This is a genomic window from Streptomyces sp. R818 (genome assembly GCF_056172735.1).
Window position 1 is genome coordinate 1,118,768 of record NZ_JAOCNE010000014.1, and the last position, 230,686, is coordinate 1,349,453.

The following is a 230,686-nucleotide window of genomic DNA, read 5'->3' on the forward strand; positions in this document are numbered from 1 at the left end:
CCTGCGCGTGACGGCCACCAAAGTGTTCCCGACCGGAGTGATCCGCGTGATCTACACGCCGGCCGAACCGCCCAAGGAGGCCGGTTACGACGAGGCCAAGGGAAAGATCGGCGGTGATGCATCCGCGTGATGCCGCCTGGCGCGGGCCATGGGCCGCCCCTCGGTGAGAAGTCTGGCCAGTCGGGCGAACCGGCGCGATGCTCAGGGGCAGCATCGCGCCGAGGGGGACCCATGAAAGCCATAGCCCAACGCTCGTACGGCGACGTCACCGGCTTGGAGCTGCGGGACGTGGACCGACCCGCGGCCCGCGACAACGACGTGCTGGTACGGGTGCGCGCCGCTGGGATCGATCCGAGCATCCTGCACCTCATGACGGGGAAGCCCTACATCGCCCGCGTCGCCCTGGGCCTGCGCAAGCCGAGGAACCCGGTACGCGGCTGGGACTTGGCCGGAGTGATCGAGACGGTCGGCGCGAAGGTGACGGATCTCAGGCCGGGCGACGAAGTGTTCGGCAGCGGCGACGGTTCGCTGGCCGAGTACGCCCGCGCCCGCGCCGACAGGATCGCGCCCAAGCCCGAAGGCCTCACCTTCGCACAAGCCGCGGCTCTGCCCGTCTCGGGCGTCACCGCGCACCAAGCCCTCAGCGGCAAGGCACGTCCGCGACCGAAGCAACGGGTACTCGTCATCGGCGCCTCGGGCGGCGTGGGGAGCTACGCCGTCCAGCTCGCCGTCTCCTACGGGGCCGAGGTCACCGCCGTCTGCGGCCCCGGCAGAGCGGACTTCGTCCGGACCCTGGGCGCCACCGACACCGTCGACTACACCTCGCGGGAGATCACCGACGGCAAGCACCGGTACGACATCGTCCTCGACGCCGCAGGCAACCGCCCGCTGTCGCTGCTGCGCCGCGCCCTAGCTCCCCGAGGCGTTCTCGTCATGGTCGGGGGAGAAGGCGGCGGCCCCTGGACCGGCGGTCTGGGCCGTCAGCTCCACGGCTACGCGCTCTCCCCGTTCGTCGGCCAGACACTGCTCAGCCTGATCGCGACAGTGCGCCGCAAAGACCTGCTGGCTCTCAAAGGACTGGCGGAGGACGGCACGATCGCACCCGTCATCGACCGTGCCTATCCGCTGTCCGAAGCCGTCACCGCGATCAAGCACCTGGAGACGGGACGCCCGCAGGGCAAGATCGTCGTGACCGTATGAACACCGGGCGCGCGCAACAGTCAGTCAGGCGCGGACATCAAGAGGTGAGAATCCGGGCCTTCTCCGCGGCGAACTCCTCGTCCGACAGCACTCCTTGGGCCTTGAGATCGGCCAGCGCGCTGAGCTGGGAGACGCGGTCCATGGCCGGAGCGGCCTGAGCCGCGGGTGCCTGTGGCGGGGCGGCCTGCGCGGCCCCCTGGTCCCTCCACGCCTGCTGCTGCGCCTGCGCGTCCATCTGACGCTGCATCTCACGCTCGCCCATCCGCCGGTTCACCCGGTTCGAGACCGCGGTGGCGGTCGCGGAGATGGCCGCGGTGCGGGCCACCGTGCCGAGCAGGCCGGGGCGTCCGAATCGCTGAGGCATGTCGTCGTGTCCCTTCGTGACGTCTCGCGGATCAAGTCTCGAGGACCAGATCTCGCGCATCAGGTTTCCTGGATCAGGTCGGGTCCGGGCCGTCGGCGCCCTGCGGCACCGATGTCCGGGGTGCGCCGGAGTCGAGCGCGGCGATGGCGTCCAGGACGATGTCCCTTGGGATGCGTTCCAAGAGCAGCAACTCGCCGTGGGAGCGCCTGAGCGCCGTGGTCAGCCGGGCCGCCCACGTGTTCTCCCAGGCGACGATCAGCGCGGCGGAGTCGCTCGGCAACTGGTCCGCGACGGCCCGCAGGTCCTCGTCGCTGAGCAGGTCGAACTGCGCGTCGGCGACCTGCTGGAACGCGTCCGCCACCTCCTTGTCGGCCAGCTCGAGGACATCGACGGCGCCGTCGGCGTCTTTCCTGACGAAGGTCAGATCGAGGATGTGCACGGTGTCGCTGTTCTGCAGCTCCCGCAGGGCGGGCGCGATGTCGCCGTTGAGCTGGTTGCCCTCGAAAGCCACCACGGCGACGTCCACCGGTCCGACACGCTCTGGATCAAGACCACTGGGCACGGGCGGGACCCCCTCTTCCCGAAGTGCATCGCAGACATTACGGAGCATAAGAGGGCCGTCGTGGGATGCGCCAGCCACGGGAAGAGGTGCGCGCGTGCATGCAGCCCCATGGGCCCGGCACGTCGTTTCGCGACCCGCGCGCCCCGGCTCGGGGCTCTGCTCAGCGCCTCGTCCCGTATGTCGTCAGGACCACGCCGCCGGGGAACGGCCGGGTCTCCAGGAGGTCCAGCTCCACCCAGCCGTCCAGTGCGCTGAAGAAGGGCGTGCCGCCGCCCACCAGGACCGGGTGCGTGGCGATGACGTACTCGTCGATCAGCCCGGCGCGCATGGCCGCCCCGGCGAGTGTCGCACCGCCGATGTTGATGGGGTCGCCGTCCTCGGCCTTGAGCCGGGTGATCTCGGCGATCGCGTCCCCGGTGACCAGGCGCGTGTTCCAGTCGACCTTGTCGATCGTCGAGGAGAACACCACCTTGGGCGTGTCCCGCCAGTTCCGCGCGAACTCGATCTCCGCCGGGGTGGCACCGGGTTGCTGGTCGCCGGTCGGCCAGTGGGAGCTCATCGTCTCCCAGAGCTTGCGCCCGTACAGGGTCAGACCGCTCGCCCGCTCCTGGTCGAGCCACCACTGGAACAGCTCGTCGCTCGGCGGTCCGCCCCAGGTGATGTCGTCACCGGGCGCGGCGATGTAGCCGTCCAGGGACTGGTTCATGCCGTAGATCAATTTCCGCATGGCGGAGCCTTCCGTCCGGGAGTGTCCGACGTGTAGACCAGGGTGGCGGGAGAAAGTCATCGGTGTGCGCCATGATCTCGCCAGGGGTCTCCGTACGGGCTGGAACGAGGAAGCACAGGTACATGTACCGAGTAAGGGGCGGGTGGCAGGCGCTTCTCGCCGTCACCGTCCCTGCCTTCCTTGCCGCAGGAGCGATCGGCTGCGACGCGGAGCAAGCGGAATCTCCGTCCGCGTCGGACTCCGCTCCGGGCGCCGCGTCGAAGTCCGCGCCGGATTTCGCTTCGGACGAGGGGCAGATCATCGGCTCGTGGAAGAACAAGGCCGGTGACTGGATCACCTTCGGCAAGGGAGGCAGAGGCACCCTCTCCGATGGCGCGCAGCTCCAGCTCAGCGAGCTGATGGACAAGGCCGACACGAAGCCCGTATGCCCTTTCTCCTGGGGCGTCGACACCGTCCCGGCGGGCGGCGACACCTGGGTCTCGGTCACCTTCGCGGCGGGGGAGTGCGGACCGGTGCCGGGCGAGTTCGGCCTGTACCGCTATCACGAGGAGAGAACCGGTGCGTTGCGGCTTTCGCCGGCCGTGGAGTCCCCGGAGTCCGGTGAAATCTACGTGCGCACGGAAGCGGCCCAGTAGGTTGGGCAACCGGCGCTCATGAACGGCCGCGTACGACCGACCAACGCGCTGAGGCGCGGGTGTGACCATGACCGGCAGATGCGAGGAGTGGACTCCGTGACCAGCGACGCACACCCCGATGAGCTCCGCGACAGGATCGACACCAGCCGGCCGCACACGGCACGCATCTGGAACTACTGGCTGGGCGGCAAGGACAACTACCCCGTGGACGAGGCGGCGGGCGAGCAGATCCGGAAGCTGCATCCGGGCATCGTCGACTACGCCCAGGCCGACCGGGCGTTCCTGGGGCGTGCGGTCCGGTATCTGACCGAGGAGGTGGGGATACGCCAGTTCCTGGACATCGGCACGGGCCTGCCGACCGTCGACAACACCCACGAGGTCGCCCAGCGCATCGCCCCCGAGTCGCGCATCGTCTATGTGGACAACGACCCTCTTGTCCTGCGCCACGCCCAGGCGCTGCTCACCAGCGCCCCGCAGGGCAGGACCGACTACATCGACGCCGATCTCCGTGACGTCGATCAGATCCTGGAGCACGCCGCCAGGACTCTGGACCTCAGTCGGCCGGTGGCTCTCGTCCTGCTCGGCGTAGTCATCTTCGTGGCGGATGACGAGGACCCGTACGGTGTCGTCCGGCGCCTGCTCGACGCCCTGCCCCCGGGCAGTCACCTCGTGCTGTCCCACACCATCACCAGCCCGGCCATGCCGGACGTCGACGCCGCCGTCGCGTTCTGGAACGAGAACGGCACCCCGAGGCTGAACCAGCGGACGCCGCAGCAGGTGGAGCGCTTCTTCGACGGTCTGGAGCTGCTGGAGCCGGGGGTCGTCTCCTGCTCCCGCTGGCGTGTGGAGGGCGGCCTGGCGGGCGAGGAGCCCGAGGAAGTGGCGATGTTCGGCGGGGTCGGCCGCAAGCGGTAGCCGGGGGCGAGGCTTCCGCCTTCCGCCTTCCGCCTTTCGCTGTGGTGAGTGACCTGATCAGCCGGCTGCCGCGGTGTCGGGCACCTTCTCCAGCTGCTTGGCCTCATCCGCGTCCGGCTCGGAGGCCAGGAGCTTCTCCGCGCGGTGGTCGATGTTGCGGGTGAGGGCGATCTGAGCCAGTCCGAACGCGACGGCGTAGGCCATCACATCGTGCCAGGAGGCGGGGGCCTTGATAACCGGCAGCCAGCTCGTGCCCACCAGCAGCAGTCCGATCAGCGCGGTCAGGGCACCGATGGGGAGCTTGATCAGTTCCTGGTAGAAGGGCAGGTTGTACGGGTTCCAGCTGCCGCCCATCTTCTGCAGGCGTCCCATGACGTGCATGGCCGCGCCGAGCACACCGAGGAGCATGACCAGGCAGACTTCGCGGAGGCCGCACTCTCCCTCGCCAGGACAGTTGTTGGTGCAGACAGGTATCGCCCCCGTGTTCCGCCACGCCACGACGAGGGTCACGAGGAGAAGGAGCGACAGGGTGCCGCCGGTCCGAATGAGCCGGTTGCGGAAATTGCGACTGCGGACGGCGCGCTCCTCCTGCACCGCGTAGGCCGCTTCCAGGAGGGCCGCGACGGCTGTGGGCAGACGGTCGTCTCGCGGTTTGTTGCGGCGCCTGAGTCGCTCGACGAGCTTGAGGCGCGGGTCCCTCTGACAGATCGGGCCCGCCAGGGCGAGCACAGCGTCGACCCGGCTCCATACCCGGGCGGGCTCCGACAGGGTGACGATGGCCACGTCGGCGGCATGCAGACATGCCTGCGTTCCCTCGTAAGCCTGCCCGTTCCACCAGCTGCTCAGCCGGCGGGGCGCAGCCCGTTGTCCGGTGGCCTGCTGGATGTAACCGTCGGCTGCGGCGAGAAGCTCCTCCGCTCCTGCTCGGAACTCCGCTTCCAGAATTCCGTCGCGACTCAGGCGATCCCGTTGCACGCGCGTGGCCTTGTACTCGTACCGCAGAACGCGCAGGCGGATGCCCGCACGGTGCACCCAGGTGTTGGCCTTGAGCCGCTGTTTCGCCCGGCGGCTACGGATGGGGTGCAGCCAGGCGTTTCTGTCGTGCTTGGTCATGGTTCCCCCGTTCCGTCCTGGGCGGCGTCAGGACGGTGTGTCTCCTGTGATGTGTGCGGGGGGACGTTGTTGCCAGCACTGCTCGGATCCAGTGTCGAGGTGTCCACAACCAAGGTGGAAGGCCCGAGTGAGCCACGCCGGCATGTCGCGCCGGACCCCCGTTTGCGGAGCATGCTCCAGGAAGAGGGGGACGTCCAGCCCGGGCGACTGGCTTGACCCTCACGTGGCGTCATGCCGCATCGTCTGTGGCGTGGAGAGACACCTGACTGTGGGGCGCGTGGCCGAGTTGGCCGGCGTGAGCGTCCGCACGCTGCACCACTACGACGAGATCGGCCTCGTGCGACCGTCCGCACGGACCGCGGCCGGATACCGGGCGTACGCGGCGGGCGATGTGGAGCGGCTGCGAGAGGTGCTCGGCTACCGGCGCCTGGGCTTCGGACTGCGCGAGATCGCGGGCCTGGTGGACGACCCGGCCACCGACGCGGTCGCGCACCTGCGCCGACTGCGCGGCCTGCTCCAGGAACAGCGTGAGCGCGCAACCGCCATGGTGGCGGCCATCGACAAGGAACTGGAGGCGCGAACCATGGGGATCGAGGCGACGCCAGAGGATCAACTTGCGATGTTCGGTGCGCAGTTGTACGAAGTCATCGGCGCCGCCTACCCGGCGACACGACACACCGAGCCGCGGATCGCCGCGAGGATCTGGGATGCGCTCGGGGATGCCCGGACGGTCTTGAACGTGGGGGCCGGCACCGGTTCCTACGAGCCTCCGGACCGTGAGGTCACGGCAGTGGAACCGTCGGCGGTGATGCGGGCACAACGTCCCGCGGGGGCGGCTCGGTGTGTGGCGGCCAGTGCGGAGCGTCTGCCGTTCCCCGACCGGTCCTTCGACGCCGCGATGGCGGTCAGCACCGTTCACCACTGGCCGGACCCGGTCGCCGGGTTGCGGGAGATGCGACGGGTGGCCCGCCGGGTGGTGGTGTTCACGTACGACGCCAGTACGACGGGCTGGCTCCAGCGGTTCTGGCTCACCCGCGACTACCTGCCCGAATTCGCTGACCTGCTCACCGGATGGCCCTCGCTGGCCGACCTGACGCGCGTGATCGGGGGCCGCGCGGAACCGGTGCTCATCCCGTGGGACTGTGCCGACGGCTTCTTCGAGGCCCACTGGCGCCGGCCCGAGGCGTACCTGGACGAGCGTGTGCGCCGCGCGGTATCGGTGTGGACCCGAGTCGGGCCGCGGGCCGAGCGACGGGCGGTCGACAGCCTCCGTGACGATCTGTCCTCGGGCCAGTGGGCCGAACGCAACCGCGACTTCGTCGCCCTGGACGCAGCGGAACTGGGGCTGCGCCTGCTCGTGGCCTGAGTCCCGGAGCGGAGCGGGCTGCCTCGAACGACACGGTCCCCGCCGCCGTACAAGGCAGGTGATCGCCCGCTCGACCGGGCGGTTCGTGCGGAACGGGCACATCGCCACTGGATGTGCCGGTCCCTGGCTGCATCACCGCGGAGCGTACGGAGAGCGGGCGTGTCGTGCCCTGCTCCGCGGTGATCAGACGGCCTTCTCGTGCGTCCGAGGGAGGCACTCCGGGGTCACCAGCGGTGGTGCACCTGTCCGCGGATCTTGTCGTCGTACAGGGCTTGAACGGCGTCGAGCGTCGACTGCGGCAGCGGAGCCAGCGCGGCGGCCTGGGCGTTGCCGCGGACCTGCTCGGTGTTGCGGGCGCCGGGGATGACGGAGGAGACGCCCGGCTGCTGGATGATCCAGCGCAGGGCCGTCTGCGCCGGGCTGGCACCCTCGGGCGCCAGCGCGGAGAACTCGGCGGCGGCCTCGACGCCCGTCGCGAAGTCGACACCGGCGAAGGTCTCGCCCTGGTCGAAGGCTTCGCCGTGCCGGTTGAACGTGCGGTGGTCGTCGGCGGCGAAGACCGTGTCCTTCGTGTACCGGCCGGAGAGCAGCCCGCTGGCGAGCGGCACCCGGGCGATGATGCCGACGCCGGCCTCCGCCGCCGCGGGCAGCACCTCCTCCAGGGGCTTGAGCCGGAACGGGTTGAAGATGATCTGCACGCTCGCGGTGCCCGGGCGGGCGATGGCGGTCATCGTCTCCGCGCAGGTTTCCACGCTCACGCCGTACGCCGCGATCCGGCCCTCCTCGACGAGGGTGTCCAGGGCGTCGAAGGCGGCGTCGGAGGAGAACACCGGCGTGGGCGGGCAGTGCAACTGCACCAGGTCAAGGCGGTCCACCCCGAGGTTGCGGCGCGAACGGTCCGTCCAGGCACGGAAGTTCTCCAGCGTGTACAGCGCCGGATCCAGCTCCACGCGGCGGCCCATCTTCGTCGCCACCAGGACATCCGCGTCCGGGCGCCGGCGCAGGTACTGGCCGATGAGCTGCTCGCTGCGGCCGTCCCCGTACACGTCGGCGGTGTCGAAGAACGTCACTCCGGACTCGACGGCAGCGTCCAGCACCGCCAAGGCGTCCTCCTCCTTCACATCACCCCAGTCGGCCCCCAGCTGCCAGGTCCCCAGACCGACCACCGACACCTGCTGCTTGCTCCTGCCGAAGACCCGCTGCTCCATGTTCCCCATCCTTGTCACTGCTTCCACTGCACACGTGTGACTGGCACGCCACGACTGAGGCCACGACCTCCGCGCCTCCGCCGAGCCACTGACGCGGAACGTGAACGCGCAGGTGGACCGGGGGCCGCCGAGACACGGTGCCAAGGTACAGGGGCGCCCGCATGTCCCAGCCGGTCCTGTGACACGCGCGGGGGCGAAACACCAGCCACACAGATACGCGTCCGCAACAACTTTCGTGCGTGCCTCTTGCGTCCGCGCACCCCGCTGAGTTGCGCTGGTTCCGTACCGTCGACCTCCGATGAGGGAGGGGCGGATTCCACGGGGGAGGGGCAAGACTGTGGTGAACACTGTCGTGGTGACGGGCGGGGCCGGATTCATCGGTTCCCATCTCTGCAGACGTCTGCTGGGGGAGGGGCACCGTGTCATCTGTGTCGACAATTTCCTGACCGGCCGCCGCGCCAACATCGAGGCGCTGTCGCGGCACGACCGCTTTGCTCTGCATGTCGCCGACGTGGCCGACATGACGGAACCACTACCGGCTGCGGCGGGCCGCATCGACGCGGTCCTCCACCTCGCCTCGCCCGCTTCGCCGATCGACTACCAACGCCACCCGTGCGAGACCCTGCGCGCGGGAGGGCCCGGCACCCTTGCGGCGCTCGACCTGGCACTTCACCACCGGGCACGGTTCCTGCTCGCCTCGACGTCCGAGACCTACGGGGACCCGCTCGTGCACCCCCAGCCGGAGAGCTACTGGGGGCACGTCAACCCCGTGGGCCCGCGCAGCGTGTACGACGAGGCCAAGCGGTACGCGGAAGCGGCGACAGCCGCCTACCGCCGCGTGCACGGACTGTCGACCATCATCGTGCGGCTGTTCAACACCTACGGCCCGGGTATGCGCCGGGACGACGGAAGGGCGGTGCCGGCCTTCATCGACCAGGCGCTGCGCGGGCTGCCCCTCACCGTCGCCGGCGACGGGTCGCAGACCCGGTCGCTCTGCTACGTCGACGACATGGTGGACGGACTCATGGCCGCCCTGGCCGTCGACCACGGGGGCCCCATGAATCTCGGCAACCCCATCGAGATGTCCGTGCTGGACCTGGCGCACCTGGTCCGGGACGTGGCCGGATCGTCCTCCGAGATCGAGTTCGTGGCACGGCCACAGGACGACCCCTGCCGCCGCCGTCCGGACACGGCGCTGGCGCGTGCCGCCCTCGGCTGGGAGCCCCTCGTGCCGCCTCGGGAGGGTATCCGCCGGACCGTGGCGTGGTTCAGGACCGCACAGGGGCGACCGACGACGCGCGCCGCTGCCGCGACAGCCTGAGGACACGGCACACTACGTCGTCCGTGCGCCGGCTGCCCGTGCGCCGGCTGCCCGTGCACGGGCCGTTCGTGCACGGGCCGTTCGTGCACTGGCTGTCCGTGCACCGGCAACAGGGCGCGGCCCGGTCCCCGTAGCCGTCCTGCCCGGGAATGGTCGTGATCAGCCGCGTCCGGTGCCGTAGAAGCGTACGTAGTCGATGGTCATGGCCGCGGGGAAGCGGGTGGAGTCGTCGGGCGAGCCCGGCCAGTCGCCGCCGACCGCGACGTTCAGCAGGAGGTGCATGTCCTGCTCGAAGACCCAGTCGCGGTCGGCGGGAAGCTTGTCCGGGGTGAGGGTGAAGTACCGCTTTCCGTCGACGGACCAAGTGATGCGGTGCGGCTCCTTCTCGACGGCGTAGGTGTGGAAGGCGCGATCGGCGTCGGCGGGCAGGGTGGTGGAGCCGCCGATCCCGTTCTCGTTGTAGTACGTAGGGCCGTGCGCGGTGCCGTAGACCGTGCGCGGCTCGTCGCCGACGACCTCGCTGATGTCGATCTCGCCCTGGCGGGGCCACTGCGCGCCGTTGTCGCCGAGCATCCAGATGGCCGGGAGCAGACCCTTGCCGGTGGGCATCTTCGCCCGGACCTCCACGCGCCCGTGGCGGAGCGAGACGTTGTCGGCGGTGGTCAGGCGAGCCGAGGTGAACGGGCAGACGTCCTGTGTGTAGCAGGGAAGGTCGGCCCCTTCAGGGGCGTGCTTCGCGCTGATCACCAGGTGGCCGGAGCCGTCGAGCGCCGAGTTGGCCGCGTCGTCGGTGTAGTACTGCAACTCGTTGTTGCCCCATCCCTCCTCGTCCTGGTTACCGGTCTCGGTGTTCCAGTACTTCGCTGACGGGCGGGTCCCCGAGGCGCCGTCGAACTCGGCCTGCCAGAAGGGCCGGTCGCTGTCCGCAGCCGGCTGTCGTCCTTCGGTCGGCGTGGACACACACCCGGTCAGGAGGGCGCCGACGGCGAGCATGAGGGCCGAGCGGACGTGCTGCTTCACAACGGGGGCTCCGTAAGCCGGGGAGGAGATAGGCGCAGGTGCGGGGCGGTCGCGGCCTGCGTCCGGGACCTTCGGGAGCTTAGTCCCTGCTCGCGCGGCCAGTATGCGGTGACCGCCCGGCAGGGCGATGCTCCTGCCGTCGAGTCCGCACGCCGGTTTCTTTCGGTGAGCTACGTTGCGAAGGCGCTACCCGAGCGGTGCCGTCATGCAGGGAAGGTGTTAGCGTAGGCGGCCGAGCGATGACCAGTTCGCTCACGGAGAGCTGAGGAGGTGTGTTGATGACTGTCGTGGAGACGCCCGCTGCGTGCGGCGCCCGGACCATCCTCACCTCCCGGGCCTCGTCCTGACCTTCGCCTGCCTGCCTCCCTTGTAGGGGAGTGTTCTCGGCACGCTCGTTGTCCGGCGGGGCCCCCGTTCAAGGGTCTCCACGTTGTTTCATCCATTCACTCCATCCGCATCTGCTTCTGCTCACTCTCATGAGCGCGTCCTGACTCTGGCCGACTATGGCTGGGACACGGAACGAGAGTGCTCCTTCGCCCCGTCGCGGGCCGCGGGACTGGTTCCCGGCCGTGTTGTGCGGGCCGAGCGCGGTCTGTGCGACGTCGTCGCCGAGGCCGGGCCCGTTCGCGCGGCCACTCTTCCCTCGTCCGGGATCGGTGATCGGCTGACGCCGTGCACCGGCGACTGGGTCGCCGTCCGGTCGGCGGAGTCGGCGGCCTCCGCCATCGTGGTGGAGGTGCTGGAGCGCCGGACCGCCGTGGTCCGCTCCACCTCTTCGCGTACCTCCCGAGCCCAGGTACTGGCCGCGAACGTCGACACCGTAGCGGTGGTCGTCTCTCTCGCCGACCCGCTCAAGCTCGGACGGATCGAGCGGATGCTCGCCCTGGCGTGGGAGAGCGGCGCGGTGCCCGTGGTGGTGCTCACCAAGGCCGACGGGGCCACCGACCCCGCCGCGTCGGCCGCCGCGGTGGCTGAAGTGGCTCCCGGCACGGAGGTGCTGGTCACCAGCGCCGCCACCGGTGAGGGGCTGGACGTCCTGACCGCCGTCCTGTCGGGCACGGTCGTCCTGCTCGGGCCCTCGGGCGCCGGCAAGTCCACCCTCGGCAATCGCCTGCTGGGCGAAGACCTCCTGGCCACCGGCGCGGTGCGCGACAGCGACGGCAAGGGTCGGCACACCACCGCGTGGCGTGAGCTGCTGCCGCTGCCCGGAGGCGGGGTCCTGCTCGACACCCCGGGCCTGCGCGGAGTGGGCCTGCACGATGCCGACGAGGGCCTGGAGCAGACCTTCGCCGACATCACCGAGCTGGCCCCGGACTGCCGCTTCGCGGACTGTGCCCACGCCACTGAGCCGGGTTGCGCGGTGCTGGCCGCCGTCGAGGACGGCCGTCTCAGCCGGCGGCGCCTCGACAGCTACCACCGGCTGCAGCGCGAGAACACCTACGCCGCCTCCCGCACCGACGCCCGGCTGCGCGCCGAGCTGGAACGGCCCATGAAGCAGATCTCGCGCCAAGTGCGCGCCCTCAAGCGGTCTCCCCACTTCTTCAAGGCATGACGGAAAGGAATCAGGTCATGGACCTTCCCCGCATCTTCACCATCCGCGAGAGCAACCACCGCATCCACAACCCGCTGACCGCGGACAAGCTCGCCGCCCTGGGGCAATCCCTCCACCTCGCCCCCGGGACACGCGTGCTCGACCTGGCCAGCGGCTCGGGCGAGATGCTGTGCACCTGGGCCCGCGACCTCGGCCTCACGGGCACCGGAGTGGACATCAGCACGCTCTTCACGGAGCAGGCCCGGGCCCGCGCCGCCGAACTCGGCGTCGCCGACCGGGTCGCATTCGTCCACGGTGACGCAGCCGGTCACGTCACCGACCAGCCGGTCGATCTGGCCGCTTGCGTCGGCGCGACCTGGATCGGCAACGGCGTCGCCGGTACGACCGAGCTGCTTCAGCGCAGCCTGCGCCCCGGCGGACTCATGCTGATCGGCGAGCCCTACTGGCGGCAGACCCCTCCAGACGAGGAGACCGCCAAGGCGTGCCACGCCACCGCCGTCGCCGACTTCCTGCTCCTGCCGGAACTGATCGGGCAGTTCCAGGAACTCGGGTACGACGTCGTGGAGATGATGCTGGCCGACCAGGACAGCTGGGACCGCTACGCCGCCGCCCAGTGGCTCAGCATGCGCCGCTGGCTCGACCAGAACCCGGACGACGAACTCGCCCCCGCGGTACGGGAAGAACTCACCATTGAGCCCGCCAACTACGCGCGCTACGGACGTGAGTACCTCGGCTGGGGTGTCTTCGCCCTGATGAAGCGCTGACACCCTCGTCCCGTACGGGGCCTGGACTGCACGTCGTCCGGGCCCCGTACGGGACACCTCATCATCGCGATGCCGAGGTGACGGCGACACCTGTGTGCCTTGTAGCGTGATGTCCCTACGGGCCAGAGGGACCCGCAGGGCGAAGGGCAGGGCAGAGCCGTCACGACGCTCGTCGGCACGCGCGACTTGTACGGCTCGACGGGAGCGGACGACAATGAACCGATGACGTGGTTCGAGCAGGCGCAGAGAGCCGAGCAGTCGGGTGACTGGGACACTGCCCTCGTCCTGGTGAGAGCACACGCCCAGTGTCACTCCACCGACTACACCGCTCACGACAACCATCTGTGGCACATGGACCTTCTTGTCCGCGCTGGGCGGCTCACCGCGCTCACCGAGCTGGCCCGCACAGATGTCCATGCCCGTCGGCGGCTCAACCGGGCGCTTCGCCAGCGGGGGATGACAGCCGTGCTCCACGAGCGCGCAGCGCACGGCGACCGCGGTGCTCTGTACAGTCTCATCCGGTTGCTCTGCGAGACGGACCGAATCGAGCGAGCACGCGAAACCATCGAGGAGATCGCCGCGCGGGATTCGTATGCCGGGGAGATCCTTGCTGGCTTCGAGGCGTCGTCGATGCCGGGCCCGTGACGCGAACGCGCGCTGCGAAGTGGGTATTTGACCCGGTGGTGTGGTGAAGTCGCGGGCGGTCCCGGTCGTGCCGTGGGATCCGCGTCACCTTCCGCGTATGGCAGGGTCGATCGCATGGATTGCATCTTCTGCGGGCTCATCCGGGAAGGCGGCGCGAGGTGGGTGGCTCGTACGTCGGAGGCGTGTGCCTTCACTCCGCTGAACCCGCTGGCGCCGGGGCACACCCTGGTGGTTCCCACGCTGCACTACGAGGACGTCTTCGAGACCCCGGCCGACGTCCTCGCCGTGACGACAGCACTGGTTCAGCGCGTGGCCAAGGCCGCGCGGGCCGCCTTGGGCGCCTCCGGTGTGAACATTCTCAGTGCCAGCGGCCCGGGTTCGGAGCAGTCGGTGCCCCATCTGCACTTCCATGTCGTTCCGCGGTGGGTGGGTGACGGCATCTCGACGTGGCCGGCCGGAAGCTCCGTACATCACTTCGCTGGTGATCCAGGGGCGCTGCTGGCGGACGCTCTGGCGTCGGACGGCGACCACGGGGCGGGGTGAACGATCACCTCGTACCCTCTGCACATGAGTGATGATCCGTTCCAGTGCCGCTGTGTGCTCTGCCATGACTACGGCGACCGGGACGAGGCGGACCGTATGGGTCTGACAGTCATCGAGCATGTGCAGCGGCACGGATGGCACGTCGTGATGGTGCCCGAGGACGAGATCGGTCCCGGCTTCGCCTACACGATCGGCCTCGCGCACACGTACGGCGGCCCCGAACTCGCCATGTTTGGGCTCGACGTTCACGTGATGCACCGCATACTCAACACACTCGGAGAGAAGCGTGCCGCAGGTGAAGCACTGGCGGACGGCCAGAGCCACTCTGACGTTGTCGTCGGTCACCGAGTTGCGCTCAGGCAGGTTCACCGCGGTTGGCATCGGACCTTCTTCGGCCAGGCCATCGGCTTCTACCGGAGGCCGCCTCTTCCTGTGCTGCAAGTCGCGTGGCCTGATGCCGAAGGCCGTTTCCACTGGGATCAACAGGCTGACGCGAGGCATCGCGAGTCACAGCCTCAGTTGTGGCTGCCTCCGAGTGGCCATCCTGTCGGGGTGTGGACGGCCGAACTGTGAAGTCGTGTTCGTGAACTGCCCTGTGTTGTTGTCGGCAACTTTGGGGTGGGTCATGTTGCCGGAGGGGGCACTCTGCGGCCCGGCCTTGCCGTGCCAGTCTGGTCGGCGATCGTTGTTCCTCGGGTGAACGAGTTGCCAGGGGGAGAGGCGGCCGGAAGGGCGTGACACCGGGTCGCTCTGAGTGACGGCACGGGGGAGGACGACATGATCTACGCTGCGGTGCTCTTCATCATCGTCAGCTTGTTGGTCACCAGCTGGAAAGCTGTCCGGCTCTGGCGGGATCCAGCACTCGTGGACTTCTTTCTGACTGCCTTTACGTTCCTACCTTTCGGCCGTGAGACACACCGCGGAGAGGTGCGCTCGATCTTCGTCTCCATCGTCGGCATGTGGTCCCTTTGCGTCCTCATCTTGCTGGGGATGCAGGACCGCGCGTTCGACACGCTGACGGCGGTGACTGCTCTGACCGCCCTTCTGGTGGCAGTGACCTGCATCATCACCGAGGTCTGCGTCATCCTGTTCAACCGACCGAAGTTCGTTGTGCCGCCGCATATGCGTTCCGAGCCCGGAGTGTTGGCCGCTCGCCGCGCCATGCGCACACGGATACGAAGGCGTCGGCCGACGTGATCACCCCGGGGCGTGCGGACCGCTCACGGATACATGGTCGACTTCTGCCACCGAGTTCTCCGCCAGCTCGAAGCCAAACGGTGCTCGCCCGTCATGCACCCGGTCGAGCCACGGGGGCCGGAACACGTTCTTTTCGACGTCCTTGAGACTGTGCCCCCGCGTGCGGCCGGGACAGGTGACGTGCTGTGTCCGTGCACGCCTGACGGCGTCACCAGCGCATGCCGAGTTCAACCGGTGTCCGTCACTCGGAGGTCTGACTCCCCTTCGTACGCATGCGCCCAGAGGGGCACATGCTCCCACTCCGAGGACGGATGTGGCCCCACGGGAGTGCGTGGCAGCCTCCGGGATGGCGCAAGAAGTCCCCAACGAAGGAGCAGGCCCATGACGGTCAGACCGTTACCGACGAGCACTGCACGTCTGGCGACCACGACACCCGTCCCGCCGTGGGCGAGACGCGCGGCAGCTGCCGTCCTGTGGACATCTTTACCGTCGGCGTTGTGGAGGTGCGCCGTGGTGATCGGTGTCCCCTTGGGGCTCGCCGAGTCCGAGTACGACGCGATGCTCATTCCCGGCTGGGGGTATCTCGTCCTGCCGTTGCTGTCCGTGCTGCAAGAGGCGGTGGCTTGCCTGACGTTGGGACTGGTCCGGCCGTGGGGTGAGGTGTGGCCGCGATGGGTCCCAGGCCTGGGCGGACGCCGTGTACCCGTGCTTGCGGCGACCGTACCCGCGACGCTGGGCGCTCTCGCCTGCACGGTCTACGGCGTGCTCTTCGTATGGACGACGGTGCATGCCGACATGGCGATCGCGCAGTGGGGCAAGTGGGTGATGACGGCCTGCTACATACCCGTGGTGGCATGGGGGCCGCTGCTGGCTGTCGTCACCCTGCACTACTACCGGCGTCGCACATGCCCTTGATTGACATGGGCAGGGACTGCGTCTGCCGCTATGCCTTCTCCGGCCCGACGCACCGGCCGGACAGAGGTAGGGCGTTCTGTGGCAGCCGATCACACGGCTACGTGAGCGCGGGCTGAGGATGCGGGTCACAGGTCGGCCACAGGAGTTTGCATCATCCCCGCGATCGCGGAGGATGATCTTTTACCACGACTCCCTGGGGGGACCACCTTGCACCGCCGCCTCACCGCCATCGGCCTTCTCGCCGCCACGGCCATGACACTCACCGCCTGCACCAGCGACAACACGGTCGACGCCGAGCCCAAGACGAGCGCGACGACAGGCTCTTCCACGCCGAAGGCCGCGGCCATCACCCCGGAGCCGGACACCACCCCGGCGTCGGCCGGCAGTGCCGCCGCCGATGCGGAGAAGCAGGCCGGAATACCGCCCGAGCCCACCGGTGAGCAGCGGCTGGCACTGCTGAAGATCCTGGCCTCGGTCAACCCCGACATCGTCAACTACGAGGAAAAGGCCGTCGACGCCGCCCGCAACCAGTGTTCCGCGATCAACGGGGGCGCGCAGAACCTCGATTCCTCGGCCTCGCAGCGCTTCAGCTACAAGGACGTGAAGACGACGCCCGCCCAGGGCAAGCAGATCAACGACCTGCTGAAGACGAGCGGCTTCTGCAAGTCCTGAGGGCCCCGGCCCGCACCACCACTTCCACGACCTGCGGCGCTCGTCCCCTGGCCTCAGAGGCAATCGACACGAACAACAGGGCGGTGCAACACGGCCTCGAACCAGTCCGCGCACCTCAGAGCCAGCTCCTCGACCGTGCCGGACATCTGGAAGAAGCCGTGCTCGGGTGTCTCGTGGAGGTTGAAGAGCTGGTCGCAGACCTTTCCTGCGCGCACGTGTGTGCCGTGGAAGTGCACGGCCCACTCGCTGCGTATCACCGAGTGCTTGTCGTCGAGGAGGGAGACCCAGACGAGAAGTGACGAGTCGTCCTCGGGCCGAGCGACGCCACTGGGAGCCCATGGCACCCGCCAGGCGGCGGCCCGGGCGCGCAGAGCCGAGAGGAAGCCGAGTTCTGCCTCGTCGAAGTCCCAGGGCTCCTCGCCGTACTCCTGCGGGTCCTCGACCTCGAACCACGTGTTGTTGTCCACAGCAGGACTGTAGAAGGAACCACGGGCCGGGCCCTGCAGCGCGCTGCTTTCGCCGACCGCCACACGCCTGCTCCGCGATCGGCTGGCGGCAGTGTTCGGCGACGAGCCCACCTCTTGACGGCGAACCCGCCGGGGACGGCCCCGAACCCGCCGGGGACGGCCCCGCAACGTCATACCGGTGCCCTCGCCGCGGTCAATCAGCAGTTGTTCCCATACCCGTATTCGAGAGGTGGCGTCAGTCTCGGAGGCATGTTTCGCTTCCTACAGAAGTCCAAGCAAGCGTCAGGCACACCTCTCACGCGCTATTTCGAAGCGTCCCAAACGCACGGGAGGACCCCGACTTCCTCTGGTCCGGCGGCGTCCAGGGAGCCGACCTGGCAGAGCATCCATGCTCGCGGTGGCGCCGCCGAGTTCACAGCGCCCGGGCGTCAGGCGGCTCCGCCCACGGAGACGCCCGATGCGGTCCGTCACGACCTTCCGCAGGTTCTCACCAGGAGCTACGCGGAGTTCGACTGCGAAGTGAACACCCTCACCCCACAACTCCTCTACGCACACTACGAGCAGTCAAGGCTCCTCTACCCGCAGAAGACGGCACGGCTGGAGCCCTTCCTGGAAGTGATCCTGGAGAACTGGGAGAAGGCGTTGAGGGCGGGCACCTCGCTGCTGCGCGTCACTCTGCACCGCACGCACGACGACAGCGGCGACGCCTCACTGGCGATGTGGCGGGCCACCGGGGCCTGCTGGCACGTGCAGAACGTGGTGAATCTGGGACCGCCGACGGCAGCGCGCGCGGTGATACTGGCGGCTCAGCAGGCGTTGATGCGTGAAGGGCGCATCGGGGCGTTGCAAATATGGTTCCGTCCCGGTCATCCCTACATGGGGCGGGTGTTCGGGACTCTGGGGCAACGGCTTCCGCCCGGCACCGGTGCTGTCACGCCGTGCGACTACCTGATGGTGCCCTTGGACGTCGCGCGTTCACTGGCGGACCCGGAGGACCGCGACACCTCCGTACTCGAACTGGACGGCGATGAGGCGTGTGCCGAGCTCGCCGCCTTGGCGGTTCGTGCGCGCGGGGCGTCGTACGCCCGGGCGGAGGGTCTTTGGAGCGACGACCTGCTGCTGGAATCAGTGGACCGGCACTATCGCGAGGTGGGGCTGAGGCGGCGACGTCGGATCTGGGTGCACCCGGGGGAGCGGGGGCGTCTCTCGGCCGCGGCCCTGGCCTATGAGGGGCCGTTGGGGTTCAGCCTGTCCTTCCTGGAGAACCGCTGCGATCTGCTTGTCGATCCCGGCCTCGACGCCGCGCAGGCCGAGCGGATGGTCCGCGGGATCCTCCCGCGCGTGAGCGTGGCCTACGAGACGTTTGCGCTCGGCGCGATCCCGGTGGCGACGGACCTGCGGACGGGCCGCTTCCTGCGTGACGCCGGTGCCGAACCGGTGGCCTCGTACGCGCAGGCGATCTGGTCCGCGGAGGGGTACGCCGAGTTCTACCGTTACGTAGACGCTTGGTACGGGCACCGTGGGAACGAACTCGTACCTGATCCGGAGACCCCGGCATGAGGAACGGGTACCTCATGGAGGATCCTCGGGAGGCGGCCCGGCTGGTGTCGAAGGTGGACGCTGCGCAATGGGTGCGGACCTGTCTGTCGGATGTCATGTCACCGCGAGCCGCGGTGCTCGATGTAGGCGCCGGCCCCGGACACCTCGCCGCCGCCGTCCTGCGGCGTTGGCCCGGGGCCAGAGTCGTCGCCGTCGACGGAAGTGCCGACAGGCTGGCCGCCGGCGTCTCCGGAAGCGGAAGCGGAAGCGGGAACGGGAACGGGAACGGGGATGGGAGCGGGGATGGGAGCGGGGCGGTCGAGCGCCACTGCGCTGATGCCTGCCGACTGCCCTTCGACACCGGATCGTTCGACGTGGTCTACTCCCGGCTGCTGCTGCAGTACCTCGAACGCCGCGATACGGCCGTCGCCGAGATGGCGCGCGTCACGCGCAGCGGCGGGGCGGTCGTGCTGTACGACCTCGACGGGCAGCTCTTCTGGCACGACCCCCTGCCCGAGGAGCTCGGGACGCTGCTCGCGCGGGTCGGTCCCGCGTTGCACGCGGCCGGCTTCGACTCTCATGCGGGACGCGGTCTGTACCGGTTGGCGCGCGCTGCCGGACTGCGCGACCTCACCGTCCGGGTGGAGCCGTACCACCTGATCGCCGGACGGGTGCCGGATGCGGAACGGGCCCGCTGGGAGCTGAAACTGGACATCGCCCGGCCCTTTCTCGTGCAGGCTCTCGGATCGCAGGCCCTGGCGGACCGGGCCGTCTCCGTCTACATGGATTTCCTGGACGCCGAGGACACCTTGAGTTACTCCGTCGCCTTCACCGTCACCGGGCGCCGCCCCTGACAGATCGCCCGCAGCCGCCGGTTCCGATTCACCTCCTGGATGGGTGGAAGCGATCGGTCCGCCGGGCCAGAATGGGGCCATGGGGGACCTGTCGTTGGGTGACTACGAGCAGATGCTCGACCTGGCCGCCTCCGTGTACGGCGACCCAGGGGCCGAAGCGTCCTGGCCGCAACTGCTCACCGAACTCGGTACGTGTCTCCACGGCGGAATCAGCCTGCTGGCCGCCCTCCGCTGGGAACAGGGCACTGGTCATATGGTCGCCGGGCAGCCGGACTGGCTCGGCAGCCGGCCGATGAACAGCCTCATCAACACACACATGCGAGATCATCCCCTGATGCGGGTGTACGCCAGGGGAAGCAGTGCTCCGTTGACGATCGACGACGTGGCCGACGCGAGCTGGTGGCGCAGCGAGGCGCACCACGCCGGCCGCGAAGCCATCGGCATCACACGGCAACTCGCCATACCGCTGCGCGCGCCACCCGGAGCCATCCGCACCCTGGTGATCGGGCGGGACGGCTCGGACTTCAGTGAGCGGGACCGCGCCGTCGCACAGCGCCTCCAACCCCTTCTGCGCGGGCTCGACGCGCATCTGCGAGGACTGGAGAGCCTTCGCCGCTCGCTGCCAGAGGCGAGTTCCGCGGGCACCCTGGAACACCGGGCCGAGCAACACGGCATCACCCCGCGCGAGTTGACCGTCCTCGCACTGCTGGCCCGGGGGCTCACGGCGGAGGCGTCCGCTCGCAAGCTGGGCATCAGCGTGCACACGGTGCTCAAGCACCGCGAGCATCTCTACCGCAAACTCGGCTCCCACGACCGGCTCACCACCGTCCTGCGCGCACAGGAGCGCGGCCTGCTGCCGACTTGAACAGTCTTGAGGCGGAGAAGGGCGAGGGCTGAGCAGGCGTACGGGTTACGCGGCCGACGGCTGCCATGCCTCCTGGAAGCGGCGGCGGGCACGGTGCAGGCGGGAGCGGATCGTGCCGACCGGGAGGGACAGGGTCTCGGCCATCTCCTCCTCGTTGAGGCCGTACGCGCGCAGGGTGAGGACCTGGCGGTGGGCGTCGGACAGGCGGTCGAGGACGTCGGTGATGTGCACCGCGTCCAGCGGGTTCGTCGCGCGGCCGACCTCCACGTCGGAGTACGCCGTCTCCGCGCCGCGTCGTTTCGCGGTGCGGACGGCTTCGCGGACGGTCACCGAGCGCACCCAGCCGTAGAACGCCGCCGGTTCGCGCAGCGAGCCCAGACCGCGGTAGACGGCGAGGAGCGCCTCCTGCGCGGCGTCCGCCCCGTCGTCGTGGGTGATGGAGCGGCAGATGCGCGCGACATACGGGGCGATGTCGGCGAGCAGGCTGTTCATCGCGCGCTCGTCACCTGCCTGGGCACGCCTGAGCAGCGCCGGAAGAGTGGGGATGTCGCTGACGGTGTTCATGGCGAGGGAGCGCTCCTCAGGGCAGCAGCCGGGGCAGGTGGGACGTGTGGGCCCGTACGGTTTCGGGCTCGGGCTCGGGTCCGGGTTCGGTCTCAGCGGTGTCCGCCGCGAACGCGAGCAGCCCGTCGCGGACGTCGTCGCGGAACGCCCGCATGAACGACGGGCTGAAACAGGACGTGAAGTGGGGGAATTCGACGGCCAGTTGCCCTTCGAAGGAGACCACGCACGCCATGACGGGGCTGCGGCCCGCCTGCGGGAAGTAGTTCTCGCGGGCGGGGACCAGGCGCACGTCGGTCGCGCGCAGTCCTTCGGGCAGGCGGGGGCCGGGGACCACGCCCATGTTCGTCACGATCACGGTGGCCAGCTGCAGCGTCGGGTGGCGCGGGATCTCCGGCATGATCCGGAGTTCCTGGATGTGATCCCCGTGGTCGATGAAGTCCCTGAGGCGGGCGTGCAGAGTTCTTGCCAGCGCGAGCGGTTCCGTCGCCTCGGGGGCGACCTCGACCGTCTGGAGGTGGGTGGTGACCGCGGCCACCATGACCGAGGCCGCGAGCGGCGGGGACAGCCGGGAGCGCAGATCGACGGGTGACAGGCAGCCCAGTGTCCGGGGGCCGTCGCCGTCCAGGCGGCGGCGTGCCGCGCGCAGGACCGCGGTGCTCACCAGCGCGTGCACGGAGACACCGGCCCGGCGGGCGGCCTGCCGGAGCCGGGCGGTGTCCTCCTGGCCCAGAGCCAGCCGGCACGTCTCGATGTGGCCCTCGGGCTCGGCCGGACCGGAGGTGGCGGCGGGCATGTCGCCGGTCGGGCGCGGGACGTCGTACGGGACGAGGTCCACGGGGTGCGCCGTCGCCTGCTCGACGCGCTGTTCGAGGTACTTGAGGGTGTCGGCCTCCTCGCCGTGCGGCAGCAGCTCGCTGACGGGGCGGGGCCACCCGAAGGCTCCCTCGCCCCCCACCGCGTCCGCGACGCCGCTTCGCGACGAAGCGTCCTCGGCCAGGAGCCGGTACCGGTCCCAGAGGTTGTTGTGCAGGGCGATGCTGCTGTGCCCGTCGGTGACCGTGTGGTCCACCACCAGCACGAACAGGTGCTGGTCGCCCTCGGGCGCGCTGACCAGGACCGCGCGGACCAGCGGGCCACCGACCGGCAGCGGGGCGTTCAGCTCCGCCGCGTAGGCGTCCTCGAGGTCGCCGGTACGGGTGAGCAGCCGGGGCCTCGACTCCTCCGGGAGCAGCCGCAGCGCGTACCCCGTCGGGTCGGCGGGCACGATGCGGGCCCGCAGTGTCGGCTGCTCGGCCGTGATGGCGTCGAACGCGGCCGACAGGGTCTCCGCGTCGACCTTGCCGCGCAGCGTGCAGGAGAGCACCGCTCTGCTCCGCTGACCCACGTACAGAGCCTCGGAGGGACACAGCGCACGTCCCGAGACATCCGAGACACCCGAGGCGGCCAAGTCGTCCGCGCCGCCACGCACTTGCGAGCCGTTCATGCCGTCAGTCATTCTCTCGTCCATCGTTTTCCGCGTTCGCGCTTTCCGGCCGTCGGCGCCAGAGCTCGGTGCTGCACACCGGTGACATAGCCCCGCCGCCGACGGCCTTTCGCAGGAAATAGGGATCGGGAATTCCGCGTCACCACGAGCGTGCATGCCGGGAAGTCGCCGGATCAACCTGTCAGCATTGTCCGGACCGAAGTCACGTGGTTTCCCTAAATTCGCTCGCCGCTCGGCATGTCGGCGACACGCGCGCTTCGGCGACATACGCGGCGACATACGCGCTTTAGGGAAATCACTCAAGTCAATGCCGTCGGGCCGGTCTGCCTTGACCTTGCCTGCCTGGTGATTCAGCGTGATGAGCCGTCTGTTCCCCGACCGTGTGATCACGGCTTGTCACGTGAGGGATGTGCCATGTCACTCCACGAGGACGATCGTCGACCGCTGACCGGAGCCCAGGAGGGTCTTTGGTACGCACAGCGGCTTTCACCGGACAGTGCCGCATACAACACCGGCGAGGCCGTCGAAATACACGGCCCCGTCGATGCCGCGCTGTTCGAGACCGCACTGCGGCGCACCGTCGGCGAAGCCGGCACATTCGCGCTGCGTTTTCTCGACACGGACGACGGGCCCCGATGCCGGCCGGCACCGGACGCGGACGACTGGACATTGCACCGCCTCGACGTCAGCACGGCGGACGATCCCGAGAAGGCCGCCTGGGAGTGGATCCGTACGGACCTGGCGGCCCCCGTCGACATCGACAAGGGGCCGCTGTTCTCGCACGCCCTGCTCACCCTCGCGCCCGACCGGCACATCTGGTTCCTGCGGGCGCATCACATCCTGCTGGACGGCTACAGCTACAAGCTCGTCGGGCGTCGGCTCGCCGACACCTACAACGCGCTGGCCAACGGCGGACAGGTGGCCCCTGCCGCCTTCGCCCCGGTGGACCGGCTCCGCACCGACGAGGAGGCCTACCTCGCCTCCGACCGCTACGAGCGGGACCGCGCGCACTGGGCCGGACGGCTGGCCGGCCTGCCCGAGCCCGCCCGCCTGACCCACCGCACGGCCGCCCCCGTCACCCCGTTCCTGCGCCGCACCGCGGAGCTGTCGCCCGCCGAGGCCGAAGCCCTCACCGCTGCCGCCGCCCGCCTCGACGTCTCGCGCACCGACCTGCTCGCCACCGCGGTCCTCGCGTTCCTGCACCGGATGAGCGGCGCCGAGGACCTGGTCCTGGGCCTGGCCACCATGAGCCGGCTCGGCAGCGCCGCGCTGCGCACCCCGGGCACCGCCTCCGACGTCCTGCCGCTGCGCGTGCCCGCCGCCCCCGGCACGAGTGTCAGGGAGTTGGCGCGCAGCGTCGCCGCCGAGCTGAAGGCGCTGCGGGAGCACCAGCGCTACCGGGGCGAGTTCCTGCGCCGCGACCTCGGGCTGCTCGGCACCGGCCGCAGGCTGTACGGGCCGGTCCTCAACATCGTCCCGTTCACCGAGTCCCTGGACTTCGGCGGGCACGCCGCCACCTGGCACCACCTGTCCGGCGGTGCCGTCGACGACCTGCAGATCTCCGTCCGGCCCGGGACGGAGTCCGACGGGCTGTGGCTGGCCTTCGACGCCAACCCGGCGCTGTACACGGAGGACGAACTCACCCTCCACCGCGACCGGTTCCTGCTGCTCCTCCGCCGGCTGGTCACCGCCGAGCCGGCGTCGCCGCTGCGGGACCTGGATGTGCTGCTGCCCGGCGAGCATCCCCGGGACGCGCCCGTCCGCGCCTGCCCCGTCACCGGTACGCTCACGGAGCTGTTCGAGCGGCGCGCCGCCGAGGTGCCGGGGCGGACGGCCGTGACGTGCGAGGGCGAGAGCCTGACGTACGCGGAGCTCGACGCCGAGGCCAACCGGCTGGCCCGGCTGCTGGCGGAGCGGGGCGCGGGTCCGGGCCGGGTGGTCGCGCTCGCCGTGCGGCGCGGACTGAAGCTGCTGCCCGCCCTGCTCGCGGTGCTGAAGACGGGCGCCGCCTACCTGCCGCTGGACACCGGGCATCCGGCGGAGCGGCTGCGGCTGGTCACCGAGGACGCGCGGCCCGTCCTCCTTGTCACCGACGCCGACCGTGCCGAGATGCCGTTCGCCGCCGACGTCCCGACCGTCTCCCTGCGTGACCCGCAGGTCCAGGCGGACCTCGCCCGGCGGGCAGCAGATGTCCTGAGCGACGCCGAGCGTGGTGGCCCACGCGACCCGTCCGACATCGCCTACATCATCCACACGTCCGGTTCCACGGGGCGTCCCAAGGGCGTACCGGTTCCGCACGCGAACGTGGTGCGGCTCTTCACCGCCGCCGCGGACCACTTCGACTTCGGCGCGGACGACGTGTGGACGCTGTTCCACTCCTACGCCTTCGACTTCTCGGTGTGGGAGATGTGGGGCGCGCTGCTGCACGGCGGCCGCCTGGTCGTCGTGCCCTACGCCGTGAGCCGCTCGCCCCGTGACTTCCTGCGGTTGCTGACCGACGAAGGCGTCACCGTCCTCAGCCAGACGCCGTCCGCGTTCGAGCAGCTCATGGACGCGGACGGGGAGGTGGCGTCGGGTACCGGCGCACTGCGGTACGTCGTCTTCGGCGGGGAGGCGCTGCGCCCCGAGCGGCTGCGCCCGTGGGCCGACCGGTACGGCCTCGACGCCCCGGCGCTGGTGAACATGTACGGCATCACCGAGACCACCGTGCACGTCACCCACCACCGCCTCACCCGCGCCGACCTGGACGACCCCCGCCGGGGGAGTGTGGTCGGCACGCCGCTCGCGGATCTGCGCGTGTACCTCCTGGATCCGGCGGGCCGGCCGGTGCCCGCGGGCGCCACCGGTGAGATGTACGTGGCGGGGCCCGGGGTGGCCGCGGGCTATCTGAACCGGCCCGATCTCACCGCCGAGCGGTTCCTCGACGACCCGTTCGGGCCGCCCGGCGGCCGGATGTACCGCTCCGGCGACCTGGCGCGGCGCCGCGCCGACGGCACGCTCGCGTACCTCGGGCGGGCCGACGCGCAGGTGCAGCTGCGTGGTTTCCGCGTCGAGCCCGGCGAGATCGAGGCCGTCCTCGCACAGCACCCGCAGGTCGCCCGGGCCGCCGTCGTCGTCCGCACCGACAGCGGAGCGCAGCAGCTCGTCGCGTACACGGTCGCGGCCGCCGACGCGGCACCGCACCCCGCCGAGCTGCGCGCCCACGTCGCCGCGCACCTGCCCGAGCACATGGTCCCCGCCGCCTGCGTCCCCGTGGACGCACTGCCGCTGACCGCCAACGGCAAACTCGACGTACAGGCCCTGCCCGCACCGGACTTCACCGAGGCCGCCGCCGGGGCACGGCCCGCCACACCCCGGCAGGCCCTGCTCTGCCGGCTGTTCGAGGACGTGCTGCGGCTGCCCCAGGACGCCGTGGGCGCCGACGCGAACTTCTTCGACCTGGGCGGCGACTCCCTCTCCGCGACCCGGCTCCTGGCCCGTCTGCGCGCCGAGACGGGCACCGAGGTGCCCATCACCGCCCTGTTCGACGGGCCGACGCCGGCCGCGCTCGCCGAGCGGCTCACCGCGCAGGGCGACACCGTCCGGCCGCTGCCCGCCCTCGGGGACGTCGTCCGGCCGGAACGCCTGCCGCTCTCCTTCGCCCAGGAACGCATGTGGTTCCTGAACCGGCTCGACGACGGCGCCGCCACCTACAACATCCCGCTCGTCGTCCCGCTGCGGGCGCCCGTCGACGCGGAGGCGCTGCGGGCGGCCCTCGGCGACGTCACCGACCGGCACGAGAGCCTGCGGACCCTGTTCGCCGAGCACGACGGCGTACCCCACCAGCGCATCCTGGCGCCGGGGGAGGTGCGGCCCGAGCTGCGCTGCGTGGACTGCCCGGCCGAGGAGATCGGCACGCAGGTCGTCGCGGCGTCCCGGTACCGTTTCGACCTGACCCGCGAAGGCCCGCTCACCGCCGCCCTGTTCGGCACAGGGCCCGAGCGCACGCTGCTGCTCGTCGTGCACCACAGTGCGGCCGACGGCTGGTCGCTGCGCCCCTTCGCCGACGATCTGAGCACCGCGTACGAGGCGCGCCGCGCGGGCCGGGCACCCGTATGGGAAGCGCTGCCGGTGCAGTACGCGGACCACGCCGTGTGGCAGCGCGCCCTTCTCGCCCCCGAACCGGAGGGGCCGGGGCGTCTGGAGCGGCTGACGGCCCACTGGCGCGAGACGCTCGCGGACCTGCCGCAGGAGTGCACCCTTCCGGGCGATCGACCGCGCCCGGCGTCCCCGCGAGGGGAGGGAGCGCACGTCACCGCAACCGTGGACGCCGAACTGCACCAAGGGCTGCTGCGGCTCGCGGACCGCACGGGCACCAGCCTGTTCATGGTCCTGCACGCGGCGGTCGGCGCCCTGCTCACCCGCTGCGGCGCGGGCGAGGACATCGTCGTCGGCACCCCGGTCGCGGGCCGCACCGAACCCGCCCTGGACGACGTGATCGGACTGCTCACCAACACGCTGGTCCTGCGCGCCGACACCTCCGGCGACCCCGCCTTCCGCGACCTCGTCGCCCAGGTGCGCGCGCACGACCTGCGCGCCCTCGACCACCAGGACCTGCCGTTCGACCGGCTCGTGGAGGAGCTCAACCCGCCACGCCACCCGGCCCGGCACCCGCTCTTCCAGGTGATGCTGGCGCTGCAGAACAACACACGCGCCGTACTCCGCCTCGACGGGCAGGAGATCCCGCTGCGGCCCACCGCCACCGGCACCGCCAAGTTCGACCTCTTCGTCGACGTGCTCGAACGCTACGACGACAAGGGCGCGGCCGACGGGCTCGACCTGCACGTGGAGTACGCGACCGACCTGTACGACGCCGGGACGGCCGAGACGTTCGCCCGCGCCCTGCACGAGACCCTCGCGGCCGTGTGCGCCGATCCGGACGTCCGCCTGCACGCGCTGCCGGCGCCCGCCCCGCGCGCCGTGGCGGACGCTGAGACCGGTACGGGCTTCGCCGCCGACGCCGCGGAGCTGGAGCGCACGGCCCTGTCCGTCCCCGGCATCCGCGACGCGGTCGCCCTGACCGCACCCCACGGCGGCCCCTTGCGCCTGTTCGTCGTGCCCGGCCGGGCCGAGGCCGCCGAACGGGTCGAGCAGCTCCTCGGCGCCGCCGAGGGGACGAACACGGTCCGCGTCACGGCGGTCGGCGTCCTGCCCCGCACCGCCGGCGGCTCCGTAGACGCCGACACCCTGCACGCCCTGCCCCTCGTCGACCGCAAGGCAGCCGCCTCCTGGCGCGAACACCTCGCCCGCGTCCCCGGCGTCACCGCCGCCGACGTCACGGTGGAGGACACCCCCGCGGAACTGGGCCGCCGCCACGCCGGCACCCCGCGCCGCTCCAGCGCCCCGGAGGCGGCGCAGGCGCCGGTCAGGACCGCACCCGCCGCCGCCCCGGTCCCGGCGCTGAGCGAAGGCCCGGAACTCGCCGGGCTGCCGGTGTCCGGCTGGGCCGAGGCGCTGGTGCGGGCGGCGGAGAGCCCGTACGGCGAGGTCGTGCACGTCCACGCCGACGGCAGCGAGCACCGGCGCAGCTACGCGTCGCTGGTCACCGAGGCGTCCCGGGTCCTCGCCGGACTGCGGCGGGCCGGGCTGCGCCCCGGCGACCAGGTCATCCTGCAGTGTGACGTGAGCGAGGACTTCCTCGCCGTGCTGTGGGGCTGCATCCTCGGCGGCTTCGTCGCCGTGCCGCTGACCGTGCCCACCTCGTACACCACCCCCTCGGCGGCGCTGGCCAAGCTGGAGGGCATCTGGAAGATGCTCGGCCGGCCCTGGATCGTCTGCTCCCCCGGCCGCGAGGCGGGTCTGCGCGACCTCGCGGACCGGCGCGAGTGGTCCGGGCTGCGCCTGACGACGGCCGACGCGCTGCGCGAGGCGCCGGAGGACCGCGACTGGTACGAGGCGCGCCCGGACGACCTGCTGCTGCTCCTCATGACCTCGGGCAGCACCGGTCTGCCGAAGGCCGTGCGGCAGAGCCACCACGCCGTGCTGACCAGGTCCGCCGCGACCGCGCAGCTCAACGGGCTCGGCGCACAGGACACCACCCTCAACTGGATCCCGCTCGACCACGTCACCGGCGTGGTCATGTTCCACCTGCGCGACGTGTTCCTGGGCTGCCGTCAGATCCACGCGCCCACCTCCTTCGTCCTGGAGGACCCGACGCGCTGGATGGACCTCGCCGACCGGCACCGGACCACCGTCACCTGGGCGCCGAACTTCGCCTTCGGCCTCCTCGCCGAGCAGGCCGACCGCTTCCGCGACCGGGCCTGGGACCTGTCGCCGGTGCGGCTCGTCATGAACGCCGGTGAGGTCGTCGTCGCCTCGGCCGCCCGCCGTTTCCTGCACGCCCTGAAGCCGTTCGGGCTGCCGCAGGACGTGATGCATCCGGGCTGGGGCATGTCCGAGACCTGCTCGGTCGTCACCGACGCCGTGCTGCCGGGCGAACCCGACGGCTCCGACGAGTCGTTCGTGAGCTGCGGGCGCCCCTACCCGGGGTTCGCCATGCGCGTCGTCGGCGAGGACGGCACGCTGCTCGCCGAGGGCGAGGTCGGCCGCTTCCAGGTGCGCGGCGCGTCCGTCACGAGCGGCTACCACGACAACGCGGCGGCCAACGCCGAGGCGTTCACCGAAGACGGCTGGTTCGACACAGGTGACCTGGCGTTCCTGCGCGACGGCGAGCTGTACATCACCGGCCGCGCCAAGGACGTCATCATCGTCAACGGCGTCAACCACTACAGCCACGAGATCGAGGCGTGTGTCGAGGAACTGCCGTGCGTCGTACGGAGCTTCACCGCGGCCGTCGCCGTGCGCTCCGACGCGTCGGCCGCCACCGACGAGCTGGCGCTCTTCTTCCACCTCGCCCCGGGCCAGGACCCGGCGGTCGCGATGCGGCAGATCGCGGGCAAGGTGACCCGCGAGATCGGCGTCAGCCCCGCCTTCCTCCTCCCGGTCGCCGAGGACGCCATCCCGAAGACCGAGATCGGCAAGATCCAGCGCACCAAGCTCCGCAAGGGCTTCGAGGCGGGCGACTTCGACGAGGCGGTCCGCGAGGCCCAGCTCCTGATGGGCACCGCTGACACGCTGCCCGACTGGTTCCTGCGCCCGGTGTGGCAGCGGGCCGAACGGCACCGGCCCCGCCCGGCCGTGGCTGGCCGGCACACCGTCGTCCTGACGGGCGGCGACCCGCGCGAACACGGTCTCGCGGCCCAGGTCGCCGAAGCGGTTCGGGCGGACGGCGGACTGTGCACCGTGGTCACCGAGGCCCCGGCCTACGAACGGACCGACGCCGCGCACTACCGGCTCAGGACCGCCGAGGACACCGATCACGCGGCTCTCCTGCGGCAGCTGGACGCCGACGGGCGGCCCGTCGACGCCGTCGTGCATCTGGGCGGACTGAGCGGCGCCGCGACAGCGCCCCTGGACGACGCCGGCCCCGGCTCCCTCCTCGCGCTCGCCCGCGCCCTCGCCGCCCGGCCCGGCCAGCAGCGCCCCGTCGACCTGCTGTACGTGACGGCGGGAGCCCAGGCCGTGGCGCCCGGGGACGACGCCTCCCCGGCGCACGCCATGGCAGGCGCCCTGCTGAAGTCGCTGGCGGAGGAGTTCACCTGGCTGCGCGGCGTGCACCTCGACCTCGACCCGGCCGGCACCGGCACGTCCGTACCCGTCCTGCTGGCCGAGGCCGCCGACGCCTCGCCCGACGCCGAGGTCGCATGGCGCGGCGGCCACCGGTACGTACGCCGCCTCGCCCCGCTGCCCGAGGAACCGCCGCGCGCCGAACTGCCCGACACGGACGGGTTCCACCTGGTCAGCGGCGGCCTGGGCGGTGTCGGCAGCGAGGTCGCGGCGCATCTGCTCAAGACCCCCGGCACCCGCCTGCTGCTGCTCGGCCGCACCCCGCTCCCCGCCGAGGACACCTGGCCGCACCACCTGGCCGAGGGCGGCTCCGTGGCCGCCCGCATCGAGACGCTGCGACGCCTGCGCGCCCTCGGCGAGGTCCGCTACGCGTGCGCCGACGTCACCGACGAGGCCCAGGTGCGGGCCGCGGTGGACGCCGCCGCCGAGGCATGGGGCGTCCCCCTGGCCTCCGTACTGCACCTCGCCGGAGTCCGCGACGAACGGCCCGTACGGGAACTGGACCCCGCGGCCTGGCGCCGGGCGCTGGAGGCGAAGGTGCGCGGCGCGTGGACGCTGCACCGCGTCACCCTCGACCGCCCGGAGACCTCCTTCACCGCCTTCTCTTCCGTGAACGGCTGGTTCGGCGGCGCCATGAACGCCGCCTACGCCGCCGCCAACGCCTTCCTGGACGCCCTCGCCCTGCACCGCCGCGCCCTCGGTCTGCCCGCGCAGAGCCTGGCCTGGTCCCTGTGGCACGAGCGCGGGATGAGCCGCGGGTACGGGCTCGCCGCGCTGGGCGAGGCCCGCGGCTACCGGGTCCTGGACACCGCCGCCGCGCTGCGCTCCTTCGACCTGGCCCGCACCGTGGCCGAGCCGCACCTGCTGATCGGCGCCGACCGCGGCGCGCCCTGGGTGCGCAGCCATGGCACGGGCGCGGCCGGGCAGGTGCGGCGCCTGGCCGCACGGGTCGCCCTGGAGGAGGGCACCGATCTCGGTGCCCTGTACGGAGCTGCGGCCGAGGCGGCACGGGCGGCCGGCCTCGGCGACGCGTGGGTGCTGCGCTCCGCGGGCAGCGGCTCCGCGCAGGCGGCCGGCCCGGACACGGGGGAGCGGCTGCGGCGCCTGGAGGGCGACCTGGCCCGCTTGTGGTGCGGCGTCCTGGGCCGTGACCGGGTGGGCCGGGACGACAACTTCTTCGACCTCGGGGGCAACTCCCTGCTCCTGGTCACCGCCCAGACGGCGATCAACAAGGAGTTCGGCTGCGAACTCTCCGTCGTCGACCTGTTCGCGCACCCCACCGTGCGCGACCTCGCCCGCCACCTGTCCGCACTGACGGACGCGGGGAACGTCGAAGCGGCCGGTGCGCCCCCGGAGCCGGAGGCCCCGGCCCACAGGAAGCCAAGTGGCCTGGACAGAGCCAAGGAAAAAGCACAGCGGCAGCGCGCGGCACGGGCCCGCCGCTCCGCCCGGAACGGGAAGGACCGAGGCCATGCGTGACACCGCCTCCCCGCAGGACACACACGAGGATGAGGCGCCCGCCGTCGCCGTCATCGGCATGGCGGGCCGCTTCCCCGGCGCCGACGACCTCGACGCCTTCTGGGACAACCTGGCGGCAGGCCGGGAGTCGGTGCGGCCCGTCACGGACGAGGAGTTCCTCGCCGCGGGCGGCGACCCGCGCGACCTCGACGACCCCTCCCTGATCCGCATGGCGTCGACCGTCGACGGCATCGACCGTTTCGACTCCGGGTTCTTCGGCTACAGCCCCGCCGAGGCCGCCGTCGTCGACCCCCAGCAGCGGCTGCTCCTGGAGACGGCCTACCACGCCTTGGAGGACGCCGGTTGTCTCGGGCCCCGCGGAGGAGACGCCGGGGACGCGGCCGGTACGGTCGGCGTGTACGCGGGCAGCGGTGACAGCCGCTACTACCCGGCGCACGTCCACCCGCGCTTCGCCGGGCAGCCCGGCTCCGTGGCGCTCGTGCACGCGGCCACCGCGAACTCCCTCGGCACGCTCGCCACCCGCGTCTCCTACGAACTGGGGCTCACCGGCCCGAGCGTGTCCCTGCAGACGGCCTGCTCCACCGCGCTCGTCGCCGTGCACACCGCCTGCCAGGACCTCCTCGACTACCGGTGCGACACCGCGCTCGCCGCCGCCGTCTCCCTCAACCCCTCGGCGCCGCTCGGCTACCGGCACGTACCCGACGGCCCCTTCTCGCCCGACGGCCACTGCCGCGCGTTCGCCGCCGACGCGGCCGGCACCTCCTCCGGCGACGGCGTGGGCGCGGTCGTCCTCAAACGCCTGGAGGACGCCCTCGCCGATGGTGACCGCATCAGGGCCGTCATCCGGGGCAGCGCCGTCAACAACGACGGCCGCCGCAAAGTCGGCTTCAGCGCGCCCAGTGCGGCCGGGCAGACCGAGGTGATCCTCGCGGCGCAGGCACAGGCTATGATCGACGCGGACACCATCGGCCTGATCGAGGCGCACGGCACCGCCACCAAGCTCGGCGACCCCATCGAGGTGTCCGCGCTGACCGAGGCGTTCCGGCAGAGCACGGACCGCACCGGGTTCTGCGCCCTCGGCTCGGTGAAGACCAACATCGGCCACCTCGGGGCCGCCGCCGGGATCGCCGGGCTCATCAAGGCCGTACTGGCCCTCGAACACCGGCAGATCCCGCCCAACCTCCACTTCGAGCAGCCCAACCCGCTGATCGACTTCGCCGCAGGACCGTTCCGGGTGCCCACCGCCCTGGAGGACTGGCAGGCGGACGGCCACCCCCGCCGGGCCGCGGTCAGCGCCTTCGGCATCGGCGGCACCAACGCGCACATCGTCCTGGAGGAGGCGCCCCCCGTCGCGCCCACCCCGCCCCGCCCGGCCGAGGACGGCCGCCGCCTGGTCCTGCCGCTGTCCGCGCGCACGCCCGGCGCCCTGCGCGGCCAGGCCGAGGCGCTCGCCCGCCACCTCGAACACCGCCCCGGCCTGCGCCTGGACGACGTCGCGCACTCGCTGCGCACGGACCGCCCCGCGCTCGGCCACCGCCTCACCGTGACGGCCGCCTCCCGCGACGAGGCGCTGAGCGCCCTGCGCGCCACCGCCCCCGTACCCGGCACGCCCCCTGTGCCCGACGAGCCCGCCCGCGTGGCGTTCCTGCTGCCGGGCGGCGGCACCCAGTACCCCGGCATGGGAGCGGAGCTCTACCGCGACCACGCCGTCTACCGCGACATCGTCGACGAGTGCGCGCGCATCCTGCGCCCCGTCCTCGGCGGCGACCTGCGCACCACCCTCTTCGACGACCCGGAGCCCGACAGCACCGCCCTCTTCGCCGGCCTGGTGGCGACCGAGTACGCGCTCGCCCGCACGCTCATGGAGGCAGGGGTGCGCCCGGACGCGCTCATCGGTCACTCGCTCGGCGAGTACACCGCGGCCTGCCTCGCCGGAGTCATGGACCTGGACGCCATGCTGCCCCTGGTCACCGAGCGGATCCGGCTCATCGCCTCGGCGGGCGGGGCGACCGTCGGCGTCGCCGTACCGGTGGAGGAGGTGCTGCCGCTGCTCGACGACGAACTGTCCCTGGCCGCGGTGAACGGCCCTGCCGCCTGCACGGTCGCCGGACACGCCGAAGCCGTCACGCGCTTCGAGGCGGAACTCACCCGCAGGAACCTCCCGTTCCGCAGGCTGCGCATCCCCGCCGCCGCCCACTCCCACGTCCTGGACCCGGTCCTCGGAACCTTCGAGAGCCATCTGCGCACCGTCACCCTGCGCCCGCCGCGCATCCCGTTCGTCACCAACGTCACCGGCACCTGGATCACCGACGCGCAGGCCACCTCGGTGGAGCACTGGCTAAACCACACGCGCCGCACCGTCCGGTTCACCGACGGGGTCATGGCCCTGTGGCAGCGCCTGGCCCCCGTCCTCGTGGAGATCGGCCCGGGCGACACCATGACCAAGCTCGCCGCCGCTCAGCTCGCCGAGCACAGCCCTGCCACGGTGACCACCATGCGGCACGCCAAGGCCGACGCCCCGGACGGCTTCGTCCTCACCGAGGCGCTCGGCCGCCTGTGGAGCGCGGGCGTGGACGCGGCGCTCCCCGAGGTGCCGGGCGACCCGAAGCGCGTACCGCTGCCCGGCTACGCCTTCGAACGGCACCGCCACTGGATCGACGCCCCCGGCGCCCGCACGGACCCCGAGGCGGCCGACACCCCCGCCACGACGGCACCGGCCACCGGCCTCGCGCCGCGCCCCCGCCTCACGACCGAGCACGTGCCGCCGCGCACCGACCGCGAGGAGGCCGTGACCCGGCTGTGGGAGGAGACCCTCGGCATCGGCGGCATCGGCGTGCACGACAACTTCTTCGACCTCGGCGGCGACTCGATGCGCGCAGTCCTCCTCGCGGGACACCTGCGCCAGGCCGGGGTGCTCGACGTGCCCGCCGCGACCCTGCTCGCCGCGCCCACGGTCGCGGGGGTCCTCGCGGCGGCCGACGAGACCGGCGCGGACGGGGAGGAGCACGCGACGGCCGCACTGGGCCCGCTCCTGCCGCTGCGGACCGAAGGGAGCGCCGCGCCGCTGTTCTGCGTCCACCCGGGCGCCGGCGTCTCCTGGCGCTACACCGGTCTGCTGCCCCACCTGGGCGGCGACCAGCCCGTGTACGGCATCCAGGCCGCCGGCCTCGACGGCACCCGGCCGCCCGCACCGGACGCCGCCGCCATGGTCGCCCACTACGTCGACCTGGTCCGCGAGGTGCAGCCGCACGGCCCGTACCGGCTGCTCGGCTGGTCGTACGGCGGCTTCGTCGCCCACGCGATGGCCTGCGCGCTGCAAGAAGGCGGCGAGCAGGTCGAACTGCTCGCGATGCTCGACGCGCCCCAGCCCCACGGCACCGCCCACGACTCCGAGGCGGCCGAACGACAGGTGGCGGCCCTTCTGCTGCGCGTGGCAGGACTGCCCGTCGAACCGGGCGCCGACCTGCCGGGCGTCGACGCCGTCCTCGACCGCATCGACGCGGCGGACGCCGGACGTTCCCCCGTCACCCGCGCCGAGGCGGCGGCGATCGCCGAGGTCATGCGCAACAACCTGCGCATCGCCCCGCAGTTCGCCCCCGGCGTCTACCGGGGGGACGTGCTGTTCTTCAGCGCCGAGGAGGAGCCGGACGGCTTTGGGGACCTCGCGGTCATGCCGGGCAAGGCCGACGCCTGGCGCCCGCACGTCGACGGCGCCCTCCACGACCACCGGGTGCCCTGCGGCCACTACGAGATGACCGAGCCCGACCCCATCGCCCGGATCGGCGCGGCCGTCGCCAAGGCGCTGCGTCCGGCCTCCGCCTGACAGCCCCGCCCCGCCCTGTCCCCTCCCGTCCCCGCACCTGTCACGAAGGGCCTCCTGTGCACGCGACCGCGACCAAGAACCTGTACGAACTCGGTGACGCCCCGCCGCTCGGCACCGCGCCCAAGCAGATGTACGCCTCCCTCATCCGCCAGGAGCGCTACGGGCAGCCCGTAGACGCCTTCCGCACCGAGGTGGTCGACGTCCCGCCCGTCGGCCGCGGGCAGGTGCTGGTCAAGGTGATGGCGGCCGGCGTCAACTACAACAACGTCTGGGCGGCGCTCGGTTCACCGCTCGACGTAATCGCTGCGCGGCAGAAGGCGGGCGCCACCGAGGACTTCCACATCGGCGGCTCCGACCTGTCCGGCGTCGTGTGGGCCGTCGGCGAGGACGTACGGGGCGTGGGGCTCGGCGACGAGGTGGTCGTCCTCGCCAGCCGCTGGGACGAGTCGGCCGAGGACATCCGCCTCGGCGCCGACCCGGCCTTCTCCACCACGCAGCGCGTGTGGGGCTACGAGGAGAACTACGGCTCCTTCGCCCAGTTCGCGGTCGTCGACGACTACATGCTGCACCCGAAGCCCAAGCGGCTGTCCTGGGCCGCGTCCGCCTCCTACATGGCGACCGCGGCGACGGCCTACCGCCAGCTCTTCGGCTGGGAGCCGCACACGGTCAGGCCCGGCGACCCCGTGCTGATCTGGGGCGGCGCGGGCGGCCTCGGCTGCATCGCCATCCAGCTCGTCCGGCACGTCGGCGGCATCCCCGTCGCCGTCGTCTCCAGCGAGGAGCGCGGCGAGTACTGCATGAAGCTCGGCGCGCAGGGCTGGATCGACCGGCGCGCGTTCGACCACTGGGGCCGCCTCCCCGACACGTCCGACGAGGAGGCGATGGGCCGCTGGCTGAAGGGGGCGCGGGCGTTCGGGCGGCGGTTCTGGGAGGTGCTCGGCGAGCGCCGCGCCCCGCGCATCGTCCTGGAGCACTCGGGCGCCGACACCATCCCCACGTCCATGTACATGTGCGACAACGGCGGCATGGTCGTCATCTGCGGCGGCACCACCGGCTACAACGGCGACGTGGACCTGCGCTTCCTGTGGATGCGGCAGAAGCGTCTGCAGGGTTCCCACGTCGCGAGCGCGCGCGAGGCCCGCGAGATCACCCGCCTCATCGACCAGGGCGTCGTCGACCCGTGCCTGTCACGGACGTTCGGCTTCGAGGAGATCGGCCTGGCCCACCAGCTCATCCACGACAACCGGCACCCGGCGGGCAACATGGCGGTGCTGGTCGGCGCGCGGGAGTGACCATGCGGTGACCTGCGAGGTGACCTGCTGACCTGCGAGGGGGTGCCACCGGCACCCGCTCGCAGGTCACTCGTACACGTAGCTGAAGACGCCCGGTCCGACCGGCGCCACGCGGACGTGCACGGCGCGTTCCGGGACCGCGCGCACCGCGACGCGGAGACCGTCACCGTACGGGTGTGCCCGCAGGCCGCGCAGGCTCCTCGTCCCCGTCGCGCGGGAGAGACGCAGAGCCTTCCATGCGGCCTCCTTCGCCGAGAACAGGGCCGTCACCGTCCACGCGCCGCGCGGCGTCAGCAACGTCGTCTCGTCCTCGCACAGCACCAGCCGTGCCGCGCCGTCGGGCAGCGGGCGCAGCTCCACGTCGCAGCCGAGCGGCATGACGTGCTTCGACGCAGGGGCCACCGCGACCGCGACGCCCGCGCTGTGGGAGATCGACGCCGCCCGTCCGGGCGGGAACAGCGGCAGACGGCCCGCCCGAGGGATCTCGCCGCAGTCGAGGCCCACCGCGCGCAAGGCCCGTCGGGCGGCGAGCCGGCCCGCCAGGAACTCGCCGCGGCGGTGCGGTGGCATGTCCGCCGCCGCGGCCTCCTCGGCGGGCCCGGCGGGGACCGCCCCCGGGTCCGTGGTGAGGGCGACGCCGAGGCCGAGCCCGGCCGTCGCGCACACCGGCCGCAGGCGGTCGAGTTCCGCGAGAACCCGCGCCTGCGGCCGGTCGTGTGCGGGGCGGGCCGTCACCGACGGCCCGCCCGGATGTACGTGATGTACGTGCGCGGGCATGCCCTCAGACCCGCAGCGACTTCTTGATGATCTTCCCGGCGGGGTTGCGCGGCACCTGCTCGATGAACTCGATCCGCCGCGGGCGCTTGTAGGGCGCGAGCAACTCCGCGACGTGGCGCAGCAGTTCGAGAGTGCCGGTCCCGTCCTCCGCCACGACGTACGCGAGCGGCACCTCGCCGTAGTCCTCGTCGGGGATGCCGACGACCGCGGCGTCGCGGACGGCCGGGTGGGTCATCAGAGCGCGCTCGATCTCCGAAGGATAGACGTTCTGGCCGGCCCGGATGATGAGGTCCTTGCTGCGGTCCACCAGGTGGATGCGGCCCTCCTCGTCCATGAAGCCGAGGTCACCGGTCCTGACCCAGCCGTCGAGGAAGATCTCCTCCGTGGCGGCCGGATCGTTCCAGTACCCCTGCATGATGCCGGGCCCGCGCACGACCATCTCGCCGATCTCGCCACGGGGCAGCTCCCGCCCGGCCCCGTCCACCGCGCGGGCCGACATCCCGGGCACCACCCGGCCGCAGGGGATGCGGGCGGTCACGTCACCGGGCGCGGGGTGCTCGTCGGGGCCGAGGGTGACGAAGGGCCCGCCGACCTCGGTCATGCCGTAGACCTGGCGGAAGCCGCAGCCGAGCCGCCCCACCGCCTCCGCGTACACGTCGAGGGGCATCGGCGCGGCACCGTAGAGGATCTCCCGCAGCGAGCTCAGGTCCGCGCTGTGCGAGCCCTTCGCCTGGAGCATGAAGCGCAGCATCTGCGGGACCAGCCACATGTGCGTGGCGCTGTGCCGTTCCACCGCGGCGAGCGCGCGCTGCGGGGTGAAGCCGGGCATCAGCACCAGCGTGGCACCGGCGGCCAGGTAGGTCAGGGACACGACCATGCTGCCGTGGTACAGCGGGCAGCAGTTGACCATGACGATGTCGTCGGTGGGGCGGGCCATGACCAGCCAGCCGAGGGCGATGGCCCGGAACGACGCGGAGTCGACCGTGACGCCCTTGGCCTGCCCGGTGGTGGCCGAGGTGTGCAGCACGGCGATCGGGTCGGTGTCGGCCACGACGGGCAGCTCCCGGTCCGCCGCGAGGGTGCCGAGCGCCGCGAACTCGGGCTTGTCCAGCGCGATCCGGAGCCGCACCGACGCGGGCAGCGTCGGATGCCGGTCCAGGAGGTCGGACTCGCCGAGCACGGCCACCGCGCCGACACGCTCGACGATGCCGGCCACCTCGGGCGCGGCCAGGCTGTGGTTCAGCGGCACGAAGAGTGCGCCGAGCCGGGCCAGCGCGAAATAGCTCTCCAGGACCTCGATCCGGTCCTTGGACAGCACGGCGACCCGGTCACCGCGCTCGATGCCCGACTCGGCGAGGCCGCGCGCGAGTTCGGCCGTACGGTCGTGGAACTCCGCCCAGGTGACGCTGCGCGCCTCGTCCACCAGCGCGGGCCGGTCGGGCCAGCACTGACGGTTGCGTTCGAGCAGCTGCGTCAGCCACATCACGCACCGCCGGTGGCACCGGCGGCACCGGCGACCGAGCGCCCGGCCACGAACCGCTCGTAGTCGGCGATGGAGTGCAGCTCCTCCATGTCCTCGGCGCTGATCTCCACCCCGAGCCGCTGCTCGACGAGCAGGACGAGACGCACCAGGTCGCCGGAGTCGATGCCGCTTGCGGCGAGGTCGACGTCGTCGCCGATGGCGGCGGAGTCGGCGTACTCGGTGGTGCCGGTGAGTTCGACCAGCAACTCCCTGATGGTGCTCATGTCTTCCCCTTTCGCTGCGGCACGCCGGCCGCCCTGTGGGCCTGATGTGTCACCCGTTGCAGAGGAGCGGGGGAGACGCCGCAATCCCTCGGCCATGGCGTGATCTTTGTCACGCGCCGAGTGTGCACGCGCGGGGATAGCGGGGCCCGTGCGCGGCCTCTTTCCGGGACGGAGGTTCCGCCACGCGCGCCACGCGGCTCGTGGACCGTGGCGGTCCGTGGTTGCCCGTGGGGCGGTGTCGACGCTGAGGGAGTGATGAGAGTGCCCAGGCAGTGCGTGCGGGGTCCGGCGGTCCGGTGGCGCGGGTCCGCCGGGGCGCGGGCTGATCGCGGGGGCGGTACGGGCTGCGTCCCGGGAGCGGGTACGGGCGGCGTCCTAGGAGCGGGTACGGGCTGCGTTCCGGGGGCCGATACGGCAGCCGGTGCGGGCGGTGGCCTGCGAGGCCGCGTGGCAGCCGGTGCGGGCGGTGGCCTGCGAGGCGGTGCGGCATGAGTGCGTCGCAGACCGCAGTCGTGCCCCCCGCGGCCACCGACGAACCGCCCTCCGCCCAGGACGAGTTGCTCGCCCACTTCGACGCGCTCATCGCCGCCGGTGAGACGGTCGAACCGCGCGACTGGACGCCCGACGGCTACCGCCGCATGCTGCTCCGCCAGATCGCCCAGCACGCCCACTCCGAGATCATCGGCATGCAGCCGGAGGGCGCCTGGCTGACCCGGGCCCCGTCCCTGCACCGCAAGTCGGTGCTCATCGCCAAGGTGCAGGACGAGGCGGGCCACGGCCTGTACCTGTACTCCGCGGCCGAGACCCTCGGCGTGGACCGCGCCGAGCTCCTCGACGCCCTGCACCGCGGACAGCAGCGCTTCGCGGCGACCTTCAACCACCCGGCCCTCACCTGGGCGGACACCGGCGCCATCGCCTGGCTGACGGACGGCGCCGCCGTCATCAACCAGGCACCCCTGTGCCGGACCTCCTACGGCCCGTACGCCCGCGCGATGCGCCGCGTCTGCCAGGAGGAGGCCTTCCACGTACGGCAGGGCTACGACATGCTGCGGGCCCTGTGCGAGGGCACACCGGAGCAGCAGCGGATGGCGCAGGACGCGGTGGACCGCTGGTGGCTGCCGGCCGTGGCGCTGATGTTCGGCCCGCCGGACACCGAGGCGGGCGGGGCGGACGCGCGCACCGCCGCGCTCGGCGCCGCCGTCTCCCGTCGCGCCATCGCCTGGGGCATCAAGCAGCACACCAACGACGAACTGCGCCAGCGCTTCGTCGACAGCGTCGTCCCGCAGGCCGAACGAATCGGCCTGACCCTGCCGGACCCGGCGATCCGCTGGAACGAGGAGCGCGGCCACTACGACTTCACCCCGGTCGACTGGGAGACGTACCGCGACGCGCTCGGCGACGACACGCACTGGGCCCGGCAGCGCATCGCGCACCGGCGCGCCGCGCACGAGGACGGCGCGTGGGTGCGGGAGGCGTCGGCCGCGTACGCCGCCCGGGAGGACGCCCGCGACGGCACGGAGGAACCCGCATGAGCAGCACGAGTACGAGCACGAGCACGAGCACGCGTACAAGTACGAGCACGCGTACGAGCACGGACCGGGAGGGCGCACCCGCGTCCTGGGAGGTTTTCCTGCGGCCGCGCCGGGGCCTCGCGCACCAGCACATGGGCTCTGTACGGGCCGACGACGCGGACATGGCCCTCGGCCGCGCCCGCGACCTGTACGTCCGCCGGGGCGACCCGCTGTCGCTGTGGGTGGTGCGCTCGGACGCCGTGCACGCGGTGTCCCCGGACGAGCGCGACCCGTACTTCGGCAACGCCCGCCACAAGCCCTACCGGTACCCGGAGCAGTACGCGCCGCTGACGACCGGATCGAGCCCGAGCGAGAAAGGCCCCGACGGTGCCCACGACGAGTGACATGGCGCCCGCCGCGGAGACCATGCGCACCGCCCCCGACCCCGACCGCGATCTCGCCACGCACCTGCTGCGCCTCGGCGACGACGCGCTCGTCCTCGGCCAGCGGCTCTGCCAGTGGATCACGCGGGCGCCGACGATCGAGGAGGACCTGGCGCTGTCCAACATCGCCCTTGACCTGATCGGCCACGCCCGGACCCTGTTCACCCGTGCCGGACGGCTCGACGGGACCGGCCGCACCGAGGACGACCTCGCCTTCACCCGCGCCGACCGCGAGTTCACCAACGTCCTCCTGACCGAGCTGCCGAACGGCGACTTCGCCGCGACCGTGGCTCGTCAGCTCGCCTACACGCACTACGCGGTCCTGTACTACGAGGCGCTGGCCGGCTGCGCGGACACCGACCTCGCCGGGTTCGGGGCACGGGCCGCCAAGGAGGTGGCCTTCCACCGGCTGCACGCCGACGACTGGACGCGGCGCCTCGGGCTCGGCACACCGGAGAGCGCCCGGCGCATGCAGGCCGGCCTGGACCGGGTGTGGCCGTACACGGCCGAACTGTTCGACGAGGACGACGTGTTGGGCCGCCTCGTCGCGGCCGGCACGGTCCCCTCGCCCGCACCCTTGCGCGCCTTGTGGGAGCAGCGGGTGGGCGAGGTGATCACCCGCGCCGGACTCACCGTGCCCGCACCCCGCTGGCAGGCCCGCGGCGGGCGCACCGGCCTGCACACCGAGGAGTTCGGGCCGCTCGTCGCCGAACTGCAGTCGGTGCGGCGCCAGTTCCCGGGAGGCACGTGGTGAGCGCGTACCGCCGCACCACCGAGGAGGTCCGGGCGCGGGTCGAGGCGCTGCCGGACCCGGAGCTGCCGATGATCGGCCTCGGCGACCTCGGCGTCGTCCACTCCGTCGCGCCGGACGCCGACGGAGTGCTCGAGGTGGAGATCACGCCGACGTTCCTGGGCTGCCCGGCGTTGCCCGCCATCACCTCCGCGGTCGAGGAGGTCCTCGCCGCCTGCGGCCACGCCGACGGTCGCGTACGGCAGGTCCTGTCACCGCCGTGGACGACGGACCGCATCACCGAGGCCGGACGGGAGAAGCTCGCGGCGCACGGCATCGCCCCGCCCGCGCCCCGCGCCACCGGAACGGACGGTCCGGTCCTCGTCGAGCTCGGCGGAGTGCCCTGCCCGCACTGCGGATCGCGGGCCACCCGGCCGCACAGCCCCTTCGGCGCGACCCGCTGCCAGTCGGTGCTGCGATGCACGGCGTGCCGAGAGACTTTCCCCCACCTGACCGCGCTGTGAGGCCCACCATGCACACGGACACCGGCACCGCCGCACCTCGCGCCCGGCGCACGGGCTGGCACCGGCTGACGGTCACCGACGTGCGCGGGCTGACCGACGAAGCCGCCGCGGTCACCCTGCGCATCCCCGACGACCTGCGGGACACCTTCGCCCACCGGCCCGGCGACCACGTCGTCGTACGGCACCGGCGCGGCGACCGCGAACTCCGCCGCACCTACTCGGTGTGCCCGCCGCCCGGCGACCCGTACGCCTTCCGCCTGGTGATCAAGCGAGGCGCCCCCGACGGCTTCGGCGCGTACGCCACGACCGCCCTGGCACCCGGCGACCACCTCGAACTCTCCCCGCCGGACGGCGCCTTCGCCCTGCCGGACCTGCCCGGCGCGCACCACGTGCTCATCGCGGGCGGCTCCGGCATCACCCCGCTGATCGCGATGGCGGCGGACGCGCTGCGCGAAGATCCCGCCTGCCGCGTCTCGGTGATCCACGCGGTCCCCACGAGCGCGACCGCGCTGCTCGCGGACGAACTGGCCGAGCTGAAGGACGCCTTCGTCGACCGTTTCACCGCGCTGCACGTCCTCACCCGGGAGGACCGCCCCAGCGAACTGGTCAGCGGACGCGTCGACACCGCGAAGCTGCCACGGCTGCTCGCCGCGCTGGACGCCCGCCCCGGACCCGGCACGACGTTCGCCCTGTGCGGTCCGGACGGTCTGGTCACCGCGGTGCGACAGGCGCTGACCGCGTGGGGCGCGGACCCGGCGGCCGTCCGCTCGGAAGTCTTCACCCCTGCCCCCGACACGCAACCGGCCTCACGACGGGACACGCGCCCCACGCCACCACCTGGCACCCGGCCCACCCGGATCACCGCGCAGTTCGGCGGACGCCGCGCCGCCGTCACCGTGGAGCCACAGGAGGACGTGATCCTCGACGCGCTGCTGCGGGCCCACCCCGACGTGCCGTACGCCTGCCGCGACGGAGTGTGCGGCAGTTGCCGCGCCAAGGTCCTGACCGGCGAGGTGGCGCTGAGCGGCGGCCAGTACGCCCTCGGCGCCGAGGACCTGGCGGCGGGCTACACGCTCGTCTGCCGGGCCCGGCCACGCAGCGCCGAGGTCACGCTCGACTTCGACGCCTGACCGACCCAATACATGAACCCCCTCCGGAACCGACCTCTAGGAGATGAAGTTGACCACCGACATGCGGCACGAGGGCAGGACCGCGCTGGTCACCGGCGGCAGCCGCGGCATCGGCCGGTCCATCAGCCGCCGCCTGGCCCGGGAGGGCGCGCTGGTGGCGGTCCACTACGGACACGACCACGCGGCGGCCGAGCGGACGGTCAAGGAGATCGACACCGAGGGCGGCCGCGCGTTCGCCGTCCACGCCGAGCTCGGTGTGGACGGCGACGCCGCCACCCTGTGGGACGCCTTCGACCGGGCCCTGGCCGAGCGGGGCGCCGGACCCGGCCTGGACATCCTCGTCAACAACGCGGGCATCACCGTCCCGCGCACCATCGCGAACGTGACCGAGGAGGACTACGAGCGGGCCTTCGCGATCAACACCAAAGCGCCCTTCTTCATCATCCAGCGCGGGCTGGACCGCCTCCGCGACGGCGGCCGGATCGTGAACATCTCCTCGGTGGCCACCCGGGTCGGCTTCCCCGCGATCGTCGCCTACACCATGACCAAGGCCGCCCTCGACTACCTCACCCTCGCCCTCGCCAAGGAGCTGGGCCCCCGCGGCATCACGGTCAACAGCGTCGCGCCCGGCTACACCGAGACGGAGATCAACCCCACCCTCAGCATCCCGGAGATCCGGCAGCGCTACTCGGACGCCTCGGTGTTCGGCCGCCTCGGTCAGCCGGCGGACATCGCCGATGTCGTGTCCTTCGTGGCGAGCGACGACGCCCGCTGGGTGACCGGCCAGTGGATCGACGCGTCCGGCGGGGTCCACATCGGCGTCTGAGGGGTTAGGGGGCGGGGGGCCTGAGGCGTCCGGCCGGGGCCTCCGGGGTCCCGGACCGCCCGTCCCGCCCCCGCCCCCCCCGGGGTCCCCGACCGCACCCCGCGCCCCCGCCCCCCGGGCAGCTGCCGCACCGCCGCATCACCGCACCGCCGCACCGCCGCACCGCCGCACAAGGAGAGCCATGACCGACAGTACGTCCGCCCTCGCCGAGCCGGCCGCGGACTCCGCCCTGACCCGGCCCTTCCAGGGCCCCAGCCCCTACGACGACTATGTGCACGCGTCCACGCTCAACACGCTGCAACAGCCGCTGACCGAGGCCGCGGACGAGATGGGCTTCCTCGTCACCACACAGGTGATGGAGCTGTGGTTCACGCTGGTCGTGCACGAATGGCAGGTGGCCCGCGAGGCGTTCGCCAAGGACGACCTGGACGCCGCCACGGACGCGCTCACCCGCAGCGGCCGCGCCCTGACCGCGCTCAACGCCTCCTGGAAGCCCATCGCCGCGCTGACACCCGCGCAGTTCAACGGATTCCGGGAGGCGTTCGGCAGGGCGTCGGGATTCCAGTCGGCCATGTACCGCCACATGGAGTTCCTGCTCGGCCAGAAGAACGCGGGCCTGCTCAACGGCCACCGGGGCGACCCCGCCGTCCACGAGGCACTGGCCGAGACCTACCGCGCGACCTCCCTCTACGACGAGGTGCTGCGCTTCCTGCACCGCCAGGGGCTGCCCGTACCGGAGCACGTCCTGGAACGTGACGTGACCGCCCCGTACGCGTCGGACCCGGGCGTGGTCGAAGCGTGGCGGCGGATCTACGCGGGCCCCAGGCACCACCCGCTGCTCACCCTGGGGGAGTCGCTCACCGACATCGCCGAACTGGTGGCACGCTGGCGCTTCGACCACGTCATGGTCGTGCGCCGCGCCATGGGCGCCAAGCCCGGCAGCGCCGGCTCCTCCGGCCTCGCCTGGCTGGAGCGGCGCGCGTCCCGCCCGGTCTTCCCCGAGCTGTGGGAGGTGCGCGGTGAGCTCTGAGACGGTGCGGACCATCTCGGCGTTCGCGGCCGAGGAGGAGAAACGGGTCCTGAGCCTGAAGCCGGTCCTGGCCCCGTCACACGGCCGCTACGGGGACCACCCCCACCAGGTCTACGACGCCTGGCCGGCCGACGACCCCGACGCCCCGCTGGTCATCCTCCTGCACGGCGGATACTGGCGCTACGACCGTATGCACCTCACCCCCTTCGCCGCCTACCTCTCCCAGCAGGGCTTCGACGTCCTGCTCCCCGGCTTCCGCAGGTCCGGCGGCGCGGGCGGCTACCCGGAGACGTTCGACGACGTCGCACGGATCGTGGACACCCTGCCGCAGGGACGCCCGTACGTCCTCGCCGGGCACTGCTCCGGCGGTCACCTGGCGCTGTGGTGCGCGGCCCGGGGCCTGCTGCCCGCCGACTCGCCCTGGCACACCAGCACCACCCTGCCGACCAGCGTCCTCGCGCTCGCCCCGCTGACCGACCTCGCCGCCACCCGGCGCGACGACCTGAGCAACGGCGCCGCCGTCCAACTGCTCGGCGGGGACGACGTGTTCGAGGAGCGCATGAACTCCGTCGACCCGCTCACCCTGCTGCGCGAGGCGGGCACGACCGGCGTGCCCACCGTGCTGCTGCACGGCGCCGTCGACGAGGAGGTGCCGCTCACCCAGTTCAGCGACTACGCGGCCGTGCACCACGACCTCAGGACGATCGTGCTGCCCGGCACCGGCCACTACACGCTCATCGAGCCGGGAGCGCCTGGCGCCCGCGCGGTCGCCGACACCCTCGGCGACATGGCGGCGGCCTTCGGCGCGCGACGGCCCGGCACGGACGACAGGAAGGCGGTGCGCCCGTGACAACCGTTTCCGTCACAAGCGTTGCGGCGACTTTCGGTGACGAGGCCGCGACACTGGACGCCACCGATCCCCTGGCTCCGGTCCGGGACCGCTTCCTCCTCCCCGAGGGGGTGGTCTACCTCGACGGGAACTCGCTCGGCCCCTTGCCCGCCGCGGTGCCCCCGGCCCTGACCGACGTCGTGCACCGCCAGTGGGGCAGCGGTCTGATCAGGTCCTGGAACGAGCACGGCTGGTGGGACGCCCCCCTCAGGGTGGGCGACGCCATCGGCCGGCTGATCGGCGCGGAAGCCGGACAGACGGTCGCGGGCGACTCGACGAGCGTGCAGCTGTACAGCGCGCTCGGCGCCGCCGCCGCGCTGCGCCCGGACCGCCCGCTCCTTGTCACCGACCCGGGCCACTTCCCGACGGACCGCTACCTGGCCGACGCGGCAGCCCGCCGAGACAACCTGGAGGTCACACACATACCACCGGCCGACCTCGAAGGCTTCCTCTCCTCCGAGGGCCACCGGGTCGCAGTCGTCAGCTACTCACCCGTCGACTTCCGCACCGGCGAGCTGTACGACATGCGGGCGCTGACCGACGCCGCCCACCGCGCCGGCGCGCTCGTCCTGTGGGACCTGTGCCACGCCGCCGGCGCCCTCCCGGTGGGCGTCGACGAACTCGGCGTCGACCTGGCCGTCGGCTGCGGCTACAAGTTCCTCTCCGGAGGCCCGGGCGCCCCCGCCTTCCTGTACGCGGCCCGCCGCCACCACGCGCAGTTCAAGACACCCCTGACAGGCTGGACCGGCCACGCCGACCCGTTCGGCATGACCCCCGACTACACACCGGCGCCGGGCATCGCCCGCGCCCGCATCGGCACCCCGCCGATCCTGTCCCTGCTCGCACTCGAAGCGGCCCTCACGGCGTTCGACGGCGTCGACCTCGCCCAGGTCCGCGCCAAGAGCCTGTCCCTGACGGCCTACTTCCTGCGGTGCGCGGACGAACTCCTGACCCCGCTCGGCTTCGAGACGGTGACCCCGTCCGACCCGGCGCGACGCGGCAGCCAGGTCTCCCTGCGTCATCCGCACGCCTACGGGCTGGTCCAGGCACTGGCGAAGGACGGAGTGATCGTCGACATGCGCGCCCCGGACCTCCTGCGGTTCGGCGTCAACGCCCTGTACACCACACACCAGGACATGCTCACGGCCGCGCTGCGCCTGAGGGACATCGCGCACGGGAACGCGTACGACCCGGCACCGCAACCATCGGGCCGGGTGGTCTGACGCGCCGCGTAGCCGAGACCGGGCGTCGCCTGGCCGCCGCGGACAGAGAGCTGTACGAGGGCCTCGGCGACTTCGGCATCTGGGAGTTGAGCGGGAGCCGTACGACCCCTGCCTCGATGAAGGACTCCGCCGGTTCCTCCGTCCAGGACATCGACACGTCGTCCGGCTCCGTGCGCATGACGAAGTCGCTCGACAAGGGTCCCGCCCTTTCGCTGAACAAGCCCGAGCACTCCCTCGCGGACGACGCCGCGTACAAGTCGGTGAGCGCCTGCCTCGGCGACGCCGCCGGTGACCGCTATGAAGGGTCTCAGGTGCACGTCCCTGACGGAGACGCCCCCATGATCACCATGCCCTGGAAGAACTCCACGAAGTCCGGCCTGCGCCCGACCGACCAGGAACGCACCGGTGATCTGCTGAGCATCCTGCTCCGGGCCCGGCGCTGATGGCCGTCGCTCGCGCCGCTTCGCTTGACGGGTCGGCGCGGTCGGCCCATCTTGGTCGGTTCGGGACCGGGGGACTGTCGGGAGGCAACGGGCATGGCTGAATGCGAGACGGTGTACGTCGACATGGTCGGGGACCTGTTCCATCCGGGCCAAGTCGCGCTGCTCAGGGCCGCGCGCGACATCGGGGAGCGGCTGATCGTCGGGGTACTCGCGGACGAGGTCGTGGCCCGGTACAAGCGCAGGCCCATCATGACCCTGGCGGAGCGGGTCGCGGTGATCGAGGCGTGCCGGTACGTGGACGTGGTGCTCCCGGACGCGCCCTACCGCGTCACGAACCAGTTCCTGGACCGGCACGGCATCGACGTGGTCGTGCACGGTGACGACCTCACGGCGAACGCCATCGACGAGGTCTTCGGCCCTGTGGCCGATGCGGGAAAGCTCCGCCTGGTGCGGTACACGACCGGCGTCTCCACGACCGAGCTGATCCGAAGGTGTCGTGCGGCGGACGCTTGATGACGCTTGATGACGAAGGCGGCGGCGGTCCGGGGAACGACATCACCGGATCATCCCTTGCACTCCGACAGATAATGATCGAAGGCGTGCTTCTTCGCCTTGCGTGCGTTCGCCTCGGAGTAATCGTCAGCGTTCAGCGCGCCGACGGCGAGCCGTGTGTCGCCCACGACATTCGTCGTGTTCGCGCACGCCACCACCACGATCCAATCGCTTCGATACGTCGCATCCGAAAGACTGTGCTCGGACTCCGCCCCGGTGACCGGTTCGGAGAGATCGTACGAAACCATGGAGGCGTCCGACGGCATCTCCTTTTCCACCTCGGCGATGGACCGGCCGACGAGTGACGACACGGGCGTCGTGACTTCGTCGTCCGCACCGCACCCCGCGAGCAGCACCGCTGTCACCGCGAAGCCGACCACAGCGCCGGCACGACCACGCGTGCGCGAGAAATGACTACGGCGGCGGCTCATATGACTTTGCAACTCACCTTTGCGGACGCGGGATCGAAGGCGTACTTCCATCCGCTCGTGTCGGTCTTGTAGTCGAGGGGAGTGGTGATGTGCTTCTCGATCTTGTACTTGTACCGCGTGCCGATCGGATAGGCGACGAGCGAGTGCCCCTTGCCGACCTTCGCGCTGCACGTCACCGACACGGACTGCGTCTTGGCCTTGCTGATGCTCAGGCTCGACGCGACACCGTTGTACGTCATACCGAAGCCCGCGTCGATCGTGCGCGTCGCCGAAGCCGTCTTGTTTATCATGCACGTCATCCCCGCGGTCTGCGCCGTGCAGCGGGCGATCTCATTCTTGGTGTTCGTGCAGTTCTTCTTCGACGTCTTCTGGACGAGCTTGCTGTAGTGACCGACAGCCGCTCGGGTAGATATCTGCCCGCTCAACTCCGGGGAGTCGACGGCAGACAAAGACGCACCACTACTCTCGGCGTGAGCCGCGGTCGTTCCCAGAGCGGTGGACAGAAGTACCCCCGCGACGCCGAGCGCCCGCACAGTCAGATTGCGCGACATAGTAATCCCCCTTGTTGATCGGCGACCATGGTCAGTGGCCGCATTAGCCGAAACCGTACTGGTCAGAGGGGCTCAAGATCGAATTTGCCAATCCGGTGTGGCATATGCTTACTTTCGGCCTCCAAGCCTGCCGACACCCCTGACTCCAAAATTTTCGGTCGGCCAGCAGTCCTGACGGGTGCACGCGCCCCCGTCCGGTCGTGTTGATGTGCGGCAGACCCTCTGGCAGGGTGCGGACATCGAACGGGGAGGGACTCGTGCTGAAGCAAGTCGTCGAGGATGTGCTGATCCACCAGAGTGAGTTGCTCGAGAACAACACCGTTGTCGTGCAGGGCAAGAACGGCGTACTCCTCGTGGACGCCGGAATCACTGGTGCGGAAATGACCTGCCTGGCAAAGGACCTTCGTGACCTGGGCCAGCTCGTGGTGGCAGGGTTCTCGACGCATCCTGACTGGGATCACGTGCTCTGGCACGCCGAACTCGGCGAAGCGCCTCGTTACAGCACGGCCGGCTGCGCGGACTTCATGCAGGACGTGTTGTCGAACGCGGACTGGAAGACCGGTGTCGCCGAGGGGCTGCCGCCAGAAATCGCCGAGGAGACACCGCTAGACCTGTACGGCCTCATCACTGGTCTGCCTGCTGGAACCGCGCAGCTTCCGTGGAACGGCCCCAAGGTGCGGATCATTCAGAACCCAGCGCACGCCCGAGGCCATGCGGCCCTGTTGATCGAGGAACGCCGAGTTCTCATCGCCGGCGACATGCTTTCCGACGTCTTCGTTCCGATGCTCGGCGACACCACTGACCCGAACGAGGACTACCTCGTCGGGCTCAGGCTGCTTGAGGGCGTAGCGGACGACGTCGATGTCCTCGTCCCCGGACACGGATCGGTCGCCAGGAATGAAGAGGTACGCGCAAGGATCGACCTGGATCGAGCGTACGTGGAGGACCTACGTGACGCCCGGGCGTCCAGCGACCCACGGGTCGTATCGCCCAAACCCGGCTGGGAGTGGACAAGCGCCATTCACGAAGGGCAGGCCCAAACCCTTACCTGACGAAGCAAGCGCGTGGGTGCACCGCAGAGGCTGCGGGAAGAGGGTGTCAGTGGCGCGCCGTAGGCTCCTGACGGTGACTCGGCAGCAGGTAGAGCAGCGCGCCCTCGAGGCAGCGGTCCGTGAAACCGAGCAGGCGCTCGTGGCGTACGACGACGCGCGAGTATGGCTTGCTCGTCCCGAAGCGCTCAAGGATGGTCCGCTCGCGGCCGAGGTCTGGGCGTTCGACAGAGCGCTGACCCACATCCTGCTCGTCGAACATCGTTGGCGGGGATGGGTCCCACCCGGCGGAAAGGTGGACCCGGGAGAGACGCAACGCGAGGCCGCTCAGCGCGAGTTGTACGAGGAGACGGGCGTGAGCGCGGAACTCCTGGACACGCCGGCGGCCGCAACAGTGCGCTCCTATCACCGCGATTGGCCGGCCACCATGGGCGTCTCGTTCATCGCTGTCGTCGACCGCGACACGCCCCTCGCTCCGGAAGACGGGCAGCGTGCCGCGTGGGCGCCGCTGGACAAGCCGTGGCAGGGCTGGTTCTCGGAGGACCGCTGGCGGATGCAGCAGTGCGCCCAGTGGCTCACGGAGCGTCCGGTGGGCCCCTGACGCCGGGCGCCGTGCAGCCCGCCCAGCCCCGGCCGGACCACTCAAGCATGGGCGGGGGTAGTGCGCTCATTCATACCCGGCAAGAACTCACCGCACGAGGTGGCCGACACCGGCGCGGACGGTGAAGGCGAGGACGGGCACCAGACGTGTGTCGAGCTCGTCTGTAGCGACGTATTCGTAGGCGCGGAGCTCGTCGGCCTGGACCTGAATGGCGGCGTGCTGCTCAGCGGTGAGGTGACCGCCGTCGAAGATGTAGGCGGTGCTTTCGCTGCGGCCGGGGCGCGGCGGAGCCCAGTCGACGGCAAGGAGACGGCCTGGCTGCACATCAAGGCTGTAGCCCGGACCGACGCCTGCTGTGTTCGGGGAACCGACAGAGGCTGGGGCAGCGTCCATCTCGGCATGCAAGATCGGTATCTGTACCTCGTCCGCCATGGTGAAGCCACATCGGAAGAGGGTGGGCTGACAGAAGTGGGGCGGCAGCAGGCCGAGCTGCTGGGGCGGCGTCTGCGCGATGTGCCCTTGACGGCCGTACATCATGGTCCGCTGCCCCGCGCGGCGCAGACGGCCCGGTTGATCACGGAGCAGCTGAGAGGCGTGCCGTTGCGCGAGTGCGAGACGGCGGGGGACTACGTCCCCTACGTGCCGGAGCGGGATGAGCTTCCCTCGGAATCGGCCGATGCCCTGCTGTCACGGGTGGCGTCGGTCACGACCGAAGAGCGGGTGCACGGTGCGGAGTTGGCCCGCCGGGCCGTCGCGGACTTCACCGGACCGACGGAGCACGGAGACGCGCCCCGCCACGACCTCGTCGTCACCCATGCGTTTCTCGTGGCCTGGCTGGTCCGTGCCGCGCTGGATGCGCCGCCCTGGCGCTGGCTGAGCCTCACCCACGGCAACGCGGCACTGACGGTGATCCACTACGCCGAGGCCCGGCCCGCCACGGTCCTCGTCTACAACGACATCAGCCACCTCTCGGGCGAGCTGCGCTGGACCGGCTTTCCCGCCCAGTTCCGTACGCCCTGACCGCCGGAAGCGCCCCCCGCGGATCAGTGGCGTCCCAGTGCTCGGCTCGCGCCCGTCACCACCGCGGTCGCCAGCACCCAGCCGGCGATGAGCAGGACGACCGCGACGACCTTGCCGGGTCCGGCCGGGTCCCACGCGGTGCGGTATCCCAAGTTGGCCACCGGGACGACCAGGTCGAGGGTGTACAGCAAGGCGTCCCAGTGCCGCCGGGCCCCGCCCGGGGCAGGGGCGGGCGGACGGGCGGCGAACCAGAGGGAGCCCGCGGTGACCAGGGCCACGAGCCAGGCGAGGGCGCGCCCGGCGGCGTAGCCGTAGCCGAACAGGACGTCCTGCACGCCGCCCCATACCCGGCCGGACAGCCGCTCGGACGCGTGCATCCGGCGTTCCCGGGCTCGCCGGACGGTCCGGGCGGCTCGCTCGTCACCGGCTCGTTGGCAGGACAGAGCGAGTTGTTCGAAGGAGCCCGCGGTCACGGCCGGGTCCAGGGCGAGCCATCGAAGGCGCTCGCCGACGCCGACCGGCTCGGTGGCGGCGAGCCGGTCGTAGGTCAGGCCCTCGACGTCGAGGGATCCTGGAGCCGGCCAACTGCCCGGTGCGTCCACGTAGGAACCCACGCGGGCGTCGCGCAGGTTGAGTGCGCCCGCCGGCGGGGCACGGAAGTCGACGCGCAACCGCGCGGTGCGCAGCCGGGTGAGCACGGCCGCGCCGGCCGGGGCGGCCAGCAGCGCGTCGTGGAAGGTGACGACGTCGGCGACCTCGGCGCCGCGCAGCCGGACGGGGCCGTGGCAGACGAACCCCCAGTCCGCGTAGAAGCCGCCGTCGCATCGCAGGCCCGTGGCGTCCACCCCGCCGACGGAGGCTCCGTCGAGAAGGACGGAGTGGCCGACGCGCGCGCCCCGGAGGTACAAGGCGCCCGACGTACGCAGCCCGTGCGCGTGCAGTGAGCCGCCCAGGGCGAGGCGCGGAGCGAACAGAGTCCAGGGGCCGGGGCCGCCGAGGACGGCGTTCTCCAGCACGAGGTCACCGTCCACTCGCGCCGCGACCAGCCGTACGGGCGCCCCGCCTTCCCGGTCGGGCACTCTGCGGACGGCCGCGACCCGGTCGCCGGTTCCGGCGTCCGATGCGGAGCCGGGCAATGCCGCGACAGCGACGGGTACGGCCGTGCCGCTCTCGATGTCCCGCAGTGTGAGATCACCGGCCACGCGGACGCCGTCGGCTTTGAGGTCCGCGAACCTACTGCCGGTCAGGTCGAGGGAGCCGAGCACGGCATCGTCCAGCAACAGCGCGTCTTCGAGGACGCAGTTCATCAGCTCCAGACGGATGTCCAGTCGAGCGTGCCGGAGGTCGACCGGGCCGGTGCAACGGGCACCGTCGATCCGCACGTGGTCCGTACGGGACGCCGAGCGGCGGATGTGGGCGGCGAGGTGAGCGCCGTCCACGGGCCGCCCCCTCGCCACGTTGCGGAGGAGGCGGCGCCCACCACCGGAAATGGATGCCAAAGCCCTGCTCCGTCCGACACCAGTACGGAATTTGACGTGGTGGGGCGATGATGACAGGAGTATGCAAAGTGGGGAAGAGAGGGCGATTTCCCGCTGGTACCGGTGGGCAGAACCCGTCACAGCAACCCGCCGCCGCTGAGGGGGATCGGCTATGGCAGGACTTCGTTTTCCGCCCCGGTTGACCTCGACCGCATGGGAGAACGCGCTGCAGCCCAGACGCGCGCCGCTCTCGACCGACGGCCGCTGGACGACGCGGACCAGGGAGCAAGGACTTCGTCTCGATTTCGCCCGGGTGGAGTTCGTGGATCTCGCGGCGCTGGCGAGGGCCCTGCTGCTGGTCGACGCCGCGGTACGGGACGGGGTGCCGGTGCAGGTGACGCTGCCGACGGCGGAGCTCCCGGACAGCGGTGTGCAGCGGCCGGCCCCGGAACTCGGCGAGGAGGCCAGGCGCCGGCTGACCCGGCAGGCGCGGGCTCGGGGCGACACCCGGGCCTACATGCGTCAGGTGGGTTTCCTGACGAGTCTGCGTCCCGCGCACTGGCCCGCGGGTTCCGTGGAGGTGGTCGACGCCACGGTGGAGCAGGTGGAGGAGGCGGCGGGCGGCGGCACCTCCACGCGCGACCAGTCTCCCTATGTACGACGAAGGGTTCTGCCGCTCCAATGGCTGTCGCCGCTGGCGGGGCCCGACCTCCGGACGTCCCTGGAGTTCCAGACCATCGTGGCGCGCCTGCGTGAGCTGGGCCTTTCTCCGCCCGACGCCGACGCCCTGAGCCAGACAGTGCTGGTGGAGCTGCTGGAGAACGTCGCGGAGCACGGCGCCGCGGACCCGGCGGGGGCCCCGCCCCGGCCCTTGGTGAGTGCGGTGCTCCTGGACCCGAAGACGTACAAGCGTCGTCACGAGGACATGGCCGTCGGCTCGTCGGAGCTGGCCGAGCTGGCGGAGCGGACGCGGAGCCAGGTGCTCCGGCTGCTTGTGGGTGACTCGGGCAGCGGTCTGGTGACGCGGCTCGACCCGGTGCAGGCCAGGCTCGGAGTCCCCTCCGGGGTGCGCACGGTCGCCGACCGGCGATTGACCGAGGCGGAGGACACCGTCTTCTACGCGTTCGAGCACGGCTTCCACCGGCAGCGGCAGGATCCGGCGGGGCCGGACGCGCCGCGGCCCGGCCAGAACGGGCTGTGGCGGGTCAAACACCTCGTCAGGAGCTATGGCGGGAGTGTCGTCGTCCGTACCGCCGACACGTTGACGGGGTGGGTGTACTCGGAGGCGGACGGCCGGGCGGTAGCCGTCGGCGACTCGCTGAGCCGGGTCCCGGGCACCTTGCACGAGGTGCAGGTGCTCACCGACCCCAAGGCGCAGCGCCCCTCGGTGTCGTGGGTGGAGCCTCCGGAGGTGGCGCGCACCCCGCGACTGCGCTGGGTGCGCTCTGCGATGGACCCCGTGGGCGGTCTGGACGAAGCGGACCGGGCGGCGTTGGTACAGGCGGCACAGGAGACGGCCGGCCATCCGGCGCTGGGTGGTCTGGTGGTGTCGATGACCTTGCGGGACACCGACCATCTGACGCGTTCGGGCCTGCAGGGCGCTCTGCGGACGGCGCTGAGAGTCGTGAGCGACCTGGCCGACCTGACGGCCGTGGCGGTGCTCTTCCCGGACGCCGACCCGAAGGTGCTCGACCTGAGCGTGAGCGCTCTGCACGCCGAACGGGGCGACGGACGGGCCCCGCTGCCCGGTCCCGTACTCGTGCACGGGTGTTACGGGCCGCCGATCTGGTACGGGGGCTCCGCGGCGGTGCGGGAGGTGCTCAGTGAGCTGAGCCGGGCCGGCGGTGTGCTGCCCGGAGAGACGGCCCTGGAGAGGTGGATCGCGGCCGGTGGCGAAGCGGGCGACAGCCTGTGGCGGGAACTGGACCGGTACCCGAGCCTCTTCGACGTCACGGACGGCAAGGTGGCCCTGGCCATGACCCCGCCCAGTGTGCTGCGCACCCTCGATCAGGAGACGCGCCGGGAGCTCGCGACGGCCATCGAGGACGGCGTGCAGAAGGCCGGTGTCTCCAAGGGACTGTTCCGCACACCGGGGTTGCGGCTGACCCGGCGCTGGGTCGACTCGGCGCTCCTGCTGGGGGCGACGACAGGGTTGTCGACCGCGGCCTATGTGCTGGCGCGGAAGGCGGAGGCGGTGCTCACGGGCCGGCCCGAGGGCGGTGAGGCGCCGACGATGGTGGCACACGTGTCCGCGGCGCCCCTGCTGCTGGCGACCCGGCTGAGCGAGTGCCTGGCTCTCGGGGGGCGACACCACGCCATGCCGGGCGAGTTGGATCTGGAGGGACTGCATCCTGGTGAGCGGGTTCAGGCGGGGGAGCGGGTCATTCTCGTGACGGACCTGCTGTCGACGGAGAACACGACCCGGCGGGCCGCCGCCGCGATCGTCGGTGCAGGCGCCGAGCCGGCCGTGGTCGCCTGTGTGGTGGACGCCCGCCAGGAACGCCGGGACATCCAGCTTCTCAACCGCAGCATCCCCGTGGTGTCGCTCACAGAGGTCTCCATCGGCACGCACGAGGTGGACGGCCCGCCCACGCAGGAGGGCGACGCGCAGACGATGCGGGTGGTGGACATCGATCCGATTCTGCGGCATCCGGTGGTGGCCACTCCTCCGGAGGCACCGCGCGTGGCGGAGATCGACTTCCTGCGGCTGTGCGCGGACGCCCCTGACACCCTCTCGCTCGGACATCTGTCCGGACCCCGTTCGCACTCCAGCGCGCTGCTGCACCTCGACGGCGCGCTGCGGCACCCGCCGACGGGAACCCGGATCACCGACATCGTCCTGGACGTCCTTCGGGAGGCACTGGACACGGTCACCGACGCGTCGGCACCGAACGGGGCGCACCCGCTGCAACTGTGGTACGCGGGGTCGTCGAACGACACGTACGAGAGCCGGCTGCCGCAGGCGGTCCAGCAGAGGCTGGGCGAACTGGGCCGCCCGGTGGCCCCGTTGGTGACCGTGCCCCGCGGCGTCGCCCGCAGCCAATGGATCTACCCGACGGCCGTTCCGCACAGCGCCCGGGGCCGCACGGTGATCATTCTGGACGGCCGTGCGTCGACCGGGCGCACGCTGCGGCAGATGACCAGACTGGCGGCGGCATCCGGTGCCGCCGCGATCGTCGCCGTGGTCCTCCTCAACCACCTCGAACATCAGGAGGCCGAAGCCCTGCGCATGATGCGAAGCGTGACGCCGCCAGGGGGCGGCGCGGCGGTGCCGGTCGCCGTGCGCTTCGTCAGCAACAGCAGCATCCCCGGGGAGTCACCGCACGACTGCGCCATCTGCGCCACCCGGGTGCGGGTGCAGGACGACACGGCCGCCCCCGACCGGGTACGCCGTCACGCGGAGCAGATCCGCGCACTCCTGCGGCCGCGACGCCGGGAAGAGGTCTACAGCAGTGCGGCCGCGGACCTGTTCACGGTCCCGGTCAGCGCCGACGACATCATCGACTACATCCGGTGGCGTGGCCTGCTGCGTGAGGCCTTGCGCGATACAGCGGGCCGGGAGCTCATGCTGCACCGTCTGCGCGCCCTGGTGGACGCCGACCGGACGGAGGAGGAGTTCACCCGGACCAACCTGCTGCGCCTGCTCGCCGCCGAGCAGCAGTGGCTCAAGCTGCCCCCGCTGCGGTTCACAGCAGCCCGGGAACTGCTGGCCCAGGTCTGTCTGACGGCGCTGGGCCGCTCGGCCAACGTCTCCCCGTGGCTACGGGTCCAGGCCTTGATGGTGCTGGCGGCCACCACCCCGCAACGCCTCATCAAGGAGTTGCCGGAGCTGCTGTCGCTGGTCCTGGACGAGCCGATACTGCTCGACCATCTGCTGCTGGAGTGCTACCGGCTTCTGCGCCGGCCGCCCTACGACTCGCCCATCGAGATCGGACGCCTGAGGGAGAGCCTGCTGCGCTGCCGGGCCGTACTGGACGAGCAGGCCACGGTCCCGTCCCGGCCGGTCGACGAGTACCAGCACGTCGTCCAGCAGCTGATCGCCATGGCTGACCACAAGGCGCGCCCGAAGCCCGACGATCCGCAGACGGCGTGGGAACAACTCCGCGAGGACCTGGGGCACGCGGTCACCCGGCACCGCCTCGACTCCGGCCTGCTACGGGTGCGGGACTTCCTGGAGGATCTGGAGGACACCGGACTCATCGGCCGCGCCGGCATGGAAGCGCGGTCGGACTGGGAGACGTGCCAGCGACATCTGGCCGACCGCGCCCTCGTCTGTCTGCCGGCACTGCGCCACATCCTCGCGGGGGACTACGTCGGTGATCTGTTCGGCAGGGCCCAGCACGACTGGCTCATCCAGCTGAGCCGGGACGGAATCGGCGCACTCACCGGAGTCTCCGAACGTCTGGACCGGCTGCTGCGCGAGCCGCAGCGTGTGCACGACCTTGAATGGCTGAACGCCCGCGACGAACTCCTCGAGGGGCTCGACCGGTGGTACCGGATGTTCCTCGCCACCCATCTGCCGGAGACCGGCAAGCGGGCCCATGTGGTCGATCTGGTCTTCTCGGCACCCACGGAGCTGGAACCGCTGATCGACCGCCTGCTCGCCGCGCGCGGCGAGAACGCGCGGACGCACTGGCCGGACGCCGGCGGCACCGCGAGCCAGGTGTTCTGCCCGGAACCGCTGCTCACCGAGGCGGTCGAGCACGTGCTCGACAACACCCGGCGCCACCGGGCCCCCGGAGCCGGGTGCCGTCTCCAGGTCACCGGCGTCCGCTCGGCGCCGGAGCTCGTGCGGGTGACGATCCGCAACACCGGCACGCAACCGCATCCCTCGCCCGGCCAGGGGCTACGAGCGCTGGACGCGAAACTGCGGCCTTTCGGAGCGACCCTGACCGGGCACGGCGTGTCCGAGGGCGACTTCACCTTCGAGGCGGTCCTGGCCCTGCGGCTGTGGGAGGGGGCCTGACCATGTACCTCATCCGCGGGCTCCTGGTCGACGACGAGAAGAAGAATCACCGACGTTCCATCGAGCGCCTCAACACGCAGTTCCAGCGGCTGGGGTGGGAGGTGCGGTGGCACACCTGCACCGAGCCGGAGGAGGGCTTGCGGCGCATCCGCTCCGCCGACCCGCCCTACGACGTCGTCCTCATCGACCTGCTGTACGCCCGTGAGGACTTCCCCGACCTCATGGAGCAGATGGGGCTCGACCTGATAGCGGAGGCGAAACAGCGTTCGGATCGCACCTACGTCATCGGCATCAGCAGCGGGCATCTGGAGATGCCCGGCCTGTTCAGCCAGGCGTTGACGCACGGGGCCCACCGGGTGGTGCGACGCTACGAGTTCACTCAGCAGTCGGTGGAGAGCAGTCCGGCCGCGATCGTCCAGGCGATCCGCGAACACCTTTTGAACAACGGCACCTTGTGCACGATGAAGGTCGAGGCGGACCAGCACGATGCAGCGGTGCAGTCCCTGATGGAGCTGATCACCGAACCCACCCTCTCCCAGCTCTACAGCCGCATCCTGGACGCGGAGGGTGTGCCGGACGTGGCGACGATGCGCGTGTCCTTCCTGGCCCCCGGTGCGTCCGGGGCAGCGGTGTGCTCCGTCACCGGGGCCGCACCGGGCGGCCCGCTGCAACGGCACGTCGTGAAGGTTTCGCGGGACGAACAGGCACTGACCCAGGAGGCGCAGCTCAACGCGCAGGCCGCGAAGGTGTTCCCGTCGGCGCTCCTCGTCCGGCAGCGCCCCGCGAGGGCGGTGGGACCGGTCAACGGCTGGTACGCGCTGGGCGCCACCCTGACCGAGCAGGCGACCACCCTGCGGGAATGGCTGACGACCGGCCCGTCCGAGCGTGACGTCGAGGACGTCATGTACCGCCTGTTCGTGGAAGGGCTGGGAGTGGCACAGGCCGCCAACCGGGAGACCGGCCCGCCGCTGATCGAGCAGGTGAAGTTCTCGCACCTGCGACGCCGGCTGGTGTCCGAGGCGCTCGACACGTTCGGTCCCGCGCTGCTGCGTGAGGACGGTGGTGCCTTGCCCGATGTCGCGGGACTGGCCCGCGAGATGCGGGCGTTCGTCGAAGAGGGCAGGCCGCTCGGGGTACCGCTGGACCGTCTTCGGCAACCGACAGCGACCACGTACGCCCACGGGGATCTGCACGGCGGGAACGTCCTGGTGAGCCGGCACCGTCACCCGATGCCGGTACTGATCGACACAGGGGCGTTCGGGCGTCTCCACTGGGCGACGGACGCGGCACGGTTCGCCGTGGACCTCGTCATGCGGTCCGTCGACGCGGGGGTGGAGTCCATGTTCTTCACCCGGTTCGACTTCTGGCGGGAGCTGGCTCTGTGCCTGGGCCGTCGGACCGCTCCGCCGGTACCCGAAGCACCGACGCCGGGCACGCGGGCGGCGTTGGCCGCGCTCTCCTGGCTGATCACCAACTTGCCCTCGGTGTGCCCGGACGCCGAGGCGGTGGAACGGGCCTGGGAGTGGCAGATCGTGCTGGCGGAGTACTACCTGCGGGCCGCTTGCCATCCGGACGTCCCGCCCCCCAAACGAGCGGTGGCGCTGGTGGCAGCGCACGATCAGGTGAGAGAGGCGACAGCCCTCCTACTGGGCTGACCGGCCGATGAGGAGGACGCCCACGAGCCCGTTGCCCACCTGCACTCCACCCATGCCGTCGCCGTCTCCTGCCTCTACGGACTCGACCCGACAACGTTGCGGCGGCTCAAAGCGGATCGTGACCAGGAGGAGCACGGTCAGCGCGCGCCGATCGCGTGGTGTGTGTGCCGTGCTACGGGCGGCGCGGCGGCGTCTCGCTTCCCGGCACGGCACGGCACGGGATGGCACGGCACGGTACGGTACGGAGGACCTGAGACCTGGGTAGGGACTCACAGGCTGCGCGCCGAGCCGAGCATGGCCCGGCCCTCCTCGAAGAGGAGTCGCCGGTCCTCGTCGAGCCTTGTATGGAAGGCCAGGAACTCGTCGCTGACCGGCCCCTGCGCGGCGTCCTCCAACAGCATGTCCACCTGGAGGCGAGCCAGTCCGAGAGCCTGGAGCGCCCGAGCGGCACGCTCCCGTTCCTCGTGGAAGGTGACCAGATGCTGGTACTGGACGGTGAGCAGCGCGGCTTCGGTGGCGGCATGTGCCTGTGCGTGCCCGCTGCGCGCCTGGATCTTCGCGCCGATGTAACTGCCGGCGATGCCGCCGAAGACGGCGATGAGGGCGACGAGCGCGGCGAACACCTCGGGGTCACCTCTGACAGCTGTGATCAACCAGTCCACGGCGGTTCTCTGCGTTCGAAGGGTGTGGCCGCTGTAGACGGCGGTCGCGCGCGTGTCTTCGTTAATGCTCCGGCGTCGACTCGTCTCATGGCTCCACGTTGCCAGGGGAGTTGAGCATGTGACCTCCTTGGGATGGTCCCTTCACCCGCGGGGGTGCTGTCGCCGACGTGCCTTGACGCGGCCGTGATCCGTACGTGGCGCCGCTAGGTTGGGGGTTGGGGGCTGCTGCGAAGGCAGACGGGGTGACGGAGCGGTTCTCAGGTGACCGAAAGCGATCCCCCCGGCAAGTGATCTGGCGTCTCTGTGCGTTGACCCCGTCGCTCTGTGACGTTTGCATGTCGGTGGTTCTCCGTACGGGGTACCGAGGCGGAAGGTGTCTGGGGGAGACATGCGAGCAAGTGGGAACCGGGTTTCCGTCAGACGCGGGCGGGTCGTCCTGAGCGCGGTGGCCGTGGCAAGTGTGTTCTGGACAGCCCTGCCAGGAGCGGCCTGGGCCGAATCGACTGCGGACGACGGCGGTGCGGACGTGCGCGCGGTCGGTATCGAGAGGGTCAGCGTCGCGGCCGACGGCACCCAGGCCAACGACGATTCCGCTCAGGCGTCGATCACACCGGCCGGCCACCGCGTCGTCTTCTCCTCGTACGCGAACAACCTCACACCCGGCAACACCGGCAGGAACAACCGGGTGTTCGTCCGCGATCTGGCGACGGGACAGAACCGGCAGTTCGGCGGACCCGCGATGGCGCCGCCGATGCTCAGCAGCGACGGAGAGGTGCTCGCCTATCTGGCACCCAGGTTCGACAGTGAGGCCCTTTATCAGAACCATCTGAGCCTGGGATGGTCGTCCGCCTACACCTGTTCGCTCCTGACCTGCGAAGCGTCCATGGGCGCGAGCGAACGCCAGCAGGCGTTCAGCATCCGGTTCAGGTACCCGGAGCAGAATCAGCGCGTCGAGGTCCGCAGGCCGGACACCGGCGAACTGCAGACCATCGACGTGGTCCAGAACACCGCACCGATTCGACCGTCCCTCAGCGGCGACGGGACCCGTCTCGCCTACCAGGACGGCGGCGAGCAGGACATCCTCCTGTGGGACTGGGCCGACAACACGGTTGTCCACCCGATCGAGGGCGCAGGCAGGGCGGCCGAGCTCGTCCAGCTCAGCGATGACGGCAGCAAGGTCGTCTACCTGTCCGGTGCGGACACCTACGTCTACGACATCGCCTCGAGCACCGCCGTGCAGGTATCCGGAGTGAAGGGCGTCGCCATCGACCCCACCGGCCGCTACCTCCTCCACACCCCGTCCGGTACGACCGGGCCTGCACCGCTTGCGCTGCGCGACCTGGAGACGGGAACGGACGAGATTGTCACCGACCGCCCCGCTACGGCAGGGATCGACGCGGTCAGCGCCGATGGGCGCCAGGTCGTCTTCCGTTCCGCAGCCGAGGACCTCGTCCCCGACGACACCAACGGCAAAGCGGACATCTTCCTCCGCACTCTCCGCTGACCGCCGCCTGGTCGGCCCCGGGAATGGTGTGTAGGGGGAGGGGGATCGCCGACCAGTCAGGCGTGCGCACCCTCGCATCCGGCCCGCTCCCCTTCCGATGCCGACTACGACGTCGACCAGTGGGAGAACCTCCGCGTCGACACGGCTGGGGGGCCGGTGTACGTGCAGCTGTCCCGCGAGCTGCCCCTCGGACACCCTGCCGAGGCATATCGGGCACTCTGAACCGGCGGCGCGTGGGCCGGACGCCGGGCTGACGCGCGGGCTCGGTACATAGCGGGCGATCGCGATCACTTCGTGGCTCCCTGAGCGGTAAGGGTGTGAGCCGTTGGTTTCCACCTCACCGCGGTCATCCGGCCGTGGCCGCGCTTCGCCTGTGGCTCCGCCCCTGATTGCTCAGATGCCCCACCACAGTAGCCATGCCCAGCGACTCAGTCGTCGGCCGCAACGAGGAGAGTGATCCGTTCTGCTGAGCGGTCGACGAGCACGAACTCGTGGAAGTCCTCGTGCACACCTCCCCAGTCATGAAAGGCCTCATCCCCGAGCCCGCTCAAATAGTAGATATGGTCGGCCGCCGCCAAGCGGTCGAACACCTCCCGCTGCAGATCCGCCTCCAGCTCGTAAGGCACGTCCCCGAACTGCTTCACCCACCCCCACAGGATGCGCGCGCTCTTCTCCCGGCTGACGGCTTCGTATACGTCGGGGTTGAGCAGCCTCAACCAATACGGGCCGTGCCTGGATCCCTCCGGTAGGACTCCGCCGCCCGCGTAGTCGTCCCGGAACTGTTCATGCCCGATGAGCGTCGCGAGCAGTTTCCGGGCGTCGCCGGACTCGGCTGGGATCCGCAGGTGCTTGATGTCGACCCACCTGTAGCCAGGCGAACTCGGATCTCGGAACTTGTAGCTCCGAAAGTTGATGAAGGCACTGGCCTCATGGGTGAGCTGGTTCTCCATATCGCCAGAGCTTAGGAGCCGACCAGGGTCACCCTGCGGATCCATCGGACAGGCTCTGGTGGCCTGGCCAGCCGCGTCGACGCAGCTTGCGCTGAGGGTCCCGCGCGAAGCAGGACCGGATGCCGCCTGCTGGGCGTGGTGGAGCGACTTGCAGACGCCGCGGACGGCCGGCGGAGTCGCCCGACACCGGGTCCAGGAGAGCGCGGTGCACACCTACGACGCCCATATCGCCACAGGCGCCCCGCGGTCGCTGCGGACTGAGGTCGCCCTCGACGGTGTCGAGGAGTTCCTGTTCACCTGCGTCGCGACGCCGAGCGCCTGGCCGCACAAGCCCACCACCTTCGACTCCCACACCGCCGAGGGCCGCTCCTGGCGCCTCACGGTCGACGGCGACGGAGCACGCTCCACCCACATCGCCACCCTGGCGCGCGACCGGCGAAGACTTGGACCCAGCTGGCGCCTCCGTCCACGGCACAGCCAGGGAGTTGGTCCTCTACTTGTACGACCGTATCCCGGCCGACTCCATGCACATCGACGGAGACGAAGGGCTGCTCGACCTTCTCCGCGCCTGGGAGCCGGAGGAGTAGGACGCAGCGGAAGGCGGTCGGCTGCGCTTGGGGTCGGTAAGGACACGCTCTTCGCGATGTTCGTCAAGCGCGCCCGGTGGTGCTCGTCGTGGGGGTATAGCCGGATGTAGCGCACTGTCCGCTTGGGCCAACCGGCGCCTGTGTGCTGCTTGGGACGCAGGCCGGGTTCCGCACGGTGTGGCACGGCCGACTGTTGGGCGCCGCTTGGCGGAAAGCGGTCGAGGGGCATCGCCCACACATTCGCGAGTGTCTGCGCTACGGCACAGGCAGATCACCGGCGACGTGCTACCTCGTGAACAGTGTGCACAGCTGACCTGCGATGTTGGCTTGGTCGAAATGGACGTTGCCGAGTCCACCGACGACGAGATCGTCGCAGCCCAGGGCGAGGTGGCCAAGAACATGGGCTGGTAGACGAGCGGGGCGCATACCGGCAGAGGTGAAGGGCAGTGTCCCTCTGATGGTTCGTCCGGCCCCATCCGTTCATCGTCCGGCTCCTACAACGACATCCTTGTTCCATGACCCTCATCGAAGACCTACTCACCGGCCTCGCCGACCATGCGTCGGCGGACCCCATCGACTGGGATCCGCTGAAGGAGCCGGACGCGCTGCAGGAGGCCGCTCTTCTGGACTGCAGGGTGTGTCCGCTGACAGGCCGTTCCGCGCTGCTTCTGGACATGCGCACCGCCCGGCGATTCGACCAGGTGCGGCAAGCGCTGACCTGGTGGGATACACACTGCGAGGTGCTGAAATGGTGCAGCACGGGCGGCTTCTGACCGAGTGGCCGCCGGCCGTCAGCGCGACGAGTGCCGTGCCTTCTGAGCCGGCCAGGCAGCACCCGACGCGGGACGGCCGCCAACCTCTGAACGCTCTCAAATCGGCTGTCCCGCCCGGTATCCGTGTCGCATCATGCAACCATGATCAAGAAGTCGAGCCGTGAGCTGAACATCCTTGTCCTGCGAGACGGCGAGCGCATTGCCAACGCCGTACGGACAGCCCTTGAGAACGCGTCCGACGCCGAACGCCCCGGGCTGGAACGGGCTGTGGCCCTCATCGAGGAAGCGAGCGCCCGCAGCGACGCCGATCTGCGTGGGGACTGGGTGCGGGCCCGGCTTGCGGAGTCGGGGTACGACGGGCCGGCCGACTCGGTCCAGGCCATCAAAATCCTTCGGCGGGCGGAGCCGACTCTGAGCCTGTACGCGGCGGTGCGCCTGGCGAAGGACGCTCTGCCCGGCGCCGAGTGAGGTCAAGGGGTTGTGCGTGCGCGGGGTGGCCGCAGAACCGGGGAAGGGTGGCCCGGCCGCCGGGTCGACTGCGGAGTCAGTTCGTCCACCCGCTGAGAAAAAGACGAAAAAAGTGCCATGGATCATGAAACGGTCGGCTCGTCCGCTCGTAGGTCCGTGTAGGGGAAAGCGTCAGTCACGGCCGTGGAGCGTGTCGGACGAACCGCGGTCGCCGACCGAGCCGTCGCTGCCGAAGCCGGATCCCGGCGCGGCTGCGTCCGGACCGTGTTCGGACCAATTGGCTGCTGGTTCGCGACCGCCGTGTCGCGTACTTCCGCACCATGCACGTCGACGCGACCGGTACCCAGCGGCCTGTGCGACGACCGCTGAGAGCTGAACGGAACCGTGCTCGGCGGCTCGCGGGCCGAGCGGTGCCGTGGCGTGCGGACGTGCGGACGTGCGGACGTGGCGGCGTGCGAAGGGGGAGTTCATGGAGTCGCTCGTGACCGGTGCGGGTAGCGGCGAGCGTCGTCGTGTTCTGCACGGCATCGCCGGCCTCGGCCGCCCGTCCACCCCGCTCAGGCGCCTGGCCGCCGAGTTCGACGACAGTCAGGATGTGTGGCGGTCGGCCACAGGGCTGCTGTGCGTCGCCAATCCGGACGCTGCTCGGGCGGTGATGGGCAACCGGAACGCCATCGTCGCCGAGACATCCGACTTCTACCGGACCCGGCACGGAGTCTTCGGACCGCGCGTCGCGCAGATCGAGATCGGCCGGGCGTCCCGCGCCCTGATGAGCCGTCACCTCGAGGAGAATCGGAACCGGCTGCCCCAGCTCGTAGCGCGCCATCTCACTTCCGGCAGTGTCTGGCCCGATGCCGGAAATCTGCTGGTTTTCGCGCATCTGCGGGACGTCTTGCTGCACCGCGACGCACCACCCGCCCTGCACGAGATGCTGGAGCTCATCGTCACCCGGGCGGTGCTCGCCGGTGCGCGGCAGCGGCACTCGGCGGTGTCCCGGCTGCGCTTCCGGCGCCGGGCGTTCGCCGCGCTGCACACCGAAGTAGCGGTCAGGCAGCAGGAGCGGGGGAGCGCAGGCGGGGTCGGTGAGCCGCGCGATCTGCTCGACGTCGTTCTCGACGGGGGCGGCCCCGCCGCGCGCGCCGCAGACCTGGTCGAGGTCTACCTGTCGTTCCTGTTCGCCACGGTCGGGTCGATCGGGTTCGCGCTCGGCTGGTCGGTCTTCCTCCTTGGAACACACACCGGGCAACCCCCGGCGACGGCGGACTGGGTGGTGCGCGAGGCGTTGCGGCTGTGGCCGGTGGCGTGGCTGTTCGCCCGCTCGCCGAGCCGGGTGCAGGAGCTCGGCGGGACGCGGGTGACCCCCAAGGACCGACTTGCCGTGTGTACCTACCTGGTCCACCGGCATCCCGCGCACTGGCAGACGCCCGACGAGTTCCTACCGCAGCGCTGGGCCGACGCGGTGCCGGACGGCGCGTACCTCCCCTTCGGCTATGGGCCGCACACGTGCGCGGGGGCGGTCGTCACCATGCGCCTTCTCACGGATCTTGTCGCACTGATCGCCCGTGACCGGCGGTTGTCGGTCACCCACGACGGCGCCGGACCCCAGGTGGGTCCGGCGCTGGCTCCGCCGCGCTTTCTCGCGACGCTGAGCCGCCACGACAACAACCCCGAGGGGAGGTGAACCACTATGCGTGCGCTGTATCGCCAGGCGAAGTCGGCTCTCAACATCCGACGTCAGTACGAATACTTCTGGTACCTGTACCACCACATCTGACCGGCCGGACGCGGGGGCCCGTCGCCGGGCGGTTCCCCGCGTCACATGAGGGGACATATCCAGATGACCACTCCCCAGCACCCGGACGACTTCCTGCACATGATGCGGATGCGCAGCGCGAGCGAGGGAGGCGTCTTCTGGGTCGACGACGAACGGCTCGCCGTGTTCGAACCGGAAGCGGCCCGTCGCGTCAGTGCCACGAACTGGCACGCCTTCACCTTGCACGACCGCCTGATCGACGTGGTGCGCCGCCGTTCGAGCCCGCCCGTGCGATGGAGTCGGATCCGCGCCGCGTGGCTCACCCAGCTGCACACGCTCGCCACGGCCGAGCACCACGGACGCCTCATCGAGCGCATGGAACGGAATATCGACGCGCGGCTCGACGAAGACGTGGACCTGGCCATGCTCGCCCAGGAAGTGGCGGTCCGTTCACTGCTGCCGCTCGCCCTGGCGGGGCTCACCGCCGACGAGTCCGATCTCGTCCGCCGTGACCTGGAGGGGAAGCTGCTGCGGCTGGTCTCGACCGAAGCGGGCAACACCTTCCAGCATCTCCGGTTCACCGCGGTCCAGGTGCGGTCCGGCCTCGTCGTACGCCGGGTGCTGCGCCAGCGCGCCAACGGCAGGCGCAGGCGCGAACCCGACCTCACGGATCCCTTCGTCGACCTGCTGCCGGACCTCGGCATGGACCGTGCCCTGGATGTGGTGACCGCTGTCCTCACCGCTATCGCGGGTCCTCCGGGAACCGCCGCCGCGAGCCTGCTGTACGAGTTCGCCCGCCAGCCCGAGTGGCAGGAGCGCCTCACCCGTGAACTGTCCGCCGTCGACCCCGTGGCCTTCCGTACGGCGCCGACGAGCGAGGCGCCCGTGACCCACCGGTTCGTCAAGGAGGTGCTGCGCCTGTGGAGCCCGCCGCTTCTCCTCGTACGCCGCTCCAAGTACGCCTTCGATCTGGGGCGGGCGCGGTTGGAGCCGGGGCAGTGGTATCTGCTGAGCCCGCACATGATCCACCGCGACGAGCGGGTCTGGAAACAACCCGATGTCTTCGATCCCGACCGCTTCTTGCCCCGCGCCTCCCACGGCCCTGCGGATCGCACCTGCTACGTACCCTTCGGCTGGGCACCGAAGAAATGCATCGGTGCGAACATCGCCACCGTTCAGCTGATGGCCCTCTGCCACCAGTTGTGCACGCGTTACCACTTGACCGTGCACCGGCCGCAGGACGTCACGATGGCCCTGCGTTTCGCCCCCGTACCGGAGAACTTCCATGGCCGGCTGAGCCTGCGGTGACTTCGTCGCCGGACCCCAGCCTCTTTGAGCCGGGCCGCCCGTGGCCTGTCCGCGGGCATCGAGGGTCCGGTGGGCCAGCCGGTACGCGACGACTCCGTACCGGCTGCTGCCGGCGTCCATGTCCGCCCGCCGCAGCCACCGCGTGGCACCGCCCCGGTCGAGGGCGGCGACACGGGGAGCGGCGGCGCTCCGACGCGTACCGTGTTCCGAAACTCCGAGGTCAGGAGCGCTCAGGGCGTTCGTAGTTTGCCAGGGCGAGTCCGAGTGCGAAGAAGGTCGGTGCCCACTCTCCGACGAAGATGCCCCACCGGTCGGCGCGCTCCGTGCATTCGCTGCGGTGGGAGGTCATCCAGGAGGCGATGGCCAGCCCGATGGAGCCGACCCCGGCGCAGTAGGCGTGCTCGCTTGTCACTCCGGCTTCGTGCAGCTTCTTGACGATCATGGCTTCTCCAGTGGTGCGGGGGTGTACGCGTGCACGGCGTGAGCGGTGACGAGTACCTTTATCGCTATTTCGGCACAAAAAGGTCATGTGGATGCATCGTGGGGTATGCGACATTCGCTGGGAGAGGTCGATGCCGACGTGCTGCGTTCTGGCGGCATCCGCCGCTCATGCACTCGGGGCGCGAGGTCCTTGGAGCGCGCGGGTCGTGACTACTCGGCGGTCGAGCCCGCGCTCTGCCTGGCCGCATAACGGCGGGCTTTAGCGCGGTTTCCGCACACCCGCATCGAGCACCAGCGGCGGCTGCGGTTCTTCGAGGTGTCCCAGAAGACCCAGGCGCACGCGTGCTCGGAGCAGCGCTTGAGTCGGGCGGCCTCGCCGGTGACGGTGAGTTCGCTCCAGGCGATGGCGAGCGCGGCGAGCGCCTTGCGGGGCGCGGTGAGGTGCGGGGCGGGCGCGAGCACCCAGGTGGCCGGGTTCCCGTCGGCCCCCGTGCTTCCTGTCGCCCCCGCGGTCACGACGGTCACGACGATCGGCAGGTCGCGCAGGGCCTCGGTGGCCTCGTGCAGCAGCGTCGAGTCGGCCCGGTCGCCGACATGGGCGCCGAGTTCCTCACGGATTCCGGCGCGCATCCGCAGGCACAGCTCGTGGTCCTGTGCCCGCACCCGCTCGCCGCCGCGCAGTAGTCCCTGGTCTCGCAGCCAGGCGTCAAGCCCGCGGGCCGTGTCGATCTCGTCGGTGCCCTCCTCGACGTCGACCGTGTTGGCGAACGCCTGGACCAGCAGTGCGGGAGCGGATGTCTCGGCCATGCGTCCGAGTCTACGCCGACTAACCGGCTATCGGCTTGAGCGGGTAGCGGGGCCGAACCGTCCGTGCCAGACTCAAGAACCGGGGCTCACCATCAAAACCACTTAGATGGTTAGGGCCGAAGCGTTGGCCGAGGTACAGGGGGAGACGGATGAGTGAACACAGCGTCGTCGGCACCGTGGATGCGCCGCGGGCGCCGGGAGCGGGGAACGATGAGCCGTGCGCGTCGGAGGCTGAGCGCGGCAGGCGCAATATCGTCGTCCTCCTCGTCTTCACCGCGGTCACCAACCTCGCGGACGGCGTCACCAAGATCGCCCTGCCGCTCATGGCCACCCAGGCTTCGGGCTCACCGGCTCAAGTCTCCGCGGTCTCCCTCACCCTGTCCCTGCCGTGGCTGCTCGCCGCCCTGCACGTCGGCGTTCTGGTCGATCGCCTCGACCGGCGGCGCCTGCTCTGGGCCGCCAACGCACTGCGCCTGCTCGCGCTCGGCTCGCTCATGCCGCTGGCCGCCGCCGACGCCGTCACCATCCCCGTGCTGTGCGGCGTGGGCGCGGTGCTGGGGATCGCCGAGGTCATCGCCCTGACCTCGGCCTCCGCGCTGATCCCGGCGCTGACCCCGCCGGAAGGCAGGGAACGGGCCAACACCTGGATCGCCGGAGCCGAGACGGTCTGCAACGAGTTCGCCGGGCCCTTCGTCGGTGGTCTCCTGCTCGCTGCCGGTACCGGTGTCGCCCTCGGCACGACCTGGGTGGCCTATCTGGCCGCCTCGCTCATCGTGGTCCTGCTGGTCGGCCGGTTCCGCGCGGCCCGCGAGGACGGCGGGGACACCGAGACGGCCGACGCCGCCGTCCGCGTACAGATCGCCGAAGGCCTGCGCTACCTCTGGGACCACGTGCTGCTGCGCACCATGGCGCTCATCCTCACCGTCCTGTGCGCGTGCTGGGGCGCCTGGCTCGCGCTGATGCCGCTCTTCGCCACGTCTGTGATGCACCTGCACGCGCGGGAGTACGGCACGCTGCTCAGCGCGCTCGGCGTCGGCGGGCTGGCCGGCGCGCTCGCCGTCACCTGGCTCAACCGCTTCTTCGGCCGCCGCTGGGTGATGTTCGCCGACCTGTGCGGCACGTTCGCGATGATGGCTGTGCCCGCGCTGACCACCAACCTGTGGGCCGTGGCCGCCGCCGCCTTCCTCGGCGGCATGGGCGGCACCCTGTGGACGGTGAACTCGCGGACCCTGGCGCAGCGCCTCGTGCCCGACGCCATGCTCGGCCGGTTCGGTGCCGTCAACCGGCTGTTCAGCTGGGGCGCGATGCCCGTCGGGGCCGGTCTCATGGGCCTGCTCGCCGAATGGTTCGGCCTGCGCATCGCGTTCGCCCTCTTCGCCCTGTCAGTGGCCCTGACCGTGCCGCCGTTCCTACGGGTCCTGACGCGGCCCGTGCTCACGGAGGCGTTCGGCGACAAGAAGTAGCGCTACACGCGGCGCCGCCACTGCACTCCAGGGCACCTGAATCAGGTGGCGGTACGGGCTGGCGGGCGGCCCAATGAACTACCGTGTTCTGGCTGCGCCCGTGGCGGGTCGACACGTTCGAGCTTGGTCCAGCCTCGCTTCGTGAGCAGCTCGATCAGTTGACGGGCCGGACGGCGCACCAATCTACGTGATCATGGGCAACCGGCCCCCTCGCAAGAAGAACGCTGGGGCGGACGCCCCCGCGCACCGCGGCCTGAACGACCCGGCGGACCTATGGTCAGAGCACTGGCGTCCCCTCTGGTGCGCAATTCGCAATAATCCCGGCTGGACCGTCACCATTGACCTGGAGGAGACGGACCCGGAGCAACGTGAGTACCCCCTCGCCCTGTTCCGCTCCTGGGCGACCGCGAACACTCCCTGAGCAATCACACGGCGGCGGGGCACAGGACCCGCCAACTGTCGAAAGTGGATCCTCACCAGTCCCGGCCGACGACCAGCTCCTCCGCATCCGCTTCTGTGAACCCGTATGCCGACGCGACGAAGCAGAACTCGTCACAGATCCACTCCCGCGCCACCGTCTCGATCTCGCTCCCTGCAGCCCGTGTACGACGACTCGTACTTCCCTGATCACGTGGTCGACCAGGGGAAGACGATTCTGTTGCGGCTGTGCGAGCGCATCGAGGCACGCGCGACCACGGCTTTCACAACAGGCCCTAGCCGCGCCCGCCCCTTCGAATGGGCGCGGCCGGGCCGGTGAGAGTGCACTCCGCAGGCAGGCGATGGTTGCGTACGTGGGAGTCAGCGCGGGCCCTAGGGCTCGCTCAGGCCGCCATCAGTGCCGCCAGCGCGCGGTCCATCGCTGCGTTGAACTCCTCCGGTGCCAGCGGCAGTCGGGACTTGATGTCCCGGCTCCATTGGTCGGCGAGGACCTCGGCGGCGCCCGCCTCGACGCCGTCGAGCGCGGCGTCGGCCAGGTCCGAGGGGCTGAGTTTGTCGACGGGCCAGCCCGCGGCCATGTCGGTGTCGGCCAGGCCGAGATGTACCGCGGTGACGAGCGTGCCCTGCTCGGCGAGTTCCAGGCGGATGCCGTTGGTCATGGCCCAGGCCGCGGCCTTGGTCAGGTGGTAGGCGTTGGCGCCCGCGCCCCCGAACCACGACATGGCGGAGAGGACATTGACGACGGCACCGCCGCCGTTCCTGGCGAGCGTGGGCGCGAAACCCCGGACCATGTGCAGGTGGCCGAACATGTTGGTCTCCAGTTCGTGCCGCACCGCGTCCAGCGAGCCCGTCACCAGGTCGGTCCCCGTATTGATCCCCGCGTTGTTGATGAGGAGCGAGATGTCCGGGGCGGCCTCGGCGGCGGCCCTCACGGATGCCGGATCGGTGATGTCGAGGGGCAGTGTCTCGGCCCCGGGCAGGTTGATGGTCTCCGGTCGGCGGGCCGTCGCGTAGACCTTGCGGGCGCCTCGTTCGAGCAGGCGCTGGGCGAAGGCGCGGCCCAGGCCGCGGTTGGCTCCGGTGACAAGGGCGACGGAGTTGTTGATGTCCATGCCCGGTACGCTAAAACCTGACGCCAACGTCAGAGGCAAGCGCCAAAAGTAAGCGCCGGCCGTCGAGACCGGCCGAGAGGAGTCACCATGACCGTCACGGAGGCCGCGGCGGAGCGGCTGGTCCGCATCGGCGAGGTGGCGCGGGACGCCGGTGTCTCGGTGCGCGCCGTGCGCTACTACGAGCAGCAGGGGCTGCTGACCGCGGAGCGCAGCCCGTCCGGCCAGCGCCTCTACCGGCAGGACACCGTCGCCCTACTGCGCTTCTTCCAGCAGATGTACGCCGCCGGTCTGACCAGCCGGAGGATCGCGGAACTCCTTCCGTGCTTCGACACCGGGCACACCAGTGCCGAGCAACGCGTCATGCTGCGCGCCGAGCGCGACCGCATCCAGGCCAAGGTCGACGACCTGCAGGCCGCCCTGGACCGCCTCGACGAGGTCATCGCGATCACGGACTCGCACCCGTGAGACCTTTTTCCGCCCGTCAGGCCCCGTCCGGTCGGATTCCCGGTGCCGTCGGCCGAGGCCGCCGTAAACAAAACGCTGACGTCGTCTCAGCGCGATGACGTAGCGGCGGAGGCGGCGCGTCCATAGGCTGAGCATCGTTCCTGCCGGTGACGTGTCCCGCCGGCCGGGCCGGTCACAGCCAGCCCTGTTGGGCGATCTTGACGCCTGCCTCGAAGCGGCTCTTGGCGTTGATGCGTTCCATGATGGCGGACATCTGGCGGCGCACGGTGCGCAGCCCGATGTTGAGGCGTTTCGCCGCGGCTTCGTCCGTCATGCCCTGGGCGAGCAGGATCAGCAGTTTGAGCTGGGTGTCGCTGAGCCCCGTCTCGGGGTGGGCGGACTCGCTGTCGGTGTACGGGGTGGCCTGTTCCCATGCCTGGTTGAACGTGGCGACGAGGGTGGCGACTATGCCGGGCTCCGAGGTGAGGAGTGCGCCCGCGCGGGAGTTCTCCGGGTCGATGGGGACGACGGCCACGCTCCGGTCGAAGATCAGCATCCGGGGCGGGAGCACAGCGGCGGTGCGGACCTGGGCGTTGTGTTCGGTGAGCCAGGAGGCGTAGGCGCGGGTCGGTTCGTCGTGGCGCATGGCGTCGTCGTAGAGGTTGAGCAAGGAGACGCCGCGTGCGAGGGCCTCCTCGTCGAGCGGCCGGGACGCGTCGAGGCTCGCCTGGGACTGGGCTCCGCCGGGAAGTATGGCGAGGCATTCCTTCTCCAGGTTCTGCGCGAGGGTTTCGAGCCGTGTCTCGATCGCGTCGATGCCGATGAGTCTTTCGGTGCCCTCCTGTGAACCGTCGTAGGCAGGGCTGAGGCGGGCCGCGGCCTCCACCACCGCGGCTCTCCGCTCGCTGAGCGCCTGTACCTGCTGGGCAAGTTCCGCTTCCTGATTGCGCAGAAGTGTGGTGAGTGCGACGGGAAAGCTGACGGCGCGGTAGCATTCCGGGTTTTCTCTGGAAGGCCGTATGAGCGAGGCTTCCTGCAGTTCTTCGAGGGCCGCCGCTATCTCTTGTGGGGAACGCCTTAATGCGGCTCCGAGTTCCGCGGGATGGGCCTGCGACTGACGGTTGAGGGCCGCGTAAACGGCTTCCGCCGTGGGGCTGAGACCCAGGTTGCTCAACATGGCCATCGTGCTTGTGCCCTTTCCTGTGGCCGCCCCCGTCTCACACAACGTGCTGAGTCTGTCAGCGGGGTCGCCCGCCATCAACAGGGCCTTCGTGCGGACGTGTTGGCTGGTGATGGCACCAACGTGCCTAGGCAGCTAGGTGCCGCCGGAAAGTGTTCCGTCGGAACAGAGGGCTCGCGCAGACTGCTGGGAGTCGGTGGTTACTGCACTGAATCGGTGTCCGGGAACCAGCGAAGCCAGCGCTTTCTGTAAAAACGGCTAGAACTTGCCGCACACAGTGGACCAGGAGTGCTTCTCATGCCTAAAATCATCGGCCCCGTGGCCGCCCTTCTTGCCGCCGCCTCTCTCGTCGGCGCCGGACTGACAGTGGCGGGAATCCCGGATGATGGCGGAATCGGGTGGGACAGCGTCGAGAATGCGCCGGCGGCACAGGCCGAGGCGCGGCCGGGCCAGGCGCCCGCGGCCTCCTTCGGCACGGGCGGATCGGTCTGACGCCAGGACGGCTGGTTCAGAGTCCGCTCAGCCCCTTCCCCCCCCCCACTCTCCCGAAGGAGCCGTCGGTGAACTCCACGGAAGGACGCACCGCCCTGCTGGGCGCGGACGTCGCCCCCCACACGATGGACGGGACCGTACAACTCGTCGTCCTGGACGAGGATCCGATCCTGCGCGCGGGAATCCGCGCCCTCCTCGACGACTACCCGCAGATCGACGTCATGGCCGATTTCGGCTCGGCACGGCAGGCGTTCGCCCAGCCGCTGCGGGCCCGGCCCGACGTGCTGCTCGTCGGCGGCGACTGTCTGAAGGACGACGCCGGGGCCGCGCTCGCCGAGCGGTTCACGTCCGGCGCACGGCCCGCTCTGGTCACCGTGATGCAGCCCGACGACGCCGACATGCTGCGCACGGCGGTGAAGTGCTCGGTGCGCGGGTTCGTGGACCGCAACACCAGCCACCGCGATCTCGGCATGGCCGTCCTGGAGGCGCACAGCGGACGGACCTACCTGTCCGCCTCCATCGCCGAGGTCCTGGTGGGCTGGATGGGAGACGGGATGCGGCGCGAGCACCTGTCGCTGCCGCAGGTCGAGCACGTGCTCACGGAGCGGGAGCTGGAGGTGCTCGAGGCGCTGGGGCACGGCATCACGAACACGGTGATAGCCCGGCGGCTGCACGTCCAGGAAGCCACCGTCCGCAGCCACATCTACCACATCCTCAACAAGCTCGATCTGCGCACCCGCACCGAGGCCGTGCTCCTGGGCCACAGCTACGCCAACACCCGGATGGGGATGCGCCCGGCCGGCTGAGCCCGGCCGACGTGCTGATGCCGGTGCCCCGTCCGCGAGTGGACGGGGCACCGGCATCAGCACGTCACGGCACGGTCACCGCGCGGCGGCGCCCATCGCCGCCGCCGCGCGGGCCGGCCGCAGCACGGTGGCGGCGGCCAGCGCGACGACCGCGGTCGCCGGGCCGAGGAGGAGCATGTGGTGCACGCTCACCACGGCGAGCAGCCCGCCGGCGAACGAGTAGCCGATGCTCTGCGTGGCCACGAGGACGCTGAACGCCTCCGACATCCGGGAGCGGGGGACGACGTAGCCGGGCGCCTCCGTCATGACGGAGTTCAGCGGAGCGGCGCACAGTCCGAGCAGGGCGAAGGCCACGATCAGGCCCCACCAGCCGGAGACGGTGGCGATGACCAGGGTCGCCGCCGTCATGGTCACCAGGAGCAGGACGGCACGCGCCGTGAGGGTGACCTTGACGCGTGTCGCGTACCAGGCGTAGACGAGTCCGGCCGCGGCGCTGGCCGCGCCGAGCACTCCGACGAGCACCGCCGCCTGGGCCGTGCCGCCGCCCTCCTCCAGGACCCGGGGCAGCGCGCCGACCTCGGCCGTGCCCAGGAAGTGCCCGAACGCCATGGTCACCAGCGCCCAGAACAGGAAGGCCGGGTTGCGCCACACGCCCGTCGACTCGGGGACGTCGCGTGCGATCCCCTCCTCCTCGGCCGCGTTCGCCGTGCCGCCCTCCTCCCCGGTCTCGGACGTCGGTTTCGGCTTCGGCAGCAGCAGGAGCGCGCCCGCCAGCATGGCCGCGCCCATGACGATCAGGGCGTACGCGGGGCTGAACACCGCGCAGGCCACGACCACGAACGGGGCGCCGACGACGACCAGTTCGACGAGCACCGCGTCCAGCGACAGCGCCGAGGCGATGAGCCGCTGCGGGACCGTGACGCGTAACAGGGTCCTGATGGCGCCGCCCACACCGAACGTGGCCATGTTGCCGACGAGGGACAGGACGAACAGGACCCAGACCGGCGCGTGCCCGACGAAGCCCGCCGCCACGCCGATGCGGGCGGCGCCGCCCAGTGCCATGACGCGCGGGGTCCAGCGCTCGCGGCCCAGCCTCTCCAGGAAGCGGCTGAAGAGCGGGGCGGCCAGGATGCAGGGCAGGGTCGCCAGACCGACGAGGAGACCGCCCGTGGCGGGGCTGCCGGTGTAGTGCGTGCTGGCCAGGATCAGCGCCATCGGCGCCATGATCGGGGGCAGCCGGTGCAGCATCGTGGCGGCGACCCAGCGCCAGTAGGCCGCGTGGCGCACCAGCTCGACCACGGGCCGGTCCGGGCGCGGCTTCTTCGGTGGGGCGGTCGTCATGGTGTCTCCACGGTGGTGCTGAGGGGTGTGGCACTGCCGGCCGCACCTGTCGCGGCCGCGACAGAGCGGTCGGGGTCGGCGGTGAACCGGGTGAGCAGTTTCTCGTACTCGGCGCCCAGATCACGGACGGTGGCCTCGTCGAACTGGCTGGTGCGGTAGGTCAGTCCCACTTCGAGGCGGTCGCCGTGGTCCTGGATCACGCAGACCAGTTCGAATTTGGCGAGTCCGTTCGGCAGGATGGTGTTCTGGTCCAGCGTCAGGTCCGAGAAGGTGCGCTCGAGCGCCTTCTCGTCCTCAAGGGCGAAGAGCACCTGGAAGTACGGGCTGCGCCCCGGGTGCCGCCGCGGGCCCAGCTTCTCCACGAGCTGGTCGAACGGGAGCGACTGGTGCTCGTAGGCGCCGAGGCAGGTGTCGCGCACCTGGGTCAGCAGGTCGCGGAAGCGTGCCTCGGCCGGGATGTGCTGGCGCAGGACGACCGTGTTGTTGACGCAGCCGATCAGCCGCTCCGTGCCGGGGCCGCCGCGGTTGGCGACCGGTGTGCCCACGCTCACGTCGTCGCTGCCCGAGCGTGTGTGCAGCAGCGCGTAGAAGGCGGTGAGCAGCACCATGAAGGGGGTGACAGCCTCGCGCCGGGCCAGTGCGTGGACGGCGTCCCGCAGGGCGGGCGGCAGGTCGAGGGCGAGCCGCCCGCCGCGGTAGTCGACGTGCTGGGGTGCCGGGCGGTCGCCGCCGAGGTCCAGCGGGCGCGGCTCCGGGTCGCTCAGCCGCTCGCGCCAGTAGTGCAGCAGCCGGTCCATGGCGTCGCCGCGCAGATGGCTGTGCTGCCACAGAGCCCAGTCGCCGTACTGGAGCGACGGCCGGGGGAGCGCGGGGGAGGTCTGGGCGTGGAAGGCCGGGTAGCAGGCGGCCAGCTCGTCCATGAACACGTCGACGGAGACGAAGTCGACGACGAGGTGGTGGGCGACGAAGACCGCGAGGTGTTCCGTCTCGGACCGCGAGAGGACCAGGACGCGCAGCAGCGGCGCCGTCGCCGGGTCGATCGGCTCGCGGATCGCGCTGTCGCGCAGCTCCGCCAGCTCCTCCGGCCGCGCCGAGACGTCCACGTACCGTACGGGGATGTCGACGGCCGGGGCGACGAACTGGACCGGGCTGCCGCCGAGCAGCCCGAAGGAGGTGCGCAGCGCCTCGTGCCGGGCGGCGATCTCCTGGATCGACCGGTCGAGGGCGCCGTGGTCCAGGCGGCCGGTCAGCCGGCACTGCCAGGCCTCGTTGTAGAGCGGGAGGTCGCCCGCGAGCTTGCTCAGGACGAACAGGCCCTGCTGGGTGAGGGAGATGGGCGCGGCGCGGCGTCCGTCGGAGAAGCGGGCGAGCGACGCCTCGACGGCGGCGCGTTTGCGGGCCCACTGGGCGGTCTGCCGGTTCTCGGTCTCGGCCGCTGTGCGGGCGGCCTGGGTGGTGTGCGCCGCGTCGCCGCGCTTGCCGTCGATGACGGCGGCGAGCTGGGTGACGGTCCTCGACGCCAGCAGGTCGTTCGGCAGGATGTCGATCCCGAACTCCCGGTGGAGCCTCGCGGCGATCTTCACGGCTTGCAGCGAGTTGCCGCCGAGGGCGAGGAACTCGTCGTCGGGCCCGACGTGGTCGAGTTTGAGGACCGAGGCCCAGACGGTGGCCAGGTCCGCCGCCGTGCCCGGTCGCAGGGGCTGGCCCGCCGCGCTCTTCTCCTCCGTCCTGCCCGGCAGCGCCGCGAAGTCCACCTTGCCGTGCGCCGTCAGCGGGATGGTGTCGAGGACGGTGACAGTGGCCGGGACCATGTAGGCGGGGAGCAACCCGGCGAGGTAATCGCGCAGTTGACCGCTGCGGGGGTCGTCCGTCCGCGCCGGGTCCTCGCCGGGCGCGGGGGTGACGTGGGCGTGCAGGACCGCGTTCTCGCTGCTGTCGTCGCGCCGTTCCACGGTGACGACGGCGTGCCGGACGGCGGGGTGGCGCTGGAGGACCGCCTCGATCTCGCCGGGCTCGACCCGGAACCCGCGGATCTTGACCTGGTTGTCGGTGCGGCCGAGGAATTCGAGCTGGCCGTCGGGCAGGAGGCGGGCCCGGTCACCGGTGCGGTACATGCGGCTGCCCGCCGGGCCGTGGGGGTCGGGCAGGAACCGTGCGGCGGTGTCGCCCGGGGCCCGGTGGTAGCCGCGCGCCAGGGCCCGGCCCGCGACGTAGACCTCGCCGGTGTCGCCCTGGGCCACCGGGTCCAGGGCGCCGTCCAGGAGCCGGATCGCGGCACCGTCGATGGCGGTGCCGATCGGCAGGGTGCCGTCCGGCCGGGGCTCGGTGCGGGCCGAGTGGTGGTAGGTGGCGGTGGCGGTGGACTCCGTCGGCCCGTAGACGTGGATGAGCGGCACTCCGGTCTCGCGCCAGGCGAGGACGCGGTCGGGGCGCACCCGGTCGCCGCCCATCACCACGAACCGCACGGTGTCCGGCAGCCGCTGCCCGGTCTCGGCCAGTTCGTCGCCGAGCTGGTGCCAGTAGCTGGTGGTGATCTCGAACCCGGTGACCGCGTGCCGCTCCAGGACCTTCAGGAAGTGCGGGATGTCCGGCAGGGCCCGGTGGTAGCCCGCCATCAGCAGCGTCGCTCCGCTGAGCAGCGGCGGGAAGATCTCCTCCAGCGCGGCGGAGAAGCTGACGGAGGCGAGCTGGAGGAACCGGTGGCCGGGGCCGAGGCCGAAGGTGTCTGCGGCGGCGCGGGCGAGGTTGGTCAGGCCGCGGTGGGTGATGAGCACGCCCTTGGGCGTTCCGGTCGAGCCCGAGGTGTAGATGACGCACGCGACGTCGTCCGGGCCCGCCGCCGCCCGCGGCGGGGTCGGGGGGCGGCCGGTGAGGGCCGAGAAGCCCTCGTCGAGGAGGAGCAGCCCGGCGTCGGCGGCGGGCAGCCGTCCGGCGGTCTCCGGCTGGGCGACGACGACGGCGGCGCCCGAGTGGTCCAGGAGGTGGCTCAGCCGGGCGGCCGGATAGTCCGGGTCGAGGGGCACGAAGGCGGCGCCCGCCTTCATGACGGCGAGCAGCGTCACCGCCAGGCGCACTGACGGCTCCAGGCAGACGGCCACCCGCGTGCCGAGGCCGACGCCCAGGTCGGCGAGGCGGTGCGCCATCTGGTTGGCGAGCGCGTCGAGTTCGGCGTAGGACGCCTGCTCGGCGCCGCCCCCGGCCGTCGCGGAGGCGGGCACCGTGACGACGGCGGTGGTCTTCGGGCGCAGACGCGCCTGACGGGCGAAGACGTCGTGCACACCGTCGCTGGCGTACGTGTCTTCCCAGGGGGTGTCTTCCGGAGGCTGGTCCGGTCCCGGGGTGAGGAGGTCGAAAGGCGCGGTCATGCGGATCCATCCTTGTGAGGCGGCGCTGCCGGACACGGGCGGGGGCGGACGGGCGGTGTTCAGCTCTGGAGGGCCAGGGCGGGCACGGCGTCGCGCCCGGCCGGCGGGCTGTACTTCCCGCTGATGTGCGGCGCGTTGTCGAAGACGTGGTACATCCGGTCGATGAGCTCCGGGGCGGGTCCGTCACCGGGCCGGTCGTTGAACTCCATGATCTGGCGGGCCACCCGGTGGAACTCGATGATGTCGGGCATCTGCAGGCCCTTGCCCATCAGATAGGGCAGCGCCCAGAAGTCGAAGTTGTACCCCGGCATCCACAGGGAGTTCTTCACCTGGTCGAACAGGGCGTGGCAGGCGTCCACGGCGCCGTTGATGTCCATGGTGTTGTGGCGCCAGTCGTACTCGCGCCCGGTGAGGCCGAACTCGGCGGCCTGCTTCTGGACCGGCGCGCGGTGGTTGTACCACCAGGGTTCGGTGCGCCAGAAGGTAGGGCCGACCTCGTTGATGAACTTGATGGTGTTCTCGACGGTCTTCTCGGTCTCACCGGGGAAGCCGGAGATGAAGGAGGCGAAGGTGTCGATGCCGCGGGCGTGGAGCCGCTCGATGCCGACGCGGTAGCGGTCCAGCGTGGCCACCTTGGACATGTTCTTGAGGATGCCGTCGTCACCGGCCTCGATGCCGAGGAAGACCGCGCGGCACTTGCTCTCCGCCATCAGGTTGTACGTCTCCTCGTCGCGGGCGGTGCCCGCGCGGAAGAAGGAGTACCACTGGAACCCGAAGTCGTTGCGGGCCATCATCCGGCACAGCTCCTTGAACCGGGGGCCCGGCACATTGAAGGTGTCGTCGATGAAGACCATCTGCGTGACGCCCATCCGGTCGAGCTGGCGCAGCTCCTGTTCCACGACGTCGACGCTGGTCAGGGTGAGCGCCCCGGCGCGGATCGGGTAGTCGCAGAAGCTGCACTTGAAGGCGCAGCTGCGGGCGGTGCGGGTGTGCACGGTGGCGCCGAGGTCGGCGCCGAACCGGGACCAGTCGATGGCGCACTCGTCCAGGACGTTGGCCTCGGCGTGGAGTTTGGTGAGCTTGTAGTCGCCGGAGCCCGTGGGCAGCAGCAGGTTGGGGACGTCCTTCAGGTCGCTGCCCTCGCGCAGCGCGGCGGCGAGCTGGGTGAGGGTCGTCTCGCCCTGCGACTCGTGGATGTAGACGTCGGCGTCCATCCAGGACAGGACCTCGGCCAGCTCCTCCCGGTCGAGATCCTTGAGGAGGTTGCCGACGAGCGGGCCGCCCACCACGATCGTCGTCTCCGGCATCACCTCGCGGATGAAGCGGGTGATCTCCACGACCGGGTTCGGAATGATGTAGTAGGTGGTGGTGATGGCCACCATCCGCGGGCGCCGGGTCAGGAGGATGTCGCGGATCCGGTCCTGCTCGCAGCCGAACAGGCTGGTGCACTCGGCGCTGAAGCCCCGGTGGGTGAGGTAGTTGGCCAGGTAGTGGGAGGCGAGGTTGGGGGTCTCCCCGCCGTGGATGTAGACGTTCTCGTCGAGCTTTCCGGCGCGGTGAAGCACCTTGTTCATCACGTCCATGTACGGCAGCCGTTCGCCGTCGAACAGGAGGTGGTCGCGCATGAACATCAGGCGCTCGGGGTCGCGCGGCCCGCGGTGGCTCACGCGGTTCCACTGCTGGGAGAACGGGACGTCGTTGTAGCCGATGATCAAGCAGTCCAGGTCGGATGTGGTGGCCATGGCTGTGCTCCGGTCTCTTGGGGAGGGACGGGCGGCGAGAGGGGGAGGGGCGGTCAGCCGGGGGTGTCGGCCTTCGCGGTCAGTTCGAGCAGGCCGGCCGAGAACTCCTCCACGGTGGGCCGGCGCAGAAGGACGTCGAGCGGCACCTTGTGGCCGAGCGCGTCCTGTACGGCGCCCATGACCTGCACGGCGCGGAAGGAGTCCCCGCCGATGTCGAAGAAGTCCTCGTCCCTGCCGAGCCGGGGGAGGCCGAGAACCTCGCGCCAGATGCCGGACACCAGGTCCTCCATGCGGGCGGGGGTGGTGAGGTCCTCGGCGGCCGGACGGGGAGCGGTCTGTGCGGGGCGTTCTGTCAGGGCCCGCCGCGACAGCGACGCCCGGTCCAGCTTGCCGTTCCGCGTCAGCGGCAGGGTGTCGAGGACGAGCACGGCGGAGGGCAGCATGGTCTGCGGCAGCCAGCCGCGCAGCTGCTCGCGCACCCGGTCCGGCAGGGTCGCCGGGTCGGTGTCCGGCTCCGGGACGACGAAGGCGTACAGCCGCTTGTCGCTGCCGTCGCCCGCGGCGACCACGGCCGCCTGACGCACGCCGGGGCAGCGCAGCGCCGTCGACTCGACCTCGCCGGTCTCCACCCGCACGCCGCGGATCTTGACCTGGTGGTCGATGCGGCCCAGGAACTCCAGCGCGCCGTCCGGGTGTCGGCGGGCCAGGTCTCCGGTGCGGTACAGGCGCCCTTCGGTGCCGGGGACGCCGGTGACGAACCGCTCGGCCGTCAGTTCGGGGCGGCCGAGGTAGCCGTCGGCGACGCCGATCCCACCGATGTAGACCTCGCCGGGCGCGCCGTCGGGGACGGGGACCCGGTCCGCGTCGAGCAGGTGGATCGTCGTCTCCGGCACCGGCGGGCCGATCAGTACCAGCTCCGGGTCCGGGTCGCGCGGGCAGGTCCAGGCGGTGGCGAAGACGGTGCACTCGCTGGGCCCGTAGATGTTGGTCAGCGAGGCGGTCGAGCGGGCGTGGAAGCGGCGGACCAGGTCGGGCGAGAGGGCCTCGCCCCCGGCGATGACGTACTTCAAGCCGTCGTAGCGCTCGTCGTCGCCGCGGGCGAGGAGGAACAGTTCGAGCAGCGAGGGGACGCAGCAGAACGTCGTGACACCGGTGTCCCGGATCAGCCGCGCCAGATGCGCCGCGTCGCGCTGGCGCCCCGGCTCGGCGATCACCACGGCCGCGCCCACGAGCAGGGGCCAGTACAGCTCGGCGAGGTGGAGGTCGAAGGTGCAGGCGGTGTGGTGCAGGACGCGGTCGCCGGGGCCCGTCGGGTGGCCGCCCTGGAAGGCCGCCATCCGGGAGGCGAGCGCGGCGTGGCTGATGACGGACGCCTTGGGGCGGCCCGTCGATCCTGAGGTGAACAGGACGACGGCCGGTGACGCCGGCGTGATCGCCGCAGGCGTGAAGCGGTCGGGGACCGGCCGCGCCGCGCCGTCGTCGGTGAGCAGGACCGGGACCGACGGGGCGAGGCGGGCCGCGCCCTCGCGGGTGGTGACGACCAGCCGGGGCGCGCAGTCGTCGATCTCGTGCCGGGTGCGCTCGGGCGGGTCGCCGACGTCGAAGGCGACGTGGGCGGCGCCCGCGAACACCACCGCGAGGATGGCTACCACGAACTCGGTTGAGCGGGGCTGGTACACCGCCACCAGGTCGCCGTCGCGCACCCCTTGTGCGCGCAGGGCCCCGGCCAGGGCGAGCACCTGGTCCCTCAGTTCGCCCGCGGTGACAATGTCGTCGCCGCGGACGAGGGCCGGCAGGTCGGGGCGGCTCTCCCACTGCCGAAGCAGGAGGAGGTCCATGCGCCCCTTGACCGAGGTCTCGGTCGCTTCCATGGCCGCGCACCCTTTCTCGTCGTATGAGGTCGTGCGTCCCGGGACGGGACCGTCCGCGCGGGCGGTCGCGGTCACCGGAAGTGGTCCAGGTTCGAGGCGATGGCGTCCACCAGCTCCGCCGGGCGCTCCAGGAGCAGCATGTGTCCGCCGCCCCCGACGCGGGTCTGCCGGGTCCGCTTCGCGAACGGAGCCCAGCTGTCGACGCGTTCGGGCGGGCACAGCGGGTCGTCGGTTCCGGAGACCACCAGGAGCGGCGCGGTGAGCACGGGGTCGGGGCCGCTGTGGAAGTCCTGCACGGCGCGCATGTCGGCGACGAGGGGCGGGAGATAGGTGTCGGCCAGGTCCTGCGCCGCGACGTGGTCGGGGAGGTAGCCGAACTTGCCGATCGCGGCGGCCAGTTCCGCCGGGTCGTCGCTGTCGGGCAGCAGCCGGGTGGCCCGCGGCGGGTGGTCCACCGACCAGTACGAGACCACCACGAGACCGGCCACCAGGCCCGGGTCGCTGTCCTGCAGCGCCCGCACGGCCTCCAGGGCGACGACGGCGCCGGCACACACGCCGACCACGAGGAGCGGCGCCGTGCCCGGCAGGGAGCGGGCCGTCGCGGTCACGTCGGCGACCAGGTTCTCCAGGTCCCCGACGGGCTGGAGGATGCGGGACTCCCGGCCGGGGAGGCGGGCGGCGGCCAGCTGCCAGTCCGGCGGCAGATGCGGTTGCAGGACGCGCGCGTTGGCCGCACCGGCTCCCGAGTGCGGGACGAGCAGGACCCGCCACGCGGCCGTGTGCTGGTCACCGCCGATCGAAACGTAGGGTTTGCCTGCCACGGTGGCTCTCTCCGTTCGCTCAAGGTCGTCGGCTCGGGTCAGCGGGGCGTCGCGCTTCGGTGGTCAGCCCGTTCGATGTGGTCCGCGAGGCGGGGACCGATCTCCGCCAGGACCCCCGGGCTCGTCATCTCCTCGTGCGTGCACCGCGCCGTGTGCCGCACCAGTTCGCCGCCGACGTGCGGCAGCCACAGGTCGGCGACGAAGGCCCCGCCGTCGCGCCGGTCGGCGGCGGCGACGTGCACCAGGTCGCCCTCGTAGAGCCGGGGCACATGCGCGCGGGCGCCGCGGGCGACGGCGGTGTAGACCTCGGCGAGCCGGGCCCGCAGCGCCTCGGGGACGTCGAGTCCTGACGTCTCCAGGCGGAGATCCTCGGCCTCCTGCTCCCGGGAGGGCAGGGTTCCGACGCGATCGGCCAGCGGATAGCCGTCGAGGACCGCGACCACGCCCACCGGCTCGCCCTCGGCGCGCAGCCGCACGGCGACCGCGTGCGCGATGAGGCCGCCCGATGACCAGCCCACGAGGTGGTACGGGCCGTGCGGGGCGACCTCGCGGATGTGCCGCAGGTAGAGGGCGGCCGTCTCCTCGACCGTCTCCGGTACGGCGCCCGGGCCCTCGGTCAGACCCGGTGACTGGAGCGCGTACACCGGGTGGCTCGGGTCGAGGTGACGGACCAGGCCCGCGAAGGACCAGCCGAGGCCCATACCGGGGTGGACGCAGAACACCGGGGTGCCGTCGCCCGTGGGCCGCAGCGGCAGCAGGACGTCGAGGTCGCCGCCGGTTCCGCCCGACGCATCACCGGTGTCGCGCAGCACCCGGGCCAGCTCCGCGACCGTGGGTGCCTCGAACAGGGTGCGCAGACCCATCTCGACACCGAGGGCGTCGCTCACCCTGGTGATCAGCCGGGCCGCCAGCATGGAGTGCCCGCCGATGTCGAAGAAGTCGTCGTCGAGGCCGACCGAGGGCACACCGAGGACGTCGGCGAACAGGTCGCGCAGCACGGCCTCGTGGGCGGTGCCGGGTGCACGGCCGGCCGGCTCGGAGACAGGTCCGGGCGCGGGCAGGGCGGCCCGGTCGAGGGAGCCGTCGGGGGCGGTGGGCAGACGGTCGTGGAGCAGGACGGCCCCGGGCACCATGTGCGCGGCGAGCCGCCCCGCGACGTGGCGGCGCAGCTCCCGCGGGTCGGCGTGCGCGCCGGGCACCGCCACGACGTGGGCGACGGGCCGTGGCCCCTCGGCGCCCGTGGTGATCGACACCGCCGCGCGGTCCACGGCGGGGTGGGTGAGCAGCGCGCCTTCGACGGCGCCGGGCTCCACGGGCAGGCCGTGCACCAGGATCCGGTGGTCGGCGCGGCCGAGGACGACGACCCGTCCTTGTGCGTCGAGACGGGCCAGGTCGCCGGTCCGGAACATCCGGGCGCCGGGCGGCCCGTAGGGGTCCGGCACGAACCGCTCCGCCGTGGCGCCGGGCCGGTCCCGGTAGCCGCGCGCCAGCCCGGCGCCGCTCACGTACAACTCGCCGTACGCGCCCGGCGGGACGCGGCGCAGGTCCGCGTCGAGCACACGGGTCCGCGCGTCGGGGGCGGGAGCGGGGGCGGGGTCGGTGAGGAAGGCGAGGACGGAGGTCTCGGTGCGGCCGTATCCGGCGACGGCCGTGATTGGGTCATCCGGGGCCGTGTCGCCCGTGGCCGGGTCGTTCGGGGTGGGGACGACGGGGTCCGGGTCGTTCGGGGCCGGGGTGACCGGGGCCGCACAGGTGAGGTCGAGCACGCGCACGCCGTCAGGGGCTACGAGGGTGAGCCGGTCGCCGGACGCGTCGCCGCCGGGCGCCTGCACCAGCTCGGCGCCGGTGGTCAGCGCCGTGAAGGTCTCCAGGAGCGCGAGGCCGGTGCCGGGGGCGCCGTGGCCGCGGACGGTGTCGCCCGGCGCCGCCGCCAGGGCCCGGGCGGCCTGGTCCACCGCGGTGACGAGACCCTCGTGGGTGAGCAGGACGCCCCGTGCCGCGCCGGTGTAGAGCAGGAAAGCGGCCTGCTCCGGCCGTACAGGCGCGGGCAGGTCGGAAGGCAGCGTCGGCGCCGGGTCGTCCAGGAGCACGACCTGCTCGGCGTCCAGCACCTCGCCCGGGACCGTCCCGTCGGTGACGACCAGCGCCGGGGACGCGTCGGCGAGGACGGCGCGCAAGGTGCCGGGCGTCGCCCGCGGATCGAGGGGCAGACACACCCCGCCCGCCCGGAGCACCGCCAGGGTGGCCAGGACCTGGTCCGGTGAGGACGGCAGGGCGACGGCCACGACGCTCTCCGGTGTGACGCCGCGCGCGGCCAGCGTGTGCGCGAGCCGGTCCGCCCCGGCGTGCAGCTCGCCGTAGGAGAGCGTGCGGGTGCCGTCCGACACGGCCGGGAGATCCGGGGCCGCCTCCGCCCGCAGTCGTACGAGATCGTGCACAGGAGTCGAGGGGGCGGCCGGGGCGGGCGGCCCGGTGAGCAGGGCGCGCTCCTCGGGCGTCAGCGTCTCCAGGGAGCGGAGGGGGGTGCCCGGTCGCGCGGTGGCGGTGTCGAGGAGGTGCCGGTAGTGCGCGACCAGGCGGGCGATGCTCTCCTCGTCGAAGAGGTCGGTGGCGTACTCGACGCTGACGTCGATGGTGCCGTCGCGCTCGACCGCCGACACGTTCAGGTCGAACTTGGCGCGGTCCAGCTCGATGGGGAGCAGGCGCCCCATCGTCAGGCCGGTGAAGTGTGTCCGTTCCTGCCAGTCGTCCTCGTCGTGCGACTCGAACACCACCTGCACGAGCGGGTTGTGGCTCAGCCCTCGGTGCGGTGCCAGCTCCTCCACCAGCCGGTCGAACGGGAGCGCCTGGTGGTCGTAGGCCGACAGGAACGTGGACCGTGCGCGGCGCACCTGTTCCCGGAAGGTGGGGTCGCCGCTCAGGTCGGCACGGAGCGCGAGGGTGTTGACGAAGTAGCCGACCATGTGCTCGAACTCGCCGCGGACCCGGCCGTGCACGACGGTGCCGACGACGAAGTCGCGCTGCCCGCTGAAGCGGGAGAGGACGACCTGGAAGCCGGCCAGCAGGACCGTGTAGAGGGTGCAGCGCTCCTCGCGGGCCAGCGTGCGCAGCCGGTCGGCGAGGTCGGCCGGGAGGAGTGCCGTGTGCTCGGCCCCGGCGTGCGACTGCTCCGCCGGGCGGGGTCGGCGCGTAGGCAGTGCGAGGAGTCCCGGCACCCCGGCGAGTTGCTGACGCCAGTATCCGATCAGGCGCTCCAGGCGCGGGCCCGAGAGGTGGGCGCGCTGCCAGCGGGCGAAGTCCGGGTACTGCGGCGCCGGCGGGGCCTGCGGGACCGGGCCGCCCGCGACGAGGGCGTTGTAGACGCGGGAGAGGTCGTCCAGGGCCACGTTCACGGAGACGGCGTCGAAGACGATGTGGTGGACGACCATGGTGAACAGGTGCTCGTCGTCGGCGACTTGCATGAGCCGGAACCGGGTGAGCGGGCCCTTCTGCAGGTCGAACGGGGCGACCTCGGCGGCGCACAGCGCCTCAGCCCGCTCCTGGCGCTCCGATTCGTCCCATCCGCGCAGGTCGTCGAAGGGGACGGGGATGCGCAGCTCCGGGTGCACCACCTGGAGCGGCCGTCCGTCCTCCACGGTGAACGTGGTGCGCAGGGCCGCGTGGCGGGCGACCAGCGCGTCGACCGCCCCGGTCAGCGCCCCGGCGTCCAGGCGGCCGGTCAGGCGCAGCCGCCAGCCGATCGTGTAGAGCCGGTCGCCCGGGGTGAGCTGGTCGATGAGCCACAGACCCTGCTGGGTGACCGACGTCTCGTGGGTCCGGGGGCCGCCGCGTTCGCGCAGGGCCCGCTCCACCTGGGCGCGTTGCGCGGGCGGCAGTTCGTCGAGCCGGGCGAGGAGGTCGGCGAGGTCCATCAGAGCGCCCCCTGCCGTTCCGTCAGCGCCTTGTGCAGGCGGTCGAGGCCCTCGGCGAAGGCGTCCTCGGCTCCGCCGAAGCCGAGCCGTACGCGGTCGGGGTGGCCGAAGCCGGATCCGGGCACCAGGAGCAGGTCGTACCGGGCGCCCAGGTCGCGGCAGAGGTCCTCGGTGTCCTCGACGCCCGTGAAGGCGGGGAAGGCGGTGACGCCGCCCGAGGGGCGCGACCAGGACACCAGGTCGCCGTGGTCGCCGGCCCACGCGGTGAGGCGTTCGAGGTTGCGGGCCGCGTGGGTGCGGCGGTCGGCGAGGATGCGGTCGGCCCCGGCAAGGGCGCGTGCGGCGAGGTGTTCGGTGAGCGGGGAGACGCAGATCGTCAGCGCGTCGCGCAGGGCCACGAGCCGCTCCAGGACGTCCGGCGCCGCCAGGCACCAGCCGACGCGGGTGCCGGGCAGGCCGTACGCCTTGGACATGGTGCCGAGGCCCACGCACCGGTCGTGCAGGGTCGAGGGGTCCGGCAACGGCTCGCTGTCGTAGACGAGTTCGGTGAACGCGCCGTCCCACACGAGGTGCAGCTCCGGGCGGCTGTCCACGAGGTCGAGCAGGTCGTCGAACTGGTCGCGGGTCAGGTGGGCGCCGGTCGGGTTGTGCGGGAAGTTCACGACGATCATGCGGGTGCGCGGGGTGACCAGCGCCCGCAGCTCCGCCACGTCGGGCGTGAAGCCCGTCTCGGGCCGCAGCCGCCAGGGCACGAGGCGGCAGCCGATCGCCTCGGCGACCGAGGTCAGCGAGTGGTAGGCGGGGTCGACCACCACGACCTCGTCCCCGGCGGACAGCAGGGCGTTCATCACGACGAAGATCGCCTCGGTGGAGCCGTGGGTCGCCATCACGCGGTCGGTGTCCCCGCCGGTGAAGCGGTCGGCGACGGCCCGGCGCAGCAGGTTGCCGCCGTACGAGGGGCTGTCGTCCAGCGCGATCGCGTCCAGCTCCTCGACCGTGATGCCGAGCAGCTCGCGCAGCTCCGCGAGGGAGAAGCACCGCACACCGCTGCTGCCCAGGTCGAGCGAGGTGTCGAAGTAGAAGTCACGCATCCAGTCCTCCAAGGCGGCGCGTGGCAGATGCATGGCGTGCTCCTGATTCGTGAAGGGGGCGCGGGCGGTGCGGTAGCGGCCCCGGGGGGCGTCGTGGTGGTCCTAGGCGGTCGCGGCCACCGGCTGCTCGGCGCGTGCGACGGGCGCGGTCCGCTGGTCGTGCAGCACCTGGAGCGCGGCGGTGACACCGCCGCCCGGCCGGACGGCGCAGCCGCTCTCGGCAAGCCCCAGTTCGATGGCGGACAGCGCGGTCAGGACGTCGAACTCGTCCACGTATCCGCAGTGCCCGATGCGCAGCACCCGGCCGTCCAGGGGCGGCTGAGCTCCGGCGAGCTGGATGGCGTAGCGGTCGAGGAGCCGGTCGACCAGGGCGCTCGCGTCCACGCCGGGCGGCAGTTCGGCGGCGGTGACGGCGCTGTGGCGGTCCTCGTCCGGGGAGAACAGCCGCAGGCCGAGGCCGCGTACGCCCGCGCGGGCCATCCGGCCCAGGCGCACGTGCCGCTCCAGGACGTTGTCGAGCCCCTCGGTGTGGAGCTGGCGCAGGGCCACGTCGAGCTGGCTGATCAGGGAGATCGCCGGTGTCCACGGCGTGCGGGGGACGTCGGCGCGGAGCGCTGCGAGGGTCTCGTCCCAGTCGAAGTAGAAGCGCGGCAGGCGCGCGGCGCGGTGCTGCTCCCAGGCCCGTTCGCCGATGCTGGTGAAGGCGAGTCCCGGCGGGGTCATCAGGGCTTTCTGGCAGCCGCCCACGACGACGTCGATGCCCCATTCGTCGGTGCGCAGGTCGGCGGCGCCGACGCCGGAGGCCGAGTCGACGACGGTGAGCAGCGGCGCGGAGGCCGCCGCGAACCCGCGGACGTCGTTGACCATGGCCGTGGAGGTCTCGCAGTGCACGGCGATCGCGGCCTTCAGGCCCGGGGCCGACGCCGCTTCGCGGATGCGGTCCAGGTCCAGCGGCTCGCCCCAGTCGTGGCGCACCTCGGTGACGCGCAGGCCGAACGCGGCCGCCATCTGGCTCCAGCGCTCGCCGAACGCCCCGTTGGTGACGACCAGGACGCCGTCGCCCGGCGCGAACAGGTTCTGCAGGGCGCCCTCGAACGCGCCGGTCATGCTGGACGCGACCAGGAGGACGTCGTTGCGGGTGCGCAGGGTCCGCCGGAGGTTGTCGACGACACGTGTGAACACCTCGGCGTAGGCGTGGGTGCGTTCGTCCTCGACGGGGAGCACCGCTGCCGCGGTGACCTCGGGGGGCGTCGGGGTGGGGCCCGGGACCATCAGCCGGTATTTCCTCATGGGGCGGTCAGAGCCTTTCGCTGGGCCTGGCAAGGCGGCTTAGTAGATGACGCGGGAGCCGGCGCGCACCCGGGCGTCGCGGGACTTGCGCAGGTCGCGCGTGACGTTGACCCGGCGCAGCCAGCGGTCGCGGCCGTCGTAGCGGGCCCGGTAGGGGTTCCTGCCGTGCACGGCCTTGTAGTTGTCGATGAACAGCACGTCGCCGGAGCGCAGGGCGATGCCGGTCAGGCGGGTGTCGATCTCCTTGACGAGGGCCTCGAACGCGGCCGTCGCCCCGGCGTCCTCGGTGGTGCGGTCCATGAAGTACGGGTCGAGGCGGCCGTAGGGGGAGCGCGGGTCGCCGAAGAGGACGGGCACCCGCTCGGGCGAGGCGGTGAGCCGCTCGATCAGGCGGACGCTGCGCTCCAGGAGGTCGGCGGGCGCGTCGAGGGCGCTGTCCGCGCCGCGGTGCTGCGGCTGGTGGGAGTTGTCGGGGCGGATCACGTAGTGCGCCCCGGCCAGGGTCTTTCGCGTCTCCTCGTCCAGGCGCAGATCGTCGAAGAGGGCGTACGTGGTCTCCACCGCGTCGGGGTTGCGCAGGCACATGAGGCCGACGTACTCGGCCCGGTAGGGATGGAAGGCGTCCTCGGTGTGCCAGGTCAGGGGTTCGGCCGTCGAGGAGTTGAGCTGGGCGTGCTCGTGGCCCTTGATGGGGACGACGTCGTGCAGCAGCCGGCCGTCCTGCTGGGTGGCCCAGGCGATGGGGTCGCCGAGCAGCGAGGCGCACATGAGGAGGAACATGTCCTCGCGCCGGGTGCGGCCGTCGGCGTCGGCCTCGCCCCAGGTCGCGGGGGTGGCGCCGATCCGGGTGTCGTCCACGGGCAGCCCGCTGATCACGCAGCCGCCGGAGGGCTCCTCCAGACGGAAGGTGTTGACCCGCGCCCGCAGCCCCCGCGGCAGCTCCTGCGCGCGCAGGGCGACGGCGTCGAGCAACTCCTCGTCGGACGCGGGCCGTTCGGCCAGCAGCTCCGCGAGGAGGGGCTCGACCGCCTCGCGGTCGGCGTCGGTCAGGTCGATCCGGTACATGCGTCCCTCCGTCGGGGGAGTCGGGTCCGTCGGGTCAGCCGCGGGCGATGCCGTCGGCCGGCGGTGTGTCCGGCCCCAGCAGGTTCAGCGCTTGTTCGTCGGAGAGCTGGTCGAGTCCTGCGAGCAGGTCCTCCAGGCTCAGCTCCTCCGCCGTGGCCGCGGGCGCCTCGGGCGCGGCGGGGTCGGCGCCCGACTCGACCAGGCGGTACGCCACGTCCAGGACGGTCGGCAGGTCGAAGAAGTCGGCGAGCGGCAGGTCGACGCCGTAGCGGTCGGCGATCCGGCCGATGAGGCGCACCGCGAGCATCGAGTAGCCGCCCAGGACGAAGAAGTCGTCGTCCGGACCGATGCGTGCGTTGTCGAACGCCTCCCGCCACAGGGCCAGCAGGCCGCCGAGGACGCCGTACGCGGGCAGCTCCGCCCGGTCGACGGAGCCGTCCCCGGCACGCGGGAACTCCGGCACGGGGACGAGGGCGGTCCCGTCCGGCAACGGACTCTGCTCCCCGTCGAGGTGGCGGCGCAGCTCGTCCGCGTCGAAGGCACGCCCCTCGGCGGGGAGGACGTACACGATCCGACGGGCGCCGCCCGGCGCGGCGGCCTCGGCCCCGGCCACCGCCGGATGGTGCGAGAGCCCGGCCGCGCAGAGGTCCAGAGTGTGCTCGGTGCGATCCATTCGTTGACCCAGACTTTCTGCTCGTCCTGATCGTCGATGCGTCCAGCCAGGAAAACCCTAGGAACGCCCGGGTCGCAGGGTCAATGAACGGCCGGAGCAAGGCGGATCAGAGGTTCGCGGAAAGGCGTCAACAATATGCTGAGGCAGCCCGGTTGCCCTTGCTGGCGACAACCGGAAGCGGCTGAATAGGCTTTTCGGACACCGGACCGGTCGGACCCGTCTCGGACCCGTTCCCGACCCACTTCAGACCCGTCTCGGACCTATCGAGGAAAGGAATTCCGCCATGGAAAACCTGGACAACGCCGAACAGTACGCGGTGGTCGTCAATGACGAGGAGCAGTACTCGATATGGCCCGCCGGCCGTGAACTGCCCGCGGGCTGGCACGAGGAGGGGAGCAGGGGCACCCGCGAGGAGTGCTTGTCCCACATCGACACCGTGTGGACGGACATGCGTCCGCGCAGCGTGCGCGAGCGCGCCGCGGCCCGCGGCTAGATGGCCGCGCGACAGGGCGGCGGTCCGGCACTGTTCGGACTGCCGCCGCGAGCGCGCGAGCGGGTCGCCGAGGCGTGGCCCGGAGAGGCGGACGAGGCGGGGCCGGAGGCGTCCGGGCCCCGCTCCGCCGCGCTCGTGTGGCAGGCCGAGGACGAAGAGATCGAGGCGTTCCTGGCCGCCCACCCCGAGTGCCGCTGGCTGCACACCGTCGCCGTCGGCGTCCCCTCCGGGGTGCTGAAGCACGCCGCCGCGACCGGACTGACCGTCACCAACGGGGCGGGGACCCGGGGCGCGGCGGTGGCGGAGCACGTCCTCGCGCTGCTGCTCGCCCACTGCAAGGGGCTCCCGCAGACCCTCGCGGCGCAGCGCGAGCGCAGCTGGCGGGTGCCGCGCGCGGGGGAGTTGCGGGGGCGCCGCGCCGGTGTCCTCGGCCTCGGCGACATCGGCGCCCGCACGGCCCGGCTCCTGGACGCGTTCGGCGTCGAGGTGACGGCCTGCCGCCGCAGCGCGGGCGGGACCGGTCCCGGACCGGGCGGACCCGGGTCCGGGCTGCGCGCGGTGTACGGGCCCGAGCACCTGGAGGAGTTCCTGCGCGGGCTCGACATCCTGGTGGTGGCGGTGCCGCTGACGCCGCGGACCCGGGGGCTCGTCGGCGCGCGGGAACTGGCGCTGCTGCGGCCGGGCGCGTTCCTCGTCAATGTGGGTCGCGGTCCGGTCGTCGACGAGTCCGCCCTGGTGGCCGCCCTGCGCAGTGGCCGGCTCGGCGGGGCGGGGCTCGACGTGTTCGCGTCCGAGCCGCTGCCCGCGTCGTCCCCGCTGTGGTCGGCGCCGGGCGTCCTGGTCACCCCGCACAGCGCCGACGCGACCCCCGGCACGGACGAGCGGTGTCTGGAGCTGCTCCTGGACAACCTGGCCCGCTTCCGCTCGGGCCGTCCGCTGCGCAACGTCGTCGATCCCGACCGGGGCTACTGACGCCGTCCGGGCACGACAAGGGGGCCGCGCCTTGTGGGTGCGGCCCCCTTGTCGTGTGCGCCGCTCAGCCGGTCCGGGCCCGAGCGGTCGTGTGGGCGTCCACCTGCTCCTGGCCGTAGCCGTGCTCCAGACGCTCACGGGCGGGGCGCGGCCGGGGGGAGCGCACCAGGACGCGCTTCAGCCAGCGGTCGGTCCCGTCGTAGCGCGCCTTGAACGCCAGCCTGCCGTGGACGGTCGCGTCGTTGTCGATGATCAGCAGGTCGCCCGGCTCCAGCGGCACGACGTGGCCGTTGTCCTCCAAGGCGTGCCCGAGCCGGTCGTACGCCGCCACGAACTCCCGGTCGTCCGAGAGATGGCGGGTGTAGGACGGGTCGTAGCGGACGCCCAGGGCGTCGCCGTCGCGGCGCCACAGCGTGGAGATCCCCACGGGCTCCCGCCCGCCCGCCTGCTGGTCGGCGTAGCTGTCGTCGGGCAGCACCAGCGTCAACGGCCGCTCGAGCTGCGCGACGTCGGCGGCGCCGAGACCGATCCCGGTGGCGCTGGAGAGTCTGCTGCCGACACCGTCCGGGTTGCGCACACAGGCGAGGAGCAGCAGGTCCGCCCGCTGGGGGTGGAAGGCGTCCTCGGTGTGCCAGACGAGCGGCACCACACTGCTGGCCCCGACCTGGAGCCGCTCCTGCCCGGGGCTGGGCAGGATGTTGTGGACGATCCGTCCCTCCTGCTGGTTGCGCCAGCCGAAGACCCGGCCGAACCGGGACGCGACCAGGGCCAGCGCGATGTCGAAGACGGCGTCGCGCCGGGCGTCGGCCTCGCGCCAGTGCAGCGGCGTCGGGCCCGGGTCGTCGGTGGGGAGCAGTCCTCGGACGACGCGGTGCCCGACGCGTGGGTCGGGGGGCTGTGCGATGTCGTCGAGTTCCGCGGTGAGGGACGTGGGGAGCCGCGCGTCGGGAGCGGACAGCACGGTGTCGCCCGTGGCGCCGCCGGCGGCCAGCGTCCGTGCCGCTTCGAGGAAGTCTTTTCCGAACTCCCGGTCCACGCGTTTTACTTCCTGCACCGGCATGCGGTCTACCTTTCGACCTTTCGGGGACCTGTCGGAAAGGGGATACCGGACCGGCGAGGCCGGAGCGGCTTTGTCGCAGGGCCACCATCAGGCGCCGAATGAGCCCCGGTCAAGGGATCTGGGACTATTCCGCGCTTTGTCGGCCGAGGTCTCGCGCATCGAAGGAAACGGCACCAACAGAACGTGGAGACGGACTCCTCGTAAAAAGTGGATCCGGTTCGGTCGTTCCGCCGATTTACGGGCGGGCCGTGCCACCTAAAGTCGTGCTGCGAAAGCAACAGATCTTCTGAGGGTGAGAGGTGGTCTGGAGTTGATCGACAACACTGTGGCCGATGCCCCTGGGGAGTCGCACTCCGTGTCCCGCCGCCCCGGACCGGACGCGGCGGACCCCGGCGGGGTGCTGCTCCACGAAATCATCGCCGAACAGGCCCGCAGGACCCCGGAGGCGCCGGCCGTCACGTGCGACGGACGGACGCTCACCTACCGGGAGTTGGACACCCGGGCGGAACGGCTCGCCGCCGGACTGCGGGAGCGCGCGCACGGCGACAACGCCGTCGTCGCCGTCCTCATGGACCGCTCGGCCGAACTGATCGTGTCGCTGCTCGCCGTGCTGAAGGCGGGCTGCGCCTACTTGGCACTCAACACCGCCGACCCCGACCGGCGCCTCGCCGAGCTCGTCGTCGACGCCGGGGCGCGCCTCGCCGTGGCCGACGCCGGGGCCGCCGGACGGCTGCCGGCCGGGCTGGCGACGCTGAGCCCGGACACCACCGCCGTGGGCCAGGACCCGCGAGAGACGGCGACGACCGCGTCCCGCAGCGCCGACGACCTCGCCTACGTCTGCTACACCTCGGGTTCCACCGGCGCGCCCAAAGGCGTCGGGGTGACCCACCGTGGCGTGCACCGCATCGCGGTGCGGCAGGAGTGGCTCGGCCTGACCCCCGACGACGTCGTCCTCCAGGTCTCGTCGGTGTCCTTCGACGCCTCGACGCTGGAGATCTTCGGCGCGCTGTGCGCCGGGGCGCGCCTCGTGGTGCACCCCGGCGGGGGACCGGTCGACCTCGACGCCCTCGCAGGCACCGTCGCCGGACAGCACGTCACCGTGGTCAACCTGCCCACGGGGCTGCTGCACCGGCTCGTCGAGAGCCGCCTCCCGTTCTTCGCGGGCCTGCGTCATGTGGTGACCGGCGGCGACGTGGCCTCGCCCGCGCTGGTGAGTCGGCTCCTCGGCGCCTGGCCCGGCCTGACGTTCACCAACGGCTACGGCCCGACGGAGAACACCACGTTCACCACCCGCTGGACCACCACCGGCACGCCTCCGCGAGGCGCCGTCCCCATCGGCACCGCCGTCACCGGCACCGGCACCGTCCTCCTCGACGAGGCGATGAACCCTGTGCCCGACGGTGCCACCGGCGAGCTGTACACCTGGGGCGACGGCCTGGCCCGCGGCTATCTAAGCCGGCCCGCCGCCACCGCGGAACGGTTCGTGCCCTGCCCCTTCGGGCCGCCGGGCTCGCGGATGTACCGCACCGGAGACCTCGCGCGGACGACGCCGGACGGCGCCCTGGAGTTCGCCGGGCGCACCGACCGGCAGGTCAAGATCCGCGGCTACCGCGTGGAGCCGGGCGCCGTCGAGGCGGCCCTGGCCCGGCAGCCCGGCGTCGACCGGGCGGTCGTGGTGGTGGAGCGCGACGACGCCGAGCACTCCCGCCTGATCGGGCACGTCGTGCACGGCGGGGCGGACGACGACGGGGCCGGTCCCCGGCTGCGCGCCGCCCTGGCCGCCGAACTTCCGGCGTACGCCGTCCCGGACACCATCCTCGTCCACGCCACCCTGCCGGTCACCGCGCACGGCAAGGTGGACCGCTCCGCCCTCGCCTCCGCGGGCCCCCGGCCGCGCAACCTGATCGACCCCTACGTGGCGCCGGAGACACCGCTCCAGCGGCGCCTGGCCGAGATGTGGAGCGCGCTGCTCGGCACCGCGCCCGTCGGCATCGAGGACGACTTCTTCGACCTCGGCGGCCACTCCCTGATGGCCGCCGAACTCCTCGAACTCATGCACAAGGAGCTGGGCGTGGAGATCCCCGCCACCGCCCTGTACCTGCGCTCCACCGTGGCCGAGCTGAGCGAGGCCGTGGACGAGGCCATGGCCGGACAGGAGACGCGACCGTGACCGTTTCGCAGGAGCAGCAGCGCCAGCAGCATCGCCCTCAGGAGCAGCATCAGCCGACGGTGCCGCCCGCTACCGCCACGGGCTGCCCGGCGCACCAGGGCGCCGACACGCCTGGACCCCTCGCCGACCTGGCCGACCCGGCGCTCTACAGCGACCGCGACCCGCACGCCCTGTGGAGCGAACTGCGCCGCGACGACCCTGTCGCCCGGCACGAGAAGGACGGTCACCCCTACTGGTCGGTGACGCGCTACGCCGATGTGGACCGGGTCCTTCGCGAGCACGCCACGTTCACCTCCCAGCGCGGCACCCTGCTCTACCTGCTCGGCCGCGGCGATCCGGCCGGCGGCCACCAGATGGCCGCGACGGACCCGCCGCGCCACACCTCGCTGCGCGAACCGCTGCAACGCGCGCTCGCCGTCAAACCGACCATGGAGCGGCGGGAGCAGATCCGCGCCGTCGTCACCGACCTCCTCGCCCCCCTGGCGGACGGCGGCCCCTACGACCTGGCCGCCCACGCCAACCGGCTGCCCATGGCGGTCGCGGGCGTCCTGATGGGGCTGCCGCGCGAGGACTGGGACCGGCTCGTCGACCTGACCACCGCCTCGGTGGCGCCGGAGGACCCGCGCTTCCGTGACGACCGCGGCATCGACCGCGTCCTCAACCAGGCCCACCGGGGCCTTTTCGCCTACTTCCACGAGATGGTCCACGACCGCCGCGCGCACCCCGGCGACGACCTGATCAGCCTGCTCCTCCGCATGGAGATCGACGGCCGCCCGCTCTCCGCGGGGGAGGTCATCTCCAACTGCTACAGCCTGCTGCTCGGCGCCAACGTGACCACTGCCCAAGTCCCCGTGAGCACCCTCGCCGAGCTGATGGGCACCCCGCGCCTCGACGCGTGGGCCGACCGCCCCGACCTGATCGTCAGCGGCGTCGACGAGGCGCTGCGCTGGTCCACACCCACCACCCACTTCATCCGCTACGCCACCCATGACGTCACCCTGGGCGAGACACATGTCTCGGCAGGGGACGCGGTCGCCGTGTGGCTGCCTTCGGCCAACCGCGACGAGGACGTCTTCCCCGACCCCTTCACCTTCGACCCGGCCCGGCGCCCCAACAAACACCTGGCGTTCGGCATCGGCCCGCACTACTGCGTCGGCCACACCGTGGCCAAGGTGACCCTGCGGCTGTTCTTCGCCGAGCTGTTCAGCCGCTTCACCGACATCGCGCCGGCCGGCCCGGGCAAGCGCCTGTACTCCAACACGATCTACGGCTGGACCGAGATGCCGGTCACGGCCCGTCCGCGGCCGCACGCCCGTCCGGTCGCCTACTGACCCGGGCCGCCCCCGGGCGGCCGTCCGCCGAAACCGAAGGCGAGGTCCTTCAGCCGATGCCCACCGCCGGTCGACCCCCACGCTGGTTCCTCAAGGAACCCCTGCCGGACGCGCGTGCCCGGGTGTTCCTGCTGCCCTACTCGGGGTGCGGCGCGTCGATGTACCGCCAGTGGCCCACCGTGTACGAGGGCGTCAACTTCGTCCCGGTGCAACTGCCCGGACGGGAGAACCGCCTGAAGGAGAAGCCGTTCGAGACGTACCAGGAGCTGGGCGAAACCCTCGCCGAGGTCCTGGCCCCTCATCTGGACCGCCCCTGGGCCCTGTTCGGGCACTGCAGCGCGGCGCTCGCCTCCTACGAGACCGCCCTCAAGGCGATCGACCGCGGCGCACGCCCGCCGGACCGGCTGTACGTGTCCTCGGAGGTGGCCCCGCAGGACGGCCCCTACGGCCGGCACCTCCAGATGGACGACGAGGGGCTCGCCGAGGAACTGCGCACGCTCATCGTGCAGTTGGGCGGCACACCGCTGCCCACCTTCGTCGCCATGACGCTGGGTGTGCTGCGCGCCGACATCGAGATCAACCGCCGCTACCACCTGGCCGATCCGCCGCGCCTGCCGTGTCCCGTCACCGCGATCGGCTGGGACGGGGACATCGGCATGGAACCCGAGCGGATGACCGGCTGGGCGGCGTGCGGCGAGATGGACCAGGTCGTCTTCGACGGCGGCCACTACGCCTTCATCGAGGGCCCCGAGAAACTGCTGCGGCTGCTGGCCGACGGCGTCAGCCCAGACCGGCCACCCACGGGGCCGGCGGAAGGAGTCTAGGAAGATGCTGATCCTGTCGTTCAAGGAAGGGCACGACAGCGCGGTCACCGCGATCGACGACGGCCGCCTGCTGTTCTCGATGGAGGCCGAGAAGGACTCCTTCCCGCGCTACGACACACTCACCGCGGACGTCCTGCTCGCCGCCGTCGACCGGCTCGACCGGCTGCCCGACGTGGTGGCGGTCGGCGGCTGGGTGAAGGGCGCCTTCTCGCACGAACCGCCCTCGCGCACCGGGTACTTCGGTGTCGGCGAGGGATCGGTCACCGACGAGGCGGGCCGGTTCTTCGGCAAGGACGTACGGATCTTCTCCTCGACGCACGAGCGCTCGCACATCATGACCGCGCACGGCCTCTCTCCGTTCCCCGCCGGGCAGCCGTACTACTGCCTCGTCTGGGAGGGCAACATCGGCTCCTTCTACCGGATCGACGAGAGCGGCGGCGTCACCCACCTGCGCCACGTCATGTCCGACCCGGGCAACAAGTACGCCTACCTGTTCGGCCTGGCCGACCGGTCGTTCACCGCCAACAAAGGTGTGCTGCGGCTCCAGGACGCGGGCAAACAGATGGCGCTGACCGGCTTCGCCCGGAAGACGGAGACCACCCCCGCCGAGCGCGAGCTGATCGACTTCCTGCTCGCGCAGGAGCGCATCATCACCACGCTCGGCAAGGACGAGATGGGCTGGACGCCGTTCCGCGACATCGGTGTCGAGTCCCAGGAGTACAAGGACCTCGCCGCGAAGTACTCCGACGCCATCTTCGACCGCTTCCACGCCTACGCCGCCGAGCACCTGACGGAAGGGCTGCCGCTGCTCATCTCCGGCGGCTGCGGGCTCAACTGCGAGTGGAACCGCCGCTGGGCCGAGTGCGGACTCTTCCCCGAGGTGTTCGTGCCGCCGTGCCCGAACGACAGCGGCTCCTCGCTCGGCACCGCCATCGACGCCCAGCTGCACTACACCGGCACGGCGAAGGTGGAGTGGGACGTCTACGCGGGCGACGACTTCGTCACCGACACCGAGTTCGACCCCGAGCGCTACGAGACCCGGCCGCTCGACTACGCCGAGGTGGCCCGGTTCATCGCGGACGGCGGCATCATCGGCTGGGCGCGGGGCCGCTGGGAGATGGGGCCGAGGGCGCTCGGCAACCGGTCGATCCTGGCCGCGCCCTTCACCGCGGAGACCACGGCCCGGCTGAACAAGATCAAGCAGCGGGAGGGGTACCGCCCCATCGCGCCGATCTGCCTCGCCGACGAGGCCGGCCAGTGGTTCGAGGGCTCCCTGCCCGACCCGTACATGCTGTACTTCAGCACGGTCCGCTCCCCGGAGCTGAAAGCCGTCACGCATGTCGACGGCACGGCCCGCACGCAGACGGTGACCCGCGAGCAGAACCCGGGCGTCGCCTCCCTGCTGACCGCCTTCCGCGACCTCACCGGCTTCAGCGTCCTGTGCAACACGTCGCTGAACTTCTCCGGGCGCGGCTTCATCAACCGCACCAGCGACCTGATCCGCTACGGCGAACAGCACGACCTCGACGGCTACGTGGTGGGGGACACCTTCGTGACCCGGCGCCTGCCGCGCCCCTGACGCCGCGCGCCCCGCGTGGCCCCGGCTCTCCCGCGAACAGCACTTGTGTACGTGTGAAAGAGGAAACCCGATGCAGCAGAGCACAGTACGACTGAGCGGACACCAGGCCGACAAGGAGTTCTTCCGCTTCGAGGAGCGCGGCGAACTCGACTACGGGCTCGTCCTCGACGTCCTGCACGGCCGCAGGCTCGGCGTCATCTTCCGGGACGTCATACCCCCCTCGGCGCGCAAGGACCTGACCGACCGCTTCTGGGCCAGCCCGGCCCGCCAGCACCGCGAGGGCGAGCCCTCCCACTATGTCGGTGCCTACCACTGGAACAAGTCCGCCGACACGTATCTCGACGAGTCCGCCGAGGTCGCCGAGCACGTCGGCAAGGTCATCGACGCCCCCGACTCGCCCTGGCACGTGTTCCGCGACGGCGTGAACGAGGCGCTGCGACCGCACGGCGCGTCGCTCCGGGTGGCGCGGATGGACGGCCGCTCGGCGTGCGCCGCGCTGATCCGCGCCTGGGACAAGGAAGGCGACTTCTCCCTCGACCCGCACGAGGACGAGGCCCAGTGCAAGGACCCGCGCCAAGCCGGCTTCGAGATCCAGCGCGTCCTGGAGCACGACATCTGCGCGGTGAACATGTGCATCGAGCACACCGCCGGCGGACGCCTCGTCGTCTGGAACATCCGGCCCGACGACCGGACACGGCGCTCGCTCGGCATCGAGCTGACAGGACTGCCGTACACGGCCGAGGACCTGGCGGACTTCGACGAACTGCGCCTCGACATCCGCGAGGGCGACATCTACGCCTTCAACGGCGCCTTCGTGCACGCCGTGGACGCCAACACCGGCAACCGCACGACGGTCTCCTTCATCATGGGCCACACCGACGAGCGGACCGTCGTCAGCTGGACCTGACCGGCCGGCCCCACGGGCCCTTCGAGGCCGGCCGGACCTGACCGGCCGGTCCCGCGCGCCCTTCGAGGCCGCGCAACACGTCCAGGGGTCCGTCTCCCCGAGCGTTCGCCCACACCGCGCGACGCCGTCGCTGCCCCGACGCGGGAGACGGACCCCTGGCGACCAACCCCCACGGAGAGGCGGGAAGAGGTGGACGTGCAGGACTCGTCGAGGCCCGCGCACGACGGAACACGAAGCGACAGACCCGACAGGCTCGACGGGGACGACTTCGACAGCCACGACCCGGCCCTGGCCGAGGACCCCTTCCCCACCTATGCGCGCCTGCGCTCCCAGTGCCCCATGTCCTGGAGCCGCGCCTGGGACGGCTACTTCGTCGCCGCGCGGCACGCGGAAGTGTCCCGCGCGGGACGCGCACCGGAGTTCCGCACCGGACACGTGCGGCCCGACGGCACGATCCAGGGTGTGACGATCCCGCCGCTCGGACAGACCGGCCGGCTCGTCCCGCTGGAGGCGGACCCGCCGCGCAACCTCAGGTACCGCAGACTCCTTTCGTCGTTCTACGCGCCCGCCTCGGTACGCGCGCGGATGCCGGAACTGCGGCAACTGGCCCGGGAGAGCCTGGACGCCGTCGTGCGCGAGGGCGCCTGCGACCTCGTCACCGCGCTGACCCTGCGGGTGCCGGGCATCGTCACCATGCGGGACCTGGGACTGCCGGACGAGCGCTGGTTCGAGATCGACTCGCTCGTGCAGCAGGCGCTCCTCGCCGCGCCGCACGACCTGCCCGGCGCCCGTGCCCACGCGCAGAGCATCACGATGGCGCTGATGGAGGAGCTGGACGTACGCCAGGAGTACGGCACCGCCGCCGACGACCGCAGCCTCTTCCCGCACCTCCTGGACGCCACCGTCGAGGGCGAGCCGCTCTCCGACGAGGACATCCTCGCGATGCTGTACCTCATCCTCCTCGGCATCGACCCCGTCTCCTCGCTCACCGCGACGGCCCTCCTGCACCTCGCCGACCACCCCGGCCTCAAGGAACGCCTCATCGCCGACCCGTCACTCATCCCGAAGGCGGCGGACGAGTACGCCCGCTGGATGTCACCCGTGCAGGGCACCAGCCGCACCGCCGCCGAGGACACCGACCTCGGCGGACGCACCCTGCGCCCCGGCGACCGCGTCTTCGTCAGCTGGGCCTCGGCCAACCGCGACGAGACGGTCTTCCCCGACGCGGCCACCGTCGACCTCGACCGCGACACCTCGGGCCACCTGGCCTTCGGGGCGGGCTCGCACTACTGCCTGGGCGCCTCGCTGGTGCGCGCCCTCTTCACGGTCATCCTCGAAGAGGTGTTGACACGTGTTCCGGACTACCGGGTGAGCGACCGTGACGCCGTCACCTGGTTCCCCGACATCACCTCCTTCTACGGAGTGACGTCCCTGCCGGTCGAGTTCACCCCGCACCGGCCCTGACCCAGCCCTCATCGCCCTCATCTCCCTCGACAAGGACGGCCATGACCGAATTGATGAGCGCCACGGACGCGCTGCGGACCGCGTCGGTGCCGCAGACTCTCGCCTCTTTCGCGGCGGTGGTGCACCGGCACACCGGCCAGGACGACATACCGGTCCACTGCCGCGTCCCCGGTGACGGCGCCGTCCGCGCCGGGACCGTCAGCATCGCCCTCGGCGACGACCCCGGCTTCTCCGACCTGGTGCGCCGCGCGGCCGAGGCCCTGGACGCGCTCCCCGAGGAGGAGGACGCCGAGGAGTCGGAGGACGGGCTGTTCGCCGACCACGCGCTCGTGCACGACGGATGGGACGCGACGCTCCTCATGTACGGCAGCGCCGCCCCGGGCATCGAGGCCGAGGTGCGCGCCGCCGTCGCGTGCGGAATCCACCACCCGCGCCGCGCGGTCTCGGCGCTCGACCTGGTGCCCGATCCCCACAGGCAGGGCCTCGCGGCCCTCGGCACCGGCGCCCCGACCGCTCCCGCACCGCGCTGCGTGCACGAACTGATCGCCGAACGGGCCGCCGGGACACCCGACGCCCCGGCCGTCAGCCGCGGCGACGAGGTCCTGACGTACGGGGAGCTCGACGCCCGCGCCGACCGGCTCGCCGGGATTCTGCGCGCCGCAGGCCTGGGCCCGCGACGGGTGGCCGGTGTGCTCCAGCGCCGCTCCCCGGAGCTCGTCGTCACCCTCCTCGCCGTCCTCAAGACGGGCGCGGCCTACATGGTCCTCGACCCGGGGGACCCCGCAGAGCGGCACGCGCGGCTCCTCCGGGGCGCCGTGGTGCACCTCGTCGTCGCGGAGGACGGCCTGCGCGTCCCGGAGGGGCACACCGTCGTCGACCCCGCCGCCCCGGCCACCGGCCGACCGGTGCCGCCGGCGGATCCGGCCGCGCAGGACCCGGACTCCACGGCCTACATCAGCTTCACCTCCGGATCCACCGGCGAACCGCGCGGCGTGAGCGTCCCGCACCGCGCCGTCTCCCGCCTCGTGCGCGACCCGAACTGGATGACCGTCGCGCCCGAGGATGTCTTCCTGCAACTGGCGCCGGTCGCCTTCGACGCCTCGACCCTGGAGATCTGGGCGCCGCTCGTGCACGGCTGCCGCCTCGCCGTCGCCCCGGACGGCGCCCTGGAGGTCGGACAGCTCGGCGACGTGCTGCGCCGCGAACGGGTCAGCGTCCTGTTCCTGACGACCGGCCTCTTCCACCAGCTCGTCAGCAACCACCTGGACGCCTTCGCCGGACTGCGGCACCTCATGGCGGGCGGCGAGGTCATGTCCCCCGACCACCTGCGGCGCCTCCTCGACGCCCACCCGGCGCTCACGTTCACCCACGCCTACGGACCCACCGAGAACACGACGTTCACGACCTGCTGGACCGGCCGTGAACTGCCCGGCACCGGCACCGTCCCCATCGGAGGCCCCGTCACCGGCACCCGCGTCGCCGTCCTGGACAGCCTGCTGCGCCCGGTACCGCCCGGAGTGCGCGGCGAGCTGTACGCGGCCGGTGACGGCCTCGCCGAGGGCTACGCAAGCCGCCCCGGCGCCACCGCCGAACGCTTCGTCCCCGACACCTTCTCCGGGACACCTGGCGCCCGCATGTACCGCACCGGCGACCTGGCCCGCTGGAACACCCACGGCGACCTCGAGTTCCTGGGACGCGTCGACGAACAGATCAAGATCCGCGGCTACCGCGTCGAGCCCGGACAGGTCGCCGCCGAACTGAACAGGTTCCCCGAGGTGCGCGACGCCGTCGTGATCGCCCAGGCGGACGGCTCCGGAGGCAAACGGCTCCTCGCCTACGTGGTGCCCGCCCCCGGCACGGGGGAGGACGACGGCCAGGACATCGGCACCGTGCTGCGCGAGCGGCTGCGCGCCACCCTGCCCCCGTACCTGGTGCCCTGGGCCGTCCTGGTCAGCGCCGCACTGCCGCTGAAGCCCAACGGCAAGGTGGACCGCGGACGGCTGCCCGCGCTCACCCGCGGCCCCCGCACCGTCCGCACCCCGTTCGTGGCCCCGCGCACGGAGCTGGAGCGCCGCCTCACCGACCTGTGGGGCTCGGTCCTGGAGATCGAGCCGATCGGCGTCGACGACAACTTCTTCGACCTCGGCGGCCACTCCCTGAACGTCGCCGAGGTGCTCGCCACCCTCAAGCGGACCCACGCCATCGACGTACCGGCGCGGCAGTTCTACCTGAGCCCGACCGTCGCCGAGTTCGCCCAAGGGCTCGGCGAAGGGCTCGGCCGGTGACCGCACCGCCCGCCGTGCTGACCGGCTGCCCGGCCCGCGCGGGGCGCCTCGACCCGGCCGACCCGGCCGTGCACACCGACGACGGCCGCGAGGCCCACGCGCTCTGGCACGCACTGCGCCGCCACCGCCCCGTCGACCGGCGCACCACCGCATCCGGGCAGTCCTACTGGTCGCTCACGAAGTACCGCGACTGCGACCGCGTCCTGCGTGACCACAGGGTGTTCACCTCCGAGCGCGGCAACCTCCTGCACATGCTCGGCACGGAGGACCCGGCCGGCGGCAAACAGATGGCCGTCACCGACCCGCCGCGCCATGCCCGGATGCGCGAGCCGCTGCAGCGCGCCCTGTCGATGAAGTCGGTGGACGCCCACCGCGAGCGGATCCGCGCCACCGTCCTGCGCGTCGTCGCACCGCTCGCCGACGGCGGCGTCTTCGACTTCGCGCAGGCGATGACGCTCCTGCCGATGGCCGTCACCGGCGTCCTGATGGGCATACCCGAGGCGGACTGGGCGCCGCTCACCGACTTCACCAGCGCCTGCGTCGCGCCGCAGGACCCCCAGCTGATGCTCCCCGACGGGCCGTCGGCCACCCTGGAGCGGGCGCACCGCGAACTCTTCGCCTACTTCCAGGACCTCGCCCACGAACGGGAGAAGGCGCTCGGCGACGACCTGCTCAGCTTCCTGCTGACCCTGGACCTCGGCGGCCGCACCATGTCAGCGGGCGAGGTGATGTCCAACTGCTACAGCCTGCTGCTCGGCGCCAACGTGACGACAGGACACGTGGCGAGCAGCGTCCTCGCGACCCAGACACACACCGGCGTGTTCGAGGACTGGGCGGCGCATCCCGAACTGACCGTCCGCGGCACCGAGGAAGCCCTGCGCTGGTCCTCGCCCGCCGGGCACTTCCTGCGCTACGCCACCCGGGACACGACCCTGCGCGGTGTGCGCATCGGCCGGGGCGATGCCCTGGTCACCTGGCTGAACTCGGCGAACTTCGACGAAGAGGTCTTCACCGACCCCTTCACCTTCGACATCCGGCGCCGCCCCAACCGCCACATCACCTTCGGCGCCGGAGCCCACTTCTGCGTCGGCCACACCGTCGCGAAGGTCACCCTGCGCCTGCTCTTCGCCGAACTCCTCAGCCGCTTCGAGGACTTCGAGGTGGCGGGCGAGCCGCGCAGGCTCTACTCCGCCTTCGTCCACGGATACACCCACCTGCCGATCACCGCACGTGTACGCGCCCGGCGCGGACCCGTCGGCTACTGACGTGCCGAACCGAGACACGGAGATGACCACGATGCCGAGTCCACCGGACCACGCCCACGCCCCGACGCCGTGGCTGCTGCGGGAACCGTCCCCGGACGCGCGGGCCCGGCTGTTCTGCGTCCCGTACTCCGGCTGCGGAGCGAGCATGTACCGGCGCTGGCCGCGCTTCGTTGCGGACGACGTCGAGATCTGCCCCGTGCAGCTGCCCGGCCGCGAGAACCGGATCCGGGAACGGCCGCACGCGACGTACCAGGAACTCGCCGACGACCTGGCCGAGGGCCTCGCGCCCTACCTGGACCGCCCCTACGGCCTGTTCGGGCACTGCGGCGCCGCCCTCGCCGCGTACGAGACCGCCGTACGCCTCGTCGAACGTGACCCCCCGCACCCGGCCCGACTCTTCCTCTCCTCACAGGTCGCCCCGCAGGACGGCCCGCGCGGACGGTTCCTGCGTCTGAGCGACGACGAACTGCGCACAGAGCTGGAGGAGTTGATGGTCAGGCTCGGAGCTGAGCCGGTGCCGAGTCTGATCGACTTCACCCTCTCCATCCTGCGCGAGGACATCGAGGCCAACAAGCGCTACCACGCCCCCGACCCGCCGCGCCTGCCCGTGCCGCTCACCGCCATCGGCTGGAGCGGCGACTTCGAGGTGCCCCACTCCACGATGGGCGGCTGGGACCGCTGCGGCGATACTGACTTCGTCGTCCTCGAAGGCGAGCACTACACCTTCACCGATCCACCCGGAACGCTGCTCGACGAGTTCTCCGCCGGGCTGCTCCCCGCCCCCGCGGGACAGCCCCGATGACCGCCACACGCCGCCGCAACCCCTGGGTCAGGCAGCTGAACCCGAGCGGCGCCGCACCGCGCTGCCGGCTGCTCTGCCTGCACTGCGCGGGCAGCGGACCCGGCATGTTCCGGGACCTGCCCGACCTCGTGCCCGCCGACGTCTCCGTCGAGGCCGTGCTGCTGCCCGGTCGGGAGAACCGGATCGCCGAGCGCCCCTACGACCGGATGGGGCCGCTGGTGGACGCCCTCGTCGAGGCGCTCGGCCCGCACCTGGACCTGCCGTACGCCTTCTTCGGCTACAGCATGGGCGCCCAGGTCTCCTACAACCTCACCCACGCGCTGCGCGCCCAGGGGCTGCCCCTGCCCGCCGGACTGTTCGTCGCCGCGAGCCCAGGCCCTTACCTGCAACGCGAGGTACCGGCCTGGAACGAGTCCGACGAGCAGCTCGTCGCCTACCTGCGCGACCTCGGCGGCACCGCGCAGAACGTCCTCGACGACCCCGACCTCCTCGACCTGCTGCTGCCCACCCTGCGCGCCGACCTCACGGTGGTGGCGACCTGGCCCTACCGCGCCCGGCCCGCCCTGCCGATGCCCATCCGCGCCTTCTCCGGAGCCGAGGACGGACCCGCCTCCCCGGCCCGCATGGCGAAGTGGGGCATGGAGACCGGCGGCGCCTTCCGCCAGACCGTCCTGCCGGGCAGCCACTTCTTCATCAAAGAGTCCCTGCCGCACATCGCCGACGTGATCGCCGCCGACCTGCGCGAACTGGTCCCGCCCACCGACACCTGGAGCCACCGATGAACCCGCAGTCCTCGGACTTCTCCTCGGACTTCTCCCTGACACAGGCCGAACTGGAGCAGTTCCACCGCCAGGGCTACCTGGGCCCCTTCGACCTCTACGACGAGGACGAGATGGAGCAGCACCTGCGCCTGCTCCGCGCCGACCTGCTCGACACCGACCTGGCCGCCTACAGCGCGGACGACGGCTCCTCCGGCGTCACCAACCTCTCCAACTACGACCGGCACCTGGACATCGACTTCCTGTCCTCGCACATCACCCGCCCGGAGATCGTCGACCGGGTCTCCTCCATCCTCGGCCCCGACACGATGTGCTGGCGCAGCGAGTTCTTCCCGAAGTACCCCGGCGACGAGGGCACCGACTGGCACCAGGCCGACAACTTCTCCAACGTGGCGGGCTCCAAGCACCCCCAGATCGTCTGGCCCGAGGACGCCGACTTCGGCGGCACCGTCACCGTGTGGACCGCCTTCACCCCGGCCACCGAGGAGACGGGCTGCCTCCAGTTCATCCCGGGTTCGCACCGCACCATGAACTACGACGAGTCCAAGACGATGGAGTACGACCCGGCCGCCATCAACCAGCGCGAGAAGGAAGGCGTACGCCGCGGCTTCTTCGGCTACGACTACCGGCAGCTCCAGAAGGACCCGAACTGGCGGCCCGACGAGTCCGCCGCCGTCTCCCAGGTGATGCGACAGGGCCAGTTCGTCATCTTCTGGTCCACCCTGATGCACGCCTCGCACCCGCACGCCGGGCTCACCAAGCAGATGCGGCTCGGTTTCGCCGGCCGCTACCTGCCGACGTCGGTCCAGGTCTACCCGCACTCGACCACGCTCCAGGAGTTCGGCGGCAGCGCCTCCCTCGAGCACTTCGGCAACGTGCTCGTCTCCGGCCGGGACACCTACGGCCACAACCGTTTCGTCCAGACCTCCCGGCGCGGCTACCCGTTCCCGGTCCGCGACTACGCGGGCATCGCGTAGCGCAAACCGGCCGACGGTCAACGGCCCATGAAAGGGAACGGTATGCCGCCTCACGCCGCCGCCACAGTGACGGCGATCCCGCACGACCAACTGCTGGTCCTGCTCGTCCAGATCGGGGTCCTGCTGGCCCTCGCCACCGCGCTGGCCCGCATCGCCGCACGGTGCGGCCTGCCGTCGGTGGTGGGCGAACTGGCCGCGGGCGTCGTGGTGGGCCCGTCGGTCCTCGGTCACCTCGGCCCGGGGCTCTCGCACCGGCTGTTCCCCGCGGACTCCGGCGCCACCCACATGCTGCTCGGCGTGGGCCAGCTGGGCGCCCTCCTGCTGGTGGGCATCGCCGGCGCCCACATCGACCTGCCCCTGCTGCACCGCAAGCGGGCCGCCATCGGCTGGGTGAGCGCGGGAAGCGTTCTGCTGCCCCTGGCGGCCGGCGCGGGCCTGGGCTTCGTCCTCCCGGACGCGCTGCGCGGCGAGCACGGCAGCCGCACCGTCTTCGCGTTGTTCGTCGGCGTGGCCGTCGCCGTGAGCGCCCTGCCGGTCATCGCCAAGACGCTGCTCGACATGAAACTCATGCACCGCGACGTCGGACAGCTCATCATCGGCGCGGCGGCCGTCAGCGACATCGTCGGCTGGTTCCTGCTGTCGGTGGTGTCCGCGACGGCGACTGCCGGGTTCCGGGCGGGCACGGTCGCCAGGACGGCAGCGTGCCTGCTGCTGATCCTCGTGCTGACCGTGGTGGTGGTGCGCCCGGTGACCGTCCGGCTGCTGCGCCGGGCCGAGAAGTCGCAGAACGCCGAGGGCGTGGGCGTCGCCGGCGTGGTCACCCTCCTCGTCCTGGCCGCTGCGGGAACCCACGCGCTCGGCATGGAACCCATCCTCGGCGCGTTCCTGTGCGGCATCGTCGTGGGCAGTTCCGGGGCGGCGGGACGGCGGTTCCTGAACCTGGCCCGCACCTTCGTCATGGCCGTGCTCGCCCCGCTGTTCCTGGCCACGGCGGGCCTCCAGGCCGATGTCACGGCGCTCGCGCACCTGCCGGTCCTCGGAGCGGCCCTGCTCACGCTCGTCGTCGCGGTCGGCGTGAAGCTCGTCGGCGGTTACGCGGGGGCGCGGCTGAGCGGCGCCGACCGCAACGAGTCACTGGCCGTCGGGGCGGGACTGAACGCGCGCGGGGTGGTGGAGATCGTCCTGGCCTCGGTCGGCCTCGGCATCGGAGTGCTCACCACGGCCTCGTACACCGTCATCGTGCTCGTGGCGCTCGTCACCTCGGTCATGGCGCCGCCCCTCCTGCGCCGGACCACCGGCCTGATCGACGTGACGGACACCGAGCTGGAACGCGAACGCCTCTTCGCCGCGGAACAGGTCCGGCCCCGTGCGGTCCTGAGCGGGGGAGCGGCACCCCGAGGAGACCACCGAGTGGAAGGAGCGCGACACACATGACGGCGCACGACGTATCGCACATCGAGGTCTACGTACGGGACAAGACCCCCGTCATCCGGCGCCTGGTGCGCGAGTTCGGGTTCGTCCGCGTGGCCGACTCCGTCGAGGTGGACCGCAGCTCGGTGCTGCTGCGACGCGGCGACGTCCGCGTGGTCGTCACCTCGGGCTGGGCGACCCGCCGCGCCCGCGGCCCCCAGGAGGACCGCATCGCGGACATCGCGGTCACCTGCGACGACGTCGGCGCCGCTCAGGACGCGGCGCTGGCGGTGGGCGCCACCGTCACGCGCTCCGCGCAAGGCCACGTGATCGTCTCCGGCATCGGTGACGTCACCTGCACCCTGATACCGGCGGACGCGCGCACGGCGCTGCCCGCCGACGGACGCAACTGGGTGCCCGACCGGCGCCGCCCGCAGGGCCGGGACCGGACCGCCGCCTCCGCGCCGATGACGCTGCGCTTCGACCTGACGGTGCCGAAGGCGCACGCCAGGTTCTACGACGCGGTGCTGAACAGCAAGATCATGAACCCGGCGACCTCATCGCCCGCTCCGGCACGGACGCCTCCCTGCGAAGGAGACACCCTCGCTCTGCGGAGCGCGTCAGGACGTGTCTCCGCGGTCCTCGTCGCCGACACCCCCCACATGCGCCACGTCTCGAAGGAGTCCAGGTGACACCCCGCCCTCTTCGCGTCGCGATCGTCGGTTCCGGCCCGGCCGGGATCTACGCCGCCGACGCTCTGCTGAAGTCCCGGGCCGCCGCCGTCCCGGGGGTGTCCGTCGACATCTTCGAGCGCATGCCCGCCCCGTTCGGCCTGATCCGCTACGGCGTGGCTCCCGACCACCCCCGTATCAAGGCGATCATCAGCGCGCTGCACCAGATCCTGGACAAGCCGCAGATCCGCCTCTTCGGCAACGTCGTCTATCCGACCGACATCAGCCTCGACGACCTGCGCACCTTCTACGACGCGGTCGTCTTCGCCACCGGCGCCACCGCCGACCGCGCGCTGTCCGTCCCGGGCACCGACCTCGACGGTTCCTACGGTGCGGCGGACTTCGTGTCCTGGTACGACGGCCACCCGGACGTGCCCCGCACCTGGCCGCTGGACGCGGAGAAGGTCGCCGTCCTCGGCGTCGGCAACGTCGCCCTCGACGTCGCCCGCATCCTCGCCAAGACCGCCGAGGAACTCCTGCCCACCGAGATCCCGCCGAACGTGCACGAGGGCCTCAAGGCCAACAAGGCGCGCGAGATCCACGTCTTCGGCCGCCGCGGCCCCGCGCAGGCCAAGTTCAGCCCGATGGAGCTGCGCGAGCTGGACCACTCGCCCACCATCGAGGTCATCGTCAACCCCGAGGACATCGACTACGACGAGGGCTCGATCGCCACCCGCCGCGCCAACAAGCAGGCCGACATGGTCGCCAAGACCCTGGAGAACTGGGCGATCCGCGACATCGGCGAGCGCCCGCACAAGCTGTTCCTGCACTTCTTCGAGTCGCCCACCGAGATCGTCGGCGCGGACGGCAAGGTCACCGCGCTGCGCACCGAGCGCACCGAGCTGGACGGCACCGGCAACGTCAAGGGCACCGGGAACTTCACCGACTGGGACGTCACCGCCGTCTACCGCGCGGTCGGCTACCTCTCCGACGAGCTGCCCAAGCTGCCCTGGGACGTCGCCACCGGCACCGTCCCCGACGAGGGCGGCCGCGTGATCCAGGAGAACGGCGAGCACCTGCCCTCCACCTACGTCACCGGCTGGATCCGGCGCGGCCCGATCGGCCTGATCGGCCACACCAAGGGCGACGCCAACGAGACCGTCGCCAACCTCCTGCAGGACTTCGAGAACGGCCGGCTGCCCGCCCCCGCCTCCCCCGACCCCGAGGCCGTCGAGGCGTTCCTCGGCGAGCACGGCGTCCGGTACACCACCTGGGACGGCTGGTACAAGCTCGACGCCGCCGAACGGGCCCTGGGCGAACCCCAGGGCCGCGAACGCGTCAAGATCGTGGAACGAGAGGAGATGCTGGACGCCGGCGGGGCATGACACCAGCCCTCAGGGGGCCCACGGTCCGAGCATGTCCTTCATCGCGTCCGCCATGGCGAACTGCAGCAGCGGGCCGTAAGTGATCCGGCCGACGCCGAGGCGGCGGAAACGCGCCAGGTCATGCTTGACCGGATGGGCCGTGGAGTTCACAGGAAGGGAGACGGCGCCGGTCACCGCGGTGAGCAGGTCGTCGTCGTCCTGGATCCCCACCGGGTAGACGCTGTCGGCACCGGCCTGCTCCAGGGCACGCAGCCGCTCGATCGCCTCGTCGAGAACGCCGTGGGCGTCCTTCGCGTGCAGGAAGAGGTCGGTACGCCCGTTGATCCAGACCGGAATCCCCGCCTCGTCCGCTGCCGCGCGCAGCCCGGCCACGTACTCGGCGTGCTCCTGGGTGCTGCGCACGCGTCCGTCCTGCGAGTGCACGGTGTCCTCGACGTTGAGTCCGACACCGCCGACCTCGATGAGTCCCGCGATGAGATCCGCGGGCTTCTGCCCGTATCCGGCCTCCAGGTCCACGGAGACGGGAACGTCGACTGCCGCGATGATCGGCCGGACGGCGTCGAGTACTTCCTGGAAGGTCTGTCCCTCGTGGTCGTCGGCGCCACGGGAGTCCGCGAGCGGGTGGCTGCCGATCGTCAGCGCGGGGAACCCGGCACCCGCTGCCGTCCGTGCGGACCAGACGTCCCAGACGGTCGGCAGCACGAGCGGCTTGTAGTCGGCGTGGAGTTGCTTGAGGCGCTGAGCGCGCGCGAGAGTCGTTTGAGAGTCCATGACCAGGACGCTACCTCGCAAGCCCACCTGCGACGTACCGAACGGGCCGACGTACCGAACGGGCGTCCGAGCGCTCCACCGACCGCACGCGTACGACGTGCCGTGGGGACCGACGACACACGCCTGGTCGTCCTCCGCGGCAACAGCGCCTCGGGCAAGTCCTCCGTCGCCGCCGGCCTGCGCGAGAACTTCGGCCGCAATCTCGCCGTCGTCGGCCAGGACAACCTGCGCCGGATCGTGCTGCGCGAACGCGACCGTCCCGGCGGCGCCAACCTCTGCAGGCGGTCACTCCCGACCACCTGAGCGACTGGTACCGGGAGAGGTCAAGGGTCAACTCGACGCTTCTGTCGTAGGGTTCAGCGGATGATCCGCCGAACCCTACGACAGGGGAAGTCAGTGAAGCTCAAGCTTTGGCCCCGGTCGTCGGCCGGCTGGACCATGGCCGTGTTCGGTGTGCTCGCCGCCGTGATGGGCATCGTGGGCCTGATCTCTCCCGGCGCTCTGATCACGATGATGGGCTTCGCGGCCGCGCCGGACGGCGGCCGCGGCGACGGCGACCACACGGTGGTCTTCCTTACGGCCTCGTCCATGGCCGCGCTGAACATGGGCGTCTACTACGTGCTCGCCGCCGCGAGCGACTGGACCGCGTTCTTCCGCTGGACCGTCCCGTTCCGTCTGCTGACCTGCACGGTGTTCACCGTGGCCGTACTCGGCGACCGCGCCCCCTTGGGGTTCATCGGGGTCGGTCTGTGGGAGGGTCTCGGCGCCGTGGCCACCGCTGTCGCGCTGCGCGCCGACAAGCGCCGTGCCGCGCGGTCCTCCGAGAGCCCGGCCGCGGCAGCGGTCGTCTGACCGAGAAGGCAGGACCAGAAACGGTGCCCGACAGAAAGGTGTTTCGGCCATGGCAGAACAAACACCAGCCGAGCAGGCACTGAGCGGCTCATACGTGACCGCTGACGGAGTGCGGTTCGATGTCGCGCGGCTGTCGGTCGAGCACCATACGGACCGTACGGCGACATTGACGTACCAGCTGTGTGTGAGACGTCAGGACCATCCGGACGAGCGCTGGGTGGTTGCTCTGCCCTGGGACGACAAGTCCTGGGCCGATGTGCTCACCTCGCCCGCGCCCTCTCCCGACCGGTTGCACCAGCTCGTGCATCTCGTCCGTGCCCACCTCGAAGAGTGGTGGGACACGAAGGGGCACAACCGGAGGTCGGCGAAGATGGGACGCCAAGTCGCCTGAGCACGATTTCATCCCCCTTCGCTCGCGGTGGACCCTGACCGAACTCCGTCGCGTCTCGTGAGGAATTCGGCCAGGGCAAGCAGGAGCGCGAGGGTTGTGGCCAGCGCGGGCCAGTACACGTAGCGGTAGTTGGCCTCGGGTGCTGTGGGCAGGTAGGCGAGGACGTACAGGGCGCCACTGGCCCCGAGCAGCCGAATCTCCCTGGTGTAGGGGCCGGGCCGACGACGGCGCAGCGCGAGCACCAGGGAGAGGGCCAGCCAGAACCAGCCCTGGAAGAGGACGGGGACGTCGCGGACGAACCCGGTCACGTAGTTCCGCAGCACGGATCTGAGCTCTTCATTGACCGGGGCGCTCGCGACCGCGGGGATGTCCTGGGCAGCGGAGGTGGTGCCGTTCTGGAATGCCTGGTTGCCCTGGAAGAGCAATGCGGAGAAGACCCGCAGCCGGTACTCCGCATAGCCGGCCCAGTGCCTGGGCATCTGCTGGACCCACATCCGGACGAGCGGAGAGGCATGGCGTCCGAGCTCCGTGGGCCCGAGGGACGGCTCGCGCGGGTAGCAGCGGAAGTAGGCGTCGCTGGCGACACCCCGGTTCCGGCACGTCTCGGCGGTGGTGACCAACCGGTCCGCGAGGGCGGGGCCCGCACCGGCCTGGCGGGCGGCGGCGCGCACCTGCTCCGGGGTGAGGACGTGGACGAGGTCGTCCAGGGGGATCTGCGCGTACTGGCGGGTGGACACTGGCGCGGTGGCCGCGGACACCGCGACACTTCCGCCCACGGTGACCGCGAGGAACAGGAAGGTGGCGGCGAGCCAGCGGCGGCGGCCGCGCGGCGCGGGCCACGTCGCGAGCACCAGCAGCACGAAGACCGGGGCGACGGCGAGCACTCCGTTCTTGCGGACGATCATGGCGTAGGCGAGGAAGACCACACCGAGCGCGACCAGCGCCCAGCGGGCGCCGCCGCGCCCGCCTTCCGGCAGCTCACGCGCGGCGAGCGCGACGGCGCAGGCCGCGAGCAGCGCGTACGCCATGTGGACGTCCTTCCACACCACACCCGTGAGGTTGATGATGTGCGGTGCGAGACCGATGGCCAGGACGGCGAGTGAGAGACCTCGGCTGCCGGTCTTGCGCCACACCGTCACCGCGATCACCCACAGTGCTCCCCACAGGACCGCCACCTGCAGCGCCCCCATCGCGGACATGGCACCGGTGACATGGATCAGCGCCCGCCACAGCAGCGCCATCGCGGGTGGGTGCCAGTCGGTGACGGGCCGTTCCCGCAGCGCCTGCTGGAGCTGGTCCGCGCTGTCCGGGCTGAGGTACCCCGGGTGGAAGACGGTGGCCACGCCGTAGCCGCAGACCACGGCGACGGCCGCCAGCCACCACGGCCACGGGCCCCACGGCCACCCTGGCCGCCCCGTCCGGGGCCGTCGGCCGGAGCCCGCCCCGACCGGCTGCCGCCCGGGGCCCGGCTCGGAGATGCCCCCCTCGTGGCCCGGCCCGGCGAAGACGAGTGTGCGGTACACGGCGAACCGCAGCACCGTCGCCGCCGCCCAGCCGATGAGGCGGGCCGCGTTGTCGGTCCACGGTGAGTCGAGGCCGAGCAGATCGTGTGCGACGTAGAGCGGTGCGGCGGTGATGGCGAGCCCCGCCAGGTTGATGGCGATGAACCAGGCCACCTCGCGCCGGGTCACGGCGCGCTTGTGCGCACGGTAGGTCCAGTGCCGGTTGCCGAGCCAGCTCACCGCCATCGCGAGCGCTGTGGCCAGTGCCGACGCGGCGACGGGCGCAGAGTGCAGCACCCCGCCGCGCGAGAGTGGCGTGCCGGAGATCAGGACGTTGAACGCGACGAACTCGACCACGAAGGCGACGGCGCCGACCACGCCGAAGGCCGCGGCCTCCCGCCAGATCTTCCGCGTCCATTCCGGAACCCGCAGGTCCCACGTCGCCCGAGGCAGCACTCTACGCACCTAAGTGAAGTCGAAGAAAAGGGGCAAATCGGCCATAATCGGCAATGATCCATCGTAAGCGAAGGGAACCCCGCCCATGAGCCCGACGGTCGCCTGTGTCGTGCCCTGCTACAACGAGGAGACGGCGATAGCCAAGGTCGTCCACGACCTGCGCGCGGCTCTGCCCGAGGCGGTCATCTACGTGTACGACAACGCGTCCACGGACGGCACCGTCGCCGAGGCGCTCAAAGCCGGAGCGATCGTGCGCCGCGAATCCCGCAAGGGCAAGGGCAACGTCATCCGCCGCGCCTTCGCGGACGTCGAGGCCGACGCGCTCCTGATCGTCGACGGCGACGACACCTACGACGCCTCACGCGCCCGGGAAATGGTCGACCTGCTCTTCGCCGGCCCCTACGACCAGGTGGTCGGTGCCCGCCGGCAGACCGTGGACACCGCCTACCGGGCAGGCCACGAGGTCGGCAACAAGGTGCTGACCGGAGCGGTGCGCTCGCTGTTCGGCAACGACGTCAGCGACATGCTCAGCGGCTACCGAGTCTTCTCCCGCCGCTTCATCAAGTCCTTCCCCGCCCTGTCGCGGGAGTTCGAGACAGAGACCGAGATGACGGTCCACGCGCTCAGCCTGCGCCTGCCCAGCGCCGAGATCGAGGTCGGGTTCAAGGACCGCCCGACCGGCAGCGCCAGCAAGCTGCGCACCTATCGCGACGGCTGGCGCATCCTCAGACTCATTCTGGGTCTCGCCCGCCGCCAGCGCCCGGCCCTGTTCCACTCCGTCATCGCGGGCCTGCTCGCCGTGGTCTCCCTGGCCCTCGGCCTGCCCGTGGTCCTGGAGTTCGCCCGCGAGGGAGTGGTGCCCCGCATCCCCACCGCCGTCCTGGCCGCCTCGATCATGATCATCGCGGTGCTCGTCCTGCTCGTCGGGTACATCCTCGAATCGTTCATGTACATGCGCCAGGAACAGACACGCCTCGCCCATCTCCAGTACCCGGCACCGTCCCGCAGCGCGGACTACGTGACCACGGCGCTGCTCCGGGACACGGCCAGGGCCGGACGTCCGGGAGCAGCCGCCTGAAGCCGGTGAGCGGTCATCGGGCCCCGAGCCGTTCCAGCACCCGCCGCATCGCCTCCCGGACGGCCGTACGCGCGTGGTCGGTGTGGTCGAGGCCCTCGAAACCGTGGTGTCCGTCGGGCACGTCGAGTATCTCGACCGGGGCGCCGCCCGCCTCGGCCGCCGCGACGAAGTCGGCCACCGTCGCCGCGACCGCGGAGGTCTCCAGGCCCGCCCGGACGAGGACGAACGGCGGCGTACCGCCGCGCGCCACCACCTCGGCGGGCCGGAAACGTGGGTCGTCCACGCCCCAGCCGGGCAGCGGCGCCATCATCGGGTAGCAGGCGGCCAGGCAGCGCAGCCACGAGGGCGGTTCGCCGAGCCACGGGGCGGTCATCGGTCCGCTGCCGGAGAAGAACCACAGGGCGATCCGTTCCGCGTCGACGCGAGGGTCGGCACGCACCTCGGCCACCGCGGCGGCCAGGTCGGCGGAGGCCGCCGGATAGGCGTCGACATCGTGCAGCCCGTGGTCGAGCGTCACGCCGATCACGCCCTGCTCCGCCGCGTACCGCCCGTACGAGACGAACGTCGTCCAGTCGCGCGGGGTCGGCTCCGCCCCGGCGGGCACCGGACCGCCGTGCACGAACACGATCGCGGGCAGCGGCGTCGACCCCGCGGCCTCGGGCACGTACAGATCGATCGTGCCGCGACGTTCGCGGGGGATCTCCGGCACGTCGAAGAGGAAGGGGCGCTGATGACTGGGCGTCTCCGGAGCCTCTCCTTCCGGCGTCATGAGGCAGACTCCCTGTCCCGCGGCGGCCGCGAGCAGTACGTCCGCGAGTTCCGCGGGGGACGACAGCATCGGCCAGTGTCCGGTGGGCAGTTCGAAGAAGGTGACGTCGGGCCGGACCAGGGCCGTGACCATCGGGTCGCCGAAGCCCGCCAGCATGCGGAGGGTGGCGATGGTCGCGCCGCTCTCCGCGCAGAGCACGCCGGTGCCCGGAGGCAGATCCGCCCCGCCGGTCAGCCGCAACGGCTGCGTCAGCGTGCCGAGCGGCTGGGCCGTGGCATCTGTCGTCAGCAGGTCGAGGTCCGCGCCGGACAGGCCCGCCGTGCTGCCCCAGCGTTGCCACTCCTCCCGCCCGGGCGGCGGCAGCTCACCCGTGGTGTCGCCGGCCGCGGCGAGCCGCTCGCGCGCCTCGGCGTCGGCGAGGGCCGCCAGCGCCGGCACTCCGTCCCGCGCGGGAGCCGTGTCGACGTAGACGATCCGCGCGACCCGGTCCGCGCGCCGGTCGGCCGCGCCCACCGCCGGGTACACCCCGTAGTCGTGCCCGACCAGGACGACGTCACGCTCGTCCCCTGCCGCGCCGATCGCGTCGACCACCTCGACCACACGGGCGATGTGCGTCTCCAGATCGGCCGCCGGGCCGAGGTCCACGACGTGCGTCTTCGCACCCCGGGCGGTGAGTCGCTCAGCTGTGGCCCGCCACACCCGCGGGCCGGTGAACACCCCAGCGACCAGCACGAACTCCGCCATACCCCACACTCCTCGAAACTCCGTCGTCGGCGGTCGGCCTCTGCGTCCGCCGCGGTGGCGGTTAGATTAGGAACTCCCTCTGAGGGAGGTTCAAGTGCCGCTGTCGCCCGAGTACGAAGCCGAGCCCGCATCCGAGTCAGGGCCAGGTGTCGTACCCGCGTCCGGACCCGGGTCCGCGCCCGCGTCCGGCGCGGCGTCGAAGCCCGACGGTCTCTGGACCATCGGCGAGCTCGCCGAACGCGCCGGCACCACCGTGAAGACCGTCCGCTTCTACTCCGACGAAGGCCTGCTGCCGCTGCGTGCGCGCAGCGCCGGCGGGCACCGTCGCTACGCCCCCGACGCCCTGGACCGGCTCGCACTCATCCGCTCGCTGCGCACACTGGGCCTGCCCGTCCCCGAGGTGCGCCGCATCGTCGACGAACAGGCGGGCGCGCAGGGGGTGTTGGAGGACGCCGTGACGGAACAGCTGCGCACGCTCGGCTCACGGCTCAGCGCGCTGCGCTGGCAGGAGTCCGCTCTGCGGCTGATCCAGGAGTGCGCCCCGCATGAGCGCGCGGAGCGGCTGCGGCTCGTGGGCGCGTTGGACACTCCGCCGAACACGGCGCCACTGGTCCGGTTCTGGCGGGCCTGGCTGCCGCCGCGGATGCCGTCGAAGGCACGGGCCGCCTTCCTCGACGCCACGGTGCCGCACCTGCCCGACGCCCCGACACCGGCGCAGGTCCTCGCCTTCGCCCGGCTGTGCGCCCTGGTGACGCGCCCGTGCCCGGCCGGCCCGGCGGCCCGCCCCACGCAGCCCGCGGCGCACCGGGCGGCGGGCGCGCGGGAGTCCGCCCTGCTCTACGCCGGGCTCGCGGAGGCCTACGATCTTGCCGCCCCGAGCATCCGCGCGGGTGCGGACCCCGGGACGGGCGACGCGCTCGACTGCTTCGTGGCGACGTACGCGAGCGTGCTCCGCCGCCACGACACGCCCACGTTCCGCCGCGAACTGGCCCGGCAGCTGTCGGTCGACCCGCGGCTCGACGGTTACTGGGAGCTGGTGGCGGAGCTGCTCACGCCGCAGGGCAGCCGCCCGGAGCCGACGCCGGGCAGCGCGCACGACTGGTTGCTCGCCGCACTGGAGACGCCGCTCGCCGCGTGAGGGGCCGCACGCCGTTCGGCGTTCGGCCGCCAGAGGGAAGACCCGGTTGCGCGGGACCGGCCGGGCCCGGTACGGCAGCAGGGCCCGGGCCGCGCGTCGCGGTCCGGGCCCTGCCCCGTGCGGAGTCTGCCTGCGGCGGCAGGTGCGTCAGCTCTGTGCGGCTCCGTCGCCCGCCTGCTCGCCGCTCTCGACTGCCGCAGTTGCGCCTGTCGCGCCCGTCTTCTCCCGCATCTTGCTTACCAGTTCCGCCTTCTGCTCGGCGGCACCCAGACGGTCGAGATTGCGGTGCGGACCGTGGTTCTGCCGCTCGGCGCGGGACAGCCTCTTGCGCTGGCCGCCGCCCATGCCCACGGGGTTGTTGATGTTCTTGCTCACGGATTCTCCCGGGCTGATGTGAAGTGACTTACGAATTCATCGGTGGGGGACGGGCGCGGCGACGTCGAAGGACGTCAGCAGAGGCCCGTCACGCTCTCACCCGTAAATCGACGTCTGGAAGAACATGACGGAGACACTACCCGCTTCCGTCAGCGCCCCGCACCACGCTTTTCGCCCTGGCAGGCGCGGCCTGCGCCGGGCGGCCTCTGTCCTTGTCGAGGTCGAGCGCGCCTGGAGAAGGTGATCGTTGCGATGCTGCACCGCTACCTGACCGGCGGGCCGTGACGGTGATGCCGCGGGTACGGCGGCGCGGCGCGGGGAGCGGACGACCGGTCGGCCGCAGCCGTAGAAGGCCCGGCGGACTCGGCCTCGCCATGTCCGGTCATGCGTGTCTCCGGATTTTCGGAGCTCCGACGTTTGCATGTGTTGACGTGTTCATGACTTATCGGCAGTGTCGACCGTGTACCAAATACTCCACCCAGGATCGGAGTTGAACGTACGCATGAAAAGAGCCAAAACCCGGATCAGACTCGCGGGTTCTGCCCTGACCACGGTGCTTTTATCGGCTGTCCTTGCCGCACCCAACGCGGCCGGTGCGGACCGTCCGTCCGCGACTTCGCGTCATGTCGCAGAACCCGTCGTCATGAGCGAGGCCCGCTACGACAGCCTCAAGGCAGCGGGAACCCTCGACCGGTCCGACTGGACCGTCGCCGCGAGAACAACCGTCAAGGGCAAGCCCCTCACCGAAGCGCAGGCGAACGCCAAACTGGCCAAGACCGCGACCCGAGCGGGCAGCGCCCCCGAGTACGGAGACACTTCGAAGGTCCCCCTCGAGGCCGGCGCGGTCGCCGCCGCCACGGCCGCACCGCCGACCTCCTGGGGCGACACCCCACCGCAGGACGGCCAGACGTGCCTGGGCCGTAACGCGGTCAACCAGCCCGGCGGGCTCACGTTCAACCGGTGGGTGTGGTGCCACCGGATGCGGATCGGGCTGCGCTACTGGGAGGTCAAGAGCAACGGGCAGATGGAATACGAAGGCACCAACTCCTTCATCGCGCAGGCCGTCGCCGTCGGCAGCGGTACCCAGCGCGGCATCCGCACCTACCTGCGCGTCGAGGAAGGCTCGGTCTCCTACGACGACTGGGACCCGTGGGACCGCTGGTTCACAGCTCCCGACCTGCACATGTACATCCTCTCCGACTGTGCGGACGGCTACGACTACTGCCAGGCCACCGGCAGCGGCGTCGAGCACACCTGGGACCAGTGGGACTTCCACGACGAGTGGCTGTACTGGGACATCTACTCCCACGAAGAAGCCAGCACCGCCGTGGACAAGGTCCTCTTCCACAACTGGTTCTTCCGCTTCGGCGGTGGCGAGGACGACGAGTACAAAGGCCCCGAAGGACGCACCGACAGCTGGCAGATCCGCTGCGACTCGGCGAAGTACTTCGCCAACTTCGGCGTCGACTACCCGAGAGCCTGCGTCAACTACAACGTCGTCCCGCACCTCATCTACAAGATCAGCGACACACGCGTCGAAGCCGTCGCCCGGCACATCCGCTTCGCTCAGGACGATCCCACCCGCACCTACCCCGTCGAACTGGACGAGACCAAGGACATCCCTGGCAAGTACACCGGCACACGCGATGGCCGAGGTCTGACCCGCGTCCCTGACGGCGGCATCATCGACACGCTCAACGAGAACATGAAGGACAACGCCTGCAATCGCCGACCGCCCTACGAAGGCGACTGGGGGTTGCCGCCCTATGACACGAGCACGCTCGACTGTGACGAGTACCCCTTCTCCGTCACCAATGAAGGAGCAGCCAGCGTCGACTGGGCATTCTCGGTGCGCGCCCTGGACCGCAGCCAGAACCGTTCCGCCGGCGCCCTGTTGAGGTGGTACCTCTTCAGCGACCGCATCCTGTACGACCGCGACCCGTACTGGGTCGAGATCCAGGACTGAGCACCTGCACACCGTCTGGAACGGGAGGGTGCCCCGCCACAGAGGGGGTGCCCTCCTGCCGCCCGCTAGGTAGCCTCTGCGCTGGCTGGTTGCGCGTGTGGTCCACCTCGGAAACAGGTGGTCCGCTTGCAGGACTGCTCGGTACGGTGACCCGGTGTGCTTCTACGCCATGACCTACTACAAGCTGCATTACGCGTGCATCTCGTGCCGTGTCAGCTTCAAGCAGCATGCCTATCCACAGCGGGAGCATGTGTGCCCGAACTGTTCTCAACCTCTCATTTGCGCTGGTCACGATTTCGCGCCGCCGCCTAGGCGTGATGTCCGCAGTTGGTCTGTGGTGGCTGCCGTGTTGGGTGAAGGGCTGCGCTACGAAGGGCTGTCGGTGTGCGGTTGTGGCAAGGAACCCAAGTTCCGCCCACGGACACGCGCTGAACTGCGAGCCCGTCGGACCCTTGCCGCGAGGGACGGGCTGCCGCTGTCCGAGGCGCTATCCCGACCGGACCCGCAGACCCCGCTGACAGACTGACCTCGCACCTCTGCGCGGAGGCGAGGGAGTGTCGACAGGAGCTGCGGCAATGCCGACAAGGGCCAGTCGTCCACCTTGTCGGCGTGAAGCTTGTCGGACGCGCAGCTGCGACCTTGATTGGCTACCGATGTCTGAACGCCTCGCTCACGGCCTGAGTCGGTCCTGCTGCACGTCGAAGCAGACCAGCCCCATGGTTTCCGCCACGGCCGCCGCATAGGCCGACGCTTCCTCAGCCATGCTGAAGCGCATGGGAAAGTAGATCAGTGGCCCACGGGCTTCGTCGATCAGCGGGCCTGTCGACCATGGCGAGGTGTCCTCGTCGTCCTCGGTGAGGTCACACCACCGTTCCAGCAGTACGGCGACGTACGCCGCGATGCGTTCGGACGGAGGCTCTTTCGCTTCCCTGTCGATGTAGCGGGCGTACAAATCGCTGAAGACCTGGCCGGCGGTCTTGTCAGACGCCGGCCTCTCGCCTTCCCAGACAGCAAGGTCATAGCTCATGCCCGGAGACTCCCACACCGCTCTGACGGTCATGAGCAACGACCTCGTGGCAGCCTGCACGACTGGGCTCGCAGTCGTCTGATGCCGGCCGACGCACACGCTCCGAGTCGCACGGCGGCGTCCGCATCGTCGTGGGATGGATCTATTCCTTGAACGCCGCCGGGGGCGGCCACGCCGGGTTTGGGGTTCGCCCGCGCGGCCGTACACGCGCTGGACCCCAGCACGGACCGCTTGCTGATCTGCCGCTCCGGAAAGCCCCCGCTGGACGCCCGCCCGCGGGACGAGGCGGGCAACGGGTCGGGGATCAGGGTGTTTGGGGTTCGGGATCGCCGGGCCGCCGACCGGTACCCCGACGACCGCGCCGTCACCGAGCTGATCAACGGGCTGCGGGAGTCCGACCGGCGCTTCGCCGATCTCTGGACCCGCTACGAAACCCTGCCGATCGGGCGTTCACACAAGACGGTCGTCCACCCCGAGCTCGGCGCGATCGTCCTCGACTGCGACATCATGACCATCGAACGCGCCGACCTGCACCTCGTGTTGAACTGGGCCGCTCCGGACACCGGCGCGGCCGAGAAGCTCGCCCTTCTCCGCGAGCGCGTCACCACAGCAGCACACTGAACACCGACACCGCGCCGGGTGCGGCCATTGAACGCACCATTGAACCCAACACGCAGGACTCGTCAGGGAACGCACCCGAGTTGACCACACCGCCCCTTGCTCCATGTGAAGCTATGCCCATGGATGATGTGAACGCTGATCTGAAGAGCAGGATGCAGACGGACCGGCCGCACTCGGCCCGGGTCTGGAACTATCTGCTGGGCGGCAAGGACAACTACCCGGTGGACAGTGAGGTCGGCGACGCCATCCTGTCGACCTTTCCGGAATTCGCGGCCGTGGCCCGGCTGCAGCGAGCCTTTCTCACGCGTGCCGTGCGCTTCCTCACGGCCGAGGCAGGCATCAGGCAGTTCCTGGACATCGGCACCGGACTGCCCACCGCGGACAACACCCACGAGGTGGCCCAGCGCAGCGCGCCGGACAGCAGGATCGTTTACGTCGACAACGACCCGCTGGTTCTGGCCCACGCCCGTGCGCTGCTGACGAGCAGTCCGGAGGGGGCGTGCGCGTACATCTCGGAGGATGTGCGGAACCCGGAACGCATCCTGGCCGAGGCGGCGGACACCCTGGACTTCAGCCGGCCGGTGGCCCTGACCCTGCTGGGCATCATGGGGCAACTGTCGGACGCCGACCGGCCCGCGGAACTGGTCGCCACGTACTTGGAGGCGCTGCCCGCCGGGAGTTACGTGGCCCTGAGCGACGGGATCAACACCAACGACGCGCTGAACGCCGCCGTGACCGCTTACAACGCGCAGTCGGCCAACACCTACCACCTGCGCTCGCCGGAGGAGATCGCGGCCTACTTCACGGGCCTGGACCTCGTGGACCCCGGCGTCGTCGCCACGTCGGACTGGCGCCCTGACGACATGCAGCCCGTCGAAGAGGCCGCGGACGTCGCGTATTGCGGTGTGGCCCGCAAGCGTTGAATCGCGGACGGGCGGTCCGTTTGTCCGTCGTGCCCCGCCCGGCCGAGGGCGGGGCACGGCAGCTGCACGACGGGAACACTCCGGCCCGGACGCCGGCGCCGGCTCGATCACCGGCTCCGGCCCGTCGGCCGACTCGGGTCGGTCGTCACCACCCGGTGAGCAGCAGATGGTTGACGACCAGCGCCAGTGCCGCCTGTGCGATGAGCCAGGCCCGCGGCCGGGGAAGGAACGCCGCACCGGCAAGCAGCCACATGGCGAAGGGCAGCCAGATGCGTTCGGTCTCCGCCTTGCTCATGCCGGACAGGTCGGCGACGAGCAGAGCCAGCAGCGCGCTTGTCGTGAGGAGGGCCAGGCGGGCACGGGGCGTCGGGGGCCGGGAAAGTGCGCGTGGGCGGAGCTGGCCGACGGCCCTGCGCAGCCCCGCGACCGTGGCCGGGCCCGCGATCAGTACGGTGCACGCCAGGTTGGCCCAGACCCAGTAGCCGTAGGGGCGGACCCCTCCCGCGCCCTGGTAGTAGCGGGTGACGAGGAGGTGGTAGGCCTCCCACCAGTCGAACCCGGCGAGCGTGAACACCGCCGGGACCACGACGAGTCCGGCGAGCAGCAGGGCAAGGAGCACCGGACGCTCCCGTACGCGGTGCCGCCCGAGGAACAGCACCACCGCGCCGATGACGGCGAACAGGGTGAGCCCGTACGAGAGGTAGCAGACCAGGCCGAACAGGAGGCCCGAGCCCGCCGCCCACCCCACGGTGCGGCCGCTCACCGCGAGGGCGAGCAGGGCCACCGCCCAGGCGGCGACGGCCGCGAAGTAGCCGTCGGCGGAGGCGCCCATCCAGACCGCGGCCGGTGCCAGGACCAGGAACGGCGCCGCTCGCCTCGCCCCTTCCTCGGAGGCCAGCGCCCGGAGAGTGACCAGTACCGCCACGCAGGCCGTCGCTCCGACGACGATGCACCACAGGCCCGCCCATCCGCCGCCCCCGAGCCCGATCCGGTCGAGCAGGACGAAGGTGAGCGGCGCGGCCGGGGGGTGGCCCGCGGTGTGCGGGGGCCAGTGGTCGGGGGAGTCGATGAGAATGTGGTGCGTGTAGTCCCGCAGGGTGGCCGGAATGTCGTGGAAGCGGTCGATGACCTGCAAGTACTCGTACTTGGTGGTGAGGCGGCGGGCGATGCCGCGGTGCCATCCGTCGATGAGGGCCAGGCTCAGGATCCACGCGGTCGACGTCGCCCAGGACGCGCCGAGCAGGACGGGCCAGCGCAGCCGGGCCGCGAGTGACGGGCCGTACGCCACGACGGCGGCGCCGAACGCGAGCGCCGCGGGGGTGCCGGGGCCGACGTGGGGCAGCCAGTCGGCGTAGAGGGGCGGCCAGCCGACGTGCAGGTTGTGCCAGGTGTGTTCGAGGTGCCGGCCGATCAGCACGGCGGCCACCACGAGCAGGGCGGCGGCCACGACGGCGTACAGGTCTCGGCGGCTGCCGTGCTGGTCGTCGGTACCGGCGGGGGCGTCGATGCGGGTCACACGCAGACGCTAGGCGGCTTCGGCGTCCGGACCGGGCCGCCCGGGCCGGACGTCAGCGTTTCGTCATGGGTCGCGCGGGCCGCGGAGGGGTGCGCCCGGCCTACCGTCGCAGCATGCGCGACACCCCTCGTTCCCCTGCCTCTCCCGGTTTCTGGCGCAGCCCGCTGCGCGGCCCCGGGTTCACCTCGGTGCTCGGGCTCGTCCTGCTCGTCGGCATCACCGTGCTCTTCGTGACGGGGCTCCTCTCCTACGCCGCCTATAACCCGGACCTGGCGGCGGTGAACGACAAGACCCCGGACAAGGGGCTGCTCGGCTTCTACCTCTTCGCCTGGCCGACGAGCCCGCACTGGCTGTACCGGCTCACGCAGGGCGTGCACGTCACGCTCGGCGTCACCCTCGTCCCCGTGCTCCTGGCCAAGCTGTGGTCCGTGCTGCCCCGCCTCTTCACGCTGCCGCCGGTCCGCTCGCTCGCGCACGGCCTGGAGCGGCTCGCCCTGCTCCTCCTTGTGGGCGGCGGCCTGTTCGAGTTCGCGACGGGCATCCTCAACGTCCAGCTGGACTACCTCTTTCCCGGCTCGTTCTACCCGCTGCACTTCTACGGCGCCTGGGTCTTCATCGCCGCGTTCCTGGCGCACGCCGCGCTCAAGACGCCGACCGCGCTGCGCAACGTACGGGCCATGCGCGGACACCGACAGGCCCAGCAGGTCGATGAACGGCCGGAGTTGGTCGCGCCGGACCCTGATCCGCCGACCGTCTCCCGACGGGGCGCGCTGTGGTTCGTGGGTGGCGGATCCGCACTGCTCTTCGCGACGACCGTCGGACGGAGCTTCGACGGACTGCGGCCCACGGCACTGCTCGCCCCGCACGGCGGCACCGAACCCGGCGGTGGCCCGCACGGCTTCCAGATCAACAAGACCGCCGCCTACGCGGGTGTCGGCGCGGCCGAGACCGCCGCGGACACCTGGCGGCTGGTCGTCACCGGCCGCACGGGCACGGTCCGCCTCAGCCGGGCGCAGCTCGCCGCGCTCGCCCAGCACGGCGCCTCGCTGCCGATCGCCTGCGTGGAGGGCTGGTCGACGTCCGACCAGCGGTGGCGCGGGGTACGGCTGCGGGACCTCGCCGCGCTCGTCGGCCACGACGGCGAACCACCGGACGTGTTCGTCGAGTCCCTCCAGCGCCACGGCGCGTTCCGGCACGCCGCGCTGCGCGCCAACCAGGTGGCCGACCCGCGCTCCCTGCTCGCCCTGTACGTGAACGGTGCCGCCCTCTCCCCGGATCACGGTTTCCCGGCGCGGATCATCGTGCCCGCCGCGCCAGGTGTGCTGAACACGAAGTGGGTGGCCCGGATGACGTTCGGAAGGCTGTAGACATGAGGACACGCAAGTGGGCCCTGCCCCGGCTGCTTCCGCTCGGCAGCCCTCTTCAACTCGCCGTGCTCGCCTGCTCGTTCGCGCTCGCCGCCTACGCGGGCGTGCGGCTGTTCGCCGAAGACTGGCTCGGGGTGGCGTTGTGGATCGTGGGGGCCGCGCTGCTGCATGATCTCGTGCTGGTCCCGCTGTACTCGGCCGCGGACCGGGCGTTGCTGGCGGCGACGGGCGCGGTGGGACAGCGGGCGCGGGCCGGATACGTCCGGGTCCCGGCCGCGCTGTCCCTCCTGCTGCTGCTCGTCTGGTCTCCGCTGATCAGCGGCTCGTTGGACGCCCGCTACCGCTCGGCCACGGGGCTGTCCGCGGCCCCGTTCCTCACCCACTGGCTGCTGATCACCGCTGCGCTGTTCGGGGGCTCTGCGCTGCTGCTGATCTGCTCAGTGCTGCGGGAGCGCAGGGCGGCGAAGCGGCGGCCGTCGGCGGACCACTGAGCGACCGGCGTGAGCCGCGTCCGTGCCGCGTGCCGCAGCAGGGCCTCGGTTCCGAGGCGCGCCCACGGGAAGGGGCGGCCCTCGTCGCGGAGGCCGGACGCGACGTCGACGACCTGAACCTGGGCCCGCTCGTCCACCTCCACCGCAGCGGTCTCGGCGATCAGCAGGCCGCCGGGAGCGAGGAGGTGGGCGACGCGCTCCAGCAGGGCGCGCGGATCGCCGCCGATGCCGACGTTGCCGTCCATCAGGAGCACGGTGTCCCAGCGGCCCTCGCCCGGCAGCGGTTCGAAGACGGAGCGGCGCAGGGCCGGGCCGCCGAGACGCTCGGCGCGGTCGACGGCGGCCTCGCTGACGTCGATGCCGAGGGCCGTCCTGCCGCGCGCGGCCAGCTCCGCGACGAGCCGCCCGGGTCCGCAGCCCACGTCGAGGACCGCGCCCTCGCAGCGGTCGAGGACCTGCCGGTCCACCGCGTCGGCCCGCGCGCACCAGCGCTCCACCTCCAGCGGCAGCAGCCAGCCGTCGGCGCGGCGCAGGAAGAGCGGGCCCCGGCCCGCACGCAGCGCGAGCGCGTACGGGTCGGCGTTCGCCCAGGGCGCGGTGGCGGGCGGCGCGCTCATCGGCGTACCGCCGGCGAACAGTGCGCGAGGCGCGCGGCGAAGCGGCCTTCGGGGGCCGAGGCGGCGACGGCGTGCGCGTCGTCCGCGGTGTCGACGTCCCGCAGGGCGGGCAGGTCGCGCACGCGCAGTCCGGCGGCCACGAGCCTGGCCCGTTGCAGTCGGCCCGTCTCCGGTGTCGACATGGGGACGCCGCGCAGGAGCGCCGGGTCGGGTACGGCGAGGCCGAGGGCCCAGAAGCCGCCGTCCAGGGCGGGCCCGAACCAGGCGTCGCAGGTGTCGAAGCCCACGTCGAGCAGGGCGGGGGTGACCTGCGGGGTGTCCATGCCGATCAGAAGCGCGGGGCCCGGGCACCCGGCGAAGGCGGCGGCGAGCCGTTCGTCGAGCCCGCCCGCACACTGCGGTACGACGTCGAAGCCGGGCGGCAGCCAGGGCCCCGGCTGCCCGTCGAGAACGAGGACGCGCCGGGCCGCCGGTGCGGCGGCGACCGCGCGCAGGGTGTCGGCGAGTGCGGCCTCGGCGAGCGATGCGGCCTGGTCGGGTGTGAACGGCGGGGTGAGCCGGGTCTTGACCCGGCCGGGGCGCGGCTCCTTGGCGATGACGAGGAGAGTGTTCGTGTTCACCGCGCGCGTCCTCCCGTCGGGGAGGCGGTCGTACGGGACGGCTCCCGCGGCGGCGGTTCGGTGAGGACCCCGCGCATGTCGCGCACCGCGTGCCAGGTGCCGCGCCATGTGCCGGTCACCTTCGACTTGCCGCTGCGCGGCAGGTACGGCACGTCGTGCTCGGCGATCCGCCAGCCGGCGTCGGCGGCCCGCACCACCATCTGCAGCGGGTAGCCGCTGCGCGGGTCGGTGAGGCCGAGGGCGAGGAGGGCCTCGCGGCGGGCGGCGCGCAGGGGGCCGAGGTCGTGCAGGGGCACGCCGGTCCTGCGGCGCACCATGCGGGCCAGGACGCGGTTGCCGACGCGGGCGTGGAGCGGCCAGACGCCGCGTTCCGCCGGCCGGCGCCGTCCGAGCACCAGGTCGGAGCGGCCCGCACGCACCTCGTCGACGAAGGGCACGAGGCGGCCCGGGTCGAGGGAGGCGTCGCAGTCGCAGAAGCAGACGATGTCGGCGCGGGCGGCGGCGAGCCCCGCGCGGCAGGCGGAGCCGAAGCCGCGCCGGGGTTCGTGCACGACCTGGGCGCCGAGGGTACGGGCGAGGGCGGCGGAGTCGTCCGTGGAACCGTTGTCGACGACGATCGCCCGCCAGCCGGGAGGAATACGTTCGATGACCCAGGGGAGGGCCTCGGCCTCGTTCAGGCAGGGAAGGACGACGTCGACCGGTGATGGTGGGGTTGTCACGGCTTTCACCCTACGAGCACCAAAGGGATATAACGGGCGCCCGCTCCTTACGAAACACGGACGTCCGCCCGCTCCCGCGACCTCGGGCCCCCGGTCCGCGGGCCGGGGGTGCCACTCTGGAGCCATGCACGAGTCACACGCGCCCACGAGCGGCGCCACCGGGGAGCCGAGGTCCCGGGTCCTGGTCGTCGACGACGATCCGACCGTCGCCGAGGTCGTCGCCGGCTACCTGGACCGCGCCGGTCACGTCGTCGACCGCGCCGCCGACGGCCCCGCCGCCCTCGCCCGCGCCGCCGCGCACCGCCCGGACCTCGTGGTGCTCGACCTGATGCTGCCCGGCATGGACGGCCTTGAGGTGTGCCGCCGGATGCGCGCCGGCGGCCCGGTCCCCGTCATCATGCTGACCGCGCGAGGCGACGAGGACGACCGGATCCTGGGCCTCGAGGTCGGCGCCGACGACTACGTCACCAAACCCTTCAGCCCCCGCGAACTCGTGCTGCGCGTGGAGTCCGTCCTGCGCCGCGCCCGCCCCGACACCGAGCGGCGCCCGGTGCGCGCGGCGGGCCTCACCGTCGACCCCGCAGCCCGACGCGCCACCCGTGACGGCGCAGAACTCGCCCTCACACTGCGGGAGTTCGACCTCCTCGCGTTCTTCCTGCGGCACCCCGGACGGGCGTACAGCCGCGAGGACCTGATGCGCGAGGTGTGGGGCTGGGAGTTCGGCGACCTGTCCACCGTCACCGTCCACATCCGGCGACTGCGCGGCAAGGTCGAGGACGACCCGGCCCGCCCGCGCCTGATCCAGACGGTGTGGGGCGTCGGCTACCGCTTCGAGGCCGACCGGCCCACCGCCGGGCTGGAGGCCTGACGGTGCACGCCAACCTCCTCATCGCCCTCTACGCCTTCGCGGGCGCCGCCTCCTCCGGTCTCGTCGGAGCCGTGGCCCTGCGGCTGCTGCGCCGCCGCTCCCTCACCGTGTCCCTCGCCGTCGTCTCCGCCGTGGGCGTCGTCGCGATGCTCGCGGGCACGCTCGCCGTCGCCTGGGCGATGTTCCTGTCCCCGCACGACCTGAAGGTCGTCACCACCGTGGTGGCGATGGCGGCCGTGGTCTCCCTCGCCACGGCCCTCGTCCTCGGCCGCCACGTCGTGGCACGAAGCCGTGAACTCGCCGACGCGGCACGGTCGTTCGGAGACGGCGGCGACTACGCCGCCCCGCACACCCCGGCCACCGCCGAACTGGCGGCGGTCAGCCGGGAGCTGGAGGCCACCAGCATCAGACTCGCCGCCTCCCGGCAGCGGGAACGCGCCCTGGAGTCCTCCCGGCGCGAACTCGTCGCCTGGATCTCACACGATCTGCGCACCCCGCTCGCCGGTCTGCGCGCCATGTCCGAGGCCCTGGAGGACGGAGTGGCGGCGGACCCCGCCCGCTACCTCACCCAGATGCGCACCGAGGTCGAACGGCTCAACGGCATGGTCGGCGACCTCTTCGAACTCTCCCGCATCCACGCGGGCACCCTCGCCCTGACCCCCGCGCGGATCTCCGTCCACGACCTCGTCGGCGACGCCCTCGCCGGGGCCGACCCGCTCGCCCGCGAACACGGGGTACGGCTCGTCGGGGACCAGGTCGAAGCGGTGCCCGTCGAGGTCGACGGCAAGGAGATGAGCCGCGTCCTCGGCAACCTCCTCGTCAACGCGATCCGGCGCACCCCCGCCGACGGCACGGTCGCCGTCACCGCCGAGCGCGCCGCGGACGGCGTCGTCGTCTCCGTCACCGACGGCTGCGGCGGCATCCCCGAGGAGGACCTGCCGCGCGTCTTCGACACGGGTTGGCGCGGCACCCACGCCCGCACCCCGCCCGCCGGAGGCGGCCTCGGCCTCGCGATCGTGCGCGGCATCGTCGAGGCCCACCGGGGCCGGGCCACCGTCCACAACATTCCGGGCGGCTGCCGCTTCGAGGTGACGCTGCCGACGGTGCCGTGAGCACGGCTCTGTTTCCGGGTGACGCTTGCGACGGTGCCGTGAGTACGGCTCTGTTTCCGGGTGAGCGCTTCCGGCGGTGCCGTGACACGGCCCTGCTCCCGGTTGGCCTCCCGACGGCGCCGTGAACACGGGCCTGTCTCCGGGTGACGGTTGTGACGGCGCCGTGGACACGGGGCGTCCCTGCTACTCCCGGGCGAACTCCCGCATCCCGTCCTCGAAGGACACCTCGGGCCGCCACCCCAGCTCAGCGCGCAGCCGCGACGAGTCGGCGGTGATGTGCCGGACGTCCCCGAGCCGGTACTCCCCGGTGACCACAGGGTGCGGCCCGCCGCATGCGTCGGCCAGCGCCCGCGCCATCTCGCCGACCGTGTGCGGCACTCCGCTGCCGGTGTTGTACGCGGTCAACGTGCCCGGGGCGCGCTGCGCCGCCAGCGCCCCCACGTTGGCCGCCGCCACATCCCGGACGTGCACGAAGTCCCGCCGCTGGCGACCGTCCTCGAAGACCCTCGGGGCCGCACCGCGGGCGAGCGCCGAGCGGAAGAACGAGGCGACACCGGCGTACGGGGTATCGCGCGGCATCCGGGGCCCGTAGACGTTGTGGTAGCGCAACGACACCGCGATCCCGCCCGTGCTGCGCGCCCACGCCGCGGCGAGGTGTTCTTGCGCGAGCTTGGTCGCCGCGTACACGTTGCGCGGATCGGCGGGAGCGTCCTCCGCGACGGTTCCCGGCTCTAACTCGCGCTCGCACGTAGGGCACTTGGGCTCGAACCGGCCCGCGTCGAGATCCTCCACGGCGCGCGGCCCCGGCCGTACGGCCCCGTGCCGGGCGCAGGTGTACCGGCCTTCCCCGTAGACGACCATCGACCCGGCGAGCACAAGGCGGTCGACGCCCGCTCGCGCCATGGCCGACAGGAGCACGGCCGTGCCGAGGTCGTTCCGCGACACGTACTCCGCCGCGTCGGTGACGCCGTCACCGAGTCCGACCATGGCGGCCTGGTGGCAGACGGCGTCCACGCCCCGGAGCGCGCGGGCGACGCTCTCCGGGTCGCGCACGTCGGCCGCGGGCTCCTCCCGCACATCGAACACGACCGCCTCGTCGCCGCCGGCGGCCAGCGCCTCCACGACGTGGGACCCGATGAAACCGGCTCCGCCGGTGACCAGAACACGCATGCCCGACACGGTAGGTCCGCGCCGGTGCCCGAAGCCCGTCCACGGCTCCCGCAGGCGCCTTGCGTCATACATCCGTAAGGTTCAGGGACACGTGTGTCTGGCCGTACCGCCAGCCGGGCGACCCCTCCGTGAGTTGGTGAGGCTGTCCCGGGGTGCCGTGCCCGGTTAGTCTCGGGCGGGACATCCTGCGGGCCCGGAGAGTGGGGACGGTATGGAGGCGACGGAGCTCCGTCGGGCCGTTGCGGCAGGGCGGTCGGTCGCAGCTGAGCAGGGCCTGCGGGCCGACGGTGCGGTCGTCATCAACGACTCGGACCGCGTCGTGCTGCGCCTGCTTCCGTGCGATGTCCTGGCGCGCGTCGCTCCCTCGACTCATCTGGCCGACTCCGAGTTCGAGGTGGACGTAGCCTGCCGTCTCGCCGGCGTCGACGCTCCGGTGGGGGGACTTGAGCCCCGAGCCGCCCCGCGCGTGTACGTGCGCGACGGTTTCGCCATCTCGCTGTGGATCTACTACGAACCCGTGGGTCCAGAGGTCACGCCGGCCGATCACGCAGACGTCCTCATGCGCCACCATGCCGCTCTGCGCAAGATCGACCTGACCGCGCCCCATCTCGCCGACCGGGTTGCCAGCGCGCTGAGAGAGGCGAACGACCGCAAGCGATCGCCCGAACTGCCGCCGAAGGAAAGGGAGTTCCTGCGCAGTGCCCTCGGCGGTCTGAACACGGTGATCAGCCGGAGTGCCGGCGAGCAGTTGTTGCATGGCGAGCCGCATCCGGGCAACGTGCTCAGCACGAGGAGGGGACCGCTCCTGGTCGATCTGGCCACGTGTTGCCGTGGACCGATCGAGTTCGACCTCGCGCACGCGCCCGAGGAAGCGGGACAGCATTATGCGGGGGCTGACCACGAGTTGCTTCTACAGTGTCGTGCCCTGAACTGGGCGCTGTTCTCGGCCTGGCGCTGGCGCCGGGACGACCAGATGCCCGACCGGGACCACTGGAGAGCGGAGGGACTGCATCGGGTCCGTGCCGCACTCGATCGCTGCGGAGCACCAGGGACAGCGCCCTGACCGGCGCAGAAGTCGAACGCGGCTCTGCCCGGGTGCTCGCCGCGTCCTTTCCGTTGAGCTGACGGCACACCATGAGCCGTGTGCCGTCCGAGGAACGTCTCGTCACGAGAGGCCCGCAGGGGTCAGTGGGCTCGTCGCGTGGCGTCGGGACTCTCTGCATCGCTCCACACGACGGACATGGCTCCGACAGGAGCGAGCGCGATCCGGGGGTCGGAGCTGTGGACCAGGCACATCACGCGGCGGCCGAACAATGCGGCCCGGCGGGCGTTGTCGGCGATGATGTCGAGGACGATTTGCGCGGTCTCCGGATCTGTCATGGCGAACGTCTCGAAGTTGGTGAAGGCCAGGACCAGGCCGGTGGCCTCCGGGGTGACCCCGTAGGCGGCGTACGAGGCGACATCGCCGAAGCAGTCGTTGAACGCGTCGAAGCTGCGTCCGTGATAGTCCGGGAATTCCAGGGCCGCGCCGATCCCCATGAGCAGATCCGCCCGCGATGACCAGGCAGCCGCGTCCAGAGCCGTGACGTGGTAACCGCGGGCGTCCAGCCAGGCGATGCACTCATCCAGCGCAGCACGGCGGTGGAAGAGCGCCGGCAGGACTTGAGGTGGCCTGCCGTCCCAGGCCCTGGCGGATCGCCGTCTCCACGGGTGAGTACGCGCCGTCGGCCCGCTCCAGTTCGTACGGCGCTGCCGGCATCAGCGGTGGCTGGGCCATGAAGCGCGGTCGTGTTCCGTGATGTGGCTGAGCCGCGTGGACCAGGAACGGGTGGCACAGGAAGACGTCCCCGGGGAGACCGGTGGCGAGGGCGAGCGGCCGGTGAGCGGACGCCGCTTCGAGGTCCGGCGCGATGGCGAGCCCGCTCGCGCCTCGTTCCCCGTACGGCGCGAGGACCTTGGGCACGTCGAGGTGGGAGCCGACCCGGATCCGCGTCGGGGCGTCTTCCTCCCGCACTTCGCTGAAGAGGAACAGCATCAGCAGCGCCCGGCCGCGTGAGCGGACATTCGTGAACGGCCAGCTCTCACCCTCCACCGCATAGCTGCCCTCGACGTGCCAGCCCGCATCACCAGGCTCCTCCAAGTGCGGAAAGCGGAGCGGGAAGGTGCCGAGCGAATAGCGTGGCTCCCAGCGCCCGGCGCCGACCAGCAGGTCGTACGCCCGGTGCAGAGCTGGGGAGTTGGGCGCGGCGGCGAACGGCCCCTGCGCCATACCGCCGACCCAGTGCACGGGTTGCGTCCACGTCCGCGGGTCGTCCGGGTCGCAGCCCGTCTCCCGCCACAGCAGCCGCGCGCAGCTCTCCGCCACGCGCGGCGCGACGGCCCCCTCCAGCTTGACGTAGCCGTCGCGGAGGAAGCGGGATACCAAGGTCGTGTCGTCCATGCCTCGATCATGGGAGCCGCTCGTTCTCTGCGCCCGACCGTTGCCGCACCGCTTTTCTCGGGTGGATGCTCGGGGGCGGCTTTACCCGGCGAGAGGACTGTCCAGAGCCCGGGCGGCGCCCCGATCGGTCGGCGAGGACACTCGTGGCCGTGGGCGACTGGCTGTGATCCTTTGCTGCGGTGTGAGGAGCGGTGGGACGAGAAGCGTTTCGACACCTACAGTCGCTACGCCAACGCCCTGAAAGCGCAGTTGCAAATCGCGCAGCGGATCGGCGCGGGCCGTGGTTTCACCGACGTCGCCGATCCGAGCGCGCGAGGAGACCTCGGAATCGGAGGAGCACCGCCGCCGTCGGGACAGTGGCCTCGCCAGTGGCAAACCGAGCTCCCCGGATAGCCGGTGCGGTGTCGAAGCCGAAGCATCGACACCGCACCCCGGCACCGGCGCCGGAGACCGGCTCAAGCACTCAGCGTTGCAGTGTCAGCAACCCCGGACGGTAGGGCAGGAGTCCGTAGTCTCCGCCCGATGCGGGGCTGCGGCCCTGGTAGAGCAGTTGGAGGTTGCAGGGATCGACGGTCATGGTCTGGTCGGCGCTGGTGCGGATCAGCTCGCCGTGGCTGATGTCGTTGGTCCAGGTGGCGCCGCTGTTGGCCTTGCCGGCGAAGGGGTTGCTCTCGGTCGCGGCCTGGGGAGTCCAGGAGCCGTTCAGGCTGGTGGCCGTGAAGGAGCGGAAGTAGCGGCCCTGCGAGCCGATCGCTTCGACGATCATGAGGTAGCGGTTCTGTCCCTGCAGCTTGTAGACCTGCGGGGCCTCGAAGAGGTTGTTCGTCGTGTCGCTCATGACGACGGTCGAGGTCGTACCGAAGCTGCCGGGGAAGTTCCCGATCGGCATGCTGGCCCGGTAGATCTTGCCGTTGTCCCCGGCGAAGAACAGGTACATGTTCGTTCCGTCACCGATGAGCGTCTGGTCGATGGGTCCCGTTCCGGAACCGGAGATGCTCCCCGAGAAGAGCACCTGCGGTGACGACCAGCCGTTCGGGTTGGTCGGGTCACTCGATGTCCGGTACGAGAAGGCGCTCCCTCCCCACTGGTAGGTGAGCACCCAGATGTTCATCGGCGCGAAGTAGAAGAGTGTCGGCGCGACCGTGGAGGCCGACATCGTGTTCTGCCGGGCCGATGCCATGTCCGACCAGTTGGTGAAGAGGTCGAAGTTCATCGAACCCCAGCTCGTCCCGGTGTCGTGCGTCGTCGCGTAGACGAGCTGCCTGCCGTTGTACGGCACGACGGTGAAGTCCTTGAGCGAGACCCATCCCGACTTCGGCTGCGCCAGCGCGCCGGTCGACGTCCAGCGGTAGGAGGAGGGGAGATCGCACGCGCCGGGGGTTCCGCCGCTGCCGACCTTCACGAGCTGCCACTGCTGGTTGGCGCCGTTCCAGTCGTCGTACTGGACGATGTTCGCGTTGTCGGCGGTCGAGGCGCCCTGGACTTCGAGGGCCTTGCCGCTGTGGCGCGAGACGAGTCGCACGTACCCGTCCGAGCTGTCGACCAGGCGCCACTGCTGGTTGGTGGCGTTGAGGTCGGACCACTGGACGATCGAACCGCCGTTCGCGGAGGACCAGTTGTAGACGTCGAGCACCTTGCCCGAGTGGCGGGACTTGATGCGGTAGTAGCCGTCACCGGCGTCGACGAACTGCCACTGCTGCTGGGCCTGGTCGTTGCGCGTCCACTGGGTGATGCGGGCGCCGTCACCGGTGGCCAGGTTGTAGACGTCGAGCGCTTTCCCGCTGTTGCGGTTGACCAGCACGTACGAGGCGTTGGGATCGACGGTCGCCGCGCTCGCCGGCTGCGCACCGAGGAGGACGGTCAGCAGTAACAGCGGCGAGAGGAGGGCGAGGAGGCGTTTGAGGTGTCTGAGGCGATGAGACGGAGACGGAGACGGAGACAGATGGCGAACCCACATGAGAGAGCTCCTTGGGGCGGGGAGTGAGCTGGGCCCGGACCGCGGGTAGCGGATGCGCGGGCGTCGCTCAGAGCGAAACATTTCGGAGGGACCCGGCAGGTGTGACGCCATAAGCTAGAAACGCCCGTGTCTTGGGTCAAGACCTTTTGCTTATCTCGAAACTTTGCGAAGCGGACGTTCTCACGATTGGAACGGGGAACGCGCAGGTCAACCGCAGCAGGCACGGAAATTCGGATGCCCCAACCGGCTGTCCGGTCTGCCACGTTCGAAATTTCGTAAATAGAACCGAAACTTATTGCGTGCAATGTGTTGACGAGCCACCGTCAACGACTCGATCATCCATGTCGCTGAGGAACCGGCCGTAGTTCGAAACCTCGAACCGACTTGGAGGCACAGTCATGGGCTTGTTCGCCCTGTCCAGACCCGTTGGCCGAACCGCGGTACGAACCGCTGTCCGCCGCAGGATGCGAGAGGCGTTGCTGACGTTGGTCGTCGGCGTCCTCGGAGTCGTCCTCGCCCTGGCCACGCCGCCGACCGCGTACGCCGCCGAGAGCACGCTCGGCGCGGCGGCGGCGCAGAGTGGCCGCTATTTCGGTACCGCGATCGCCTCGGGCAAGCTGGGCGATTCGACGTACACGTCGATAGCGAACCGCGAGTTCACCATGGTGACGGCCGAGAACGAGATGAAGATCGACGCCACCGAACCGCAGCGGGGCCAGTTCAGCTTCTCCGCCGGTGACCGCGTCTACAACTGGGCCGTGCAGGACGGCAAGAAGGTCCGCGGTCACACCCTGGCCTGGCACTCCCAGCAGCCCGGCTGGATGCAGAGCCTCAGCGGCAGCACCCTGCGCCAGGCGATGATCGACCACATCAACGGCGTGATGGGCCACTACAAGGGCAAGATCGCGCAGTGGGACGTCGTGAACGAGGCGTTCGCGGACGGCAGTTCGGGGGCCCGGCGCGACTCCAACCTGCAGCGCACGGGCAACGACTGGATCGAGGTCGCCTTCCGCACCGCCCGCGCCGCCGACCCGGCCGCCAAGCTCTGCTACAACGACTACAACGTCGAGAACTGGACCTGGGCCAAGACCCAGGCCATGTACAACATGGTCAAGGACTTCAAGCAGCGCGGCGTGCCGATCGACTGCGTCGGCTTCCAGTCCCACTTCAACAGCGGCAGCCCGTACAACAGCAACTTCCGCACCACCCTGCAGAACTTCGCGGCCCTCGGCGTCGACGTCGCCATCACCGAACTCGACATCCAGGGCGCCTCGCCGACGACCTACGCCAGCGTGACCAACGACTGCCTGGCCGTCGCGCGCTGCCTCGGCATCACCGTCTGGGGCGTGCGCGACTCCGACTCCTGGCGGTCGGGGGACACTCCGCTGCTGTTCAACAACGACGGCAGCAAGAAGTCGGCGTACACCGCTGTCCTCAACGCGCTCAACGGCGGCACGTCCACGCCTCCCGGAGACGGCGACGGCGGACAGATCAAGGGCGTCGCCTCGGGCCGCTGCCTGGACGTGCCCAGCTCCAGCACCACCGACGGCACCCAGCTCCAGCTCTGGGACTGCCACAGCGGCACCAACCAGCAGTGGACGTACACCGACGCCGGTGAACTCCGGGTCTACGGCAACAAGTGCCTGGACGCCGCCGGCACCGGGAACGGCGCCAAAGTCCAGATCTACAGCTGCTGGGGCGCCGACAACCAGAAGTGGCGTCTCAGCTCCGACGGATCCATCGTCGGCGTCCAGTCCGGCCTCTGCCTCGACGCCGTCGGGAGCGGCACCGCCAACGGCACCCTGATCCAGCTCTACTCCTGCTCGAACGGCAGCAACCAGCGCTGGACGCGCACGTGAGCATGCCGGCACGCACGGCCATGTGAGGGAAGAGGACGGTGGGGGCGCCGGGCGCCCCCACCGGTTCGTCGAGCTGCTCAAGGCCGACGAGCGACAGTACGAGGAGCGACTGTACGAGCGGCAGTACGCAGCCGGGACCCCCGCCCGTCGTTCCGCCGAAAGTCGGTTCGCCCTCGAGTCACGGGGGTGAGGATCTCGCCGCCGCCGCTTCGGTGGCGTTCCATCAGGGCGACGATCAGGGGGATGTCCATGCCCGTGTCCATGCCGACGCAGACCCGCCCCGGCAGGTCCGAGCACTCGGCGCGCCGGCGTCGAGCGCTGACAGTGGCCACGGTGCTGACCGCCGCGGCCGCCACGCTGACCGCCTCGCCGCAACCGGCGCACGCGGCGCTGCCGCCGCAGACCATCGCGGATCCGGTGCACTACTGGAACGACGTCTTCATGAACGTCATCCGAAGAGAGGGCGGCGGCCCGGGCCCGATGGCCAGGTCCGCCGCCATGCTGAACGCCGCCATCTACGACGCGGAGTCGTCCTACCAGCTCAAGTGGAAGGGCAAGATCACCTCTGAGCCCTACATCCACGCCGAGAAGTACGCGGGCTGGATCGAAGGGCCGGACGAGGAGGAGCGTGTCGTCGGCCGCACCGCGTACAACGTCCTGCTCGGGCTCTACCCGGGACAGACCTCGTACCTGGACGCCCGTTTCCGTGAGCGCTTCGGCACCGAACCGACGCAGTTCGACCTGCTCGACACCACGGTCGTTGGGACGATGGTCAAGCAGATGCGGGACGCCCGTAGCGGCGACGGGTCCGACAATGACCAGGTGTACGTGGCTGACGACAAGCCCGGCGCCTGGCGGCCCACCAGCTACCCCGACATGGTCGACCCCAGCTGTACCCAGGACAGCCAGGCGGTGACCCCGTTCTGGGGAAAGGTGAAGCCGTTCGCCCTGACGTCGGGTTCGCAGTTCCGGCCGCCCACGCCCGGGCTGTACGGGACCTACGGGAACCTGCTGGCCGGCGACGCCTACAAGGCGCAGGTGGAGGCGGCCCGTACGGCCGGGGCCGACAGCCCCACCGCCAGCACTCCCGTCGTCAACCGCACCGCCGACCAGGAGGCGGCGGCCTGGTTCTGGGCCAACGACCTGGACGGCACGTACAAGCCGCCGGGCCAGCTGCTGCAGGCCACCAGGGACATCGCGACCCAGCGCAAGCTCACCACGTACGAGAACGCCCGTCTGTTCGCCCTCGTCTCGCTCGCTCTCGCGGACGCCGGGATCGCCGTGCGGGACGTCAAGTTCCTGACCCCGATCGATCTGTGGCGACCGGTCTCCGCCATCCGTGAGGGCGGCCTCGACCCGCAGTGGAAGCCGCTGCTCAAGACGAGGTCCGGGGTGAACGTCACCCCGTGCTTCCCGGCCTGGGCGTCAGGACACGCGACCTTCGGCGCCGCCTGGGCCGGGGTGCTGAAGCGCTACTTCGGCAACGACAACATCTCTTTCACGATGTCCACCGACGAACCGCAGTCCCCGGTGAAGCACCGCGCGTTCACCAGCTTCAGCCAGGCCGCCCGCGAGGACGCGCAGAGCCGGATCTGGCTCGGCGTGCACTTCCCGTGGGACGCCGAGGACGGGCTCGTCCTCGGCGAGAAGATCGCCGACTACGTCTTCACGACTAGGCTCCGCAGTCTGTGACGAGTCCGGCGGCGACCCGCCGGAGGGGGAGTGGGCCATGAGCGAGCCATCGACCACCGCCGGGGCGCGGAACCGGCTCCAGCGGCGGCTCGGGGTGTCCGACGCCGTGGTGATCGGCCTCGGGTCGATGATCGGCGCGGGGATCTTCGCCGCCCTGGCTCCGGCCGCGCGCGCCGCCGGGTCCGGGCTGCTGATCGGTCTGGCGGTTGCCGCGGTGGTCGCGTTCTGCAATGCCACGTCCTCGGCGCGGCTCGCGGCCCGCTACCCGGCCTCCGGCGGCACGTATGTCTACGGCCGTGAACGTCTGGGCGCGTTCTGGGGCTGCCTGGCCGGGTGGTCCTTCGTGGTCGGCAAGACCGCCTCCTGCGCGGCGATGGCGCTGACCGTCGGCTCGTACATCTGGCCGGGCCAGGCGCACGCGGTGGCGGTGGCCGCGGTGGTGGCGCTCACGGCGGTGAACTACGTCGGGGTGCGGAGAACGGTACGCGTGACCCGTGCGATCGTGGCTGTGGTCCTGGCCGTGCTCGCCGCGGTCGTGGCCGCCTCCTTCGCCGCCGACGACGCGCACGCGGCGCATCTCCACGTCGGTTCGGACGTCACGGCCGGAGGGGTGCTCCAGGCGGCGGGCCTGCTGTTCTTCGCGTTCGCCGGCTACGCGCGCATCGCCACCCTCGGCGAGGAGGTCCGCGATCCCGCGCGCACGATTCCCCGGGCGATCCCGCTCGCACTGGGCATCACCCTGGTCGTGTACGCCGTCGTCGCCGTCGCGGCGCTGATGGTGCTCGGTCCCGACGGGCTGGCGCAGGCCGCGGCTCCGTTGTCGGACGCCGTCCGGGCGGCGGGCACGGGGTGGCTGGCCCCCGCCGTACGGGTGGGTGCGGCCGTGGCGGCACTCGGATCACTGCTCGCGCTGGTCCTGGGGGTCTCCCGGACGACCCTGGCGATGGCCCGGGACCGGCACCTGCCGTACGCCCTGGCCGCCGTCCACCCCCGCTACAAGGTTCCGCACCGTGCCGAGTTGCTGGTGGGCGCGGTGGTCGCGGTGCTCGCCGCGACCGCGGACCTGCGCGGGGCGATCGGCTTCTCCTCGTTCGGTGTCCTCGCGTACTACGCCGTGGCCAACGCCTCCGCCTGGACGCTCACCGAGGACGAGGGACGTCCGAACCGGCTGATCCCGGTCACCGGGCTGGCGGGATGCCTGGTGCTGGCGTTCGCCTTGCCCCTGTCCTCGGTGGTCTCGGGGGCCGCGGTGCTGGCCGTCGGCGCCGCCGCCTATGGACTCCGTCGCGCGGTGACCACCCGCAGAACCTGACGCGCGCGCTGTCCCGAACCGGCGTCATGAGAACCAGTCGGCATTCGTCGCCGCCTGCCACGCGCCCGGACCCGCGCGGGCCCGAGCGTGGGCCGGTCGATCGAGGACCGGACGTCATGGGCCGATGGGCCGCGTCCCCCAGGCCTGGAAGAGGGTGGCGTGCACGACCAGCGTGGCGGGGTCGTCGAGATGCCGGGAGAGCGCCGCGATGTGGTCGTCCAGTTCGGCGTCGGTGATGAGGCCCTGCTCGACGAGGGCCGGCCGGCACAGTTCGGCTCGGTCGACGAGCAGGGTCTGGTACGGGTCCGTGTGCTGGAAGACATGGGTCGAGGCCCGGACCTGGACATCGCGGAGTCCTCGGCGGCGCAGCATGCCGGGCAGGCGGCGGCCCAGCATGACGTCCATGCCGTTGCGACGCCAGAGTTCCGCGATCGCCGCGACCAGGCGGTCCCAGGAGGGGTGGGGCGGTTCGCAGACACGGGTCAGCCAGTCGACGTCCTGCACGGCCACGGTGCCGCCCGGTGTGGTCAGGGCGACCATCTCGTCGAGGACCTGGTCGGTGTGGGGGACGTTCATGAGGACCAGGCGGGTGTGGACCAGGTCGAAGGAGGAGTGCGGCAGGCCGGTGTCCGCGGCGTCCGCGGTGGTCAACGAGACGTTGGACAAACCGTGTTCGGCGATGGTGCGGCGGGCCATCTCGATCATGCGGGGTTCGGCGTCCACTCCGGTGACCCGGCCGGTGTCCCCGACGCGTGCCGCCAACGCGTCCATGATGCCGAGCGGTCCGCAGCCGACGTCGAGGGCGTGGTCGCCGTCGCCCAGTGACACCCGGTCAAGGAGGGCTTGTGTGTCGTCCTTCAGCAGCTCCCCTTGGAAGATCAGGCGCCGGCGCTCCTCGTCCTCGGCTCCGAGGAGGTAGGGGCGAGGAGTCGAGGGTGTAGTGGTCATGGGCCTTCCTTCTGGTCGGGCGCGGAAGAGGACGTCTGCCGCAGCCGGTCCCGGAGCGCGAGGAGCTCTCGGCTCAGGTCGGGCAGGTCCGCGGGGCGGAAGACGGCCGGCAGGTCGGCTCCGTACGCTCGCAGGGCGGCGTGGGTGCCGGGAGTGAAGCGCAGCAGGCCGTCCTCGCCGAGCCGCACGCCGTCGAGGTGTTCACGCTCGCGGTGGAAGGCGACGGCCTCGGCGCGGGACATTCCGGGAGGCAGCCGCAGCGAGAGGACGGAGCCGTCGATGCGCACCGGGTAGCCGCCCGGTAGCCCGTGCGGCGCGGGCAGATGACCCGCGTAGGAGAGGGCGGGATCGGTGAGGGCGTGCAGGGCCGGCACGGCGCTGTGGGCGCCGAGTTCGTTGAGGAAAGCGCGGGGCATGGTACGGATCTCGCCCAGCACTTCGGGCAGTTGGGTGAGCGGCGCGCCGTCCAGCCATCCGGCGGCCTCGTCGCGGGGGTCGTCCGGGGCGCTCAGGTGTGCGTGGTGTGCCAGGAGGGACAGCCGGGATTCGTCGCGCAGACCGAGCCGGGCGCGGGTCGCGGTGGCGAGGGTGGCGACGTTGCCGAGGCCGCACAGGAGGGGCAGGCCTGCGGCGTGCAGCGCGGGGTTGACGAGGTCGGGGAAGCAGGCGTTGACCACCTGGCTGCCGGGTGAGGCGTCGGCGCAGGCCAGGACGGAGTCGCGGACTAGCGCGGCTTGGAGGGGCAGTGTGGCGCCGAAGCCCGCCCGGCGCAGCAGCCGGGACCAGTCGGAGTCCCGGGTGCGTGCCTCGCTGGGCGACTGCAGTGACGCGCAGACGATCAGCATCGCCGGTCTCAGGGTCCGCAGGAGCGGGCGCAGCCGGTCGGCGGGGTCGGGTCCGGCGTCGTGAGGAACGAATGACACCTGGGTGCCGGCCAGTGTCGCGTGGCCGGCCGCGAGCGTGGCCACGTCGCGGGCGCGCTGCTGCGTGCGGCCGATGACGTGGACGGTGGTGACGCGCTCCGGGCGATGGGCCAGGCCGCGCAGCAGGCCCTGGGCGAACGCGCCGGTTCCCAGTACGGCCCAGGCGCGGGTCGGGTCGCCGGTCACGGCGCCACCGGTACGGGCGTCGGGACGGTGCCGTCGAAGAGCGAGGCGACGGGGACGGTGTGGGGGGCCGGCAGGCCGGGGCAGCGGGCGCTGAGGTCGAGCCGGGGCGGGCGCCGGTCGTCGGTGAAGTAGACCGGGACGAGTGAGCCGTCCGGTCGGTGGCAGAGCAGCGGGTTCGCCACGAGGAAATCGCGCAGGGCCGGGCTGTCTCGGCGTGCGTAGAGGCGGATGCGCTTGGTGGAGAAGTGGTTCGGCGGGAGTTCGACGCGTGGGCCAAGGCGGCGTTTCCACTGGAAGATGCCCTTGCTGATGAACGCCTCCGTGCCGAAGAAGTCGACGCGGGGGACGCCTTGTGCCTGGGCCCAGCGCAGCAGGTGGTGGTAGACCGCCTTGAAGGTGCCGTCGCGGTAGAGGTGCTCGTCGCCGTCCAGGACGCCCAGGAGGCGGGTCGTGAGCGTGGTTCTGTCGTCCGACCAGAGGCACAGGACACCCGCGACACGGTGGCCCCGGTCGGTCAGGAAGAAGAGACTGCCGCCGGGCAGGATGGCGTGCCGTGCCACCGGCCATGCCTCGGTCCGGCTCCGGTCGCCGTGCCGGGTCGCCATCGTCGGCAGATGCATGCGCCGGTAGAAGAACTCCAGGGCGTCAGGGGTGGTGTCCTCGGTCCAGGCCCAGTCGTGCCGTGCGTGGTCGCGGCGGAACTGCCAGCGTTCGCGCTTGGAGATCTGCCGCTCCAGTGCGTCGAGCTGTGCCGGTACGTCCACGGTGAGATGGACGCGGAAGGGTGCGGTGACGCCGCGCTTCGCGGGCAGTTGGGCCAGCCGGCCCGCTTCCGCCCCGACGACGACCAGGTCGGCCGGGGGCAGAGCGCCGCGGGCGAGATCACGCCACGCCACGAGCTCCTCTTCCCGGCCGCCGGTGGCCATGCCGGTCATGCTTCGCTGGTGTTCCAGCAGCTGGAGGATGTTGGTGCGGCCGGCGGGCAGCCCCACGTAGGCGATGTCCAGGCGGCCGTGCCGCTCGCGGGAGACGACTGCCCGCACCCGTGCCGGCGCGTCGTCGACGAGACGACGGGTGGCCCGCAAGGCCGGGTGCCGGCTGTTGTTCCAGGTGTAGCGCAGGCGCGCCGGCAGTGCGGTGACGAGATCGGATGCCGGGTGCGCGGCGGGTGGACCGGCCGGCACCGTCGGTTCGGACGAGCGGGGTGACAGCAGCAAGAGGGCTCCGTGTCTCGGCGGGAGGGCTGGGGCGACGCGGGGGCGCGGACAGGGCGCGGCCCCCGCGCCGTTGTGGTCAGCTGACCGCTTCGCGTACGGCGGAGGCCAGGTCGTCGGCGTCCGTGACCGGCCGCAGGTGTGCCTCGGGGACCGTCTCGTAGTCGTCGGCGGAGTAGGAACCGGAACCGTGGACGAGGATGTCGTCCATGCCCACCAGATCGCGGTCGACGGCGTTGAGCACTCCGGTCAGGGCCATCACCAGGGACCATTCGCGCAGGCGACGCGGGTCGGCGGGCAGGTGGACACCGGCGGGCGCGAGCAGGGAGCGTACGGTCGGGTAGCGGTCGAGGCACTCCGCGAGGGACACCACGATCCCGCCTCCGCCCTGGCGGCGGATGATCTCGTTCATACGGGGTGAGGTGGCGGGGCGCCGGGTGTAGAAGGTCGCGTCGAGCTGCTCGTCGGGCGCGTAGGCGACCTGGGGGAAGTGCGGATCGTGGTCCTGCACGAACCGCCCGTCGCGCTCCGTCCAGTTCGGACGGTAGTCGAAGCGGTCGTGGTAGAGGCTGGAGACCATGTCCGAGGTGCCCAGGTGCTGGACCAGGAAGTAGCTGGCTCCGGTGTCCGGCCACTGCTTGCCGGTGGTGTGCCGCTGCCCGTGGAAGTGGCCGAGGAGCCCGAAGGCGCTGGACACGGAGTGGGCGTGCAGTCGCGGCACGGCGGGCAGCCGGTCACGCTCGAACAGGGCCCGCGCGGTGTCGGCGACGGCGTAGTTGAGCAGCTCAAGCGAGTGCCACAGCCGCACGCCGTGCTCCCGGTGCAGGACGGGGGAGAGTGTGTCGGTGACACTGCGGGCGAGCTCCTTGACCCTGCCCGGCTCGGCCGTCTCCAGCACGGTCAGCGGGTTGCCTCGGCGCAGGTCCGGATCGTCGGACAGGGCGGAGCACCACAGCTTGGCGCGTGAGGAGGAGGGCACCACACAGGCGATGCCCAGGTTCTCCGGGCCGGCCAGGCCGCACTCGTGGGCGCGGAGCACGGCGTCCCTGAGCGCGGTCGCCTTGTTGGCGCTGGACGGGGTGAGGATGACGACCCGTTCGCCGGTGCGCTCGATGTGTGCGACGGCCCGCGCGACGATCACCAGCGAGGCGTAGGTCTTGGTGGTACGGGTGCGCGGGTTGTGCATCAGGTTGAGCAGTTCCACGCGGCGGCCCCGGTGCTCGGTCACGGGGTGGGCGCTGATCGTGCTGGGGGCGAAGAAGGCGTCCAACGCGGCACTGGGGCGCGGCAGTTCCCAGCGCGGGGCGAAGGCCGCGGAGTCGTGGTGCGCCTCTCTCGCGGTGTCGTCGAGCACGCGGCGCAGTTCCGTGTCGTAGTGGGCCAGGGACGCGGGAAGTTGTGTCTGACCTGTCGTCAGGAGCGGGGCGGAGGTCACGAGGCGGCTCCTTCGAGCAACTGGTCGCCCCGGATCAGCCGCGCGGCGTCCGCCTCGGCGGGCACGTGGGCGGGGTCGGTGCCGGTGTCCTTCGGCCGGTTGTGCCGGTCGACGAAGACCACGTCCGGCTTCAGCGTCCTGGCTTCCGCGTCGCTGACGGTGGCGTACGCGATGATGATCACCAGATCGCCGACGGAGATGAGGCGGGCGGCGGCGCCGTTGATCCCCACCACTCCGCTGCCGCGGGCGCCCTCGATCACGTAGGTGGTGAGCCGGTTGCCGTTGTCGATGTCGACGATGTCGACCTGCTCACCGGGCAACAGGCCGGCGGCGTCCATCAAATCGCGGTCCAGTGTGAGGGAACCGACATAGTGCAGGTCGGCCTGGGTGACGGTGGCGCGGTGGATCTTTCCGTGGAGCATGGTGCGGTGCACAAGTTTCTCCTTCTGATGGAAGATCAGGCCGCTATCTGGATGCGTCGCAGATGCCTGCTGCGGTCGGTGAAGGCGTTACGGGCGTGCAGCAGCCGCCAGTTGTCCCAGACCAGCATGTCGTTGCGCTGATAGGCGATGGCGACGTGGTCCGCCTCGAAGGCCGGCTTCCAGCGCTCCTGAAGGTCCGCGGCGGGATCGTCGTCCTCCCGCAGGAGGTTGTTGCAACTGAAACGGACGATGAGCCCCTTCTCGTGCTCCTCCAGGATCGGATGCCGGGTCTTGAGGTCGAGTCCGAGGCGCTGGACGCCTTCGGTGGTCTTCCAGTCGTAGGCGTGGTCCAGCATCCGTTTGCGCTCGTCGTCCGGCAGGCTCTGGATCCAGGGCCGGGTGTCGCACAGTGTGGTCTCGCCACCGGGGCCGGAGGCCGGGGTGACGCACCACAGGGCGATGTAGCGGGGCGGCAGGACGGCGAAGTCGTACCCCTCGGTGTGCGGGGTCAGCGGGCGGGTGTTGCCCGCGTGGTAGACGTCGTCCATGCCCGGTTCGGGGCGGACGTCGCCGACCACGGCACCGGTGTAGTTGGGCACGAAGGGGCCAAGGTCCCGGCAGAACCTGACCTGGTCGAAGGTGTCCGGGACGTTGCACATCAGGACGTATCCGTGCTCGTCCATCAGTTGATGGAAGGTTTTGGCCAGCAGCTCGTCGCTCAACGGATTTCCGTTGAAGTCGAGCTGCGAAAGTATGCTTACGGGGGAATGTGACAAGGCTGCTCCAAGGGCGTGTTTCCTGCGGCGTTGAAGGCGCTGACGCCACCTGAGAGGTGCTTTCACGGGACGGGAAGGACATGGCTCGCAATGCCCTCGACGGGCGGCGACAGGAATCCTGTCGAAGAGCCTTCCGGTGCGGTTCCTCCAGCACGATAGGCCGCGCCACAGGGATCAAGTCAATGCCCGGAAGCGGTCGTTATTCGGTCAGCCGCAGCGACCGCGCCAGACATCGCTCTCCCTTGTGAAATCGCAGCCCAGACGTGAGGACGTCCATGCTCCGATGCGTGCTCCGCTCCGCCCCCGATGGCCGGTTCACATCATTCCCGAAAATCCGCGAATAACCCTGTGGGGGAGGGGTACTCAGGCTGCTGCCGTCTGTTCGTTCGTTCACTCCGGCGTCAGAGAGGCGATTGCCATTACCCCGCGCGCCGAGCCTTGCGGGTACCTTTTTCGCCGGGTGTCGGCGCCGTCGTACAGCGCGATTTCCCGCCCCCTCCGCACTGGTGCGGGAGCAGAAGTGAACAGGACGGAGAACAGGTGAGAAACAGCGGTGCGCCGAAGTCCGTGACCGAATCCGAAGCTCACGTGGAGAAAGCTTCTCGCGAAGAGCTCGGTGCCGTACGGAAATTACTGGGCTCCGAAGCGGTGTCGGCCTTCGGCGGCGGCCTGTGGTTCAGCATGTGGGCCGTCTACCTGACCTCGGTCAAGGACATCCCCGCCGCCTCCGTGGGCCTGGCCATGGGGCTCGGTGGCGGCATCGGCCTCTTCGCCGCCGTGCCGGTCGGCGCCCTCGCCGACCGGCACGGCGCCCGCCAGGTGTTCGTCGGCGTCAGCATCGCGCGCGGGCTGCTGGTACTGCTCTTCCTGACCACCAACGGATTCTGGAGCCTGCTGGTGGCGGCGGCGCTGTTCACCGCAGCCGAGACATCCGGCCGAGGCGTGAAGGTCACCCTGGTCTACCTCCTGATGCCGGAGCGCCGGCGCCTGACGGTGCTGGCCCAGGCCCGGGTCGTCCAGCACATCACCTACGCCGCGGGCGCGGGCGTCGCAGCATGGGTCCTGTCCACCGACACGGCCGGCCCCTACTACGCCGCACTGACCGCCGTAGCCGTCTCGGCCTTCCTGTCGGCCGCTGTCCTCGTCGGACTGCCACCCACCCCCACCGTGCCCGCCGCGCAACGGAGTTCCGGCACGCGCGCCGTACGCGACATCCCCTACCTGACCCTGATGAGCACCACCGCGCTGCTCTCCCTGTGCTGGCCGCTGCTCTCCAGCGGGCTCCCCCTGTGGCTGAAGTACCAGACCGCCGCCCCGGTATGGCTGGCACCGGTGACCGTCGTCATCAGCTCCCTGTTCATCGCCCTCTACCAGGTACGAGTGACCCGGCAGGGCAAGCGCCTGCGCGGCGCGGTCGGCTCGGCCCGGAAAGCCGGAGTCGCCCTGGCCGTCTGCTGCCTGCTGCTCGCCGCCGCGGCCTGGCCCGCGAGCGCGCTGCTCTCCTCCCTCATCGTCCTGGCCGGCCTCGCCGCGCACATCTACGGCGAACTGCACTACGTCGCTTCCCGCTGGGGTCTCTCCCTGCGCCTGATGCGCCGCGACGCCGAGGGCGAGTACCAAGGACTGGCAGCGAGCACCGAAGGGGCGGTGGCCACCGTGGGTCCGGCGATGATCACCACGCTCGTCACCGGAGCGCTGGCCGGCGGCTGGGTCGTGCTCGCCGTGATCTTCGTGGCGGCCGCCGCGCCCACGAAGACACTGTGCCGGCGGGCGTTGCGGGCATCCAGCGCCGGCTCAGCTCCCGGCAAGAGGGTGGGCCGATGAGGGAACGGACCTGGATCCGCCACCGTGCGTATGGTGAACGCGGGCAGCTGTCTCGTCCTGGGCGTACAGGACATGTCCACAGCGGACGGTGCGTCGAGCTCCGCAACCGACCGGGTCGCCGTCCGCCGAGCGTTCGTTGCACAGGTCGCGTGCGCCGTGCTTGGCTCGCCGGATGAACTTTCTGCTGACAGCGGCGGGCCTGCGCAACGAGACGTTGCGGGAAGCGCTGCGGGACATGCTGGGCAAGCCGTTCGGCTCGGCGAACGCCGTGTACATCCCTACGGCGTCGCTCGCCGAGCCGGGCGACCACGGGTGGCTCGTCGCGGATCTGAACCGGGTGCACGGCCTGGCCTGGCGGGAGTTCGACGTCCTGGAGCTGAACGGCCTGCCCCCGCAGCTGGTCCTCGACCGTCTGCACCACGCCGACGTGATCTACGTAAGTGGCGGGAACCACTACCACCTCGCCCGCGGCATCACGGCCAACGGCCTGGCCGACGGCTTCCTGAAGGCGTTGGAGAGCCGGGTCTATGTCGGGTTCAGTGCCGGATCGATGATCTTCAGCCGTCATCTCACCACCCACTCGGCCGACGTCATCGGGGACACTGCCGACCTCCATGTGTTGGGCGCGAAGACGGTGGAGCCACCGTTCGGCCTTTTCGACTGGTATCTCAAGCCGCACCTCGGCTCGCCGGACTTCCCCGCACGGGACGACGCCTGGGCGGATGACATCACCGCGCGGGCAGATTTCCCGATCTACTTCCTCGACGACGAGTCGGCCGTCCGCGTCAGGGACGGCGACGTGGATGTCGTATCCGAGGGCCGGTGGCGCTTCCATCCGTGACGCCGGCAGCCGGGGACGTCGTGAGCCGCGGTCCATCGCGTCAGGAGCCGGCCCCGCCCGACCGGGTCAGACGCAAGGCGAGGGGCGGACGGCGAGAACGGCGATGTCGTCGGCGCTGTCGGCCCCCAGGCGGATCAGGAGCTCGTCGCAGAACGTGTCGAGGGGTTCGCGGGCCAGGTCGGCGCTGAGGCGGCGCAGTCGCCCCATGGCGTCGTCGATCAGTTCGTCGCGACGCTCGATGAGGCCATCGGTGTAGAACAGCAGGGTCGAATGGGGCGGCAGCGTATGGCGAGCCGTGGGGCGCGGCACCTCCGGGTCCACGCCGAGGAGCAGTCCCGCGCCGCCTTCGAGGTAGCGGGTCTCGCCCTCCTGGGTGGTGAGCAGCGGCGGCAGATGACCGGCCGAGGAGTGCGTCAGCTCCCAGGGCCCCTGCGGATCTCCCTTGACGAGGCCGTAGACGCAGGTGGCGGTGGCCTCCCGGTAGAGACTGTGGTTCGCCAGGTCCAGGCGGCGCAGCACCTCCGCGGGCGGCTCCTGGCGGTCGACGGCGATGCCACGGAGCATGTTGCGCAGCTGGCTCATGGCGATGGCCGCGTTGAGATCGTGACCCGCGACGTCACCGATGACCAGGGCGGTGTCCCCGTTGGGCAGAACGAAGCCGTCGTACCAGTCCCCGCCGACCTGGGCGGTGGTGGAGGAGGCGGCGTAGCGGGCGGCCATCTGCAGCCCCTCGACCTTGGGCAGTACCGGCAGCAGGGAGTGCTGGAGCCGCCCGGCGATGGAGCGGGTCTCCTGGTGCAGCCGGGCGTTGTCCACCCCCATGGCCAGGCTGTGGACCAGGTCGCCGACCGAGGCCAGGTCGTCCTGGGAGAACGGCTGGGCACCGGGTGCGCGGGTCAGGGTCAGTGCGCCGAAGATCTTCCGGCGGGCCCGCAGCGGGGCGACGACGGCGCTGCCCGCCCCGAGGCCCCGGAGCAGTTCGAGGTAGTTCATGTCGAGCGCGCTCTCGGTCGCGACCGGTGACGGTACGTCGGTGAGCAGCAGCGGGCCCGCGCCGCGCAGTACCCGGGCCAGCGGGCCGCGCGACTCCTCCGCGACCGCCGGGACCCCGCCCGCACCGGTCGAGAGGCGAAGCTCGCGGGGCTCCCGATGGACGACACAGACGCGGTCCACGTGCAGATCTTCGGTGAGCAGATCCACCACGCACCCGTCAGCCAGCCGCTGCGTCAGCAGCCGTCCGATCCCCTGCAATCCCTCGTTCAGGTCCGGGGTGTTGTTGAGCTGTGCCCCCAGGTCGGCCAGGAGGGACAGCCTGTCCAGTGCCGACATGTCGCGGTCGGTGCCGAGCGCTCCACCCGAGCCCTCCGGGCCTGCCGGCAGCGGGCTGCCGTCGCCTTTCAGGTCGCGCAGGTTTCCCGGATCCGTCGTCTGCTCGTTCTCGCCGACAGACGCCGCCGCTTTCGGCACGTCGAGAGGTGTGGGAGTCCGCGGGGTGAGCTGGGCGACGAAGACGGTGCGGCCGTCGGCCGTCTCCTGCGTCTGGATGAACAGCCGCACGGGCACCACACCGCCGTCACGGTGCAGGGCGGGCAGCGGCACGGAGCGGCCCACGATGCGGGCACGACCGGTGAGCAGGAGTGAGGTGAACGCCGCCATGTGCCGTGCGCGCAGGTGCTCGGGGATCAGCGTGGTCAGTTTGCGGCCGACGAGATCGTCCGGTGCCCAGCCCAGCAGATCCGCCGCAGGACCGTTCACCGCGATGATCCGGTTGCCCTCGTCGGCCGCGATGGTCGGGACCCTGCTGACCTGCACCTGGCCGACGTCCCAAGGGACGACTTCGGAGGAGCTGACTTCCGGTTCCCGGGGCATCACCGTCCACGCGGTCGGACGGCCTCCGGTGAGCTGGCCGACGATCTGGTCGAACAGCCAGTCCCGGAAGGCACGGCTGCGCGGCAGGGCGGGCAGGGTGAGCAGCAGTTCCTCCCGCGCGGCCTCCTCGGCCAGGTCGAGTACGCGCCGCAGGGTACGTACCGCTGGTGCGGCGTCGGCGGGCATCGGCAGAACCAGGGAGCGCAGACCCGAATCGGGGAGCGGCTCCATCAGCGCGGTCGCCACACAGGCGCTGATCACGTTGTTGATGTCATGGGCGGTGGTGAGGTCCTCCGGCGCCACAGGCAGGTCGTCCCCGGCGGACGCGGCGAGCGTCAGCTCGCGCAGCATCGCGTGCCGGTGCTGCGCACACGCGCAGTACAGCGCGCTGGGCACATCGACGAGCGTCACCTTCTGGTCGCAGGGCCAGGGCGGTAGGGAGGCGTCCTGCGCGGGGGACGACCACAGTGACGACGACAATGACGACAATGACGACAATGACGGCTGTGGCTGTGGCTGTGGCTGTGGCTGTGGCTGTGATTGCGACTGCGACTGCGACTGCGACTGCGATTGCGGCTGCGGCTGCGGCTGCGGCTGCGGACTCTCGGGCGGCCACAGCTCGAACCACACCGCCTTGCCCTCGCGGCCGGAGTCGACCCCGTAGCGCGAGGCGAGCTGCTCGACCAGTGCCAGCCCTTGCCCCGTGGCGGCGCACGGCGGAAAGTGCTGCGGTACCGGTTCACGGCCTGGCCGCTGGTCCTCGACCTGTACGCGGACCCGGTCGTCGGGGCGCGACACCACTACGTCGACCTCGGTGCGCGCGTGCTGCAGCACATTGGTGACCAGCTCGCTCGCCAGAAGCTGAGCCGTGTCCACGAGGTCGCCGGCGACACCGTCCAGTGCGGTGCGGACGAAATGCCGGGCCGCTGACACGCTGTCCGGCCGCTCGGGAAATCGCCGTGACACTGCGGCCGGATCGGAGAAGATCATGGGCTCAGTCTGCGCCCCGCACGTTCCGCCTCGCGGTACGCCGAGGGTGTCGGCGCCGCCCACGGTGGAGTCTTGTCCGCCGGTCGGGTGACGTTGCTGACCCAGGGGCCGCACGGCCCCTCACCGGTGTCCGCCGCATCACACAGGCCACAGCTCGGGAAGCGAAGTGAAGTGTTCCTCGGGATTGACGTGGACATCGAGACGGCAGACCCTCAGCAGGGACGGGCACAAACGCAGTCCGGAGGTGACGGGGCATGACGGACCGGGAGGACCTGAACGCCGAGGCTGCTTCACCGACGACCGAAACCGGCCGGGCTCTGCTGCTACTGCGTGAACGCGGCGCTGAAACTGTCGCCCATCCCGGCGGCACGCTGTATGACCACCTTCAGCGCGTTCAGTCCCGACTCGCCGCGTGGAGGGCCCGCCCGGCCCTGCAACTGGCCGGGCTGTGTCACGCGTTCTACGGGACGGACGGCTTCGCGACCGTCCTGGGACCCGTTGAGCGCCGCGAGAACCTCGCGGACGTGATCGGCCCGGAGGCCGAGGCACTGGTGTACCTGTACGCCTCCTGCGACCGCACCGCCTCGTACCCCGCTCTCCACCGTGCCGACGCGGCCTTGGGCGACCGGTTCACCGGCCGCCCCCGCATTCTCGGCTTGCAGGAGCGCCGCGACTTCACGGAGCTGACAGCGGCCAACGAACTCGACCTCGCCGTCGTCAACGCCGACTTCCGCGACAGTCAGGGCCCCGAGCTGTTCGCCCTGTTCAGCCGTGTTCACACCTGGTTGAGTGCGGAAGCCTGGCAGGAGTGCCGAAGGGTGCTTGCTCCCTCGGGCGCCAGCTGAGAAGGCTCGCCGCATCAGGGGGCATGGGGCCTCATGACCGCCGTCGTCGTGTGGAAAGCGTGAGCGCCGCAGCCGGTGAGGCGGTTCGGCGAGACGCGCAACTGAGCATGCGGACGAATCGAGTTGCGGCCTGGGGACGGTGACTGCAGGGGGAGTGCGCGGTGAACGCGATGACGCACGAGTTTCCTGCGAGCTCGATATCGAAGTGCGTCGGCATGGCACGCACAGGGCCTACGCCGAGCAATGGGTGAAAGACGCGCTCTCTCTTTTCCGCCGCGGCCTCTCGACGCGAGGGGACCGCACTCCGCGCGCCACACCACACCCCTTGAGAACGAGGTCACCACAGCGGGCTCGGGACCACAGACGGAAGGGTGGTTCGCGCCGCCCCGGGACAGATCCAGGTCGCCATTACCGCCGGAGAAGATGTTGCTCCCCGACCTATGATGCGATCCCGGCCCTCCACCTGCTTGGAGACGACGCATGACGGAAGCGAGCACCGGCAAGGTAGTCGTGAACAGGGTGATGTCCCTCGACGGGTTCATCGCCGGTCCCGGCCACACCATGGACTGGGTCTTCGAGCACATGACGTCGGCGACGTTCCCGGAGGTCATGGCGGCCACGGGCGCCATGCTCATCGGCCGGGGCACGTACGACGTCGGTAAACGCATGTCAGCGGAGAACACCGGCTACGACGGCGGGGCGCAGTTCGTCCTCACCCACCGCCCGCCCGACGAGCCGGACCCCCACGTCACCTTCCTCACCTGTGACGTCGAGGAAGCCGTGACCCGGGCACGCCGCGCCGCCGGCGACAAGAACCTGGAGATTCTCGGCGCCGACGTGGCCGCCCAGTGCCTGAAGCGCGGCCTCGTCGACGAGATCCTGGTGTACGTGCTGCCGGTGCTGCTCGGCGACGGCGTCCGCTTTGCGCCGCCGGGCCTCGACCGGATCGATCTGGAACCGTTCAGCAACGTCCAGTCGGGCGGGGTCACCATGCTGCGCTTCCACGTGCGCAAGTAGGCACGGTCGCACCTGCCCATCTGCTGCTGAGCAGTGCGCTGCTCGCGCGGGACGGCGCCGAACACGTGCCGCGCTGCGTCTCTCCGGCAGTACGGCTCCGGTGGTCCGCTGCTCACCAGTAATGGGGTGAACGGGGCGGGCCGATAGGACATGCTGGCTCGGTGCCCCACGATGAGGAACAGCCGTTGTCCGGCGGGAACGTCAGCACTGGTGTCGTCCGGGTCGGAGACACGGTCCGCCGCCCGAGCGGACCGTGGACCCCGGCTGTGCACGCCCTGCTGCTCCACCTGTACGAGGTGGGATACCGGGCGGCGCCCCGCCCCCTGGGCATCGACGACCAGGGGCGCGAGGTCCTGACCTTCATGCCGGGACACGTCGTCTGGCCCGACCGGTTCTCGCTGCTGGACGCCGAGCGGCACCTGGCCGACGTGGCGCGACTGATCCGGGACTTCCACGAAGCCGTGCAGGGCTTCACGCCACCGCCCGACGCGCACTGGCAGGCGCTGATCCCCGCCGAGGGCAACGACATCATCGCTCATCACGACCTGGCACCGTGGAACCTCGTGGCCGGGGACGAGGGGCAGTGGGCCTTCATCGACTGGGACACCGCCGCACCTGGCTCCCGCCTCTGGGACGTCGCATACGCCATGCACGGATTCATCCCGCTCTCCGCGCACCCCGACTGGCAACGCCCCGACGCGGCAGCCAGACTGCGGGTTTTCGCCGACGCCTACGGCCTCGACGAAACCGAACGCCGCCGCACAGTCCCTCTGCTGGGACGCCGAACGCGCTCCATGCACGCCTTCCTGCGCGACCAGGCCGCCCAGGGCATCCAGCCCTGGGCGACTCTGTGGACCGAAGGCCATGGCAACGCCTGGCGCAGTGACGCCGAGTACATCGAGCAGCGGGAGGACCAGTGGATGCGTGCCCTTCTCGCCGACTGATTCCGGTCCCGGCCTCCGGCCCGGGCTGGTGATTTTTCGCCTGGCGCCGCATCCTCGCGCCGAGTACCGCGTCGTCGAGCGGCCGGCTGCAAGTTGACCGCAACGGACGGCCCCGGGCGCCGCGGCGGCATCGGCGGGGAGGCGGAGATGCCGCCGCGGGGCGCGAAGGGACGGGGTCAGGGGCAGGTGATCACAGCGGCAGCGTTCCCGTCGCGGCCACCCTCGCGTACCAGTGGGCGCTGGCCTTCGGGGTCCGGGTGCCGGTCGGGTAGTCGACGTGGACCATGCCGAACCGCTTGCTGTACCCGTAGCCCCACTCGAAGTTGTCCAGGAGCGACCACAGGAAGTAGCCGCGGACGTCCGCGCCCGCGGAGACGGCCCGGTGCACGGCGGCCAGGTGGTCGCGGACGTAGGCGATGCGCTGCGGGTCCTCGACGTCGCCCTCGGGGTTGGCGTAGTCGTGGAAGGCGGCGCCGTTCTCGGTGATCATCAGCGGCAGGCCGGGGTGGTCGCGGTCGAGGCGGAGCAGCAGTTCCTCCAGGCCCGAGGCGTCGATGGTCCAGCCCATCGCGGTCCGGTCGCCGGGCGTGGGGTGGAACGCGACGCGGTCCGCGCCCACCCAAGGGCTGTGGGTGCTGGCGCCGTGGCCGTCGTTGCCGTGGGCCGGGTCGCCCTCGGAGACCAGGGTCGGCGAGTAGTAGTTGACGCCGAGGAAGTCCAGCGGCTGGTGGATCTCGGGCAGGTCGCCGTCTTCGACGAAGGACCAGTCGGTGAGCGGCGCCGTGTCCTTCAGCAGGTCCTCAGGGTACTCGCCGCGCAGCATCGGGCCGGTGAAGACCCGGTTGGCCAGCGCGTCGATGCGGCGGACGGCGTCCGCGTCCCCGGGCGCGTCGGTGAGCGGGCGCACGTGGTGCACGTTGAGTGTCACCGACACCTCGGCGGACGAGCGCAGCCCCGAACGGAGCGCCTGGACGGCGAGGCCGTGGCCGAGGTTGAGGTGGTGGGCGGCGCGCAGGGCGGCGACCGGCTCGGTGCGGCCCGGCGCGTGCACGCCGGACGCGTAGCCGAGGAAGGCGCTGCACCAGGGCTCGTTGAGGGTGGTCCAGGTGTCGATGTGGTCGCGCAGGCCCTCGGCGGCGAGGGCCGCGTAGTCGGCGAACCGCTGGGCGGTCTCGCGGGCGGGCCAGCCGCCCAGATCCTCCAGCTCCTGGGGGAGGTCCCAGTGGTAGAGCGTGGCGACCGGCTTGATGCCCTTCTCGCGCAAAGCGTCGGCCAGGCGCCGGTAGAAGTCGAGGCCCTTCTGCAGGGCCGGGCCGCGGCCGGTCGGCTGGATGCGGGGCCAGGCGAGCGAGAAGCGGTACGCCTTGACGCCCAGGCCGGCCATGATGTCGACGTCCTCGGCCCAGCGGTGGTAGTGGTCGCAGGCGATGTCGCCGGTGTCGCCGTTGAGGACCTTGCCGGGGGTGTGTGCGTAGGTGTCCCAGATGGACGGGGTGCGGCCGTCCTCCCGAGCGGCGCCCTCGATCTGGTACGAGGCGGTCGCCGTGCCCCACAGGAAGTCGGCGGGGAACGTGAGCGCGGATGACATAGGGGCTCCTCAGGAGAACTGGCGGTGCGAGAAGGGGAGTTGATGCCGGGCGGCGGGGTCAGCCCTTGACGGCGCCCTGCATGATGCCGCCGACGATCTGGCGGCCGAAGACCACGAACATGGCGAGCAGCGGCAGGGTGCCGAGCAGGGCCCCCGCCATGATCAGGGACTGGTCGCGCACGTAACCGGCGCTCAGCTGGGTGAGCGCGACCGGCACCGTCGGATTGGTCATGTCCAGGGCGATGAACGGCCAGAAGAAGTCGTTCCAGGCGTGGACGAACGTGATCATGAAGATGACGGCCATGGGCGCACGCGCGATCGGCATCACGATGGACCAGAAGATGCGCAGCGAGTGCGCGCCGTCGACGCGGCCCGCCTCCACCAGCTCGTCGGGCAGCGCCTCGGCGAAGTACTGCCGCATGAAGAACACGCCGACCGCGCTGACCAGCGTCGGGAAGATGACCGACGGCAGCTGCTGGCCCCAGCCGAGATCACTCATCATCATGAACAGCGGGACCACGCCGAGCTGCGGCGGCACCATCATCGTGCCGATGACGATCATCAGGAGGGCGTTGCGGCCCTTGAAGCGGAGCTTGGCGAAGGCGAAACCGGCCAGGGTCGCGAACAGCACGGTGGACAGCGCGATGGTGCCGGCGACGATGAGCGAGTTCATCATCGCCTTGCCCATCGCGGCCTCGGTCCAGGCCCGCGAGAGGTTCTTGAACAGGTTCGGCCCCGGCAGGAACGGCGGCGGGGACTGCGAGATCCGGTTGCTGTCCGTGGACGCCGCGACCAGCGTCCAGTAGAGCGGGAAGATCGAGACAAGGGCGGTGAAGCCGAGCAGGATGTAGGCGAGCGGCCCCGCGTGGTGCTGGCGCCCTGCGCCCTGCCGCAGCCGCCTGGGGCGGGCCGGGGCGAAGCCCTGGACCTTGGTGCGCCCCCGCGTGCCGGCGCGGACCGGAGCGGTGTCGGTGGTCATGGCGTAACTCCCCGGTCAGTGCTTGCGGTTGCGCAGGCGCGTGATGACACGCTGCAGGACGAAGACGAGGACGAGCATCAGGAACATCGCCCAGGCCACGGTGGCCGCCCGGCCCATCTGGTAGTTCTTCCAGCCTTCTTCGTAGAGCAGCAGGCCTAGCGTCTGGTACTGGTTGTCGATGCCGCCGGTGACGCCGTTGGGGCCCTGGCCGAAGATCAGCGGTTCACCGAAGAGCTGCGTGGCGCCGATCGTCGACAGGACGATGGTGAAGACGATCGTCGCCTTGATGCCGGGGACCGTGACGGTGCGGAACTGCTGCCAGCGGCTAGCCCCGTCGATGGCGGCGGCCTCGTACCGCTCCAGCGGCACGGCCTGCATGGCGGCCAGGTAGAGCAGGGCGTTGTAGCCGGTCCAGCGCCAGATCACGATGGCGGAGATCGCGGTCTGGGAGGCGCCGGTGGAGTTCTCCCAGTCGACCGGGTCGAGGCCCACGATGCCGAGCGCCCAGTTGATCATGCCGAAGTCGCGCTCGAACAGCATCGTGAAGACGAGCGCCGCGGCGCCGACCGACGTGGCGTACGGGGTGATGGCGGCGACCCGGAAGAAGGTCGACCCGCGCATCCGGTAGTTGAGCAGGTGCGCCAGGCCGAGCGCCATGAGCAGCTGTGGAACCGTGGAGATCACACCGATGGTGATGGTGTTGCGGACCGCGTTCCAGAACCGCTCGTCGCCGAGGAGCGCCGTGTAGTTGCCGAGGCCCTCCCAGTGCATGACGTCGAACGTGGACAGTTCGACCTGGTGCAGGGAGATCCAGGCGGTGTAGATCAGCGGGTAGAAGCTGAACGCCGCGAAGATGACGAAGAACGGCGCGATGAACGCGTACGGTGCGCCCTTCACGTCGAGGCGGTGCAGCAGTGGAACCTTCGAGCGGGCCTTGCCGAGACCGTCGGGCCTCAACGGCGAGCCGGGCGTCGGGGGCGGCTCGGCCGACGAGCCGAGCGTGGTGGAGGCGGCCACCGGGGGTCCTTCCGTCGGGCGTGCGGGATGAGCGGGGCGGGCGGTGCGGGCGGCGGGCCTTCGCCCGCACCGCCCGGTGCCGTGCGTGGGTGGGCGGGTTGGCGGGGGGTGGCCCGCTCCCGCCCGGTGCCGCGACCGGGCGGGAGCGGGACTCTCCTGCACCCGTCCGGTGTCGTGCGTGGGTGGGTGGCGAGGCTTGGCCCGCCCCTGCCCGGTGTCGTGCGTGGGTGGGTGGCGGGGCTCAGCCCGCGCCCGTCCGGAGCCGTACGTGTGTGGGCGGTGGGAAGCAGCCCGCACCCGCCCTCTGCCGTACGGGGGCAAGGGGGCGGGACCCGGCCCGCACTCGCCCTCTGCCGTACGCGGCTAGTTGACGGCCTTCTTGATGCGCTCGTCGGTGGTCTTCCACGCCTTGTCCGGAGCCGTGCCGTTCTCGACCAGCTGCAGACCCTGCGAGAAGGCGTCCTTGATGGTGCCGTCCTTGCGGCCGAGCACCTGCTCGGCCGGGATCTCGTTGGCCGCCGCCCCGAAGATTTGGCCCGTCGGGGAACCCGCGAAGTACTCCGCCTTGGCCTGCTTCACCTTCGGGTCGTCGAGCGCGGTCTTGGAGGACGGGAAATTGCCCAGCTTCTCGAAGAGGTAGGCCTGCTGCTCGGGGGCGGTCAGCCATGCCACGAGCTTCTTGGCCTCGTCCTTCACCGGGCTCTTCTCGGTGACCCCGAGGAAGGACCCGCCCCAGTTGGCGCCCTTGGGGGCCTTCGCGACGTCCCACTTGCCCTTGTTGGCGTCACCGGCCTTGTCACTGATGTGCGCGAGCATCCAGGCCGGGCAGACCGTGGAGGCGAAGGTGCCGTTGGCGAGGCCCGGGTCCCAGCCCGGCTGGAACTGCGGCAGCTTGGCGGTCAGGTGCTTCTCGGCGGTCTCGGACGCCAGGTTCCAGGCCTCCTTGACGGCCGGGTTGGTCTGGTAGATCAGCTTGCCCGACTTGTCGTAGTACTGCTCGGAGTTGCCGTAGACCATGGCGTTGAACAGGCCGGAGGCCGAGTCCAGGAACGAGACCTTCTTGTCCTTGTTGCCCTTGGCGAACTTCTCGCCGGTCTCGACGTACTTGGTCCAGTCACCCGCCCACAGCTTGCCGACCTCCTCGCGGTCGGTGGGCAGCCCGGCCTTCTCGAACAGGTCCTTGCGGTAGCAGACCGCCATCGGGCCGATGTCCGTGCCGAGGCCCAGGACCTTGCCGTCCTTCGTGGTGATCTGGGCCTGCTTCCAGGGCTGGAAGTGGTCGGTGCCCGGGACGCCCTTGAAGTCGGCGAACTTGTCGGCCTGCGTCTCGGTTATCTCCTTCGCGCGGCCGATCTCGATGCCCTGGACGTCCTTGAGCCCGGAGCCGCTGGCGAGGTGGGTCTGCAGGGCGGTGTAGTACGTCTGCTCGTCACCGGCCGCCTCGACCTTGACGGTGACGTCCGGGTTCTCCTTCTCGTACTTCTCGATCAGCCCGGTCTCCTTGAAGCCCATCACGCCGTACAGGCCCATGGTGATGGTGACCTTGCCGTCCTTGACGCCTCCGCCGGTACCGCTCGAGCCCTCCCCGCCGCAGCCGGCGAGCAGGGCTGCCGCCGCCGTACAGGCCAGCATGGCTGTCACTCTTGTACGCAATTTTCGCTCGACCTTGAGCATGAACGTCCCTCCAGAGACGGCGCCGACGCACCCGTGACGCGAGTCGGCCCGACACCCGGCCACCCGCGACGAAACTTTGGCCAAGTCCCCAGCTCGCAGCGGGTGTTGCGGAGGCGCGCGAACAGGGTTCACGGTCTCTGGTGGACCTGCTGAAGAGTTGGTGGGAACGTGCCCACTAGATGAGGGAAGACTGTAGGCCCCACAACTCCCGTGTCAAGAAGTCGAATCCAGGTCGTTTCATGGATCGACGAATCCGAAACTTTTCGAAGGCCTCGCACGGAGAGCGCACGGAGAGCGCGCGGGAGGCGCGCGGAGAGCACACGCGGAAGGGGAGCCGACCGAGCGACTGGCAGAATGCGCAGGCCGGAAGGGTCGAGCCCTGGACGGGACGGCCCTGGGGGGCGAAGGGAAGGATCCGGGACGATGAGCGGCGACAGCACACGAGAAGCACCGAGTAGGGAAGGGGGCGGGAACCTGGACCAACGGGCGGGAAGCCGTGAGCCGCGCGGCGACGGCCGACGGCAGGGCGCACACCAGGATGGCGATACGGGTAAAGCGCCCGCCGCCCGGCCGACCATCAAGACAGTGGCGGCGCGGGCCGGCGTCGGCCGCACCACCGTCTCCCGCGTGGTGAACGGATCGGAGCTGGTCAGCGCGAAGGCGCGGGAGGCCGTGCTCAACGCCATCGCGGAGCTGGGCTACGTCCCCAACTCGGTCGCCCGCGGTCTGGTCACCAGCCGCACCAACGCCGTCGCCCTGGTCATCCCCGAGTCGGAGAGCCGGCTCGGCTCGGAGCCCTACTTCTCGGCGGTGATCCGCGGGGTGAGCGCCGCGCTCGCCGACACCCGCACCCAACTGCAGCTCATGCTCGTCCGTGACCAGGGCGAACGCGACGAGCTCGGCCGGTCCGTCGCCGAACGGCGCGTCGACGGCGTCCTGCTGGTCTCCATCCACGAGGACGACGTGCTGCCGGGCCTGCTGGAGTCCGCCGGCCTGCCGACCGTCCTCGCGGGCCGCCGCCGCGAGGACGATCCGCTCAGCTACGTCTGCGCCGACAACCGCGGCGGGGCCGCGACCGCCGTACGCCACCTCCTGGAGCGCGGGCGGCGCCGCATCGCGACCGTCGCGGGGCCGCAGGACATGGAGGTCGGCCGCAGCCGCCTGCTCGGCTGCCGGGAAGCACTCGTCGAGGCCGGTGTTCCGGACTCCGAACACCTCGTCGGCGTCGGGGACTTCACCGAGGAAGGGGGCCGTGCGGCCATGCGTTCGCTACTTGAACGCGCCCCCGACCTCGACGCGGTGTTCGCCGCCTCCGACCTGATGGCCGCGGGCATCCTGCTCGAACTGCGCGCACAGGGGCGCCGGGTACCGGAGGACGTCGCGGTCGTCGGATTCGAGGACTCCTACCTCGCCCGCCACACCAACCCACCGCTCACCACGGTCCGCCAGCCGACCGAGGAGATCGGCCGTACGATCGCGCGCACGCTCCTGCGCGAGATCGGTAATCCTGGCCTGTCGCGCACGCGCCTCGTGCTCGATACGGAGCTGGTGGTACGCGAGTCGTCGTGATCCGCGTGCGCGGCGTCTCTGAGCGGCGCCGTGCGCACCAGGCCCAAGGTCTGCCCGGGCCGTCGCTGAGACCCCTTCGCTGATACCCGTACCGCCCCCTCGGCGGCTCGTGCTCGACGGGGGTGATGAGTGTGCGGCGACATGTGCGCGTTGTGCGGTGACATGTGGGCGGTGGTCGGTGGGCGGTGACGTGTGGGCGGTAGGCGGTGATACGTGTGCGGTCAGTGCCCGGGCCCTCGCCAAAGGTGTCGGCGCCTTCCCCCGCGGTCGGTACCGACCCGCGGCCTTCTTGCAGCCGGTCCAGGCCCTGTGCGGGGTGTGCGTAGGAAGCGTCGACGAGCGATGGTGTCCTGGCCCGCTCTATGACGTAGACCTTTCCGTCGCGGCCGCCCTGTCCGGGTCGACATCCGCGCAGGACACTGGTTCGTGTGGGCCTGTGCCCAGCAGACCGTACCGTCACCGCGGCCTGCCCGAAATGTTGCCAGCCCGAGGACACCGTGCCGCAGACCAACGACGGAGCCGGGACGGGACCGACGCTCACCACGACCCGGCATGGGGAGGTACTCCTCATCACGGTGAGTGGGGACGTCGACCACTACAACGGCCAGTCCTTGCGCAACACTCTTCTGGAGGCCGCGACCGGCAACACCCCGCACCTGGTCGTCGACCTCAGCCAGGTGACGTTCCTGGACTCCACCGGCGTGAGCACCCTCTTCCTCGCGCGCCGCCACGCCATCGAGCAGGGCGGCTGGATCCGCCTGGCCGGCGCGCAGGGCCGCGTGCTGCGCGTGCTGCGGCTCGTCGGTGCCGACACGGTCATCGACCTCTACCCGGACGCGGCGGCGGCGCTGGCCTGATGCCCTTCTGTCCGTTTCCAGCCTTTGTCCTGGCAGCGGGCAAAGAAGAGGGTCGCGCGCGTCAAAGGGCTTCCGGGATCGGACCAACGCCGCTAACTTCCTTGAAATGAACCGGTCATACATCGCGTAGGCCGGTGCTCCACGGCGCGACGGCGCGCGCCGAGCTCTCCCAGCCCGACTTGGTTCAGGAACCGATCCCCCAAACGGAACCCACCCCCCAACGGGAGGCACTCGTGCGCACACGCACGCCCAGACCCACCAGAGCACCACGGCATTCCAGACTCCGCCGCCTGCTCGCGCTGGCCGTCCCGGCCCTGCTCGCGGCAGGCGGGCTGACCCCGGCCGCGATCGCCGCAGAGGCGCCGCAGGCGGTGGCGGCAGAGGCGTTCCAGCAGGTCACTCTCGCGAAGGGGGTCGCCGAGACCGGCGAGCCGATGACCCTCGCGGTGCTCCCGGACCGCTCGGTCCTGCACACCTCCCGGGACGGCACCCTGCGGCGTACCGACGCGGCGGGCACCACGGCCGTCGCCGGGAAGCTCAGCGTCTACAGCCACGACGAGGAGGGCCTGCAGGGCGTCGGGGTGGACCCCGGCTTCAGCTCCAACCGCTTCGTCTACCTCTACTACGCGCCGGTGCTCAGCACGCCCGGCGGAGACGCGCCCTCGGACGGCACGGCGGCCCAGTTCACCCCCTTCGACGGGGTCAACCGGCTCTCCCGCTTCGTGCTGAAGGCGGACAACAGCCTCGACCTGGCCAGCGAGAAGAAGATCCTCGACGTGCCCGCCTCGCGCGGCATCTGCTGCCACGTCGGCGGTGACATCGACTTCGACGCGGCGGGCAACCTCTATCTGTCCACCGGCGACGACTCCAACCCCTTCGCCTCCGACGGCTACACGCCGATCGACGAGCGCTCCTCCCGCAATCCGGCCTACGACGCCCAGCGCTCCGCCGGGAACACCAACGACCTGCGCGGCAAGGTGCTGCGCATCAAGGTGAACGCCGACGGCTCGTACTCCATACCCAGCGGCAACCTGTTCGCGCCCGGGACCGCAAGGACCCGGCCCGAGATCTACGCGATGGGCTTCCGCAACCCCTTCCGGATGACCGTCGACAAGCCCACCGGAATCGTCTACCTCGGCGACTACGGCCCCGACGCCGGGACCGCCAGTGCCACCCGCGGGCCCGCGGGCCAGGTGGAGTTCAACCGGATCACATCGGCGGGCAACTACGGCTGGCCGTACTGCACCGGCAACAACAACGCCTACGTGGACTACGACTTCGCCACCAGCACCCCCGGCTCGGGCTTCTCCTGTGCGGCGCCGAAGAACACCTCGCCGCGCAACACCGGCCTGACCGACCTGCCATCCGCCCGCGCCGCCTGGATCCCGTACGACGGCGGCTCCGTACCCGAGTTCGGCAGCGGCTCCGAGTCCCCGATGGGCGGCCCGGTCTACCGCTACAACGCCTCCTCCACCTCGGACGTGAAGTTCCCGCAGGAGTACGACGGCGACTTCTTCGCGGGCGAGTTCGGTCGCAAGTGGATCAAGCGGATCGAGCAGGACGGCAACGGCACCGTGCAGTCCATCAACGCCTTCCCCTGGACCGGCACCCAGGTGATGGACATGGCCTTCGGCCCGGACGGCGCGCTCTACGTCCTGGACTACGGCACCGGCTACTTCAACGGCGACGAGAACTCCGCCCTCTACCGCATCGAGTACGCGACGAACGGCTTCGCCCCGATCGCCGCCGCCAAGGCCAACGTCACCTCCGGCAAGACACCGCTCGCCGTCTCCTTCTCCTCCGCGGGCAGTTCCGACCCCGAAGGCGGTGCGCTCAGCTACTCCTGGACCTTCGGCGACGGCTCCACCTCCACCGCGGCGAACCCCTCGCACACCTACACCGCCAACGGGCAGTACACGGCGACGCTCAAGGTCACCGACCCGACCGGCAAGTCGGCGACCGCCTCGGTACTGATCACGGTCGGCAACACGGCCCCGACGCTGAAGGTCGACCTGCCGCTCAACGGCAGCATCCACGACTTCGGCGCCGCGATCCCGTTCAAGGTCACCGTGACCGACCCCGAGGACGGCACCGTCGACTGCTCCAAAGTCAAGGTCACGTTCATCATCGGCCACGACAGCCACGGCCACCCGCAGACCTCCACGACCGGCTGCACGGGCACCCTGCAGACCCTCGCGGACGGCGAACACGACCCCAACGCCAACATCTTCGGCGTCATCGACGCCGAGTACACCGACAAGGGCGCGAACGGCCAGCCCGCGCTGACCTCGCACGCCCAGGCCATCGTCCAGCCCAGCCACCGCCAGGCCGAGCACTACGGCGCCACCGCGGGCGCCAGTGTGGTCAGCCACGCGCCGGCCCACGGCGGCAAGACGGTCGGCAACATCGAGAACGGCGACTGGATCTCCTTCACCCCGTACACACTCGCGAACGCCACCTCCTTCACCGCCCGGGTCTCCTCGGCAGGCGCGGGCGGCACCATCGAGGTGCGCGCCGGCTCCAGCACAGGCACCCTCCTGGGGAGCGCGACCGTGCCGGTGACCGGCGGCTGGGAGACCTTCCAGGACGTGACGGCCCCGCTCAGCAACCAGCCGGCCGCCTCGACCTCGCTCTACCTCGTCTTCAAGGGCGGCAGTGGATCCCTCTTCGACGTGGACGAGTTCTCCTTCGCGACCTCCGCCTCCTCCCGTACGGGACAGATCAAGGGGGTCGACGGCAAGTGCCTCGACGTCCGGGGCGGGGCATCCGCGGACGGTACCCAGGTGCAGATCTACACCTGCAACGGCACGGCGGCGCAGCAGTGGGCCGTGGGCACCGACCAGACGCTGAAGGCGCTGGGCAAGTGTCTGGACGTGTCCGGCGGCGCCAGCGCGGACGGTACGAAGATCCAGCTCTACTCGTGCAACGGCTCCGGTGCGCAGAAGTGGGCGGCGCAGTCCGACGGCACGGTCCGCAACCCGCAGTCCGGCAAGTGCCTGGACGCCTCGGGCGGCACCTGGCCGGACAGCACACCGGTCCACCTGTGGACCTGCCACGCCGGCGTCAACCAGAAGTGGACCCTGCCGTGATGATCGGAGGTGACAAGCACATGCGTACGACACTGAAAGCGGTCCTGGGTTTGTGCGTCGGTGCCGCGCTGCTCCTGTCCCCGCAGGCCGTGGCGCAGTCCGCGCCGGGGACCTCAGCCCCGGCCCCGTCCGGGGTGCGGCCGGCGGCCGACCCCGCGTACAAGATCCTCGTCTTCTCCAAGACGGCGGGCTTCCGCCACTCCTCGATCGACGAGGGCATCGCCGCCCTGCGCACCCTCGGCTCGGCGAACAACTTCACGGTGGACGCCACCGAGGACGCGGCGGCCTTCTCCGGCAACCTCACCCAGTACAAGGCGGTCGTCTTCCTCTCCACCACGGGCGACGTGCTGAACGCCGCCCAGCAGACCGGCTTCGAGAACTACATCAAGGGCGGCGGCGGTTACGTCGGCATCCACGCGGCCGCCGACACCGAGTACGACTGGTCGTTCTACGAGGGCCTCGCCGGCGCGCTCTTCCAGTCGCATCCCGCGATCCAGTCCGCCACCGTCAAGGTGGAGGACCGGGCGCACGCCGCCACCGCGCACCTGCCGAGCAGCTGGCAGCGCACCGATGAGTGGTACAACTACCGCACCAATCCCCGCTCCACGGCCCATGTGCTCGCCTCCCTTGACGAGTCGAGTTACTCCGGTGGCACCATGTCCGGCGACCACCCGATCGTCTGGTGCAAGGACTACCAGGGCGGCCGCGCTTTCTACACCGGCGGAGGGCACACCGAGGAGTCCTACGCCGACCCGGCCTTCACCCGTCACCTGTTGGGCGGCATCCGCTACGCGTCGGGGATGACCAAGGCCGACTGCCGTCCGGAGACCGGTTACACGCCGCTCTTCAACGGTGCGTCCACCACCGGCTGGAAGCAGGCGGGGCCCGGCGGATTCACCCTGGCGGACTCCACGCTCACCTCGTACGACGGCCTCGGCATGCTGTGGTACGACGCCGAGGAGTTCACCGGCGACTACTCGCTCAAGCTCGACTGGAAACTGGCCGGTGACGACAACTCCGGCGTGTACGTGGGCTTCCCGGCCTCCGACGACCCCTGGTCGGCGGTGAACAACGGCTACGAGATCCAGATCGACGCCACCGATTCCCCCGACCGCACGACGGGCTCCGTCTACGGCTTCAAGTCGGCGGACACCGCCGCCCGGGACGCCGCTCTGAACCCGCCGGGGGAGTGGAACACCTACGAGATCAAGGTCACCGGCGAGCGCCTGGAAATCTTCCTCAACGGCCGGAAGATCAACGACTTCACCAACACGGATCCGGCGCGCAGCCTGCAGCAGGGATACATCGGGCTGCAGAATCACGGTACCGGCGACGAGGTGGCGTTCCGCAACATCCGGCTGAAGCAGGCGGGTACGCCGCCGCCGACACCGCGTACCGGCGAGGTGAAAGGGGTCAACGGCAAGTGCCTGGACGTGCGCGGCGGAGCCTCCGCCGACGGCACGCAGATCCAGATCTACACCTGCAACAGCAGCTCGGCACAGCAGTGGACGGTCGTCGCGGACCAGACGCTGAAGGCGCTGGGCAAGTGCCTGGACGTGTCCGGCGGCGCCAGCGCGGACGGCACGAAGATCCAGCTCTACTCGTGCAACGGCTCCGGTGCGCAGAAGTGGGCGGCGCAGTCCGACGGCACGATCCGCAATCCGCAGTCCGGCAAGTGCCTGGACGCCTCGGGCGGCACCTGGTCGGACAGCACACCCGTCCACCTGTGGACCTGCCACACGGGCCCCAACCAGAAGTGGACCCTGCCATGACGGACCGGCGCGTGATCGGCCCGGCGTGACGAACGCGGCACGGGGCCTCCCGGCTCCGTGCCGCAGGCAGCGCGTGCTGATCAACGGCGCGGTCGGCGCGGTCGGCGGCTATGCCGTGCAGGTGGCCGAGCACGCAGGCGCCTGTGTGATCGCCACGGCGGGGCCGCGCAGCAGCGCACGGGCCCGTGCGGCCGGTGCCGACGAGGCGTTCGGCCAGAGGGATCCCGAGCTGTCGGCGCTGGTCGACGTCGTGCTCAACCTCGCGTCCGTCGACCCGATGAAACTGGCCGCGCTGGCCTCCGTGGTGCGCGACGGCGGGGCCGTGGTGAACACGACGGTGTGGATGCCCGCACCGTTCGACGAGGAACGCGGCGTGCGCGGCGTCGACCTCTTCGTCAGGAACGACGCCAGTGCAACTGGCGCGACTGGTCACGCTGGTGGACACAGACCATCTGCGCGGGGGTGTGGTCAATGGTGGCGGTGGGTGCACGCCGGGGCAGCGGTGGCGCCGCCGCAGTCGAGGGACAGGCGTCGGACCCGCCCACCGTTCGTCCAGGGGTCGTGCGGCGCTCGCGCTTGCTGTCACGCACTGCGCGCTGGACCGCCTTACCGCACGGAACCGAAGCGCCGCAGCTGTTCGCGGCATATGACCCATCAGGAAGCGACCCGACACCTAGGTTCTCTGCGGGGCCTGGAACCAGCCCTCGCTCTTTCTTCCCGAGGAGAACCCATGACCAGTGTGGAAGTGTCCCTAAAGAGCCTGCTGACCGAAGTCGAGGGATCGCTCGGAGCCGCAGTCGTCGACTACAACAGCGGTATGGCACTCGGCACCCTGGGCGGCGGCAAGGATCTCGATCTGAACGTCGCCGCTGCCGGGAACACCGACGTGATCCGCGCCAAGATGCGCACCATGCAGACGCTGGGCCTCAAGGACAAGATCGAGGACGTCCTGATCACCTTGGGCACCCAGTACCACCTCATCCGCCCCGCGACCGGAAGGTCCGGAAACGGCCTGTTCATCTACCTCGTCATCGACAAGGGCCGCTCGAACCTAGCCATGGCCCGTCATCACCTCAAGCGCGTCGAGGAGCACCTTGAGGTCTGAGCGACACCCCTCTCGTTTGCCCGCTACTTGAAGCATTCTTCAAGTCTCTATGTCTGCATCTGTCGAACTCTCGGCTCCGGCGGACCCGGCGGGTGAAGAATTGGGCGGTGCGCCGGGCGCGGCGAAAGGCGAGACCGTCGCGCCCCTCTCCGTGATCCGCAGCCTCGTCCGAGTCAGGGAAGTGAGCGATCCCGTGCAGCGCCCTCTCTACCAGGTCAAAGCAGAGTTCTTCCGCATGCTCGGGCACCCCGTTCGTATCCGGGTCCTCGAACTGCTGCAGAACGGGCCGGTGTCGGTACGGGATCTGCTCATCGACATCGACATCGAACCGTCGAACCTCTCGCAACAACTCGCCGTGCTGCGCCGCTCCGGCATCGTCGTCTCCACCCGCGAGGGCACCGCGGTCACCTACGCCCTGGCCGGCGGCGATGTCGCCGAACTCCTCCGAGCGGCACGCCGCATCCTCACCGATCTCCTCGCTGGCCAAACCGCCCTGTTGGCCGAACTTCAAGACTCTGAGCAGCCTTCCGTGACGGCACGTCCCTGACATCACCGGGGCGCTTCCGCCGTCCTCGCTCGGCGGGTCTCTGCCGATGCCGGCAAACATGGTGTCGGCGAAATCTCCGTCGGCCGGTAACGGCACGCGGGCGCCTTCTCCCCGCCCGACGACCGCGGGCCGGCCGGGCAGTCATCGAACTAGGCAGCGTTTCGAACGCTGGTCGACTCGGTCGCACCCTGACGATGCTGTAGCCATGCGTGGCTCAGGTCGGCCCAGATCTGTTGATAGGCGACGAAGATCTGTTGCAGCTGCTCGGACGTGAGAGCGTCGGGATCTGTGGAGGCCACGAGGAATTCGAGGTCGTCGGCGAGGCGACGAAAGCGATACTGCGCCTCCTCCATCAGCACCGACCGCGCGTGCCAATTGAAGAACGGTTCGACGGCGCCCAGCAACGTCACCAGAGCAACGAAGGCCAGAGCCAGACCGGCCCACATGTCGAGGTTCCGCAGACCCAGGATGACGGTGGACGCGGCGGACAGTGCCAGAGATGCCACTTTGAGGACGGAGGCGCTCCGGCCGAAACGCCTCTTCTTGCCGCGGGCGTAACTGTTGCCCTGACGTATTTTGTCCAGCAAAAGGGCAGCTGTCTCCGTGGAGTTGAGACCAACGCCGAGTCCACTGTGCGTGTGCATTTCGCCTCCAAGTGACATGCCGCCAGCCCGCTGCTCGCGCGTCGCCTTCCGACCCCGGCTCGAGTCGATCCGGCGGATGCTGCCGAGATCCGGCCGCACCGCGTTCATCGTGCCGCAGTGACGACGGACCGGCCGGGGCGTTTCGCGTACGGCACCGGGGTCCACCGACGCGAGCGGTTCGCTTCGCCGTCGCTTCGTGCGTCGCGCCGGCCGACTGTGCCGCGCACGCGCGAGACGAGGTTTCAGGCGGTTCCCTGAGCGGCGGCGCGGCGCTGTCGTTTGCTCAGAGGTGCCTGGGACAGATTTTCAGCCCGTACTCGGAGGTTCGGCCTGCTCGGTCGCATCGTCGCTCAGGGCCGCCGCGGTCAGGGTGAGGTGCCGGACGAGAACTCTGGCAACAGATCACCGTGGCGCGCGAGTGGCGCAGCGACGCTCGCCTCTCCCTCTTCCCGCCGCCCGACCCCGCCGGCAGCACGTGCAAGCCGCGGATGCAGCGCGCTGTCAGATTTTGACGGCAGTAGCGGCTTCTGCCTCGCTCTGGCCGGACCGGCCCGAATGGCCCCCGGAGGAATGATTCAGTAAGCCAAAAAGAAGAAAACAACATATAAAACGCATAAGGTCCGAATCCTGAGGAGGCGTCATGCCCTACGGCTCGATCGTGGGTCCTGGAAGCACGTTGGCCGCGACCGGCCTGGCCACCGGGCAGGTGTGGCTCGTGGTCATCAGCGTCATCGCCGTCCTGGCGGGGGCGGCCCTGGTCAGGACATCGTTCCGGCGCGGTAAGGGCCCGGTCGAACAGTGACCTTGCCCGCCTCTCCGCGTAATCCGGCGGTATCAAGCGCCGCCCCCGGAACGCCAGCGGCGCAGCCCGTCCCAAAACGGTGGCCGGGGGTGGCGCCTCTCCCTCGCGCCTGGTATGCCTCCTCCGCAGGGCTGACCGTGCTGGGCGCGGTTCCGCTGACGGTGTTCCTGGCCTGGGGCGTGGCACACGTGTACAGCACGGTCGTGGCGATGGCGGGCGGCAGCCAGGAGGTGGTTCTGCCGTGGCTGGTGTCGTTCCTGCTGCTGTGGTGGGTTCCGCTGTCCTGGCTGGAGAGGCCCCGCACCGCCTCGCCGCGCGAACAGGCCGATCTCGACCGGCTGCGCGTGACGGTGCAGATCCCCGTGTACAACGAGGACAGCGCGGCGTTGCGCGGCTGTCTGCACTCCTTGCTGGTGCAGACCCGCCCCGTGGACCGGATCCGGGTGGTCGACGACGGCTCCGTCCACGACGACGGCACCCCGATGGCCTACGACGATGTCCGCGCCGAGCTGTTCCAGCGGGCCGCAGCCCGCGGCATCGAGGTGACCTGGGACCGCACCCCGAACCGGGGCAAGCGCCATGCGCAGATGCACGTCCTGACCACGGACGACGCGGACGTCTTCGTCACCCTCGACAGCGACTCCCTTCTGGACCCCGAAGCGATCGCCGAGGGGCTGAAGCCGTTCGCGGACCCGAAGGTGACTTCCGTCGCCGGTCAGGTCGTCGTGCTCAACCATGACGCCAACGCGCTCACCCGGATGGTCAACCTGCTCTACCTGCCCTTCACGCGCGGGCTGCGCTCCGCACAGTCCGTGCTCGGACGCGTCACGATCAACTCAGGCACGCTCGCCTTCTACCGGGCCCACCTCGTCCGCGAGGCGGCCGGCGCCTACGAGCACGAGACGTTCCGCGGCCGGCCGATGCAGATGAACGACGACTCCATGCTCACCTTCTACGGGCTCCTGGCCGGAAACACCGTGCACCAGCCCTCGTCGCTCGTCTTCACCCTCACTCCCGAACGCTGGTCCCACTACCTGCGCCAGCAGATGCGGTGGATGCGCGGCACCACCGTGCGCCACCTGTGGTGGCTGCGCTACATGCCACTGACCGGCATCGTCTTCTGGTCCACGGTCGCGGAGTACGTCCATGTCGTCCTCGGCATCGCCATCCCCGCGGTCATCCTCACTGACCCGGACCTCCGCGCCCATACCGGCACTCTCGTCCTGGCCGGCGCGGTCATCGGCATCGCCATGAGCTACCTGATGGCGCTGCGCCTGTTCACCGTCCACCGCACCGACATGCGCCTGCACCAGGCCCTGCTCCTGTTCGCCCTCGCCCCGCTGGCCTCCCTGTGGCGGGCCGTGGTCCTGCGGCCTCTGTACTTCTACGCGATGGCCACCTGCCACCGTGTCAATCGCTGGGGCACCCGCGCCAGTATCGAGGTGACCCGCACCGCGTCTACTTGAGCACAAGGAACGCCGAGCCGACTTGCACATGCCTGAACCCGGCGGGCCCCACCGGCCGCCGTTTCAGGGGCGAATTCGCCAGCGGAGTCCGAGGCCGCCGCCCTTTGCCGCAAAGCCCTCAGGCAGCTCCGTCTTACTCACGAGGCGCCGGGCAGGCTCAGGTTCTCGTACTTCGGGTTGGGTTCCATGCGCACCGCACCGGAAAGCGCGGGGCCGGAGAGCTCGCCCGGGCACCCCTGCGGCGGATAGCCCGGTATGTCGCGAACCTTGTAGTAGACGCAGACCAGCCGGGCCTCCTCCGCCCCGCCGCCATAAGGCAGCATCCGCGTTTCGCCGCAGGCAGGGCAGCGCGCCTCCGGATGGAGGAGCACCCTGGGCTCGGTGAACACATGGGACAGACGTGCTCCTGTCACGGCGGCCCGGGGAAGGGACAGCCCGTAGTGGTCACCGAGGATCCGATAGACGTCCGCCATTCCCGTGCTCTCGGAGGCGTCGTCCCGGAAGACGCCGTGGGGGTAATCAAGGAAACCGGCCTCCGCGACCAGACGCCGGCTCACCGGGTGGTCGACGTTTCCGGTGCTGTTCTCCCGCAGCATCCACTCGGTCTCGCCGTCCACGGTCACCGTAACGGCCGGAGGGTCCATAGTGGTGTCGAGGATGTCCACGACCGTGTGGTGCGCCCTGAGGTCTCTGCCAGGGGCCAGCCGGTCGTCGCGGTGTCCGGCGTCCGGCGTCTCCAGGGCGAACGACCAGCCGCCCGTCGCCTCACCCACCATCGCCCAGTCCGGAAGCTTCGACGAGCCGGATCCGTGAAAGAACTCCAGGGCACCGGGGGTGGTGTCCACATCGATGAGCGAACCCGGCTGCGCGCCCAGGTACACCGCGAGGGTCTCGGGGACGATCCCCTTCACCATGGTGAGGGAGTAGCCCTCCCGGCCCAGTGCGTCGTCCAGCCACGCGATTCCATCGTTCATGGCTGAAATCCTAGCCGGGCGCCTTTACGCCACAGGGGCCCGGCATTGGCGGCCGGGCCCCTGTTTCTGTTCCCCTCCGTCAGGCGGGGAACCGGTATGCGATCAAACGGTCACGAAGGACGCTTCGCTTCAAGCCAGTAGTTGTCTCCTTCAAGGACCCGGTTCTGCTTGCGCCAGCTCGGCATGTAGCTCATGGACTGGGTGTTCTGGTTATTGGACATGCTGGAGCGGCCGCACGGTTCGGTCCAGGTCGGCACATGGGAACGCGGGTCGGGCTGGAGCCTCCACCGGCCGTCCGTGCCACGGATGGCGATCGTGTTCACGCATCCCTCGCCCCCCTCGCTTGAGGTGACTTGCTTCAGGTTCTTCCCGCCCCAGCCCGTCGGTGTCGCGGCACTCTGCCAGCTCGCCGCGAACGGGAACTCGTCGCAGCTGGGCACGTCGTCGGCACCGAGTTCGGGTGACATCGTCGCCGCCTTGTTGCGCTCCCACGCTCTCGGGCAGATCAGGTCACGGTTGTAGCTGACGATGCTCTGGTCCTTCGTGGAACCGGGCACGAGAACGTCCTCGGTCAGGAAGGTCAACGGGTTGTTGCCCCGCAGCCCGTAGTGGCCGGGCAGCTTGTTCTGGATCAGCCAGGCATGCGCGGCGGCCGCCGGGAACTTCTTCTCGTTCATGACGTACGTCGGCTTGTACGAACTGAAGACGCAGCCCGGAGTGGCCTTCACGTCGCGGTCGCACCGGACGTCGAGCTCCGACTTCTCGGCCGTCATCGGGTTGCTGGTGTCGCCGTTCGCGGTGCCCTTGACCGTCAGGTAGGGGCTGATCCGGCCGTCGAGATCCGAGGTGTTGTTCCATTTGATTTTCTGGGTGACCGTGGCTGTGTGGAGGTCGCCCGCGACGAAGGTCGGCGAACCGCTCCACACCGGAGTCTGCTTCTCGCAGTAGCCACGGCAGCCGAAGTCGATGTCCAGGGTCAGCGACGGAATGGAGATCGACGTCAGTTTGACCGACACGGTCTGGGTGAAGGTGTCGCTGTCCGGGTCGAGCTGGAACTCGTGCCGGAGGTCGAAGCTCGCCTTCGGGGTGCCGGTCGTGGTGCCACTGAACCGCAGGTCGTCCCCGAGGCACGCCTCGGTACGGGTGTAGTCCAGGGACCTGGTGCCGATGGAGCAGCTGAGAGAGGCCGTGGTGGCCGTGGCGGACAATGAACCGGCCGACGCCTTCGCGGACTTGCGGTCCGTCGCCGGCTCGGACGACAGGTGCAGCCCTTCCGCCCCGGTCGCGGAGCGCGCGGCGCCGGAGAGACCGGAGGCGGTGGGAACCAGACTGAAGTAGTCGCCCGAGATGCTCTGGGGCGGCTCCACCGGGGCGGGGTCCGGTGCAGTGATGTCCGGGTCGCCGAAGGTCAGGTCCGAGGGGATACCGGAGTAGTCGCCGGGCACGAACGCGATGGCGTCGAAGGCGATGTCCGCGGACCCGTCACCGCCGTTGAAGTTGTGCAGGCTGACCTCGGGGGTGATGCCGTTGAAGAAGTACGCGCCGAGATCCACCCACTTGTTGGACTGGTTGGAGCTCTGGTCGATCGCCTTCACCGTCTCACCGGCGGAGTGTTTGATGCGGTACTCGGCCTTGGAGGTCTGCGCCCCGTGGTCGGGGATGAAGGCATAGACCTTGGCCTGGCCGCTGTAGTTGGTGATCTCCTTGCCGAGCTTCCAGGTACCGGTCACCTTCATCCGGTCGCCCGGCGGCGGGTACGACTCGGCCGAGCGGGTGTGGGTGAACCAGAAGTGGTTGCCGAAGCCCGCGCCGATCTGATGGGTGTCGATCTTGCCGGGGTAGGTGGTGACGGCCTGCCCGGTCTCGGAGTCCGTGATGACGGACGGCTGGTACGTGAGCGTGAAGGTGCCGTCCGACTTCGCGGCCCCACAGCCGCGTGAGTTCGAGCCCGCCGGCGTCGTGCCGTTCGGAATGTCGTCCACCACCAGCGCGTTCGACGGCAGACCGGTGCTGCACTTCGGCGGGTAGGAGGCGGCGTCGGGCTGTTCTGGGTAACTGGTGTTGAACCGGTGCACCTGGTGCCCGCATTCGGCGAGCTTGTCGCAGTCCTTCCACTCGGCGGACTTGTCCCACCAGCAGTGCAGCCAGTGGGGGTTGGTGTCACTGTCACCGGAGTCCAGCGCACAGGCGCCCATGCCGGGGTCGTTGGAGTCGCCGTCTGTGATCTTCGACGGGTCGCAGTTGTTGGACGCGTCGCAGAAGGTGTCCACCGGGGGCTTCACCGCGGCGCGGTCCAGGTCGCTGTTCCACCAGGCGGCCAGGTAGCCGGCCTTGAAGTCGCCGGGGCCGAACATCGCGGAGATCGGGCGTGCCGCCCAGCCCAGCACCTTCTCCTCGTAGGGCCAGTCCTGCGGGTGCGCGGCGTGGGAGTAGTCGTCCAGGTGGGGGTCGACGGCGTGCTGGAGGAAGGGAACCCGGTTGGCCTTCCACAGCGGGTTGGCCGGGTTGTTGGTCCAGCCGAGCCCTTTGTGCCCGCCGGAGTCGGCGGCCGGGTAGAAGCCCGAGTTGTACGCCCACAGGGCGAAGAACCAGTTCTCGATCCACTGCGGGTGGCCGTCGTTGATCATCATCTCCTGGCCGTGGAGGTCGTTCCACTTGCGGGAGAGGATGGTCACGCCGTAGGCGATGTTCGCGGCGTAGTCCAGGGCGACCGCCTCCTGCGTGGCCGGCGGCAGCGCGGTCTCGCCCTCCTTGGTCTTGCCGGCGAGCCGCATGCCGTCGGTCGCCTGGGTGATGCCGTAACCGCAGTCCGCCTCGGAGAAGTTGATGCGCCAGGGGTCGGCCTGGTCGCCGTCGGCGGTGTACTGGGTGCCGTAGTAGTTGCCGATGAGGCTGTTGGACGTGACGCCCGGGACGGCGAAGCGGGTTGCCTGCCACATGTTCGATTCCTGCGCGGTGACGCCGAGCATCACCTGCGAGGGTATGTGCCAGCGGTCGGTGATATCCGGGTCCTCGTTGTCGAGGGTGCCGTTGGGGTCACCGGCCAGCGTGATCGGCGGAAACAGCCCCTGTGGGGTGTAGGCGTCCATGCCGGTGTTCTTCCAGTTAGCCGGCCGGCTGACGTGCAGCTCACCGACGACGGCCTGGTCCACGGCCCATTCCACCTGGCGCGGGGTCGGCTGGAAGGCCTGCTTCTTGACGTCGTTGCGGGCCACCGCGCAGTAGCGCTCGTCGGTGCCCTCACTGGGCCCGGCGGGCGACGCCGTCAGCGCCTGGGAGCGCAGCGTCTGTGGTGACATGCCCTTGCTGTCGGCGTCGGCCGACGGCTCCTTCCCGGTGGGTGTGCCCAGCGCCGGGGAAGGTTTGCTTCCGGCTGCGGACCGTTCGGCCGACAGCCGGGGTGTGGCGTCCAGTTCGGTGTGCTTGCCGGTGGCGACGACGTCGAGGGCGACACGCGCGTCGCGAGCCTGCTCGGCCTCGTCGGGCGTGATCATGCTGGTCTTGCCGTCCGCCCAGGACGTGGACACGCCCGCGTGGCCGAGGCTGGACATGCGGGCGCCCTTGGCGAGATGCCCCGGGTTCTTCACCGCAGCGGGAAGAGTCCCCTTGTTCTTGGCCTTGCCCGTGAGGAACACCGTGCCGCCGGGGGTGGCCGACAGGTCCCAGTCCGCGAGCTTTCCCTCGGCCACGGTCCGCGGGGTGGTCTTCCCGTCCTTGACCTGGGTGCCGTCCAGGTGCTTGGCCCAGGACTTCGCCTTCGCCTTGTTGGTGTCGGCGTCCCGGTCGATGAAGGTCACGCCGTCGCCGCTGTCGGCCGCAATCTGGAACGGTACGTGCTTCGTCGTGGCGAGGACGGATTCCTTCCGTCCGTTGATACGGACGAGCTTGTTTCCGTGACCGGCAACAATGCCGTGCCTGGTCGGGACGGCCGAGGTGACCTGCCCGGGGAAGGCCACTGGCCGGGACTGTTTGCCGGTCACCGCGTCCACGGCGATCAGGCGGGTTCTCTGTTCCTTGTCCCCGTCGTGGCTCAGCTGGGTGAACACCACGTCGTCCCCGGTGCCGCAACCCGGGGAGAAGTAGGCCAGCGATGCCGTGAACGGCAGCTTGGTGACCTTGCCAGTGCCCAGCTCGACGACGGCGGTGAACGCACCGCGCACCATCAGTTCGGGGTTGTTGGTGAAGGTCCGGGGTGCGTAGGCGACAGCCGCGTACTTCCCGGATCCGGTCACACACGTGTTGCCGATCCAGGTGTCCGAGTCGAAGCCCTCCTCACGCAGGGTGGCCACGGTGGTGAACTTGTAGCCGTCCTTCTCCTTTCCGGCCAGGACGTGGAAGCCCGTGGCGTCACCGGAGGTGGAAAGGGCCACGTCCTTGGACGAGGAGGAGGAGTCACCCAGGACCCCGGCACGGTCCGCCGCACTGACCTCTCGCGGTTTGTGCGTGACCTTCGGCAGGCTCTTGCCGCCTTGAACCGCATTGCTGGGGACTTCTGGCCCCTGAGCCTGAGCGGAGGGGGCCAGCAACGAGGCGAGCATCGCCGTCGCCGCCGCTGTCACCACCGCATATCTTCTCTGTCTTGCGCGCACGGTGAAGTGTTTCCTCTTCTCTTTCCGCTGGTGGACGAAAGGGGACTCGTCGAGACAGAACAACCCCGGTAGTGCGCGCACTGATCGGCGCGATTCGGCCGCAGGACGGCCGCACTTGCCGCCCTCCTGCGGAACGAGGCCTGACCAGACCGCTACAACTGCGGTCTCAGCAAGCGGTCCTGAGGGTTCGTCCCTCAGCTCGTCGGGGCGGGTGTGGCATCCGCCGCGGGGAACGTGGTCGCGGCGGGAGTTCGGCTACAGCGTCGATACCACGAATTTGACGAGCTCGGCTGTCAATACCGGCACCGATTCCCGCTGTGCATGATCCTCCCCCTCAGTAGTCGTCAACTGCGCTTCTGCGTGCGGCTCCTGACCAGAGCTCACCGAATCCCCGTCGTCTCTTCCTCGGGTGCGCATTAGATCATCACAACAATGGGGCGAAAGGTATATGTCGCATACATGGATGGGTCACAGATTGGTTTCGGATGCCTTTGCTTTCTCTTTACCCATTGGATCTGGGGCAGTGTGTTCGTGGTGGCGACTGGGGTGAATCGAGGTGGGTCATCTGCGCTCGCTGTCTGCGAACTCCCGCACCAGGAACGGCAGTTGAGGGGGCCGTGCCGACGAAGTGGCGCGGCGGTCCGCCGCGTCGTGGTGATGCGGTCGAGCGCGCGCGAAGAGGAATGAAGGGTTCACACAACGTCACCTAGCTGTTTAGAGTGTGCCCCCGAGTCCTTCACCGCACAGCGGCCTGAAGGGCGCGTCGCGCATATGGCGGCAATACGGGACCGACGAATACGACGACGCCTGCGCCGGAGTCACCCAGTGCCGGGGGCGTGGCTGTCCAGGCGCTCTTTTCCGGTTTGCCGTCGGCAAGGAGCGTCGGTTCGTCCGAACCGTTCCGTCTTGTATTGCTATTCCACTCGTAGCACCTACTTGTTCGTTCAGGGGAGAAATCATGAATAGGTTCACCAAGGCTCTCGGCATCGGTGCCGCCGCCTTCGCCTTCACCATCGCGGGCGCGACCAACGGCAATGCGGCAGTCAGCCAGGACGGCACCGCCTACGCCAAGCCGGTCGGTGGCGAGTACCCGGCGAAGGCCCACTTCGAGGCCTACGGCGAAGTCTTCACCGTCTACGACCTCTCGGCTGACGGGCACTCCGGCGTCGGTGTGCTCAGCTATGGCAGCGCTGCGAGCAGCTACTACTACTGGGCCCACGAGGGTGCCGACACGAAGCGCACGGTGAACCTCGACATCGCGGAGGGGACCCCGCTCAAGATCTGGTCGTGCGTCGGAGAGTACGAGAAGGGCGAGCCGACCAAGGGCATCATGTGGGACACCGGTTGCAGCCCGAGCGCCTTCTCGGGAACTCCCGTCTGGGCATGACCTGAACCGAGCCCTGCCGTTGATCGGTCGGCAGGGTTCACGGACCAGGGGCGAAGCGGCAGCGCACCGCACGGACCCCTGAAGCAGTCGGCCCGTGGGTGAACGGGCGGCATCAGCGACGCCACACGGCTTGCTGCTGCTGCCCGGCTCCACGAATCCGAATAAGCAACACCCGGACGGTCACCGCACCTCGGCGCGTTCAGAACGCAGGCCGGCTGAGCGTCACCACGTAACAGGAGAACTGGCCAATGAGACTGAAAACGCTGGGTGGCGGCATAGTGGCCACATTCGTGGCAGCGGCCTTGACTGTCGGCTGCTCGGCGCAACAGTCCACCACTGGACAGTCGTCCGCAAGCCTCAAGGACTCAGCCTCAGCTGCTCCGGCCCTGCGCTCGGACAGCTTGCCGGTACAAATGAAGAAGGAGATCACCGCGGGGCACGGCTTCGCAGTCAGAGACGCAACGGATCTGGGCCGCCCGGTCGACCTTCAGCACGCACAGCTATGGCAGTTCTGTCTCTCCCGGAAAGGCCGGGCACCGAACTCGGTTGATCTCGGCGGCGTCCCGTACGGAGAGAAATGTCCGACACGCTGGGACGAGCATGTCCCGACACCCAGAACACCTGAAGTCACCGGGCAGAGCTTCAAGCAGGCCTATGACCTGCTGTTGAAGAAGGGCTACAACAGCCTCTACATCGACGTGTTCTACGGAACAGAAGGCGCGGTCGGCCCGCGGGACGTCTCTCGTGTGAACGGGGAGGTCTGCAAGCAGTCCCCGCGCCCCGGACAGCCACTTGACGCAAAGGAGAGAGTCGAACTCCACGTCGCGGACGGCGAATGCCCGGAGAAGTAGGGTCAGACGGAGTGCCTCCGGAGGGACCCTGCGGCCACGGCCCGGGCGGGCAGCAGGCGAGGTAGCAGGAGGCCCCCTCGGCTCGGCCGGCGCTGACCGCCGCTGTTCCTATCCGACAAGCACTGTTGCAGTACTGGAGTGAGGGGCGAGGGACCGCCTCACTGCTTCAGCAGTTGAGTCGACCGCGTGCAGAGGTCCGCGCGGCTGGCCGCGCCCGTCTTGTTCATCAGGCTCGCGATGTGTTTCTCGACCGTGCGGGGCGAGATGAAGAGGCGCTCGGCGATGTCCTTGTTGCTCAGCCGGTCGGCGAGGAGGCGGAACGCCTCGTACTCGCGCACGGTGACGCCGAGGGCCCGCAGGTGTTCGGGGATGCCGTCCGTGTCTCTGCGGTGCTGATGCACGGGGACGCCGATGCGGCGCAGGGCGGCCCGGCAGGCGTTCGTGACGGCCGGCACGCCCTGCTCGTGGAAGTGGTGTTCGGCCCGCCTGAGCCAGGCGACCGGCTCGCCCCAGCCGTCCTCGTGCGCCGCGTCCGCGACCAGCCGCAGGCCCAGGTGCAGCGCGTTCGGATACACGGCGGCGTCGCGCAGCGCCGTGTCGATGCGCTCGGCCGCCCGCTCGCCCTGCCCCTCCCTGCCGAGCAGGACCGCATCCGCGAGCGTGACGAACTGGCGGTTCCACCGCATCTGTCCGGCCGCGGTGGCCGCGACCGCCTCGTAGCGGGGGCGGTCCGTGTCCCCGGCCAGCACGTCCAGCAGCACCCCTACCCCGTGGGTGCCGCTGAGGTGGTAGGTGCTGGGATTGTGGCGTTCCAGCGCCGACACCGCTCCCAGTTCCTCCCGAGCCAGGTCGCGGTCCTCCTCCATCAGGGCGCAGAAGGCGCGGGCCATGCCGAGCGTGAGCGGCTCCTCCTGCGAACCGGCCCCTTCCCATTCCGCGAACGAGACGAGCGCCTCCTCCATCGCCCGCCTGTCGCCCCGGTGCGCCTCGAGCGACGCCAGTGACATCAGGAGATACCGGACGGCCGGGGCGAGGCGGAGCCTGCGGACGATCGCCAGGCACTCGACGGCGGCCTCCCGCGTCTCCTCGCGCGCGCCCCGCATCACTCCGTCCAGGACGAGGATGCCGTCCACGGTGTGCACGATGTTGATGGAGCCGAGCCGCAGTGCCTCCTCCCGGGCCGACAACAGCCCTGCGGTGTCACCTTCCGACAGCCAGTCGTTGCCGCCGATACGGGTCGCGGCATACATCCGTCGCAGCGGGAGCTGGTGCCGCTCGGCCGTGGTCAGGGCCTTTTGCAGCATGGCCCGGGACTCCTGCGGGTCCTGCTCGCGGGCCACGGTCGCCAGCAGTTCCCAGGCCTGGCAGGCGACCGCGGGCAGCGCGTAGCGCTCGGCGGCGTCGGCGGCGGAGCGCGCGAGTCTCTCGGCCTGCTGGGTGCGGTCGGTGCCGGGGGTGTCCAGGGCGAGATAGGCGGCGGTGACGTCGACGGACGCTGCCGCCGCGGGGTCCGGGTTCGTGCCGAGCACCTCGCGGGCCCGTTCGATCTGCTGGTTCCCGTCGCTCCACCGTCCCGCCGTGTGGGCCACCTTGGCCAGCCGGGTGTGCAGGATCGCCAGGCGGGACGCGCCCAGCCCGGCGCTGTCCAGGGCGTGCAGATGCTCGACCAGGTCGAAGGCGCGATCGAAGTCGCCGGACTCGGCCAGTGCGGGCAGCAGTGGTTCCAGCGCGCTCGCTCTCTCCTGCGGGTCACCGGCGCGCGCCAGCAGGGTCTCGGCCCGGCTGAGCAGGGTCACCGCCGAATCGAGCGCGCCCGCCGCCAGGGCGCGCCGCCCCGCCTCCGCGAACAGTTTGCCGGCCGCCGCGTCCTCACCGGCCTCGGAGCGCAGGCCGGCGGCGAGCGCGCACCAGTCGCCGGGCAGCTGCGGGTGCAGTTTCTCCACCGCCTCCGCGCCCTGACGGGCCAGGTCCGCCCGCTGGCCGGGCGTCAGCTGGGTGAAGAGCGCCTCCACGGTGGGGGAGTGGCGGAAGGAGTACCAGTCCGGGGCGGGCTCGTCCGGAACCACGAGCCGGGCGGCGACGCCGGCCTGGAGGTGGCTGAGCAGCGCTCGGTCGTCGACCCCCGTCATCTGCTGGAGCACGGTCAGCGGGAACCGCCTGCCGAGGACGGCCGCCGCCGAGAGCAGCGTCAGGCCCTCCGTGCCCAGCCGGTCGATGCGGCGCAGGATTCCCCGCGCGAGGGCGGAGGAGACGTCGCCCCGCGGATCACCGACCGTTCGCCAGCCGTCCGGTCCCTGCACCAGGGTGCCCGCGCCGATCATCGACTGGAGTAACTCCTCGACGAGGTACGGGCTGCCCGCGCTGCCGTCCCACAACTGCTCGAGCACCGCCGTCGGTACGTCCTCCGGGGAAGTGCCCAACTGACCCGCCACCAGGTCGAGCACCTGGGGACGGGTCAGCGGTGAGAGTTCGAGGACCGAGGCCGTGCCGCGCCGGCGGGCCGACTGGGCGAGGTCCAGGGCGTCGCTGAAGTCCGTGCGTACGGTGGCGAGCAGCAGGACCGGGCTGTACTCCAGGTTGTCCACGAGGTACTCGAGGACGCCCAGTGTCTCGGGGTCGGCGTCGTGCAGGTCCTCGAGGACCAGGAGCCGGCCCCGGCCGTGGTCGGTGGCCATGAGCAGGCGCAGGACGGCCTCACCCAGGATGACCATGGAACTGCTGTCGCCGGCGCCGGTGTTCCAGTCGGGTATGAGCCGTCCGAGCACCGGTCTGTACGGTCCCAGGGAGAGGTCGTCCAGCGATTCACCGGTGCGGAACAGCGACATCAGCGCCTCGGTCAGCGGCCGGAACGGAATCGCCGGGCCGGTGGTGCTGCTGCGTCCCCGCAGGACACCCATTCCGGCCCCGACCGCGCTGCCCACGACCTCGGCCGCCAGCCGCGACTTGCCGACCCCGGCTTCGCCGACCAGGAACACCACACCGCCGCGCCCCTGCCGCGCTTCGGACAAGGCGCGTCCGAGCAGGCCCAGTTGGGCGTCCCGGCCGACAAGAGACGATGCTTGGAGGCGCATGATCTCCAAGCATAATCGGATTATCCGGAAGCGCGGGGTGGTCCTGGGCTTTCTGCTGCGGTCCGCCCGGCGCGCCTGCTTGCCTTCCGGGCGGCCGGGCGGCCGTGGGAGGTCAGTTCGGCGCGGACACCGAGGTGTCGATCGAGCTCAGCGTGATGACGATGCCGCTGGTGAGGACCATCCCGGCCAGGACGCGGGCGCGGGCGCAGGCGCGGTTGCGGCCCGAGAGGGTGATGCCGCCCGCGGCGTCCTGTCCTTCGACGGCACTCGGGGTGACGTCGGCCTCGGCGGGGACGGCAGCGACGTGGTCCGAGTGCAGGTTCTGCAGGTCCATGAGGGAACTCCTTCGTGGGGGATGTGCCGAGTGAGCGAGAGGGAACGGAGAGGGAACGGAGAGGGAACGGAGAGGGAACGGAGAGGGAACGCAGAGGGAACGGAGAGCGAATGCAGAGGAGAAGAAGACGGGGAGCAGCCGCGGTGCGGCAGACCGACCGTGAGGGCTCGGTCTCAACAGGCGTGCGCGGTGGCCGGGGTCGGCGGACGGGAGTGCTCGAGCAGGAGCGCTGACGGGACAAGGTCGGGGGAGCAGAGGCGGAGCAGCCCGTACCCGATGCCGGCGAGGCCGGTCAGCATGGCGGGAGAGGGTACTTGGTCCGGGGTCGCGCAGCGGTGCTGCTGGCCTTCGATCGCCGCGAGCAGTCGGCCGCCGGTGCGGGTGAGGACGGTGGATGCCGTGACGTCGCCACGGCCGGCGAGGACCGACAGGGCCTCCACGGCGCCGAAGGCGCCCTGGCCCGCGCTCAGATCGGAGCCGTCGCCGAGCGCGGACAGCCGGGCGGCGAGCCCGGCCTCGTACCGCGGCAGGTGAACGGCCGCGGCGGCGATGCCGGGCAGTCCCGCGGTCCACGACGTACCGTGCGCGGCAGCCCCGGTCGCGGTGGCGGCTTCGTTCGCGGTTGCGGCGACGGCTTGGTCCGCGATTGCGGTTTCGGTCGCGGCGGCGGCCGAACGCAGCAGCCCGGCCGCCGCTTCCCGGCGTCGCCCGTCGGCCCGGTGGTCCGCGTGGCGCCACAGCGCCCAGCCGATGCCCGCGGCTCCGTCGGCGAACCCCGCGGTGCCCCCGCCCTTCGCGGCCGCGTCCGCCAAGGCGTCCGCCAGCGCGTCGGCCAGTTCCAGGGCGCGGGGCGCGCCCGTGGCCTCATGAGCGGCGACCGCCGCCGCCAGGGCTCCGGCGGCGCCGTCGGCGAACCCGTGGTCCGGGCAGGCCGCCACGGCGTGTTCGAGTGCGGTGAGCGCGTCGGGCAGCGAGTTCGCGAGGTCCGCGTCGAGCAGGACCGACAGCCGGATCAGGCCGTACAGGATGCCGCCGATCCCGTCGTACGCTCCGGGTCCCACCACGGCACACAGCTCGGGGTCGGCGGCGAGCATCTTCAGCAGCGTCGGCAGCGGCTGCACCGCCTCGTGGGCGAGCGCCGTGTAGCGGTCCGCTCCCGCGAGGAGCCCGGCCTGCGCGAGGAAGAGCGCGACCCCGGTGTATCCCTGGCCGAGTCCGGCTCCCATCGGCAGGACCGACCAGTGGCCGCCCGGCAGGCGTTCCAGGCCGATCCAGTTGGCCCGGCCGCCGGACCGCACGGCGCGGGCGGCGATCTCGTCGGCGATCCCGCAGGCCGCGGCGAGCAGCCGCGACGGCTCGGGCACCACGGCCGGCAGGGGAGCCGCCACCAGCTCGGAGCGTGGCCGCACCAGCGGGGACCCCGCCTCACGGGCCGCCAGCGCGGCCGCGACGATCCACTCCTGGTTGCGGCAGTCGACCTCGTCCATCCGGCTGATCTTGGTGCGAACCGCGTCGATGCTCGCCATGGGCAACAGATGCGGCAGCCAAGTGCCACCGGAGGCCCGGACTTCCGTTCCGGACGGCCGGTGGACGAACAGGGGGACGTCCCCGCGCCACAGGTCCTCGGTCTCGTGCTCCACAAGGCGGCCGCGCGCCGGGTCGTGCGCCGACTCGGTCCACAGCACCGCGAACGCGGCGTCCCGGGCGAGCGCGTCGCCGAGCAGGGCCGGGTGCGTGGACTCCTCCAGCAGCGTGGAGTACAGCCGTGTGGAGCGGACGATCAGCCGGGCGGGGCTGTCCGCGTGCCGGGCCAGCAGACCGCCCGGCGCGGTCAGTTCGTCGCCGTGCGTCTGGATCGCGGCGTAGGTGGTGCGGAAGCCGTCGAGGAGCGCGGCGCGGTGGTCGGCGCCTTGGAGACGGTGCCCGGCGGGCAGCGGCTGGTTCTGCGCGGCCGGACTGATCACCGGGCCCCGCACGACCCGCATGGTGTCCAGTCCGCTGTCCTTCCAGCACAGGCCCTCGCTGGGGTACGCGCCCTGCTCGGAGCGGCCGAGCGCGGAGATGTCCAGCGCGCCGTGCTCACCGATCAGCAGGTGGGGGAGCAGACACGTGCGGTGCACGGAGGCCTGGAGGGCGTCGGCGGCCGGATCCGCTCCCGCGGTGGCGGCCTGCGGAAGCCCGGTGTGCAGCAGGGTCTCGGCGTCCACGAGGACGGGCTGGTCCCCGGCGGCGATGAGGTTCTCGTAGTGCATGTCGGCGCCGTCCACCGCGTACAGCAGGGACAGCAGTGCGCCTTGGCGCCGGTAGAAGGCGTCCGCCTCGGACATCGATCCGCACCAGCGGTGCTCGATGTACTCGAGCCAGCCGTGCTCCTGTCGCCGTACCGTGCGCGGGGTGCGCAGTTCCAGGCCGGTGACCCGCCCGGTGAGCCAGTGCGCCAGGTCGTCCAGGAGGGCGTGCTGCCCGAGGGGGCGCGGCTTGTAGACCGCCCGTGATCCGTCCGCGAACTCAAGGACCGCCACGGAGCGCCCGCCGCAGTGGGCGTCGCCGCGGCCCAGGTCCACGCGGGTGAGCGGGCCGGGGTCGCGGCCGGCGAGCAGGACGGCCACCAGTTCCTGGCGGTCGGTGTGCAGCCGCAGGCCGAGTTCGGCGACGGCGTCGGCGGCGTCGAGTGCGGCCTGGCCGAGGAGCCGGGCCAGCACCGGATAGGAGGTGAACAGGGTCCGCAGGCCGTCCGCGCTGCCGCAGGAGGCGAGGAAGGAGGCGAAGCGCTCGCGGGACGTGGCCCCGGAGAGTCGTCCGGCACGCCGGGCGCCGTCGAGTTCGCGGACGAGTGTGCGGGCCGCCTGCCGCGCCATCCGGCTCAGCAGCCATTGCTCGAACGAGGTGCGCAGCATGGCCCGTTCCACCGGGGGGAGCGGCGCCAGGCGCCGGTCGAGGTCGGCCGATGCGGGCACCACCAGCGGTGCCACGACCGGCGCGAACAGCTCGGGCCCTGTGACGTCGTGGCCGAGCGCCGGGCGTGCGGCGGTGTCGGCGTGGAGCAGGGCCTCTTCGACGTAGTCGGCCCAGAGCGGGGTGCCGGCGCGGTCCGCCAGGTGTTCCGGTGCCTCGGCGACGAGCGCCCAGGCGGCGAGTTCGTCGAGCCCCAGATGGGCGAGGCGAGCCGCGAAGCCCGCCGTGTCCCCGGCCGCCCACGGAGCGCGGCCGGACGTGGCGGTCGTGACGGTCGTGGCTGACGCCGCGGGACGTCCGGGGGCGGCGACGCGCTCGCTGAGGGTGAGCGCGGGGGCCCACCAGGCGAGCGGCAGGTGCACGCTTCGGGGCGTCGTGGGTGCGGCTGTTTCGGTCACGGGGAGAACCTCCCAGACACCGCGCGACCCCCACATGGGGGAGCATCCCCCATATTCTCCGAAGGGCCCCACCGGCGGGTGGGGGCCGTCGCGCCGCCCCTTCGGTCAAGCGGCCCTAGCTCGCGGCGCCGAAGGCGGTCTCCGCAGGTCAGGGCCCGTACCCAAATGCCTCCGTGCCGCGCGCGGCGCACTGTGGCAACTCGCCGCGGAGGTACATCCTCGCCGTCGCGGGGCGGCCCGCGCGTACGGAGACGCTGCCCGGCGGGCGGCGGCAGGCGTGGCTGCGGGCCTTCCCCACCCACTCCGTCGCCCTCGGACGGCAGCACGAGTGCGGCCGGTGTCCGTGGACTCCGTGCCCGTCCGCCCGGAACGGGTGCCGTTGCGCAGGGAGCCGCGCGCAGCACGACGCACCGCCCCACAACTTGGGTGGTCGGCCCGCATCCCCGACCGCTCGGGCCTCCCGTCTACTGATGCCCGGTCGATGACCAGGCAGCGGTACGGGAGCGTGCCGCGGCCCGCCGAACGTCGTCCGACTCGATGCGTGACCGACCACCAGGTGCCGTACAGCCGAGACAACAGGAGTGAAGGAATGCGGACCTCTCTGGGTATCGACCCCCTCGCACGGAGCGTCTATCTCGCCATGGTCGACCTGCCCGGCGCCGGAGTATCCGAGTTGGCGGAGCGGCTGAAGGAGGACGAGGAGACGGTCCGGGAGCGCCTCGAGCGGTTGTCGGCCCTCCTGCTCGTGGTTCCCGGGGACACCGCCTCCGGCTGGCGGCCGGTCGCCCCGGAGGTGGGCCTGGCCGCGATGCTCGCCCGGGAGCAGGACGAACTCGCCCGCCACCGGCTCCAAGTGGAGGACAGCCGCATCGAGGTGACCCGGCTGCTGTCCGAGCACGCCCGAGGCGGCCGGGACGGCATGCCCGGCGTCGAGTGGCTGGCCGGCGCGGACGCCGTGTGGCGGCGCGTCACGGAACTGGCCGAAGGGTGCGAGCAGGAGTGGCTGACCGTCGGTCCCACCGAACGGCTCGCGGTGTCCGTCACCGAGTTCGCCGGGCCCGTCGACCAGATCCTGCGCCGGCGCGGCGCGGCGTCCCGCACGATCGTCCTGGAGAGCGTTCGCAACGATCCCGAGGTGATGGACCGGGTGCGGGGGAGGGAGGACAGCATCGGACCCGTCCGTACGCTGCCTTCGCTGCCCGCGTGGATGATCCTCTGCGACCGCACCCACGTCGTGGTCCCCGTCGCCACCGCCCGGTCCGTCGTCGGCGCCATGGTGTGCGGCGTCGAGTCGGTCACCGAGGCGTTCGCCGCCCTGTTCACCCGGCTGTGGAAGGAGGCGCTCCCGCTGACCGAGGCGCGCCCCCGTACCCGCGGCGGCCTCTCCCTGCAGGAGCAGCACGTGCTGCGGCTGTGGGCGCAGGGCCTCACCGACGCGGCCGCCGCCCGCAGGATGGACGTCTCGCTGCGCACGGTCCGCCGGCTCTCCGAGAAACTGACCGATCGCTTCGGTGCGCAGAGCCGCTTCCAGCTCGGCGCCCTGGCCATCGCCCAGGGGGGCATCCAGGCCGAGGACATGGCCTGACGCCGCGAATCCGCGCCCGGCCGTACGCCCCCACCGTCTCCGCGACGGTGGGGGCGTACGTCGTCATCCGGCCGGGGCGTGCGCCGTCATCCGGCCGGAGCGTACGTCGTCATCCGGCCGGTGCGAACTGCGCGTTGATCGCGGCCATCATCAGATCCGCGATGTTCTGCGCCAGTTCGGCGGGGGTCGGATGGTCGAACACCGCCCGTACCGGCACGTCGACCCGCAGGGCCTTCCGCAGCCTCGACGCGACCTGGGTGGCGAGCAGTGAATGGCCGCCCAGCTGGAAGAAGTTGTCGTGGACGCCGACGCGTTCGATGCCCAGAAGCTCCGTCCAGACGGCCGTGATGTGCCGTTCGACCGTGTTGCGCGGCGCCGTGTACGACGTCCCGAGCTCCGGCCGCCTGCCGTCCGGGGCGGGCAGTGCCGCCCGGTCCACCTTGCCGTTGGCGGTCAGCGGCAGCCGTTCGAGCAGCACGAACGCCGCCGGGATCATGTAGTCGGGCAGGTGGCGTCCGAGGTGCGCGTGCAGTTCGGTGATGCTCGGTGCGTCGGGCCCGGCGGGCACCAGGTAGGCCACGAGGCGCTTGTCGCCGGGCACGTCCTCACGGACGATCACGGACACCTCGCCGACACCCGGGTGGGTGATCAGGTTGGCCTCGACCTCGCCCAGTTCGATGCGGTTGCCGCGGATCTTGACCTGGTGGTCGATCCTGCGCAGGAACTCCAGCTGTCCGTCCGGCTGCCAGCGCACGAGGTCGCCGGTGCGGTACACCCGGTCGCTCACCTCCTCGGTCTCGAACGGGACGAACCGTTCCTCGGTGAGGTCGGGCCGCCCCAGGTAGCCGCGCGCCACCTGGACGCCACCGACCAGGAGTTCACCGGGAACACCGACGGGCTGTGGAGCGCCGTGCTGGTCCACCACGAAGCACCGGGTGTTGCCGACCGGGCGGCCGATCGGCGGAACGGTGTCCCCGGGGACGCACACGGTGGACGTGACGATGACCGTGGTCTCCGTCGGGCCGTAGTTGTTGACCACCCGGAACGGCAGCCGGGCGTGCGGTGGCATGCGCAGCCGGTCGCCGCCGGTCAACACGTAGTCGAGGGTGGTGTCCGGGTCCCAGTCGAGCGCCGCCAGCGACTCCAGCATCGGTGTCGACAGGAACGTGGCGTGGATACGCTGCTCGTTCAGCCAGTCCCGCAGCAGATGCGGAGCGAGCCGGACCCGCTCGCTGGTGACGCAGCAGGTCGCACCCTGGGTGAGGCCGAGCCACAGCTCCCACGCCGCCGCGTCGAACCCGACCCCGGCGAGCAGCCCGATCCGCGCTCCCGGCTCGAGTCCGTACTCGGCGGCGGTCCAGTGGACCAGGTTGACCAGGCTGCGGTGCTCGACCTGGACCCCCTTGGGGCGGCCGGTCGAGCCGCTGGTGTAGATGAGATAGGCCAGGTTGTGCGGGCCGGCGGTGGGCTCCGGGTCGGTGACCGGCAGGCCGTCCAGCGGTCCCCCTTCGGCGTCGCATTCGTCGAGGAGCAACAGCGCCGCACCGGACGGGAGCCGGTCCGCCCGCGCGGTGTCGGTGAGGACGACCGGGGTCCGCGTGTCGCGCACCATGTAGGCCAGCCGCTCGACGGGGTACTCCGGGTCCAGCGGCACGTACGCCGCCCCGGCCTTCAGCACCGCGAGTTCCGCCGTGACCAGGTCGGCGCCGCGCCCCAGGCACACCGCCACGGGCATGTCCGGCCGCACCCCGTAGCGGGTCCGCAGGTGGTGGGCGATGCGGTTGGCGCGCGCGTTCAGCTCGCCGTACGTGAGCGTGACCTCGGCCGACTCGACGGCCACCGTGTCCGGCTGCCGGGCCGCCCGCTCCTCGAAGAGGCCGTGCAGGGTGGCGCTGTCCGGATCAGCGGTGACGCTGTCCGGATATGAGGTGGCGGTGTCGTTCCACTCGACGAGTGTCGTGTGCCGCTCGGCCGGCGTGAGCACGCTCAGCTGCGAGAGCCGGGACCCGGGAGCACCGGCGACCGCCTGAAGGAGTGTGCCCAGGTGGCCGGCCAGCCGTTCGACGGTGTCCTGCCGGAAGAGGTCGGTGCGGTACTCCAGGCTCCCGTGCAGACCGCCGGCCGGGCCCTCGGACATGATCAGGCTCAGGTCGAACTTGGCGTCGGGCGGCGTCACGGCGAACGGCTCCACCTCGACACCGGGAAGGCTCCAGGTGTGGCCGTCCGGTGTGTTCTGCAGCGCGAACATGGTCTGGAACAGCGGGTTCCGCGACGGGTCGCGGTCGGGTGCCAGCTCCTCCACGAGGCGCTCGAAGGGAAGGTCCTGGTGGTCGTAAGCGCCCAGCGCGGTGTCCTTGACCCGGTCGATCAGCTCGGTGAAGGCGGGATCGCCGGACAGGTCGGTGCGCATGACGAGGGTGTTGACGAAGAAGCCGATCAGGTCCTCGGTCTCGGCGCGGTTGCGGCCGGCGATGGGGCTGCCGACCGTGATGTCGTCCTGCCTGCTGTACTTCGCGAGCAGCACCTGGAACGCCGCCAGGAGCACCATGTACATGCTGGCGCCGTTCGCCGTCGCCACCGCCCGCAGCCGTGCGGCGACCTCGGCCGGCACCTCGAACGCCACGGTGGAGCCGCTGCCTTCGGGCGGTCCCGCCGGGCGCCGGTGGTCGCTCGGGAGCTCCAGCGGCTCCACCCCGGCGAGCCGGTCGCGCCAGTACGCCAGCTGGTCCGTCAGCACGCCACCGGCCAGCCGCTCGCGTTGCCACACGGAGAAGTCCGCGTACTGCAGCGGCAGTTCGGGCAGACCGGTCGGCTCCACCCCGGCCGCCGCCGCCCGGTACCCCTCGCGCAGCTCCCGCGCCAGGATCCCCTCCGACCAGCCGTCGGCCGCGATGTGGTGCACCGACAGCAGGAGGAACGCCTCGTCGTCGGCGAGCCGCACCACGTGCGCCCGCAGCAGCGGACCCGTGGCCAGATCGAACGGGCGCCCCGCCTCGGCCTCCGCGAACCGCAGTGCCTGCGCGCGTCGTTCTTCCGGGTCGACGACGTGACGCAGATCGTGGACGGCCGTGCCCACCGGCGCCGCGGGATCCACGACCTGGCCGGGCTCACCGTCCTGGGGTACGAAGCGGGTCCGCAGGACCTCGTGCCGTGCCACCAGGGAGGTGAGCGCGGCGTCCAGGGCCGGCACGTCGAGGACGCCACGGACGTGCAGCGCGAAGGGTACGACGTACTCGGCGCGCCCCGGCTCCAGCTGGTCCAGGAACCACAGCCGCTGCTGGGCGGAGCTGAGGGGCAGCGGACCGCCGGTCCGTGCGACGGGGGTGATCCGATCCGTGTCGTCCGCGTCGTCCGTGTCCAGCTCGGCGACGAGGGCCGCGAGCCCGGCCACCGTGGGCGCCGCGAACAGGGCCCGTACCGGCACCTCCACGCCGAGCGTGGCCCGCAGCCGCGAGGTGACCTGGGTGGCGAGGAGCGAGTGACCGCCCAGCTCGAAGAAGTTGTCGTCGACACCGGTGACGTCCGTGCCCAGGACCAGCGACCAGGCCGCGGCCACCGCGCGTTCGGCCGGTGTGCTCGGCGCGACGCCGCGCTCGGCCGTGCGGGGCTCCGGCGCGGGCAGGGCGCGCCGGTCCACCTTGCCGTTCGGGGTGAGCGGCAGCCGGTCGAGGACGACGAACGCGGACGGCACCATGTAATCGGGCAGGTCGTGGCGGAGCCGGGCACGCAGAGCCTCGGCGGTCGGCGCCTGCCCGTCCGGTACGACGTACGCCACCAGGCGCTTGTCGCCCGGGACGTCCTCCCGCAGGATCACGGACGCGGTCGCGACGTCGTCGCCGGCCAGCAGCACCGACTCGATCTCACCCGGCTCGATGCGGTGGCCGCGCAGCTTCACCTGGTCGTCGAGGCGCCCCAGGAACTCCAGTTGGCCGTCGGGCAGCCACCGCACCCGGTCCCCGGTCCGGTAGACGCGCCGGGGCGAGCCGTCGATGTCCACCGTGACGAACCGCTGCGCGGTCTGGTCCGGCAGCCCCTGGTAGCCGCGCGCCAGTCCGGCACCGCCGACCAGGAGTTCGCCCGCGACGCCGATCGGTACGGGCCGGTCGTAGCGGTCGACGACGTGGACGACGGTGTTGCGTACCGGCCTGCCGATCGGCGGCACTGGCACTCCGGGCTCCACCTCGGCGGAGGTCGTGACCACCGTCGACTCGGTCGGACCGTAGTTGTTGACGACGCGGAACGGCAGCCGCAGCCCGGCGGGGAGGTGCAGCGCGTCACCACCGGTGAGGACGTAGGCCAGCGAGGTCGGCTCCGACCAGTCCAGGGCGGCCAGCGCCTCCAGCATGGGCGTGGAGAGGAACGTGCCGTGCACCCGCCGCTCCGTCAGCCAGCGCTGGAGCAGCTCCGGTGTGCGCCGCACCGTGTCGTCGGGAACGCACACGGTGGCGCCTGCCGCCAGCGCGGGCCACAGCTCCCACGCCGCGGCGTCGAAACCGAGACCGGCGAGGTGCGCGACCCGTCGGCCCGGCGCAGCGCCGAAGCTCTCCACCGTCCAGTGGATCAGGTTGACCAGACTGCGGTGCTCGATCTGGACGCCCTTGGGGCGGCCGGTCGACCCGCTGGTGTAGATGAGGTAGGCCAGGTCGTCCGGGGCCGTGGCGGGCTCCAGGTCGTGCGCCGCCAGATCCTGGACCAGCGGCCAGTCCCGGTCGGTGAGGAAGCGGTGGGGTGTGCCGGGCAGCAGCGGTGCGTGCGAGGCATCGGTGACCACGTGCGCCGCCCCGGAGTTCTCGATCATGAAGGCGAGCCGGTCGGCCGGAAGCTCCGGGTCCAGCGGCAGGTAGGCGGCCCCCGACTTCAGCGCCGCGAGCAGGGCGGCGATCTGGTCGGGCCCGCGCTCCAGGCACACGGCGACCACCCGGCCGGCCCCGGCACCGAGCGTCCGCAGGTGCCGGGCGAGCCGGTTGGCCCGCTCGTTCAGCTCCCGGTACGTCACCTCCCCGGCGTCCGACGACACCGCCGTCGTGGCGGGCAGTTGTGCGACACGCTCCTCGACGAGGCGGTGCGCCGTCGTGGCCGCGTCCGGGGACAGGGACGCCAGCCCGGACCACTCGGTCAGCACCTGGACGCGCTCGGCCCCGGTCAGCATCTCCAGCTCCGAAAGGCGCCGGTCCCGGTCCGTGACCACCGCTGCGAGCAGGGTCGTGAAGTGACGGGCCAGCCGGGTCGCCGTCGCGGGGTCGAACAGGTCCGTGGCGAAGACCAGCTTCCCGTCGAGCGAACCGTCGGGCCGCTCGGTGAGGAACAGGGTCAGGTCGAACTTGGCCTCCTCCGTCCGCACCGCGAACGGCTCGACGCCGAGACCCGGCAGACCCCACGCGTTCGCGTCCGGAGTGTTCTGGAGGACGAACATGGTCTGGAACAGCGGGGTGCGCGACAGGTCCCGCTCCGGCGCCAGCTCCTCCACCAGGCGCTCGAAGGGAAGGTCCTGGTGGTCGTAGGCGCCGAGCGCCGTGTCCCTGACCCGGTCGAGCAGGTCACCGAAGCGGGGATCGCCGGACAGGTCGGTGCGCATGACGAGGGTGTTGACGAAGAAGCCGATCAGGTCCTCGGTCTCCGACCGGTTGCGGCCGGCGATCGGACTGCCGACCGCGATGTCCTCCTGGCCGCTGTACTCCGCCATGAGCAGCTGGAACACCGCGAGCAGCGACATGAACAGGCTGGCGCCCTGCCCCGCCGCCATGCTCCGGGCGGCGTCGACCAGGTCGGCGGAGACGGTGAAGGCGACCTCGTCACCGCGGCCCGAACGTTCGGCGGGCCGGCGCCTGTCGGTCGGCAGTTCCAGCGGCTGGAGACCGGCGAGCCGCTCGCGCCAGTACTCCGCCTGTCCGTCCAGCTCGGCGCCCTCCAGGGTCGCGCGCTGCCAGGCCGCGAAGTCCGCGTACTGCAGTTCCAGCGGGACGAGACCGGCGTCACGGCCCGTGACCGCCGCCCCGTACAGCTCGCGCAGTTCCCGCGCCAGGATGCCTTCCGACCAGCCGTCGGAGACGATGTGGTGCAGCGCCACGAGGAGGAGCCACTCCTCCTCGGCGACGCGCACCGCCACCGCCCGCAGCAGCGGCCCCGCCGCCAGGTCGAACGGCAGCCCCGCCGCCTCCCGCAGGATGCCGAGCGCCGCGTCGTCACCGAGATCCCTCGCGTCGTGCACCTGAACGGCCATCTCGCGCGGTGGTTCGACGATCTGGACCGGACGACCCGCGGCGTCCGCGATGAACCGGGTCCGCAGGATCTCGTGCCGGGCGACCAGAGCCGTCAGCGCGGCCGCGAACGCGTCCGGTGCGAAGGGCCCCGTGACCCGCAGCCCGGCCGGGACGACGTACTCGGCCCGTCCGGGATCCAACTGGTCCAGGAACCAGAGGCGTTGCTGGGCGAACGACAGCGGCACCGGTCCCGTCGGCCGCTCCGGGCGCGGCCCCGTCGTCTCGCGTGGGGTGCCGAGCGCGTCGAGGGCGGCCGCCAGCGTCGCGGGGGTCCGCGCCTCGAACAGAGTGCGGTGGGAGACGTGGACGCCCAGGTCCCGGCGGAGCCGGGAAGCGACCCGGACGGCAAGCAGCGAGTGCCCGCCCAGCTCGAAGAAGTCGTCGTCGACGCCCACCGGGTCCACGCCCAGCAATGCGGCCCACATGCCGACGACGGCCACCTGAGTGGAGGTCTGGGGCGCCTTGTACGCCACGGTCAGATCCGGCCGCCCGCTCTCGGGCGCAGGCAGCACCTTGCGGTTGACCTTGCCGTTCGGTGTCAGGGGAAGCCGCTCCAGCGTCACGTACCGGGCGGGCACCATGTGCTCGGGCAGCTCCCGCGACAGGGCCCGGCGCAGCTCGGGCGCGGCCGGACCGGTCTCGCCCGCCGGCACCAGATACGCCACCAGGCGCTTGTCGCCCGGGACGTCCTCGCGGACCACGACGGTCGCCGCCGCCACACCCGGCCGGGCGAGCAGGGCGTTCTCGATCTCGCCCAGCTCCACCCGGTGGCCGCGCAGTTTGACCTGGTCGTCGATCCTGCCGAGGTAGACCAGCTGCCCGTCCGGCAGCCACTTCACCAGGTCCCCGGTGCGGTACACCCGGGCGTCCGGGTCCGTGGAGAACGGGTGGGGTACGAACCGCTCCGCCGTCAGTTCCGGCCGCCCCAGGTAGCCGAGGGCCACGTTCACGCCGCCGATCAGCAACTCGCCCGGCACACCCACCGGTTGCACCTCGTCGTGCGCGCCGACCACGAACACCTCGGTGTTGTCGATCGCGCGGCCCATCGGTACGTGGTCCGCCGCCGGGTCCACCGCGACCGTCCGGCTGACCACGTTGCCCACGGTCGCCTCGGTCGGCCCGTACTCGTTGACGACGGCCGTGTCGTCCGTGCCGCTCGCAAGGACCCGGTGCGTCAGCGCCGGCGTGAGGTCCTCGCCCCCCGCCACCACCGTCGCGACGGCGTGCCGCAGACCCTCCCGCTCCAGCCGGGCGACCAGCAGCTCCAGATGGGAGGGGGTCGCCTTGAGGAAACTGATCCGGGCGCCGGCCGCCACGAGCTCCACGGCCGCGTCGAACACCGTCTGCCCCGGACCGGGCTTCGGCACGACCAGGCGCAGCCCCTGCACCAGCGGCAGGAACAGGGCGGTGACCGTCAGGTCGAACGCCGCCGACGAGCACAGCAGGGAGCCGATCTCGGCTCCGGGCGCGGCCGGGTAGTTGCGGTCGCACCAGTGCAGGTAGTTGACGACTCCCCGGTGCGCCACACGGACGCCCTTGGGACGGCCCGTGGAGCCCGAGGTGTAGATGACGTAGGCCAGGTCGTCGGGGCTCGCCTCCACCGCCGGGGCCGAACCGTCGCCGTCCGGCCAGCCGTGGTCGGTGAGCAGCAGGTCGGTCCCCGGCGCGAACAGACCGGCGTGTCCCGACTGGGTGATCACCACGGGCGCGGCACTGTCGCCGACCATGTAGCGCAGCCGCTCGGCCGGGTACGACGGGTCCAACGGCACGTACGCGGCACCGGACTTGAGCACCCCGAGCAGAGCGCACACCAGGTCCGGGCCGTGGTCCAGGCACACCGCGACCAGTGCGCCCGGTCCGACGCCCCGCCCGCGGAGGTGGCGGGCGAGCCGGTTCGCCCGCTCGTCAAGGGCGCGGTAGGTCAGCTGCCGCCCGTCGTGCTCCAGGGCGACCGCGTCCGGCTGCCGGGCGGCCCGCTCCTCGACCAGGCGGTGCACGGTCGAGGTGTCGGGGAACGCGGACCGGGGACCGTTCCACTCGGTGAGGATCCGCTTCCGCTCTGCCGCCGTCAGCATCTCCAGCGTGGCCAGTCGCGCCCCCGGTGTCGCGGCGGCGGACCCGGCGAGGACCCCGAAGTGGTGCGCCATGCGCTCCGCCGTCGCCCGGTCGAACAGGTCCGTGCGGAAGCCCAGGACGCCCCGCAGCACGTCACCCTCAGCGGCCAGCTCCAGGGTGACCTGCGCCTTCGGTGCGAACACGGCCGGCTCGTCACCCGCAGCGCGCCACGCGAACCAGGGCGCACCGTCCAGCGCACCGTCGGCCGCCTCGGCGAGCGCCGCGTACGGCAGCCCGCCGCGCTCTCCCATGGCCCGTGCGACGCCGGCCAGGGCGTCCTCGAACGGCACGTCGCCGTCGGGGCCCCGTACCGCCAGCGTCCGTCCGCCCTCGCCCCGCACCACCACGGGGACATCGCCCCGGCCGCTGTGCCGTGCGAGCAGTGTCTGGAACACCGTCAGCAGGACCGCCGGAAGATCCGCCCCGCGCTCGCACGCCACTGCGGACAGCGCCCGCGCGATCACGGCGGGCAAGGCGAAGAGGACCCGGTCCGAGGACCCCGGCCCGTCGTCCACCGGGCGACGGTCCGCCGGGAGCTCCAGCGGCTCCAGGCCCGCCAGCGCGTGACGCCACTCTTCCACCTGGTGATCAGCCACCGTTCACTCCCCATCGTCAGCACGTTGTCAGCGGTACGAGCGGTACGAGCGAGACGTCCGCGATGAGCACGTTAGGAGGCGGGCGAGGGCGCCCCCAGTGGGCACAAGTGACGCCCCGGCGGCTGGCCACAAGTGCCCAGTGCCGCGCGGGAACACCGCTGGCCACGATGGACGACGTCACCCGCCGACAGCCCGGAGGTCTGGAGCCGGCTCACCGGAGTGCCGCCCGAACACCCATGACGGAGCGGCGACTTCGACGGCTCGATCAGGCCGGGGCAGGCCCGGATGACCGGCCCGATCGCAACGGTCGCGGCCCCCTATGGTGTCGAGAGGAAAGCCGGTCGTGTACGTGCGTCACCAGCCTTCGGAGAGCCCGCCCCACGCGGTCCTGAGCACCATCCCCTCGGACTCGCACACCTGGAACCTGCTGTTCCTCCAGCTCGTCCTGGAGGAACAGGGATGGGAGGTCACCAACCTCGGTGCCTGCGTCCCGGTCTCCACCCTGGTCAGCGAGTCCGCGGCGCGGCCCCCCGGCCTCATCGTCGTGAGCACCGTCAACGGCCACGGCGCGGAGGAGGCCCCGGCCCTGGCCCGCGCGGTACGCGCCGAGCCCGTCCTGGCCCGAGTGCCGCTCGTCATCGGCGGCAAGCTCGACACCCAGGGAGCCACCGTCCCCGACGCCCACCCCGAGCTGACCGAGGCCGGCTTCGACTCCGTCCTGACCGGGCCGCACGCCGTGCCGCGGCTGCTCGCCCTGCTCGACTCCCTGTCGCAGCGCGCGCACGGAAGGGCCTACGCCCATGCTGCCCGCTGATCCCGCCCGCGTCGGCGCGGGACCGCTCACGGGCTCCGCACCCGGTGGCGCGTTCCACCGCTTCATGGACGCCGCCGCGCACTCCGGCACGCTCGTCGTCCAGCCCCGCATGGGCTTCGCGGACCCCGCCAGGATGCGCGCCGGTCTGCTCGCCACCCGGGACGCCGACGCCACCACCGTCGGCACCCTCACCCTGGACAGCTTCACCCGCGTCGGTGACTACGCCGCCGCCGCCCGCGCCGCCGCCCAGGGACACCCGCTGAACGGCTACCCGCTCGTGAGCATGCCCCTCGCCACCACCACCGGGCTGCTCGAAGGCGTCCGCGGCGAGGACTTCCCCGTCCAGGTCCGGCACGGCTCCGCACAGCCCGGCCGCATCGTCGAGGCCCTGATCGACGCCGGCCTCGACGCCACCGAGGGCGGCCCCGTCTCCTACTGCCTGCCCTACGGCCGCACCCCGCTCGCCACCTCCGTGCGGGCATGGCGCGACGCGTGCCACACGCTAGCCGCGGTCCGGGCGTCCGGTGTCGAGCCGCACCTGGAGAGCTTCGGCGGATGCATGCTGGGCCAGCTCTGTCCACCGTCGCTGCTCATCGCCCTCTCCGTCCTGGAAGGGATGTTCTTCCGGCAGAACGGTTTGCGCAGCATCTCCTTGAGCTACGCCCAGCAGACCAGCGCGGTGCAGGACGAGGAAGCCGTCCACGCCCTGCGCGCCCTGGCCGCCGAACACCTCCCCGACACCTCCTGGCACGTGGTCGTCTACGCCTACATGGGCGTCTACCCGGAGACGAGACCCGGCGCGCTCGCCCTCGTCGCGGACGCGGCCCGGCTGGCGGTGCGGACCGGAGCCGCGCGCCTCATCGTCAAGACGGCCGCCGAGGCCGCCCGTATCCCGTCGATCGCCGAGAACGTCACGGCGCTGGAGACGGCGACGCGCGCCGGACACTCGGCGAGGCGCACCGGCCCGCCGCCGTCCACCGGTATCGAGGAGGAGGCCCGCGCCCTCGTGGAGGCAGTCCTCGGCCTCCACGACGACCTCGGGCAGGCCCTCGTCCGGGCCTTCGCCCGCGGCTACCTCGACGTCCCCTACTGCCTGCACCCCGACAACGCGGGCCGCACCCGCAGCGTCATCGGCGAGCAGGGCCGCCTCGAGTGGTCCGACACCGGATCGCTGCCGCTCGGCCGAGCCGCCACCGTGCACCGCTCCCGACGCCTGACCTCGTCGGGGCTGATGCGCGCGCTCCAGCACGTCAAGGCCCGCTACGACGAGCCCGCCGAATCGCTCGCCCGAGCGAGCTGACGGCCCGTCAATCCTCCCTTCCCACAGCCCTCCCGGGCCGGTGAGCCGAAGTCCCCCGGGGCCGGTGCACCGTACGTCGAACGGACAAGGACCGACATGACACTCCAGATCGATCACCCCCTGACCTTCGCCGCCGCTCCCGTTCTGCCCTCGCCGCTGGAACACCTGCGCGACCCGCGCACCAGGGCGGCCCTGCGCGTGCAGCAGGCCCTGGTCGCGGGCGCCCGCGCCTACCTCCGCGGCGACGACGCGGTGGAGATGGCGCACCCGGTCATCGGCCCCGTCACCGACCCCGGCTCGCGCGGCGCCAAGCAGGTGGACGTCGACTACTACGGCCACCGCTACAAGCTGATGACCAGCGCCATCCTCTACAAGCAGGCGTCCCTCCTCGCCTACGACCGGATCTTCCTCATCGCGCCCAACGTCCGCCTGGAGCCGGTGGAGACCAGCTCCACCCACCGCCACCTCTCCGAGTTCCGGCAGATCGACGTCGAGTACTCCGGTGCCACCCGCGACGACGCCATGGACATCGCCGAAGGGCTCGTCCGCCACGCCGTCACCACCGTCGCCGACGAGTGCGCCGCCGAACTCGCCGTCCTCGGCCGGGACCCCGACACCCTGCGCCGCTTCGTCGCGAAGCCCTTCGCCCGCGTCCCGCACGGCGAGGTCGTCGAACGCCTGCGCGCCGACGGCTACCCGCAGGCCGCCGGCACGGAGATCGAGTGGGAGGCCGAGGAGCGCATCTCCCGCCAGGCCGACGCCCCGTTCTTCATCGTCGGCTACCCCAAGGGCTCCCGCGGCTTCTACGACAAGGAGAGCCCCGCCGAGCCCGGCACCCTGCTCAACTTCGACCTGATCGCCCCCGAGTCCTGCGGCGAACTGTGCAGCGGCAGCGAGCGCGAGAACGAGTACGCCACCCTGGTCACCCGGATGCGGGAGACCGGCGAGAACCCCTCCAAGTACGCCTGGTACCTCGACGTCGCCCGCCACGGCATCCCCCGCAGCGCCGGCTTCGGCATCGGCCTGGAACGCCTCACCCGCTGGGTCGCGGGCCTCGACTCCGTCTGGCAGGCCACGGCCTTCCCGAAGCTCGCGGGGGTCGTGTCCCCGTGACCTACCTGACCGCACCCGGCCTGCCCGAGGACGCCATCCGCGCCCGCGCCCGTGACGGAGCCGCCGCCGTCTTTCCCCCGGCCGACAGCTACGGCACCGCCGTCTTCGGCGGAACCAGCGAGCCGGGCGACGAGATCGACGCACTGCGCCTGGCCCCGCCCGTCTTCATGCCCGGCCGCCTCGCCAAACTCATCGACCTCGGCCGCGAACCCCTCTACTCCGACGTCCGCCTCACCACCGCCCTCGGCGGCTTCGACGCCCCGGTGCCCGTGTACGTGTCGGCCCTCGGCTCCACCCGCGTCGCCGGCACCAGCCTCGCCCTCAGCCGCCAGGCCGGACGCCTCGGCATCCCCATGGTCATCGGCGAGAACGTCGCCCCGATGAACGGGTTCCGCAGCAGCGGCGACGACCACCGCAAGGGCCTCCTCGAACGCATCCTCGCCTACTGCGAGGAACTCCCCGACGGCGTCGGCGGCGTCTGCGTCCAGCAGAGCACCGAGGACGCCGACTCCGAGGTCTGGAACCAGGTCTACAGCGACCCCGCCGTCTCCGGACTCCTCACCACAGGACGCCTCGGCTTCGAGATGAAGGTCGGCCAGGGCGCCAAGCCCGGCCTCGGCGGCCTCACCATGATCAGCGAGACGGTCGCCGCCGACCTCGACGGACAGTACGCCGTCGAACACCTCGGCCCCGACGGGGGAGCGGTCCTGCGCTGCTCCAGCCCCGGCACCTACACCGACGAGATCTTCCGCCGGCAGATCCAGCTCATGCGCAACAACTACCCGCGGGCCCGCTGCTGGGTGAAGCTCTTCCCCGGCCGGGACGTCGGCCGCGCCGCCGCCATCGCCTGGGAGGCGGGCGCCCACGCCGTCACCGTCGACGGGGCCGAGGGCGGCACCGGCTGGGCGCCCACCGGCTTCCTCGGCCACGTCGGACTCCCGCTCGCCGAGTGCCTGCGCCGGGTGGACCCCGCCGGGCACACCCTGCTCGCCAGCGGACGCGTCTGGGACGGCATCCGCGCCGTCAAACTGCTCGCCCTCGGCGCCCGCGCCGTCGGCCTCGGCCGCGCCGCCCTGGTCGCCGCCGACGAGGACCCGGACCACGGACTCGAACGCCTCCTGGCCGCCATGTCCCTGGAGATGCGCATGGCCGTCAGCTCGCTCGGCAGATACACGGCCGACGAGACCGGGCCCGAGGACCTGTGGAGGCCCGAGTCATGATCTACGAGCACACCTACGAGCTGGTCACCGACGACCTCTTCGTCCGGCTGGCCCGCCTCGTACCCGGCGCCGACGTCTTCCTCAAGATCGAAGGGCTGAACCCGGCCGGCTCGGTCAAGCTCAAGACGGCGCTGAGCCTCATCGAGGACGCCGAGCACCGCGGGGTCCTCACCCCCGGTGCCCGCGTCATCGAGTCGTCCTCCGGAAACCTCGGCATCGCCCTCAGCTCCATCTGCGCCACCAAGGGATACCCCTTCACCTGCGTGGTCGACCCCAACACCAACGCCGCCAGCATCGACCACATGCGCGCTCTCGGCGCCGAGGTCGTCGTCGTGGACACCGTCGACGCCAACGGCGGCTTCCTGCAGTCCCGCATCGCCCACATCCGGCGGTGCGTCGAGGCCGACCCCTCCATGGTGTGGCTCAACCAGTACGCCAACCCGGCCAACCCCCGGGCCCACTACGAGCAGACCGCACGCACCCTGCTCAAGGAGCTCCAGCAGATCGACTACCTGTTCGTCGGCGCGGGCTCCACCGGAACCTTCGTCGGCTGCTCCCGCTACCTGCGCGAGTACTCGCCGGACACCCGCATCGTCGCCGTCGACGCCCTCGGCTCGATCATCTTCGGAGCGCCGCCCGGACCCCGCCGCATCCCGGGCCTCGGCGCCAGCCGCGTCCCGGAACTGTTCGAACCCGGCCTCGCCGACGAGGTCGTCCTCGTCGCGGAGGAGGACGCGGTGCACGAGTGCCGGCTGCTCGCCCGCACCCACGGGCTCCTGGTCGGCGGGTCCACCGGATCCGTCCTGGCCGCGATCCGCCGGTACGCCGACGCGTTCCCCGCCGGCTCCCGCATCGCCGCCATCTCACCCGACCTCGGCGAACGGTACCTCGGCACGGTCTACAACGACGCCTGGGTGGGCCAACACCTCGGCGTCCTCGCCTGATCGGCGTCCCGCACCCCTCCCACCCGCGAAAGGCACTTACGCATGTCGACTTTTCACGTGATCGACGGCACTGTCGCCCAGGACGTCATCACCTCCGCGCCGTCGGAGATCCTGGAGATCGTGCGGGACACCTATCTCCAGCACAGCCGCGGCGCCACCGTGAACCCCGACAGCTACTTCCTCCGCTTCCCCGACAACCCCGGCGCCCGCATCATCGCCCTCCCCGCCCACCTCGGCGGCGAGACACCCGTCTCCGGCCTGAAGTGGATCGCCAGCTACCCGGAGAACGTGCGGCAGAACCTGCCCCGCGCCTCCGCCGCCCTGCTCCTCAACGACGCGGAGACCGGATACCCGTTCGCCTGCCTCGAAGCGTCCCTCATCAGCGCCGCCCGCACGGCCGCCTCCGCCGCGCTCGCGGTCGAGACCCTGGCCCCCGACGAGGCGCCCCGCACGGTCCTCTTCGTCGGCGCCGGCATCATCGGCCGCACGGTCTCCGACTTCCTCGCCGCCCGTGGACTCAACGTCCGCGAGTGCCTCGTCCACGACCACGTCGACGCGTACGCCGAGAAGTTCGCCGCCTACACGGCCGACACCCACGGATGGCAGGCCAGAGCCGTCTCCGAGATCGACGCGGCTCTCGCCACCGCCGACCTGGTGGTCCTCGCCACCACCGCGCCGGAGCCCTGGCTCGCGGACGGCCAGACCCTGCTGCCGGACCAGCTCATCCTGAACCTGTCCCTGCGCGACATCCACCCCACGGTCATGGTCAAGTGCCACAACATCCTGGACGACATCGACCACTGCCTGAAAGCCCAGACCTCCCCCCACCTCACCGAGACGGAGTACGGCACCCGCGACTTCATCGACGGCACCCTCGCCGACGTCCTGCGCGGCACGGTCGTCCTCGACCGCGACCGCCCGACCGTCTTCTCCCCGTTCGGCCTCGGCGTCCTGGACCTGGCCGTCGGCTGCCACATCTACCGGACCGCCCTGGACACCGGCCGCGCCACCGAGATCCCCCACTTCTTCCCCGAGCTGACCCGCTGGTGAACTGACCGGCGCCCCATCGGCTCCTCTTCGCCCCGGTCCCGGGTTCTCTCCGCTTCCATCGGAGGGACCCGGGACCGGGGCGTTTCCGTGTGTACGGGCGGAGGGGGGACGGCGGTGCTTGCCGCCGGGCAGTTCCCTGTGCGCGGCGGGCGCTGGGTATGTGGCATTCGCGGCACCGCTGGAGGCGGAGGAAGGGCTCGCCCATACAGCGCGGGCACCGATCGCGGTGGTCATACGTGACGGGGTCCGGCCCGAGCAGCGTGACCACCGGCCCGGCTCCTACCGGCCCTCGGGCAGCACAGAGCCGCCCCCCGCGTGAGCGGGGGGCGGCTCTGCCGTGCTGGTACCTGTCAGGCCGACAACAGCACCCCGGCCTCGCGGCCGGCGCCGTCCGCCACGGCCTCCCGTACCGCCGCGGCCACCACGGACAACTGCTTCTCGCCCTTGACCATCTCCATGTGGCGACCCGGCATCGGGCGGATGTCCAGGCCCAGCGGGTAGAGCCCCATCCAGTGGGCGACGTACCGGCCCTGCGGCACCTCGTCGCCACTGCCATGGCGCACTGTGTCGCTGACGAACAGCGTCGCGGGAGCCGCCGAACCCTCGGGCCGGTAGGCGGCGAGTGAGCGCACCTCGGCCTCCAGGACGGCGTAGGGCAGCCACTCGTCGAGCGTGATCGCGGACTCCTCGATGTTCATCTCCGGAGCCAGGCGCTTCATCTCCCGCTCTGTAGCGCTCCGTTGCTCGCCAATCTGGTCCTGCCCCAGCCGCCAGAGGTCGTTCACCCGTCGGTACACCTCGGCGTGCCGCTGGAACCGGCCCTCCTGGTCGTCCCCGGTGACCGCCGGCTCCAGCAGCAGCAGGGCGGCCACCGACCGCGGGTCACGTACCCCCATCGCGTGCGCGATCACCGCGCCGGTCGACCAGCCGAGGATCGTGCACGGGCCCTCCGGCTGCACCCGGCGGATCTCCCGCCAGTACCGCTCCGCGATCGCCTCGAAGCCGACGAGCGGCGACTCACCCTCGTTCAGCCCCGGTGCCTGGATCCCGTACACGGTGAACGCCCCGGCCAAGCGCTGCGCGAGCCCCCGGTACGGATGGGTGCTGCCGCCTCCGGGATGTACGCAGAACAGCCGGGGAAGGGCGGGGTCGTCCTCGGACGAGAGCAGGACGACCAGCCCGCCGGGTCCGGTCTCGGCCTTCACCTCCGGTGCGTCCAGCACGGCGGCCAGACCGGCCACTGTCGGATGCCGCATGATCTGCTGGAGGGCGACGGGCAGCCCGGCCTCCCGGATCCGCGACACCAGCCGCACCGCGCTGATCGACTGCCCGCCGAGCGCGAAGAAGTTGTCGTGGACGCCGACGGTCTCGATGCCGAGGACGTCCGCCCAGGTGGCCGCCAAGGTGCGCTCGGTGTCGGTACGCGGGGCGGTGTAGGCGTTGGCGAGCTCGGGGCGTTCCGAACCGGGGGCGGGGAGGGCCTTGGTGTCGACCTTGCCGTTGGGGGTGAGGGGGAGTTGGTCGAGGGTCACGTAGGTGGCAGGGACCATGTAGTCCGGGAGCTGCTGCCGGAGGTGGGCGCGCAGGGCGTCGTTGTCGACCGGCTTGTTCATGACGATGTATGCGATGAGTTGTTTGTTGCCGGGGGTGTCTTCTCGGAGGGTGACGGTGGTGGTGTGGATGTGGGGGTGGGTGTTGAGGGCGTTCTCGATTTCGCCGAGTTCGATGCGGTAGCCGCGGAGTTTGATCTGGTTGTCGATGCGGCCTACGAATTCGAGGGTGCCGTCGGGGCGCCAGGTGACGAGGTCGCCGGTGTGGTAGGTGCGGGGGTCTTGGGGGATGGGGAGGGGGTTGGGGGTGAAGCGTTCGGTGGTGAGTTGGGGTCGGTTGTGGTAGTTGCGGGCGAGGCAGATGCCGCCGAGGAGTGCGTGTCCGGGGATGCCGATGGGGGCGGGTTGGTTGTGGTGGTCCAGGACGTAGGTGGTGGTATTGGTGATGGGGCGGCCGAGGGTGGTGGTGTTGCCGCCTGGGTCGGGGGTGGTGGTGAGGCTCATGACGTTGGCGACGGAGCCTTCGGTCGCCCCGTATTCGTTGCTGATGGTGGTGTGGGTGGTGCTGGTGTCGAGGAGCTGTGAGACCAGGGTGGGGGTGAGGTTTTCGCCGCCGGCGACGATGGTGGTGATGTGGTGGGTGGCTTGGCGGGTGGTGAGGTGTGCGGCCAGGATCTCCAGGTGGGAGGGGGTGGCCTTGAGGAAGCTGATGGGGATGCCGGTGAGGATGAGGTCGACGGCGGCGTCGAAGGCCGTCTGGCCCGGTTCTAGTTCGGGGATGGCGAGTTGGGTGCCCTGGATGAGGGGGAGGAAGAGTGCGGTGATGGTGAGGTCGAAGGTGACGGAGGAGTAGAGGATGGTGCCGATCCCGCCAGGCTCGGTGACGGGGTAGTTCTGGTCGCACCAGTGGAGGTAGTTGACGACGCCGCGGTGTTCGAGGGCGACGCCCTTGGGGCGGCCGGTGGAGCCTGAGGTGTAGATGATGTAGGCGAGGTCGTCGGGGGTGGCCAGGGGGGTCGGGTTGGTCGTCGGTCCGTCGGGCCACTCGGTGTCGACGAGGAGGCGGGGCGTGTCGGCGGGGAGCCGGTCGGTGTGCTGTGTGCTGGTGATGATGAGGGGTGCCTGGGCGTCGTCGACCATGTAGGTGATGCGGTCGGTCGGGTACTCCGGGTCCAGCGGCACGAACGCGGCGCCGGCCTTCATGATGCCGAGCAGGGCCGCGATCAGCTCGGGCGAGCGGTCGAGGCAGACGGCGATGAGGGTGTCCGGGGTGATGCCCGTCCCGCGCAGGTGGTGGGCGAGTTGGTTGGCGCGGGCGTTGATCTGCGCGTAGGTCCACTGCTTGTCGCCGTGGGTGATGGCGATGGCGTCCGGGGCGGTGGTGACGCGGTCTTCGATGAGGGAGTGGATGGTCGCGGTGTCGGGGTAGGGGCCGGTGATCCCGTTCCAGTCGACCAGGATCTCCTGCCGTTCCCGCTCCGTGAGCATGTTCAACTCCGCGATGCGCGCCGCGGGAGCCGCCACGACGGACTCAAGCAGGGCGCGCAGATGACCTGCCATCCGCTCGATCGTCGCCGCGTCGAACCGGCTCCGGTCGTAGACGAAGCGGAACTCCAGGGCGCGGCCCGCCGACACGACCAGGGTGAGCGGATAGCCGGTGCGCTCGACGCAGTTGACCAGGCGCCGGGTGAGCCCCTCGGGGAAGTCCGACGGCTTCTGCACCACCGGGTAGTTCTCGAAGACCAGAATGGACCGGAACAGCGGCTCTCCGCGTGCGATGCCGCTGTGCTTCTGCACGTCGACCAGGTGGCAGTACTCCCACTGGCGCATCTCCAGCTGCTCGTCCTGGAGATCCCGCAGCCAGCTCGCGACCCCCATGTCGCCGGTGAGCCGGCCGCGTACCGGAAGCGTGTTGATGAACAGCCCCATCATCGCGTCCACGCCCGGCAGCGCGATCGAGCGGCCCGAGATGGTCGAGCCGAACAGCACATCGTCGCTGCGGCTGTAGCGGGAGAGCAGGATCGACCAGAGCCCCTGCACCAGGGTGTTCATCGTGATCCGCTGGGACCGGGCGTAGTCACGGGCCCGTGCGAACAGCTCGGATGAGGCGACCACCTCGCATTCGCCGACGCCTGTGTCCCCGGTGTCGCGGTCCACATGCAGGTCGGTCGGCTCGTCCATCCCGGCCAGGTACTTCTTCCAGAAGTCGGCCGACCCGTCCCCCTGTTGGGCGTTGAGCCACTCGATGTAGCGGCGGTACGGGGCGGCCGGCGGCAGCGCGGCAGGTGTGCCGTCGAGGAGGCCGCGGTAGAGGGCGAACAACTCCTTCTGGAGGATCTGCACGCTCCACCCGTCCAGCAGGATGTGGTGGAACGACCAGACGACGTAACGCCGTTCCTCCGCCGTCCGCAGCACGGTCACCCGCACCAGCGGTGCCCGCGACAGATCGAAGCCGCGCTCCCAGTCCTCCGCGAGGAAGGCGTCGAGCTGCTGCTCCTGGTCGGGCAGGCCGCGCAGGTCCCGCACCGCGAAGGGCACGGGAGCCCGGCGCTGCACCACCTGCACCGCTTCCGACACGCCCTCCCACACGAACGCGCTGCGCAGGATCGAATGCCGGTCGACGAGCTGCTGCCACGCCTGTCCGAACAGCGCGTCGTCGAAGGGACCTACGACCTCTTCCGTCATCTGCACCATGTAGGGGCGCGTGTCGGAGGTGTCCTCCAACGAGTGGAACAGCATCCCGAACTGCAGGGGCGAGAGCCCGTAGACGTCTTCCACGTTGTGCGTGCTCATATCGAGAACCTCTTCAGGATCGCGGCCATGTCGGTGTCACCGATGTCGGTGAGGGGGACGCCGGGTGTGGTCCGGCGGGAATCGGCGGCGCCTTCGGCACTGCCGGCGATCAACGTGCGCAGGTGGCTCATCACGCCGTCGGCCAGTCGCTCGACGGTCTCCCGGTCGTGCAGCGCCGTCGAGTAGCCGATGTACACCCCGAAGGTGTCGCCCTCGACGGCCGCGGTCACGTCGAGGACGTTCCAGCGCATGCCGTCGGGGCTGATCGAGTGGCCCTTGGGTTCGTCGGCGGGGGCGTACCGTCCGATGCCGGGGAGGTCCCGGCTGAACTGCCCCAGGTAGTTGAAGTTGACCTCCGGAACCGGCTGCCGGCCCAGGGCGGACGCCACTTCGGGTGCCCCGAGATGACGCAGGATGCCGTAGCCGACGCCCTTGTTCGGGATCCGCCCCAGCTGCTCCTTGACGGAGTCGAGCGACGCGACCGGGCCGGCACCCGGCGCCAGTCGCAGCGCGACGGGGAACACGGACGTGAACCAGCCGACGGTCCGCGACAGGTCGACGTCGGGGAACAGGTCCTCGCGGCCGTGCCCCTCCAGACCGATCAGCGTCTCGTCGTCGCCCGTCCAGTCCCGCAGCGCCTGGGCGAGCGCGGTGAGCAGCGCGTCGTTGATCTGCGTGCTGAAGGCACGGGGCACGTCCCGGAGCAGGGCGCGCGTCTCATCGGGGGTGAGCGTCGCCGTGACGGTGGACGCCGAGCCCAGGTCGTTGCGCCCGTCCCGGTCACGCGGAACCCGTCCGCCGGGCTTCGCGTCCGCCCAGTACGCGAACTCGGCGCGCGCCGCGTCCGACGCCGCGAACCCGCGCAGCCGCTCCGCCCAGGCCCGGAAGGACGTCGTCTTCGCGGGCAGGCGCGGCGCTCTGCCGGCGGCGCGCTGCTCGTAGCAACTGCCCAGGTCCTCCAGAAGGATCCGCCAGGACACCCCGTCGACCGCCAGGTGGTGCACGGTGATGAGCAACCGCTGCCCTCGGGCCGCCCCAAGGTCCAGCAGGGCGCACCTGATGAGGGGGCCCTTCGCCAGGTCGAGGCCCTGCTGGGTCTCCTCGGCGATACCGAGCGAGACCGAGTTCAGGGCGTCGGCGGTGACAGCGGACAGATCGTGGACGTCGAGGACACCGGTGTCCACCGACTCGTCCAGGTACTGACGCCAGCCGTCCTCACCGCTCTCGCAGCGCAGGCGCAGAGCGTCGTGGTGCTCGATCAGGTCGGACAGCGCCAGTCGCAGGACGTCGGGGTCCAAGGAGTCGGTGGCCAGCAGTTCGGCCTGGTTGAAGTGGTCGAAGGCAGGCAGTTCCTTCTCGAAGAACCAGTGCTGGATCGGCGTCAGCGGTACGTCGCCCACCACGCGGCCCTGCTCCGCGTCGACCAGGGTGGTCGCGCCGGCGTGGACCGCGATCTCGGCGATCGTCTGGTGCTTGAAGATCATGCGCGGGGTGAGATGGATGCCGAACTTCTTCGCTCTGGCGATCATCTGGATGCTGATGATCGAGTCGCCGCCCAGCTCGAAGAAGTTGTCGTGGATGCCGACGGTCTCGATGCCGAGGATGTCGCCCCACACCGAGGCGAGGGTGCGTTCGGTGTCGGTGCGGGGGGCGGTATAGCTGGTGGCGAGCTCGGGGCGCTCGGGGCCCGGGGCGGGGAGGGCTTTGGTGTCGATCTTGCCGTTGGGGGTGAGGGGGAGTTGGTCGAGAGTGATGTAGGTGGCCGGGACCATGTAGTCGGGGAGCTGGTGTTGGAGGTGGGTGCGTAGTTCGTGGGTGGTGGGGGTGGTGGTGCCGGGGGTGGTGGTGATGTATGCGGTGAGTTGTTTGTTGCCGGGGGTGTCTTCTCGGAGGGTGACGGTGGTGGTGTGGATGTGGGGGTGGGTGTTGAGGGCGTTCTCGATTTCGCCGAGTTCGATGCGGTAGCCGCGGAGTTTGATCTGGTTGTCGATGCGGCCGACGAATTCGAGGGTGCCGTCGGGGCGCCAGGTGACGAGGTCGCCGGTGTGGTAGGTGCGGGGGTCTTGGGGGATGGGAAGGGGTTGGGGGTGAAGCGTTGGGTGGTGAGTTGGGGGCGGTTGTGGTAGTTGCGGGCGAGGCAGATGCCGCCGAGGAGTGCGTGTCCGGGGATGCCGATGGGGGCGGGTTGGTTGTGGTGGTCCAGGACGTAGGCGGTGGTGTTGGTGATGGGTTGGCCGAGGGTGGTGGTGTTGCCGCCTGGGTCGGGGGTGGTGGTGAGGCTCATGACGTTGGCGACGGAGCCTTCGGTGGCGCCGTACTCGTTGGAGATCGTTGTGGTGGTGGTGCTGGTGTCGAGGAGCTGTGAGACCAGGGTGGGGGTGAGGTTTTCGCCGCCGGCGACGATGGTGGTGATGTGGTGGGTGGCCTGGCGGGTGGTGAGGTGTGCGGCCAGGATTTCGAGGTGGGAGGGGGTGGCTTTGAGGAAGCTGATCGGTACATCGGTGAGGATGAGGTCGACGGCGGCGTCGAAGGCCGTCTGGCCCGGTTCTAGTTCGGGGATGGCGAGTTGGGTGCCTTGGATGAGGGGGAGGAAGAGTGCGGTGATGGTGAGGTCGAAGGTGACGGAGGAGTAGAGGATGGTGCCGATCCCGCCAGGCTCGGTGACGGGGTAGTTCTGGTCGCACCAGTGGAGGTAGTTGACGACGCCGCGGTGTTCGAGGGCGACGCCTTTGGGGCGGCCGGTGGAGCCTGAGGTGTAGATGATGTAGGCGAGGTCGTCGGGGGTGGCCAGGGGCGCGGGGTTCTCGGTAGAGCCCTGGGGCCACTCGGTGTCGACGAGGAGGCGGGGTGTGTCGGCGGGGAGCCGGTCGGTGTGCTGTGTGCTGGTGATGATGAGCGGGGCCTGGGCATCCTCGACCATGTAGGTGATGCGGTCGGTCGGGTACTCCGGGTCCAGCGGCACGAACGCGGCGCCGGCCTTCATGATGCCGAGCAGGGCCGCGATCAGCTCGGGCGAGCGGTCGAGGCAGACCGCGATGAGGGTGTCCGGGGTGATGCCCGTCCCGCGCAGATGGTGCGCGAGTTGGTTGGCGCGGGCGTTGATCTGCGCGTAGGTCCACTGCTTGTCGCCGTGGGTGATGGCGATGGCGTCCCGGTCGGTGGTGACGCGGTCCTCGATGAGGGAGTGGATGGTCGCGGTGTCGGGGTAGGGGCCGTTGATCCCGTTCCAGTCGACCAGGATCTCCTGCCGTTCCCGCTCCGTGAGCATGTTCAGCTCGGAGAGGCGTGCGTCGGGGGTGGCCGCGACGGAGGCGGCGAGCGTGGCCAGGTGGCCGGCCATCCGCTCGATCCTCGCCCGCTCGAACAGATCCGTCCGGTACTCCAGCGCCGCCAGCACCTCGCCGCCGGACTCCGCCGCCGTCAGCTGAAGGTCGAACTTCGCGTCCTGACCACCGACTCCGACCGGCTCGACGTCGAGGCCCGGCAGGCTCCACGTCTCCCCGTCCGGAGTGTTCTGGAAGACGAACAGGGTCTGGAACAGCGGGTTGCGCGACAGGTCGCGGTTCGGGGCCAGCTCGTCGACGAGCCGCTCGAACGGCAGGTCCTGGTGGTCGTAGGCGCCCAGCGCCGTGTCCTTGACCCGGTCGAGCAGCTCGGGGAACGTCGGGTCGCCGGACAGGTCGGTCCGCATCACCAGCGTGTTCACGAAGAAGCCGATCAGGGCTTCGGTCTCGGCGCGGTTGCGGCCCGCGATCGGGGTGCCCACGGCGATGTCGTCCTGGCGGCCGTAGCGGGCCAGCACAATCTGGAACAGCGACAGCAGCGTCATGAACAGGCTCGCGCCTTGTCGCCCAGCCGCCTTCCTCAGCGGTTCCGCGACCTCGGCCGGCAGCGTGAAGTACACGGTGTCGCCCGCGGCGCCCTCGCGCTCGGCGGGGCGTCCATGATCCGTGGGCAGTTCCAGCACCGGCACACCGCTCAGGCGCTCACGCCAGTACGCCAACTGCGTCTCCAGGAAGTCGCCCGTGAGCTGTTCCCGCTGCCAGACGGCGAAGTCCGCGTACTGGACCGGGAGTTCCGGAAGTGAGGCCTCACGCTCGGCCAGGGCCGCCGCGTACAGCTCACGCAGCTCGCGCGCCAGGATGCCCGAGGACCAGCCGTCCGACACGATGTGGTGCAGCGTGATCAGGAGATACTGGTCGTCCTGCGCGACAGGGATCAGGTCCACCCGCAGCAGTCGACCGCCGTCCAGCTCGAATGGGCGTCGCGCCTCCGCTTCCATGACCTCCTGCGCGGTCCGCTCCCTGTCCTCGAGGCCGGCGTCGGACCGGACATGGTGTACCACCGGGGTGACCGACCACGGCGCGTCCACCATCTGGGAGGGACGCCCGGCATCGTCGGTGACGAACCTGGTCCGCAGGATCTCGTGCCGTGCCACCAGGCCGGTGAACGCAGCGCCCAGGGCGTCGGCGTCCAGCTCGCCCCGCAGGCGAAGGGCGAAGGGCACCAGGTACTCGGCGCTGCCCGGCGTCAACTTGTCGAGGAACCAGAGACGTTGCTGGGCGAAGGACAACGGTAGGGCGGTGTCACCTCGGTCCACCGGTACGAGCGGTGCCTCGTCGGCTGAAGTCAGTTCACGCATGGCCGCGGCCAAAGTGGCCGGGGTGGGCGAGGTGAACACGGTGCGGACCGGCACATCGACACCGAGCTGCCGGCGCAACCGGGACGTCACCTGCGTGGCGAGCAGAGAATGCCCGCCCAGCTCGAAGAAGTTGTCGTGGATCCCGATGGTGTCGACACCGAGGATCTCCGACCAGACGGTGGTGACGATGTGCTCGGCAGTGGTCCGCGGGGCTACGAAGGCGGCGTCGAGGTCGGGGCGCTCGGCGCCGGGTGCGGGGAGGGCTTTGGTGTCGATCTTGCCATTGGGGGTGAGCGGCAGCTGATCGAGCGTGACGTAAGTGGCGGGGACCATGTAGTCGGGAAGTTGCTGTTGGAGGTGGGTGCGTAGTTCGTGGGTGGTGGGGGTGGTGGTGCCGGGGGTGGTGACGATGTATGCGGTGAGTTGTTTGTTGCCGGGGGTGTCTTCGCGGACTGTGACGGTGGTGGAGTGGACGAGCGGGTGGGTCTGGAGGGCGTTCTCGATTTCGCCGAGTTCGATGCGGTAGCCGCGGAGTTTGATCTGGTTGTCGATGCGGCCGATGAATTCGAGGGTGCCGTCGGGGCGCCAGGTGACGAGGTCGCCGGTGTGGTAGGTGCGGGGATCTTCGAGAACGCGGAGCGGGTTGGAGGTGAAGCGTTCGGCGGTGAGTGCGGGTCGGTTGTGGTAGTTGCGGGCGAGGCAGATGCCGCCGAGGAGTGCGTGTCCGGGGATGCCGATGGGGGCGGGTTGGTTGTGGTGGTCCAGGACGTAGGCGGTGGTGTTGGTGATGGGTTGGCCGAGGGTGGTGGTGTTGCCGCCTGGGTCGGGGGCGGTGGTGAGGCTCATGACGTTGGCGACGGAGCCTTCGGTCGCCCCGTACTCGTTGCTGATGGTCGTGGTGGTGGTGCTGGTGTCGAGGAGCTGTGAGACCAGGGTGGGGGTGAGGTTTTCGCCGCCGGCGACGATGGTGGTGATGTGGTGGGTGGCCTGGCGGGTGGTGAGGTGTGCGGCCAGGATCTCCAGGTGAGAGGGGGTGGCCTTGAGGAAGCTGATCGGTACATCGGTGAGGATGAGGTCGATCGCCGCGTCGAACGCGCTTTGACCCGGCCCGGGCTGCGGGATGGCGAGCTGGGTGCCTTGGATGAGGGGCAGGAAGAGGGCGGTGATGGTGAGGTCGAAGGTGACGGACGAGTAGAGGATGGTGCCGATTCCGCCCGGGTTTTCGACGGGGTAGTTCTGGTCGCACCAGTGGAGGTAGTTGACGACGCCGCGGTGTTCGAGGGCGACGCCTTTGGGGCGGCCGGTGGAGCCTGAGGTGTAGATGATGTAGGCGAGGTCGTCGGGGGTGGCCAGGGGCTCGGGGTTCTCGGTAGAGCCCTCGGGCCATTCGGTGTCGACCAGGAGGCGCGGCGTGTCCGCGGGGAGCCGGTCGGTGTGCTGTGTGCTGGTGATGATGAGGGGTGCCTGGGCGTCCTCGACCATGTAGGTGATGCGGTCGGTCGGGTACTCCGGGTCCAGCGGCACGAAGGCGGCGCCGGCCTTCATGATGCCGAGCAGGGCCGCGATCAGTTCAGGCGAGCGGTCGAGGCAGACCGCGATGAGGGTGTCCGGGGTGATGCCCGTCCCGCGCAGATGGTGCGCAAGCTGATTCGCTCGCTCGTTGACCTGCGCGTACGTCCACTGCTCAGCGCCATGCGTGATGGCGATGGCGTGCGGATCCGTCGCCACACGGTCCTCGATCAGAGAATGGATCGTGGCGGCGTCGGGGTAGGGGCCGGTGATCCCGTTCCAGTCGACCAGGATTTCCTGCCGCTCCCGCTGCGTGAGCATGTTCAGCTCGGAGAGGCGGGCGTCGGGGGTGGCCGCGACGGAAGCGGCGAGCGTGGCCAGGTGGCCGGCCATCCGCTCGATCCTCGCCCGCTCGAACAGATCCGTCCGGTACTCCAGGACAGCGCGCAGTCCGTCCGACGACTCGACCGCCGTCAGCGTCAGGTCGAACTTGGCCACGCCCCGCTCGATCTCGACCGGCTCGACGTCCGCGCCGGCCAGTTCCCAGGCCTCGCCGTCCGCGCTTCCCGGGGCTTGGAGGACGAACATGGTCTGGAACAGCGGGTTGCGGGAGAGGTCGCGCTCCGGCGCCACTTCCTCCACCAGCCGCTCGAACGGCAGGTCCTGGTGGTCGTAGGCGCCCAGCGCGGTGTCCTTGACCCGGTCGAGCAGCTGGGGGAACGTCGGGTCGCCGGACAGGTCGGTCCGCATCACCAGCGTGTTCACGAAGAAGCCGACCACGTCCTCGATCTCGGCGCGGTTGCGGCCCGCGATGGGGGTGCCCACGGCGATGTCGTCCTGGCGGGAGTAGCGGGCCAGCACGATCTGGAACAGCGACAGAAGTGCCATGAACAGGCTCGCACCCTGCCGGCCCGCCGCCTCCCGCAGCCTCTCCGTGACCTCGCTCGGCACCGTGAAGGTCACCACGTCGCCGGTGCCACTCGTGTGCGCCGGACGCTGGTGGTCGGTCGGCAGCTCCAGGGGCGCCGTGTGCGCGAGGCGCTCGCGCCAGTACCCGAGTTGTTGCTCCAGGGCCGGTCCCGTGAGCCGGCCGCGCTGCCAGGCGGCGAAGTCCGCGTAACGGACGGGCAGTTGCGGGAGCGAGGCCTCGCCGCCGGCCAGGGCCGCCGCGTACAGCTCACGCAGCTCGCGCGCCAGGATGCCCGAGGACCAGCCGTCCGACACGATGTGGTGCACCGTGAGCGACAGGTAGGCGTCGTCCTCCGCCAGGCGTACGAGGTCCGCCCGCAGGGGCCGGCCCGACGTGAGGTCGAAGGGGCGCGTCGCCTCTGTGCGCAGCACCTCGCGGCCGTGCTCCTCGGCGTGTGTGTCGCCCCGCAGGTCGTGCACCGTGACCTCCACCGGCCAGGGCGCGGTGATCACCTGCTGCGGCGTACCGTCATCGTCCGCCGAGAACGCCGTTCGCAGTACTTCGTGCCGGGCCACCAGGCCGGACAGTGCCTGCTCCAGCGCCGCGACGTTCAGCGGACCCCGGACCCGCAGCGTCGTGGGCACCAGGTAGTCGGCGCTCCCGGGGGACAGGCGGTCCAGGAACCACAGCCGCTGCTGTGCGAACGACAGTGACAGCGGGCCGGTGGCCTCCTCGGCGCCGCGCATGATCCGGTCCGCGTCCGCGCGCCGTCGCATACGGGACAGCAGCCGCGCCTCGATCGAGTTCTCGCCCATGATGATGTCCGTCCTCATTCTCTTCGTGTGGGCAGCGGGGTGTGTGCGTGTGGGCAGCGGGCCGCTGGATTCAGGAGACCTGTTCCTGATCGTTTTCCTGGGCGCCAATTTCCTGTGTATCGACTTCCGGTGTGTCGACTTCCGGTGTGTCGACTTCCTGCGTCGCGAACAATTCGATGATCTGCTCCTTGACGCCGACGACCGTCGGAGCAAGGAAGAACCGGCGCAGGCCGATACGGACTCCCGTCACCGCCTCGATGCGGTTGACGAGCTGAATCGCGAGAAGGGAATGGCCGCCGGCACCGAAGAAATCGTCGTGGATCCCGACCCCGACTTTTTCGAGTCCGAGAACCTCGGCCATGATTCCGGCCACCTCCTCCTCGATCTCGTCCCGGGGTGCCACGAACCCGGCCGTGATGTCGCTTTCCCCGGGCGTCGGCAGCGCCGCGTGGTCGACCTTGCCGTTCCGGTTGAGCGGGAGTTCCGGCAGCTCCATGAACGCGGACGGCATCATGCCGCGGGGCAGGCGCTCGGCAGCCCACTCGCGCAGCCCCGCGGTGTCGGCGGTGCCGCCCGGCGCGGGTACGTAGTAGGCGACGAGCCGCTTGTCGCCGGGGATGTCCTCGCGGACGGCCACCGCGCACACACCCACCGCGTCATGGGTGAGCAGCATCGCCTCGATCTCGCCGAGTTCGACGCGTACGCCGCGCAGCTTCACCTGCCGGTCGATGCGGCCGAGCAGGTCGAGTTCGCCGGCGGCGGTGAAGCGGCCGACATCGCCCGTGCGGTACATGCGGCCACCGGTGAACGGGTCGGGCACGAAGCGTTCCGCGGTGAGCTCGGGGCGCTCGTGGTAGCCGCGCCCCACACTGTCGCCGCCGAGGTACACCTCGCCAAGCACCCCCGCAGGCACGGGGCGGCGGTCCGGGTCGAGGACGTACACCGTCTGGTTGACCATGGGCCGTCCCGCGAGCACCGGGCCGCCGGGGTCGGTGCGTGAGGCCCGCCAGTACGTGGTGTCGACGGAGACTTCCGTCGCGCCGTACAGGTTGATCAGGTCGCCGGGGAAGCGGTCGAGGAAGCGGGCGACCAGGGTCGGCTGGAGGGGCTCACCGCTGGCGAAGGCGTAGCGCAGGTGCGCGCAGTCCTCGGGCCGTGCCTGCGAGACGAACAGGTCGAGGAGGCTCGGGACGAAGTGCAGGCCGACCACGCGGTGGTCCCGCATCAGCCGTGACACCTCGGTCATGTCGAGGCGGTCGGAGCCGGGCACCAGCACGACCGTCGCGCCCTGCCACAAGGGCCAGAAGATCTCGTACGCGGACACGTCGAAGGAGAGCGGCGTGGCCTGGAGGAAGCCCTCGCCCGGGGTCAGCGGGAAGGCGTGCTGCATGCCGGCCAGGTAGTTCACCACGCCCCGGTGCTCGATGCGGACGCCCTTCGGCCGCCCCGTGGAGCCGCTCGTGTAGATCAGGTAGGAGAGGTCGCCGGGTTGAGCGACGTAATCCGGAGCGGTGGTCGGGAGGGTGTCCGGCAGGTCGGTCGCGCTGTCGACGGCCAGCACGACCGGGCCCTCGGGCAGCAGAGCGGCGTGCGCGATGTCGGTGACGACGAGCGGCGCACCGGAGTCCTCCACCAGATACGCCAGGCGCTCCGCCGGGTGCTCGGGGTCGAGCGGGACGTACGCGGCGCCCGCCTTGAGGATGCCGAGCAGCGTCCACACCAGGGCGGGGGAGCGCTCCAGGCAGACGCCCACCGGCACGTCACGGCCGATCCCCGGCACGGCACGCAGACGGTGTGCCAACCGGTTGGCGCGCTCGTCGAGTTCGCGGTAGGTCAGCTCGTCCGCGCCGCACACGACGGCGACCGCGTCCGGCGTGCGGGCCGCCCGCTCCTCGAACAGCCGGTGCAGGGTGGCCCCGGCCGGGACGGGCGCCGAGGTGGCGTTCCACTCGGTCACGATGCGGTGCCGCTCGTCCGCGCCCAGCATCTCCAGCTCGGACAGCGCGGCCTGCGGGCGGGTGGTGGCCGCGTCGAGGAGGATCGTGAAGTGGTCGACGAGGCGGCGCGCGGTGGCCTCGCCGAACAGGTCGGACGCGTAGACGACGGCGCCGTCCAGCGTGCCGTCGGACGCCTCCGCCAGATACATCGACAGGTCGAACTTGGCCTCGCGGACCGGGGACTCGACGGGCTCCGCCGTCAGACCCGGCAGGCTCCAGGCATCGGCGCCGGGCGTGTTCTGCAGCGCGAACAGGGTCTGGAACAGCGGGTTGCGGGACAGGTCGCGGTCGGGTGCCAGTTCCTCGACGAGGCGCTCGAAGGGCAGATCCTGGTGGTCGTACGCGCCCAGGGCCGTGTCCTTGACGCGGGCGAGCAGCTCGCTGAACGCCGGGTCGCCGGAGAGGTCGGTGCGCAGGACGAGCGTGTTGACGAAGAAGCCGATCAGCTCTTCCGTCTCGGCGCGGTTGCGGCCGGCGATGGGGGTGCCGACCGCGATGTCCCGCTGACCGCTGTAGCGGGCGAGCAGCAGCTGGAACACCGAAAGGAGCGTCATGAACAGGCTCGCACCGCCCTCGGCGGACACCGCCCTGGCCCGTGCGGCGACATCGGCGGGCACCGAGAAGCGGACCACTTCGCCCCTGCCGGTGCGCTCCGCCGGCCGCGCGTGGTCCGTCGGCAGCTCCAAGGGCTCAAGACCCGCCAGGCGGTCCCGCCAGTAGCCGAGCTGGCGCTCCAGCGCCTCGCCGGTCAGCCAGGAGCGCTGCCACAGCGCGTAGTCGGCGTACTGCACCGGCAGCGGCGCCGGGGCCGCGTCGGGCCCCGCTCCCAGAGCCACCGCGTACAGGGCGGACAGCTCGCGCAGCAGCACCCCGATCGACCAGCCGTCGAAGGCGATGTGGTGCACGGTGACCGCCAGGACCGCCTCCTCGTCGGCGAGGCGCACCAGCACAGCGCGCAGCATCGGACCTGCGGCGAGGTCCACCGGACGCAGGGCGTCGCCGGCCAGGACCGCCGCGAGGGCGTCCTCGCGGGCGTCCCCGTGGGCGTCCCTGTGGGCGTTCTCGCGGGCGTCCTCGTGGGCCGCGGCGTCCGCCACGTCCCGGAGGTCCCGGAGGTCCCGGACCAGGACCGTCACCGGGGCGGCCGGGGCGATCGACTGGACCGCCGAGCCCGCTGCGTCCGTGCCGAACCGGGTGCGCAGGATCTCGTGGCGCTCCACCAGTGCGGTGAAGGCGTTGTTGAGCGCGTCCACGTCGACGGCGCCGTGTACGCGGAAGGCGAAGGGCAGCAGGTACTCGGCTCGTCCCGGCTCCAACTGGTCGAGGAACCAGAGGCGTTGCTGGGCGAAGCTGAGCGGCAGCGGGTCCCCGTCGCGGGGTACGGCGGGAATGCGCGAGACGCCCGCCTCGTCGAGTTCCTCCACGGCTGCGGCCAGGAGCGCCGGGGTCGGCGCGCCGAACAGGGCCCGTACGGGAACGTCGACGCCAAGGCGGCGGCGCAGCCGCGACACGACCCGCGTCGCAAGAAGCGAGTGACCGCCCAGGGCGAAGAAGTCGTCGTCCGCGCCGACCGTGTCGATGCCGAGCACCTCGGCCCAGACGGCCGCCACCGTCCGCTCGGTCTCCGTGCGCGGAGCCGTGTACGCGGCGCCGAGCTCGGGCCGGTCCGAGGCGGGCGCGGGCAGCGCGCGCCGGTCCGTCTTGCCGTTCGGGGTGAGCGGGATGCGGTCCAGGGGCACGAACGCCGCGGGCACCATGTAGTCCGGCAGGTCACGCTGGAGGTGGGCGCGCAGGACACCCGTCTCGACGGGCGGGTCCGCGACGACGTACGCCACAAGGCGCGGGTCGCCCGGCACGTCCTCGCGGAGCAGGACGGTGGCGCCGGTCACCGAGGGGTGGGTCAGCAGGGCCGCCTCGATCTCGCCCGGCTCGATGCGGTAGCCGCGCAGCTTGACCTGGTTGTCGCCCCGGCCCACGAACTCCAGGTGTCCGTCCGGGTGCCACTTGGCGAGGTCGCCGGTGCGGTAGACACGCCGGGGAGTGCCGTCCACGCTGACGACGGTGAACTTCTCGGCGGTCAGCTCGGGCCGGTCCAGATAGCCGCGCGCGAGGCCGGGGCAGGCGATCCACATCTCGCCCGGGACACCCACCGGAACCGGCCGGCCGTGCCGGTCCACCAAGAACACCTTCGCGTTGGCGACCGGGCGTCCGATCGGTACGTGGTCGCCGGGGCCGGTGATCAGCGCTGTCGCCGCTTCCTGCGCCGCCTCCGTCGGACCGTAGCCGTTGACCAGCGGCACGGAGGTGTGGCGGAACCACTGGCGCACCTGCTCCCGCTGGAGCGCCTCACCGCCGAGCCGCACCAGGCGCAGTTCCGGGCCGAGGTCGTCCGGTCCTTCGAGCTGCGCGGCGAGCGCGCCGAACGCCGAAGGGGTCAGCCAGGCCACCGTCACCGCGTTGACGCGCAGCGCCTCCGCCAGCATGCCCGGGTCCCAGGCGTCGTCGCGCAGGACGAGGGACGCGCCCGAGACGAGCGGCGCGAACAGCTGTCCCACCGAGGAGTCGAAGGAGATCGACGCGAACTGCAGCACCCGGTCCTCGCAGGTGAGGTCGAGCTGCCGCCGCGTCTCCCGCATCCGTGCGCGCAGTGCGCCGTGGGTGATCTGCACGCCCTTCGGACGGCCCGTCGACCCACTCGTGTAGATCACGTACGCCAGATCGTCGGGCCCCGCCCCGGGCTCCGCCCCGGGCGCTGACTCGTTGCCGCTCGGAGGGGGAAGCTCCTCGGGCCAGTCCTCAAGGAGGAGGCGCGGCGTCGCGGCGGGCAGCCGGTCGACATGCGCGGGCCGGGTGACGATCAGCGGTGCCCCGCTGTCCTCGATCATGTACGCGAGCCGGTCCGTCGGATAGGCCGGGTCCAGCGGCACGTACGCGGCGCCCGACTTGAGGATGCCGAGCAGGGCGCTCACCATGTCGGTGCCCCGGTCCAGGCAGATGGCCACCAGCGTGCCGGGGCCGGCGCCCCGCTCGCGCAGCCGGGCGGCGATCCACTCGGCCCGCGCGTTCAGCTCCTGATACGTCAGATGGTCCGAGCCGCACGTGACGGCGGGGGAGTGCGGCCGCTCGGCGGCGCGGTCCTCGAACAGCCGGTGAACGGTGACGGAGTCGGGGGCGTCGGTGTCCGCGCCGTTCCACGTGGTGAGGATCTCCCGCCGCTCCGCGGCCGTCAGCATCTCCAGAGCGGACAGCGGGGCGGTGGGGGAGGCCGCCGCGGCACCGAGCAGGGTCTCGAAGTGCCCGCCGAGCCGGACCATCGTCGTCTCGTCGAAGAGATCGGTGGAGTAGACGATGGTGCAGTCCAGACCGCCGTCCGCGGCTTCCGTCGCGTAGAACGTGAAGTCGAACTTGGACTCTTGCGCGGCCACGTCCATCTGCCGGACGCTGAGGCCGGGGAGCTCCCAGGAACGGCTGTCGGGGGTGTTCTGCAGGACGAACATGGTCTGGAACAGCGGGTTGCGGGAGAGGTCCCGCTGCGGTGCCAGCTCCTCCACCAGCCGCTCGAACGGCATGTCCTGGTGGTCGTAGGCGCCCAGCGCGGTGTCCTTGACCCGGTCGATGAGCTCGGTGATCGTCGGGTCGCCGGACAGGTCGGTCCGCATCACCAGCGTGTTCACGAAGAAGCCGACCATGTCCTCGATCTCGGCACGGTTGCGGCCCGCGATCGGGGTGCCGACCGCGATGTCCTCCTGGCCGCTGTATCGGGACAGCACCGCCTGGAACACCGCGAGCAAGGTCATGAACAGGCTGGCTCCCGTGTCGTGCGCCAGCCTGCGCGCACCGTCGGCGGTCGCCGCGGGGATGCTGAAGGTGAGCATCGCCCCGTTGCCGCTGCGCCGCGCCGGACGCCTGCGGTCGGTGGGCAGCTCCAGCGACTCGGCGCCCGCCAGTCGGCCCCGCCAGTAGTCCAGTTGATCCGACAGCACGTCACCGGTGAACCACGAGCGCTGCCAGACCGCGAAGTCGGCGTACTGCAGCGGCGGTTCGGGCAGCCCGGCGGCGACCCCCGTCACCTGTGCCGTGTACAACGTGGTGAGCTCACGCGAGAGGACACCCGCCGACCAGCCGTCGAACGCGATGTGGTGAACGGTGAGGGACAGCAGGTGCTCCTCGTCCGCCAGCCGGAGCAGCAGGGCGCGGACCATCGGACCGGTGGCGAGATCCATGGGCCGGAAACCCTCGGTGTCCACGAGCGCGGTGGCCGCCTCCTCACGGGCGGCATCGTCCGTCACGTACCGCAGGTCGTGCACGGCCAGCGGCAGCGTGCGGGGTGCGTCGACCACCTGACCCGGGGTGTCGTCCTCGTCGGTGACGAAACGGGTCCGCAGTACCTCGTGCCGCGCCACCAGCTCCGTCAGCGCCGTCTCGAGTGCCGTGACATCCAGCGGGCCGCTGATGCGCAGCCCCATCGGGATCAGGTATTCGGCACGGCCCGGATCCAGCTGGTCCAGGAACCACAGACGGCGCTGCGCGAACGACAGCGGCAGTGGCCGCCCGTCCCGGACGGCGCGGGGGATCACAGTGGTGTCGTCGGAGGTGGACGAGGCTCCGAGGCTGTCGGAGCCGTCGTCCATGCCGTCCACGCCGTCCACGGTGTCCTCGAACATGCGGCGGGCCCGTTCCAGCGCCTCCTCGGCGAGAAAGGCCGCCACAGTCCGAATGGTCGGCGGCCCCGCCGAGAAGGGGGTTTGGAATTCCGAGCCGAATTCCTCCGCGACCTGCCGGGCCATTTCCGCGGCCTGCTCGCCGGTGCCGCCCAGTGCGAAGAAGTCGGAATCCGCCGACGTCACCTCGGTGCCGAGAACCGCCCCCCAAATGGCGGCTATTCGGCTTTCCGCCGGTGAGAACGGCTCACGCCCCGCATCCCGGCCGGGTGCCGGTGTCGGGGGCGCCATCGGATTCGTAGTCATGCGTCCACCAGTTCCTCGTCGTCGACCCGTAACGGAAGGCCCTCGGATGCTCAGCCGATTTGATGCTCGCAGAGCGATCTTGACGAGATAACTGGTTACTTCTGCCCGTGGAACGTGGGCACTTCTGCCCGTGCGTGCGGTGGCTGAGGCGGATGCCCCGGCCACCGCACGCGTGCCTCGCCGTTGCCGCGCCGGTTCAGGCCGCGGTCTGGACCGAGGACTCCTCCCGCGGCTTCTGCTGCGGCAGGCTGTGGGCCGCGGAGGCCGTGGTGTCCGTGCTACCCGCGGAGTCCACGGATGTGGTTTCGGGCGCCGTCCGCTTACGCATCCCGGACCACTCCCGGCTCATGCCCGGCACGACAATGGCCACGAGGTACAGCCCGCCCACGATCCACAGCGCCGTCGACGTGCCGGTCAGGGTCACCAGGCCGGCCCCAAGGAGTCCGCCGAACGGGATGCCCGCCCAAGTGACCGCCTGCGCCAGTGTCTTGACCCGGCCCAGCAGCGGAGTCGGGATCAGCTCGTACGTCACCGCGCCCACGATCGGGTTGACGAAGCCGGACCCCAGGCCGCCCACCGCGAGCACGGTCAGGACCAGCCACAGCGGTGCCCCCGTCGCCATCGCCGCGAACCGGGGCAGGCCGCCCAGGGAGAAGCCGATCAAGTAGACGGTGCGCCGCGGCAGCCGCTCGGCGACCCCGGCGGCCACCAGCGCGGCGATGATCGACGTCGCGGCGAAGACGCTCACCACCAGGCCGACGGCCTGCGCGCCGTTCCCCGACTCCTTCGCCCACACCGGCAGCAGCACGGACATGAACGCCTGGTCCAGGAGGTTGGTCACCGCGAGCATGCCCACGATGGACCGGAGCAGCTTCGCGTCCCTCAGGAAGACCGCACCCTGGCGGAGCTGGGAGAAGTAGCCGCCGCCGTCCTCGACCGGGACCTCGTGCGGCTCGGGCACCGGGTCGGTCAGGGTGGAGGAGACGATCAGTGCCGACACGGCGAACAGCGCGGCGGTGACCCACAGCGCGTACAGGCTGCCGAAGGCGGTGACGACGACGCCCGCCATGGCGGGACCGACGGTCGTGGCCGTCCGCTCGACAGCGGCGGAAAGACCGGTGCCGCGTTCGATGGGGACGCGGGCGGCGCGGGTGGCCGACGGTACGAAGAGGCCCTTGGCGCCGTTGGCCGGCCCGTCGGCCGCCCCGACGACTGCCAGCAGCGCCAGCAGGACACCGAAGGGCAGACTGCCGGTCAGATACAGCAGCGGGGCGGTGGCCATCGCGGCGGTGGACAAGAGGTCGCCCGCCACGCTGATCCGCTTGGGTCCGACACGGTCGATGATCGGACCTGCCAGTGCCTGCGAGATCACGTACGGGACTATCTGGCAGAAGGCCACTAAGCCTGTCTTGCCGACGCTGCCCGTGGTCGTCAGGACGAACCAGGGCAGGGCGATGGACAGCACCCGGTTGGCCGACAGGGCGGCCGCGTAGGCCGCCAGCATGCCGACCAGCCCGCGCAGGACCCTGGGGCGTGTGTCCGGCGCTTCCTTGGTGACTGTGTGCTGAGTGGGCATCGGTCTACTCCATGTCGTCGGGCTGGGGGGCGTGCCGGTCCTCGCTGGTCGGGAACAACTGGAACTGGAAGGAGACCCGCGACGCGCCGTCCGGCGGCTGTGCTTCGGAGGCCGCGGCGGCGGTACGCCGCCGGAGCAGGGTGTGGATCTCCGCCGTCAACTCCTTGGCCTCGGCCGGGGTGAGCGTCAGTGCGTAGTCGCCGAAGTCCTGCGCGTCGCGCCACTCCGGCGTGAGCGACGGGGTCGCCTCGATCGCGGCCATCAGGGCGCCCGACCAGACCTGGCCGAGAGCCTGGAGATAGGCACTGCCGAGCCCCTCGCTGCCGTCGAGCACCTCGTCGTCGGGCACGACGGTGTTGGCGTGCGCCGCCCGCCACCACCGTTCACGCCGTCCACCCCGGGACGGCTCCTCCGTGATGAAGCCGTACTCCGCGAGCTGCCGCAGGTGGTAGCTGGTCGCCCCGGTGTTCAGATTGAGCCGGCGGGCCACCGTGGTGGCCGTGGCCGGTCCCTCCGTCCGCAGGCTGGTGAGGATCTGCACCCTCAGCGGGTGCGCGATGCCGCGGAGGTTTCGGGGGGTCAGATGCACTTGGGAAGGCTGCTGCGGGTGTTCCATGACCCTCAAGATAGACCACACAGAAGTCTGTGCATAGAAGTGCGTGCAAAGAAGTGTGTGCAGACCATGACTGGCGAGGTGCGGCGCAACCCCCCCGATTTCGATCGGAGTTGGCAGGCCACGTTCCGCCCGAAGTGGGCGAGGACCGGTACGCCGCGCCCGCTCACCTGCGCCAACACGGCACCGATACGCTCATGTTCATGAAGGCAACGGAACCGACCATTCTCGCAACTTCCGGCGGGCATCGACTCGGAGGACGAACCAGGGTGACGTTCGATGCTCTGGTGCATCATGCGGTTGACCTGTCCGGTGTGCACGGTCGGCGGCCCCGCGTCATGTACGTAGGCACCGCCATCGGGGATGCCGAGCACTTCACGGCCCGTATGAACGAGGCCGCGCGGGTGGCGGGGTTCGATCTGACGCCTCTGCAACTGTTCCCCATGCCCAACGTCGAGGACGTCGAGGGAACGGTTCTCGACCAGGATGTCGTCTGGGTCATGGGCGGCTCGGTGGTCAACCTGCTGGCGGTGTGGAGAGCACACGGTCTGGACCGGATCCTGCACCGTGCCTGGCAGGCCGGTGTCGTCCTCAGCGGAGTCAGCGCAGGCTCGATCTGCTGGTTCCAGGGAGGTGCGACCGACTCGTTCGGGCCGCAACTGCGCCCGGTCACAAACGCGCTCGGCTTCCTGCCGTACGGCAACGGCGTGCACTACGACTCGGATGAGGGACGACGCCCGCTGATCCACCAGCTCGTGAAGGACGGCGGCATACCCACCGCTCATTGCACGGATGACGGAGTCGGCCTGGTGTACCGGGGAACGGAGTTGGTGGAGGCGGTGACGGAGATCAGCGGCAAGGGTGCCTACATAGTCAGCCGCGATGGATCCGAGGCGGTGGAGGAACGCATCGAACCTCGCAAGTTGGCCTCACCCGGGCGGTGACCACGTGCTGTCACCTGTGCAGCCGGGCGGTGATCAGGTGCTGTCACCTGTGCAGCAGGACGACGCGCTGACCTGCGGGAGCCGTTCGTGGCCCCGGGCAAGGGTCGGCGCGCCGAAGCGAGCCAGGCAGTGCCAGACCTTCTTGAGGTCCTGCGGGTCGTAACGGCCGCAGGAGGCCGCCTCGCCGATGATGCGAGGGTTGAGGCTGCCGTCGGCCGCGAGTTCGGCGCCCAGGTCGACGTACTCCTGCCCGCGGTAGTCCGGATGGCGCCGCAGATCCTCCACGGTCAGCTGGTAGCCGGGGTGCCACTCGACGGGGCACGGAAGCCGGCGGGCATCGGCTTCCACGGTTGTGCCGCGATAGCTGGGATCCACGCGGGCTCCGCCGCGACGGGCCCCCTGCAGATCATGTACCGCGTCGACGGTGACCCTCACCTGTCCGAAGAACTCCTCGACCACCTGGAGGGCTACCAGGGATCCCGCCCCGTGCGCGCGGGAAACGCGGCGGCCTCGCAGTTGCAGCTCGACATCTACGGTGAGGCGGCCGATGCCTTGATCGTCGGCGGTGACATAGGCGCGATCCGGGGCTGGAAGGCGCTGAGCGACGTACTGGACTGGCTCGCCGAGAACTGGGACCAGCCCGACGAAGGCATCTGGGAGACCCGGGGCGGGCGGCACGACTTCACCTACAGCCGCCTGATGACCTGGGTGGCCTTCGACCGCGGCGTCCGTGCGGCCACCGAGTTCTCCCGCCCCGCCGACATCGCGCGCTGGACCACCGCCCGGGACGCGGCCTTCCGTCAGATCGTCGCACGCGGCTGGAGCCAGAAACGGCAGGCGTTCGTCCAGCACTACGACACCGACGTCCTGGACGCCTCGCTCCTGCTCATGCCGAAGGTCGGCTTCATCTCGCCCCGCGACCCGGACTGGATCAGCACCCTGGACGCGATGAACGAGGAACTGGTCAGTGACAGCCTGGTCTACCGCTACGACCCCGGAGCATCCCCGGACGGCCTGCGCGGCTCCGAGGGAACCTTCAACCTGTGCAGCTTCCTCTACGTCGAGGCGCTCGCCCGCAGCGGCAGGCTCAACCAGGCCCGCCACGCCTTCGACAAGATGCTCACCTACGCCAACCATGTCGGTCTCTTCGCCGAGGAGATCGGCCCCTCGGGCGAGCAACTGGGCAACTTTCCGCAGGCCTTCACCCACCTCGCCCTGGTCGGGGCGGCCATGGCCCTGGACGAAGAGATGCAGCGGCCGAGGACCGGCCCTCCTAGTTGAGAGTCATCACCTCTGCGGCCACATGCCGGAGTCTCGGAGCCGCCCGGGGCCCGGCGGGATCAGAACACCGACAGCCCCGTGAGCGTGGTGAAGAGGTCGAGCGCCGCCACTCCGGCCACGGAGTTGCCGCGTTCGTCCAGGCCGGGACTCCACACGCACAGCGCGCAGCGACCAGGCACGACGGCGATGATGCCGCCGCCCACGCCGCTCTTGCCGGGCAGGCCGACGCGGTAGGCGAAGTCGCCGGCCGCGTCATAGGTTCCGCAGGTCAGCATGACGGCGTTGACCTGCTTGGCCTGGCTGCGGGTCAGCAGCCGACTGCCGTCGGCGCGTACCCCGTGCCGGGCCAGGAGAGTGGCCGCCAGCGCGAGGTCGGCGCAGGAGGCGGTGATGGAGCACTGGCGGAAGTACTGCTCGAGCAGGAGCGGGACAGGGTTGTCGATGTTGCCGTAGGAGGCCATGAAGTGGCCGAGGGCGGCGTTGCGGTCGCCGTGCGCGGCCTCCGAGGCGGCGACCGTCAGGTCGAAATCGAGGTCCGGGTTCCCGCTCTCGGTGCGCAACAGCTGCAAGAGCTCGCCCGCGGCGTCGCCCGTACGGGTGTGGAGGCGGTCGGTGACGACCAGGGCGCCGGCGTTGATGAACGGGTTGCGCGGGATGCCGTTCTCGTACTCGAGCTGTACCAGGGAGTTGAACGGGTTGCCGGAGGGTTCGCGGCCGACGTGCTCCCACAGTTCGTCGCCTTCGTGGGCCAGGTCCAGGGCCAGGGTGAAGGCCTTGGTG

General features: G+C 71.0%; 170 protein-coding genes and 8 pseudogenes (2 of these 178 cut by a window edge). 104 read left to right on the top strand and 74 right to left on the bottom strand.

Going from position 1 to position 230,686, the window contains the following annotated elements:
- Together N5I75_RS37025 and N5I75_RS37030 are read left to right on the top strand one after the other, a co-directional pair.
- On the top strand, positions 1 to 130 hold the final stretch of the coding sequence (locus N5I75_RS37025; protein ID WP_476684581.1) for a dihydrofolate reductase family protein. It extends 491 nt beyond the left edge of the window; only the last 130 of its 621 coding nucleotides appear in the window; its start codon lies beyond the left edge, outside the window; the stop codon is at positions 128 to 130.
- A 101-nt stretch (positions 131 to 231) separates the two neighbouring features.
- Positions 232 to 1,200 carry an NAD(P)-dependent alcohol dehydrogenase gene (locus N5I75_RS37030; protein ID WP_476684582.1) on the top strand — a complete coding sequence of 323 codons (969 nt, stop codon included), beginning with the start codon at positions 232 to 234 and terminating at the stop codon, positions 1,198 to 1,200.
- A gap of 37 nt (positions 1,201 to 1,237) precedes the next feature.
- Here N5I75_RS37030 and N5I75_RS37035 read toward each other — a convergent pair whose 3' ends face one another.
- From N5I75_RS37035 to N5I75_RS37045, 3 genes are all read right to left on the bottom strand, one after another.
- A complete protein-coding gene (locus N5I75_RS37035; RefSeq protein ID WP_476684583.1) occupies positions 1,238 to 1,564 on the bottom strand; it encodes an SHOCT domain-containing protein in 327 nt (108 codons plus the stop codon).
- Positions 1,565 to 1,637: 73 nt separating this feature from the next.
- The gene (locus N5I75_RS37040) at positions 1,638 to 2,174 is read right to left on the bottom strand and encodes a DUF6325 family protein (protein WP_476684584.1); all 537 of its coding nucleotides are present in this window, start codon (positions 2,172 to 2,174) and stop codon (positions 1,638 to 1,640) included.
- Between the two features lie 112 nt (positions 2,175 to 2,286).
- A complete protein-coding gene (locus tag N5I75_RS37045; RefSeq protein WP_476684585.1) occupies positions 2,287 to 2,853 on the bottom strand; it encodes a dihydrofolate reductase family protein in 567 nt (188 codons plus the stop codon).
- A 122-nt stretch (positions 2,854 to 2,975) separates the two neighbouring features.
- On the opposite strand from N5I75_RS37045, the gene N5I75_RS37050 reads away from it, so the two are divergent.
- Complete coding sequence (locus N5I75_RS37050; RefSeq protein WP_476684586.1) at positions 2,976 to 3,488, top strand: hypothetical protein; 513 nt, start codon at positions 2,976 to 2,978, stop codon at positions 3,486 to 3,488.
- 96 nt (positions 3,489 to 3,584) lie between these two features.
- A complete protein-coding gene (locus N5I75_RS37055) occupies positions 3,585 to 4,403 on the top strand; it encodes an SAM-dependent methyltransferase (protein ID WP_476684587.1) in 819 nt (272 codons plus the stop codon).
- 57 nt (positions 4,404 to 4,460) lie between these two features.
- On the opposite strand, the gene N5I75_RS37060 is transcribed toward N5I75_RS37055, so the two are convergent.
- Positions 4,461 to 5,516 (bottom strand): hypothetical protein, encoded by a 1,056-nt coding sequence (locus N5I75_RS37060; protein ID WP_476684588.1) that lies wholly within the window; start codon positions 5,514 to 5,516, stop codon positions 4,461 to 4,463.
- 277 nt (positions 5,517 to 5,793) lie between these two features.
- Between N5I75_RS37060 and N5I75_RS37065 the strand changes: the two genes are divergently transcribed.
- Positions 5,794 to 6,882, top strand: coding sequence for a MerR family transcriptional regulator (locus tag N5I75_RS37065; protein ID WP_476684589.1), 1,089 nt, complete (start codon positions 5,794 to 5,796; stop codon positions 6,880 to 6,882).
- Between the two features lie 224 nt (positions 6,883 to 7,106).
- Here the strand turns inward: N5I75_RS37065 and N5I75_RS37070 are convergent, their stop codons facing one another.
- Entirely contained in the window at positions 7,107 to 8,090 is a 984-nt protein-coding gene (locus N5I75_RS37070) for an aldo/keto reductase (RefSeq protein ID WP_476684590.1), read from the bottom strand.
- Positions 8,091 to 8,388: 298 nt separating this feature from the next.
- Here N5I75_RS37070 and N5I75_RS37075 point away from each other — a divergent pair, with 298 nt between their 5' ends.
- Positions 8,389 to 9,411 (top strand): NAD-dependent epimerase/dehydratase family protein, encoded by a 1,023-nt coding sequence (locus N5I75_RS37075; protein ID WP_476684592.1) that lies wholly within the window; start codon positions 8,389 to 8,391, stop codon positions 9,409 to 9,411.
- Between the two features lie 159 nt (positions 9,412 to 9,570).
- On the opposite strand, the gene N5I75_RS37080 is transcribed toward N5I75_RS37075, so the two are convergent.
- Entirely contained in the window at positions 9,571 to 10,431 is an 861-nt protein-coding gene (locus N5I75_RS37080) for a glycoside hydrolase family 16 protein (RefSeq protein WP_476684593.1), read from the bottom strand.
- Between the two features lie 493 nt (positions 10,432 to 10,924).
- Between N5I75_RS37080 and rsgA the strand changes: the two genes are divergently transcribed.
- The 8 genes from rsgA to N5I75_RS37120 all read left to right on the top strand — a co-directional run bounded on the left by rsgA (position 10,925) and on the right by N5I75_RS37120 (position 16,719).
- A complete protein-coding gene (rsgA, locus tag N5I75_RS37085; RefSeq protein WP_476684926.1) occupies positions 10,925 to 11,983 on the top strand; it encodes a ribosome small subunit-dependent GTPase A in 1,059 nt (352 codons plus the stop codon).
- A gap of 17 nt (positions 11,984 to 12,000) precedes the next feature.
- Entirely contained in the window at positions 12,001 to 12,747 is a 747-nt protein-coding gene (locus N5I75_RS37090) for an SAM-dependent methyltransferase (RefSeq protein ID WP_476684595.1), read from the top strand.
- Between the two features lie 222 nt (positions 12,748 to 12,969).
- On the top strand, positions 12,970 to 13,392 hold the full coding sequence (locus N5I75_RS37095; RefSeq protein ID WP_476684596.1) for a hypothetical protein: 423 nt from the start codon (positions 12,970 to 12,972) through the stop codon (positions 13,390 to 13,392).
- 114 nt (positions 13,393 to 13,506) lie between these two features.
- Positions 13,507 to 13,935, top strand: a complete 429-nt coding sequence (locus N5I75_RS37100) for an HIT family protein (protein ID WP_476684598.1) — start codon at positions 13,507 to 13,509, stop codon at positions 13,933 to 13,935.
- Between the two features lie 24 nt (positions 13,936 to 13,959).
- On the top strand, positions 13,960 to 14,508 hold the full coding sequence (locus N5I75_RS37105) for a DUF4262 domain-containing protein (RefSeq protein ID WP_476684599.1): 549 nt from the start codon (positions 13,960 to 13,962) through the stop codon (positions 14,506 to 14,508).
- A 204-nt stretch (positions 14,509 to 14,712) separates the two neighbouring features.
- Positions 14,713 to 15,132: a hypothetical protein gene (locus tag N5I75_RS37110; protein WP_476684600.1), complete on the top strand. Its 420-nt coding sequence runs from the start codon at positions 14,713 to 14,715 to the stop codon at positions 15,130 to 15,132.
- Positions 15,133 to 15,513: 381 nt separating this feature from the next.
- Positions 15,514 to 16,047 carry a hypothetical protein gene (locus N5I75_RS37115; RefSeq protein ID WP_476684601.1) on the top strand — a complete coding sequence of 178 codons (534 nt, stop codon included), beginning with the start codon at positions 15,514 to 15,516 and terminating at the stop codon, positions 16,045 to 16,047.
- 207 nt (positions 16,048 to 16,254) lie between these two features.
- Positions 16,255 to 16,719 (top strand): hypothetical protein, encoded by a 465-nt coding sequence (locus N5I75_RS37120; RefSeq protein WP_476684602.1) that lies wholly within the window; start codon positions 16,255 to 16,257, stop codon positions 16,717 to 16,719.
- 53 nt (positions 16,720 to 16,772) lie between these two features.
- Here the strand turns inward: N5I75_RS37120 and N5I75_RS37125 are convergent, their stop codons facing one another.
- Positions 16,773 to 17,186 (bottom strand): hypothetical protein, encoded by a 414-nt coding sequence (locus N5I75_RS37125; protein WP_476684603.1) that lies wholly within the window; start codon positions 17,184 to 17,186, stop codon positions 16,773 to 16,775.
- 519 nt (positions 17,187 to 17,705) lie between these two features.
- Between N5I75_RS37125 and N5I75_RS37130 the strand changes: the two genes are divergently transcribed.
- The 3 genes from N5I75_RS37130 (at position 17,706) to N5I75_RS37140 (ending at position 20,444) form a co-directional block, all read left to right on the top strand.
- Positions 17,706 to 18,746: a hypothetical protein gene (locus N5I75_RS37130; protein ID WP_476684604.1), complete on the top strand. Its 1,041-nt coding sequence runs from the start codon at positions 17,706 to 17,708 to the stop codon at positions 18,744 to 18,746.
- A gap of 14 nt (positions 18,747 to 18,760) precedes the next feature.
- Positions 18,761 to 19,579 carry a methyltransferase domain-containing protein gene (locus tag N5I75_RS37135; RefSeq protein WP_476684606.1) on the top strand — a complete coding sequence of 273 codons (819 nt, stop codon included), beginning with the start codon at positions 18,761 to 18,763 and terminating at the stop codon, positions 19,577 to 19,579.
- A 79-nt stretch (positions 19,580 to 19,658) separates the two neighbouring features.
- Positions 19,659 to 20,444, top strand: a complete 786-nt coding sequence (locus N5I75_RS37140) for a response regulator transcription factor (RefSeq protein ID WP_476684607.1) — start codon at positions 19,659 to 19,661, stop codon at positions 20,442 to 20,444.
- Positions 20,445 to 20,489: 45 nt separating this feature from the next.
- On the opposite strand, the gene N5I75_RS37145 is transcribed toward N5I75_RS37140, so the two are convergent.
- Complete coding sequence (locus N5I75_RS37145; protein ID WP_476684608.1) at positions 20,490 to 21,008, bottom strand: RNA polymerase sigma factor; 519 nt, start codon at positions 21,006 to 21,008, stop codon at positions 20,490 to 20,492.
- Positions 21,009 to 21,024: 16 nt separating this feature from the next.
- Positions 21,025 to 22,392, bottom strand: coding sequence for a phthiocerol/phthiodiolone dimycocerosyl transferase family protein (locus N5I75_RS37150; RefSeq protein WP_476684609.1), 1,368 nt, complete (start codon positions 22,390 to 22,392; stop codon positions 21,025 to 21,027).
- Between the two features lie 513 nt (positions 22,393 to 22,905).
- Between N5I75_RS37150 and N5I75_RS37155 the strand changes: the two genes are divergently transcribed.
- The 3 genes from N5I75_RS37155 to ccrA are packed head-to-tail and all read left to right on the top strand — an operon-like array spanning position 22,906 to position 36,750.
- Positions 22,906 to 31,635, top strand: coding sequence for an amino acid adenylation domain-containing protein (locus N5I75_RS37155; RefSeq protein ID WP_476684611.1), 8,730 nt, complete (start codon positions 22,906 to 22,908; stop codon positions 31,633 to 31,635).
- A complete protein-coding gene (locus N5I75_RS37160; protein ID WP_476684612.1) occupies positions 31,628 to 35,458 on the top strand; it encodes a type I polyketide synthase in 3,831 nt (1,276 codons plus the stop codon). Before N5I75_RS37155 ends, N5I75_RS37160 begins: the two co-directional genes overlap by 8 nt.
- Positions 35,459 to 35,514: 56 nt before the next feature.
- Positions 35,515 to 36,750, top strand: coding sequence for a crotonyl-CoA carboxylase/reductase (gene ccrA / locus N5I75_RS37165; RefSeq protein WP_476684613.1), 1,236 nt, complete (start codon positions 35,515 to 35,517; stop codon positions 36,748 to 36,750).
- Between the two features lie 66 nt (positions 36,751 to 36,816).
- Here the strand turns inward: ccrA and N5I75_RS37170 are convergent, their stop codons facing one another.
- The 3 genes from N5I75_RS37170 to N5I75_RS37180 are packed head-to-tail and all read right to left on the bottom strand — an operon-like array spanning position 36,817 to position 39,273.
- Entirely contained in the window at positions 36,817 to 37,527 is a 711-nt protein-coding gene (locus N5I75_RS37170; RefSeq protein WP_476684614.1) for a 4'-phosphopantetheinyl transferase superfamily protein, read from the bottom strand.
- A 4-nt stretch (positions 37,528 to 37,531) separates the two neighbouring features.
- On the bottom strand, positions 37,532 to 39,010 hold the full coding sequence (locus N5I75_RS37175; RefSeq protein WP_476684616.1) for a class I adenylate-forming enzyme family protein: 1,479 nt from the start codon (positions 39,008 to 39,010) through the stop codon (positions 37,532 to 37,534).
- Positions 39,010 to 39,273, bottom strand: a complete 264-nt coding sequence (locus N5I75_RS37180) for an acyl carrier protein (protein ID WP_476684617.1) — start codon at positions 39,271 to 39,273, stop codon at positions 39,010 to 39,012. Before N5I75_RS37180 ends, N5I75_RS37175 begins: the two co-directional genes overlap by 1 nt.
- Before the next feature lie 488 nt (positions 39,274 to 39,761).
- On the opposite strand from N5I75_RS37180, the gene paaA reads away from it, so the two are divergent.
- The 11 genes from paaA (at position 39,762) to N5I75_RS37235 (ending at position 48,535) form a co-directional block, all read left to right on the top strand.
- A complete protein-coding gene (gene paaA / locus N5I75_RS37185) occupies positions 39,762 to 40,805 on the top strand; it encodes a 1,2-phenylacetyl-CoA epoxidase subunit PaaA (protein WP_476684618.1) in 1,044 nt (347 codons plus the stop codon).
- On the top strand, positions 40,802 to 41,188 hold the full coding sequence (gene paaB, locus N5I75_RS37190; protein ID WP_476684619.1) for a 1,2-phenylacetyl-CoA epoxidase subunit PaaB: 387 nt from the start codon (positions 40,802 to 40,804) through the stop codon (positions 41,186 to 41,188). The genes paaA and paaB overlap by 4 nt, the downstream gene beginning before the upstream one ends.
- Before the next feature lies 1 nt (position 41,189).
- Complete coding sequence (gene paaC, locus N5I75_RS37195; RefSeq protein ID WP_476684928.1) at positions 41,190 to 41,981, top strand: 1,2-phenylacetyl-CoA epoxidase subunit PaaC; 792 nt, start codon at positions 41,190 to 41,192, stop codon at positions 41,979 to 41,981.
- Complete coding sequence (gene paaD, locus N5I75_RS37200) at positions 41,978 to 42,481, top strand: 1,2-phenylacetyl-CoA epoxidase subunit PaaD (protein ID WP_476684620.1); 504 nt, start codon at positions 41,978 to 41,980, stop codon at positions 42,479 to 42,481. Before paaC ends, paaD begins: the two co-directional genes overlap by 4 nt.
- Before the next feature lie 8 nt (positions 42,482 to 42,489).
- A complete protein-coding gene (locus N5I75_RS37205; RefSeq protein ID WP_476684621.1) occupies positions 42,490 to 43,611 on the top strand; it encodes a 2Fe-2S iron-sulfur cluster-binding protein in 1,122 nt (373 codons plus the stop codon).
- 49 nt (positions 43,612 to 43,660) lie between these two features.
- Positions 43,661 to 44,437, top strand: a complete 777-nt coding sequence (locus N5I75_RS37210) for an SDR family oxidoreductase (RefSeq protein WP_476684622.1) — start codon at positions 43,661 to 43,663, stop codon at positions 44,435 to 44,437.
- 181 nt (positions 44,438 to 44,618) lie between these two features.
- Positions 44,619 to 45,467: a tryptophan 2,3-dioxygenase gene (locus N5I75_RS37215; RefSeq protein WP_476684623.1), complete on the top strand. Its 849-nt coding sequence runs from the start codon at positions 44,619 to 44,621 to the stop codon at positions 45,465 to 45,467.
- Positions 45,457 to 46,317, top strand: coding sequence for an alpha/beta hydrolase family protein (locus N5I75_RS37220; RefSeq protein ID WP_476684625.1), 861 nt, complete (start codon positions 45,457 to 45,459; stop codon positions 46,315 to 46,317). The genes N5I75_RS37215 and N5I75_RS37220 overlap by 11 nt, the downstream gene beginning before the upstream one ends.
- Positions 46,314 to 47,579 carry a kynureninase gene (gene kynU / locus N5I75_RS37225; protein WP_476684626.1) on the top strand — a complete coding sequence of 422 codons (1,266 nt, stop codon included), beginning with the start codon at positions 46,314 to 46,316 and terminating at the stop codon, positions 47,577 to 47,579. Before N5I75_RS37220 ends, kynU begins: the two co-directional genes overlap by 4 nt.
- Before the next feature lie 116 nt (positions 47,580 to 47,695).
- A complete protein-coding gene (locus tag N5I75_RS37230) occupies positions 47,696 to 48,022 on the top strand; it encodes a hypothetical protein (protein WP_476684627.1) in 327 nt (108 codons plus the stop codon).
- A gap of 93 nt (positions 48,023 to 48,115) precedes the next feature.
- Positions 48,116 to 48,535, top strand: a complete 420-nt coding sequence (locus N5I75_RS37235; RefSeq protein ID WP_476684628.1) for an adenylyltransferase/cytidyltransferase family protein — start codon at positions 48,116 to 48,118, stop codon at positions 48,533 to 48,535.
- Positions 48,536 to 48,585: 50 nt separating this feature from the next.
- Here the strand turns inward: N5I75_RS37235 and N5I75_RS37240 are convergent, their stop codons facing one another.
- Positions 48,586 to 49,005 (bottom strand): hypothetical protein, encoded by a 420-nt coding sequence (locus N5I75_RS37240; protein WP_476684629.1) that lies wholly within the window; start codon positions 49,003 to 49,005, stop codon positions 48,586 to 48,588.
- Positions 49,002 to 49,556, bottom strand: coding sequence for a hypothetical protein (locus tag N5I75_RS37245; protein WP_476684630.1), 555 nt, complete (start codon positions 49,554 to 49,556; stop codon positions 49,002 to 49,004). Before N5I75_RS37245 ends, N5I75_RS37240 begins: the two co-directional genes overlap by 4 nt.
- A 257-nt stretch (positions 49,557 to 49,813) precedes the next feature.
- Here N5I75_RS37245 and N5I75_RS37250 point away from each other — a divergent pair, with 257 nt between their 5' ends.
- Together N5I75_RS37250 and N5I75_RS37255 are read left to right on the top strand one after the other, a co-directional pair.
- On the top strand, positions 49,814 to 50,608 hold the full coding sequence (locus tag N5I75_RS37250; protein ID WP_476684632.1) for an MBL fold metallo-hydrolase: 795 nt from the start codon (positions 49,814 to 49,816) through the stop codon (positions 50,606 to 50,608).
- Positions 50,609 to 50,681: 73 nt separating this feature from the next.
- Positions 50,682 to 51,206, top strand: a complete 525-nt coding sequence (locus N5I75_RS37255; RefSeq protein WP_476684634.1) for an NUDIX domain-containing protein — start codon at positions 50,682 to 50,684, stop codon at positions 51,204 to 51,206.
- Between the two features lie 87 nt (positions 51,207 to 51,293).
- Here the strand turns inward: N5I75_RS37255 and N5I75_RS37260 are convergent, their stop codons facing one another.
- On the bottom strand, positions 51,294 to 51,530 hold the full coding sequence (locus N5I75_RS37260) for an NUDIX hydrolase (RefSeq protein ID WP_476684954.1): 237 nt from the start codon (positions 51,528 to 51,530) through the stop codon (positions 51,294 to 51,296).
- Positions 51,531 to 51,605: 75 nt separating this feature from the next.
- Here N5I75_RS37260 and N5I75_RS37265 point away from each other — a divergent pair, with 75 nt between their 5' ends.
- Entirely contained in the window at positions 51,606 to 52,226 is a 621-nt protein-coding gene (locus tag N5I75_RS37265; RefSeq protein WP_476684930.1) for a histidine phosphatase family protein, read from the top strand.
- 23 nt (positions 52,227 to 52,249) lie between these two features.
- Here the strand turns inward: N5I75_RS37265 and N5I75_RS37270 are convergent, their stop codons facing one another.
- Complete coding sequence (locus N5I75_RS37270; protein WP_476684635.1) at positions 52,250 to 53,665, bottom strand: hypothetical protein; 1,416 nt, start codon at positions 53,663 to 53,665, stop codon at positions 52,250 to 52,252.
- A 238-nt stretch (positions 53,666 to 53,903) separates the two neighbouring features.
- Here N5I75_RS37270 and N5I75_RS37275 point away from each other — a divergent pair, with 238 nt between their 5' ends.
- Positions 53,904 to 58,670 carry a hypothetical protein gene (locus tag N5I75_RS37275; protein ID WP_476684637.1) on the top strand — a complete coding sequence of 1,589 codons (4,767 nt, stop codon included), beginning with the start codon at positions 53,904 to 53,906 and terminating at the stop codon, positions 58,668 to 58,670.
- Between the two features lie 2 nt (positions 58,671 to 58,672).
- Complete coding sequence (locus N5I75_RS37280; protein ID WP_476684638.1) at positions 58,673 to 60,325, top strand: hypothetical protein; 1,653 nt, start codon at positions 58,673 to 58,675, stop codon at positions 60,323 to 60,325.
- Between the two features lie 269 nt (positions 60,326 to 60,594).
- Here N5I75_RS37280 and N5I75_RS37285 read toward each other — a convergent pair whose 3' ends face one another.
- Complete coding sequence (locus tag N5I75_RS37285) at positions 60,595 to 60,987, bottom strand: hypothetical protein (protein WP_476684639.1); 393 nt, start codon at positions 60,985 to 60,987, stop codon at positions 60,595 to 60,597.
- A 451-nt stretch (positions 60,988 to 61,438) separates the two neighbouring features.
- On the opposite strand from N5I75_RS37285, the gene N5I75_RS37290 reads away from it, so the two are divergent.
- Positions 61,439 to 62,491: a hypothetical protein gene (locus tag N5I75_RS37290; RefSeq protein ID WP_476684640.1), complete on the top strand. Its 1,053-nt coding sequence runs from the start codon at positions 61,439 to 61,441 to the stop codon at positions 62,489 to 62,491.
- 428 nt (positions 62,492 to 62,919) lie between these two features.
- On the opposite strand, the gene N5I75_RS37295 is transcribed toward N5I75_RS37290, so the two are convergent.
- Positions 62,920 to 63,441 (bottom strand): hypothetical protein, encoded by a 522-nt coding sequence (locus N5I75_RS37295; RefSeq protein ID WP_476684641.1) that lies wholly within the window; start codon positions 63,439 to 63,441, stop codon positions 62,920 to 62,922.
- Between N5I75_RS37295 and N5I75_RS37300 the strand changes: the two are divergent.
- From N5I75_RS37300 to N5I75_RS37330, 7 genes and pseudogenes are all read left to right on the top strand, one after another.
- Positions 63,404 to 63,604: pseudogene (locus tag N5I75_RS37300) on the top strand (hypothetical protein); the annotation flags it as partial. The gene N5I75_RS37295 and the pseudogene N5I75_RS37300 sit on opposite strands and share 38 nt — an antisense overlap.
- 280 nt (positions 63,605 to 63,884) lie before the next feature.
- Positions 63,885 to 64,028: a hypothetical protein gene (locus tag N5I75_RS37305; RefSeq protein ID WP_476684956.1), complete on the top strand. Its 144-nt coding sequence runs from the start codon at positions 63,885 to 63,887 to the stop codon at positions 64,026 to 64,028.
- A gap of 515 nt (positions 64,029 to 64,543) precedes the next feature.
- Positions 64,544 to 64,801 (top strand): hypothetical protein, encoded by a 258-nt coding sequence (locus N5I75_RS37310; RefSeq protein ID WP_476684642.1) that lies wholly within the window; start codon positions 64,544 to 64,546, stop codon positions 64,799 to 64,801.
- A gap of 141 nt (positions 64,802 to 64,942) precedes the next feature.
- Positions 64,943 to 65,269 (top strand): hypothetical protein, encoded by a 327-nt coding sequence (locus N5I75_RS37315; RefSeq protein WP_476684643.1) that lies wholly within the window; start codon positions 64,943 to 64,945, stop codon positions 65,267 to 65,269.
- A gap of 469 nt (positions 65,270 to 65,738) precedes the next feature.
- Positions 65,739 to 66,950, top strand: a complete 1,212-nt coding sequence (locus N5I75_RS37320) for a cytochrome P450 (protein WP_476684644.1) — start codon at positions 65,739 to 65,741, stop codon at positions 66,948 to 66,950.
- Between the two features lie 6 nt (positions 66,951 to 66,956).
- Positions 66,957 to 67,043, top strand: a complete 87-nt coding sequence (locus N5I75_RS37325) for a hyalucidin A family RiPP precursor (protein WP_476684932.1) — start codon at positions 66,957 to 66,959, stop codon at positions 67,041 to 67,043.
- Between the two features lie 63 nt (positions 67,044 to 67,106).
- A complete protein-coding gene (locus N5I75_RS37330; RefSeq protein WP_476684645.1) occupies positions 67,107 to 68,330 on the top strand; it encodes a cytochrome P450 in 1,224 nt (407 codons plus the stop codon).
- A gap of 220 nt (positions 68,331 to 68,550) precedes the next feature.
- Here N5I75_RS37330 and N5I75_RS37335 read toward each other — a convergent pair whose 3' ends face one another.
- Entirely contained in the window at positions 68,551 to 68,772 is a 222-nt protein-coding gene (locus N5I75_RS37335; protein ID WP_476684646.1) for a hypothetical protein, read from the bottom strand.
- Positions 68,773 to 68,981: 209 nt separating this feature from the next.
- Positions 68,982 to 69,578, bottom strand: coding sequence for a CGNR zinc finger domain-containing protein (locus N5I75_RS37340; RefSeq protein WP_476684647.1), 597 nt, complete (start codon positions 69,576 to 69,578; stop codon positions 68,982 to 68,984).
- Positions 69,579 to 69,727: 149 nt separating this feature from the next.
- Here N5I75_RS37340 and N5I75_RS37345 point away from each other — a divergent pair, with 149 nt between their 5' ends.
- Positions 69,728 to 71,041, top strand: a complete 1,314-nt coding sequence (locus N5I75_RS37345; protein ID WP_476684649.1) for an MFS transporter — start codon at positions 69,728 to 69,730, stop codon at positions 71,039 to 71,041.
- Between the two features lie 473 nt (positions 71,042 to 71,514).
- Here N5I75_RS37345 and N5I75_RS37350 read toward each other — a convergent pair.
- A pseudogene (locus N5I75_RS37350) lies at positions 71,515 to 71,640 on the bottom strand (DUF5713 family protein); the annotation flags it as partial.
- On the opposite strand from N5I75_RS37350, the pseudogene N5I75_RS37355 reads away from it, so the two are divergent.
- Positions 71,634 to 71,723 (top strand): annotated as a pseudogene (locus N5I75_RS37355) (DUF5713 family protein); the annotation flags it as partial. The pseudogenes N5I75_RS37350 and N5I75_RS37355 sit on opposite strands and share 7 nt — an antisense overlap.
- A gap of 139 nt (positions 71,724 to 71,862) precedes the next feature.
- On the opposite strand, the gene N5I75_RS37360 reads toward N5I75_RS37355, so the two are convergent.
- The gene (locus tag N5I75_RS37360) at positions 71,863 to 72,591 is read right to left on the bottom strand and encodes an SDR family oxidoreductase (protein ID WP_476684651.1); all 729 of its coding nucleotides are present in this window, start codon (positions 72,589 to 72,591) and stop codon (positions 71,863 to 71,865) included.
- A gap of 87 nt (positions 72,592 to 72,678) precedes the next feature.
- Here N5I75_RS37360 and N5I75_RS37365 point away from each other — a divergent pair, with 87 nt between their 5' ends.
- A complete protein-coding gene (locus tag N5I75_RS37365; protein ID WP_476684652.1) occupies positions 72,679 to 73,056 on the top strand; it encodes a MerR family transcriptional regulator in 378 nt (125 codons plus the stop codon).
- 172 nt (positions 73,057 to 73,228) lie between these two features.
- On the opposite strand, the gene N5I75_RS37370 is transcribed toward N5I75_RS37365, so the two are convergent.
- On the bottom strand, positions 73,229 to 73,924 hold the full coding sequence (locus N5I75_RS37370) for a helix-turn-helix transcriptional regulator (protein ID WP_476684653.1): 696 nt from the start codon (positions 73,922 to 73,924) through the stop codon (positions 73,229 to 73,231).
- A 588-nt stretch (positions 73,925 to 74,512) separates the two neighbouring features.
- On the opposite strand from N5I75_RS37370, the gene N5I75_RS37375 reads away from it, so the two are divergent.
- Together N5I75_RS37375 and N5I75_RS37380 are read left to right on the top strand one after the other, a co-directional pair.
- The gene (locus N5I75_RS37375; RefSeq protein ID WP_476684654.1) at positions 74,513 to 74,707 is read left to right on the top strand and encodes a hypothetical protein; all 195 of its coding nucleotides are present in this window, start codon (positions 74,513 to 74,515) and stop codon (positions 74,705 to 74,707) included.
- Positions 74,708 to 74,775: 68 nt separating this feature from the next.
- Entirely contained in the window at positions 74,776 to 75,513 is a 738-nt protein-coding gene (locus tag N5I75_RS37380; RefSeq protein ID WP_476684655.1) for a LuxR C-terminal-related transcriptional regulator, read from the top strand.
- 75 nt (positions 75,514 to 75,588) lie between these two features.
- Here N5I75_RS37380 and N5I75_RS37385 read toward each other — a convergent pair whose 3' ends face one another.
- The 10 genes from N5I75_RS37385 to N5I75_RS37430 form a co-directional block, all read right to left on the bottom strand.
- Positions 75,589 to 76,854: an MFS transporter gene (locus N5I75_RS37385; protein ID WP_476684656.1), complete on the bottom strand. Its 1,266-nt coding sequence runs from the start codon at positions 76,852 to 76,854 to the stop codon at positions 75,589 to 75,591.
- Complete coding sequence (locus tag N5I75_RS37390) at positions 76,851 to 80,219, bottom strand: amino acid adenylation domain-containing protein (protein ID WP_476684657.1); 3,369 nt, start codon at positions 80,217 to 80,219, stop codon at positions 76,851 to 76,853. The genes N5I75_RS37385 and N5I75_RS37390 overlap by 4 nt, the downstream gene beginning before the upstream one ends.
- A 59-nt stretch (positions 80,220 to 80,278) precedes the next feature.
- Positions 80,279 to 81,961: a PhpK family radical SAM P-methyltransferase gene (locus tag N5I75_RS37395; protein WP_476684658.1), complete on the bottom strand. Its 1,683-nt coding sequence runs from the start codon at positions 81,959 to 81,961 to the stop codon at positions 80,279 to 80,281.
- A 53-nt stretch (positions 81,962 to 82,014) separates the two neighbouring features.
- Positions 82,015 to 83,832, bottom strand: coding sequence for a non-ribosomal peptide synthetase (locus N5I75_RS37400; RefSeq protein WP_476684659.1), 1,818 nt, complete (start codon positions 83,830 to 83,832; stop codon positions 82,015 to 82,017).
- Between the two features lie 71 nt (positions 83,833 to 83,903).
- The gene (locus N5I75_RS37405) at positions 83,904 to 84,653 is read right to left on the bottom strand and encodes a thioesterase II family protein (RefSeq protein WP_476684661.1); all 750 of its coding nucleotides are present in this window, start codon (positions 84,651 to 84,653) and stop codon (positions 83,904 to 83,906) included.
- Between the two features lie 38 nt (positions 84,654 to 84,691).
- Positions 84,692 to 88,564 (bottom strand): alpha/beta fold hydrolase, encoded by a 3,873-nt coding sequence (locus N5I75_RS37410; protein ID WP_476684662.1) that lies wholly within the window; start codon positions 88,562 to 88,564, stop codon positions 84,692 to 84,694.
- Positions 88,564 to 89,688: a capreomycidine synthase gene (vioD, locus tag N5I75_RS37415; protein ID WP_476684664.1), complete on the bottom strand. Its 1,125-nt coding sequence runs from the start codon at positions 89,686 to 89,688 to the stop codon at positions 88,564 to 88,566. The genes N5I75_RS37410 and vioD overlap by 1 nt, the downstream gene beginning before the upstream one ends.
- A gap of 69 nt (positions 89,689 to 89,757) precedes the next feature.
- Positions 89,758 to 90,945 carry a pyridoxal-phosphate-dependent aminotransferase family protein gene (locus tag N5I75_RS37420; RefSeq protein ID WP_476684665.1) on the bottom strand — a complete coding sequence of 396 codons (1,188 nt, stop codon included), beginning with the start codon at positions 90,943 to 90,945 and terminating at the stop codon, positions 89,758 to 89,760.
- 39 nt (positions 90,946 to 90,984) lie between these two features.
- Complete coding sequence (gene gntD / locus N5I75_RS37425; RefSeq protein ID WP_476684666.1) at positions 90,985 to 92,010, bottom strand: guanitoxin biosynthesis L-enduracididine beta-hydroxylase GntD; 1,026 nt, start codon at positions 92,008 to 92,010, stop codon at positions 90,985 to 90,987.
- A gap of 34 nt (positions 92,011 to 92,044) precedes the next feature.
- Entirely contained in the window at positions 92,045 to 92,683 is a 639-nt protein-coding gene (locus N5I75_RS37430; RefSeq protein ID WP_476684667.1) for a phosphopantetheine-binding protein, read from the bottom strand.
- A 283-nt stretch (positions 92,684 to 92,966) separates the two neighbouring features.
- On the opposite strand from N5I75_RS37430, the gene N5I75_RS37435 reads away from it, so the two are divergent.
- Both N5I75_RS37435 and N5I75_RS37440 read left to right on the top strand, forming a co-directional pair.
- Complete coding sequence (locus tag N5I75_RS37435; protein ID WP_476684668.1) at positions 92,967 to 93,176, top strand: MbtH family protein; 210 nt, start codon at positions 92,967 to 92,969, stop codon at positions 93,174 to 93,176.
- Positions 93,177 to 94,148: a D-2-hydroxyacid dehydrogenase gene (locus tag N5I75_RS37440; protein WP_476684669.1), complete on the top strand. Its 972-nt coding sequence runs from the start codon at positions 93,177 to 93,179 to the stop codon at positions 94,146 to 94,148.
- A 64-nt stretch (positions 94,149 to 94,212) separates the two neighbouring features.
- Here the strand turns inward: N5I75_RS37440 and N5I75_RS37445 are convergent, their stop codons facing one another.
- Entirely contained in the window at positions 94,213 to 95,208 is a 996-nt protein-coding gene (locus N5I75_RS37445) for a TauD/TfdA family dioxygenase (protein WP_476684670.1), read from the bottom strand.
- Between the two features lie 310 nt (positions 95,209 to 95,518).
- Here N5I75_RS37445 and N5I75_RS37450 point away from each other — a divergent pair, with 310 nt between their 5' ends.
- The 14 genes from N5I75_RS37450 to N5I75_RS37515 all read left to right on the top strand — a co-directional run bounded on the left by N5I75_RS37450 (position 95,519) and on the right by N5I75_RS37515 (position 113,057).
- Positions 95,519 to 97,378 carry an amino acid adenylation domain-containing protein gene (locus tag N5I75_RS37450; RefSeq protein WP_476684671.1) on the top strand — a complete coding sequence of 620 codons (1,860 nt, stop codon included), beginning with the start codon at positions 95,519 to 95,521 and terminating at the stop codon, positions 97,376 to 97,378.
- Positions 97,375 to 98,709 carry a cytochrome P450 gene (locus tag N5I75_RS37455; protein WP_476684672.1) on the top strand — a complete coding sequence of 445 codons (1,335 nt, stop codon included), beginning with the start codon at positions 97,375 to 97,377 and terminating at the stop codon, positions 98,707 to 98,709. Before N5I75_RS37450 ends, N5I75_RS37455 begins: the two co-directional genes overlap by 4 nt.
- 56 nt (positions 98,710 to 98,765) lie before the next feature.
- The gene (locus N5I75_RS37460; protein WP_476684673.1) at positions 98,766 to 99,533 is read left to right on the top strand and encodes a thioesterase II family protein; all 768 of its coding nucleotides are present in this window, start codon (positions 98,766 to 98,768) and stop codon (positions 99,531 to 99,533) included.
- 4 nt (positions 99,534 to 99,537) lie between these two features.
- On the top strand, positions 99,538 to 101,112 hold the full coding sequence (locus tag N5I75_RS37465; protein ID WP_476684674.1) for a carbamoyltransferase C-terminal domain-containing protein: 1,575 nt from the start codon (positions 99,538 to 99,540) through the stop codon (positions 101,110 to 101,112).
- Between the two features lie 70 nt (positions 101,113 to 101,182).
- Positions 101,183 to 102,019, top strand: a complete 837-nt coding sequence (locus N5I75_RS37470) for a hypothetical protein (RefSeq protein WP_476684675.1) — start codon at positions 101,183 to 101,185, stop codon at positions 102,017 to 102,019.
- A 189-nt stretch (positions 102,020 to 102,208) separates the two neighbouring features.
- Positions 102,209 to 103,483, top strand: a complete 1,275-nt coding sequence (locus N5I75_RS37475; protein WP_476684677.1) for a cytochrome P450 — start codon at positions 102,209 to 102,211, stop codon at positions 103,481 to 103,483.
- A 41-nt stretch (positions 103,484 to 103,524) separates the two neighbouring features.
- Positions 103,525 to 105,768 (top strand): amino acid adenylation domain-containing protein, encoded by a 2,244-nt coding sequence (locus N5I75_RS37480; RefSeq protein ID WP_476684678.1) that lies wholly within the window; start codon positions 103,525 to 103,527, stop codon positions 105,766 to 105,768.
- On the top strand, positions 105,765 to 107,033 hold the full coding sequence (locus tag N5I75_RS37485; protein ID WP_476684679.1) for a cytochrome P450: 1,269 nt from the start codon (positions 105,765 to 105,767) through the stop codon (positions 107,031 to 107,033). Before N5I75_RS37480 ends, N5I75_RS37485 begins: the two co-directional genes overlap by 4 nt.
- A 31-nt stretch (positions 107,034 to 107,064) precedes the next feature.
- A complete protein-coding gene (locus N5I75_RS37490; RefSeq protein WP_476684680.1) occupies positions 107,065 to 107,835 on the top strand; it encodes a thioesterase II family protein in 771 nt (256 codons plus the stop codon).
- Entirely contained in the window at positions 107,832 to 108,617 is a 786-nt protein-coding gene (locus tag N5I75_RS37495; protein ID WP_476684681.1) for a thioesterase II family protein, read from the top strand. Before N5I75_RS37490 ends, N5I75_RS37495 begins: the two co-directional genes overlap by 4 nt.
- The gene (locus N5I75_RS37500; RefSeq protein WP_476684682.1) at positions 108,614 to 109,591 is read left to right on the top strand and encodes a chlorinating enzyme; all 978 of its coding nucleotides are present in this window, start codon (positions 108,614 to 108,616) and stop codon (positions 109,589 to 109,591) included. The genes N5I75_RS37495 and N5I75_RS37500 overlap by 4 nt, the downstream gene beginning before the upstream one ends.
- 42 nt (positions 109,592 to 109,633) lie before the next feature.
- Positions 109,634 to 111,025 carry a cation:proton antiporter gene (locus tag N5I75_RS37505; RefSeq protein WP_476684683.1) on the top strand — a complete coding sequence of 464 codons (1,392 nt, stop codon included), beginning with the start codon at positions 109,634 to 109,636 and terminating at the stop codon, positions 111,023 to 111,025.
- On the top strand, positions 111,022 to 111,693 hold the full coding sequence (locus N5I75_RS37510; protein ID WP_476684684.1) for a hypothetical protein: 672 nt from the start codon (positions 111,022 to 111,024) through the stop codon (positions 111,691 to 111,693). The genes N5I75_RS37505 and N5I75_RS37510 overlap by 4 nt, the downstream gene beginning before the upstream one ends.
- Positions 111,690 to 113,057, top strand: a complete 1,368-nt coding sequence (locus N5I75_RS37515; protein ID WP_476684685.1) for an FAD-dependent oxidoreductase — start codon at positions 111,690 to 111,692, stop codon at positions 113,055 to 113,057. The genes N5I75_RS37510 and N5I75_RS37515 overlap by 4 nt, the downstream gene beginning before the upstream one ends.
- 9 nt (positions 113,058 to 113,066) lie before the next feature.
- Here the strand turns inward: N5I75_RS37515 and N5I75_RS37520 are convergent, their stop codons facing one another.
- On the bottom strand, positions 113,067 to 113,828 hold the full coding sequence (locus tag N5I75_RS37520; protein ID WP_476684686.1) for an isocitrate lyase/PEP mutase family protein: 762 nt from the start codon (positions 113,826 to 113,828) through the stop codon (positions 113,067 to 113,069).
- Positions 113,829 to 113,930: 102 nt separating this feature from the next.
- Between N5I75_RS37520 and N5I75_RS37525 the strand changes: the two are divergent.
- From N5I75_RS37525 to N5I75_RS37535, 3 genes and pseudogenes are all read left to right on the top strand, one after another.
- Positions 113,931 to 114,104, top strand: a pseudogene (locus tag N5I75_RS37525) (kinase); the annotation flags it as partial.
- 162 nt (positions 114,105 to 114,266) lie between these two features.
- Positions 114,267 to 114,680 carry a hypothetical protein gene (locus tag N5I75_RS37530; RefSeq protein WP_476684934.1) on the top strand — a complete coding sequence of 138 codons (414 nt, stop codon included), beginning with the start codon at positions 114,267 to 114,269 and terminating at the stop codon, positions 114,678 to 114,680.
- 49 nt (positions 114,681 to 114,729) lie between these two features.
- Positions 114,730 to 115,071, top strand: coding sequence for a hypothetical protein (locus N5I75_RS37535; protein WP_476684687.1), 342 nt, complete (start codon positions 114,730 to 114,732; stop codon positions 115,069 to 115,071).
- Positions 115,072 to 115,079: 8 nt separating this feature from the next.
- Here N5I75_RS37535 and N5I75_RS37540 read toward each other — a convergent pair whose 3' ends face one another.
- Positions 115,080 to 117,029, bottom strand: a complete 1,950-nt coding sequence (locus tag N5I75_RS37540) for a GtrA family protein (protein WP_476684688.1) — start codon at positions 117,027 to 117,029, stop codon at positions 115,080 to 115,082.
- An 85-nt stretch (positions 117,030 to 117,114) separates the two neighbouring features.
- On the opposite strand from N5I75_RS37540, the gene N5I75_RS37545 reads away from it, so the two are divergent.
- Positions 117,115 to 118,107 carry a glycosyltransferase family 2 protein gene (locus N5I75_RS37545; protein WP_476684689.1) on the top strand — a complete coding sequence of 331 codons (993 nt, stop codon included), beginning with the start codon at positions 117,115 to 117,117 and terminating at the stop codon, positions 118,105 to 118,107.
- 13 nt (positions 118,108 to 118,120) lie between these two features.
- On the opposite strand, the gene N5I75_RS37550 is transcribed toward N5I75_RS37545, so the two are convergent.
- Entirely contained in the window at positions 118,121 to 119,620 is a 1,500-nt protein-coding gene (locus N5I75_RS37550; protein WP_476684690.1) for an alpha/beta fold hydrolase, read from the bottom strand.
- Between the two features lie 220 nt (positions 119,621 to 119,840).
- On the opposite strand from N5I75_RS37550, the gene N5I75_RS37555 reads away from it, so the two are divergent.
- Positions 119,841 to 120,758: a helix-turn-helix domain-containing protein gene (locus tag N5I75_RS37555; protein ID WP_476684936.1), complete on the top strand. Its 918-nt coding sequence runs from the start codon at positions 119,841 to 119,843 to the stop codon at positions 120,756 to 120,758.
- Between the two features lie 147 nt (positions 120,759 to 120,905).
- Here the strand turns inward: N5I75_RS37555 and N5I75_RS37560 are convergent, their stop codons facing one another.
- On the bottom strand, positions 120,906 to 121,133 hold the full coding sequence (locus tag N5I75_RS37560; protein WP_476684691.1) for a DUF6243 family protein: 228 nt from the start codon (positions 121,131 to 121,133) through the stop codon (positions 120,906 to 120,908).
- 643 nt (positions 121,134 to 121,776) lie between these two features.
- On the opposite strand from N5I75_RS37560, the gene N5I75_RS37565 reads away from it, so the two are divergent.
- Positions 121,777 to 123,099, top strand: coding sequence for a NucA/NucB deoxyribonuclease domain-containing protein (locus tag N5I75_RS37565; RefSeq protein ID WP_476684692.1), 1,323 nt, complete (start codon positions 121,777 to 121,779; stop codon positions 123,097 to 123,099).
- 670 nt (positions 123,100 to 123,769) lie between these two features.
- Here N5I75_RS37565 and N5I75_RS37570 read toward each other — a convergent pair.
- Positions 123,770 to 124,126, bottom strand: a complete 357-nt coding sequence (locus N5I75_RS37570) for a hypothetical protein (protein WP_476684693.1) — start codon at positions 124,124 to 124,126, stop codon at positions 123,770 to 123,772.
- A 309-nt stretch (positions 124,127 to 124,435) separates the two neighbouring features.
- On the opposite strand from N5I75_RS37570, the gene N5I75_RS37575 reads away from it, so the two are divergent.
- Together N5I75_RS37575 and N5I75_RS37580 are read left to right on the top strand one after the other, a co-directional pair.
- Complete coding sequence (locus tag N5I75_RS37575) at positions 124,436 to 124,747, top strand: MmyB family transcriptional regulator (RefSeq protein WP_476684694.1); 312 nt, start codon at positions 124,436 to 124,438, stop codon at positions 124,745 to 124,747.
- A 119-nt stretch (positions 124,748 to 124,866) separates the two neighbouring features.
- The gene (locus N5I75_RS37580) at positions 124,867 to 125,670 is read left to right on the top strand and encodes an SAM-dependent methyltransferase (protein WP_476684695.1); all 804 of its coding nucleotides are present in this window, start codon (positions 124,867 to 124,869) and stop codon (positions 125,668 to 125,670) included.
- A 145-nt stretch (positions 125,671 to 125,815) separates the two neighbouring features.
- Here the strand turns inward: N5I75_RS37580 and N5I75_RS37585 are convergent, their stop codons facing one another.
- Complete coding sequence (locus tag N5I75_RS37585) at positions 125,816 to 127,186, bottom strand: hypothetical protein (RefSeq protein WP_476684696.1); 1,371 nt, start codon at positions 127,184 to 127,186, stop codon at positions 125,816 to 125,818.
- A gap of 113 nt (positions 127,187 to 127,299) precedes the next feature.
- Between N5I75_RS37585 and N5I75_RS37590 the strand changes: the two genes are divergently transcribed.
- Positions 127,300 to 128,553: a molybdopterin-dependent oxidoreductase gene (locus N5I75_RS37590; RefSeq protein WP_476684697.1), complete on the top strand. Its 1,254-nt coding sequence runs from the start codon at positions 127,300 to 127,302 to the stop codon at positions 128,551 to 128,553.
- A 337-nt stretch (positions 128,554 to 128,890) separates the two neighbouring features.
- On the opposite strand, the gene N5I75_RS37595 is transcribed toward N5I75_RS37590, so the two are convergent.
- The 3 genes from N5I75_RS37595 to N5I75_RS37605 are packed head-to-tail and all read right to left on the bottom strand — an operon-like array spanning position 128,891 to position 131,000.
- Positions 128,891 to 129,661, bottom strand: coding sequence for a class I SAM-dependent methyltransferase (locus N5I75_RS37595; protein WP_476684698.1), 771 nt, complete (start codon positions 129,659 to 129,661; stop codon positions 128,891 to 128,893).
- On the bottom strand, positions 129,658 to 130,389 hold the full coding sequence (locus N5I75_RS37600) for a TIGR04282 family arsenosugar biosynthesis glycosyltransferase (RefSeq protein WP_476684700.1): 732 nt from the start codon (positions 130,387 to 130,389) through the stop codon (positions 129,658 to 129,660). Before N5I75_RS37600 ends, N5I75_RS37595 begins: the two co-directional genes overlap by 4 nt.
- Positions 130,278 to 131,000 (bottom strand): glycosyltransferase family 2 protein, encoded by a 723-nt coding sequence (locus N5I75_RS37605; protein WP_476684701.1) that lies wholly within the window; start codon positions 130,998 to 131,000, stop codon positions 130,278 to 130,280. Before N5I75_RS37605 ends, N5I75_RS37600 begins: the two co-directional genes overlap by 112 nt.
- Positions 131,001 to 131,124: 124 nt before the next feature.
- On the opposite strand from N5I75_RS37605, the gene N5I75_RS37610 reads away from it, so the two are divergent.
- Both N5I75_RS37610 and N5I75_RS37615 read left to right on the top strand, forming a co-directional pair.
- Positions 131,125 to 131,868, top strand: a complete 744-nt coding sequence (locus N5I75_RS37610) for a response regulator transcription factor (RefSeq protein WP_476684702.1) — start codon at positions 131,125 to 131,127, stop codon at positions 131,866 to 131,868.
- Positions 131,869 to 131,870: 2 nt separating this feature from the next.
- The gene (locus tag N5I75_RS37615; RefSeq protein ID WP_476684704.1) at positions 131,871 to 132,980 is read left to right on the top strand and encodes a sensor histidine kinase; all 1,110 of its coding nucleotides are present in this window, start codon (positions 131,871 to 131,873) and stop codon (positions 132,978 to 132,980) included.
- 183 nt (positions 132,981 to 133,163) lie between these two features.
- Here the strand turns inward: N5I75_RS37615 and N5I75_RS37620 are convergent, their stop codons facing one another.
- Entirely contained in the window at positions 133,164 to 134,150 is a 987-nt protein-coding gene (locus tag N5I75_RS37620; protein ID WP_476684705.1) for an NAD-dependent epimerase/dehydratase family protein, read from the bottom strand.
- 211 nt (positions 134,151 to 134,361) lie between these two features.
- On the opposite strand from N5I75_RS37620, the gene N5I75_RS37625 reads away from it, so the two are divergent.
- Positions 134,362 to 135,213, top strand: a complete 852-nt coding sequence (locus N5I75_RS37625; protein ID WP_476684706.1) for a phosphotransferase — start codon at positions 134,362 to 134,364, stop codon at positions 135,211 to 135,213.
- A gap of 122 nt (positions 135,214 to 135,335) precedes the next feature.
- Here N5I75_RS37625 and N5I75_RS37630 read toward each other — a convergent pair whose 3' ends face one another.
- The 3 genes from N5I75_RS37630 to N5I75_RS37640 all read right to left on the bottom strand — a co-directional run bounded on the left by N5I75_RS37630 (position 135,336) and on the right by N5I75_RS37640 (position 138,547).
- A complete protein-coding gene (locus tag N5I75_RS37630) occupies positions 135,336 to 135,809 on the bottom strand; it encodes a barstar family protein (RefSeq protein WP_476684938.1) in 474 nt (157 codons plus the stop codon).
- Positions 135,772 to 136,590, bottom strand: coding sequence for a phytanoyl-CoA dioxygenase family protein (locus N5I75_RS37635; RefSeq protein WP_476684707.1), 819 nt, complete (start codon positions 136,588 to 136,590; stop codon positions 135,772 to 135,774). Before N5I75_RS37635 ends, N5I75_RS37630 begins: the two co-directional genes overlap by 38 nt.
- A gap of 463 nt (positions 136,591 to 137,053) precedes the next feature.
- Positions 137,054 to 138,547, bottom strand: a complete 1,494-nt coding sequence (locus N5I75_RS37640) for a non-reducing end alpha-L-arabinofuranosidase family hydrolase (protein WP_476684708.1) — start codon at positions 138,545 to 138,547, stop codon at positions 137,054 to 137,056.
- Between the two features lie 398 nt (positions 138,548 to 138,945).
- On the opposite strand from N5I75_RS37640, the gene N5I75_RS37645 reads away from it, so the two are divergent.
- The 3 genes from N5I75_RS37645 to N5I75_RS37655 all read left to right on the top strand — a co-directional run bounded on the left by N5I75_RS37645 (position 138,946) and on the right by N5I75_RS37655 (position 143,410).
- Positions 138,946 to 140,406: an endo-1,4-beta-xylanase gene (locus N5I75_RS37645; protein WP_476684710.1), complete on the top strand. Its 1,461-nt coding sequence runs from the start codon at positions 138,946 to 138,948 to the stop codon at positions 140,404 to 140,406.
- A 243-nt stretch (positions 140,407 to 140,649) separates the two neighbouring features.
- Entirely contained in the window at positions 140,650 to 142,098 is a 1,449-nt protein-coding gene (locus tag N5I75_RS37650; protein WP_476684712.1) for a vanadium-dependent haloperoxidase, read from the top strand.
- 37 nt (positions 142,099 to 142,135) lie between these two features.
- On the top strand, positions 142,136 to 143,410 hold the full coding sequence (locus N5I75_RS37655; RefSeq protein WP_476684714.1) for an APC family permease: 1,275 nt from the start codon (positions 142,136 to 142,138) through the stop codon (positions 143,408 to 143,410).
- 114 nt (positions 143,411 to 143,524) lie between these two features.
- On the opposite strand, the gene N5I75_RS37660 is transcribed toward N5I75_RS37655, so the two are convergent.
- The 6 genes from N5I75_RS37660 to N5I75_RS37685 all read right to left on the bottom strand — a co-directional run bounded on the left by N5I75_RS37660 (position 143,525) and on the right by N5I75_RS37685 (position 149,380).
- On the bottom strand, positions 143,525 to 144,358 hold the full coding sequence (locus tag N5I75_RS37660) for a methyltransferase domain-containing protein (protein WP_476684716.1): 834 nt from the start codon (positions 144,356 to 144,358) through the stop codon (positions 143,525 to 143,527).
- A complete protein-coding gene (locus N5I75_RS37665; RefSeq protein WP_476684718.1) occupies positions 144,355 to 145,467 on the bottom strand; it encodes a hypothetical protein in 1,113 nt (370 codons plus the stop codon). Before N5I75_RS37665 ends, N5I75_RS37660 begins: the two co-directional genes overlap by 4 nt.
- Positions 145,464 to 146,684 carry a GNAT family N-acetyltransferase gene (locus N5I75_RS37670; protein WP_476684719.1) on the bottom strand — a complete coding sequence of 407 codons (1,221 nt, stop codon included), beginning with the start codon at positions 146,682 to 146,684 and terminating at the stop codon, positions 145,464 to 145,466. Before N5I75_RS37670 ends, N5I75_RS37665 begins: the two co-directional genes overlap by 4 nt.
- Before the next feature lie 76 nt (positions 146,685 to 146,760).
- Positions 146,761 to 148,116 carry a DUF6002 family protein gene (locus N5I75_RS37675; protein ID WP_476684721.1) on the bottom strand — a complete coding sequence of 452 codons (1,356 nt, stop codon included), beginning with the start codon at positions 148,114 to 148,116 and terminating at the stop codon, positions 146,761 to 146,763.
- Complete coding sequence (gene panD / locus N5I75_RS37680) at positions 148,113 to 148,550, bottom strand: aspartate 1-decarboxylase (RefSeq protein ID WP_476684723.1); 438 nt, start codon at positions 148,548 to 148,550, stop codon at positions 148,113 to 148,115. Before panD ends, N5I75_RS37675 begins: the two co-directional genes overlap by 4 nt.
- Before the next feature lie 23 nt (positions 148,551 to 148,573).
- A complete protein-coding gene (locus N5I75_RS37685; protein WP_476684724.1) occupies positions 148,574 to 149,380 on the bottom strand; it encodes a TauD/TfdA dioxygenase family protein in 807 nt (268 codons plus the stop codon).
- 522 nt (positions 149,381 to 149,902) lie between these two features.
- On the opposite strand from N5I75_RS37685, the gene N5I75_RS37690 reads away from it, so the two are divergent.
- Both N5I75_RS37690 and N5I75_RS37695 read left to right on the top strand, forming a co-directional pair.
- Positions 149,903 to 151,138 carry an MFS transporter gene (locus tag N5I75_RS37690; protein ID WP_476684725.1) on the top strand — a complete coding sequence of 412 codons (1,236 nt, stop codon included), beginning with the start codon at positions 149,903 to 149,905 and terminating at the stop codon, positions 151,136 to 151,138.
- Positions 151,139 to 151,310: 172 nt separating this feature from the next.
- The gene (locus N5I75_RS37695; protein WP_476684726.1) at positions 151,311 to 151,979 is read left to right on the top strand and encodes a Type 1 glutamine amidotransferase-like domain-containing protein; all 669 of its coding nucleotides are present in this window, start codon (positions 151,311 to 151,313) and stop codon (positions 151,977 to 151,979) included.
- Positions 151,980 to 152,045: 66 nt separating this feature from the next.
- Here N5I75_RS37695 and N5I75_RS37700 read toward each other — a convergent pair whose 3' ends face one another.
- Positions 152,046 to 154,838 carry a SpoIIE family protein phosphatase gene (locus N5I75_RS37700; protein ID WP_476684727.1) on the bottom strand — a complete coding sequence of 931 codons (2,793 nt, stop codon included), beginning with the start codon at positions 154,836 to 154,838 and terminating at the stop codon, positions 152,046 to 152,048.
- Positions 154,839 to 155,092: 254 nt separating this feature from the next.
- Between N5I75_RS37700 and N5I75_RS37705 the strand changes: the two genes are divergently transcribed.
- From N5I75_RS37705 to N5I75_RS37715, 3 genes are all read left to right on the top strand, one after another.
- Complete coding sequence (locus N5I75_RS37705; RefSeq protein WP_476684728.1) at positions 155,093 to 155,683, top strand: DUF6817 domain-containing protein; 591 nt, start codon at positions 155,093 to 155,095, stop codon at positions 155,681 to 155,683.
- 480 nt (positions 155,684 to 156,163) lie between these two features.
- Positions 156,164 to 156,700: a dihydrofolate reductase family protein gene (locus N5I75_RS37710; protein ID WP_476684729.1), complete on the top strand. Its 537-nt coding sequence runs from the start codon at positions 156,164 to 156,166 to the stop codon at positions 156,698 to 156,700.
- A gap of 161 nt (positions 156,701 to 156,861) precedes the next feature.
- Positions 156,862 to 157,644: a phosphotransferase gene (locus N5I75_RS37715; protein WP_476684730.1), complete on the top strand. Its 783-nt coding sequence runs from the start codon at positions 156,862 to 156,864 to the stop codon at positions 157,642 to 157,644.
- A 190-nt stretch (positions 157,645 to 157,834) separates the two neighbouring features.
- Here N5I75_RS37715 and N5I75_RS37720 read toward each other — a convergent pair whose 3' ends face one another.
- From N5I75_RS37720 to N5I75_RS37735, 4 genes are all read right to left on the bottom strand, one after another.
- The gene (locus N5I75_RS37720) at positions 157,835 to 159,232 is read right to left on the bottom strand and encodes a GH1 family beta-glucosidase (protein ID WP_476684731.1); all 1,398 of its coding nucleotides are present in this window, start codon (positions 159,230 to 159,232) and stop codon (positions 157,835 to 157,837) included.
- Between the two features lie 58 nt (positions 159,233 to 159,290).
- Positions 159,291 to 160,211, bottom strand: a complete 921-nt coding sequence (locus tag N5I75_RS37725) for a carbohydrate ABC transporter permease (protein ID WP_476684732.1) — start codon at positions 160,209 to 160,211, stop codon at positions 159,291 to 159,293.
- Positions 160,212 to 160,226: 15 nt separating this feature from the next.
- The gene (locus tag N5I75_RS37730) at positions 160,227 to 161,228 is read right to left on the bottom strand and encodes a carbohydrate ABC transporter permease (RefSeq protein ID WP_476684733.1); all 1,002 of its coding nucleotides are present in this window, start codon (positions 161,226 to 161,228) and stop codon (positions 160,227 to 160,229) included.
- Positions 161,229 to 161,591: 363 nt separating this feature from the next.
- Positions 161,592 to 162,860 (bottom strand): ABC transporter substrate-binding protein, encoded by a 1,269-nt coding sequence (locus N5I75_RS37735; protein ID WP_476684734.1) that lies wholly within the window; start codon positions 162,858 to 162,860, stop codon positions 161,592 to 161,594.
- Between the two features lie 618 nt (positions 162,861 to 163,478).
- Here N5I75_RS37735 and N5I75_RS37740 point away from each other — a divergent pair.
- The 6 genes from N5I75_RS37740 to N5I75_RS37765 all read left to right on the top strand — a co-directional run bounded on the left by N5I75_RS37740 (position 163,479) and on the right by N5I75_RS37765 (position 171,841).
- On the top strand, positions 163,479 to 164,471 hold the full coding sequence (locus tag N5I75_RS37740; protein WP_476684940.1) for a LacI family DNA-binding transcriptional regulator: 993 nt from the start codon (positions 163,479 to 163,481) through the stop codon (positions 164,469 to 164,471).
- A gap of 497 nt (positions 164,472 to 164,968) precedes the next feature.
- Complete coding sequence (locus N5I75_RS37745) at positions 164,969 to 165,328, top strand: STAS domain-containing protein (protein WP_476684735.1); 360 nt, start codon at positions 164,969 to 164,971, stop codon at positions 165,326 to 165,328.
- Between the two features lie 233 nt (positions 165,329 to 165,561).
- Entirely contained in the window at positions 165,562 to 168,417 is a 2,856-nt protein-coding gene (locus tag N5I75_RS37750) for a PQQ-dependent sugar dehydrogenase (RefSeq protein WP_476684736.1), read from the top strand.
- A 20-nt stretch (positions 168,418 to 168,437) separates the two neighbouring features.
- Entirely contained in the window at positions 168,438 to 170,189 is a 1,752-nt protein-coding gene (locus N5I75_RS37755; RefSeq protein ID WP_476684737.1) for a ThuA domain-containing protein, read from the top strand.
- Positions 170,190 to 170,919: 730 nt separating this feature from the next.
- On the top strand, positions 170,920 to 171,294 hold the full coding sequence (locus tag N5I75_RS37760) for a hypothetical protein (protein ID WP_476684942.1): 375 nt from the start codon (positions 170,920 to 170,922) through the stop codon (positions 171,292 to 171,294).
- Between the two features lie 193 nt (positions 171,295 to 171,487).
- On the top strand, positions 171,488 to 171,841 hold the full coding sequence (locus tag N5I75_RS37765) for an ArsR/SmtB family transcription factor (protein WP_476684944.1): 354 nt from the start codon (positions 171,488 to 171,490) through the stop codon (positions 171,839 to 171,841).
- A 149-nt stretch (positions 171,842 to 171,990) separates the two neighbouring features.
- Here N5I75_RS37765 and N5I75_RS37770 read toward each other — a convergent pair whose 3' ends face one another.
- Positions 171,991 to 172,593: an SLATT domain-containing protein gene (locus tag N5I75_RS37770; RefSeq protein ID WP_476684739.1), complete on the bottom strand. Its 603-nt coding sequence runs from the start codon at positions 172,591 to 172,593 to the stop codon at positions 171,991 to 171,993.
- Between the two features lie 532 nt (positions 172,594 to 173,125).
- On the opposite strand from N5I75_RS37770, the gene N5I75_RS37775 reads away from it, so the two are divergent.
- A complete protein-coding gene (locus N5I75_RS37775) occupies positions 173,126 to 173,287 on the top strand; it encodes an LPXTG cell wall anchor domain-containing protein (protein ID WP_476684740.1) in 162 nt (53 codons plus the stop codon).
- A gap of 89 nt (positions 173,288 to 173,376) precedes the next feature.
- Positions 173,377 to 174,753: a glycosyltransferase family 2 protein gene (locus N5I75_RS37780; RefSeq protein ID WP_476684742.1), complete on the top strand. Its 1,377-nt coding sequence runs from the start codon at positions 173,377 to 173,379 to the stop codon at positions 174,751 to 174,753.
- 137 nt (positions 174,754 to 174,890) lie between these two features.
- On the opposite strand, the gene N5I75_RS37785 is transcribed toward N5I75_RS37780, so the two are convergent.
- Together N5I75_RS37785 and N5I75_RS37790 are read right to left on the bottom strand one after the other, a co-directional pair.
- A complete protein-coding gene (locus N5I75_RS37785; RefSeq protein WP_476684743.1) occupies positions 174,891 to 175,727 on the bottom strand; it encodes a hypothetical protein in 837 nt (278 codons plus the stop codon).
- Positions 175,728 to 175,837: 110 nt separating this feature from the next.
- The gene (locus N5I75_RS37790) at positions 175,838 to 180,265 is read right to left on the bottom strand and encodes a golvesin C-terminal-like domain-containing protein (RefSeq protein WP_476684946.1); all 4,428 of its coding nucleotides are present in this window, start codon (positions 180,263 to 180,265) and stop codon (positions 175,838 to 175,840) included.
- Positions 180,266 to 181,274: 1,009 nt separating this feature from the next.
- On the opposite strand from N5I75_RS37790, the gene N5I75_RS37795 reads away from it, so the two are divergent.
- Positions 181,275 to 181,703, top strand: coding sequence for a hypothetical protein (locus N5I75_RS37795; protein ID WP_476684744.1), 429 nt, complete (start codon positions 181,275 to 181,277; stop codon positions 181,701 to 181,703).
- Positions 181,704 to 181,951: 248 nt separating this feature from the next.
- Entirely contained in the window at positions 181,952 to 182,554 is a 603-nt protein-coding gene (locus N5I75_RS37800; protein WP_476684745.1) for a PASTA domain-containing protein, read from the top strand.
- A gap of 158 nt (positions 182,555 to 182,712) precedes the next feature.
- Here the strand turns inward: N5I75_RS37800 and N5I75_RS37805 are convergent, their stop codons facing one another.
- From N5I75_RS37805 to N5I75_RS37815, 3 genes are all read right to left on the bottom strand, one after another.
- Positions 182,713 to 185,625 (bottom strand): helix-turn-helix transcriptional regulator, encoded by a 2,913-nt coding sequence (locus tag N5I75_RS37805; RefSeq protein ID WP_476684746.1) that lies wholly within the window; start codon positions 185,623 to 185,625, stop codon positions 182,713 to 182,715.
- Positions 185,626 to 185,737: 112 nt separating this feature from the next.
- Positions 185,738 to 185,959: a hypothetical protein gene (locus N5I75_RS37810; RefSeq protein WP_476684747.1), complete on the bottom strand. Its 222-nt coding sequence runs from the start codon at positions 185,957 to 185,959 to the stop codon at positions 185,738 to 185,740.
- Positions 185,960 to 186,132: 173 nt separating this feature from the next.
- Positions 186,133 to 189,312 (bottom strand): type 2 lanthipeptide synthetase LanM family protein, encoded by a 3,180-nt coding sequence (locus tag N5I75_RS37815; RefSeq protein ID WP_476684748.1) that lies wholly within the window; start codon positions 189,310 to 189,312, stop codon positions 186,133 to 186,135.
- A 589-nt stretch (positions 189,313 to 189,901) separates the two neighbouring features.
- On the opposite strand from N5I75_RS37815, the gene N5I75_RS37820 reads away from it, so the two are divergent.
- Positions 189,902 to 190,897: a helix-turn-helix domain-containing protein gene (locus tag N5I75_RS37820; RefSeq protein ID WP_476684749.1), complete on the top strand. Its 996-nt coding sequence runs from the start codon at positions 189,902 to 189,904 to the stop codon at positions 190,895 to 190,897.
- A gap of 109 nt (positions 190,898 to 191,006) precedes the next feature.
- Here the strand turns inward: N5I75_RS37820 and N5I75_RS37825 are convergent, their stop codons facing one another.
- A complete protein-coding gene (locus tag N5I75_RS37825; RefSeq protein WP_476684751.1) occupies positions 191,007 to 199,868 on the bottom strand; it encodes a non-ribosomal peptide synthetase in 8,862 nt (2,953 codons plus the stop codon).
- Positions 199,869 to 200,211: 343 nt separating this feature from the next.
- Here N5I75_RS37825 and N5I75_RS37830 point away from each other — a divergent pair, with 343 nt between their 5' ends.
- The 6 genes from N5I75_RS37830 to sbnB all read left to right on the top strand — a co-directional run bounded on the left by N5I75_RS37830 (position 200,212) and on the right by sbnB (position 206,309).
- Positions 200,212 to 200,682 carry a cobalamin B12-binding domain-containing protein gene (locus N5I75_RS37830; RefSeq protein ID WP_476684752.1) on the top strand — a complete coding sequence of 157 codons (471 nt, stop codon included), beginning with the start codon at positions 200,212 to 200,214 and terminating at the stop codon, positions 200,680 to 200,682.
- Complete coding sequence (locus tag N5I75_RS37835) at positions 200,669 to 201,982, top strand: methylaspartate mutase (RefSeq protein ID WP_476684753.1); 1,314 nt, start codon at positions 200,669 to 200,671, stop codon at positions 201,980 to 201,982. Before N5I75_RS37830 ends, N5I75_RS37835 begins: the two co-directional genes overlap by 14 nt.
- 96 nt (positions 201,983 to 202,078) lie before the next feature.
- Complete coding sequence (locus N5I75_RS37840) at positions 202,079 to 203,095, top strand: asparagine synthetase A (protein WP_476684754.1); 1,017 nt, start codon at positions 202,079 to 202,081, stop codon at positions 203,093 to 203,095.
- A complete protein-coding gene (locus N5I75_RS37845; RefSeq protein WP_476684755.1) occupies positions 203,092 to 204,315 on the top strand; it encodes a glutamate synthase-related protein in 1,224 nt (407 codons plus the stop codon). The genes N5I75_RS37840 and N5I75_RS37845 overlap by 4 nt, the downstream gene beginning before the upstream one ends.
- Positions 204,312 to 205,259 (top strand): 2,3-diaminopropionate biosynthesis protein SbnA, encoded by a 948-nt coding sequence (gene sbnA / locus N5I75_RS37850; RefSeq protein WP_476684756.1) that lies wholly within the window; start codon positions 204,312 to 204,314, stop codon positions 205,257 to 205,259. The genes N5I75_RS37845 and sbnA overlap by 4 nt, the downstream gene beginning before the upstream one ends.
- 42 nt (positions 205,260 to 205,301) lie before the next feature.
- Positions 205,302 to 206,309 carry a 2,3-diaminopropionate biosynthesis protein SbnB gene (gene sbnB, locus N5I75_RS37855; RefSeq protein ID WP_476684757.1) on the top strand — a complete coding sequence of 336 codons (1,008 nt, stop codon included), beginning with the start codon at positions 205,302 to 205,304 and terminating at the stop codon, positions 206,307 to 206,309.
- A 350-nt stretch (positions 206,310 to 206,659) separates the two neighbouring features.
- On the opposite strand, the gene N5I75_RS37860 is transcribed toward sbnB, so the two are convergent.
- The 7 genes and pseudogenes from N5I75_RS37860 to N5I75_RS37890 all read right to left on the bottom strand — a co-directional run bounded on the left by N5I75_RS37860 (position 206,660) and on the right by N5I75_RS37890 (position 227,684).
- Positions 206,660 to 210,652 carry an amino acid adenylation domain-containing protein gene (locus tag N5I75_RS37860; RefSeq protein WP_476684758.1) on the bottom strand — a complete coding sequence of 1,331 codons (3,993 nt, stop codon included), beginning with the start codon at positions 210,650 to 210,652 and terminating at the stop codon, positions 206,660 to 206,662.
- A complete protein-coding gene (locus N5I75_RS37865; RefSeq protein ID WP_476684948.1) occupies positions 210,649 to 212,268 on the bottom strand; it encodes a condensation domain-containing protein in 1,620 nt (539 codons plus the stop codon). Before N5I75_RS37865 ends, N5I75_RS37860 begins: the two co-directional genes overlap by 4 nt.
- 159 nt (positions 212,269 to 212,427) lie before the next feature.
- Positions 212,428 to 212,793, bottom strand: a pseudogene (locus N5I75_RS37870) (hypothetical protein); the annotation flags it as partial.
- Between the two features lie 38 nt (positions 212,794 to 212,831).
- A pseudogene (locus N5I75_RS37875) lies at positions 212,832 to 218,546 on the bottom strand (amino acid adenylation domain-containing protein); the annotation flags it as partial.
- Positions 218,547 to 218,598: 52 nt separating this feature from the next.
- Positions 218,599 to 225,492 (bottom strand): amino acid adenylation domain-containing protein, encoded by a 6,894-nt coding sequence (locus N5I75_RS37880; protein WP_476684759.1) that lies wholly within the window; start codon positions 225,490 to 225,492, stop codon positions 218,599 to 218,601.
- Between the two features lie 196 nt (positions 225,493 to 225,688).
- Positions 225,689 to 227,068 carry an MFS transporter gene (locus N5I75_RS37885; protein ID WP_476684762.1) on the bottom strand — a complete coding sequence of 460 codons (1,380 nt, stop codon included), beginning with the start codon at positions 227,066 to 227,068 and terminating at the stop codon, positions 225,689 to 225,691.
- Between the two features lie 4 nt (positions 227,069 to 227,072).
- Positions 227,073 to 227,684 (bottom strand): helix-turn-helix domain-containing protein, encoded by a 612-nt coding sequence (locus N5I75_RS37890; RefSeq protein WP_476684764.1) that lies wholly within the window; start codon positions 227,682 to 227,684, stop codon positions 227,073 to 227,075.
- A gap of 200 nt (positions 227,685 to 227,884) precedes the next feature.
- On the opposite strand from N5I75_RS37890, the gene N5I75_RS37895 reads away from it, so the two are divergent.
- Positions 227,885 to 228,625, top strand: coding sequence for a Type 1 glutamine amidotransferase-like domain-containing protein (locus N5I75_RS37895; protein ID WP_476684766.1), 741 nt, complete (start codon positions 227,885 to 227,887; stop codon positions 228,623 to 228,625).
- Positions 228,626 to 228,658: 33 nt separating this feature from the next.
- On the opposite strand, the pseudogene N5I75_RS37900 reads toward N5I75_RS37895, so the two are convergent.
- Positions 228,659 to 229,000 (bottom strand): annotated as a pseudogene (locus N5I75_RS37900) (DUF3626 domain-containing protein); the annotation flags it as partial.
- 12 nt (positions 229,001 to 229,012) lie between these two features.
- Here N5I75_RS37900 and N5I75_RS37905 point away from each other — a divergent pair.
- Positions 229,013 to 229,906 (top strand): annotated as a pseudogene (locus N5I75_RS37905) (glycoside hydrolase family 15 protein); the annotation flags it as partial.
- A gap of 59 nt (positions 229,907 to 229,965) precedes the next feature.
- Here the strand turns inward: N5I75_RS37905 and N5I75_RS37910 are convergent.
- A protein-coding gene (locus tag N5I75_RS37910; RefSeq protein WP_476684950.1) for a glutaminase crosses the window boundary here: on the bottom strand, positions 229,966 to 230,686 show its 3' portion. The gene runs 212 nt beyond the window's last position; only the last 721 of its 933 coding nucleotides appear in the window; its start codon lies beyond the right edge, outside the window; the stop codon is at positions 229,966 to 229,968.

Excerpts from the sequence above, each read along its gene's own strand:
- N5I75_RS37265 (WP_476684930.1), top strand. The coding sequence starts at position 51,606 with ATGCAAGATCGGTATCTGTACCTCGTCCGCCATGGTGAAGCCACATCG.
- N5I75_RS37545 (WP_476684689.1), top strand. The coding sequence starts at position 117,115 with ATGAGCCCGACGGTCGCCTGTGTCGTGCCCTGCTACAACGAGGAGACG.
- N5I75_RS37430 (WP_476684667.1), bottom strand. The coding sequence starts at position 92,683 with ATGGATCGCACCGAGCACACTCTGGACCTCTGCGCGGCCGGGCTCTCG.
- N5I75_RS37050 (WP_476684586.1), top strand. The coding sequence starts at position 2,976 with ATGTACCGAGTAAGGGGCGGGTGGCAGGCGCTTCTCGCCGTCACCGTC.
- N5I75_RS37060 (WP_476684588.1), bottom strand. The coding sequence starts at position 5,516 with ATGACCAAGCACGACAGAAACGCCTGGCTGCACCCCATCCGTAGCCGC.
- N5I75_RS37365 (WP_476684652.1), top strand. The coding sequence starts at position 72,679 with ATGACCGTCACGGAGGCCGCGGCGGAGCGGCTGGTCCGCATCGGCGAG.
- N5I75_RS37310 (WP_476684642.1), top strand. The coding sequence starts at position 64,544 with ATGACCCTCATCGAAGACCTACTCACCGGCCTCGCCGACCATGCGTCG.
- N5I75_RS37340 (WP_476684647.1), bottom strand. The coding sequence starts at position 69,578 with ATGGCCGAGACATCCGCTCCCGCACTGCTGGTCCAGGCGTTCGCCAAC.
- N5I75_RS37580 (WP_476684695.1), top strand. The coding sequence starts at position 124,867 with ATGGATGATGTGAACGCTGATCTGAAGAGCAGGATGCAGACGGACCGG.
- N5I75_RS37570 (WP_476684693.1), bottom strand. The coding sequence starts at position 124,126 with ATGAGCTATGACCTTGCTGTCTGGGAAGGCGAGAGGCCGGCGTCTGAC.
- N5I75_RS37440 (WP_476684669.1), top strand. The coding sequence starts at position 93,177 with ATGGCCGCGCGACAGGGCGGCGGTCCGGCACTGTTCGGACTGCCGCCG.
- N5I75_RS37070 (WP_476684590.1), bottom strand. The coding sequence starts at position 8,090 with ATGGAGCAGCGGGTCTTCGGCAGGAGCAAGCAGCAGGTGTCGGTGGTC.
- N5I75_RS37550 (WP_476684690.1), bottom strand. The coding sequence starts at position 119,620 with ATGGCGGAGTTCGTGCTGGTCGCTGGGGTGTTCACCGGCCCGCGGGTG.
- N5I75_RS37320 (WP_476684644.1), top strand. The coding sequence starts at position 65,739 with ATGGAGTCGCTCGTGACCGGTGCGGGTAGCGGCGAGCGTCGTCGTGTT.
- N5I75_RS37835 (WP_476684753.1), top strand. The coding sequence starts at position 200,669 with ATGCTGCCCGCTGATCCCGCCCGCGTCGGCGCGGGACCGCTCACGGGC.
- N5I75_RS37035 (WP_476684583.1), bottom strand. The coding sequence starts at position 1,564 with ATGCCTCAGCGATTCGGACGCCCCGGCCTGCTCGGCACGGTGGCCCGC.
- N5I75_RS37295 (WP_476684641.1), bottom strand. The coding sequence starts at position 63,441 with ATGGAGAACCAGCTCACCCATGAGGCCAGTGCCTTCATCAACTTTCGG.
- paaA (WP_476684618.1), top strand. The coding sequence starts at position 39,762 with ATGAGTGCGTCGCAGACCGCAGTCGTGCCCCCCGCGGCCACCGACGAA.
- N5I75_RS37460 (WP_476684673.1), top strand. The coding sequence starts at position 98,766 with ATGCCCACCGCCGGTCGACCCCCACGCTGGTTCCTCAAGGAACCCCTG.
- N5I75_RS37880 (WP_476684759.1), bottom strand. The coding sequence starts at position 225,492 with ATGACTACGAATCCGATGGCGCCCCCGACACCGGCACCCGGCCGGGAT.
- N5I75_RS37360 (WP_476684651.1), bottom strand. The coding sequence starts at position 72,591 with ATGGACATCAACAACTCCGTCGCCCTTGTCACCGGAGCCAACCGCGGC.
- N5I75_RS37040 (WP_476684584.1), bottom strand. The coding sequence starts at position 2,174 with ATGCTCCGTAATGTCTGCGATGCACTTCGGGAAGAGGGGGTCCCGCCC.
- N5I75_RS37280 (WP_476684638.1), top strand. The coding sequence starts at position 58,673 with ATGTACCTCATCCGCGGGCTCCTGGTCGACGACGAGAAGAAGAATCAC.
- N5I75_RS37490 (WP_476684680.1), top strand. The coding sequence starts at position 107,065 with ATGCCGAGTCCACCGGACCACGCCCACGCCCCGACGCCGTGGCTGCTG.
- N5I75_RS37805 (WP_476684746.1), bottom strand. The coding sequence starts at position 185,625 with ATGCGCCTCCAAGCATCGTCTCTTGTCGGCCGGGACGCCCAACTGGGC.
- N5I75_RS37230 (WP_476684627.1), top strand. The coding sequence starts at position 47,696 with ATGAAGGACTCCGCCGGTTCCTCCGTCCAGGACATCGACACGTCGTCC.
- N5I75_RS37710 (WP_476684729.1), top strand. The coding sequence starts at position 156,164 with ATGACGGAAGCGAGCACCGGCAAGGTAGTCGTGAACAGGGTGATGTCC.
- N5I75_RS37795 (WP_476684744.1), top strand. The coding sequence starts at position 181,275 with ATGAATAGGTTCACCAAGGCTCTCGGCATCGGTGCCGCCGCCTTCGCC.
- N5I75_RS37235 (WP_476684628.1), top strand. The coding sequence starts at position 48,116 with ATGGCTGAATGCGAGACGGTGTACGTCGACATGGTCGGGGACCTGTTC.
- N5I75_RS37640 (WP_476684708.1), bottom strand. The coding sequence starts at position 138,547 with ATGTGGGTTCGCCATCTGTCTCCGTCTCCGTCTCCGTCTCATCGCCTC.
- N5I75_RS37705 (WP_476684728.1), top strand. The coding sequence starts at position 155,093 with ATGACGGACCGGGAGGACCTGAACGCCGAGGCTGCTTCACCGACGACC.
- N5I75_RS37180 (WP_476684617.1), bottom strand. The coding sequence starts at position 39,273 with ATGAGCACCATCAGGGAGTTGCTGGTCGAACTCACCGGCACCACCGAG.
- N5I75_RS37650 (WP_476684712.1), top strand. The coding sequence starts at position 140,650 with ATGTCCATGCCCGTGTCCATGCCGACGCAGACCCGCCCCGGCAGGTCC.
- N5I75_RS37735 (WP_476684734.1), bottom strand. The coding sequence starts at position 162,860 with ATGCTGGCCTGTACGGCGGCGGCAGCCCTGCTCGCCGGCTGCGGCGGG.
- N5I75_RS37655 (WP_476684714.1), top strand. The coding sequence starts at position 142,136 with ATGAGCGAGCCATCGACCACCGCCGGGGCGCGGAACCGGCTCCAGCGG.
- N5I75_RS37075 (WP_476684592.1), top strand. The coding sequence starts at position 8,389 with ATGAGGGAGGGGCGGATTCCACGGGGGAGGGGCAAGACTGTGGTGAAC.
- N5I75_RS37895 (WP_476684766.1), top strand. The coding sequence starts at position 227,885 with ATGAAGGCAACGGAACCGACCATTCTCGCAACTTCCGGCGGGCATCGA.
- N5I75_RS37695 (WP_476684726.1), top strand. The coding sequence starts at position 151,311 with ATGAACTTTCTGCTGACAGCGGCGGGCCTGCGCAACGAGACGTTGCGG.
- N5I75_RS37520 (WP_476684686.1), bottom strand. The coding sequence starts at position 113,828 with ATGGACTCTCAAACGACTCTCGCGCGCGCTCAGCGCCTCAAGCAACTC.
- N5I75_RS37325 (WP_476684932.1), top strand. The coding sequence starts at position 66,957 with ATGCGTGCGCTGTATCGCCAGGCGAAGTCGGCTCTCAACATCCGACGT.
- N5I75_RS37090 (WP_476684595.1), top strand. The coding sequence starts at position 12,001 with ATGGACCTTCCCCGCATCTTCACCATCCGCGAGAGCAACCACCGCATC.
- N5I75_RS37500 (WP_476684682.1), top strand. The coding sequence starts at position 108,614 with ATGAACCCGCAGTCCTCGGACTTCTCCTCGGACTTCTCCCTGACACAG.
- N5I75_RS37755 (WP_476684737.1), top strand. The coding sequence starts at position 168,438 with ATGCGTACGACACTGAAAGCGGTCCTGGGTTTGTGCGTCGGTGCCGCG.
- N5I75_RS37395 (WP_476684658.1), bottom strand. The coding sequence starts at position 81,961 with ATGGCCACCACATCCGACCTGGACTGCTTGATCATCGGCTACAACGAC.
- N5I75_RS37720 (WP_476684731.1), bottom strand. The coding sequence starts at position 159,232 with ATGTCATCCGCGCTCACGTTCCCCGCCGACTTCCTGTGGGGCACGGCG.
- N5I75_RS37840 (WP_476684754.1), top strand. The coding sequence starts at position 202,079 with ATGACACTCCAGATCGATCACCCCCTGACCTTCGCCGCCGCTCCCGTT.
- N5I75_RS37445 (WP_476684670.1), bottom strand. The coding sequence starts at position 95,208 with ATGCCGGTGCAGGAAGTAAAACGCGTGGACCGGGAGTTCGGAAAAGAC.
- N5I75_RS37385 (WP_476684656.1), bottom strand. The coding sequence starts at position 76,854 with ATGACGACCGCCCCACCGAAGAAGCCGCGCCCGGACCGGCCCGTGGTC.
- N5I75_RS37410 (WP_476684662.1), bottom strand. The coding sequence starts at position 88,564 with ATGGACCTCGCCGACCTCCTCGCCCGGCTCGACGAACTGCCGCCCGCG.
- N5I75_RS37205 (WP_476684621.1), top strand. The coding sequence starts at position 42,490 with ATGCACACGGACACCGGCACCGCCGCACCTCGCGCCCGGCGCACGGGC.
- N5I75_RS37810 (WP_476684747.1), bottom strand. The coding sequence starts at position 185,959 with ATGGACCTGCAGAACCTGCACTCGGACCACGTCGCTGCCGTCCCCGCC.
- N5I75_RS37170 (WP_476684614.1), bottom strand. The coding sequence starts at position 37,527 with ATGCCCGCGCACGTACATCACGTACATCCGGGCGGGCCGTCGGTGACG.
- N5I75_RS37480 (WP_476684678.1), top strand. The coding sequence starts at position 103,525 with ATGACCGAATTGATGAGCGCCACGGACGCGCTGCGGACCGCGTCGGTG.
- N5I75_RS37045 (WP_476684585.1), bottom strand. The coding sequence starts at position 2,853 with ATGCGGAAATTGATCTACGGCATGAACCAGTCCCTGGACGGCTACATC.
- N5I75_RS37800 (WP_476684745.1), top strand. The coding sequence starts at position 181,952 with ATGAGACTGAAAACGCTGGGTGGCGGCATAGTGGCCACATTCGTGGCA.
- N5I75_RS37115 (WP_476684601.1), top strand. The coding sequence starts at position 15,514 with ATGACGGTCAGACCGTTACCGACGAGCACTGCACGTCTGGCGACCACG.
- sbnA (WP_476684756.1), top strand. The coding sequence starts at position 204,312 with ATGATCTACGAGCACACCTACGAGCTGGTCACCGACGACCTCTTCGTC.
- N5I75_RS37530 (WP_476684934.1), top strand. The coding sequence starts at position 114,267 with ATGGCCGTGTTCGGTGTGCTCGCCGCCGTGATGGGCATCGTGGGCCTG.
- N5I75_RS37215 (WP_476684623.1), top strand. The coding sequence starts at position 44,619 with ATGACCGACAGTACGTCCGCCCTCGCCGAGCCGGCCGCGGACTCCGCC.
- N5I75_RS37435 (WP_476684668.1), top strand. The coding sequence starts at position 92,967 with ATGGAAAACCTGGACAACGCCGAACAGTACGCGGTGGTCGTCAATGAC.
- N5I75_RS37330 (WP_476684645.1), top strand. The coding sequence starts at position 67,107 with ATGACCACTCCCCAGCACCCGGACGACTTCCTGCACATGATGCGGATG.
- N5I75_RS37725 (WP_476684732.1), bottom strand. The coding sequence starts at position 160,211 with ATGACCACCGACACCGCTCCGGTCCGCGCCGGCACGCGGGGGCGCACC.
- N5I75_RS37375 (WP_476684654.1), top strand. The coding sequence starts at position 74,513 with ATGCCTAAAATCATCGGCCCCGTGGCCGCCCTTCTTGCCGCCGCCTCT.
- N5I75_RS37775 (WP_476684740.1), top strand. The coding sequence starts at position 173,126 with ATGCCCTACGGCTCGATCGTGGGTCCTGGAAGCACGTTGGCCGCGACC.
- N5I75_RS37595 (WP_476684698.1), bottom strand. The coding sequence starts at position 129,661 with ATGAGCGCGCCGCCCGCCACCGCGCCCTGGGCGAACGCCGACCCGTAC.
- gntD (WP_476684666.1), bottom strand. The coding sequence starts at position 92,010 with ATGTACCGGATCGACCTGACCGACGCCGACCGCGAGGCGGTCGAGCCC.
- N5I75_RS37155 (WP_476684611.1), top strand. The coding sequence starts at position 22,906 with ATGTCACTCCACGAGGACGATCGTCGACCGCTGACCGGAGCCCAGGAG.
- N5I75_RS37495 (WP_476684681.1), top strand. The coding sequence starts at position 107,832 with ATGACCGCCACACGCCGCCGCAACCCCTGGGTCAGGCAGCTGAACCCG.
- N5I75_RS37345 (WP_476684649.1), top strand. The coding sequence starts at position 69,728 with ATGAGTGAACACAGCGTCGTCGGCACCGTGGATGCGCCGCGGGCGCCG.
- N5I75_RS37420 (WP_476684665.1), bottom strand. The coding sequence starts at position 90,945 with ATGAGGAAATACCGGCTGATGGTCCCGGGCCCCACCCCGACGCCCCCC.
- N5I75_RS37700 (WP_476684727.1), bottom strand. The coding sequence starts at position 154,838 with ATGATCTTCTCCGATCCGGCCGCAGTGTCACGGCGATTTCCCGAGCGG.
- N5I75_RS37245 (WP_476684630.1), bottom strand. The coding sequence starts at position 49,556 with ATGTCGCGCAATCTGACTGTGCGGGCGCTCGGCGTCGCGGGGGTACTT.
- N5I75_RS37110 (WP_476684600.1), top strand. The coding sequence starts at position 14,713 with ATGATCTACGCTGCGGTGCTCTTCATCATCGTCAGCTTGTTGGTCACC.
- N5I75_RS37145 (WP_476684608.1), bottom strand. The coding sequence starts at position 21,008 with ATGAACACCGTCAGCGACATCCCCACTCTTCCGGCGCTGCTCAGGCGT.
- N5I75_RS37645 (WP_476684710.1), top strand. The coding sequence starts at position 138,946 with ATGGGCTTGTTCGCCCTGTCCAGACCCGTTGGCCGAACCGCGGTACGA.
- N5I75_RS37105 (WP_476684599.1), top strand. The coding sequence starts at position 13,960 with ATGAGTGATGATCCGTTCCAGTGCCGCTGTGTGCTCTGCCATGACTAC.
- N5I75_RS37590 (WP_476684697.1), top strand. The coding sequence starts at position 127,300 with ATGCGCGACACCCCTCGTTCCCCTGCCTCTCCCGGTTTCTGGCGCAGC.
- N5I75_RS37400 (WP_476684659.1), bottom strand. The coding sequence starts at position 83,832 with ATGGAAGCGACCGAGACCTCGGTCAAGGGGCGCATGGACCTCCTCCTG.
- N5I75_RS37470 (WP_476684675.1), top strand. The coding sequence starts at position 101,183 with ATGCAGCAGAGCACAGTACGACTGAGCGGACACCAGGCCGACAAGGAG.
- N5I75_RS37390 (WP_476684657.1), bottom strand. The coding sequence starts at position 80,219 with ATGACCGCGCCTTTCGACCTCCTCACCCCGGGACCGGACCAGCCTCCG.
- N5I75_RS37160 (WP_476684612.1), top strand. The coding sequence starts at position 31,628 with ATGCGTGACACCGCCTCCCCGCAGGACACACACGAGGATGAGGCGCCC.
- N5I75_RS37140 (WP_476684607.1), top strand. The coding sequence starts at position 19,659 with ATGGGGGACCTGTCGTTGGGTGACTACGAGCAGATGCTCGACCTGGCC.
- paaC (WP_476684928.1), top strand. The coding sequence starts at position 41,190 with ATGGCGCCCGCCGCGGAGACCATGCGCACCGCCCCCGACCCCGACCGC.
- N5I75_RS37135 (WP_476684606.1), top strand. The coding sequence starts at position 18,761 with ATGGAGGATCCTCGGGAGGCGGCCCGGCTGGTGTCGAAGGTGGACGCT.
- vioD (WP_476684664.1), bottom strand. The coding sequence starts at position 89,688 with ATGCATCTGCCACGCGCCGCCTTGGAGGACTGGATGCGTGACTTCTAC.
- N5I75_RS37565 (WP_476684692.1), top strand. The coding sequence starts at position 121,777 with ATGAGCGAGGCCCGCTACGACAGCCTCAAGGCAGCGGGAACCCTCGAC.
- sbnB (WP_476684757.1), top strand. The coding sequence starts at position 205,302 with ATGTCGACTTTTCACGTGATCGACGGCACTGTCGCCCAGGACGTCATC.
- N5I75_RS37770 (WP_476684739.1), bottom strand. The coding sequence starts at position 172,593 with ATGAACGCGGTGCGGCCGGATCTCGGCAGCATCCGCCGGATCGACTCG.
- N5I75_RS37885 (WP_476684762.1), bottom strand. The coding sequence starts at position 227,068 with ATGCCCACTCAGCACACAGTCACCAAGGAAGCGCCGGACACACGCCCC.
- N5I75_RS37535 (WP_476684687.1), top strand. The coding sequence starts at position 114,730 with ATGGCAGAACAAACACCAGCCGAGCAGGCACTGAGCGGCTCATACGTG.
- N5I75_RS37610 (WP_476684702.1), top strand. The coding sequence starts at position 131,125 with ATGCACGAGTCACACGCGCCCACGAGCGGCGCCACCGGGGAGCCGAGG.
- N5I75_RS37095 (WP_476684596.1), top strand. The coding sequence starts at position 12,970 with ATGACGTGGTTCGAGCAGGCGCAGAGAGCCGAGCAGTCGGGTGACTGG.
- N5I75_RS37335 (WP_476684646.1), bottom strand. The coding sequence starts at position 68,772 with ATGATCGTCAAGAAGCTGCACGAAGCCGGAGTGACAAGCGAGCACGCC.
- N5I75_RS37790 (WP_476684946.1), bottom strand. The coding sequence starts at position 180,265 with ATGCTCGCCTCGTTGCTGGCCCCCTCCGCTCAGGCTCAGGGGCCAGAA.
- N5I75_RS37820 (WP_476684749.1), top strand. The coding sequence starts at position 189,902 with ATGCGGACCTCTCTGGGTATCGACCCCCTCGCACGGAGCGTCTATCTC.
- N5I75_RS37240 (WP_476684629.1), bottom strand. The coding sequence starts at position 49,005 with ATGAGCCGCCGCCGTAGTCATTTCTCGCGCACGCGTGGTCGTGCCGGC.
- N5I75_RS37625 (WP_476684706.1), top strand. The coding sequence starts at position 134,362 with ATGGAGGCGACGGAGCTCCGTCGGGCCGTTGCGGCAGGGCGGTCGGTC.
- N5I75_RS37620 (WP_476684705.1), bottom strand. The coding sequence starts at position 134,150 with ATGCGTGTTCTGGTCACCGGCGGAGCCGGTTTCATCGGGTCCCACGTC.
- N5I75_RS37785 (WP_476684743.1), bottom strand. The coding sequence starts at position 175,727 with ATGAACGATGGAATCGCGTGGCTGGACGACGCACTGGGCCGGGAGGGC.
- N5I75_RS37315 (WP_476684643.1), top strand. The coding sequence starts at position 64,943 with ATGATCAAGAAGTCGAGCCGTGAGCTGAACATCCTTGTCCTGCGAGAC.
- N5I75_RS37860 (WP_476684758.1), bottom strand. The coding sequence starts at position 210,652 with ATGAGCACGCACAACGTGGAAGACGTCTACGGGCTCTCGCCCCTGCAG.
- N5I75_RS37510 (WP_476684684.1), top strand. The coding sequence starts at position 111,022 with ATGACGGCGCACGACGTATCGCACATCGAGGTCTACGTACGGGACAAG.
- N5I75_RS37175 (WP_476684616.1), bottom strand. The coding sequence starts at position 39,010 with ATGTGGCTGACGCAGCTGCTCGAACGCAACCGTCAGTGCTGGCCCGAC.
- N5I75_RS37465 (WP_476684674.1), top strand. The coding sequence starts at position 99,538 with ATGCTGATCCTGTCGTTCAAGGAAGGGCACGACAGCGCGGTCACCGCG.
- N5I75_RS37100 (WP_476684598.1), top strand. The coding sequence starts at position 13,507 with ATGGATTGCATCTTCTGCGGGCTCATCCGGGAAGGCGGCGCGAGGTGG.
- N5I75_RS37890 (WP_476684764.1), bottom strand. The coding sequence starts at position 227,684 with ATGGAACACCCGCAGCAGCCTTCCCAAGTGCATCTGACCCCCCGAAAC.
- N5I75_RS37600 (WP_476684700.1), bottom strand. The coding sequence starts at position 130,389 with ATGGCGCGGCACCTGGCACGCGGTGCGCGACATGCGCGGGGTCCTCAC.
- paaB (WP_476684619.1), top strand. The coding sequence starts at position 40,802 with ATGAGCAGCACGAGTACGAGCACGAGCACGAGCACGCGTACAAGTACG.
- N5I75_RS37635 (WP_476684707.1), bottom strand. The coding sequence starts at position 136,590 with ATGGACGACACGACCTTGGTATCCCGCTTCCTCCGCGACGGCTACGTC.
- N5I75_RS37660 (WP_476684716.1), bottom strand. The coding sequence starts at position 144,358 with ATGACCACTACACCCTCGACTCCTCGCCCCTACCTCCTCGGAGCCGAG.
- N5I75_RS37760 (WP_476684942.1), top strand. The coding sequence starts at position 170,920 with ATGACCAGTGTGGAAGTGTCCCTAAAGAGCCTGCTGACCGAAGTCGAG.
- N5I75_RS37505 (WP_476684683.1), top strand. The coding sequence starts at position 109,634 with ATGCCGCCTCACGCCGCCGCCACAGTGACGGCGATCCCGCACGACCAA.
- N5I75_RS37030 (WP_476684582.1), top strand. The coding sequence starts at position 232 with ATGAAAGCCATAGCCCAACGCTCGTACGGCGACGTCACCGGCTTGGAG.